177 protein-coding genes, 5 pseudogenes and 2 riboswitches (1 of these 184 cut by a window edge) are annotated in these 230,686 nt (G+C 39.4%); of the genes and pseudogenes, 155 read left to right on the forward strand and 27 right to left on the reverse strand.

All coding sequences use genetic code 11. The annotated features are described in order from the left end of the window. From CVD28_RS08525 to spoIID, 14 genes are all read left to right on the forward strand, one after another. The coding region (locus CVD28_RS08525) for an NADH-quinone oxidoreductase subunit C (RefSeq protein WP_101591954.1) at nt 1-885 on the forward strand (885 nt) is incomplete at its 5' end. A 3-nt stretch (nt 886-888) separates the two neighbouring features. Beyond that, nucleotides 889-1,989 carry an NADH-quinone oxidoreductase subunit D gene (locus CVD28_RS08530; protein WP_101591955.1) on the forward strand — a complete coding sequence of 367 codons (1,101 nt, stop codon included), beginning with the start codon at nt 889-891 and terminating at the stop codon, nt 1,987-1,989. Then, nucleotides 1,989-2,996, forward strand: coding sequence for an NADH-quinone oxidoreductase subunit NuoH (gene nuoH / locus CVD28_RS08535; protein WP_101591956.1), 1,008 nt, complete (start codon nt 1,989-1,991; stop codon nt 2,994-2,996). The genes CVD28_RS08530 and nuoH overlap by 1 nt, the downstream gene beginning before the upstream one ends. A 174-nt stretch (nt 2,997-3,170) precedes the next feature. Then, a complete protein-coding gene (nuoI, locus tag CVD28_RS08540; protein ID WP_101592319.1) occupies nt 3,171-3,590 on the forward strand; it encodes an NADH-quinone oxidoreductase subunit NuoI in 420 nt (139 codons plus the stop codon). Beyond that, nucleotides 3,587-4,108, forward strand: a complete 522-nt coding sequence (locus CVD28_RS08545; protein WP_101591957.1) for an NADH-quinone oxidoreductase subunit J — start codon at nt 3,587-3,589, stop codon at nt 4,106-4,108. The genes nuoI and CVD28_RS08545 overlap by 4 nt, the downstream gene beginning before the upstream one ends. Next, a complete protein-coding gene (nuoK, locus tag CVD28_RS08550) occupies nt 4,105-4,419 on the forward strand; it encodes an NADH-quinone oxidoreductase subunit NuoK (protein WP_101591958.1) in 315 nt (104 codons plus the stop codon). The genes CVD28_RS08545 and nuoK overlap by 4 nt, the downstream gene beginning before the upstream one ends. Nucleotides 4,420-4,494: 75 nt before the next feature. Beyond that, nucleotides 4,495-6,363 (forward strand): NADH-quinone oxidoreductase subunit L, encoded by a 1,869-nt coding sequence (gene nuoL, locus CVD28_RS08555; RefSeq protein ID WP_101591959.1) that lies wholly within the window; start codon nt 4,495-4,497, stop codon nt 6,361-6,363. Further along, on the forward strand, nt 6,360-7,886 hold the full coding sequence (locus CVD28_RS08560; RefSeq protein WP_101591960.1) for an NADH-quinone oxidoreductase subunit M: 1,527 nt from the start codon (nt 6,360-6,362) through the stop codon (nt 7,884-7,886). Before nuoL ends, CVD28_RS08560 begins: the two co-directional genes overlap by 4 nt. 6 nt (nt 7,887-7,892) lie before the next feature. Continuing rightward, nucleotides 7,893-9,407 carry an NADH-quinone oxidoreductase subunit NuoN gene (gene nuoN / locus CVD28_RS08565; protein ID WP_101591961.1) on the forward strand — a complete coding sequence of 505 codons (1,515 nt, stop codon included), beginning with the start codon at nt 7,893-7,895 and terminating at the stop codon, nt 9,405-9,407. A gap of 511 nt (nt 9,408-9,918) precedes the next feature. Continuing rightward, entirely contained in the window at nt 9,919-10,161 is a 243-nt protein-coding gene (locus CVD28_RS08575) for a DUF1146 family protein (protein WP_101591963.1), read from the forward strand. A 151-nt stretch (nt 10,162-10,312) separates the two neighbouring features. Beyond that, the gene (locus CVD28_RS08580) at nt 10,313-11,059 is read left to right on the forward strand and encodes a YwmB family TATA-box binding protein (protein ID WP_180954078.1); all 747 of its coding nucleotides are present in this window, start codon (nt 10,313-10,315) and stop codon (nt 11,057-11,059) included. 32 nt (nt 11,060-11,091) lie between these two features. After that, nucleotides 11,092-12,393, forward strand: coding sequence for a UDP-N-acetylglucosamine 1-carboxyvinyltransferase (murA, locus tag CVD28_RS08585; RefSeq protein WP_101591965.1), 1,302 nt, complete (start codon nt 11,092-11,094; stop codon nt 12,391-12,393). A gap of 647 nt (nt 12,394-13,040) precedes the next feature. Beyond that, the gene (locus tag CVD28_RS08590) at nt 13,041-14,009 is read left to right on the forward strand and encodes a nuclease-related domain-containing protein (RefSeq protein WP_101591966.1); all 969 of its coding nucleotides are present in this window, start codon (nt 13,041-13,043) and stop codon (nt 14,007-14,009) included. 109 nt (nt 14,010-14,118) lie between these two features. Continuing rightward, the gene (gene spoIID / locus CVD28_RS08595; RefSeq protein WP_101591967.1) at nt 14,119-15,150 is read left to right on the forward strand and encodes a stage II sporulation protein D; all 1,032 of its coding nucleotides are present in this window, start codon (nt 14,119-14,121) and stop codon (nt 15,148-15,150) included. A 194-nt stretch (nt 15,151-15,344) separates the two neighbouring features. Here spoIID and CVD28_RS08600 read toward each other — a convergent pair whose 3' ends face one another. Then, complete coding sequence (locus tag CVD28_RS08600; RefSeq protein WP_101591968.1) at nt 15,345-15,764, reverse strand: VanZ family protein; 420 nt, start codon at nt 15,762-15,764, stop codon at nt 15,345-15,347. A gap of 163 nt (nt 15,765-15,927) precedes the next feature. On the opposite strand from CVD28_RS08600, the gene CVD28_RS08605 reads away from it, so the two are divergent. The 11 genes and pseudogenes from CVD28_RS08605 (at nt 15,928) to CVD28_RS08655 (ending at nt 24,599) form a co-directional block, all read left to right on the forward strand. Further along, nucleotides 15,928-16,956 (forward strand): M23 family metallopeptidase, encoded by a 1,029-nt coding sequence (locus CVD28_RS08605; protein ID WP_101591969.1) that lies wholly within the window; start codon nt 15,928-15,930, stop codon nt 16,954-16,956. Nucleotides 16,957-17,027: 71 nt separating this feature from the next. Further along, nucleotides 17,028-17,369, forward strand: a complete 342-nt coding sequence (locus CVD28_RS08610; protein WP_180954080.1) for a putative nucleotidyltransferase substrate binding domain-containing protein — start codon at nt 17,028-17,030, stop codon at nt 17,367-17,369. Between the two features lie 13 nt (nt 17,370-17,382). Continuing rightward, nucleotides 17,383-18,037, forward strand: a pseudogene (locus CVD28_RS08615) (3'-5' exonuclease). Nucleotides 18,038-18,561: 524 nt separating this feature from the next. Further along, nucleotides 18,562-18,834 (forward strand): sporulation transcriptional regulator SpoIIID, encoded by a 273-nt coding sequence (spoIIID, locus tag CVD28_RS08620; RefSeq protein WP_101591972.1) that lies wholly within the window; start codon nt 18,562-18,564, stop codon nt 18,832-18,834. Nucleotides 18,835-19,371: 537 nt separating this feature from the next. Beyond that, nucleotides 19,372-20,373, forward strand: coding sequence for a rod shape-determining protein (locus CVD28_RS08625; protein WP_101591973.1), 1,002 nt, complete (start codon nt 19,372-19,374; stop codon nt 20,371-20,373). A gap of 249 nt (nt 20,374-20,622) precedes the next feature. Continuing rightward, nucleotides 20,623-21,462 carry a flagellar hook-basal body protein gene (locus CVD28_RS08630; RefSeq protein WP_101591974.1) on the forward strand — a complete coding sequence of 280 codons (840 nt, stop codon included), beginning with the start codon at nt 20,623-20,625 and terminating at the stop codon, nt 21,460-21,462. A 45-nt stretch (nt 21,463-21,507) separates the two neighbouring features. Continuing rightward, complete coding sequence (locus CVD28_RS08635) at nt 21,508-22,350, forward strand: flagellar hook-basal body protein (RefSeq protein ID WP_101591975.1); 843 nt, start codon at nt 21,508-21,510, stop codon at nt 22,348-22,350. Between the two features lie 20 nt (nt 22,351-22,370). After that, on the forward strand, nt 22,371-22,646 hold the full coding sequence (locus CVD28_RS08640; RefSeq protein ID WP_101591976.1) for a DNA-directed RNA polymerase subunit beta: 276 nt from the start codon (nt 22,371-22,373) through the stop codon (nt 22,644-22,646). Between the two features lie 225 nt (nt 22,647-22,871). Beyond that, nucleotides 22,872-23,309 (forward strand): 3-hydroxyacyl-ACP dehydratase FabZ, encoded by a 438-nt coding sequence (fabZ, locus tag CVD28_RS08645; RefSeq protein ID WP_101591977.1) that lies wholly within the window; start codon nt 22,872-22,874, stop codon nt 23,307-23,309. 322 nt (nt 23,310-23,631) lie between these two features. After that, nucleotides 23,632-23,988 (forward strand): hypothetical protein, encoded by a 357-nt coding sequence (locus CVD28_RS08650; RefSeq protein ID WP_101591978.1) that lies wholly within the window; start codon nt 23,632-23,634, stop codon nt 23,986-23,988. A gap of 233 nt (nt 23,989-24,221) precedes the next feature. Further along, the gene (locus CVD28_RS08655) at nt 24,222-24,599 is read left to right on the forward strand and encodes a hypothetical protein (RefSeq protein ID WP_101591979.1); all 378 of its coding nucleotides are present in this window, start codon (nt 24,222-24,224) and stop codon (nt 24,597-24,599) included. 173 nt (nt 24,600-24,772) lie between these two features. Here the strand turns inward: CVD28_RS08655 and CVD28_RS08660 are convergent, their stop codons facing one another. After that, nucleotides 24,773-25,213: a YwpF family protein gene (locus tag CVD28_RS08660; RefSeq protein WP_101591980.1), complete on the reverse strand. Its 441-nt coding sequence runs from the start codon at nt 25,211-25,213 to the stop codon at nt 24,773-24,775. Between the two features lie 334 nt (nt 25,214-25,547). On the opposite strand from CVD28_RS08660, the gene ssb reads away from it, so the two are divergent. The 7 genes from ssb to CVD28_RS08695 all read left to right on the forward strand — a co-directional run bounded on the left by ssb (nt 25,548) and on the right by CVD28_RS08695 (nt 32,496). Next, nucleotides 25,548-25,898 carry a single-stranded DNA-binding protein gene (ssb, locus tag CVD28_RS08665; RefSeq protein WP_101591981.1) on the forward strand — a complete coding sequence of 117 codons (351 nt, stop codon included), beginning with the start codon at nt 25,548-25,550 and terminating at the stop codon, nt 25,896-25,898. Between the two features lie 78 nt (nt 25,899-25,976). Beyond that, nucleotides 25,977-26,258, forward strand: coding sequence for a hypothetical protein (locus tag CVD28_RS08670; RefSeq protein ID WP_101591982.1), 282 nt, complete (start codon nt 25,977-25,979; stop codon nt 26,256-26,258). A 466-nt stretch (nt 26,259-26,724) separates the two neighbouring features. Next, complete coding sequence (locus tag CVD28_RS08675; protein ID WP_374702514.1) at nt 26,725-27,732, forward strand: ABC transporter ATP-binding protein; 1,008 nt, start codon at nt 26,725-26,727, stop codon at nt 27,730-27,732. Beyond that, nucleotides 27,713-28,681: an ABC transporter ATP-binding protein gene (locus CVD28_RS08680; RefSeq protein ID WP_101591984.1), complete on the forward strand. Its 969-nt coding sequence runs from the start codon at nt 27,713-27,715 to the stop codon at nt 28,679-28,681. Before CVD28_RS08675 ends, CVD28_RS08680 begins: the two co-directional genes overlap by 20 nt. A gap of 140 nt (nt 28,682-28,821) precedes the next feature. After that, on the forward strand, nt 28,822-30,456 hold the full coding sequence (locus tag CVD28_RS08685; protein WP_101591985.1) for an ABC transporter substrate-binding protein: 1,635 nt from the start codon (nt 28,822-28,824) through the stop codon (nt 30,454-30,456). Between the two features lie 120 nt (nt 30,457-30,576). Next, the gene (locus CVD28_RS08690; RefSeq protein WP_101591986.1) at nt 30,577-31,581 is read left to right on the forward strand and encodes an ABC transporter permease; all 1,005 of its coding nucleotides are present in this window, start codon (nt 30,577-30,579) and stop codon (nt 31,579-31,581) included. A 12-nt stretch (nt 31,582-31,593) separates the two neighbouring features. Further along, the gene (locus CVD28_RS08695) at nt 31,594-32,496 is read left to right on the forward strand and encodes an ABC transporter permease (RefSeq protein ID WP_101591987.1); all 903 of its coding nucleotides are present in this window, start codon (nt 31,594-31,596) and stop codon (nt 32,494-32,496) included. A 580-nt stretch (nt 32,497-33,076) separates the two neighbouring features. On the opposite strand, the gene CVD28_RS08700 is transcribed toward CVD28_RS08695, so the two are convergent. Beyond that, a complete protein-coding gene (locus CVD28_RS08700; protein ID WP_101591988.1) occupies nt 33,077-34,069 on the reverse strand; it encodes a DUF4003 family protein in 993 nt (330 codons plus the stop codon). Nucleotides 34,070-34,625: 556 nt separating this feature from the next. On the opposite strand from CVD28_RS08700, the gene CVD28_RS08705 reads away from it, so the two are divergent. Both CVD28_RS08705 and CVD28_RS08710 read left to right on the forward strand, forming a co-directional pair. Next, entirely contained in the window at nt 34,626-35,003 is a 378-nt protein-coding gene (locus tag CVD28_RS08705) for a restriction endonuclease (RefSeq protein ID WP_257985806.1), read from the forward strand. Nucleotides 35,004-35,334: 331 nt separating this feature from the next. After that, the gene (locus tag CVD28_RS08710; protein WP_180954081.1) at nt 35,335-35,898 is read left to right on the forward strand and encodes a peptidoglycan-binding domain-containing protein; all 564 of its coding nucleotides are present in this window, start codon (nt 35,335-35,337) and stop codon (nt 35,896-35,898) included. A 220-nt stretch (nt 35,899-36,118) separates the two neighbouring features. On the opposite strand, the gene CVD28_RS08715 is transcribed toward CVD28_RS08710, so the two are convergent. Then, nucleotides 36,119-36,517 (reverse strand): helix-turn-helix domain-containing protein, encoded by a 399-nt coding sequence (locus tag CVD28_RS08715; RefSeq protein WP_101591991.1) that lies wholly within the window; start codon nt 36,515-36,517, stop codon nt 36,119-36,121. A gap of 271 nt (nt 36,518-36,788) precedes the next feature. Between CVD28_RS08715 and CVD28_RS08720 the strand changes: the two genes are divergently transcribed. Next, a complete protein-coding gene (locus CVD28_RS08720; RefSeq protein WP_101591992.1) occupies nt 36,789-37,226 on the forward strand; it encodes a hypothetical protein in 438 nt (145 codons plus the stop codon). Nucleotides 37,227-37,339: 113 nt separating this feature from the next. Here the strand turns inward: CVD28_RS08720 and CVD28_RS08725 are convergent, their stop codons facing one another. The 3 genes from CVD28_RS08725 to CVD28_RS08735 form a co-directional block, all read right to left on the reverse strand. Beyond that, nucleotides 37,340-40,342 carry a DEAD/DEAH box helicase gene (locus tag CVD28_RS08725; protein ID WP_101591993.1) on the reverse strand — a complete coding sequence of 1,001 codons (3,003 nt, stop codon included), beginning with the start codon at nt 40,340-40,342 and terminating at the stop codon, nt 37,340-37,342. Then, on the reverse strand, nt 40,335-41,936 hold the full coding sequence (locus CVD28_RS08730) for an SWIM zinc finger family protein (protein WP_101591994.1): 1,602 nt from the start codon (nt 41,934-41,936) through the stop codon (nt 40,335-40,337). The genes CVD28_RS08725 and CVD28_RS08730 overlap by 8 nt, the downstream gene beginning before the upstream one ends. A gap of 249 nt (nt 41,937-42,185) precedes the next feature. Further along, nucleotides 42,186-43,082 (reverse strand): helix-turn-helix domain-containing protein, encoded by an 897-nt coding sequence (locus tag CVD28_RS08735; protein WP_101591995.1) that lies wholly within the window; start codon nt 43,080-43,082, stop codon nt 42,186-42,188. Between the two features lie 197 nt (nt 43,083-43,279). Here CVD28_RS08735 and CVD28_RS28665 point away from each other — a divergent pair, with 197 nt between their 5' ends. The 5 genes from CVD28_RS28665 to CVD28_RS08750 all read left to right on the forward strand — a co-directional run bounded on the left by CVD28_RS28665 (nt 43,280) and on the right by CVD28_RS08750 (nt 47,207). Next, a complete protein-coding gene (locus CVD28_RS28665) occupies nt 43,280-43,408 on the forward strand; it encodes a hypothetical protein (RefSeq protein WP_257985807.1) in 129 nt (42 codons plus the stop codon). A gap of 553 nt (nt 43,409-43,961) precedes the next feature. Further along, nucleotides 43,962-44,243, forward strand: a complete 282-nt coding sequence (locus CVD28_RS08740; protein WP_101591996.1) for a hypothetical protein — start codon at nt 43,962-43,964, stop codon at nt 44,241-44,243. A gap of 207 nt (nt 44,244-44,450) precedes the next feature. After that, nucleotides 44,451-44,597 (forward strand): hypothetical protein, encoded by a 147-nt coding sequence (locus CVD28_RS27990; RefSeq protein ID WP_180954082.1) that lies wholly within the window; start codon nt 44,451-44,453, stop codon nt 44,595-44,597. 538 nt (nt 44,598-45,135) lie between these two features. Continuing rightward, a complete protein-coding gene (locus CVD28_RS08745) occupies nt 45,136-46,590 on the forward strand; it encodes a hypothetical protein (RefSeq protein ID WP_101591997.1) in 1,455 nt (484 codons plus the stop codon). Between the two features lie 161 nt (nt 46,591-46,751). Then, nucleotides 46,752-47,207: a hypothetical protein gene (locus tag CVD28_RS08750; protein WP_101591998.1), complete on the forward strand. Its 456-nt coding sequence runs from the start codon at nt 46,752-46,754 to the stop codon at nt 47,205-47,207. Between the two features lie 36 nt (nt 47,208-47,243). Here the strand turns inward: CVD28_RS08750 and CVD28_RS08755 are convergent, their stop codons facing one another. Then, on the reverse strand, nt 47,244-47,606 hold the full coding sequence (locus CVD28_RS08755; RefSeq protein ID WP_101591999.1) for a hypothetical protein: 363 nt from the start codon (nt 47,604-47,606) through the stop codon (nt 47,244-47,246). Between the two features lie 20 nt (nt 47,607-47,626). Next, nucleotides 47,627-47,711: riboswitch (cyclic di-GMP riboswitch) on the reverse strand. Nucleotides 47,712-47,907: 196 nt separating this feature from the next. Here CVD28_RS08755 and CVD28_RS08760 point away from each other — a divergent pair. From CVD28_RS08760 to CVD28_RS28670, 24 genes and pseudogenes are all read left to right on the forward strand, one after another. After that, nucleotides 47,908-49,917, forward strand: a complete 2,010-nt coding sequence (locus CVD28_RS08760) for a penicillin-binding transpeptidase domain-containing protein (RefSeq protein ID WP_101592000.1) — start codon at nt 47,908-47,910, stop codon at nt 49,915-49,917. Nucleotides 49,918-50,187: 270 nt separating this feature from the next. Further along, entirely contained in the window at nt 50,188-59,055 is an 8,868-nt protein-coding gene (locus tag CVD28_RS08765) for an S-layer homology domain-containing protein (RefSeq protein WP_101592001.1), read from the forward strand. 935 nt (nt 59,056-59,990) lie between these two features. Next, a complete protein-coding gene (locus tag CVD28_RS08770; protein ID WP_101592002.1) occupies nt 59,991-60,737 on the forward strand; it encodes a YveK family protein in 747 nt (248 codons plus the stop codon). Next, nucleotides 60,730-61,425, forward strand: a complete 696-nt coding sequence (locus CVD28_RS08775) for a CpsD/CapB family tyrosine-protein kinase (protein ID WP_308315074.1) — start codon at nt 60,730-60,732, stop codon at nt 61,423-61,425. The genes CVD28_RS08770 and CVD28_RS08775 overlap by 8 nt, the downstream gene beginning before the upstream one ends. A gap of 110 nt (nt 61,426-61,535) precedes the next feature. Continuing rightward, nucleotides 61,536-62,300 (forward strand): tyrosine-protein phosphatase, encoded by a 765-nt coding sequence (locus CVD28_RS08780; RefSeq protein ID WP_101592003.1) that lies wholly within the window; start codon nt 61,536-61,538, stop codon nt 62,298-62,300. Between the two features lie 305 nt (nt 62,301-62,605). After that, a complete protein-coding gene (locus CVD28_RS08785) occupies nt 62,606-64,438 on the forward strand; it encodes a polysaccharide biosynthesis protein (RefSeq protein ID WP_101592004.1) in 1,833 nt (610 codons plus the stop codon). A gap of 18 nt (nt 64,439-64,456) precedes the next feature. Beyond that, on the forward strand, nt 64,457-65,344 hold the full coding sequence (gene galU, locus CVD28_RS08790) for a UTP--glucose-1-phosphate uridylyltransferase GalU (protein ID WP_101592005.1): 888 nt from the start codon (nt 64,457-64,459) through the stop codon (nt 65,342-65,344). A gap of 770 nt (nt 65,345-66,114) precedes the next feature. Continuing rightward, nucleotides 66,115-67,230 (forward strand): DegT/DnrJ/EryC1/StrS family aminotransferase, encoded by a 1,116-nt coding sequence (locus tag CVD28_RS08795; RefSeq protein ID WP_101592321.1) that lies wholly within the window; start codon nt 66,115-66,117, stop codon nt 67,228-67,230. Then, nucleotides 67,230-67,874, forward strand: a complete 645-nt coding sequence (locus CVD28_RS08800; RefSeq protein ID WP_101592006.1) for a sugar transferase — start codon at nt 67,230-67,232, stop codon at nt 67,872-67,874. The genes CVD28_RS08795 and CVD28_RS08800 overlap by 1 nt, the downstream gene beginning before the upstream one ends. Then, nucleotides 67,871-68,494, forward strand: a complete 624-nt coding sequence (locus CVD28_RS08805) for an acetyltransferase (protein WP_101592007.1) — start codon at nt 67,871-67,873, stop codon at nt 68,492-68,494. The genes CVD28_RS08800 and CVD28_RS08805 overlap by 4 nt, the downstream gene beginning before the upstream one ends. 31 nt (nt 68,495-68,525) lie before the next feature. Continuing rightward, nucleotides 68,526-69,785, forward strand: a complete 1,260-nt coding sequence (locus tag CVD28_RS08810) for a glycosyltransferase family 4 protein (RefSeq protein ID WP_101592008.1) — start codon at nt 68,526-68,528, stop codon at nt 69,783-69,785. Between the two features lie 18 nt (nt 69,786-69,803). After that, nucleotides 69,804-71,678, forward strand: a complete 1,875-nt coding sequence (locus CVD28_RS08815; protein ID WP_101592009.1) for a heparinase II/III domain-containing protein — start codon at nt 69,804-69,806, stop codon at nt 71,676-71,678. Beyond that, nucleotides 71,671-72,891 carry a nucleotide sugar dehydrogenase gene (locus CVD28_RS08820; protein WP_101592010.1) on the forward strand — a complete coding sequence of 407 codons (1,221 nt, stop codon included), beginning with the start codon at nt 71,671-71,673 and terminating at the stop codon, nt 72,889-72,891. The genes CVD28_RS08815 and CVD28_RS08820 overlap by 8 nt, the downstream gene beginning before the upstream one ends. Before the next feature lie 93 nt (nt 72,892-72,984). Continuing rightward, nucleotides 72,985-74,331, forward strand: a complete 1,347-nt coding sequence (locus CVD28_RS08825; protein ID WP_101592011.1) for a nucleotide sugar dehydrogenase — start codon at nt 72,985-72,987, stop codon at nt 74,329-74,331. A gap of 73 nt (nt 74,332-74,404) precedes the next feature. Then, nucleotides 74,405-75,688 (forward strand): lipopolysaccharide biosynthesis protein, encoded by a 1,284-nt coding sequence (locus CVD28_RS08830; RefSeq protein WP_101592012.1) that lies wholly within the window; start codon nt 74,405-74,407, stop codon nt 75,686-75,688. Nucleotides 75,689-75,749: 61 nt separating this feature from the next. Continuing rightward, nucleotides 75,750-76,937 (forward strand): glycosyltransferase family 4 protein, encoded by a 1,188-nt coding sequence (locus CVD28_RS08835; RefSeq protein WP_101592013.1) that lies wholly within the window; start codon nt 75,750-75,752, stop codon nt 76,935-76,937. Between the two features lie 19 nt (nt 76,938-76,956). Further along, the gene (locus CVD28_RS08840) at nt 76,957-78,210 is read left to right on the forward strand and encodes an O-antigen ligase family protein (RefSeq protein WP_101592014.1); all 1,254 of its coding nucleotides are present in this window, start codon (nt 76,957-76,959) and stop codon (nt 78,208-78,210) included. Beyond that, a complete protein-coding gene (locus tag CVD28_RS08845; RefSeq protein ID WP_101592015.1) occupies nt 78,207-79,331 on the forward strand; it encodes a glycosyltransferase family 4 protein in 1,125 nt (374 codons plus the stop codon). Before CVD28_RS08840 ends, CVD28_RS08845 begins: the two co-directional genes overlap by 4 nt. 15 nt (nt 79,332-79,346) lie before the next feature. Next, a complete protein-coding gene (locus CVD28_RS08850) occupies nt 79,347-80,699 on the forward strand; it encodes a phenylacetate--CoA ligase family protein (RefSeq protein WP_101592016.1) in 1,353 nt (450 codons plus the stop codon). Between the two features lie 70 nt (nt 80,700-80,769). Next, a pseudogene (gene wecB / locus CVD28_RS08855) lies at nt 80,770-81,795 on the forward strand (non-hydrolyzing UDP-N-acetylglucosamine 2-epimerase); the annotation flags it as partial. 223 nt (nt 81,796-82,018) lie between these two features. Beyond that, complete coding sequence (locus CVD28_RS08860) at nt 82,019-82,582, forward strand: acyltransferase (RefSeq protein ID WP_101592017.1); 564 nt, start codon at nt 82,019-82,021, stop codon at nt 82,580-82,582. 17 nt (nt 82,583-82,599) lie between these two features. Next, nucleotides 82,600-83,730 carry a DegT/DnrJ/EryC1/StrS family aminotransferase gene (locus tag CVD28_RS08865; RefSeq protein ID WP_101592018.1) on the forward strand — a complete coding sequence of 377 codons (1,131 nt, stop codon included), beginning with the start codon at nt 82,600-82,602 and terminating at the stop codon, nt 83,728-83,730. A 32-nt stretch (nt 83,731-83,762) separates the two neighbouring features. After that, nucleotides 83,763-84,773 carry a Gfo/Idh/MocA family protein gene (locus CVD28_RS08870; RefSeq protein ID WP_101592019.1) on the forward strand — a complete coding sequence of 337 codons (1,011 nt, stop codon included), beginning with the start codon at nt 83,763-83,765 and terminating at the stop codon, nt 84,771-84,773. Between the two features lie 61 nt (nt 84,774-84,834). Further along, nucleotides 84,835-84,945 (forward strand): annotated as a pseudogene (locus tag CVD28_RS28670) (NAD-dependent epimerase/dehydratase family protein); the annotation flags it as partial. A 156-nt stretch (nt 84,946-85,101) separates the two neighbouring features. Here the strand turns inward: CVD28_RS28670 and CVD28_RS08880 are convergent. Continuing rightward, nucleotides 85,102-85,347, reverse strand: a complete 246-nt coding sequence (locus CVD28_RS08880) for a hypothetical protein (protein ID WP_101592021.1) — start codon at nt 85,345-85,347, stop codon at nt 85,102-85,104. 256 nt (nt 85,348-85,603) lie between these two features. On the opposite strand from CVD28_RS08880, the gene CVD28_RS29240 reads away from it, so the two are divergent. Continuing rightward, nucleotides 85,604-85,780 (forward strand): IS1096 element passenger TnpR family protein, encoded by a 177-nt coding sequence (locus tag CVD28_RS29240; protein WP_101592022.1) that lies wholly within the window; start codon nt 85,604-85,606, stop codon nt 85,778-85,780. 98 nt (nt 85,781-85,878) lie between these two features. After that, entirely contained in the window at nt 85,879-86,127 is a 249-nt protein-coding gene (locus CVD28_RS08890; protein WP_101592023.1) for a plasmid pRiA4b ORF-3 family protein, read from the forward strand. Nucleotides 86,128-86,366: 239 nt separating this feature from the next. On the opposite strand, the gene CVD28_RS08895 is transcribed toward CVD28_RS08890, so the two are convergent. Then, on the reverse strand, nt 86,367-87,248 hold the full coding sequence (locus tag CVD28_RS08895; protein ID WP_101592024.1) for a hypothetical protein: 882 nt from the start codon (nt 87,246-87,248) through the stop codon (nt 86,367-86,369). A 158-nt stretch (nt 87,249-87,406) separates the two neighbouring features. Between CVD28_RS08895 and CVD28_RS08900 the strand changes: the two genes are divergently transcribed. The 6 genes from CVD28_RS08900 to CVD28_RS28675 all read left to right on the forward strand — a co-directional run bounded on the left by CVD28_RS08900 (nt 87,407) and on the right by CVD28_RS28675 (nt 91,691). Then, the gene (locus CVD28_RS08900; RefSeq protein WP_101592025.1) at nt 87,407-88,105 is read left to right on the forward strand and encodes an HAD family hydrolase; all 699 of its coding nucleotides are present in this window, start codon (nt 87,407-87,409) and stop codon (nt 88,103-88,105) included. Nucleotides 88,106-88,558: 453 nt separating this feature from the next. Further along, nucleotides 88,559-89,134, forward strand: a complete 576-nt coding sequence (locus CVD28_RS08910; RefSeq protein ID WP_101592027.1) for a plasmid pRiA4b ORF-3 family protein — start codon at nt 88,559-88,561, stop codon at nt 89,132-89,134. Between the two features lie 246 nt (nt 89,135-89,380). Further along, nucleotides 89,381-89,962 carry a transposase gene (locus CVD28_RS08915; RefSeq protein ID WP_101592028.1) on the forward strand — a complete coding sequence of 194 codons (582 nt, stop codon included), beginning with the start codon at nt 89,381-89,383 and terminating at the stop codon, nt 89,960-89,962. Next, a complete protein-coding gene (locus CVD28_RS29055) occupies nt 89,947-90,684 on the forward strand; it encodes a magnesium chelatase domain-containing protein (RefSeq protein ID WP_308315070.1) in 738 nt (245 codons plus the stop codon). The genes CVD28_RS08915 and CVD28_RS29055 overlap by 16 nt, the downstream gene beginning before the upstream one ends. After that, a complete protein-coding gene (locus CVD28_RS29060; RefSeq protein WP_308315071.1) occupies nt 90,681-91,490 on the forward strand; it encodes an ATP-binding protein in 810 nt (269 codons plus the stop codon). Before CVD28_RS29055 ends, CVD28_RS29060 begins: the two co-directional genes overlap by 4 nt. A gap of 72 nt (nt 91,491-91,562) precedes the next feature. After that, complete coding sequence (locus CVD28_RS28675) at nt 91,563-91,691, forward strand: hypothetical protein (RefSeq protein WP_257985808.1); 129 nt, start codon at nt 91,563-91,565, stop codon at nt 91,689-91,691. Between the two features lie 27 nt (nt 91,692-91,718). Here CVD28_RS28675 and CVD28_RS08925 read toward each other — a convergent pair whose 3' ends face one another. After that, nucleotides 91,719-92,177, reverse strand: a complete 459-nt coding sequence (locus tag CVD28_RS08925; RefSeq protein ID WP_101592029.1) for a hypothetical protein — start codon at nt 92,175-92,177, stop codon at nt 91,719-91,721. A 667-nt stretch (nt 92,178-92,844) separates the two neighbouring features. On the opposite strand from CVD28_RS08925, the gene CVD28_RS08930 reads away from it, so the two are divergent. The 4 genes from CVD28_RS08930 to CVD28_RS08940 all read left to right on the forward strand — a co-directional run bounded on the left by CVD28_RS08930 (nt 92,845) and on the right by CVD28_RS08940 (nt 95,632). Continuing rightward, entirely contained in the window at nt 92,845-93,447 is a 603-nt protein-coding gene (locus tag CVD28_RS08930) for a hypothetical protein (RefSeq protein WP_101592030.1), read from the forward strand. Nucleotides 93,448-93,653: 206 nt separating this feature from the next. Continuing rightward, a riboswitch (cyclic di-GMP riboswitch) is annotated at nt 93,654-93,736 on the forward strand. Between the two features lie 720 nt (nt 93,737-94,456). Next, nucleotides 94,457-94,915, forward strand: a complete 459-nt coding sequence (locus CVD28_RS08935) for a hypothetical protein (protein ID WP_101592031.1) — start codon at nt 94,457-94,459, stop codon at nt 94,913-94,915. 66 nt (nt 94,916-94,981) lie between these two features. Continuing rightward, on the forward strand, nt 94,982-95,128 hold the full coding sequence (locus CVD28_RS27995; RefSeq protein ID WP_180954084.1) for a hypothetical protein: 147 nt from the start codon (nt 94,982-94,984) through the stop codon (nt 95,126-95,128). Between the two features lie 6 nt (nt 95,129-95,134). After that, entirely contained in the window at nt 95,135-95,632 is a 498-nt protein-coding gene (locus CVD28_RS08940; protein WP_142384749.1) for a VanZ family protein, read from the forward strand. A 49-nt stretch (nt 95,633-95,681) separates the two neighbouring features. Here CVD28_RS08940 and CVD28_RS08945 read toward each other — a convergent pair whose 3' ends face one another. Next, the gene (locus CVD28_RS08945; RefSeq protein WP_101592033.1) at nt 95,682-96,476 is read right to left on the reverse strand and encodes a hypothetical protein; all 795 of its coding nucleotides are present in this window, start codon (nt 96,474-96,476) and stop codon (nt 95,682-95,684) included. A gap of 290 nt (nt 96,477-96,766) precedes the next feature. Between CVD28_RS08945 and CVD28_RS08950 the strand changes: the two genes are divergently transcribed. The 6 genes from CVD28_RS08950 (at nt 96,767) to CVD28_RS08975 (ending at nt 108,213) form a co-directional block, all read left to right on the forward strand. After that, nucleotides 96,767-98,731 carry an S-layer homology domain-containing protein gene (locus CVD28_RS08950; protein WP_101592034.1) on the forward strand — a complete coding sequence of 655 codons (1,965 nt, stop codon included), beginning with the start codon at nt 96,767-96,769 and terminating at the stop codon, nt 98,729-98,731. A gap of 375 nt (nt 98,732-99,106) precedes the next feature. Beyond that, nucleotides 99,107-100,510: an N-acetylmuramoyl-L-alanine amidase gene (locus CVD28_RS08955; RefSeq protein WP_101592035.1), complete on the forward strand. Its 1,404-nt coding sequence runs from the start codon at nt 99,107-99,109 to the stop codon at nt 100,508-100,510. Between the two features lie 63 nt (nt 100,511-100,573). Beyond that, nucleotides 100,574-102,514 carry a S8 family peptidase gene (locus CVD28_RS08960; protein WP_101592036.1) on the forward strand — a complete coding sequence of 647 codons (1,941 nt, stop codon included), beginning with the start codon at nt 100,574-100,576 and terminating at the stop codon, nt 102,512-102,514. 277 nt (nt 102,515-102,791) lie between these two features. Next, nucleotides 102,792-103,781, forward strand: a complete 990-nt coding sequence (locus CVD28_RS08965) for a C40 family peptidase (protein ID WP_257985809.1) — start codon at nt 102,792-102,794, stop codon at nt 103,779-103,781. 236 nt (nt 103,782-104,017) lie between these two features. Continuing rightward, nucleotides 104,018-105,922, forward strand: coding sequence for a serine aminopeptidase domain-containing protein (locus tag CVD28_RS08970; RefSeq protein WP_101592038.1), 1,905 nt, complete (start codon nt 104,018-104,020; stop codon nt 105,920-105,922). Between the two features lie 266 nt (nt 105,923-106,188). Continuing rightward, nucleotides 106,189-108,213: an S-layer homology domain-containing protein gene (locus CVD28_RS08975; protein ID WP_101592039.1), complete on the forward strand. Its 2,025-nt coding sequence runs from the start codon at nt 106,189-106,191 to the stop codon at nt 108,211-108,213. A gap of 91 nt (nt 108,214-108,304) precedes the next feature. Here CVD28_RS08975 and CVD28_RS08980 read toward each other — a convergent pair whose 3' ends face one another. The 5 genes from CVD28_RS08980 to csaB all read right to left on the reverse strand — a co-directional run bounded on the left by CVD28_RS08980 (nt 108,305) and on the right by csaB (nt 114,297). Then, nucleotides 108,305-108,754, reverse strand: a complete 450-nt coding sequence (locus CVD28_RS08980; RefSeq protein ID WP_180954085.1) for a L,D-transpeptidase — start codon at nt 108,752-108,754, stop codon at nt 108,305-108,307. A gap of 1 nt (nt 108,755) precedes the next feature. Then, complete coding sequence (locus CVD28_RS08985; protein ID WP_101592041.1) at nt 108,756-109,727, reverse strand: hypothetical protein; 972 nt, start codon at nt 109,725-109,727, stop codon at nt 108,756-108,758. Between the two features lie 263 nt (nt 109,728-109,990). Then, complete coding sequence (gene murJ, locus CVD28_RS08990) at nt 109,991-111,514, reverse strand: murein biosynthesis integral membrane protein MurJ (protein ID WP_101592042.1); 1,524 nt, start codon at nt 111,512-111,514, stop codon at nt 109,991-109,993. 488 nt (nt 111,515-112,002) lie between these two features. Next, the gene (locus tag CVD28_RS08995) at nt 112,003-113,172 is read right to left on the reverse strand and encodes a glycosyltransferase family 4 protein (protein WP_101592043.1); all 1,170 of its coding nucleotides are present in this window, start codon (nt 113,170-113,172) and stop codon (nt 112,003-112,005) included. A gap of 18 nt (nt 113,173-113,190) precedes the next feature. Then, a complete protein-coding gene (gene csaB, locus CVD28_RS09000; protein ID WP_101592044.1) occupies nt 113,191-114,297 on the reverse strand; it encodes a polysaccharide pyruvyl transferase CsaB in 1,107 nt (368 codons plus the stop codon). 305 nt (nt 114,298-114,602) lie between these two features. Here csaB and CVD28_RS09005 point away from each other — a divergent pair, with 305 nt between their 5' ends. From CVD28_RS09005 to CVD28_RS09060, 12 genes are all read left to right on the forward strand, one after another. Continuing rightward, nucleotides 114,603-115,895, forward strand: a complete 1,293-nt coding sequence (locus tag CVD28_RS09005) for a nucleotide sugar dehydrogenase (RefSeq protein WP_101592045.1) — start codon at nt 114,603-114,605, stop codon at nt 115,893-115,895. A 15-nt stretch (nt 115,896-115,910) separates the two neighbouring features. Next, nucleotides 115,911-116,624, forward strand: coding sequence for a WecB/TagA/CpsF family glycosyltransferase (locus CVD28_RS09010; protein WP_101592046.1), 714 nt, complete (start codon nt 115,911-115,913; stop codon nt 116,622-116,624). 206 nt (nt 116,625-116,830) lie between these two features. Continuing rightward, a complete protein-coding gene (locus tag CVD28_RS09015; RefSeq protein ID WP_101592047.1) occupies nt 116,831-117,931 on the forward strand; it encodes a glycosyltransferase in 1,101 nt (366 codons plus the stop codon). A gap of 199 nt (nt 117,932-118,130) precedes the next feature. Beyond that, the gene (locus CVD28_RS09020; protein WP_101592048.1) at nt 118,131-119,504 is read left to right on the forward strand and encodes an O-antigen ligase family protein; all 1,374 of its coding nucleotides are present in this window, start codon (nt 118,131-118,133) and stop codon (nt 119,502-119,504) included. Between the two features lie 431 nt (nt 119,505-119,935). Further along, nucleotides 119,936-122,656 (forward strand): S-layer homology domain-containing protein, encoded by a 2,721-nt coding sequence (locus CVD28_RS09025; RefSeq protein ID WP_101592049.1) that lies wholly within the window; start codon nt 119,936-119,938, stop codon nt 122,654-122,656. Nucleotides 122,657-123,126: 470 nt separating this feature from the next. Continuing rightward, the gene (locus CVD28_RS09030) at nt 123,127-125,691 is read left to right on the forward strand and encodes an S-layer homology domain-containing protein (RefSeq protein ID WP_101592050.1); all 2,565 of its coding nucleotides are present in this window, start codon (nt 123,127-123,129) and stop codon (nt 125,689-125,691) included. 321 nt (nt 125,692-126,012) lie between these two features. Then, a complete protein-coding gene (locus CVD28_RS09035) occupies nt 126,013-130,464 on the forward strand; it encodes an S-layer homology domain-containing protein (RefSeq protein WP_101592051.1) in 4,452 nt (1,483 codons plus the stop codon). A 302-nt stretch (nt 130,465-130,766) separates the two neighbouring features. Further along, nucleotides 130,767-131,501, forward strand: a complete 735-nt coding sequence (locus tag CVD28_RS09040; protein WP_180954086.1) for an SGNH/GDSL hydrolase family protein — start codon at nt 130,767-130,769, stop codon at nt 131,499-131,501. Nucleotides 131,502-131,706: 205 nt separating this feature from the next. Continuing rightward, nucleotides 131,707-132,993, forward strand: coding sequence for an S-layer homology domain-containing protein (locus CVD28_RS09045; RefSeq protein WP_101592053.1), 1,287 nt, complete (start codon nt 131,707-131,709; stop codon nt 132,991-132,993). Between the two features lie 157 nt (nt 132,994-133,150). Beyond that, entirely contained in the window at nt 133,151-134,731 is a 1,581-nt protein-coding gene (locus CVD28_RS09050) for an outer membrane protein assembly factor BamB family protein (protein ID WP_101592054.1), read from the forward strand. 544 nt (nt 134,732-135,275) lie between these two features. Next, nucleotides 135,276-135,818 carry a GNAT family N-acetyltransferase gene (locus tag CVD28_RS09055; RefSeq protein ID WP_101592055.1) on the forward strand — a complete coding sequence of 181 codons (543 nt, stop codon included), beginning with the start codon at nt 135,276-135,278 and terminating at the stop codon, nt 135,816-135,818. A 273-nt stretch (nt 135,819-136,091) separates the two neighbouring features. Then, the gene (locus CVD28_RS09060; protein WP_101592056.1) at nt 136,092-136,397 is read left to right on the forward strand and encodes a hypothetical protein; all 306 of its coding nucleotides are present in this window, start codon (nt 136,092-136,094) and stop codon (nt 136,395-136,397) included. 332 nt (nt 136,398-136,729) lie between these two features. Here the strand turns inward: CVD28_RS09060 and CVD28_RS09065 are convergent, their stop codons facing one another. Next, the gene (locus CVD28_RS09065) at nt 136,730-138,001 is read right to left on the reverse strand and encodes a S8 family peptidase (protein WP_101592057.1); all 1,272 of its coding nucleotides are present in this window, start codon (nt 137,999-138,001) and stop codon (nt 136,730-136,732) included. A 516-nt stretch (nt 138,002-138,517) separates the two neighbouring features. On the opposite strand from CVD28_RS09065, the gene CVD28_RS09070 reads away from it, so the two are divergent. From CVD28_RS09070 to CVD28_RS09095, 8 genes and pseudogenes are all read left to right on the forward strand, one after another. Continuing rightward, on the forward strand, nt 138,518-142,060 hold the full coding sequence (locus CVD28_RS09070; RefSeq protein WP_257985810.1) for a chitobiase/beta-hexosaminidase C-terminal domain-containing protein: 3,543 nt from the start codon (nt 138,518-138,520) through the stop codon (nt 142,058-142,060). A 1,107-nt stretch (nt 142,061-143,167) separates the two neighbouring features. Beyond that, nucleotides 143,168-144,097, forward strand: a pseudogene (locus CVD28_RS29245) (HAMP domain-containing protein); the annotation flags it as partial. Continuing rightward, nucleotides 144,089-145,039: a methyl-accepting chemotaxis protein gene (locus tag CVD28_RS29250; RefSeq protein ID WP_374702515.1), complete on the forward strand. Its 951-nt coding sequence runs from the start codon at nt 144,089-144,091 to the stop codon at nt 145,037-145,039. The pseudogene CVD28_RS29245 and the gene CVD28_RS29250, both read left to right, overlap by 9 nt. A gap of 335 nt (nt 145,040-145,374) precedes the next feature. Next, nucleotides 145,375-145,449 (forward strand): annotated as a pseudogene (locus CVD28_RS28480) (hypothetical protein); the annotation flags it as partial. A gap of 393 nt (nt 145,450-145,842) precedes the next feature. Next, on the forward strand, nt 145,843-146,718 hold the full coding sequence (gene galU, locus CVD28_RS09080) for a UTP--glucose-1-phosphate uridylyltransferase GalU (protein WP_101592060.1): 876 nt from the start codon (nt 145,843-145,845) through the stop codon (nt 146,716-146,718). Between the two features lie 215 nt (nt 146,719-146,933). Further along, nucleotides 146,934-148,028 (forward strand): polysaccharide deacetylase, encoded by a 1,095-nt coding sequence (locus CVD28_RS09085; protein WP_101592061.1) that lies wholly within the window; start codon nt 146,934-146,936, stop codon nt 148,026-148,028. A 308-nt stretch (nt 148,029-148,336) separates the two neighbouring features. Then, nucleotides 148,337-149,608, forward strand: a complete 1,272-nt coding sequence (locus CVD28_RS09090; RefSeq protein WP_101592062.1) for an S-layer homology domain-containing protein — start codon at nt 148,337-148,339, stop codon at nt 149,606-149,608. A gap of 284 nt (nt 149,609-149,892) precedes the next feature. Next, a complete protein-coding gene (locus CVD28_RS09095; RefSeq protein ID WP_180954088.1) occupies nt 149,893-151,245 on the forward strand; it encodes a polysaccharide deacetylase family protein in 1,353 nt (450 codons plus the stop codon). Between the two features lie 53 nt (nt 151,246-151,298). Here CVD28_RS09095 and CVD28_RS09100 read toward each other — a convergent pair whose 3' ends face one another. After that, complete coding sequence (locus tag CVD28_RS09100; protein WP_101592064.1) at nt 151,299-153,452, reverse strand: 5'-nucleotidase C-terminal domain-containing protein; 2,154 nt, start codon at nt 153,450-153,452, stop codon at nt 151,299-151,301. Nucleotides 153,453-153,773: 321 nt separating this feature from the next. Here CVD28_RS09100 and CVD28_RS09105 point away from each other — a divergent pair, with 321 nt between their 5' ends. Next, nucleotides 153,774-156,278 carry a bifunctional 2',3'-cyclic-nucleotide 2'-phosphodiesterase/3'-nucleotidase gene (locus tag CVD28_RS09105; RefSeq protein ID WP_257985827.1) on the forward strand — a complete coding sequence of 835 codons (2,505 nt, stop codon included), beginning with the start codon at nt 153,774-153,776 and terminating at the stop codon, nt 156,276-156,278. 196 nt (nt 156,279-156,474) lie between these two features. Here CVD28_RS09105 and CVD28_RS09110 read toward each other — a convergent pair whose 3' ends face one another. After that, nucleotides 156,475-157,614 (reverse strand): C40 family peptidase, encoded by a 1,140-nt coding sequence (locus tag CVD28_RS09110; RefSeq protein WP_101592065.1) that lies wholly within the window; start codon nt 157,612-157,614, stop codon nt 156,475-156,477. A gap of 198 nt (nt 157,615-157,812) precedes the next feature. Here CVD28_RS09110 and CVD28_RS09115 point away from each other — a divergent pair, with 198 nt between their 5' ends. From CVD28_RS09115 to CVD28_RS28685, 4 genes are all read left to right on the forward strand, one after another. Next, on the forward strand, nt 157,813-160,080 hold the full coding sequence (locus CVD28_RS09115; protein WP_101592066.1) for an S-layer homology domain-containing protein: 2,268 nt from the start codon (nt 157,813-157,815) through the stop codon (nt 160,078-160,080). A 143-nt stretch (nt 160,081-160,223) separates the two neighbouring features. Then, on the forward strand, nt 160,224-162,344 hold the full coding sequence (locus tag CVD28_RS09120) for a M14 family metallocarboxypeptidase (protein ID WP_101592067.1): 2,121 nt from the start codon (nt 160,224-160,226) through the stop codon (nt 162,342-162,344). 617 nt (nt 162,345-162,961) lie between these two features. Further along, on the forward strand, nt 162,962-164,494 hold the full coding sequence (locus CVD28_RS28680; RefSeq protein ID WP_257985811.1) for a S8 family peptidase: 1,533 nt from the start codon (nt 162,962-162,964) through the stop codon (nt 164,492-164,494). Next, on the forward strand, nt 164,491-166,275 hold the full coding sequence (locus CVD28_RS28685) for a hypothetical protein (protein ID WP_257985812.1): 1,785 nt from the start codon (nt 164,491-164,493) through the stop codon (nt 166,273-166,275). The genes CVD28_RS28680 and CVD28_RS28685 overlap by 4 nt, the downstream gene beginning before the upstream one ends. Nucleotides 166,276-166,355: 80 nt before the next feature. Here CVD28_RS28685 and CVD28_RS09130 read toward each other — a convergent pair whose 3' ends face one another. Further along, on the reverse strand, nt 166,356-167,432 hold the full coding sequence (locus CVD28_RS09130) for a hypothetical protein (RefSeq protein WP_101592068.1): 1,077 nt from the start codon (nt 167,430-167,432) through the stop codon (nt 166,356-166,358). A gap of 11 nt (nt 167,433-167,443) precedes the next feature. Further along, nucleotides 167,444-168,886 (reverse strand): MBOAT family O-acyltransferase, encoded by a 1,443-nt coding sequence (locus tag CVD28_RS09135; RefSeq protein WP_101592069.1) that lies wholly within the window; start codon nt 168,884-168,886, stop codon nt 167,444-167,446. Between the two features lie 482 nt (nt 168,887-169,368). Here CVD28_RS09135 and CVD28_RS09140 point away from each other — a divergent pair, with 482 nt between their 5' ends. Further along, the gene (locus CVD28_RS09140; protein WP_101592070.1) at nt 169,369-171,876 is read left to right on the forward strand and encodes a phosphodiester glycosidase family protein; all 2,508 of its coding nucleotides are present in this window, start codon (nt 169,369-169,371) and stop codon (nt 171,874-171,876) included. Between the two features lie 60 nt (nt 171,877-171,936). Here CVD28_RS09140 and CVD28_RS09145 read toward each other — a convergent pair whose 3' ends face one another. After that, nucleotides 171,937-172,824, reverse strand: a complete 888-nt coding sequence (locus CVD28_RS09145) for an accessory Sec system S-layer assembly protein (protein WP_101592071.1) — start codon at nt 172,822-172,824, stop codon at nt 171,937-171,939. A gap of 16 nt (nt 172,825-172,840) precedes the next feature. Further along, entirely contained in the window at nt 172,841-175,198 is a 2,358-nt protein-coding gene (secA2, locus tag CVD28_RS09150; RefSeq protein WP_101592072.1) for an accessory Sec system translocase SecA2, read from the reverse strand. Nucleotides 175,199-175,629: 431 nt separating this feature from the next. Between secA2 and CVD28_RS09155 the strand changes: the two genes are divergently transcribed. Then, entirely contained in the window at nt 175,630-176,679 is a 1,050-nt protein-coding gene (locus CVD28_RS09155) for a glycosyltransferase family 4 protein (RefSeq protein WP_101592073.1), read from the forward strand. 616 nt (nt 176,680-177,295) lie between these two features. On the opposite strand, the gene CVD28_RS09160 is transcribed toward CVD28_RS09155, so the two are convergent. The 3 genes from CVD28_RS09160 to CVD28_RS09170 form a co-directional block, all read right to left on the reverse strand. After that, nucleotides 177,296-178,333: an LCP family protein gene (locus CVD28_RS09160; protein ID WP_101592074.1), complete on the reverse strand. Its 1,038-nt coding sequence runs from the start codon at nt 178,331-178,333 to the stop codon at nt 177,296-177,298. 434 nt (nt 178,334-178,767) lie between these two features. Further along, a complete protein-coding gene (locus tag CVD28_RS09165) occupies nt 178,768-179,790 on the reverse strand; it encodes an LCP family protein (RefSeq protein WP_101592075.1) in 1,023 nt (340 codons plus the stop codon). 174 nt (nt 179,791-179,964) lie between these two features. Then, nucleotides 179,965-180,606 carry a YigZ family protein gene (locus CVD28_RS09170; protein WP_101592076.1) on the reverse strand — a complete coding sequence of 214 codons (642 nt, stop codon included), beginning with the start codon at nt 180,604-180,606 and terminating at the stop codon, nt 179,965-179,967. 662 nt (nt 180,607-181,268) lie between these two features. Here CVD28_RS09170 and CVD28_RS09175 point away from each other — a divergent pair. The 46 genes from CVD28_RS09175 to CVD28_RS09405 all read left to right on the forward strand — a co-directional run. Further along, a complete protein-coding gene (locus CVD28_RS09175) occupies nt 181,269-182,411 on the forward strand; it encodes a sensor histidine kinase (protein WP_101592077.1) in 1,143 nt (380 codons plus the stop codon). A gap of 44 nt (nt 182,412-182,455) precedes the next feature. Then, nucleotides 182,456-183,139, forward strand: coding sequence for a response regulator (locus CVD28_RS09180; protein ID WP_101592323.1), 684 nt, complete (start codon nt 182,456-182,458; stop codon nt 183,137-183,139). A gap of 126 nt (nt 183,140-183,265) precedes the next feature. Then, on the forward strand, nt 183,266-184,108 hold the full coding sequence (locus CVD28_RS09185; protein ID WP_101592078.1) for a DegV family protein: 843 nt from the start codon (nt 183,266-183,268) through the stop codon (nt 184,106-184,108). A gap of 1,095 nt (nt 184,109-185,203) precedes the next feature. Then, nucleotides 185,204-186,340 carry a DEAD/DEAH box helicase gene (locus tag CVD28_RS09190; protein ID WP_257985813.1) on the forward strand — a complete coding sequence of 379 codons (1,137 nt, stop codon included), beginning with the start codon at nt 185,204-185,206 and terminating at the stop codon, nt 186,338-186,340. Next, on the forward strand, nt 186,333-187,055 hold the full coding sequence (locus CVD28_RS09195; RefSeq protein ID WP_257985814.1) for a ComF family protein: 723 nt from the start codon (nt 186,333-186,335) through the stop codon (nt 187,053-187,055). Before CVD28_RS09190 ends, CVD28_RS09195 begins: the two co-directional genes overlap by 8 nt. A 94-nt stretch (nt 187,056-187,149) precedes the next feature. Beyond that, on the forward strand, nt 187,150-187,566 hold the full coding sequence (locus tag CVD28_RS09200; protein ID WP_101592079.1) for a TIGR03826 family flagellar region protein: 417 nt from the start codon (nt 187,150-187,152) through the stop codon (nt 187,564-187,566). A gap of 148 nt (nt 187,567-187,714) precedes the next feature. Continuing rightward, nucleotides 187,715-191,338, forward strand: a complete 3,624-nt coding sequence (locus CVD28_RS09205; protein WP_101592080.1) for a hypothetical protein — start codon at nt 187,715-187,717, stop codon at nt 191,336-191,338. Beyond that, nucleotides 191,335-191,634: an EscU/YscU/HrcU family type III secretion system export apparatus switch protein gene (locus tag CVD28_RS09210; protein WP_101592081.1), complete on the forward strand. Its 300-nt coding sequence runs from the start codon at nt 191,335-191,337 to the stop codon at nt 191,632-191,634. Before CVD28_RS09205 ends, CVD28_RS09210 begins: the two co-directional genes overlap by 4 nt. 61 nt (nt 191,635-191,695) lie before the next feature. Further along, nucleotides 191,696-192,121, forward strand: a complete 426-nt coding sequence (gene fliS / locus CVD28_RS09215) for a flagellar export chaperone FliS (RefSeq protein WP_101592082.1) — start codon at nt 191,696-191,698, stop codon at nt 192,119-192,121. A 29-nt stretch (nt 192,122-192,150) separates the two neighbouring features. Then, nucleotides 192,151-194,418, forward strand: a complete 2,268-nt coding sequence (locus CVD28_RS29255; protein WP_374702510.1) for a flagellin N-terminal helical domain-containing protein — start codon at nt 192,151-192,153, stop codon at nt 194,416-194,418. 126 nt (nt 194,419-194,544) lie between these two features. Then, a complete protein-coding gene (locus tag CVD28_RS09230; protein WP_101592083.1) occupies nt 194,545-194,982 on the forward strand; it encodes a YaaR family protein in 438 nt (145 codons plus the stop codon). Nucleotides 194,983-195,189: 207 nt separating this feature from the next. Beyond that, the gene (flgM, locus tag CVD28_RS09235) at nt 195,190-195,453 is read left to right on the forward strand and encodes a flagellar biosynthesis anti-sigma factor FlgM (protein ID WP_101592084.1); all 264 of its coding nucleotides are present in this window, start codon (nt 195,190-195,192) and stop codon (nt 195,451-195,453) included. 12 nt (nt 195,454-195,465) lie between these two features. After that, nucleotides 195,466-195,960, forward strand: a complete 495-nt coding sequence (locus CVD28_RS09240) for a flagellar protein FlgN (protein WP_101592085.1) — start codon at nt 195,466-195,468, stop codon at nt 195,958-195,960. A 13-nt stretch (nt 195,961-195,973) separates the two neighbouring features. Further along, entirely contained in the window at nt 195,974-198,007 is a 2,034-nt protein-coding gene (gene flgK, locus CVD28_RS09245) for a flagellar hook-associated protein FlgK (protein WP_101592086.1), read from the forward strand. Between the two features lie 15 nt (nt 198,008-198,022). Then, on the forward strand, nt 198,023-199,168 hold the full coding sequence (gene flgL / locus CVD28_RS09250; protein ID WP_101592087.1) for a flagellar hook-associated protein FlgL: 1,146 nt from the start codon (nt 198,023-198,025) through the stop codon (nt 199,166-199,168). A gap of 78 nt (nt 199,169-199,246) precedes the next feature. Next, a complete protein-coding gene (gene fliW / locus CVD28_RS09255; RefSeq protein ID WP_101592088.1) occupies nt 199,247-199,699 on the forward strand; it encodes a flagellar assembly protein FliW in 453 nt (150 codons plus the stop codon). Further along, nucleotides 199,699-199,926, forward strand: a complete 228-nt coding sequence (gene csrA / locus CVD28_RS09260; RefSeq protein WP_101592089.1) for a carbon storage regulator CsrA — start codon at nt 199,699-199,701, stop codon at nt 199,924-199,926. The genes fliW and csrA overlap by 1 nt, the downstream gene beginning before the upstream one ends. Before the next feature lie 151 nt (nt 199,927-200,077). After that, a complete protein-coding gene (locus CVD28_RS09265) occupies nt 200,078-201,214 on the forward strand; it encodes a flagellin N-terminal helical domain-containing protein (RefSeq protein WP_101592090.1) in 1,137 nt (378 codons plus the stop codon). 691 nt (nt 201,215-201,905) lie between these two features. Continuing rightward, complete coding sequence (locus CVD28_RS09270) at nt 201,906-202,505, forward strand: hypothetical protein (RefSeq protein WP_101592091.1); 600 nt, start codon at nt 201,906-201,908, stop codon at nt 202,503-202,505. A 19-nt stretch (nt 202,506-202,524) separates the two neighbouring features. After that, on the forward strand, nt 202,525-203,535 hold the full coding sequence (locus CVD28_RS09275; RefSeq protein ID WP_101592327.1) for an SDR family NAD(P)-dependent oxidoreductase: 1,011 nt from the start codon (nt 202,525-202,527) through the stop codon (nt 203,533-203,535). A gap of 37 nt (nt 203,536-203,572) precedes the next feature. Then, the gene (locus CVD28_RS09280) at nt 203,573-206,542 is read left to right on the forward strand and encodes a motility associated factor glycosyltransferase family protein (protein ID WP_101592092.1); all 2,970 of its coding nucleotides are present in this window, start codon (nt 203,573-203,575) and stop codon (nt 206,540-206,542) included. A gap of 44 nt (nt 206,543-206,586) precedes the next feature. Next, a complete protein-coding gene (locus CVD28_RS29070) occupies nt 206,587-207,600 on the forward strand; it encodes a CatB-related O-acetyltransferase (RefSeq protein WP_101592093.1) in 1,014 nt (337 codons plus the stop codon). Beyond that, nucleotides 207,600-208,829 (forward strand): sulfotransferase family protein, encoded by a 1,230-nt coding sequence (locus CVD28_RS09290; protein WP_101592094.1) that lies wholly within the window; start codon nt 207,600-207,602, stop codon nt 208,827-208,829. Before CVD28_RS29070 ends, CVD28_RS09290 begins: the two co-directional genes overlap by 1 nt. A gap of 13 nt (nt 208,830-208,842) precedes the next feature. Then, complete coding sequence (locus CVD28_RS09295; RefSeq protein ID WP_101592095.1) at nt 208,843-209,943, forward strand: glycosyltransferase family 2 protein; 1,101 nt, start codon at nt 208,843-208,845, stop codon at nt 209,941-209,943. Between the two features lie 16 nt (nt 209,944-209,959). Next, entirely contained in the window at nt 209,960-210,700 is a 741-nt protein-coding gene (locus CVD28_RS09300) for a sugar phosphate nucleotidyltransferase (protein ID WP_101592096.1), read from the forward strand. Then, nucleotides 210,697-211,701, forward strand: coding sequence for a dTDP-glucose 4,6-dehydratase (gene rfbB / locus CVD28_RS09305; RefSeq protein ID WP_101592097.1), 1,005 nt, complete (start codon nt 210,697-210,699; stop codon nt 211,699-211,701). The genes CVD28_RS09300 and rfbB overlap by 4 nt, the downstream gene beginning before the upstream one ends. A 14-nt stretch (nt 211,702-211,715) precedes the next feature. After that, nucleotides 211,716-212,108: a sugar 3,4-ketoisomerase gene (locus tag CVD28_RS09310; RefSeq protein WP_101592098.1), complete on the forward strand. Its 393-nt coding sequence runs from the start codon at nt 211,716-211,718 to the stop codon at nt 212,106-212,108. Nucleotides 212,109-212,116: 8 nt separating this feature from the next. Next, nucleotides 212,117-212,743: a GNAT family N-acetyltransferase gene (locus tag CVD28_RS09315; RefSeq protein ID WP_101592099.1), complete on the forward strand. Its 627-nt coding sequence runs from the start codon at nt 212,117-212,119 to the stop codon at nt 212,741-212,743. Beyond that, a complete protein-coding gene (locus CVD28_RS09320) occupies nt 212,721-213,818 on the forward strand; it encodes a DegT/DnrJ/EryC1/StrS family aminotransferase (RefSeq protein WP_101592100.1) in 1,098 nt (365 codons plus the stop codon). The genes CVD28_RS09315 and CVD28_RS09320 overlap by 23 nt, the downstream gene beginning before the upstream one ends. 7 nt (nt 213,819-213,825) lie before the next feature. Continuing rightward, nucleotides 213,826-214,998 (forward strand): glycosyltransferase, encoded by a 1,173-nt coding sequence (locus CVD28_RS09325; protein ID WP_101592101.1) that lies wholly within the window; start codon nt 213,826-213,828, stop codon nt 214,996-214,998. Between the two features lie 12 nt (nt 214,999-215,010). After that, nucleotides 215,011-215,250, forward strand: a complete 240-nt coding sequence (locus CVD28_RS09330; RefSeq protein WP_101592102.1) for an acyl carrier protein — start codon at nt 215,011-215,013, stop codon at nt 215,248-215,250. 4 nt (nt 215,251-215,254) lie between these two features. After that, nucleotides 215,255-215,995 (forward strand): SDR family NAD(P)-dependent oxidoreductase, encoded by a 741-nt coding sequence (locus CVD28_RS09335; protein ID WP_101592328.1) that lies wholly within the window; start codon nt 215,255-215,257, stop codon nt 215,993-215,995. 453 nt (nt 215,996-216,448) lie between these two features. Next, nucleotides 216,449-217,819: an AMP-binding protein gene (locus CVD28_RS09340; RefSeq protein WP_101592103.1), complete on the forward strand. Its 1,371-nt coding sequence runs from the start codon at nt 216,449-216,451 to the stop codon at nt 217,817-217,819. After that, entirely contained in the window at nt 217,816-218,889 is a 1,074-nt protein-coding gene (locus CVD28_RS09345; RefSeq protein WP_101592104.1) for a LuxE/PaaK family acyltransferase, read from the forward strand. The genes CVD28_RS09340 and CVD28_RS09345 overlap by 4 nt, the downstream gene beginning before the upstream one ends. Next, nucleotides 218,886-220,094: an acyl-CoA reductase gene (locus CVD28_RS09350; protein WP_101592105.1), complete on the forward strand. Its 1,209-nt coding sequence runs from the start codon at nt 218,886-218,888 to the stop codon at nt 220,092-220,094. The genes CVD28_RS09345 and CVD28_RS09350 overlap by 4 nt, the downstream gene beginning before the upstream one ends. Before the next feature lie 5 nt (nt 220,095-220,099). Further along, entirely contained in the window at nt 220,100-220,633 is a 534-nt protein-coding gene (gene pseH, locus CVD28_RS09355; protein ID WP_101592106.1) for a UDP-4-amino-4,6-dideoxy-N-acetyl-beta-L-altrosamine N-acetyltransferase, read from the forward strand. 23 nt (nt 220,634-220,656) lie between these two features. Next, a complete protein-coding gene (locus CVD28_RS09360) occupies nt 220,657-221,382 on the forward strand; it encodes a cytidylyltransferase domain-containing protein (RefSeq protein ID WP_101592107.1) in 726 nt (241 codons plus the stop codon). Between the two features lie 2 nt (nt 221,383-221,384). Then, nucleotides 221,385-222,428 (forward strand): UDP-2,4-diacetamido-2,4,6-trideoxy-beta-L-altropyranose hydrolase, encoded by a 1,044-nt coding sequence (gene pseG, locus CVD28_RS09365; protein WP_101592108.1) that lies wholly within the window; start codon nt 221,385-221,387, stop codon nt 222,426-222,428. Then, a complete protein-coding gene (pseI, locus tag CVD28_RS09370) occupies nt 222,428-223,480 on the forward strand; it encodes a pseudaminic acid synthase (protein WP_101592109.1) in 1,053 nt (350 codons plus the stop codon). The genes pseG and pseI overlap by 1 nt, the downstream gene beginning before the upstream one ends. 16 nt (nt 223,481-223,496) lie before the next feature. Further along, entirely contained in the window at nt 223,497-224,438 is a 942-nt protein-coding gene (locus CVD28_RS09375; protein ID WP_101592110.1) for an SDR family NAD(P)-dependent oxidoreductase, read from the forward strand. A gap of 27 nt (nt 224,439-224,465) precedes the next feature. Continuing rightward, nucleotides 224,466-225,647, forward strand: a complete 1,182-nt coding sequence (gene pseC, locus CVD28_RS09380; RefSeq protein ID WP_101592111.1) for a UDP-4-amino-4,6-dideoxy-N-acetyl-beta-L-altrosamine transaminase — start codon at nt 224,466-224,468, stop codon at nt 225,645-225,647. Nucleotides 225,648-225,755: 108 nt separating this feature from the next. After that, nucleotides 225,756-226,139: a flagellar protein FlaG gene (gene flaG / locus CVD28_RS09385; protein ID WP_101592112.1), complete on the forward strand. Its 384-nt coding sequence runs from the start codon at nt 225,756-225,758 to the stop codon at nt 226,137-226,139. A gap of 15 nt (nt 226,140-226,154) precedes the next feature. Continuing rightward, on the forward strand, nt 226,155-228,065 hold the full coding sequence (gene fliD / locus CVD28_RS09390; protein WP_101592113.1) for a flagellar filament capping protein FliD: 1,911 nt from the start codon (nt 226,155-226,157) through the stop codon (nt 228,063-228,065). Between the two features lie 31 nt (nt 228,066-228,096). Further along, nucleotides 228,097-228,498 carry a flagellar export chaperone FliS gene (gene fliS, locus CVD28_RS09395; RefSeq protein ID WP_101592114.1) on the forward strand — a complete coding sequence of 134 codons (402 nt, stop codon included), beginning with the start codon at nt 228,097-228,099 and terminating at the stop codon, nt 228,496-228,498. After that, the gene (locus tag CVD28_RS09400; RefSeq protein ID WP_142384751.1) at nt 228,438-228,848 is read left to right on the forward strand and encodes a hypothetical protein; all 411 of its coding nucleotides are present in this window, start codon (nt 228,438-228,440) and stop codon (nt 228,846-228,848) included. The genes fliS (CVD28_RS09395) and CVD28_RS09400 overlap by 61 nt, the downstream gene beginning before the upstream one ends. 307 nt (nt 228,849-229,155) lie before the next feature. Continuing rightward, nucleotides 229,156-230,686, forward strand: the 5' portion of a protein-coding gene (locus tag CVD28_RS09405) for a hypothetical protein (RefSeq protein WP_142384752.1). 14 nt of this gene lie beyond the right edge of the window; 1,531 of the gene's 1,545 nt are visible here — the first part of the coding sequence; the start codon lies at nt 229,156-229,158; the stop codon falls past the right edge of the window.

Below are 230,686 nucleotides of genomic sequence, written 5' to 3' on the forward strand. Positions count from 1 at the left end.
GCTGCCCTCGCGAAGATGAAAGCGAAGGAAGAGGCAGAAGCGCCTGCAGAGCCAAGTGATGAAGCGGACCTGGCAAAGAAAAAGGCTGCTGCAGCCGCAAAAGCAAAAGCGGCAGCACTGGCAAAACAAAAGGCCAAGGAAGCGAATGGAACAGCCGAAGAAGGTGCGGATACAGAAAAACAAAAAGCAATTGCAGCAGCGAAAGCAAAAGCGGCCGCAGCGGCAAAAGCAAAAGCCGCAGCATTGGCAAAACAGCAGGGTGGAGCTCAAGGAGAAGAAGATCCGGAAAAGGCAAAAGCGAAAGCTATCGCTGCCGCAAAAGCAAAAGCGGCCGCCGCGGCAAAAGCCAAGGCATCAGCAGCCGGAAGCACCACGGAAGAAACTGTTGCTGAAGAAAAGAAGGAGTCGCCAAACCAGCATCTTTTGGATAAATACATTAAGGTAATTGAACAGAACATCGGAAGTAATATCCTTGAGGATGCTTATATCAATCCGCTGTCAAAGGATGTCCCGACTCTAGTCGCAAGGCCGGATACATATTATAAGGTTGCTGAATTTTTAAAGTATAATGAACAGTTATCATTTGAATATGTTTCAGAGCTGCATGGCAGCGATTTTGAGACTCATATGGAAGTGTATGTTCATCTATATTCATACAAGCACCGCCACCCGGTCAGCCTTAAGGTGAAGCTGGACAGAGAAAATCCTGTCATCCCTTCCCTTGTACCGCTATGGCAGGGGGCCAATTGGCCGGAATGTGAGGCATACGATTTACTGGGCATCCATTTCTCGAATCATCCAAACCTGCACAGAATCATGCTGGGCGAAAGTTGGATCGGGCACCCGCTGCGTAAAGATTATGAGCCATATGATGTGGAGGTGTAGCAGATGATACGTACAGAAGAAATGCTGCTAAATGTAGGGCCTCAGCATCCAAGTACACATGGTGTTTTTCGTCTTGTAGTAAAAATAGATGGAGAAATCATAACAGAGGCAAAGCCGGTTATTGGCTACTTGCACAGGGGAACGGAAAAACTTGCTGAGGATTTGCAATATACACAGATCATCCCTTATACAGACCGTCTGGATTACTTGTCGGCCATGACGAACAATTATGTTCTATGCCATGCCGTTGAGACAATGATGGGTGTGAAAATACCTGACAGAGCTGAATACTTGAGGGTTTTAACAATGGAATTAGGGCGGGTTGCAAGCCACCTTGTATGGTGGGGTACATTTTTGCTGGATATCGGTGCAACCAGTCCGTTTTTGTTTGCCTTCAGGGAACGGGAAATGATCATTAATATGTTAAATGAAATATCCGGGGCACGGCTAACTTTTAACTATATGCGAGTTGGCGGGGTAAAATGGGATGCACCAGAGGGCTGGCTGGAAAAGGTTAGTGAGTTTGTCCCATATATGCGCGAACAGCTAAAAGGGTATCATCAGCTTGTTACTGGAAATGAAATCTTTATTAACCGTGTAAAGGGTGTGGGCAAGTACACGAAAGAGGATGCCTTAAATTACTCTCTAAGTGGAGTAAACTTGAGATGCACTGGTGTTAAATGGGATTTGCGCAAGGATGAACCATACTCGATTTATGACCGTTTTGACTTTGATGTGCCAACAAGGCAGGATGGGGATGCCTGGTCACGCTATCAATGCCGATTGGAAGAAATTGAGGAATCTCTAAAGATTATTGAACAAGCAGTAGAGCAAATACCTGCGGAAGGTGAAATCCTGGCTAAGGTTCCAAAAATTATTAAAGCTCCTAAAGGAGAAGCCTATGTTCGGATTGAATCGCCGCGCGGAGAAATTGGCTGCTACATCGCTTCTGATGGAAAAAAAGAGCCATACAGGCTGAAATTCCGCAGGCCTTCCTTTTACAATCTGCAAATCCTTCCAAAACTGTTAAAGGGTGAAAATATGGCAAACCTTATTGTTGTTTTGGGAGCTATAGATATTGTATTAGGGGAGGTTGATGGATAATGATCAATGGTCTGCTTGAATCATCACCAGGCATTCTGAACTTTGGGATTTTCTTTCTCCTGGCGGTTGTCCTGTTAATGGTCGTTTTGGGTTTTGTTACATATGCGATTCTTGCGGAACGGAAGGTTATGGGCTTTATGCAAATGCGTATGGGGCCTAACCAGGTAGGTGGAAGATGGGGCTTGCTGCAGACGATTGCCGATGTTTTGAAGCTTTTGCTCAAGGAAGACACCATTCCAAAACTGGCTGACAGACCGCTATTTATCATCGCACCAGTCATTGCCTTTGCACCGGCCTTTATGGTGCTTGCGACCATTCCGTTTACAGATAAGTTCCAGTTTGCTGACATCGGAGTTGGCTTACTGTATTACATTGCAATTTCCGGTATTTCTACAGTTGGTATCGTAGCCGGCGGATGGGCCTCCAATAATAAATATGCATTGCTTGGGGGAATGCGGGCCGCAGCCCAAATGATTTCCTATGAAATACCCCTTGTTATGTCAGTAATTGGAGTAATTCTATTATCAGGCAGCCTAAACTTGAATGAAATTGTGGCTGCACAGGAAGATCTTTGGTTTATTGTGCTCCAGCCAATCGGATTTATCATATTCCTGATTGCTTCCATAGCAGAGCTGAACAGGGTGCCATTTGACCTGCCTGAGGCCGAGTCAGAGCTTGTTGCCGGTTTCCATGTCGAATACTCCGGATTCCGCTGGGCATTTTTTATGCTTGCTGAATATGTATATTTATTCGCAATGGCATCACTTACAACTGTTCTATTCTTAGGCGGATGGCATCCGCTGCCATTTTTAGAGTTTATTCCTGGTGCTGTATGGTTTGCGCTGAAGTTTAGCTTTATAATATTTATTCTGATATGGATCAGATCGACTTTTCCGCGTATCCGCGCGGATCAGCTTATGGAGTTTGGCTGGAAGGTACTGCTGCCGATTGCATTGGCGAATATTTTCCTGACAGCTCTTCTAAAGGAACTATTAAAGCTATTTTAATTAAAATAAAAGTGGAGCAAGGTTGTCCAATATTATGCCTTTGGAAATTTTAAGGTAAATGGCAAGCGGCCTGTACTACTTTCTGTTAACTGGAATTCCTTTTCAATCAACTTAGGAGGGGCATTCATAAGCCGCCAGATGACTGGCGAAACACCAAAGCAAGGGGTGACGATAATGCTTGGATTAGCAAAAGGTTTAAAATATACCCTTAAAAATTTGACCAAAAAAAAATTCACTTATGAATATCCGAATGAACCGCTGCCATTGCCGGACAGGTTCCGCGGCATCCAGAAGTTTTATCCGGAAAAGTGTATCGTTTGTAACCAATGCGCGGCAATTTGTCCGACTGATTGCATTCAATTAACAGGAAAGAAGCATCCTGATCCAACGAAAAAAGGCAAAATCATAGATACATATGACATAAACTTTGAGATTTGCATTTTATGTGACTTATGTACTGAGGTCTGCCCTACGGAAGCAATTGTCATGACCAATAATTTCGAGCTGGCCGAATATAGCAGGGATAATCTATTTAAAAACCTTGAGTGGCTGGATGAAAATGATGAAAACGTCAGGGAGGTAAATAAAGCATGAGCCTTTCAGGTGAGTTGTTGGCATTTGTCTCTCTTTCGCTTGTCGCCATTATCGGAGGAATGCTGCTGATTAACCTCTCAAAGGTTGTTCACATGGTGGTAGCGCTGGTGTTCACCTTTATCAGCATTGCCGGCATATATGTAGTTCTTTCCGCAGAATTTGTGGCTGTTGTCCAAATCCTGATTTATTCAGGAGCCATTACTATCATTATGTTATTCGGGATCATGCTGACTCGCCATAATGATTCGGGCGAACCGAAAACAAGCCGGTCCAGAAGAATATTTACTTTCCTGGGGATTGCCGGATTCGCGGCAGCTGTTTATTTTGGTATTTACAATCTTGATATTCCAGTGCAGCCCACCGCGCTTCATGAGTCAAATACCGAACAGATTGGTATAGCGTTATATTCCAAATACGTGATTCCTTTTGAAGTTACATCCGTACTTCTCCTGGTAGGCTTAGTTGGCGCGATTATCCTGGCTAAGAAGGATGAGCAAGAGGAGGGTGACCGCACATGACGTCAGTTCCTCTTTCTGCCTATCTTGTCTTGGCACTGGTTCTGTTTTGCATAGGCTTATATGGTGCTTTAACAAAAAAGAATACAGTAATTGTCCTTATTTCGATCGAACTAATGCTAAATGCAGTGAATATAAATTTGGTAGCATTCAGTAAATTTGGGGTGGCTCCTTCCATAACCGGACAGATTTTCTCTCTGTTCACCATTACCGTTGCCGCTGTCGAGTTTGCCGTTGGACTTGCTATCCTGATGGCGTTATACCGTAACCGCGGGACAGTGAATGTAGATGAAATGGATACAATGAAGCATTAATTAAGTGATAGAATGATAACTCTTATGGAGGATGCCATCCGGCACCTTCGCATAATGAGAAGGGGATTTGATACGATGATGGAGAATGCCTGGATTATACCGCTTTTCCCGCTATTCTCGTTCTTGTTCCTTCTTCTATTCGGCAAGAGGGTAAAGGAATCGGGTGCATACATCGGTATGATGCTGACGTTTGTCTCGCTGCTTTATTCATTGATGGTGCTCTTCGACCGTTTCACGGCACCAACATATAAGGCCGAAGCCACATGGCTAACAATAGGGGATGTTCAATTAACAGCGGGTTACGAAGTAAATCAATTAAATGCTTTAATGCTGGTGATCGTATCGCTTGTCAGCTTTCTGGTACATATGTATTCAAAAGGATATATGCATGGAGATGAACGGTTTCCGGTCTTTTACGCTTACCTGGGGCTGTTTACCTTCGCGATGCTTGGTTTAGTAATTTCACCAAATCTGCTTCAGCTCTATTTCTTTTGGGAGCTTGTCGGACTTGGCTCATTCTTGCTGATCGGGTTCTACTTTTTCAAAGAAGAAGCAAAGCAGGCGGCAAAAAAAGCTTTTATTATGACTCGAATTGGAGATGTCGGCCTTTTGATCGGAATGATTCTATTATTCTGGCAGGTTGGCAGCTTCGAGTACGATGAGATTTTTAAAGCTGTTTCAGCAGGGGAAATTTCTGCTGGAATGATTACGCTGACTTCACTTCTTATCTTTGTCGGCGCAGTTGGTAAGTCGGGTCAATTCCCGCTTCACACTTGGCTTCCAGACGCGATGGAGGGTCCAACTCCTGTTTCGGCTCTCATCCACGCGGCAACCATGGTTGCGGCTGGGGTATATTTAGTGGCTGCTATGTTTCCGCTTTTCTCAGCGAGCGACACAGCGATGCTCACAGTGGCTGCAATCGGAGGCTTTACTGCCATTTTTGCAGCCAGCATTGGCCTTGTACAAAAGGATATTAAACGCGTCCTTGCCTATTCCACGGTCAGCCAGCTTGGTTATATGATGCTTGCGCTTGGATCAGCAGGATATGTAGCTGGTGTATTCCATTTAATGACGCATGCGTTTTTTAAAGCACTGCTTTTCCTTGCAGCAGGCAGTGTTATCCATGCTGTCCATACGCAAAATATCGAGGAAATGGGCGGTCTTTGGAAAAAACTGCGTATCACGGGGCCGCTATTTTTAATCGGAACGCTTGCTATCTCAGGAGTCCCGCTTTTTTCAGGTTTCTTCAGTAAGGATGAAATTTTAATCGCTGCATGGGAACACGGCAATTTTGGCTTATTCTGGCTTGCGCTGATTGCAGCATTCTTTACAGCCTTTTACATGTTCCGCCTTTTCTTTATGGTGTTTACGGGTGAATCACGAGGCAATCATTCAAAAACACACGAATCACCAGCTGTTATGACAATTCCCATGATTATCCTGGGTATCCTGGCAGTCATTAGCGGATATGTTAACACTCCATGGTTTGGCACGTTCTTGGGAGATTGGCTGACAGATGGCAACGAAGCTTTGGGCCATGGGCATATTGAAGGGCCGGCATGGATAATGATTGCGGCTACTGTTGTTTCTCTGGCAGGGATTCTGCTTGCCTACCTTGTTTATGGAAAACGCTCTGTTTCAAGAGACTTTCTTGGAGGCGAAGCTTCCGCAATGCATAGAGTTCTTTACAACAAATACTTTATTGATGAAATCTATCAATTTACTGTTGTTAGAGTAACAAAAGCTATTAGTCTTTTCTTGTCCTTTATCGACCGCTTTATCGTGGAAGGTCTAATATATGCTGTAACCGGGTTGATCCGGCGCTTTGGAAAAACCGGATCAGACTTTCAAACAGGGCAGGTCCAGCAATATGGAATGACTGCAGTCCTCGGGCTGGCAATCCTGCTGGTAATTTTTGTGTTAACTGGGGGGTATATCCTATGAATTCGTTAATTTTGCCTTTACTGATATTTTCCCCCCTTCTTGGTGCTGTAATCCTGTTTTTCTTGCCTAAAACGAATGAAAAAGCGATTAAGACAGTAGGTTTTTTGGCTACATTGCCGTCCTTGGTAATCTCGCTTTTCCTTTATGCCCAATATAAAGCCGGGACAGAGCTGTCTGACTTTGCAATAAAAGAGGCATGGTTCAGTTTTGGGAATCTTAAACAATATGACCCTAAATTGTTCGCGGTGGATTTTGAGCTGGCGCTCGACGGATTTTCTCTTGTTATGGTAATTCTGACGGCAGTGCTGTCCACGCTTGCGGCTATAGCTTCCATCCATATTAAAAAAGAATGGAAAGGGTATTTTCTCTTGTTTTTCATTCTCCAGGTAGGAATGCTTGGTGTCTTTACCTCACAAAACCTAATCTTGTTTTTTATCTTTTTCGAAATCACTCTGATTCCAATGTTTTTCCTGATTGGAAAGTGGGGGTACTTGGAAAAGGAAAAAGCAGCATACAGTTTTTTAATTTATAACGGACTTGGCTCTGCCATTCTTTTAATTGTTATTATGGTACTTTTTGCTCGTACCGGCACATCAAACATCGAAGCACTGCGCTACATTATGACGGTAGGCGGGGTTTCACTCATTGCGCCAATTTCCGGGGTAATGAAATATGCTCTTTTAATCGCGCTCTTAATCGCGTTCGGTATTAAGCTTCCGATTTTTCCGCTGCATACATGGATGCTGCGTGTGCACGTTCAGGCACCGCCTTCGATCGTTATGTTGCATGCAGGAGTATTGCTGAAAATCGGAGCTTTTGGTCTAATCCGCTTTGGTATGGGGATTTTTCCTGAGCAGTTCAAGGATGTCGCTATTTATCTGGCAGTCCTTGGAGTCATCAATCTGTTATATGGAGCTTTCCTTGCGCTAATCCAAACAGATTTTAAAATGGTTCTGGCCTACTCCTCGATTTCTCATATGGGAATCGTCTTAATTGGTGTCGGTGCACTTAATGAGGCGGGGATTCAAGGAGCCATCTTCCAGGTTGTTTCCCATGGGCTGATTGCTGCCCTTCTCTTCTTCCTTGTTGGGGTAATGTATGAACGTGTCCAAACCTCATCCATCGATAGGCTTGGCGGGCTGGCAAAAATCATGCCATTGACTTCCGGATTCCTCCTTGCTGCGGGAATGGCATCACTCGGAATGCCAGGAATGTCGGGATTTGTCAGTGAATTTATGGCTTTCCTCGGCTTGTTTAAAGAAGAGCCGGTCCTTGCTGGAATTGGTGCAATAGGCATCATTTTGACCGCGGTTTATTTACTCCGTGCTGTTCTTGGCATTACTTACGGAAAAGCCAAACAGCCTATCCCATTGACGGCAGAAATAAGTGACATAAGGGCGATTGAAATGGCGCCAGTCCTTGTTCTATTGCTGCTGATTATTCTAATCGGGGTTTATCCAGCCATACTAAGTGAACCGCTTCAGGGAGCAGTTGAAGCAATAATGACAGGAATAGGAGGGTGATGAACGATGGATCTAGAAACGATGCTTTCATATGAATGGGGAGCCATGATGCCGGAGTTTATCATCCTAGGAGTAGCGGCTCTGCTTTCTTTGCTTGACTTATTTCTGCCAAAACAATACAACCGGAAGTCACTTGCCTGGATTGCACTGGCAGGTATCATACTTTCCATTATTTCGTTGATCAGCCTGTTTGATCTGAAAGTAACTTCTATATTGCATGACACATTTAGGCTTGACTCATTTGCCAAGGCATTTAAACTGCTTTTACTTGTTGGGGCAGCATTAGTGATCCTGCTGGCTGAAAGCTTTAAGCCGAAAGAGGGTATTTCCGAATACAGGGGCGAATTTTATTATTTGTTCCTGGCTGCGCTGTTAGGTGCAATGGTGATGTCTTCAAGCGGTGATTTAATCACGCTGTTTGTCGGGTTAGAACTATTATCCATTTCTTCCTACATATTAGCAGGATTCCGTAAAAAACATCTCGCTTCAAATGAATCGGCAATGAAATATGTGATAAATGGCGGAATTTCAACAGCAATTACATTGTTTGGAATGAGCTATCTGTACGGACTGACCGGAACTACCAATCTAAAAGAGATGAGCGGAGCCATGTCAGCAGTATTCGATGGTCAATTCCAATATTTATTTGGCCTTGCCTTTTTCATGATTTTAGTTGGGCTGTCGTTTAAATTGGCATCTGTCCCATTCCATATGTGGGCACCGGATGTATACCAGGGTTCGCCAACACCTGTTACTGCGTTCCTAAGCGTAGTTTCCAAAACAGCGGGCTTTATTATCCTGCTCAGGATTTTAATATCCTTATTCTTAATGACTCCAGCCGATGAAACAGGTGCACTTACCTTCCTGGAGAAAAATAATGATTATATTGGCTTCCTTGCGGGAATTACAATGATTGCCGGAAATGTAATTGCCTTGAGGCAAAGGAATATTAAACGGATGCTGGCCTACTCAAGTATCGCGCATGCAGGCTATATTCTTGTAGCGATTGCCGTTCTAGGCTACTTCACATTTGATGCAGTCTGGTTCTATTTAGCAGCTTACTTATTTATGAATCTGGGTGCGTTTGCTGTTATCCAGCTGATCACTGATAAAACAGGTTCTGAAGATATCTCAAGGTTTGCAGGATTGTATCGGACATCTCCAGTACTGGCGGTTGCGATGGCAGTATTTATCCTTTCACTGGCCGGGATTCCGGGAACCGCAGGGTTTATTGGAAAGCTTACGATATTTATGGGAGCCTTCTCTGCTGACCCAGGACACTATGTTCTCGGTGCGATCATGATCGGGGCAACAGTTATTTCATATGTATACTACTTTGGCATTATGACACAGATGTTTTTCAGGCCAGCCATAGCTGCAGAAAAAATGAAAATTCCAGGGGGAATCATCATTGTTCTGGCACTATGCATAGGCGGAACAGTATTATTTGGACTTGCGCCAAATATTGCCTTTGACTTCCTTCATACGAACTTTGGAGGCTTTGAAGATTTTCTGAAGTAGAACTTAATAGTGAATGATCAAAAACTCCCTCTCAGCCATGTGCTGATGAGGGAGTTTTTGTTATTTGGCTATGTTAAAGCTCAAAGTTAATTTTGCCATTATGTTGATTGGAGCGGAAGGCGGGGGAATCCTCGGAAATGCTTCACATTTCCTTAGTGCGGTGTTTATTTAAAGGAAGCCAATTCAATGTCTGCGGGAATAACGGGTCAAGGGAGACCTCGCAAACGCAAAGCGCCGAGGAGGCTCCCGAACCACCCGCGGAAAGCGAACGCCTGGAGCGGAAATCAACAGCCAAGTTTAACAGAACCTTTCATTTCAATAAAAAATAAGATAGGTAACTGGTACTATTTTTACAAATTGCTAAGTTTTGGTTACAAATAGAATGCCAGCTTATGTTACAATTATAGACGGGAATTTTTATAGTGTAATATCTTTGAGCGGTTATAAGCAGAAAAGCGCTGCTGGTTTCTGTGAGAAGAATATTTTCGCTATCCTATAAGGAGGTATGTCGATGTTCTCTGGCATTGGCCAGCAGGCACTAACAGGAATTATCGTTCACTTGTTATTTATTGCTTTAACATGGTGGGCGCTGCAAGCCTTGCATTTTGACAAATTGCTGAAAACTCGGGCAGTTATGCAGGCGCGGGTGCTATATATTCTGTTAACGATTGCGATTGGCTCATCAGTTAGTAATTTCTTTTTGGATTACCTTCTCTGGTCAAACCAGCTTCCTTATATTTATCGAAATGAATAATTTTTTTCTTCATCAGGATTGTGAATTGTGTAACGAGTTGTTAGATTAATAGGCGAATAAAAATCTTTTATTTTGTCAAAATCTGACGAAGAAAGCTGTGTATGGTCTTTCTCCTTATGGAAACAATGGATAAGGAGAGGAGATGGTTTGCGTGAAAAAACATATAGCAACTTTTTTTACATACATGGTATTTATTGGTTTTGTAGTTTTGTTTATTGGGAATAGTACGATTGTGGCAAATAACGAGATTGATATATTGACAATGGCAGACCACCTGAAACAGGATGAAAGATTAAAATTGAACAAATGGTCGGTAATCGCCCGGGAAAAAACTCAAATCGGGACAGAACAGGATTTTTATAAAAATGTCTCCGAAATGAAGGAACTTTTTCCAGCGTTCAATTGGAAGGTCCAACAAACTGCTCAGGGTTTGAAGGCTTCTGCTGTGCATCAGCATGTCGAAAAAAGTCAGCTAGAGTCGATTCAGATTCTCTATACCCTCACAAATAACCATGCAGCTTCGTATGTATTATATGAAGTGAAAGGGGAAAAGTGGGACAAAAGGCAGGCTGAGTTTATATCTGGTACTTTCCAATCTAGAATAAAAGACATATTTCAAGGAAACCCGACAATTTTCTCTTGTATATCCGGAGAGATGGATGGTACTATTGAAAAGGTTTTTTCATTTGAAATGAAAAGATTCCTGGATCTTTTCAGCGGCCAGGAAGTGGAAAGCTTGAAAGAGGAACGATTTTATTCAGTATCTGCACATTCACCTATGTTTAGGCAAAATTTAACTAATGAAAATTTGAATTTACAAATAGCTTTACGAACAGAAGGATTGAGTGGGAAGACGACATTTGTAGTTGGCACACCAATCATCCCGTTTGAATATTAATATAGAGAAATTGGACGCGGAGGGGAATACTTTTGGAAAAAATCATCGTCCGCGGCGGAAGAAGGCTAAGCGGAACAGTTAAAGTAGAAGGAGCAAAAAACGCCGTTTTGCCGGTTATCGCTGCAACATTATTAGCAAGTGATGGGAAAAGTATCATTAAAGACGTGCCAACACTGTCCGATGTATATACAATTAATGAAGTTTTACGCAACCTGAATGCTAAGGTTACTTTTAATGATAATCAGGTGACAGTTGACGCGGCTGATCCTTTATTAGATGAAGCGCCTTTTGAGTATGTCCGCAAAATGCGTGCATCTGTTTTGGTAATGGGCTCTTTGCTGGCGCGTAACGGAAAAGCTCGTGTAGCTCTTCCCGGCGGCTGTGCAATAGGATCCCGGCCAATCGACCAGCATCTTAAAGGCTTCGAAGCAATGGGTGCATCGGTAAAAGTGGGCAATGGTTTCATTGAAGCAGAAGTCAATGGCCGTTTAAAGGGAGCAAGAGTATATCTTGATTTCCCAAGCGTAGGAGCTACTGAAAACATTATGATGGCTGCTACCCTTGCTGAAGGAACAACCATTTTAGAAAACGTAGCTAAAGAACCTGAAATTGTCGACCTTGCAAACTTCCTGAATAAAATGGGAGCAAAAGTCAAAGGTGCCGGCACCGCTACAATGAAGATCGAAGGTGTCGAAAAATTATACGGCACTGAACACAATATCATTCCTGACCGTATTGAAGCCGGTACATTTATGGCCGCTGCTGCAATCACGGGTGGAGATGTGCTGGTAAAAGGTGCAGTTCCTGAGCATCTTACTTCACTTATTGCAAAAATGGAAGAAATGGGAGTAACCATCAAGGATGAAGCAGAAGGCTTGCGCGTCATCGGACCAGAAAAGCTGAAGGCTGTTGATATCAAAACTATGCCTCACCCAGGATTCCCAACGGATATGCAATCTCAAATGATGTCAATGCTTCTTTGCGCTCAAGGTACAAGTATGATTACAGAGACAGTATTTGAAAACCGTTTCATGCACGTAGAAGAATTCCGTCGCATGAATGCCGACATCAAAATTGAAGGCCGTTCCGTTATTATGAACGGACCATCGAACCTGCAGGGAGCTGAAGTTGCAGCAACTGATTTGCGTGCAGCAGCAGCACTAATCCTATCTGGTTTAGTCGCTGAAGGCATTACCCGCGTAACAGAGCTAAAGCATCTTGACCGCGGCTATGTAAACTTCCACGGCAAACTTGCTTCCCTTGGTGCAGACATCGAACGCATCGAAGAAGAAACAAACTTCGGCAGCGAAGTCATTACAGCTGAGATTCGATAAAGCGCGGCTGATATTACATGAAAATAATATTTGCATCAATCCCCTGTTTCAGTAAAAGGTTTTTTGCTGGGATGGGGGATTGTTTTTTTGTGGTATGAGCGACGGGGATGCAAATGTTCCAATTGGTATTGTGTTCACCTGATGAATTACCGTACGTATTAACCAGTGACGAAATTTGTAGGGTTTTGTCGAGAAATCGATATTTTTTCAAAGTCGATGATAAAAAATCGAAGTTAAACGATAAATTTTCGAATTCGACGATAAAATTTGGGATGTTGACGATAAAATTAGCAATGTCGACGATACGTCCACGCTCGGCACTTTGTGCAAGGATGCAACAGGCTCTAGTTGATGATTACACTTAAAAAGTTGGCGATAAAGCAAACAAAGTTGATGAGAGACTATTGTAAGTCGACCTCAATGAATACCGAATTAATCGAATGGAAAAGACAGAACTAGCTCCCTCTAAAAAATAGCATTTTTGAGTAAAAGTACACCAATTCCAGGCAAAAAAATACTATCTTTTAATCCATATCCAAAACGGCCAATCTCCAACAGAAAATGTCGCCAAGAAATAGAGACAATTTCAGGAGGAACAAAGTTCTTTATGTCGAATTCATCTAACAAAAGACGAATGGAGTGATTGAATGATATTAAAGGAAAGAGATATCCCTCTTTATACTAAGAAACTGGAAGCCTTGCTGCGCCGGACTCCCCAGACCCACCCAAAATTTCCCTTCATTAAAGAAGCGCTTGCTAAAAGTATAGCGGGCAATAAGGGAGAGCATTCGATTGATTACCCGTTAACCTTCCTTCCTGAAGAAAAATTTATTATTTTTCATGATCTTCGGCTTCTTCATAAAAAATCCTATTTTCAAATCGATACTTTGATATTATGCAAGAACTTTATTCTGATACTCGAAGTGAAGAATATTGCTGGCACTTTATTTTTTGACCAAAACTTTCATCAGTTAATACGGACGTATGATGGGCGGGAGGAGGCTTTTCCTGATCCTTTTATTCAAATAGAACGACATGAGCAGCAGTTAAAGTATTGGCTGACGGTGAATAAATTGCCTGAGCCGACTATTCTATCACTTGTTGTTTTAAGCAGCCCCTACACCCGCATTTCAAATTCCCCGCATGACAAACAACTCTTTGAAAAGCTGATTCATAGTGATTATCTTCCTCAAAAAATAACCAGCCTAGCAGCTCGCCACAAGCACGAAACTCTTTCCGATAAAGATATCAAGAAGCTGATCCGCCTATTGAACAGGGATCACACCCCCGCAGACAGGCCAATATTAGAGCGGTTCAATATGTCAGTAGACGAACTCATAAAGGGTGTTTACTGTCCTAAATGCAATCACTTGCCGTTAACAAGAATATTTGGCAATTGGATCTGTCCAAATTGTGCCGAAAAGGTTAGAGATGCACACGTTGCCTCGTTGAGAGATTATTCCCTGCTGATAAGCTCCGCGATTACAAACAGACAGGCAAGTGAGTTCTTACAAATTACTTCTCCAGCCATGACCCGCCGAATACTCTTTTCAATGAATAACTTTTATACAGGAACATATAAAAGCAGGACGTACTATTTATCGTTTGAGTTATAAACTATAATTTTCACCTCTAAGTCTCTAGATTTCCTGTCATAAAAGCCTGTCCATTCCCATACATTTAAGTGTGGCTAAATAGCCAATTTGTATAGGGAGGACTAAGACATTGAAAACATTTAAGCCCATCTTCTCACTTATTTTAGCAGTAGTAGTCGTTACAATTATGATTCCCGCGCTTCTTGTACTCCCATTTTCATCAGAGAAAGCTGTTGGTAAACTAGCAGAAAACACCACAACAGCAAAGAAGAAAGCTGAGCCTGCTGCTGGATTGCCCGCTTCTTCAGTGGAGGTTTCAGTATACAGGTCTGCTAAGAAGCAAATTCAAAAATTGCCGCTGGAAACTTATGTAGCAGGTGTAGTGTCTGCTGAAATGCCTGCCGATTTTGAGATTGAAGCATTAAAAGCCCAAGCATTAACTGCCCGCACTTATATAGTAAATCAGCTGACGCACAAAGATGGAGTTGCACTGCCGGAAGGTGCCGATGTGACAGATACAGAAATGCATCAGGTCTTTAACAGTGAAAAGGAACTTAAGAAGGTCTGGGGATCGGATTATAGCTGGAAAATAAAAAAGATTCACCAAGCAGTGGCAGAAACCGCAGGACAAATTATCACTTATGATGGAACGCCAATTACAGCTACTTTTTTCTCAACAAGCAACGGCTATACCGAAAATTCAGAGGCATATTGGGAGCACGCCTATCCATATTTAACAAGTGTTTCTAGTCCATGGGATAAAAACTCTCCAAAGTTTTATGATAAAAAAGTCATTTCAATCCGGGAATTTGAAGCAAAGCTTGGTGTAAAGCTTTCTAACAGTGAGACAGTTGGCACAATTACGGAGCGGACGCCTGGAAAAAGGGTAGGGACCGTAAAGATAAACGGCAAGAAATGGAGCGGAAAAGAAATTCGGGAAGCGCTGGGGTTAAAATCAGCGGATTTCGATTGGGAACGAAAGGGAGACCAGATTGTCATTTCAACAAAAGGATTCGGCCATGGAGTCGGCATGAGCCAGTATGGCGCAAATGGCATGGCGAAGGAAGGGCGAACCTATCAGGAGATTGTGAAACACTATTATAAAGGTGTAGAGGTTGCTTCCTCGAACAGTTTACTAAGCAAACTGACTGCCGGAAAATAGAAAGAGATGGGCGATATGCGCCCATCTTTTTTCTGTGGAAAAGGGGCAGAACTGCAGCGAGAAAAACTAATTGAAATGAAAATGTAATTTGTACCGTTTTGCTTCGCTCACACCGCCTTATTGTGCCGCCTGTGCTATCTGCTTATTCTTATTTCCATGCATTGTTTGCTTGGGATATAAACTCATGATTGTTTTTATTGAAAGTACTTCCTAATATGAGTCAGGAATCCCCTGTTTCTAGAAAAATAATGATACCTAACGTGGAAATAGACAGCCAAAACACCGGTCCAGTCCTTTGCAGCGTCGATCAGGGTTGCCGAACGATAGGGAACAAAAGACTGATGGATTTCATCGGCAATCCCATAGAATCCGGCAGCAAGGGCCGCCACAAGGCTTAACCTAGGAGTCAAAGCCCCGTTAGCGGCCAACGCTATCACAAACAATATATAAAGGATGGCGAACTCAACTAAATGGAGCCCCTCCTTGATAAATCGGTCTGTTGAATCGTCGGGTAGGTTCAACACGACGTTGTCAGGCATACTGGACATAATCCAGATGGCTCCCATATAAAGAAAAGGCAAAATCGTTAAAATAACACGCAGAAAAAGTTTCATGAAGAAAACATCCTTTAATCGTAAGATATGGACATTGTAACAGGAAATGAACGAAACATGAATAATTCCAGGATAATAGCAGAAAATAAGCAGAAAAAATTTTTTTGTGGTGTATGTATATAAACCTCAGAATCTGTTCAGACTGTTTGCTGAGGTGATTAATATGAGAGAGGAAGAAAACAAAACTTCTCAAAAATCAAAATCAAAATTCCAGCGTACTTTAAAGAAGCGTTGGGTGCTGCCTGCAGCTTATATCGCGAGTGCGGCAATCATTTTATCAGGAACACTTTGGTACCAAAACTCAGTAAATGATTCTGCTGATTCTGGAAAAAGTGGGCAAGAAGAAGCTGCCGATAAAAAAGGCCAGCCTGCAGTTGAGGTAAATAGTAAAGTAGAAAACATCTCAATGCCAGTTGTCAATGGTGAAGAAGCAGTCATTAAGAAGGATTTTTACGATGTAAATGGCAAAAAAGAAGAACAGGAAGCAGCACTTGTATCCTACAACAATAGATTTGAACCTAATAAAGGCATCGATGTAGCAATGCCGGATGGAAAAACGTTTGATGTTGTAGCATCTTTAAGCGGTACTGTTACAAATGTCAAAGAAGATTCATTGCTTGGTAATGTTATTGAATTAGAACATGAAAATGGCGTTGTTACCCGTTATCAGTCAGTAAAGGATTTCGCGGTTGAAATAGGCCAGAATGTTAAACAGGGCGATGTTCTTGCAAAAGCAGGACAAAGCTTGATTAACGAAGAGGCCGGCATCCATGTTCACTTTGAAATTCGTAAAGACAGTGTTGCGGTAAATCCATTAAGCATGATGGAAAAACCAGTAACGGCACTTTATGAGCTTGAAGCTCAGCCAGCTTCAGAGGAAAAAGCTACTGAAGAACAAGCTGGGGAAGAGTCAGCTGAACAAGGTACTGTAACGGAAGAAGAGTCAACTGAGCAGGATGCTGTTTCAGAAGAAGAATCAACTGAAACTGAACAAGGCACAGTAACAGAAGAAGAGCCTGCTGACAAAGATGCTGCAACAGAAGAAGAAGCTGAACAGCCAAAAGGCAGCACCGAAGAAAAAGGCACTGAAGAAAGCAAAGATTCCAGCACTGACACAACAGATGATGCCGATAAAAAAGCTGACTCTGCCGAAAAAGACGGATCTAAAGAAACTGAAAATAATCAAAACTAAGCATGTATATGATCCATGCGAAACAACTGAAAATTTGGTGAAAAAGTCCGCAGCGATGCGGGCTTTTTATTTTGGTATCAGGTAAGGTTTTGACTTATATTATTACAAAAAAATGGACATTGTCTCAAATCCTTTCCGGCACACCTATTGAAAGAATTGAACAGCTCATCCAGAAAAACGTGCTTTCCGGGAGCTTTGGACAGGATATAAAAAATGCCGTGAACGCGGTACTGAATCTATTTGTCCGCCAGCGCTGGCAGCAAATGAAACGGGGCGATGAGCTAACCTCCGTCCTGCATTTTGCCAGGCTTACTACCCGTGAAAAAGAGGAATTAATCATCAGTCTCCACACATTAAGAGAGCTGCAATCCAAGGTGTTTGACTGTTTTTCACTGCTGCATTGGCGCGTTTAAGGAGGGTTAGCCTATTTATTTCATGAGGAAAAGCATCACTTGTCCTCTAATAAGCGGTCTGGCTCTTTCCACTCCGTTAGAGGATTTATCATTTACAGTATTTGATACAGAAACAACAAAGTTCAAGGTAGCGACAGAGGATCGGTTGTTCGAGATAGGTGCTGTTGCAGTGAAGGGATTTACAGTACAGGAAGACCAACAATTCCAAATTTATGTGAATCTAAATCGACAAATTTCTCGGGAAATAATTGAATTGACGAACATAACGAACGAGATGGTCGCTGGAAAACCAGCCGGCATGGAAGCAATCAATCAGTTTTTTGAATTTGTCAGAAACCAGGAAAGCGTATCGCTCGTAGGTCATTATATTTCTTTTGACATGTTCGTCCTGCAAAGTGAGCTAATGCGTGAAAAGCTTTCCCTGAAATATCAGAACACTATTGATACTCTGGATTTGATTGGATTTTTGGCTCCATCCTATGATATAAGGGATATAGAGCGATATGCTATGGCTTTCAATACAAGGATTTATCCGCGCCACTCCGCTATTGGTGAAGCACTTACCACGGCTTATCTATTTGCTGAGCTTTTAAGGCAATTCTCTGAAAGAGGGCACAAAACTGGGAGAGCTGATCCAGGCAACAGCAAGCCAAACCTGGTCGCTTTAGCCTGTTTCCATAGGTTGAAAAACGGCTGATAATAAAGTCGGAATGTCTTTCCATATTACCTTATAAAATTGTCACTCTGTTAAGCGGTCTTGTTATTCTAATCCAGGATAACAGCCGGTTATTTTTTTGATTCCGCTATTTTACTAAGCATACGTTTTATTAAACTTGCATACATATTGTTTTTAGGGTCATCAGTTGCAAGCTCTGCAAATAGTCAATAACAGAGCTGTTTTAGTATAGAGGACCACATTGACTTTATTCCTTCGCCCCCAAAATGGATAATTATTAGAAAAAATGTGAAACGCCTTGTCCCAGTTGAGTAAATCGTGCATATATCCTTATCCAAGCTAATAAAATGTTAAAAACCAAGCAAAGAGAATGTCTGAGGTGAGTCCTCGTTTATAACTATTTGTATACATAGTTGAGAATATATTACTTTATGAGTTTGGGGTTGCGGTATTTTATCAGGCGGAAGCGAATCTCATTTCACACTTCTCACATCCAATTTGGGGAGGGCGAGTGGTGTGCACGATTACATCAAAGAAAGAACTATCAAGATAGGAAAGTATATCGTGGAAACAAAGAAAACGGTTCGCGTAATTGCGAAGGAGTTTGGTGTCTCCAAAAGTACTGTCCATAAGGATTTGACTGAAAGACTTCCGGAAATTAATCCAGACCTGGCAAATGAAGTGAAGGATATCCTTGATTACCATAAATCTATTCGTCACTTGCGCGGTGGAGAAGCAACGAAAATGAAATATAAACGTACAGAGAGAGAGGAGGAAACAGTTAAATAGGGAAATATTCACAATGAAAACTTCAGGAGAAAATTATTTGCTGCATATGCAGTTAAACGACTAAACCTTGTCAGAGAAGTAATAATGACAGGGTTTTTGCATTATAATAATTTAATTTGTATATACCGTGAAAAATAAAAACAAGATTTTACAAATTTCTCCTTAATTTTCAAATCTTCTTACGTAAGTCCATTGGATTATGGTAAAATAAACAATTAGGACAGAAGTTCGTTTCTAATTATTGTCAAGCGCATTGCAGCCGGATCTGCTTACAGGATGAGGCCGTTTGAATAGAGTCTCTATGTCAGAGTGCTTGCGCTTTTCTCAAATAAGAAAGTATAACTTCTTCAACATATATAGATATCTAGCTCAGCGGCCAGAAAGCTTTTATCTGCAGGAACTCCAAGGGTAATAAGACCTGGACAGTAACAGTACATAAGCTTTTTGTATCATCAAAAGCTTATAGAACCCTGGCAGCTCTATGAGAGCGATCGGGTCAGCTTGAGCTTCTCTAATTGCAAGGAGGATAATGGGAAAATGTTAGCAAGAGACATTGGGATTGATCTCGGAACAGCGAATGTTCTGATTCATGTCAAAGGAAAAGGAATAGTGTTAAACGAGCCATCAGTTGTTGCAATTGATAAGAATACAAACCGTGTATTGGCTGTTGGTGAGGAAGCAAGAAGGATGGTTGGCCGTACACCTGGAAACATAGTGGCAATCAGGCCTTTAAAGGATGGCGTTATCGCAGATTTTGATATTACAGAGGCCATGCTTAAACACTTCATTAACAAGCTGAATGTTAAAGGCTTTCTTTCAAAGCCGCGCATTTTAATCTGCTGCCCAACAAATATTACGAGTGTTGAGCAAAAGGCAATTAAGGAGGCAGCGGAAAAAAGCGGAGGCAAAAAAGTATATCTTGAAGAAGAGCCAAAGGTAGCGGCAATTGGTGCAGGGATGGATATCTTCCAGCCAAGCGGAAACATGGTTGTCGACATTGGAGGAGGTACGACCGATGTGGCTGTGCTTTCAATGGGTGATATCGTTACCTCATCATCTATCAAGATGGCGGGCGATAAGTTTGATGCTGAAATCCTGAATTATATTAAGCGCAAATACAAGCTTTTAATTGGTGAACGTACTTCCGAAGATATTAAAATTAAGGTTGCAACTGTTTTCCCTGGCTCCCGGGACGAGGAAATTGAAATTCGCGGCCGCGATATGGTGTCAGGTTTGCCGAGAACGATTACTGTTAGATCTGAAGAAATCGGTGATGCGCTTAAGGAATCTGTCGCTGTTATCGTTCAGGCGGCTAAGAGCGTACTTGAACGCACACCGCCAGAGCTGTCTGCTGATATTATTGACCGCGGTGTCATTTTGACAGGCGGCGGCGCGCTTCTTCACGGAATGGATATGCTGCTGGCAGAGGAACTAAAGGTCCCTGTATTGGTAGCGGAAAATCCAATGGACTGTGTGGCCATTGGGACAGGCATTATGCTTGATAATATGGACAAACTGCCAAGACGTAAATTCAGCTAATGAACAAAAACGGGGTCTCGAGTCAATGATTATTAGAAGTAATAATTGACTCAAGGCCCCATCTTTTTAGCTTTTGAAGTTCAGTGTCTTACGCTTTTCTATTAACATTGCCCCTTTTCCTTTGAATTAATAATGAAAACTATCCCGCAAGTATTTAAATCTGCTGCCAATTTCCGATATAATAGGATGACAGTTTGATTGAATAAGATTTGCTATCAATTAGAAACATCTCTATTTTGGGGTGAGAATATGTTAAGAGGATTTTATACAGCAGCATCGGGTATGCTTTCGCAGCAGCGGCGCACCGAAATGCTTACAAATAATTTGGCAAACGCCAATACTCCGGGATTTAAGGCTGACCAGTCCAGCATGAGGGCCTTTCCTGAAATGCTGATTCAGCGGATGGGACTGACAGATATTCCGGTGGAAAATGGGTATAGACTTCCGGTGAATTCGTTAGTAGGCGGTCTTAACACTGGTGTTTATATGCAGGAGGCTATGCCAAAGTTTTTGCAGGGCGATATCCAGCAGACGGATCGAAATACAGATATTGCCTTACTGAACGGCAATATCCCTGTAAACCCGGAAACCGGTTTGAGCGGAACAGTATTCTTTGCAGTGGCAAACGGAAATGGTGAGCCGCGTTATACCAGAAACGGGAACTTTACGCTTGATGGACAAGGGTTTTTGACAACATCAGCGGGTTATTATGTTCTGGACGACCAAAATAAGCCGATTCAATTAAACAGCGAAAACTTTACGGTAGGTGAGGACGGGACAATCAGGGAGGACAGCCGGGTTGCTGCCAGACTCGGAATTGGCTACTCTGAAGATCCGTACCGTCTTATCAAGGAAGGGGACGGTTTGTTCCGCACCGAAAATGGCGCCGAATTGGCGAATGCTTATACGGACGGAAACGTTGGGTTTGCATTTAAGCAGGGTAATATTGAAGCTTCTAATGTAGATGCCTCCCGGACTATGACTGATATGATGACAGCTTACCGCGCTTTTGAAGCCAATCAAAAGGTCTTGCAGGCATATGACCGAAGCATGGAAAAAGCAGTGAATGAAATTGGGCGGCTCGGATAATAAATGGCACAATTAAGCCGATGGGACCTGTAAAGGGGGAAAACGATGAATAGGACAATGATTATAGCTACGAATACAATGACCCAGCTTCAGTATAAAATGGACATCATTGGCCACAATATCTCAAATGTTCAAACAAATGGGTTTAAGAGGAAAGAATCCTATTTCAATGATCTGCTTGTTCAGCAGTTTGAAACCCTCGGGCGGGCAGACAAGGAAATCGGGCGTTTAACGCCAAATGGAGTCCGGCAGGGAACAGGAGCAAAAATCAGCCAGGCGAAACTCGTGCTGACCCAGGGAAGTGTAAAGACAACAGACAGGGATCTTGATGTAGCACTGCAAAAGAAAGATCTTTTCTTTAAAGTTCAGGGTGAAAATGAACAATCGGTGAATTTTACCAGAGATGGAGCTTTTTATTTGAGCCCAGATCCGCAAAATCCTGATAGAATGATGATAGTGACAGGGAATGGGCACCCGCTTCTTGATGAATATGATAATCCGATCTCTGTTAATGGAGATATTAAAGAAATTACATTTTCGGAGAATGGTGAACTACGCGTAACAAGCCATAATGGTGGCGCAGAAACCTTCGGATTAGGGATTGTTTCAGTGAAAAATCCTCAATTTCTTGAGCAGGTCGGCGGAAATCTTTTAGGACTGCCGGCAAATCTTGATGAACTTAATGTCACGGAGGAAGATGTACTAACTTCTTTAACCGGCGGGGGAAGGGACGAAATCTCCCTTCAGCAGCGGGCACTTGAAACGTCAAACGTTGACTTATCTAAAGAAATGACAGACCTGATGAGTATGCAGCGACATTACCAATTCCAGGCAAGATCTATCACGCTGGCAGATCAAATGCTAAGCTTAGTAAATGGAATTCGATGAAGGAGCTATAGCAGATAAGCATGGTTGAAAAGAAATTGACAAGAAATGAATATAAGATAATAGCTAAACAAAGTGAGGAAGACAGGCCAGCGGAAAAGCCGGCAGAAAAACGATGGATTAGAGTCCGGCTGATTCCGATATGGCTTCGTCTGATTATTGTGGTGTTCCTAATCGCTATTTCGCTTGCCGCAGGTGCAGTAGTCGGCTATAGCGTATTTGGCGATGGAAAGCCAGCTGATGTATTTAAGAAGAGTACGTGGGAGCATATTGTTGAACTCGTTAATAAAGAAACATAAAGAATAAGAATAACCCCTGCCACTTATCTGGCAGGGGTTTATTCGGTTTGTTGCAGGTTTGACTGCTCCGTATCATGTCCGATCATAGGAGGATCTTTTCGTTTGCAATGGAAAAGCACAGACTGACCATGATATGATGGGAAAAAAAGTGCCCGGTTATTGACTGCATAACAGGATAAATCAGATACAGTACTTCTTCCAACGGCACGTAAAGGAGATTATTATATGGAACTCAATATTACACAAATTAAAGAAATTATCCCGCACCGTTACCCCTTTTTACTTGTGGATAAAATTATTGAAATTGAAGAGGGAGTAAGGGCGGTTGGCATAAAAAACGTGACAGCCAATGAAGAGTTTTTCAATGGACATTTTCCAGACTTCCCAGTTATGCCTGGGGTATTAATTCTTGAGGCGCTTGCACAGGTTGGGGCAACAGCGGTATTGATTAAAGAAGAAAACCGCGGAAAGATCGGATTGTTTGCCGGAGTGGATAAATGCCGATGGAAAAAGCAGGTTTTCCCTGGGGATCAGCTGCGCCTGGAGGTAGAATTGGTTCGTTTTAAAGGACAAATCGGCAAAGGAAAAGCGGTGGCTACAGTCGATGGAGAGGTCGCCTGTGAAGCCGAGGTCATGTTTGCTTTGATGGATAAGGCCCAATAAGTTTTCGTTTGCAGGACTTAACTAATGGATATAGTTCCAATTAAAGGTGTGTCATATGACCAATTATTTCCATTCCGTTTATTAATCTTATAACCAGGGTAAAACCTATTCATAAGCAGCGATTTTTAGATAAATCCTGGGATTAAATGGTTTGGTAAGCCATCAACGGGTATTTCCCCCTATTAAAGATCAGGCTGAGTATGCCTGGTCTTTTTGCATGGCAGAAATTATTCAATAGAACTGCAAAGATCTCATTCACTTGGGCACAATACAAGTGACCATTAATAAGGTCTAATTACATAAAGAAGGGAGGTTAACCGCGATGAAGAAAAAACTTCTTGCCTTAATCGGAGGTTCTTTTCTGTCAGCAATGCTTTTGGCAGGCTGTGGCACAGACAATAACCCGCCTCCTGATGACAATAACAATATTGAAAACAACGAGATTGAAGATAATAACGACCAGGACAATGGTGTGCTGGATGATAACAACGGCAATGAAAACAACAATAACAACGACGATGGCATGCTTGACGATAATAATGGAAACAACCGCAATGACAATAATGGACTAGATACGGATAATCAGGGTGAAAAGGATCCTTTAGATCCAACAGGTGGCGATGAAGTACCAGGAGAAGGTATTCTAGAGGATGCCGATGATAAAGACAATGGTAAGTAAGAATTTTCTTTCTTTAAATGGAAAAAGGGGCTGTGAGCTGATCAGCCCCTTTTTAAATCTAACTAAACATCTATATTTCGATATTATTCTATAAATTTTTATAATGCGTTAAAGCCTTGTATACCTATGTTGCTTATGCGTCCTAGTTATTATTATTCTATTTTTACATATCGTTTTATGTTACTATTTTATAAGGAGCAAAGACCTATTTACTCAGGAGGTACAATTGAAACATGTTTAAAGATCTTTCATCAGGAGTTAAAATAAGTATCACTCGTTCGATTTCTACAGTTTTTGAGCAATATATGGTTGGAATAAATTGGGAAGAAAGCCGGTTTAGTTTGGAAGCTTTTGTTGCGGAATGGCAGGAATATATTACGAACCATGCGTCTTGGTATAATAAAGTAGATACTGAAATCAAGGGGAATCCTTTATTTCATGAAGAATTGGCTTCGAAGATAAATGAAACAATCAATAAAATTTTAAGTGAAAAACCAACACAAGAACAAATTAATGAAATTGAAGCAATCGAAGTGAAGCTAGGTAAGGACATTCCTTATTCATGCAGGGCAGAAGCCCGGTATGTTATTGATAAAGCGAACCGATTATAATTCTTATCAATTACGATAAAAATATTTCCCATTAATAGCAATGACGCCTTATGCAGGCAATATGCTCAGATCTTTCAACAAATTAATATAGATGCTTGATATTTGGATAAAAATATTTCATATAAAAAAACCTTGTCAAGAATGACAAGGTTTTCGCTTATATTCAAAGTGTTTTATTTCTTTACTTTATCCCCGGAAAGCTTCGGTCGAGAGCGTATTTTTTCTTTAAACTCCGTGACTAAATCTTTGCCGCTCATTCCATTATGTACAAGGTCCTGAAGCAGCAGTTCGGCATAATCCCGCTTCGTTCGTTTAAGATGTCCCTCAAAAAGGACGCTATAGAGATCCTCTACGTTTTTTACGGAATGAAGAATAGTCTGGAAGGCGGCCGGATCGTTTTCTTTTTTCGTAATAACAACTCGAAGTTCTACATTTTGTTTATCTGAGACTGTATTTTCAATAACCTTGTATTCCTTTTCCTGCAAAAGGGCCTCAATCAGCCAGGTGTTGTCATCATCTTCTTTATTTATAATTAATCCGTCGGTTAATTCCACATCCACTATTTCCTGCTTGTCGTTAAACAGCTGCAGTGAAACAAGTTTAAAAGTTTTCACCAAATCCCTCCATTCCATCTTATTCCGAAAAACCTTAGCCAATTTCCCGCTTTTCCGATCTTAGCCATTCTTTCCTGCCATTATAACATACATGTTTTTCCTGCCAAAAATTTATGTTTCTGAATAGTTAAATTGTCGAAAAAAATCTGTTAATTTTTTTAAATGTATACAAAACTTTGTTATTAAACTTCCCCAAAGTCGAAACTTGAAGTTTAGGTGCACTAAACGTCATATTTAGACCTTTTTCTGCTTCCCAAAACATCATTTTAGCGATTTTACTTACCGGCAGCCTAATAGGTATGATGATAACAAGTTATCGAAAGGAGATGAAAACTTGATAAATCAAGTTACATTAGTAGGCCGTCTGACGAAAGATCCCGAAATTCGCTATACTCCGGAGGGGAAAGCAGTATCAAACGTTACTCTCGCAGTAAATCGCAATTTCCGGAATGCAGGAGGAGAATTCGAAGCGGATTTTGTTCAATGCACTCTCTGGAAAAAAACAGCCGAAAATACGACGCAGTATTGTCAAAAAGGGTCGATTGTAGGCATAACAGGCCGAATCAAGACAAGGAATTATGAAAACCAGGAGGGGAAAAAAGTATATGTTACTGAAGTGGTGGCGGAAAGTGTCCGTTTTCTAGACAGCAAGCACAAGGAACGAAGCACTGCGATCGAAGTGTAAGAACGAGGTGAGAGGATGGCAGAAAATAGACAAGAACAATCTTGCAAATGTAGTTGCTCCTGTAAAAGGCAGGTTCAGATGGAGTCAGGCAGGCAAACTGATTTTACTAGAATCGAACTGATAGTCTCGGATATGATCCGTTTTATTGCCAAAGCAAACATTCAATCCGAAAACAGCGAAATTCGCGTATCAGAGTTTGCTTCTGCTATTTCCAGCCTGGAAATACAGGTACAGGCTCTATATAGAAAGCACCAAGCCCTCGACCAATACACCAGATCCTTGCCTATCAAACCTGCACGCCCACTTCCAAGGAAACAATTTGTTATGAACGGAATTCATAAAAAATCTGTCGAGATTTAATCCGTAAAAATGATTTAAGCAGAAATAAAAATCTATTGCACTATAGCATGTTAAACAGGAAAATCTTTTTTTGCTCATTTACTTGGTTAGTAAAGAAGAGTGAATGACGAAAACGGAATTTTCGAATCCTTAATCCAATAGACCCCCGCAATACCCGAAACCTCTGTTTATTCTCCTAGACAAAAAAGGTGTACCCTCTAACTCCCTCATTTTTTGGCTGCTGTTAAAGCAGCTTTTTTTATTTTTAGGTATTTTTATCTATCATATTTCTTGCTCTCAAAACCATAGAACTATTTCAGTCTTTTATTTTACCCACTTAAATATCCAGTTTTTTCTTTAATCCATTAACGCTTTAACTATGTAAATATAATAAATTATTTAAAAATTTTACGAATTTAGTATTGTAAAATTATTGCGCAAATGTGATAATTCAATAAAGTTGTACTAGATGGTGAAAGGGGTGAGGATTGTGAGCCATCCAGTCATAGATGTAAAAGGACTGCGAACATCTTTCCTTACAGACGAAGGTGAGATACCGGTTGTAAATTCAATTGATTTTCATATAAAACCCGGAGAAGTTTTAGGAATTGTAGGTGAATCAGGCTGCGGGAAAAGTGTTACCTCGCTTTCTTTAATGGGCCTCGTTCCTTCCCCGGCCGGCAAGGTTGAAGGGGAAATTTTATTCAATGGAGATAACCTTGCACGAGCCTCCGAATCAAAGATGAGGAAAATACGCGGCAATGAAATCGCGATGATTTTTCAGGAACCGATGACCAGCCTAAATCCCGTTTTTACAATTGGAGAACAGCTGACGGAAGCTTTACGGATACATAGAAACTGGAATAAGCGGACTGCACTGTCCAGGGCGATTGAAATGCTCAAGCAGGTAGGACTGGCAAGGGCAGAGGAATTGGTAAAGGAATATCCCCACCAGCTTTCTGGAGGAATGAGGCAGCGGGTCATGATCGCCATGGCTATGATCTGTGAGCCAAAGCTGTTAATAGCGGATGAACCGACCACGGCGCTTGATGTAACCATTCAGGCGCAGATATTGGAGCTGATGAAAAAGCTTAATAAGGAAACAGATACTGCCATCATGCTGATTACCCACGATCTTGGAGTGGTCGCGGAAATGTGTCAGCGGGTTGTTGTTATGTATGCCGGCAAAATTGTAGAGGAAGGCGATGTGCAATCCATTTTCCGGAATCCAAAGCATCCTTACACAGTTGGGTTAATTCAGTCAGTACCAGATATGAGAGTGAAAAAGGAACGGTTATATTCCATACCGGGCAATGTTCCAAAGCCGGGGACAATTCAGCTTGGGTGCCATTTTGCTCCACGATGCTCACATGCAATGGCACGCTGTCTTTCGGAAACTCCTTCTCTCACGCCTTTTGAAAATGGGCAGCAGGTACGCTGTTGGCTGTACGAAGATGTGAAAGGAGCAGGGGAGAATGACTCAGCCATTAGTTAAAGTAGAAAACCTGAAAAAGCATTTTCCTATAAAGGGCGGAGTGCTTGGTAAACAGATTGGCGAAGTAAAAGCGGTCGACGGTGTTTCTTTTCATATAAATCAAGGGGAAACACTAGGGCTGGTAGGTGAGAGCGGATGCGGCAAATCCACAACAGGCAGAATGCTTCTCCGTCTGCTGGAGCCGAGTGAAGGAAAAGTCTATTTTGAAGGAAAAGACATTCTTGAACTTTCTTCTGGTGAGATGCGGAGGATGCGCCGGGAAATGCAAATGGTTTTCCAGGACCCATTCGCGTCGCTAAATCCAAGGCACACAGTCGAAAAGATTCTGGAGGAGCCCCTTATTGTCCATGGCATGAAGGATAATGCCGAAAGGAAGAAGCGCGTCCAGGAATTACTTGAAGTAGTTGGATTAAGCAGCTACCACGCAAAACGGTACCCGCATCAATTCAGCGGCGGACAAAGACAGCGGATTGGAATTGCAAGGGCTCTGGCCGTGAACCCGAAACTGATTATCGCAGATGAACCTGTTTCCGCGCTGGATGTTTCGATCCAGTCACAGGTATTGAATCTGCTTCAGGATTTACAAAAGGAATTCAACTTAACCTATTTATTTATTGCCCATGACCTTGGGGTTGTCCGTCATATAAGCGACAGAGTTGGCGTTATGTATTTAGGGAATATAGTAGAGCTTACAGACAGTGAAAAACTTTATGAAAGTCCTAAACACCCTTACACCCAGGCCCTTTTATCAGCAGTGCCGGTTGCGGACGTTGAACACAAAAAGGAAAGAATCATCCTTCAGGGCGATGTACCGAGCCCATCCAACCCGCCAAAAGGCTGCCCGTTCCATACCAGATGTCCAAAGGCAGTGGACGTTTGCAGCAGCATGAAGCCGGTATTGAAGGAAGTTGAGCCTGGCCACTACGCAGCTTGTTATTTATATGAATAACAGCGCGTACATATAAGGGGGGCTTGATCAATTGCTTTGCCGCACTTGAGAAGTTCCTCTGCCGGATGAGGCTGATTCGATAAGAAGACGCCGGATGTCGGCCTAAAGAGGCAAAATATTATAAAACTGGGGGAAATAACGTGAAGAAGAGTTTATGGGTAATTTTTGCTTGTGTTCTTGCTCTTTCTCTGGCTTTAAGCGGATGTTCATCATCCTCGTCGTCAAATGGAAAAGAGAAAGACAGCGGCAACAGCAGCAGTGCTGGCAAGGGAGAAGATTCAGATTATGTTTTAATTTATGGACGCGGCGGAGATTCAGATTCGCTTGATCCGGCTATGACAACTGAAGGGGAATCCTATAATGTAACCGACTCAATCTATGAGAACCTTGTTGAGTTTGGAAAAGACAATACGGATGTACAGCCTGGATTAGCAGAAAAGTGGGACGTTTCTCCGGATGCAACAAAGTTTACGTTCCATCTGAAAGAAGGAATAAAATTCCACGACGGTACAGACTTTAATGCCGAAGCTGTAGTAAAGAACTTCCAGCGCTGGGCAAAAAGCAAGGATGAAGCAAAATTTGCTTACTATCCTTCCATGTTTGGCGGCTTTGAAGGTGACGAAGGGCATGTAATCAAAGAAGTAAAGGCAATTGACGAAAAGACGGTTGAATTCACACTAAACCGCCCGCAGGCTCCATTCCTGAAAAACCTTGGAATGAGTCCATTTGCCATTGCAAGTCCAACTGCGTTTGAAAAAGGCGAAGACAGTCTTGCGAAAAATCCTGTCGGTACAGGACCATTTAAATTTGTTTCCTGGAAGCCGAACGATGTTATTGAATTAGAGCGCAATGACGAATACTGGCAAAAAGGCCTTCCGAAACTGGCTGGAGTTAAGTTTAAAGTAATCAAGGACAACTCTGCCCGTTTGAACGCTTTAATTAAAGGTGAGCTTGACGTGATCGATGGACTAAACCCTAGCGACATGTCTAAGGTTGAGGCTGATAAGAACCTAGCATTATATGAGCGCCCTTCTTTAAACACAGCGTACCTTGGCTTTAATGTTGAAAAAGAGCCTTTTAACAAAAAAGAAGTCCGCCAGGCGATCAGCCATCTGATTAATAAAGAAGAAATCATTAAGAATTTTTATGAAGGCACGGCAGAATCTGCAACAAACCCAATGCCTCCTTCTGTCAGCGGTTACAACGACAGCATTCAGGACCGCGAATATGATGTGGAAAAAGCTAAGGAATTGCTAAAACAGGCTGGACTGGAAAAAGGATTTAAGCTGGATCTATGGGCATTGCCAATCGCCCGTCCATATATGCCAAATGGCCAGAAGGTTGCAGAAGCACTTCAAGCTGACTTCAAGAAAGCGAACATTGACGCGAACATTGTAACATTTGAATGGGGTACGTATATTGACAAACTCCGTGCAGGCGAAGCCTCCATGTTCATGATGGGCTGGAATGGCGATAATGGGGATGCCGACAACTTCCTTTACACTTTGCTGGATAAGGACACAATCGGGTCAAACAACTATGCCCGCTACGGAAATGAAGAAGTCCATAAGCTGTTAATTGAAGCACAATCCATTGCAGATGAAACTAAGCGTAATGATCTGTATAAAAAAGCACAGGAAATTATCTTTGAAGACGCTCCATGGGTACCGCTCGCGCACTCAACACCATTGCTTGCCGGTTCTAGCAAGGTTCAAGGCTTTGTGCCGCACCCAACAGGATCTCAGTCATTCATTGACGTTTCTGTAAGCAAATAAATTGCAAAAAGGGGAGTATGGAATTTTGCATGCTCCCTCTTTTTTTGACAAACACCATACATATTTGAAAAGTTTCGCAGTAACGCAATCATCCTTTGTTTATAGAAAGAGGTGACAGACATGTTATCATACACCTTGAGAAGATTATCCTCATTAATTCCGGTGCTTCTTGGCATGGCCTTTATCGTTTTCTTTATGATTCGGGCTATACCGGGTGATCCAGCACAGCTTATTTTAGGCCAGCAGGCAACCAAGAGTTCAATAGCAGCATTAAATAAAGAACTCGGGCTGGACAGGCCATGGCATACTCAATTTCTGGAGTACCTGGGAGGGATTTTTCAGGGCGATCTCGGAGATTCATTAAAAACCAAAACGCCGATCAGCGAAGAAATATGGCCATACCTGGCCGCGACAATTGAGCTATCCTTGGTAGCGATGATCATCGCAATCATAATTGGTGTGAATGCAGGGATCATTTCAGCTTGGTTTCAAAATTCCTGGTTTGACTATACGGCAATGGTACTGGCTCTCATCGGGGTATCCATGCCTATTTTTTGGCTCGGTCTTATGGAACAATATATTGTGTCCATTCAGTGGGATTTACTGCCTACAACTGGCCGTGACAATATCCGGGATCCGGTTGAGGCCATTACCAACCTATACTTGATAGATACTCTCCTGAACGGAAGGTTCGACCAATTTATCGAAGTAATCCGCCATCTCATTCTGCCCGGCATCGCACTTGGCACAATACCGATGGCCATTATTGCACGTATGACACGTTCTTCCATGCTCGAAGTTATGCGCTCGGACTACATCCGGACAGCACGTGCAAAAGGAATGAAGATGTTCTGGGTTGTATATAAGCACTCGTTAAAAAATGCAATGATTCCTGTTATTACAGTTATCGGTCTTCAAACCGGTTTGCTTTTGGGCGGGGCGATCCTCACTGAAACAATCTTCGGCTGGCCAGGAATCGGAACCTATATTTATGACGCTATCAGCTACCGTGATTATCCGGTTATCCAATCAGGCATCCTCGTGATTGCTACGATTTTTGTGCTGATTAACCTGGCTGTAGACTTACTGTACGCAGCAATCGATCCAAGAATTAAATATAAGTAGGAGGGATCAGGCATGGCAGAACTAGCAAGTAAAACTCCTCCAATGCTTCCTCCTCAAGCGGTGGAGGAAAAAGCAGTTTCTCCCTGGAAAGAAGCATGGAAAAGCTTCAAAAAAAATAAGCTCGCCATCGCGGGTCTTTCTATCGTTTCATTTTTTATCCTGCTGGCCATATTTGCAGATTTGATTGCTCCATATGAATATGCAGATGTAAAGCTGGGAGATAAACATCTTTCCCCATCGGGAGAGCATTGGTTTGGAACTGATGAGTTTGGCCGTGATATTCTTAGCCGAATCATCTATGGTTCACGAATTTCCTTATGGGTTGGCTTCCTTTCTGTAGCAGGCTCGGTTGTGATAGGGTCATTTTTAGGAATTGTAGCCGGTTATTATGGAAAATGGATTGATACAATCATATCGCGTATTTTTGACATTATCCTTGCGTTTCCTAGCATCCTGCTGGCCATCGCGGTCGTGTCCGTTCTTGGCCCGTCATTGCGGAATGCATTGATTGCCATTGCGATCATCAATGTGCCAACTTTCGGAAGGCTGTTGCGCTCAAGAGTGCTAACTGTAAAAGAAGAAGAATATATTACTGCGGCCAAGGCAATCGGTATGACCGATTTTAGAATACTGACTCAGCATATCCTGCCGAACAGTATGGCGCCAATCATTGTACAAGGGACATTGGCAATTGCCACAGCCATTATCGAATGTGCTGCACTTGGTTTCCTCGGATTGGGTGCTCAGCCGCCAACCCCAGAGTGGGGCAAAATGCTTTCAGACTCCCGAATATTTATTTTGGAGGCCCCATGGACCGTTCTGTTCCCTGGCCTTGCCATCATGCTCACCGTTTTAGGCTTCAATCTAATGGGTGATGGACTTCGGGACGCACTAGACCCGCGGATGAAAAATTAATAGTTTATGGACAGGCTGCTGAGGCAGCCTTTTTCTATGTTTAACAGTATATATTGTATGTATCTTGGGTGGGTGTTTATCATAATTTGTCGAGAAATCGATATTTTCTCAAAGTTGATTGATAAATTTCCGGAGTTGAAGGATAAATTTTGAAACTTGAACGATAAATTTTGAAAGTTGATCGATATTTTTTGTAAGTTGAACGATAAATTCCAGCAGCTACCGAAATTTTAATATTTTAGGGTTACGGGTATGGGTATTATGCCTTTGGAATTGGGAACCATCTCATTATTTATCTATTATTATGCTAAAAAAACCCCCTTTACCCTTTCAGATGTTTAATCAATGGCAAAAAAGTAATATAACTTTGGGCTTTTACTTCTTAAGCGGCCCAAATTTTACGGAAGAATACAAAACCTCTTTAATATACCCCCGTGAGTGAATAAAAAACCGGCGTGCGGTCCAGTCTTTTGATCCAACGCTGCCAGGTTGCTCTTATAAAAACCGAAACGGAGGCGCTGCCAAGTGTACCTCTTCATAACAAAAATAGCGCCCTATCTTGGGCGCTGCCAGTAAACTATTAACCATCCCCGCCACCGGAGGCAGCTGTAGCGCCAGCTATTGCAGCAACCATTGCTGCTTCCTGTGCCTGGATAATGGCTTCAATTATGGAATACATTCCTGTTTCAATCACTGTTGTATCCTGAACCCGATTGCTCATAAGGCAATTGACCGTCATCATAAAATTTATATCCTTATGCCATTTAAAAAGCCGGTCTGAATTAAGCTGTTCCGCCACCAGCCGGATTGTTTTTACTTCACTCTCGCCATCTTTAAGCATGGCGAGCATTCCAATCTGGGGATAATATATCTGCTTTGTTTTTATTCCGCTTTCCCTGAATGAATCTGCCAATCTTAAACAGCGATCAATTAAAACCTTTGGGTCGGTTTCCTTTTCAAGAGTAAGAATATGGCTGAGAAACTGCAGGTAATTTCCTTTCCAGAAGCCATTGATGCTTAGCTGTTCATAAAATCCTTCCATATGGTGTATCAGCTGCTCAGGCTCTTCATCACGTACAGCCAGCAGGACAGCAAGGGGATAATCACTGGCAGTTGTCAGAAAGTAATGCTTTTCCTTCATTCCCTTGTAAATTCTTAAGCTCTTTTCAATTCTCTTTTCATAATCACTAACAGGCTGATCACTAGAAACCATCACCAGCGCAGCGATATAAGTGAATGGGCCTCTGCTAAAACCGCTGGCAACCATTTTTTCATAAACGGTTATAAATTCCTGGAATTTCTCCTGAGGCTGTTCAAAGCGGACATCCAGAGTAGCAGCAGTCGTATAGCGCTGATATGTCTTCAAATTGGAGAAAAAGCCAACATTATCTTTAATATAATTGCTTAATTCAAGAAACCTATTAAAATCAAAAGGGCGGCTTTTTACAACATACATGGAAGCCACCATCATCAGCGTCCGCCGATCGCCAACCTTCCATTTCAGATTCTCCTTCAGTTGAGCATAAATACTTTTATAGTCTTCTAACTTATGCTGCAAAGCTTCAGATATCATACAACCACTTCCTTCTTTATCCATTTAATATTATTACGGAGCAAGAGGAGAAAGGTTTCATTTAAGCTCAGGTATTCGAACATGAAAATCCGGCGGGAACATGGCTATTCAGGAAGCGAAGGTGAAATTGTAAAAGTAACTTGCAATGGAGAAAACGACAATTTTATTAATATAGGTATCATAAATAAGAGAGAGCCGTTGGTTCTCTTTTATTTTTAGGCGGTTTTCAAACTTTGTTGTTATTAGTTTTATAAAATAATGATATATAATTTATTAATAGTGAACAAAAGACAGATACTGGGACATATAGTAATAATACTCTATGAGCTAAAAAAGGATTAAAGGGATGTGGAGATGATTGAGCATTCGATTGCATAATCTGCTTTGGGTAGTTATTTTGCTTGTGCCTTTGTTTATATTGATAAAAACTAAAAATTTCGAAACTGCTTTTATGACTTTTATGCTCGAGTTGTGTTGCTACTCCATCTACGGATTAATATGGCTTAGTCGAAACTTGAAAATGCAGTCAGAATCAGAAATATGGAAAACACTGAAAATGACAGACAAGGAACTGGAGAACTATACATCCAGCTTACTTGTTCAATTGGGTTATAAAGTAACTGAAACGGCAAATAAACATAATCTAAGCTTTTCATTGACGTCAATCGAAGGAAAACAAATTATTGTTAAAGTTAAAAGTCACAAGAATAGTGTGGGGATTAGGCTTGTCCAGAAAACTTTAAAAGAATGGCAGACCATTGATGCTTCAGAATGTTGGATGATAACTAATGGAGGCTATACTAAAAAAGCCCTGAAATTTGCCAGCTCTAACAATCTTAAACTATATGATCGTGACCAGTTAATTAAATGGAGTTTAAAAGCTAAACGAGCAAAAAAAGAACAAGATAATAACCATAGAGAGTCAAAAACATAAAGTTGCTACAGTCTGAGACCTGAATTAATATTCATTCAGGTTTTATTTTTATAGTGACGGAGAAAGCCAGGGGCAGTTTTATACTCAGTATCGGGACCTTATCGTTGAGGAAGATAAGAAGTTCATTCATATCAAGCCTAAGATTAAATGCCGGGTGAAATTCAGAAACTATACAAAAGCAGGCTTGCTTAGGATTCCTTCTTTTGTTTATTAAATCGAGTAAATTAAGCCCATCTCAATTGAGAAGGACTTTTTGTTGACTCATTAATTTGTAACAATTTAGTCCCATCTCCCGTTATATTTATGAATTAATAAAAAGGGGATGATTTTGTTGAAAAAATGGAAAAAGGTAACTGCTTCGCTATTAACTGCTTCAGCATTATTAATGAGTGTACCTTCCGGGAGTAGCGCACAAGCATCACTGGATTATTCTATTTTTCAGATGCCACAATCAGGAATTCTTAAAGTGGGTGCCCGCGGGGAAATTGTAAAGATTCTTCAAAGAGCTTTAAACCAAGAACTTAAAGCAGGATTAACTGTCGACGGTGTGTACGGATCAAAAACCAAAAGTGCAGTTCTGAAATTTCAAAAACAGTATAAGAGTCTCAAAGACACTGGCATTTACGATAAAAGCACGCATGCAGAACTTTCAAAGAAGGTAAATTCATTTGGTTTTGCAAACATGGTACTGAAACAGGGTAGTCGCGGAGAAGCAGTCAGAACCTTACAAAAAGGGTTGAATAAAGTAGGAATACGTATTTCTGTAGATGGTGTTTATGGACCTGCAACAAAGGCAGCTGTTTTAAAGTTTCAAAAACGATATCCTGATGTAAAAGATACTGGTGTTTTTGATGAAAGCACGAGAAACTTACTGGATAAGGTATTACATGATTAATTATTTTCTATCAAAACAACAAGATTAGCCCCTCTCGAATGAGAAGGGCCTTTTTCATTTGAAAACATCTGGGCCTTGCCGAGTACTGAAAAGGAGAGTCCTTCTAAAAAGTGAGCAGTTTTCATGAAAAATCTTAGTCAGCAAGAGCCATTACCAGAGCAGAGCCAAACATAGCAAATAGTGCGGCATCCAAATGCCGCACTGATTAGAAGTATCAAAATTACCGTTTATTAAGTCCCTTTAGAAAGATTTCCAGCATTTCAATTGCTTTTTGCTGTTCTTTCACCGGAAACTGGTCGAGCTGAAGCAGGAGTTTATGCAGACGCGGGTTGGTTTTTACCATTTCTAAGATAATGTGATCGTTTTCGGAAGCTTTGTTGAATATATAAGGGGTTCTTTTTTCGTTGCTTATATTCATGCCGGTCAGTTCGCTAATCAAATAATCAGGGTCAACATGGAAAAGCTCTGCAAATCGCAGCAGAACTTCAACTTCGGGAATTTGTTTGCCGGTTTCGAACTTGCTGATCGTGGAGCGGCTCAGATTCATTTTGCCTGCAACGTACCGCTGCTTCCATTCCCGTTCTTTTCGCAGCGCTCTTAGCTTTTCAGATAGTCCCATACCTTATCCCCGCTTAGATATTTTCTTACTATCAAAGGTACATCTGTCAAAGGAAAAAAAGCGAAGTGGCTACAATATCGAACAAATTAATATGTTCCAAGTAAGAACAAAAAGCGAACGAAAGCTTATCCCACCAATTTTTCACTTTTTACAATTTGCTTACAGGAATCAAAATTCGCCAAAAATTTTAAAAAGAAAACAGGATTTTGTAACATAAAGTAAAAAATATACTGTAATTGGAAATTTTTCAAAATACTTTAAGGAGGAATTTATGGGCAAATCTTATGCAGCCAAAAAAACAAAAAATGAAGAGCGATATCTCATTGTACACGAGGCGGTTTCCACAAACAGCGGTTCAGCATTTATTCCTGCTACATTCTTTGATGCCCTTCAGCAGGTTAGACCTCAATCCGCCAAGAGCCTTAGTGCAGAACAATACCGCTTATACCCCATGAAAGATATATCCACAATCAGCATTCATCACCCTGGAATGAATAACATACAGATAAAATTTGAAACTGTAGCAGACAAAATCCTCATATCCGAGGAAAAAACAGAATATAGCCATGACAACCCATCAAATCTGTACCGTGCTCTCGAATATATCATGATAAAACACAATGGGGTATTATCCTTTTTCAGTCATCCTCCTGCCGCATCCAGAGTAACAGCCATAGCAAAAAGACCGCTTAGGGAAAGCGGCCTCTAGCTTTTTGAATATGAGAATAACATGTCTCAATACGGGTGGCAGGCAGATGCCATCCATACATTTTCATTCAAGAGTATAATTCAGTCAAACTTTCAATTTGGCCAAGACACCGCTTAATGAAGCGCAACCAAGTCCTTCAGCTCTTCTGTTGAAAGCTCGGTAATCCAGTTTTCACTGGAGATGATTTCGTCATTTAGAGATTGTTTTTTATCCAGCATGGCATCAATTTTTTCTTCAAGCGTACCGGTGCAGATTAGCTTATGCACATGGACAAAGCGCTTTTGGCCGATGCGGTAGGCCCTGTCTGTTGCCTGATTTTCAACTGCTGGATTCCACCAGCGGTCATAGTGGATTACATGGTTGGCAGCGGTCAGGTTTAATCCGGTGCCGCCAGCTTTGAGCGATAGTATGAAGAATGGGAAGTCTCCGTTCTGGAAGCGTTCGATCAGGTCATCACGCTGCTTTTTTCCCATGCTGCCGTTTAGGAATGGTGCTTCAATGCCATACCTTGTTTCGAGCAATTCCTTAATCATTTCGCCCATTCCAATATACTGGGTAAAAATCAGGCAGCTTTCATTTTGGTCATGCACAGCGTCCACAAGCTCGGTCAGCTTCTCAAGCTTTCCGGAGCGTTTAGAAGACGCATTCCTATGCTCTTCTTCTTTTAGGTACAGAGCCGGATGATTGCACAGCTGCTTCAGCTTATTGAGCATCGTCAAAATCTGGCCTTTCCGTTCAAAGGCAGATAGCTGTTCAAGCTCAGCGAAGGTATCGCGGATAAGCTGTTCATACAGGGAGGCCTGCTCTGTGGTAAGCGGTACAAATTCCTTCTGTTCCTGCTTATCAGGCAGATTTAAGGCGACTTCTTTATCCTTTTTTGTCCGGCGCAGCAGGAATGGCTGGATGAGCCGCTGCAGCTCTTTAATTTTCCCTGTCTGCTGCTCACGTTCAATCGTGGCCACATATTTTTCCTGGAATTGTCCTAGTGTTCCAAGGTATCCCTTATTAATAAAATCAAAAATCGCCCACAATTCGTTTAGCCGGTTTTCCATAGGAGTTCCTGTGAGAGCGATTTGGTGCCTGCCTTCCAGCTTTCGAACTGCACGGGACTGTTTCGTTCCCGGATTCTTAATATTCTGGGCCTCATCAAGAATAATGCTGTTCCATCGCATGGAAGAAAGCTCATCAAAATCCATATGGGACAGGCCATAGGAAGTAAGAAGAACGTCGCAGCCAGCCAGACCTGCAGCGAATGCGTCTCCCTTTGGACGGTTTGACCCATAATGCAAAACTACCTTAAGATTCGGGGCGAACCGCTCAAGCTCCTTTTGCCAGTTTCCCAGCACGGAGGTGGGACAGACAATAAGGGAGGCGTTTGTTTCGATTTTCGGTTGCTCTCCGGGAAGGCTGGTTTCATCCATTCCGTTTTGAATAACCTCCGCAGTATCCTCGAAATCCTCACTGCTTTCATCCTCAATGATCGCATGCGAGCTTGGCAGCTTCTGGGAAACCTCATGGCTTTCAAAGCCCGATTCCGAAGTCTCGTTCGCTTTTACATGAAGCAGATAAGCAATCATCTGTACCGTTTTGCCTAGACCCATGTCATCTGCTAAACAGGCACCAAAGCCATGCTCGCGCAGGAACAGCAGCCAGCTCATGCCCAGCTTTTGGTATGGGCGGAGATCTCCCTGCAAATCAGCAGGAGGTTCCACAAGCGGAATATTTCTCGTCTCGCGCAGGCTGTTGACCAGCCTTTTCAAATCCTGGTTCAGTTCAAACTGGATCCGCATCATATCCGCGTTTTCTTCATCCTCACCCTCGCCATCCTCAGGAAAGTCGAGAAGCTCCTGCTGAAGCAGTTCGTTCAGGTGAATTCCCTTCTGGTTTGCCGTTTTGACCATATCCTGTATCTGCCGGATAAAAGCAGGGTCGAGCTTCACCCACTGGCCGCGAATGTAAATCAGCCGTCTTTTTTCATTAACAAGCGCCTGGAATTCCTGCTCAGTGAGCTCCTTGCCATTCATGGAAAAACGCCAGTCGAAATCCATTATCGCCTGCAGCCCGACATAGGAAGGTCCGCGGGAGGACTGGTTTTTTACCTTTGCTTTCACCTTCAGTGATGATTCCTTCAATGTCATCCACCAGGATGGCAGCAGAATCTCGGCGCCAAGGAACATCAGCTTTTCGCTGGCATCGGTTAAGAACTCCCAGGCCTCGAATTCAGTCAGCTCCTGTTTTAACGAACCTTTTTCCTCTAGCCATGGAATAATGGAAAACCAGCGCTTTGTTTCATTTTCAATATCAGGGATGTACTTTTTCCACCCGCGCGGCCATTTGGCAGGTGGGTAGGTTTCAAGAAGCAGATCATCCTTTTTGGAGCGCAGTGTAATTTCCAGCTTCCACGGTCCTTCTCCATCAAAGGGCTCAGTCAGACGCAGCCCCGCAGTAAACGGCTTTGTATCCTCTTGAAGGCCGAGCCAATTCTTCCAGCTTTCCTCATTAAAAAAGGCATGTAAATCATTTGCAGAAAGCCGGGTTTCCTTTAAGGCCCGAACTGCCTGCCGCCACCGTTCCTTGACCGGCGAATGTTTTTCAAGATATATGGAAACAGCATCGTTATACCATTCTTCGACAAATGATTTTACCGTCACCGAATTTTCAGGAGCTGCCGGACTGTCCGGAACGACGGATTCATTCCAAAAGGACTCGTCAAATTCCTCTTCCACCTGTTCGGGGAGCCTCCAGCCGATTCGTTCCTGCTCAAGGGAGTGGAAGTCAGGTACTGGGATGCCGCTCTCGATTGCTTCGGCTAAAACAGGTGCAGCTGAAAGACAAAGGGAAGAGAGATCGCACCAATCCCACTCAATAAACGAATTAAACCCTTCCTTTGCAAACAGATTAAGCAGTCCCCAGCCGTCGACAAGGATTACCTCGTTATTCCCGATAGAACCTATTTCCACCTTTGTGCCGAAATGGCTGACACTATCCCATGTAAAAAGAAGCCGCTGGATCTGGGATGGATTTAAATATCGATTATCTTCATCTACCGCAGAAAGGGCATATTTCCCATTGCCGATTGGTGACGTTTGAATGTGTATTTTCCCTGTGTTAAGCATGAATCAGCTTACCCCTTTGCAATTCTTCTTGGAATGCGCGCAGCCTTTTTGTTGATTCGGCAAGGTCGCCGACATAATCAGTAAAAAACTCTTCCTGTTTAAGCTTTTTATACACCGTCCGCATTTTTTTCAAATACCGGACCGCCTGTCTATAGGCTGAGCGGTTCTTTAAGCCGATTTGCTGCTCAACAGCATGGAAATACAGCGGAAGTACCAGTTCGGGATTCGCTGCCGTAATCACTTTTACAGCTTCTGTACCGATTGAATCCAGGCTAATGCCGGCATACACATGGAGATCAACCCACTTTTTATATTGCTCTTCTTCAAAAAGGTATGTCGCATAGCTCCAATAGCTGTAGGGAAGGGCCTCCCGGTAAAATTTCTCCAGCAGGTCGTTACGGTTATTTTTCAGGCAAAAGGCATTGACCGGGCCGGAAAAAGTCCGTACAAAATCGGTGCATTCATAATAATTCCCAAGCTGCTGCAAAAATGGCCGGATATGCTGCACCAGAAACTCGATGAATGGAACGGCGCGAACATCGGAGTCCGTTTCAAGCTTGATCCAGTAAAATAGGTATGGACAGGCCTCAGCCCCCAGTTCCTGCAGCATTCTGGGCAGTTCGCTGCTCCGATTATTTAATAATAGTAAATGGATATAGGCAATCTGTACGGTCAGTGCCTGTGATTCTCTCTCGATAGTGTCTTCCAGGCTTGCCAATTCGTCCTTGCGCCATTTTGGATTTTTTAAAAGAGAACCCCAGATGGCCCTGTACAGATCCGTACTTTCATATTCCAGTATAGAACTGACACTCAATAAGCGATGGGTGTCTCCCTTAATGCCTTCGAAAAAATCATCAAAGGCAAAGGGGCGCGCCTGTCTGCTTAATTGCTGGATGATACTGTGAAGATCATCGGTGAGATCAGTGATAAGAGAATGAAAATAGCGGAAAGCAGCAGGGCTTTTACGGGATTCTTCTAATAAATCAGCTAATAGAAGAAAAGTACGGAAGCTGGTAATAAAGTCGTACAATACCTTCCATTCCCGTTCAATCGGCGCCTCTGCCCTGAGCCGCTGTGTGTAAGTCCGCCATTTTTCCGGCAGCGCATAGGATGGAAGCTCTTTATTGGCTGTTATATTTTCCGTAAAGGTCTCATCAATAAACTGGATCCAGGCTTTATAGCTTTTAACTAAAGGCTGCTTTTTCGTCCGGTTCAGTAGATCGCGTGCCCGCTGAAGCTGCAATGGGTTTCGGTTTGTTTGCCCTTGCTGCTGTTCCTTCCAATTCTGCACCCATTCACTAACGCTCCCAACTGCCGCATAGGCAGAAAAGAAAACAGCCAGCTTATGGCGGCAAAAACTGATGCGATTGCATGTACAGCTGCTATTTAACGGGAATGTTAAATCCAGTTCCACCTTAACAGGGGTAACATCCTGTACAGTAGCTCTTACAAAATCTGGAGTTTCCGTCTTCTCATATACCAGCTCCTGCCGGTAAAGCATTACCCCGCGCTGGACGGCAGCCACCTGCTCTCCGGCTTTCGGATTCAGCTCTTTTGCAAGCTGCTCACCAAAAAACGTCAACTCACTAATCACATTCATACCTCCCTGGCGGATGACCGCGCTCAAAGCATTTTTATATATTCAAAGGCAGAAATATCCCTGCCAATAACGAAAAAGTTGTGCCTTTGGGATGATGGCCAGTAGACACATCTCACTCCCGTTAGGCTATCTTATCATTATACCGCATTTTAAGGGGTAAATTGAATGGGCTGCTGCGTTTTGTTTTAGGAGGGGAAATAACCCGGATAAGTTAACAGGCCATACTATGGACAGTAAGGCCTGTTAACTGGATATCTTATTTTCCGTGCTCCATTCCTTTAGCTTTTTTTTAATGAAAGGAATGAACCGGTCATCGCCCTGAAGCTCGAACACTTGAAGTGATTTGGTCAAATATACGGTCGCGGATGCATAATCTCTTTTTAATTCGTAATTATAGCCTATATGATAGTGAAGCTCACCAAGAGAGAACAGTAGATCCTGTTCAATGCACCACTTAATAGCCTCATTGCAGTAGGAGATCGATTCATCATATTGGTTAAGTCTTGTCAGCAATCGGGAAAAATTATAAATTAACCGCAGCTTTATTGTGTTGTCAGTCAAATAAGGGAAATTCTCCAGATAATTCAAAGCACTTTTATAAGTAGAGTAGGCTTCATTGTAAAGCTTCTCTTCCACATAAAATACCGCTTTGCTGACCATTATATCGAGTTCTCTCTCGGAATAAACTTTTTCAGATGACTTCGTTAGTGCGATGGCTTGTTCAATAAGGTCAAGGGCTCTTATCAAATCCTTATTTTTAAAATATTCGTATATACCTTTATGCCAGAGCAATAATTGAGAGTTTTTCTTATTTTGTGTAAAAAGCGGATTTTTCTCTTCCGACTTAATAATTTGCCTGATAGTATCAAAGTCCATTTTGTGCCTTGCTATTTTAAGCTGATTTTCTACCTCTTGAATATAATCCAATCTTGGTGTCATACCTATATCAAAAAAGTAGTTCACGTCTACACCGAGCCGCTGGGAAATAAGATAAAGTGTGGTAGCCAAGGGAAAGACATCCCCTTTTTCAATTTTGCTGATCTGTGCCTGGGTACAGATTCCCTCAGCGAGCTCTCCCTGTGAAAGTCTCATCTGTTTCCGGAGCTCTTTTATCTTTTGTCCTATTAATGAAAAATCCATAGGCTTGTCCCCTTCATAATATTCCTAAAGTTATATTTTTCTAATAAATGCAGCGAAATATAAAAAAAACATGTCATTTTGTATATAAAAACGGTTATGAACGGATAAATGCTAATTTATTATATATGGTTAAATATAACTATAGAATTTATTTCTATTAAATCAACATTTCTTTAATAAAAAAGGAGGAATTTCCTATGAAAAAGAAGTTAGTTGGTGTATTATTTGCTCTTGTTTTGGTAGCAGGTTTTGTAGCGGTCGGTTCAAGTACGGTAAGTGCAGCCGAATTACCGCCAATGCTCACAGAACTTCCGCCAATGCTGTAAGTAAAATTCTATCTTTCTATACCCATTTCACACCTCTTTTATAGGGGTGTTTTTTCTTTGGAAAAGAGGCGGAGCTAATTGTTTGAGGTAAAAAAATCAATTAATCTCGCAGGAAGTTGTATGGTTTAGCTTCGCTCACACCGCCTTTATTGTGTTTGCATCTGTAACTATTAATGTTTATTTCCATGCAGAGGCTGGGAGTTAAGACTCTTGAAAGTTTTCTTAGAAAAGGGGCGGACCAGCGCCGATTATTAAGGAAACTATTTATTTTAACATGAATATGAACTTAGGACGTCCGATCGTTTAGCTTCGTTAACAGTGACTTCAATTTTAGGATTTGATTTTTACACAAATTGGGTGGGGAATATAAACTTATAATCAAATTCGATAATATTCTTGTAGGCATATTCCTAAAGTTATATTTTTTCATATAAGCAACAGATTTAATGGGGAAAACGGCGATATTCGAAGTTTTTAACGAAAAATGAGGTAATTCACCTTTTCCTATATTTTGGTATTATTTATATAAAATAATAGGAAAGAGGTGCATCTGTTGGTCGATATTTCTATGAAAGTCCATCCCTCCTTTTTTGATGAAGAATGTACCATTGTCTTTTCCTTTTATTTTGACCGGGAAGCCCGAAAGATTGGTGAAGCGGTCATATACACCTATGAAGAGAAGCTGAGGGAGACCCGGGAGGAAGGAACGAACGGAAACCGGGAAAAAGTAGCCTACCTGAAGGAATTCTCCATCGTTGAAGAATTTGAAAAAGAATCCATGAAACGGATCGAGCACTTCCTCAGCGCAATAGGCATTAAAAAATGTATAATGTAATTTTCATACTTGATAAATCCATACAGAAGACAGGCGCTCCATTGCCTATCTATTTGCAATTAGGAGATTAATTTTGTTATTTAATAAAAAATGTTTATATGCTGAAAAACCCGGGTATTAGTATAAAAGTTAATAAGGACAGTATGTTTTGGAAAAGAATTTTCCATCTCTGAATCACATAATGTACTGCAAAGGAGCGACAGCAGCTTGAGACTAGAGACATTAAAACTAAATCGGGTACAGCAGCAGGAACAAGTAAAAAAACCACAAACGGAAGACAGAAGCACAGAAGCGACTCCGAGACAAAAATATAACGAGATCCTGAATAAACTTAAAAAAGCAAACCTGCGTTAAAAACACCTGCGGAAACGATTTGAAGTCCGTGGGTTTTTTGTTTGATGTAAAAAGGATGAAGCTTATTCCTATTAGCTGCTTTTCTGGAGGAAATTCCCATAAAATATTCCTACAGTTATATTTTTATAGAAGTGTATTAGGTTTTGTGGGAAAAATCACTGAATTTGCCTGATTTTAATGAAAAATGAGCGATTTTGAGGTTTTGGTCAGAACAGAAAAAATGATTTAATATGGGTAACAGCTTAATGTTTTGCAGAAAGGTTTATGGCCTTTGTTCTGCAAGTGCTAAGTGAGTGTTATTTTGTTATGTTACCTCAGATGAATGTTCCCTAGAGCAGACTTCTGAACTTCTGGAAACCCTCAGTTTCTAGTACCCGATTAGTGAGGGAAACCGAAATGGTATCCCTATTGCCCTCAGGAGTATTACCTGGGGGATTTTTTTATGTTCTCACTCAAGACCGGCGACGTACGTTTTACATACCTGCTCTTGAGGGTATATTAATATAATCGGATTTTCTAAAGCAAGGTGGGAAGGCCTATGGTGGATGTTACAGAAATGGAAGCTGAAAATGAGGACGCTTTGAAAGCAAACAGGGCAAATTTGCAATTTTTATTTCCGTTTATGCTGGATAAAGACAAGATCGGTGACTTTGTCCGGAAGCTTCAAAAAGAGAATTTTTCTTTTTTTTCATTAAAGGACTTGAGTCTAGAGAACAGGTTTTACGGAGAAAATAGGGTAAGCCACCGTTCGCTTGAAAAGTTTTTCCTTCCAAATATAGAGCCTATTTTATTTCCTGAAAAAGTGGAGGATATCGAGGGATTCCGGCGTTTTACAAAAAAACTTGATTTGCGATGTGAATTTGAATCCAAACATCTGTATACAAAGTTTAAAATCCTTTCAATCGACTTATTTATATGTCCTTTCCATATTGGCATGACGAATATTCGTGTGGAGCTTCCAGAGGATCTCAGCTACTCGGATGTGCTGCACTTTGGAGACGTATTTCGTGTAATGGAACCAATCGATGAGGATCAGGAGGATTCTAAAATAATCCATGAAACAGGCGAATACTCAAAAATGAAGGATTTCATTTTTAAAGCGCTTTGCCCGTTTATGTCTGACTATATGGATCATCAGCCTAATGCATCCTATTTTGGAAGCCTTCCATTTTTTATCGACGAAAGGATGTATGTTATTGGATATATTGAAGTTCCGGCAGATAGTAATATAACCCAGACGGGCCTTTATCGGGCATCCCAGTTGAATGGATATGATGTAAATGGAGAACCGGCCGTTGGCGCACTCAATCCGGATTACATTAAGCGTTATTATGATGATAAAGTATATGATCGCTGGGCTGACCAGACGTACTATGTTACAAGTGATGATAATTTTATGTGCGTGACAAGAGCACACGGTGAATTGGCAACACACTTAGCCAGTGAAATGTACGGCTACCATTACTATTCACTGCTGCTTTATTACTATTATAAAATAGTCCTCATGAAGCTTACCCACGATCACTCGGTTATTGATGTAGAAAAAGACCACTCAGAAACGGAACTCCTCATTTTTATGATTACCGAGTTTTCGGCGAAGTACTTCTTTCCAGAGGTCAACAGCCGGGCGTCAGGGAAGGAACTCTTTCATATCATCAAAGAAGCCTTCCGGATTGATTACCTGTTTGATCATGTCGAAAATACTCTTGATAGACTATATCAAAACCAGGAAAACCTATCATCGAGAAGGAATAACTACCTGCTGCAGATCCTGACCACCTATACCGTTATATCGGGAATATATGGAATGAACCTTGTTATCCATGATTGGGAAGGGAAAATTAAATGGTCTAAAATCCCGGGTTATACGGTGTTCGAATGGATATCCTTAATCACTGCGGTCAGCGGCATCATTATTTCAGCTTTTCTTGGATTTCACGCACTGCGGCATTGGCTGCGGGAAAAGAGCAGTCTGAAGAAAAAGATTTTCTGACCAGCGTCCATGCGCGACTTAATATTCATAGTGAATACCGCGTTTGGAGCTTCAGCTGGTTCAAGTGAGATAACTAATACTGTGACGCGGAGTACTTTTAATTGGCTATTCAGCCTGCCTTTTATATAAGATAAAACAAAGAAGATTTAAATGGAGGAACTATGTCACGCTATAATAGCAGGAAAAAAAGCGCTCGAGGCAAAGCATGGAAGGTTTTGCTGGGACTCGTGATTGTTGTTGCAGGACTCGGCTATGGTGTTTACTATTATGGAACAAAAATTGCTTCCGACAAGCTGGTGGATTCCGTTTCAGAAGAGCTGGAAAGCAGCGGAGAAATGGAAAATGTCAAGCAATCGATTGAAAGTGACCCGGAATTAAAGCAGTTTGTGGAAGAGGGCAAAAATGCCGATGAAAGCAAGCTGCCATTCACGACAAAGGAAGAAGCAACCCGCGTCCTGGTCAAAAAGTTTGGCGTCAACGAGCTGCAAGACATTCAGCAGGGTGTCCAAAATGGAACGATGACAAAAGAGGAGCTCATGCAGAAAGCGGAAAGCAAGCTGACGGAAGAAGAGATGCTGGCATTGAAGGTTATTGTCTATAAGGAATTAAATAAGTAAGGTTATATATGAAAAAAGGCTGGTCCAGCAGTTTCTTTAACAGCGGATCAGCCTTTTTAAATTTATCTTAAGTCCAACAAATATTAGACAGAAGGCTGGGCAGTTGTTGGTCCTGTTTCGATTGTACCGTCTTCTGGCTAACACTTTAACATTGCTTTCAACAGAAGCAACCTGCTTTTCAGCTGACTTCGCAATTTTGGAGTTGATTTTCACTAACTTCTTTTTCGGAGCAGCAGTTTCATTTTTAACGGCTTCCTTTTTGGCGTCGGCGGGAGCTTGTTTTTGCACCTGTTTCGTTTCCTTTTCTGGTCCTTTGGTGCTTGCGATAGAAGCTGATCCGCAGACAAGTGCCAATGCACATAATCCGGTTACCCCCTTTAATACCCAACTTGTCTTCATTTTTTTCCTCCTCTTAAAAAAAGGGCAGCTGGCTGGCATAGATAAAATATCCTTAGCCCGATAGCTTTGTGAAACCAGGTTTTCCTGATTGTACCTTTAGGTGGGATAATAACCCATTTTGCTTTAAATTGATTATATTAACTTAGTGAAAAATTATCTTTCCATGACTAATTAAACGGAAAACTGTATGATGCTTCCTTTTTTATATCCCACGAAAAATTACTGGGACCTCCTTTTTTACCACACTTCTATTTTTTGCTACACTTACTAATAGAATGAAAAACCTGAGAGGGTGTACTATATGAAAAAGCAATGGACATTATTTCTCATGTTGCTATTACTATTTGTGCTTTCCGGATGCAAGGAAGAAGAGCCACAGCCTGAAGATAGATTTGCAGCATATACAAAACTTTGGAATAGCCAGAAGTTCGATGATATGTATGATTATCTTTCAGCGGAAGCCAAAAAAGAAATTAGTAAAAAGGAATTTATCGAACGCTACGAGAAAATATATGACGGTATTGAAGTGAAAAACTTAAAAATAACCTATATAAAGCCTAAGGAAATAAAAGAAGACAGTGACCGCAGAACGGCTTCGCTGCCTTATGATGCCTCCATGGATACAGTTGCCGGGCCGGTGAAGTTCTCTCAGAAGGCAAAGTTCGTCAAAGAAGAACGTGAAAAAGCAGTTAACTGGTATATCGACTGGAGTGCAAAACATATTTTTCCTGAGTTAAAGGAAGGGGAAAAGGTTAGCGTTGACACCTATCCTGCTGTAAGGGGAGAAATTGTTGATCGAAATGAGCGGGGCCTCGCTATGAATGGGTCAGTGTATGAGGCGGGCATCGTCCCGGAAAAAATGGCAGACAATGAGAAAAACAGTATTTCCCAAACGGCCAAGCTATTAAATATGAGTGAAGAGGAAGTTGAAAAGCAGCTGAGTCAGGCTTGGGTAAAGCCTGGCAGCTTCGTTCCCCTGAAAAAATTTTCTATGGAACAAACGGCGCTGCTGGAGCAGCTAATCAAAGTACCGGGCGTCCTGGTCAACGAAACGGAAGATCGAATCTATCCATATAAGGAAGCAACGGCCCATCTGATCGGATATATTGGCCCGATTTCTGCCGAAGAGCTGGAAAAAAGAAAAAAGCAGGGCTATTTGGCGAGTGATGTCATCGGGAAACGCGGTCTGGAGCAGGTATTTGAGGAGCGCCTGAAAGGGAAAGGCGGCGCAAAGATTTATATTAAATCGGAAAACGGACAGGAGAAGGTTATTGCCGAAAAACCGGCAGAAGAAGGAGAGACAATCTATCTGACCATTGATGCAGAGCTGCAAAAAACCATTCTTGCTCAATATAAGGGTGCAAAGGGGACGGCAGCAGCTATCCACCCAGTGACAGGAGAGACATTGGCATTAGTAAGCAGCCCATCCTTTGATCCAAACAAATTTGTGCTCGGAATTTCTAAATCTGAACGGGCTGCGCTTGAAAAAAATCCGGATAAACCGCTGCTAAACAGATTTACTTCTCTCTATTCCCCGGGTTCTACCATTAAACCGTTAGTTGCGGCGGCTGCATTGGAAAACGGGGCAGACCCTAAAAAAGAGGTAAATATAAAAGGCTTGAAATGGCAAAAATCCGAAAGCTGGGGAAACTACCGGATTACCCGTGTCCATGATTATGGCAAGCCTGTCAATATGACGGATGCCCTGGTATACTCAGATAACATTTATTTTGGCCAGGCAGCTTTAGCGCTTGGACAGGAAAAATTCACGGCAGGACTCAATAAGTTTGGTTTTGAAGAAAAAATGCCGTATGAGTATCCAATGTCTGCAGCTAAAATCGGTGACATCGGCACTGAAATTAAGCTGGCCGACAGCGGGTACGGACAAGGGCAGCTGCAAGCTGCATCACTGCAAGTGGCCACTGCCTATACAGCTTTTGTAAACAACGGCAGCATCATTGCGCCCACCCTTGAACTGGACAAAGACCAGCAAACCTGGAAGCCGAATGTTATCTCAGCCAATAGCACAGCTACTGTACTGGCAGGATTAAAGGAGATAGTAGCCAATCCGAACGGAACAGGCCATTCAGCCGCCGACCTCGGCATCCCGATCGCCGGCAAAACCGGGACCGCTGAACTCAAGCACAAACAGGGTGAAAAAGGAACGGAAAACGGCTGGTTTGTAGCCTTCAATACCGATAACCCGAGACTGCTTATTGCACTGCTTCAGGAAAATGTTCCAAAAGGAGGAAGCAAGCATGCGGTGGATAAAGTAGAAGCGGTTATGAAGAGTTATTTTAGAATTAAATAGCATGTACTTAGCAGCAGGGGGAACCCTGCTGTTTTATTTTTACTCGACAAATTTCGGCTGGTGACAGGTACCAGTTTCAGCTCCGAAATGCATAAATAAATATTTTTTCTTAATCAATTCCCCTTTTTCCCTTTAACGCGGTAAAAAAATGTTGCTTTAGTCTTGGGTCTAATTTATTATTGTAATGTTTAAGATTTCTTTTTAAGAGAAAATTTTCCAAAGGGGGACGATTTTGCTTATGTATTTATATTTCGAAAAGGGGGTTGCAAAATGAATAGGAACTTACGTTTTAAAAGAACGTACAGCTTGATTATGGTCCTAGCTTTAATTTTTAGTACCTTTACCCCTTTTATTAGTGCAAGTGCACAAACAGAAGGGATTCATTTTACGGTAAAGGGTCCTGAAAATTATACTTATGGAGGGGCAGAGCTATTATTACATGATCTGGAAACTGGTGAAGTATCAAAAGATTATATGAATGAAATAGAAGGTGCCTTCCCAGACGTAACGATCAATGATAATCAGAATTATAAAATAGAAATGGTAGCTAATTTCTATTCTTCCGATCAAGCTGCATATTCCTATAGTTTTAAAACGATGACGGGAGCCCAGCTAAAAAGCCTTGAAGAATGGGCATGGGAAACGGATGCAGTTCAACTAAAGCCGGACGTACCGTTCGATGTTGAATCGTTTGAATATATATTGAATGGCAGCAAGGATCACAACAGCCAGTTTAGGTTGTATTCTCATAAGGATAATCCGGTGAAAATATTTGTAAACCCTGCTTCAACAAACATTAGTGTAAATGTTAAAGGGTTTGAAAAGGAAAATACTAAGAAACAATACTTGTTAACTAAAAAGTTAACAACACTAGGTGATGGATCCTTCGACTTCAATAAAGAAATTGAAGATGCTATGACCTTATCATTTACAGGGCAAACAGAGTCCCTGAAGATTAGCTATGTTAATGTGAATTACGATGGTGAGTCAAAAAATGCCGATAATGTGAACGAATTAGTGGTTCCAAAAGGAGCGACAAATTTATACCTAACAACAGAGAAAACAGTTGACGGAGCCATTAAGAATTCGCACTGGAGTATAAATGCACCAATTTCAGAAAGCAAAACATACCCAGTTCCAGATAAGTTAAACACAGTAAAAATTGAAAATACTTATTTCTCTAACAATGCTGTGGATGTGCAAGCAGCTGCCTTTAGCGGTGATTTCCGTTATAGCGCCAACGGTGATTCCTTAACAGGAAAGGTTGAAGTTATTAACAGCGAAACCGATGAAGTGATTGCACAAACAAGTTCTGAGAATTGGACCTCTGTTAGACTGGAGATACCAGAATACTACCCGTCCGGAGAGTATAAAGTAAAGTACACTTTATCACACACAGAAAATAACGAAGTCATAGGTACAGCAGAGAAAAGCTTGTCTTTGCAAAACCAGGAATCTTCAGAAATAAAAGGCTTGGTAATCACGGCTGAAGATCTTTCCGGTCAGCCTTTAAAAGATGCAAAAGTGTATGTTTATGAAAGAACAAATCAGGATTCTTGGGAAGCAAATTACACTGATGAATTCACTTACTATTTAAATCAAATTTATAGTACAACAATTCTGGAGAAAAACGGACGAACAGAAGCCTTTATCCCGAACGCATATCTCCTAAAGGGCAGGGAATACGAAATTGTCGTAGCATCTTTGGCAGACAACAAAATTGTGTACCATAAAACAATAAATGGTACGGAAGTGAATACACTGAATCTAAAGAAAGACGACCTTTCTAAGATTACAGTTTCAACAGAAAAGAATTTTACGCGTGCCACTTATTCAGTAGATGTAGTTGACAATAATCGCGCTTACATGAGTTTCCCAATATTTCTGGAAACACCAAAACAAGCAGTGACAGCGTATGTTTCGACAGAAGCAAATATATTATTTAATGCTAAAATGTATGAAACAGATAGTGATACTGGATATGCTTTATCGAAGCTAATAACAGCAGAAGATAACAAGGAGATCAAAATAGATTTAGATGCTCAGGAGACGGTTACCATTACTCCTCCTGCAGGCGAAAAGTCAAAAGTTGATGTGAATCCTTCATGGACAACAAGAGTATATGCATCTAAGTATATTGTCTCAAAAGACTATATTTCGAACTTAACAGGTGCAGAGTATTCCCCTATCGATTTCTATGTGGAAAAAGAGGGATACCGTTTTGACTTTACTTCATCACTAAACAATGAGAGCTTTTCTAAGGACACTGTATTAACAGTCGGAAATGAGTTTAGTTTAAAAGGCTATCAGTTATTCCCTGAAAATAACAAAATACATTTTAATAGAATGAGATTTTTAGATAGCAATAATAATCACCTGGTTAAAGTAAGCAATATAAGCTCTGGTGGTGAAACTGTTGCAGGTTCAAATCCGGCATTTTTGGCACTGAATCAGGAGGCTGTTAAAAATTATCAAGTAACGAACAGCAATGAATATTCTGTTGCCGATGCACAAACTGGAACATCCATGCCGGAAGCAGGACTTTTAACATACCAGGTGTATAAAGATGACAATCCCGTTGGTGATGTTATTAAAGCAAATTCGATTGAGACCGTCTCTGTTCCGAAGCCGAGCGATGAGGGCAACTATACACTAAGACTGGTAGATCAGGCCTTTTCAAAGGATTTCATTCGTTTGAATGTTAATAATCACATTCCTAATATTAAGGATAACGATACAGAAACATTTAAGCTGAAGGTAAATCCGAAAATTGGCGATCTTACGCTATCAGAAAGCGGCTGGCTACAACCAAGGCTGTATAAAAAGGTAGAAATTGAAGAAAATCAATTTTTCTATCAGCAATACTATCTTGGAAAAACAGGTGAATTGGAATACGAAACATATAATCCGTTAAATATCGAACCGAATGACGAATGGGTTGTGGTCCTCACAGGCTCATTTGCTTCGGGCACGAATCAACGCGGACAATTTGTAGACTATCAAAAATTAACAGGTGATGAGTTATTAAAGCTACAAGAGTATACAATAACTCAAGATTTAAAGAAGCTGGATGTAAAAAATGATACGGAGTTATATGACCAATACGCTGTAGGGCTTAAATTAGGCAGCAATAACTGGGTTACCAATTACGTTTCCATAAATTCATATAACCCGCTATATGTAAAAGATGGAGATTACAGAGTTATTTTGACGGGTGTTAATGATTCTGTTGGTTACTACTTCAATAAAGATGTTACAGTTAAGGAAAATCAGGAAATTACCTTTAGTGACAATGATCCGTTAAAAGAAGTATCTATTGAAAGGGCTGGTAAAACCGTTCCATTCAAAGACTTTGTTGTACGGACTGCTGATGGGGATTCAACCTATGGCGGCGGATATTCCTATGGTTGGACTACTCAAGTACTAAATAAAATAATGGTATCCCCGGGTACGTATGAATTGCTTTTCGAAGTGATCGAAATTCCAAAAAATGAAACACCATGGAGCTATGGATACCGTACAGTTCAAAAAGAATTTAATGAAACTACAAAACTTCAATTAGGATCTGAGTTTACTAAAAAAGCAATTGAGAACTTTGCTGTCCAAAATTACTATAATGATGGTTATTCGGTTACAGGCGATGTTATATTACAAAGCGGTGACTTAATCCTGGATCAAATGGGCGTTTACCGTGAATCAAATAGCAGCAAAAATGTTTTAGGTGATGAAAACATTCGGGAGTATGATGGGCAGTTTAATTACGATTATTCTATTCCATCTACAATTACGGTAACAGATCAGCAGGGTAAGATAGCTTATAAAGCTGATGATCACAATTTCACTGATTTAGACTTCCGTGCTAATCTAGTTAAGGGTGCAGAATACACATTGAACTTCAAAATGGCAATAGCACCTGGAAAAGAAGTTGTTTTAACTCAAGACTTTAAAGTGGTAGATAAAGATGAGAAATTTGTTAGGCTTAACCAGCCACAACAAAATGAACCATCTAAAGAAAAAACGTTTGAAGTCATTGGGGAAACAAACCCTTCAAGTAATGTAACGATTCAAATATTTGCAGGTGACGCACAATCACCGGTTCAGAGCCAAACTGTTACGGCTGATGCCAACGGTCATTTTGCAAAAGAATTTACATTAGCTGATGATGGCACATATACAATAAAAGCGGTTCATGCTGAAGATGCTGAAGCTGTTTCAAATGAACTAACCTACAATTTGGATACTACACCTCCTGCAGTTCCACAAAATGTTACTGCGGAACAGACCAAGGATGGTGTAAAAGTTACATGGAACGCTGTTAATGATGCGGCTGAATACCATGTTTATGTTGCAGAAGGAGACGGCTCATTTACAAAAGTAGACAAAAAGATAACTGAAAATAGCTATCTATTGACTGCTATTAAACCGGGAACTTCATATAAGTTTAAGATTGCAGCAGCAGATAAGACAGGAAATGTTTCTAAAGAATCTGAAACAACATCCGTAACTACATCTGACTTTGCAGCAACAAAACTTGATGTTGCATTAAACACAAATGCTTCTTATAACCTAGTGAAAATTGGTAGTGAAGCGAAAATTGCCTTAGAAGGTTCCTATGAAGATGGTTTCAAGGCATCCGCCACCATTTCCTATAAAAAAGGTACAGAAGCGAAAGAAGAAAGTGTCGCTCTTACTTACAACCAAGATTCAAAGAAATACGAAGGCTCCTTTAAGGTAGTCGAAGGTATTACTGAAGTTACTAAGGCAGACGCTACAATTGTAAAAGCGGATGGCACTACTAAGACAAATACTCTTACTAAAAACCTAAATAATGCTAAAGTAGGTGCAACCCTTAAAGGTAAGGTTACTCAGGGTGATGCTGACCTTACATCGAAGGCTAAAATCCGTCTGGCAGCAGGCTCGACAATTTTCAGCTTTGATACAAATGCAGATGGCAGCTATACCTATGAGGGAGCACCAGCAGGAAGCTATTCTCTTCAAGTTACAGCGAATGGCAAAACATACAAGGATGCAGTAACTGAACAGGTAAAACTTGAAGGTGGAAAAACATCTGAACAAAATGTAAACCTGCCTATTTCTAAAGAAGCAAAAATCCAATTTGTTGAAAAGGGTACAACATCACCTGTACAAATGGATTTAAGCGTCAAAATAGAAAAAGCAAACCAAGAAGAGATTGTTTACTATGGTTACATTAATAAAGAAACTGGCTACTTCAACTCTTGGGGAGGCAATGAGCAGTTAACCAACCTGAGTGATGGAGACTATAAGGTAACCGTTTATGCCAGCGGGATTTACAAACAAACCGAATCTACTTTCAAAGTGACAGCAGCCAGCGATTTTGTCACCAATCCAGTAAAAGTTGAAGTGGACACTCTTACTGACGACAAGAGGGACGTAGTCATTTCATTCACAAATGAAAACTTGACATCAGTGGATTCAATTTCTCTTTACAGCTGGGATACGTATGAAGCATTTGACTATAATGCGGGTTATTACTATGAGTACAATCCTGAAATTCATGAAGGAAAAATCACAATCAAAGATGTAGTATATTCAGATTCTTATGAGCTGTATATTTACAAAGAGGGTTATCGTTCATTTACGAAAACACCTATAAAAGTGGATGCAGAATCAGGAAATATCGAAGTAACGCTTGACGAGGGTAAAACAGTTACCGGTACTGTTAAAGCTGGATCTGATAAGGTAGCAGGTGCTCAGGTTTCTGCCTATTCCAATAGCAGCTATGCTTATGCGGTCACGGATACAGAAGGGAAATTCACTTTAAAAGGTCTGGCTTCGGATGAAGACTTTACGGTGGATGTATCGTCCCCTGCTTACATGAGCAAGCAAGAGACTTTTACAAAAGATAAAACAGAAGTTGAAATCACGCTGGTAAAAGCCTCTAGCCTTGATGGATATGTAAAGGATAAAGATGCTAAGCCGTTAAAGCATGTTTATGTCTATGCATATGAAGTAAAGGAAAACAATGAGTTTGGTAATTATAAGGGCTTTGCGCGTACTGATGCTGAAGGATATTTCAAAATCTTTGGATTAGAAGAAGACAAAAAGTACGGGCTGAAGTTTTACAGCTACGATTATCCGACTACTGAAGTAATCGTAGAAAAGAATTCCGATACTTATACGCTTCAGCAAAAGTCAAACGGAAGCTTTACCGGTGAGGGCAATCGCTTAACAGCCTCTGCTGCTACCATAATTCCTGAAAAGACTTTAAAGTATCGTCTTGATTATCAAAATAACGGAGAAACTGCTGCTGAAAATCTTTTACTGGATGTAACATTGCCTGCTGGTCTAACACTGGAGAAGAAAACAATTCTCCTTAACGGAACAGCATTAGCGTCAGCAGACATTAAGGATACCGACAAAGGATTTACGGTAACTGTGCCGAAAGTCGAAAAAGATGCAAAAGGTTCACTAAGCTTTGAAGCTGTGGTTGGCAGTAATGCAGGCAACACCATCTACACAACTGCTAAGATCAATGGGGACAAAGTGGAAGATGCGCCTGTACTTAGCGCTACTACTAATGTTTTATTTGTAAATATTAATGCTCCTGAAAAAACAGCTGCAAAGAAAATTAAAGTATATGGAAATGCAAAGCAAGGCAGCAGCGTTGAGGTATACGCGAACGGAGCTCTGCTTGCAAATGTAAAGGTAGATGGCCGCTGGTGGTTTGCGGATGTAACTCTGCCAGTTAAAGATGCTAAGGAGAGCGAAGACTTTAACCTGGTAGCAAAGGCCAAAGAAGGTGAAGTTATCGTTACGTCCGAGACATTAAAGGTTTCCTATCAGCCTGATCTTCCGAAGGTTGAAAGTGTAACTGTATATGCTGGATGGAATGGAAATGTCAGCCTGAATCCTTATACAGGAGTTGCTTCTTTTGCTATCGTAGAAAAGACGCCTTTAGACTCTACAGTGAAATTTGCTGAAGAAGTAGATTCTGCTTCCATTACTTTCCTTGGCAAAACATACAGCATGGAAAAAGGCCAGGATGGCAAAACCTTTACGTTTGATGGACAAAAGCTTGGTGAATGGAGTTCATACGGTGAACAGCTTCTTGAACTTACATTCAAAAAAGGTGACATAACCATTACCCTTCCATTGATGGAAATCATTGTTCTGATCGATCCTTCCGGTTTTGTCTTTGAAGGAAGTATGGAGAACAAATTAGAAGGTGTAACAGCAACGGTTGAAGAGAATAAAGGAACAACTGCTGCTCCAAACTGGCAGAAGTGGAACGCTGAGTTCTTCGGACAAATCAATCCGCAAGTAACGGATGTAAACGGCCGATACGGATGGGATGTTATTCAAGGCGAATGGAGAGTTGTTTTCGCAAAGAATGGATATAACACTTATGTATCCAGAACGGTAACGGTACCACCGCCAGAAACTCAATTAAACGTTCCTATGGTTCGTACTTCAAATCCAACGGTGAAAGCAGTTAGTCCTGCATCCCAAGGTGTAGATATTCCTGCGAAGGTCACTGTCGAATTTGATCGTTTGATGGATATTAAAGAAATTGAAAAGTACATCAATGTTTACAAGGTTCCTGCTCAAGGCGAAAAGATAAAAGTAACTGGTGCCGTAAGTATTGAAAAAGAATACAAAGGCTATAAGCAAGTGGATGGCCAGCCGGGCTATTATGAAGAAGATGCAAGCAAGAAATTAGCGAAGCAAATCTTCTTTACTCCAGCTGCAGCTTTTGAAGCAGGTACTACTTATCAAATTGAAGTACTTGGAACAATTAAAGATTATGATCAAAAAGAGCTTGGGGATACTGCTTCCCATAGTTTTACCACCAAAGCAGCAGCGACTAACCCAGGTGGCGGTTCCCCTGGCGGCGGTGGTGGTGGCATTTCATTGCCAGCACCACAAGTACCAACCCAACCAGTACCTGGAAATCCAGATGGTAAAGGGGATGGAACAGTTACAGTAGGTAAAGACGATATTCAGGTTAATAATGGCAGAGCAACCCTGGAAGAAAAAATTGTCGAAACTATTCAAGGTCAAAAAGACTTCACTAAATTAACAGTTAAGGCAAATGACCAGCAAGTTACAGACGTATCAATCCCAGGATCCATTATTTCTGCTGCGAAGTCTAAGAATGCTAAAGCAGTGATTGAAATTGAGGCAGAAGCTGGCTCATACAGCCTGCCAGTTGCTGAAATTGCTTTAAGTGAGTTAGCAGCTAAGCTCGGTACAGAGGCCAAAAATGTCAATCTGGTAATCACATTAAAAGAGGCAGCTGCCGACTTAACAAGCATTAATAAGGCTGGCTTAAAAGCGGTCTCTAAAGTGATTGACTTTAATGTAGAAGCTCAGTATGGCGGCAAATCAGAACATGTTAACCGATTCGCAGATTATGTGGACAGAAGCATTAATATCGGCAAGACGGTTAATCCTGATAAAGCCATCGTTGTAAAGCTCACAGAAAAAGGTTTTGTTCCAGTTCCAACGGTCTTCAAAGGAGATACAGCCGTTATTAAGAGTCTGACGAACAGCTTATACGTAGTGGTTGAATCTGATAAGACTTTCAAAGACGTTAACAATGGCGCAAACTGGGCAGAGAAGTATATCGAAACACTTGCAGCTAAACTGATCGTAAGTGGAGCATCATCAACTGAGTATGCACCTGCACGTGATATGACACGCGGTGAATTCGCAGCCCTAATCTCACGCAGCCTTGGTTTGGCAGCATCTAAACCAAATGCTGGTCAGTTTACAGATGTATCTACGAAACTAGCCGTAAACAAAAATGGCGAAATCACAGCTGCATACGAAGCGGGCATTATCAAAGGTAAAACAGACAAACGATTTGCTCCAAACGAAAAAATTACAAGAGCAGAAGCGGCTGTAATGATTTCAAGAGCAATGGATTACGTCGGTTATGACAAAAAGAAATTAGACACAACCAAAAAGGTCTCCCAATTCAAGGACGGCAAAAACGTCCGCGATTGGTCTAAAGAAGGAGTAGAAACAGTCGTTCAAGCCGGAATCATGAACGGTATGGCCGGCGGTAGCTTCAAACCTTCCGAAACTACAAAGCGTGACCAAATGGCGAAAATTGTGGCAGATTTCTTGAAATTTGTAGAGATGATGAACTAAATACAGTAGACTCTGTCTACTAGTGAAAAAGCTTGGGTCCTTAACTTAGGATCCAAGCTTTTTTGTGCTTTATAACGTACCAGAAAAGGGCATGGGTAAATGCGGGCGGTACTGGTCCAATGACACTCCTGAGACTGGGAGAGATCTAGGAAAAGTAGTCAGTCGCTGTTCTAGTGAAGAGATGGGATTGGGAGTTACCAATATGATTCTGCCGGTATGTACGATAAAAGAGTATCAGGCTTTTTGTACGTGGGAGAGCTTGAAAGAAACCAGTCTTTTCTGCTATTAGATACTAGAATGATACTAGAATGGACTTACCTTCGAAGAGGATAATGGTAGAGGCACTATCTGCGACGATCTGAACATACTAAATTATGTGATGCTTGATACAAGAATTGACGAAAAATGATGTCGTAACTTGTTTACAAATAATTACAGGTCTTATTACCCGAAGCATAGAATATAAATTCCTATAAATACTATAATGATAGGGGTAATGATATATGAAGAAAGTAATGGGGTTGATTTGTTTCTTTCGCCGGAATCATAAAATCAATATCTATACTCGCTCTTGTATTAGATGTGGTTATTTAAGAAGTAATAAATAAAGAACCTGATTTAAAATAGCCAAATTCTCGTATCGATCATGGAATATCTAGATCGCCTAAATGTCCATTGACACCGGTGTACATAAAAACCGTAAATAAATAATTTCAAAAACTGCCAAGACATTGGAGTTTTTTCAGTGTCTTTTTAAGTTGTTTATTCAGGAAATTCCTTAATAATTTGGTTTATGTACATATCATCCCTTAAAGTATGTAATAAATTTCCAATGCAATTCTCCAAAAACCTTGCCGATACTATATAACTAGAAAAAAATGTATGATATAATAATTTTTGTTTTTGTAGAAAAATATAACATTTTGGGGGATTTTATGGAAGAGTCAATCAGTCTGCGAGAATTGTTTGAAACATTGAAAAAACGATTGTCGCTGATTATAGCAATTGCTTTTCTTGCTACAGCGATCAGCGGTGCTGTTAGTTATTTGTTATTAAAGCCTATTTATAATTCATCATCACAGATACTGGTCAGCCAGGCGGCAGCCGGAGCACTGTCTTCATTGGCGGGAGTGGCATTTGATACAGACGCAAAGTATATTGAAACGTACAATGTTATTTTAAAAAGTCCTTATATACTGGATCAAGTTATCGAAGAGCTGGACCTCAACACAACAGCTGAAGCGTTGAATAGCAGCGTAAGCGTAACCCAAGAGGGGCAATCACAAGTGGTTACGATTAATGTTCAAAATCATGATCCTGCTGAGGCGGTGCTGATTGCAAATGAAATTGCAAAGGTGTTCCAAAGAGAGATCTCGGCATTAATGCGGGTTGATAATATTACAATCCTGACACCTGCAGAATTGCATGACAATCCAGTACCTGTTAAACCGCAGCCGCTGTTGAATATGGCCATTGCTTTAGTCGTTGGACTTATGGCAGGAGTTGGACTGGCATTCCTGTTGGAGTATCTGGATAACACTATAAAATCAGAACAGGATATTGAGAAACTATTGGAACTTCCTGTGTTAGGGGCGGTCACAAAAATAAATCTGAATAAGGAAGGTATGACTGCGAAAAAAGCAGGAAAAATGAGAACGCGAGGTGAGTCTGTTGATTTTTAGAAAAAAACAAGATGCAAAGCAGTCTACAAACCGGACGTTAATCACCCATACAAATTCAATGTCCCCGATTTCGGAACAGTATAAGACAATACGGACAAATATCCAGTTTTCTTCTCTCGACGGAGATATTCGGTCCCTTGTGGTAACTTCCTCCGGACCGGGTGAAGGAAAATCTACGACTGTTGCTAATTTAGCCGTTGTTTTTGCACAGCAGGGAAAAAGAGTACTGCTTATTGACGCAGATCTCAGAAAACCGACTGTGCACTATACTTTCCGCAAAGATAACACAGTTGGGTTAACAAACGTCCTAACAAGGCAAACCGCTTTTTCTAAAGCTGTTTCTGAATCAGATATTGAAAATCTGTATATTTTACCAAGCGGGCCAATTCCGCCTAATCCTGCAGAACTTCTCGGTTCCAACGCCATGAATGAACTGCTGGAGGATTTATACGAGCAGTTTGATATGGTTTTATTTGATACACCTCCAGTTCTTGCAGTTACAGATGCACAAATCCTTGCCAGCAAAAGCAATGGAACGATTCTGGTTGTCAAAAGCGGCTATACGGTTACAGATGCAGCGAGTAAAGCGAAGGAACTCCTTTTAGCTGCACAAGCGAAACTGCTTGGAGTTGTACTAAACCAGAGAGAACAAAAAGAGAGCCATTATTATTACTATTATGGTAAATAAAGGTATTACATTTTTTTACAAAAATTACTTTTATAACTAGTAAAATAGGAATATAATAATAAACAACTTGACTAGCTTAGAAAATAATCGACCGATAAGAAGGTGTTGTAATGATTGATATACACAACCACATATTACCGGGACTGGATGATGGAGCGGCTGATGCCCAAGCCAGCCTGGAAATGGCCAAACTTGCACTATCTGAAGGAATCCATACAATCATTGCAACCCCCCATCATAAGAACGGGAGATTTCTCAATCCGAAAGAAACGATTGAAAAAAAAGTGGACGAATTTAACCAGCTGTTAAAGTCCAATTCAATATCACTTACCATCCTGCCTGGCCAGGAAAACCGGATTACCGGTGATCTACTAGATGAATATGAGGCAGGAGAAATACTAACTTTAAATCATACAAACTATGTATTTATTGAGCTGCCGTCCAATCATGTGCCTCGCTACACCGAAAAGATGGTGTTTGATGCTCAAATGAACGGTCTTATTCCCATAATCGTTCATCCCGAAAGAAATCAAGAAATCATCGAAAACCCTGATATTTTATATAACCTTGTGAAAAATGGAACACTTTCACAAATCACCGCATCAAGCATATCAGGGCATTTTGGGAAAAAGATCAAAAAATTCAGCTCGCAGCTGATAGAAGCAAACCTGGCCCACTTTATTGCCTCTGATGCCCATAACGTAACAAGCCGTTCCTTCAGACTCATTGAGGCGTACGACGAGATTGAAAAAATCTATGGTGTCGATACGGTCTATCAATTCAGTGAAAATGCAGAACTATTGGTAACCGGTGATGCGATATACAAAGAAGTACCTGAGAAGGTGAAAACTAAAAAGTTTTTAGGGATTTTTTAATGGACAATATGCCGTTAAGAACTACTTGGAAGTAAAATATCATATAATCGGCAATGTCTCCTTTCCGTTATCAATGGAGGCACTCGGTCACGCTGTGGGTAATATCGCCTATTACCTTAGACGCAAGTCGTCAAGAGTGGGATGTGAGGCTGGGTTAAATGCCCTGTTTTATTTTTCTTACCCATTTTGAAAAAAAGTAAACCAAAGAATAAATATCTAACGAAAAAACATGTATAACTATGTGTTTTGCCGTTAGGTATTTATTTTATGTGTGGATAAAAGAAATTACAGGAGGGCTGTTTTTCATGACATATCGCAGGCGCTTAACGACATTAATTATGCTGGATTCGATTATTGTCTTATCTGCCATTTATGTAGGTTATTTAACGCTGCATCCTTATTTGGCCATTTTTAAACTGGAAACCTTGCTGCTCTCTTCGGTGACATTATTAATCAGCCATCATTTATTTTCTTTCGTCTATAAGCTTTATAACAAAGCCTGGGAGTATGCAAGTATAGGAGAGTTAGTGGCTATTGTGAAAGCAGTTACCTTCTCGGTCATCACAACAGCAGTCGTGCAGGAGATTGTAATTCACAACGTTTATTTTCGTGCATTAATGCTTACATGGATGCTTCATGTATTGCTGATTGGAGGATCGCGTTTCTCCTGGAGAGTATACCGTGATAGGTATATTAAATCGGAAACGGAAGAAAAGCGTGCCTTGATTATTGGTGCAGGTGCAGCTGGAACGATGTTAGTGCGCCAGCTGTTGAATAAAAGAGATACTGGGATTAAGCCGATAGCTTTTATTGACGACGATCCAAGGAAATATAAGCTGCATTTAATGGGTCTTCCTGTAGTAGGTGACAGTACTGCGATCGCAAAGACAGTAGAGACTCTTCAAATCGATAAGATTATTATTGCTATTCCTTCATTAAACAAAAACGAGATGAAACGAATTTATGAAGAATGTGCCAAAACATCTGCACCCCCCAAGATCATGCCTATGATGGAAGATGTAATGCTTGGTAGAGTATCTGTCAATCAGTTCCGTGATGTAGAAGTGGAAGATCTGTTAGGACGTGAGCCTGTAGAGCTGGATATGGAAAGTATCTCCGACTTCATCACTGGTAAAACCGTTTTAGTAACCGGTGCCGGTGGTTCAATCGGTTCGGAAATCTGCCGGCAGATAAGCAAATTTAATCCAAGTAAACTTATTTTGCTGGGACACGGGGAGAACTCGATTTATCTAATTGATATGGAACTTCGCAACAAATACAGTAGTACATTTGAAATTATACCGGTCATTGCAGATATACAGGATCGTCATCGGATCTTTGAAGTAATGGATCAGCATAAGCCTGATGTTGTGTATCATGCAGCTGCCCATAAGCATGTGCCGTTAATGGAGTACAACCCAAAAGAAGCGGTGAAAAATAATGTTTTTGGAACGAAAAATGTTGCCGAAGCTTCAGCTGCATTTGGCATAAAAAACTTTGTTCTCGTTTCATCAGATAAGGCAGTAAATCCGACAAATATAATGGGTGCCACCAAGCGGGTAGCTGAAATGGTGATTCAGCAGCTGGATAAGGAAAGCAGCACAAATTTCGTGGCTGTCCGTTTCGGAAATGTGCTCGGCAGCCGCGGGTCTGTTATTCCGCTGTTTAAGAAACAAATTCAGGCAGGCGGACCGGTTACCGTTACCCATCCGGATATGACCCGTTACTTTATGACGATTCCCGAAGCATCGCGTCTGGTCATTCAAGCGGGAGCCCTAGCAAGAGGCGGGGAAATCTTCGTGCTTGATATGGGAGAGCCAGTCAAAATCGTTGACCTTGCTAGAAACCTGATTACTTTGTCAGGCTATACAATAGAAGAAATTGGTATCAACTATTCCGGAATCCGGCCAGGAGAAAAAATGTATGAAGAACTGCTTAACGAAAACGAAGTTCACTCCAAGCAAGTATTCCCGAAAATACGCATTGGAAAAGCAGCCCTTGTTGACGGGCCAATCCTTCATGAGTTTATTGCCAGCCTGCATGATAAGGATAGCGAAACATTGAAAAAGCAATTAGTAGAAATCGCTAATACAAAGGTTGGATTGAGAGAGGTAATGAAGGAAGCTGCAAGTTTTTAAAGGAAAGGTGAGAAGAATATGCAGAAGGTGAGAAAAGCAATTATCCCAGCGGCCGGTTTAGGTACAAGGTTTCTGCCAGCCACAAAAGCACAGCCGAAAGAAATGCTGCCAATTGTGGATAAACCGACTATTCAATATATCATCGAAGAAGCGGTGGCTTCCGGAATTGAAGATATTATTATCGTAACAGGCCGGGGAAAAAGAGCGATCGAAGACCACTTCGACAAGTCTTATGAACTGGAAGAAACATTGGCAAAGAAAGACAAGTTCGAACAGTTAAAAGAAATTCAAGAAATCTCAAAGCTGGCCAATATCCATTATATCCGCCAAAAAGAACCGTTAGGACTCGGGCATGCAATCGCATGTGCAAGCAGGTTTATCGGCAATGAACCATTTGCAGTGCTGTTAGGTGATGATATTGTGAAAACAGCAGAAAAGCCATGCTTGAAACAGCTAATTGATGTATATGAACGCTATAATTCTTCGGTAATTGGAGTTCAACAAGTGCCGGAACAAGAGGTATCCAAATATGGAATTATCTCAACCAATGGCCAGATTGAGAAGGATGTTTTCCATATTGATAACTTAGTTGAGAAACCTGCGATAAATGAAGCACCTTCCAATTATGCGATTATGGGGCGTTATATTTTAAGGCCAGAAATATTCGAAATATTGGAGAAACAAAATCCGGGAGCTGGAGGAGAAATCCAGCTTACAGATGCGATAAAACACCTGAACGAGAAACAGATGGTTGTGGCTTATCAATTTGAGGGTAAGAGGTATGATGTTGGAGATAAGCTTGGGTTTATAAAGGCTACAATTGAAATGGCGATGGAACGGGATGAGTTGAGGGAGGATTTGGTTGGATATTTGGGTGAGGTGTTGGAGAAAGAATTAGTTAAATAGTTCTGTAACGAGAGATTAAGATAGAATGGCTTTAGGAAATCTCTAAAGGATTTTTAGAATTACCAATGAGAATAGACTTCTGAAACTCCGAACAGGCGATACAACTATACTTTATTGAGGTTCTTCGAACCTTTTGATAAATATTATTTATGAAATGTAAATGAAGGGTTAGTTATAAGGGGTCAGATCCTGCAACAGATTGCAAGGAATGGCCCTTTGTTTTGGTATGGAGTGGAAAAATATTGTGATTGTTAGAGGGATGCTATATGGATACCCTAATGGGAATTGCAAGGAATTTCGTAATGCAGGTTTTACCATGATTGAGATTTTACTTGTAATAACCATGAAGAGTTAAAATGACTAAATTGACTCTGAAAAAAGCTTGAAAACGTTGATTTGACGGACTTTTTGGATTTGTAGAAAATGGAAAAAGATTGAATGCTGAACCGGAACTGACAATCATAGTTAGATTGAGTCCTAGAAACCTTGCGGGATAAGGGTTTGAGGAGTTTTTAGTGAGAATTATAGATTGATTGAATGGTTTATATAATAGGAAGAAACTCGGTTTTGAGTGATTAAGTAGTGAATATCTATTTCGTATTTGTTAGATAGATTGAATAGATATTACGAGGTGACTATGCTTATTGGATGATTACTGTTAGTGGTTTAGAAGTTGGTTGGAATCGAAAGTTAAAGTTCCAATTAAGTCCTAATCTACTAAAATATTAACTTAACAAGGGAAGGAAGTCTAGAAGATGGATTCTACAAAAGTGAAAGAAAGAATATTCCTATCTTCACCACATATGAGTGATGAAGGTTATGAAATGCAATTTGTAAAGGAAGCTTTTGATACAAACTGGATTGCACCCCTTGGTGAAAATGTAAATGGATTCGAAAGAGAACTGGCGAAGAAGGTTGGCTCTAAAGCGGCTGCGGCACTGTCTTCAGGAACAGCTGCTATTCATTTGGCTCTTAAAGCATCAGGAGTTGGAGAAGGGGATATTGTATTCTGTCCAACGCTTACGTTCTCAGCTACTGCAAATCCAATTATCTATCAAAATGCGATTCCTGTTTTTATAGATAGTGATTATGAAACTTGGAATATGAGTCCGAAAGCTTTGGATGAAGCATTTGAGAAGTATCCAGAAGTTAAGGCAGTAATTGTTGTTCATCTATATGGTTTATCCGCAGATATGGATAAGATTATGGAGATATGTAAGAAACATAATGTAGCGGTTATAGAAGATGCTGCTGAGTCTTTAGGTACTTACTATAAAGGTAAGCATACAGGGACTTTTGGTGATTATGGCATCTTCTCTTTTAATGGAAACAAGATTATCACTACTTCTGGTGGTGGAATGCTAGTTTCTAATAATGATGAAAGAATTGCTAAGGTAAGATTTTGGGCAACTCAATCTAGAGATCAAGCAAGGTATTATCAGCATAGCGAACTAGGTTTTAACTACCGTATGAGTAATGTTGTTGCTGGGATTGGGCGTGGACAGCTTAAGGTATTAGATCAGAGAGTAGAAAAGAAGAAATATATTTTTGAGTTTTATAAGCGAGAGCTTGGTGATCTTGACGGTGTTGAATTCATGCCTGTTAATGAGTGGGATGAACCAAACTACTGGTTGAGTTCGATGACATTAAAAGGACAGGTTAGACCAATTGATGTTATGGAAGCTCTAGAAGAAGCGAACATTGAATCAAGACCAATTTGGAAGCCAATGCATTTACAGCCGTTCTTTGAGAAATATGATTTTGTCGGAACAGATGTTTCTGAAGGGTTATTTGAGAATGGTGTTTGTTTGCCTTCGGATACGAAGATTACAGATGAGGATTTGGAAAGAGTTGTTAAGATTATAAAAGGGTTGTGGTTGATGTAATGAAAGAGTCTAAAGGCGGCATCTATAAAAAGTTCTTTAAAAGACCAATGGACTTCATACTTTCTTTAATCGCGACTATAGTGCTTAGTCCGGTTTTGTTAATAGTTGCTATTCTTGTCAGAGTTAAATTAGGTGGTCCAGTTTTGTTTAAACAACAAAGACCAGGGTTTAATGAGAAGATTTTTATGATGTATAAATTTCGTACAATGACGGACGAAAGGGATGAGAATGGAGAGTTACTACCTGACAGTGTGAGGTTGACGAAATTCGGAAGGTTCTTGCGTTCTACATCGCTTGACGAACTCCCGGAGCTTTTTAATATTCTTAAAGGAGATATGTCCATTATAGGTCCAAGACCATTATTGGTTCAGTATCTCCCTCTATATAATAAGCATCAAAAAAAACGTCATGAAGTAAGGCCAGGTTTATCCGGCTTAGCTCAGGTAAGTGGTAGAAATGCTATTAGTTGGGAAGATAAGTTTAATCTGGATGTGAAATATGTAGATAATGTGAGTTTTTTTAACGATTGGAAGATTATTTTTCTTACTATAAAGAAGGTTTTTGTCAGGGAAGGGATTAGCTCAGAGACTGCAGCAACGATGGAACCTTTTAAGGGAAGTAAAAAGGAAAGAATGGAACTATGAAAAATAAACTTCTTATAATAGGTGCTAGTGGGCATGGGAAAGTTGTGGCTGACATAGCCTTAAAAATGAATAAATGGAAGAGTGTTGTTTTCTTAGACGATGATAATAGTCTCAGAACATCAATGGGAATTGAAGTTATAGGGAAGTCAGTTGAAGCATTTAAACTTATCAATGATTACGAAATATGTGTTGCTATTGGCAATAATGCTATAAGAGAAAAACTACAGAATGAACTGGAATCAAAAGGAGCAAGTCTCCCTGTTTTGATTCATCCCACTGCAGTCATCGGTGAGCAGGTAAATGTTGGTTCTGGGACAGTAGTTATGGCGGGTGTGGTAATTAACTGCTGTACTAAAATTGGGAAAGGTTGCATTATCAATACAGGTTCTACTATAGACCATGACAATATTATTGGGGATTTTACACACATTTCACCAGGGGTTCATTTAGCAGGTACAGTTAAAGTAGGACAGAGTACATGGATTGGGATAGGTAGCATTGTTAGTAATAACGTGAATATCATGAGTGGCTGTAAATTAGGAGCAGGTGCTGTAGTGGTAAAAGATATAAAAGATCCTGGGACTTACGTTGGTGTTCCGGCTAGGAAAGTAGGTTCTTAATTACAAAATGTTGTAACTGAGGTGGCAGGAATTGAAGAAAAAAATATGGTTGTGGAATCATTACGCGACTGATATGTACAAAAATCAGGGCGGACGGCACTATTGGTTCGCAGAGAACCTGATTAAACAAGGGTACGAACCAACAGTTTTTTGTGCAAATACTTTTCATAATAAATCAGATTTTATAGATACACAAAATAGAAAATATGCTACAGATATTCTAGACAATATTCCCTTTGTTTTTGTTAGGACTACTACCGCATTAGGCAATGGCATTGATCGAGTGAAAAATATGGGGTTATTTTATTTAAACTTATTTTCTGTAGTAAAAGAATATGTAAAGCTTAACGGTAAGCCAGATGTAATTCTTGCTTCTAGTGTACACCCATTAACTATGGTTGCAGGAATAAAAATTGCTAAAAAACTTGGGGTTCCGTGTATTTGTGAGATTAGAGACTTATGGCCCGAAGCTATCTTTTCATTTAACAAAGCAAAAGAAAGAAGCCTATTAGGGCGTGTCCTTACAGCTGGTGAGCATTGGATTTATAGAAATGCACATGCTCTCGTCTTTACTAAAGAGGGAGATACTGATTATATTTTTGAAAAGAAATGGGATACCGAACAAGGTGGAAAAATAAATCTTGCAAAATGCCATTATATTAACAATGGTGTAGATATAAATGCATTTGAGATTTCTTCTTTTGAAAATAAAGTTGATGATGAAGATTTATGTGCGGATAAGTTCAATGTTGTCTATGTAGGAGCAATTCGACCTGTTAATAATGTAGGGAACCTACTAGATGCTGCCGCACTGCTAAATGATGAAAACAATATTCAATTTTTAATATACGGTGAGGGTAATCAAAGAGAAATGTTAGAAAAGAGAATTGCTGATGAAAATCTAACTAATGTAAAGATGAAAGGCTTTGTAAATAAACGTTCTATACCATATATATTGAGCAAATCATCGGTGAACATCCTTAATTATTCACATACACAATACAATTGGGCAAGAGGTAATAGCTCTAACAAATTATTTGAATATATGGCGTCAGGAAAACCGATTATTTCAACTGTGAAAATGGGGTATTCAATATTAGAAAAGTATAAGTGTGGAATAGAACTCGAAAACAGTACTCCGCAAGAATTAGCAATGGCAATATTAGATATAAAAAATATGTCAAAAGAAGAGTATAGTGGCATGGGAGCAAATGCTAAGAGGGGTGCAAATGATTTCGATTTTAAAAAGTTAACTGAAAAATTGATTGATGTTGTTGAAGAAGTAAACTAAAGAAAATGAGGTATTGCAATGATCAAATCGCTAATATCTGAATATGGATTGCCGTGGGTTATTAACCGCTCACTATACTCAGCAAAGCTGAAGATGATGAGAGCAATACCCAGCAGCGAAAAATTGTTTGAAAAAAATACTGATGTTAAAAGAGTAGATATTCTAAATTTAAATGTACAGTTAATTGAGGATTTTTTATATAAATTACCTGATGAAAAGAAAAAAACAATACTATTAAAGGCTGATGATGCAATAGATGGGAAGATAATGGGTTTCTCATCAATTCAGTTAGACTATGGAAATCCAATAAAATGGCATTATAACCCTATTACAAAAGAAGGAACAGATAGCAAATTAAAATGGTACAAGATTTCTGATTTTGATCCTAAACGAGGAGATATCAAGGCTATTTGGGAAGTGTCAAGGTTTACCCACTTTTTCTACCTTATAAGAGCTTATATGCTTACTAAGGATAGAAAGTATTATAATGCTTTTTCCAATCAGTTAAATGGATGGTTACAAGAGAATCAATATCCTTATGGTGCTAATTATAAATGCGGACAAGAAGCAACTTTAAGAATGATTAATTCATTGATGGCTTATTCAGCATTTAACTCATATGGTTTGACAACTTCCCAGGATGAAGAGAACGTTCGAAATTTAATAGACGGTAGCTATAAAAAAGTTTTGTCAAATTTCTTCTATGCTCATAAGTGTATTAAAAATAACCATACCCTTTCCGAGATAACAGGGCTTATTATTGGCGCTTGGGCTAGCGGAAATGAGAGAAGATTAAGGAAAGCATATAATTTGCTGGATAAAGAAATTGAGAAACAGTTCTTTCCTGATGGTGGATATATCCAATACTCATTTAATTATCAGAGGTTTGCACTTCAATTAATGGAATTTGTAATAAAAATAAGTAATAGAACAAATTTCCAAATATCAGATAAAAGTAAAGAATTAATAAAGAATAGTGCCCTACTTATATATCAAATGCAAGATGAAACGGGAGATGTGCCTAATTATGGTTCAAATGATGGTGCATTGATATTCCCTGTTACTTCTTGCGAATATCGAGATTTTAGGCCAGTAGTAAATACGGTTTTCTACCTTATTGATTGTAAAAGAATTTATGAACCGGGTCAATATGATGAGGAGCTAATTTGGTTTGGGAATGAAAGAGTAAGTAATATACCAGTTTCTAAGATTCAAAAATGCAATTCTTCATTTAATAGCTCAGGTTATTATTCGTTAAGACATGATTCAGGGTTTATGATGACTGTTTTACAAGATTTTAAAACTCGTCCATTTCAAATGGATCAGCTTCATATCGATCTATGGCATAAAGGTATAAATGTTTTTTGTGATAGTGGCACATACTCCTATGCAGCTGATATCGGTAAAAAGTTGGCATTAACTTCAGCTCATAACACCGTAATGGTTGATAAGAAAGAGCAAATGAAAAAACGTGAACCATTTTTGGTATATGATTGGACTAGACGTAAAAATGTCAATCTAGAGGATGATAGTTTTACAGGGACAATGCTTTCCCAAAATGGATATGAACACACAAGGAATATACAAAAAACAGAGTCAGGATATTTAATCACTGATAAAGTTATTGGAGATGGTGAATACTGTGTTTTCTATTTTCATACACCATGTGAAGTAAGAAAAGGTGATACAGGCTTTACATTATACAATGATGGAAAAATCATTGGTAATGTGAAAACAAAAGGGGAAATAGAAGTGAAAAAAGCTATTAGAAGCTTGTATTACTTAAAGAAAGAGGAAATTAACCTCGTTTTTATTAGAGTTAGAATGAAAGAGAAGAAATGTAATATTAATTTTGATATAGAACTAAAAAGAAAGGTAGGATTGTATGATTAATATAGTTGGATTGGGATACATTGGTTTACCCACTGCTCTCATGTTTGCAAAAAGTGGACTTAAAGTAGTAGGTACCGACTACAATGCTGATCTTGTTAACTCATTAACAGAAGGTAGACTTACTTTTGAAGAGAAAGGATTAGAGGAACTATTCCAAGAAGCACTTTCTAATGGTATTGAATTTTCAACAGAATATCAGAAAACACATACTTATATTCTTGCAGTTCCAACTCCTTATATAAAAGAGAGTAAAAAGCTGGATCCAAAGTATGTCATTTCTGCATTAAATAGTGTGCTCGATGTCTGTGAAAGAGGAGCAGTAATATTAATTGAATCAACAATCTCACCTGGGACAACTGATAGATATATACGCCCTGAAATAGAAAGTAGAGGGTTTGTCATTGGGGAAGATGTACATTTACTACATGCTCCTGAAAGAATTATTCCTGGAAATATGATTTATGAGCTTGAGAATAACTCAAGAACAATTGGTGCAGATGATATAGAAGTTGGAGAAAAGGTTAAAGGGTTATATTCAAATTTCTGTAAAGAAGAGATAGTTGTAACAGATATAAGGTCTGCAGAGATGTCAAAGGTTGTTGAAAATACTTACAGAGACATCAATATTGCTTTCGCTAATGAGTTAGCGAAAATTTGCCGTACAGATAATATGGATGTTTACGAGATTATTAGAATTGCAAATAAACATCCGCGAGTTAATATATTACAACCAGGACCAGGTGTTGGTGGGCATTGTATCTCGGTAGATCCATGGTTCCTGGTTGGGGACTACCCAGATCTAACTAATCTTATTCTAACTGCACGCAAAATAAATGACTCTATGCCGAGGCACGTATTGGGCCGAATTAGAGATATTATGAGAGAGCAGGGTATTAAAGATATATCAAAAGTGGGTTTATATGGATTAGCATATAAGGAAAACGTTGACGATATAAGAGAAAGCCCTACACTTCAGTTATTAGAACGAATGGACGAACACTTAGCCTTTGGTGTTAAAGTCTATGATCCACTTATAAAGGAAAGAGTCGTTGATCATCAATTTATGGATTTTGGAGATTTTCTAAATGAGATTGAGATTCTAGTTTTAATGGTTGGTCATGATCATATTAAGCAAAATATGAATCTTATTAAGGATAAATTTATACTAGATACCAAAAATATATGTGAATACGACATGGTTTATAAACTGTAGGCCAGTTAATGGTCTTTTATTTTTAAAAAATCACTTGGTAATCTTCACCTCAAACCATATTGGAATTTAGAGTTAAGATAAGGAGAGAATAAAATGTCACCATTAGGAACAGAGTGTTCAGTTAATCAATTAGAGAAAAATCTCTTAAATAAACTTGAAACAAAACAAGCGATTATTGGTGTTGTTGGTCTAGGATATGTAGGCCTACCACTTGCCGTTGAAAAAGCCAAGGCTGGTTATAACGTTATTGGGTTTGATGTACAACAAAAGAGGGTGGATATGGTAAATGAAGGAATAAACTATATTGGAGATGTTGTAGATGAGGATCTTACGGCAATAACTCAAAGTAAAGTGCTTAAAGCAACCACTGACTATTCATTAATTAAAAATGTTGATGCTGTAGCGATTTGTGTCCCAACACCACTTGATATATATCAGCAGCCTGATACATCATATGTAGAAAGTTCTGCTAGAGAAATTTCTAAGTATTTACACAAAGGTATGCTTGTTGTTTTAGAAAGTACAACATATCCAGGAACAACTGAAGAAATATTAAAACCTATTTTAGAAGAAACTGGTTTAGAGTGTGGGGAAGATTTCTTTATTGCTTATTCTCCTGAGCGTGTTGATCCAGGGAATAAGACATTCAATACTAAAAATACTCCAAAAGTTGTTGGTGGAATAACACCTTCATGTACAGCAGCAGCAGCTGCGATGTATCGTAATGTACTAGAAGGGGAGGTACATGAAGTATCTAGTCCTGCCGTGGCTGAGATGGAGAAGATATTAGAAAATACTTTTAGGAATATTAACATCGCTTTAGCGAATGAAATGGCTATATTGTGTAACAAAATGGGAATTGATGTATGGGAAGTTATTGATGCAGCTGCAACAAAACCTTATGGTTTTATGCCGTTTTATCCAGGTCCTGGATTAGGTGGGCATTGTATACCTATTGATCCTTTCTATTTGACATGGAAAGCACGTGAGTATAACTATCATACACGCTTAATAGAAACTGCCGGGGAAATTAATAATAGTATGCCCGATTTTGTAGTAAATCGTTGTATGCAAATTTTAAATAAAGAAGGCAAAGCTTTAAACGGTTCAAAAATATTAATATTAGGTATCGCCTATAAAAAAGACATTGATGACTATCGTGAATCCCCTGTATTACCAATTTTACAGCAATTGGATGAAGCGGGAGCAGACTGGATTGTAGTAGATCCTTATGTAAGAGAGTTTAAGTTTAATGGTGAAATTAGAGACACTCTATTAGAACTAAGCGAAGAATTAATTGAAGAGACGGATATGGTGTTAATTACCACAGACCATAGCTGTATGAATTATGAGCTTGTTGCAAAAAAATCAAAAGTAATCTTTGATACAAGAAATGTATTAAAGTCAACTAAACCACTTGGAAAGTACTACAAATTATAGAAATAAATAATAAAATTAAATGCAAGGGATATTCTAAATATCTGTTCTATATTTCCATAGGGTGGTTAAATAAGTGTTTAAAAAAATTGTAAATCGATTTAAAGTAGGGTCTTTTGGAAAAAACGTCCTTATATTAATGACAGGTACAACAGTTGCACAAGCTATTCCTTTAGCAATTTCTCCTATATTAACTAGGATTTATTCCCCAGAGGAATTTGGTTTTTTTGCACTGTATATGGCCATTGTTTCTATTTTGGCGATTATTGCTACAGCAAGATATGAGCTAGCTATAGTAATACCCAAAAGTGACAAGGAGGCATTTAATGTTACTTTTCTATCTTTATTTATATCAGTAGTTTTTAGTTTGTTATTATTATTAATAATTATTATTTTTAATAATAGGTTGGTTGAACTACTTGGGGTACCTGATATAGGTAACTTGTTATTTTTAATTCCTATAACAATATTTTTAACAGCAATTATTAGAACATTAAACTATTGGTCGCATAGAAGGAAGTTTTTTCAAAGAACCGCAATTACAAGAGTCACCCAAGCAGCAACAACAGCTGGCTCAAATGTTATTTTGGGGATTTTAGGTTTAACAAAGACAGGGCTTATAGTAGGTGGCTTGATAGGTTATTCTATGGCATTTTTTATTATTAGTATTCAGGTGTGGATCAATGATAAAAAATTTATAAATGATGTCTCTGTTAATGATATGAAAGAACAGGCAATTAGGTTTAATGATTTTCCAAAGTATTCTATACCATCAGGGGCACTAAGTGCCTCTACAGTCCAAACGCCGATAATTATTGTTACATCTTTATTTGGGTCATCAATTGTAGGCTTTTTTTCATTAGCTAATAAAACTATTAGATTGCCGATGTTGATTATTGCAAATGCATTTGGAGATGTTTTTAGACAAAAAGCTGGTCAAGAATACTCGGAAAATGGAAATTGTCTCAAATTATATAAAAAGACTCTTAGAAATTTAGTGTTAATATCGGTTATACCTTTTGGAGTTTTTTTTATTGTTGCACCAGGCCTTTTTGCTTTCGTTTTTGGCCAAGAGTGGAGGGTAGCCGGAGACTATGCTCAAATTTTGATAGTAATACTTTTTGTTCAATTTATTTCAAGCCCATTAAGTAATATGTTTATAATTGCTGAGAAACAAAAGTTGGAGTTAATATGGCAAACTTTTAGGTTAATATTAACTACCTCGTCAATTTTTCTCGGTTATTTTTTATTTAAAGATTTTTTATACAGCTTGTATCTTTATACTGCTGCCAATATACTTATGGATTCTATAAACCTTTTAATCTCTTATAACTTGTCTAAGGGAAATGAGAAGGGTTAAGTCATAAATTGTTTTCATTCGTTCATTAATTAGTTTTACAAAAAGATAAAGGAGTATTTTAATGAGAATTTTATACATCTCTACTATAAACCCATTTAGCTCATCTGGTGGCAAGGTACATTTTTTGGAGTTAGGAAATAGCTTTGTAAAAAATGGTCATGAAGTAGTTTCAATAATGCCCTGTTTTATAAATAATAAACCTTCTGAATTGGGCGATGAAGTTAATTTTGATGTTGACTTTATAAAGCTTAAACAAGACTATAATCATCCTACTTCTAGGAAATTAGGTTTATTGTTATATAATTATCTAATGGTAGTTAACTTTAGTAAACTTATCAAAAAATATAAACCTGATTTTATTTATTCAAGAAGTATGTTAATCGATGTGCTTTTAGGTAAAATGGCAAATAAGTTGAATATACCCTATTTAGTTGAAGTTAATGGAGATGTTGAAGAAGATAGAAAATCCTCTGGAAAATCAGTGATTGGAACGTTTATTATGAAATACTTTACAAAAAAGGGATTAATTCAAGCAAAACATATAATATCAGTAAGTGAAAAGCTTAGTGATTTAATTTCTAATAAGTACAATTTACAAAAGAGTAAAATTAGTACTATTAATAATGGAGTTAATACTTCCAAATATTATCCTATGAAAATAGAAAATATCAAATATAAATTGAAAGTAGATGGAAAATTTGTTGTAGGCTTTGCCGGTATTTTATCTAAGTGGCAGGGGATAGATGTACTACCTAAAGCTGTGAAAAAGATACCTACCTCTTATCTTAATGAGATGGTTTTTGTAATTGTAGGTGATGGTCCTATGAAAGGAAAAATAGAAAAAGAAATAAAAGAATTAAATTTGCAAAGTAAATTTATACTAACCGGGATGGTAAACGAACAAGAGTACATCGAATATATAAATCAATTCGATATATGTTTATTAACCTATCCCAAGGGCAGAAATGAGAACCTAGGATTATCACCGATCAAATTATACTCTTACATGGCTTGTCGAAAGCCTTTAATTGGTTCTGATGTAACTGGTGTCAAGGATGTAATAGAAACTGGGAATTGTGGCTATGTATATAATTCAGATAATATCGAAGATTTGGCTCAGAAAATAACTTTAGCTTATAATAATCGGGATAAATTGGATAATCAAGCTATTAATTCATTAGAGCACGTGAGGAAAAACTTTTCATGGGATAGGAATGCTGAAAAAGTAATAGACATAGTTAATAAATAAATTAAAAGGAAAGATTACATTGGAGCTTTTATTATTATCTATAATTGCAATAATACTCATAATATTTACAATTATAAACAATAGATTTGGGGTCTTTTTAATATTATTTATATTATGTTCATTACTAATGGGAACCGCTACATTGGTAAGTGATTATGCTATTTTTAATATTTATATTGATATTCTCATTGTACTGATCTTTTTTAGTATTATTTTATTAATAAATAATAGAAAAGTTTTTTACTTTCATAAAAATGATCTATTACGTTTTTCTTTATGGATACCATTTATCATATTGTTATTTGTCAGGAGTAATTTTTTTACCAATTATGAAGTAGCTAAGCCTATAATTTTTTCACTACTTATAATCTTCTTTTTCTTTATTTTTCCAAATGTAATAAGGGTGGTTACTTGGGAAAGATTTAATAAATTATTTATTAAATTATTAATTTCATTTGGATTTATACAATTTATACTCTTTGTAACTAATCCACAAGTATCTATTGTCGAGATATGGCTTAACCCTCAATTTGCAAGATTTGAGTATGCAGAGTATTTAAATCCAATTTGGCTTGCTAGAACTTTTAGTATAGCAGCTATTGCTTCTTTAATATTCTTGAATGGAAAAGTAAAAGTCAGTTTTTATATTTTCTTTGTACTAGCAACGGTCCTAACCGCATCTAGGGGTCCTTTATTAGTATTAATGATAATATCCTTAATATATTATATTGTAAATTATAAGAATAAAATAAATTATATCAAGTTCTCAATCTCTTTAATACTTAGTGTTTTTGTTATCACATTTCTTTATTTAACTAATATTGTAGGAGAGTATTTCACAAATATATTTTTACGGTCACATTCTAGTTTATTTGAAGCCTTTTTTAATACTAATAAAGTAGGTGGAAGGGGCAACTTACTTTTAGAATCTATTAATCTAATTAAATCAAACTTAATATTTGGTATAGGTACAGGAAGATTTAAAGAATATACTACAATACTATATCCTCATAATCTAATGTTAGAGATATTTGTAGAATTAGGTTTGATTGGGTTTATATTATTTATTCTTGCCATAAGCTTAAGGAATTGGCGTATAAATAAATCACCATATATATATTTGGTGATATTATCTTCGGGCAATGCTTTATTAAGTGGTGATATAAATGGTAATAAGGAATTCTTTTTATTTCTATCGCTAATGTTGTTGCATAATAACATTATTATTTCAAGATATAAACAAAAAAGAATCAATGGAGTTGTTATAAATTGAATAAAAAGCCAAAGGTTTTAATCGTAGGTCCGGGCCGTCCTGTTTTAGGTGGAATAACATCTTTTATTGAAGATCTTATGGTTTCGGAGTTAATGGATACATATGAATTAAGACACTTTAATACTTTATTAGTTAAAAAAAGAAAACAGGGCCAATACTCTAATATATCATTTAGAGAACTATATACAGGAATAAAAGTTATTAAGGAGTTAATTGTTCATGTAAAAGATTTTAAGCCCGACATCATACATGTAAACACAAGCTCATATTGGGGATTCTATGAAAAAAGTATTTATATTATTTTACTGAAATATCTACTGCGAAAAAAAGTATTTTTGCATATTCATGGTGGGAGCTTCGACAAATTCTATACCCGCTCTAAAGCAAAATGGTTTATTAAAAGTATTATTAATTTATCGAATAGGGCAGGAATTGTATCACAAGAATTTAAAGAAAAATTAAAAAATAGTACGTTGACTGTTGTACCAAATGGAATACACCTAAATAGAAAGTATTCAAAAAGGGAGAAATTATACGCTAAAGATATATGGGGTTTCATGAACCAAAAAACGGTATTTTTAAGTTTGTCAGTACTAGAGAAAAGAAAAGGGATTTATGAATTGATTGAGGTGTTTGAATTATTAAATAAAACATACGATAATTTTTCCTTCGTAATAGCGGGTAATGGCCCTGAATATGCAAACCTTCTCCGGACTATTAAAGAGCGAAAGTTGGAGAAAGTTATACATTTAGTAGGATCGGTTGATGGGAAAAAAAAGGAAAGCTTATTTAAAGCTAGTGACGTATTTTTGATGAACTCAAAAGCTGAGAGTTTTGGAATTACTATTTTAGAGGCTATGAATTACTGTTTACCAATAATATCAACTCCAGTAGGTGTTGCTCCACATGTCATAAGGGATAAAATTAATTCTTTCTTGGTCCAAAGTGGAAATCAATCGGAGTTGTTTATACGGTTAGAAGAAATATTAAATTCAAAATACAATCTTGATGAGATGGGTTCAATAAACTATGAATTATTAAAAGAAAATTATTCTTGGGATAATGTTGCAAGAATTTTAGATAGGGAGTATAAATCTATTTTAGAAGTTGAAAAATCATAGGAGAGAGGGAATGATATGGGGTTAACTGAAAAGCTTTTTTATTTTGCACCAGTACCTTTTCAAAATGCACTAATTTCATTATATGGGCATAACAGGAGGAAATATCGGTACAATGACATTTTTTGGGGGAAGTTACCTGAATTGGAGAGGACACAAAATTGTTCAAAAGACGAACTAAAGGAAATACAATTAAAATCATTCCAAAAAATTGTTGAGCACTCGTATAATACCACAGAGTTTTATAAAAAAGAATTTGACAAGATTGGGTTAACTCCAGATCAAATAAAAAATTTTGATGATATAAAAAAAATACCAATTATTGATAAGGAAGATGTAAGAAGTAATGAACATATTATGATCTCTAATTTTTATAGTAAACAGCAACTTACGACAGTAAATACAAGTGGAAGTACTGGTAAACCCTTGACTATTCATAGGGTAAAGTCTAGTCATGGAATTGAGAATGCTTTTGTCTGGAGGCAACGTAGGTGGGCAGGTCTGAACTTCAATGACAAAGTATTGACAATTGCTGGCCGTACTTTTTCAAAAGCGAATCAAAAAAATGATTTTTTTAGATATAACCTTGCTGATAATCAATTACTACTCTCAGCCTATCATATTAATAAACATAATATTAAAAAAATGATTGATGAAATTAACAGATTTAAACCTATATATATTCAAGGTTACCCATCTAGTATAGCTCTTTTGTCAAGTTTAATCCAAGAAGAAGGTTTATCAGTCATACCAGTAAAAGCTGTTTTTACATCATCAGAAAATTTATTGCCTTTTCAAAGATCAATTATAGAAAGAGAATTTAACACAACGGTATTTGATTATTATGGCAATGGTGAGCAAGTAGCATCTATTAGTCAATGCGAACACGGTTCATATCATATTAACTCTGAGTATGGATTAATAGAAGAGGTAGATGGTGAATTTATTGCAACTGGTTTCGTAAATTATGCAATGCCCTTTATTAGATATAAAATTGGTGATAGTGGGGATATAGTAAATAGAGATTGTAAATGTGGTAGGGGGCTACCTATAGTTAATAACCTTTTTGGAAGGACATCAAGTAATTTTATTGAAACTCCTTCGGGAGTAAGACTTGCGCATATTAACCAAGTATTTAAATTATTTAAAAACGTTACGGAGACACAGATTGTCCAAGATAAAATTGATCATCTAGTAGTCAAAGTTGTACCTAGGGATAATTTCAATTTAAAGGATGAACAATTAATAAAATATGAATTAGAACTAAGATTAGGGTCAGATATTAAAATAGATGTAGATAGAGTAAGTTATATAGAAAGAACAAAAAATGGTAAATTTTTACCTATTGTTAACAATGTCCATAATAAATAGTTTTTTTGGAACTGCCTGTCTAATTTATGAAGGTTTTAACGTTTTTTATGTAGGTTGATGAAAACTAATTTTGGAAACTGGAGAAAAACTAGACACAGTTGTATGTGTTACAGGGCAACATAGGGAATGTTAGATCAGGTTTTAGATGCATTTAATGTTAAACCAGATTATGATTTATCAATTATGAAAGGAAAACAGACTTTATTTGATGTGACAATAAATATTTTAGAGAAAATGAAATCTGTTTTAGAAGAGATAAAAACCTAGTATGGTTTTAGTACATGGGGATACTTCCACAACTTTTGTAACTTCTTTAGCGTGCTTCTATTACAGATCCCGGTAGGTCATGTTGAAGCAGGGCTTAGAACATATAATATATACTCCCCATATCCAGAAGAAATCAATCGTCAAGCTGTAGGAATTGTTGCAAATTATAATTTTGCACCAACACAAATGTCAAAAGAGAATTTAATTAAAGAGGATAAGGACCTTTCTACAATATATGTGACTGGTAATACGGCTATAGATGCCCTTAAGACTACAGTTAGAGATGACTATTTTCATGAACAGTTAGAATGGGCTTCGGATAGTAGATTTATTATGATTACTGCTCATCGAAGAGAAAAGCCAATGAGAAATATGTTTAAAGCAATAAAAAGAATTGTCGACGAAAATCAAGATATCAAAGCGCTATATCCCATCCATATGAACCCTGTTGTCAGAAAACTTGCTAATGAGAGACCTGGAAATAGTGATAGGGTAAGAATTATTGAGTCATTGGAAGTATTAGATTTTCATAACTTCCTTTCATAGTGGTGGCATTCAGGAAGAAGCTCCTAGCTTAGGTAAACCAGTTCTAGTTATGCGTGATACCACTGAGCGGCCTGAAGGTATAGCACCTGAAACACTGAAATTAGTTGGAACAGATAAAGATTATATCTATAAAAATTTCAAACTCCTTCTTGAAGATAAGGATAAGTATCAACTAATGAGTAAAGCAAGTAATCCATACGGTGATGGATTAGCAAGTAAAAGAATTGCTGATGTTTTAGAGGGCAAAGATACATTGCTGTTTGAAGAAAAAGTACTCTCTTAGGAATATCGGAATCAGACACTAAAGAGGGGATTGTACCATGTATACATAAAGACATGTCATTGTTTTAGAGTCTACAGCCTAAACTGGGAACTTCTTGAGCCAATCCTTGAAATTTTAAATGTGGCGAGGAATCCTACCCTTCTTTTTCTTCTCATTCTAAATGAAGAAGGGAATTGGATATAACTTACTAATATACACTGTTAATAGATAAGGGGCAATTATGATGCAGTATTTTGTACATGAAAGTAGTTTCATTGATGATGATGTAAAGATTGGAGAAGGAACAAAGGTGTGGCATTTTAGTCACATCCATTCTGGTGCCGAAATTGGAGACAAGTGTTCAATTGGGCAGAATGTAAATGTATCTAACAACGTTAAAATTGGAAACGGAGTAAAGATTCAAAATAATGTTACTGTATATGAGGGTGTGGAACTAGAGGATTATGTGTTCTGTGGACCGTCTATGGTATTTACAAATGATTTAACTCCAAGAAGTAAATACCCTAAAGGTAGTGCTGCATATAAAAGAACATTAGTTAAATATGGCGCTTCTATAGGAGCAAACGCAACAATTGTATGTGGAAATACCATAGGTTCCTGGGCAATGATTGCTTCTGGAGCCGTTGTCACAAAAGATGTTCCTGACTATGCATTAATGGCAGGAGTTCCGGCAAAACAAATTGGTTGGGTTTGTGAGTGTGGTCTTCCTTTAAAGGATGATTATCATTGTAAAGAATGTGATAGATCCTATGAGTTAAGAGAAGATAGCTTATCTGAAATTAAATAAGAGGAAAGAGGGAAAGTATGCAGTTTCGTGACTTAAAAGCTCAATATACTCAGTATAAATCAGCTATTGATGATGCTATTCAAAATGTGCTAAACACTGGCCAATATATAGGTGGCAAGCCTGTAAATGAACTGGAAAAAGAATTAGCTGAATACGTAGGTGTTAAGCACTGTATTACATGTGCTAATGGAACAGATGCATTGTCATTGGTTTTAATGGCTTGGGATGTAAAAGAGGGTGACGCTGTTTTCGTACCTGATTTTACATTCTTCTCAACAGGAGAAGTAGTTTCATTTAATGGAGCTACACCAGTTTTTGTAGACGTTGATGAAAAGACTTTCAATATAGATCCTGATAAGCTTATACAAGCAATTGGAAAAGTGAAAAAAGAAGGAAAATTAAATCCTAAAGTAGTTATACCAGTTGATTTGTTTGGACTCCCGGCTAATTATAATGAGCTAGAGAAGATTGCTAAACAGTACGATTTGCTTGTATTAGAAGACGGTGCACAAGGATTTGGTGGAAATATTAATGGTAAAATGGCCTGCAGTTTCGGTGACGCTGCAACTACTTCCTTTTTCCCAGCTAAGCCTTTAGGTTGTTATGGGGACGGTGGAGCAATCTTTACGAATAGTGATGAAACAGCTGAATTGCTTCGTTCCTATAAAGTGCATGGAAAAGGTGTAAATAAATATGACAACGTTAGAATTGGTGTAAATTCCAGACTAGATACGATACAAGCAGCTATCTTGCAAGTAAAATTGCATGCATTTAAAGAACATGAACTTGATGGAGTAAATAAAGCTTATCAACTGTATAGTGAAAAACTGCAAGGTATTGTAGAAACACCGTATATTCCAGAAGGTTTTTATTCAAGCTTTGCTCAATATACAATTAAACTCGATTCAAAAGAACAACGGGATGCTTTACAAGCCAAGCTAAAAGAAAATGATATTCCAAGTATGATTTACTATACTAAACCAATGCACCTTCAACTGGCTTTTTCAGACCTACCAATTGAAGAGGGAGATTTTACTGTAACAAACAAGCTTTGTGATACTGTTCTTTCACTCCCAATGCACCCATATATAACAGAGGAAGAAATTACAAAAGTATCAGATGTAATACAAGAATTTATGAAAGCTTAAGATCAATATATGAAAAGGGAAGAGGTTTCATTATGAATTTTGCAATTGTCGGATGTGGCTTTATAGCAAAAAAGCATGCAGCAGCAATTGATAAAATTGATGCTGCAAAGCTCGTTTCAGTCTGTGATAAAGTACCAGCAACAATGGATTTTTACAAAGAAGAATATGGTGCCGAACCGTATACAGAACTAGAACAAATGCTAGAAAAAGAGGATATTGATATAGTTTGTATTTGTACTCCAAGTGGTTTCCATGCATCCATTGCGGTTCAAATAGCTGAATCAAAAAAGCATATTATTGTAGAAAAACCAATTGCGATGTCAATTGAGGATACCGATAAAATCATAGATGCCTGTAACTCCAATAATGTGAAATTAGCGGTGGTTCATCCGAATCGTTTTAGGCCCGTTGTTCAAGAGTTGAGAAAAATTATGGACCAGGGTTTATTAGGAAAGATTAGCCATGCAAGCTGTATAGTGAATTGGAACAGAAATCAGGAATATTACGACCAAGCTCCTTGGAGAGGAACTAAACAGCATGATGGTGGAGTACTAATGAATCAAGCAATTCACAATATTGATTTATTGTTATGGTTTATGGGAGCTCCTGAACAAGTGTTTAGTATGGAAGCAACAAGATTAAGGAATATAGAAGCTGAAGATGTGTCTGTCGGAACAATAAATTTTGATTCAGGAGCACTTGGAACGGTAGAAGCTTCAACTACTGTGTATCCTAAAAACTATGAAGAGTCTATTACAATATTCGGTGAAAAAGGTACAGTAAAAATTGGTGGGACAAACGCATTATACTTCGAACATCTTGATCTTATGGATATGTCAGAAAACGAAATAAGCGATTTGAAAGAAAGTATCAAAGCAGACCCATGGGGAACTCCAGGTCATCAGTGGATTATTGAAGACATGGTTAATGCTATTAATGAGGGTCGAGAGCCAGCAGTTACTGGTGAAGACGGTAAGAATGCTCTAAAACTAGTGTTATCTTTCTATGAATCTGCAAAGTTAAATCAACCTGTGAAATTTTGATGCATATAGGATCCATCAATAGTATCAGGTACCGAAAAAGTTTAAAAGTGATGTAGTAAAGGTGGAAGTAACTGGTGGGGCAGGCTATATTGGTTCTCATACAGTAAGATACTTCATAAATCAAAAAGAAGATGTGGTGGTTGTCGATAACTTACAGAGCGGTCAGGAAGCAAGGGGACGGTTCTCCTGCTTCTTTTTCTTTACCGCCCAAGGACAGGTTATAAGATTTGTTTCTCTGTGCAGGGCAGTGATGGTGAAAGATATTGATGAGAGTCAACATCTATTGTGCTGACTCTCAATCTCTAATAAAACTACTATGTAACTTACTTTATTTTAGTGTACAATCTCTACTTATCTGTGATAGTAAATCGTTATAAGCTGCAAGAGCACATTCTTTTTGGTTTTTGTGGTAGCCAACTCCAGTAAAGCATTCATACTTTTGATAGGTAGTCATCGCAAATCCAACATAATCATTGCTTCGATTAAAAACTTCAATAATAATGGTAAATCCTCTTTTAATATGAATATCAAAAACCTCGAGTTCAACACATTTCCTTATTGATCTGATTTTCATAAAGATACCTCCATGCTTAATTTTGTTTCGAGTCAATTTAATCTTATTCCTTGTGAATAAGAGCAATTTTACTCAGCGTAATGGTATCAATAATCAGTATGAATATTTTTATAGATTTCAAGTAACGGTGCCTGACCCCACATACGTTTAAGTGTTAAAGGATAGATCGTTTGCTGCCTATCGATTCGGTCTACCAGTCGAGTGTGTTGGGAATGGATGATATAAGGGTAGCAACTTATAAAGAGGAGATGGTTGAATGGACGGGAGGGGGAAGAAGGGTCCTGTTATTTATGAATTTCGAATAACTCTACGTGAAGTGGAGCCATCTATATATAGGATTTTTCGTGTTTCAGACCGAATTACCTTAAAGAAGCTGCACAAAATAATTCAAAATTGTGATGGGCTGAGAGGGTTACCATCTTTACGAGTTTAAATATGGCCCTTTGAAATATTGCATTCCGGATGATGAATATTTTATTCCGGGGATTTATCTTCAGGATGCCTCGAAGGTGAAGTTGAGCTCCCTAAACCTTGAGCCAAAGGGATGTTCTTATATACAACTATGACTTTGGCGATGATTGGAGCCACCTTGTAGAAGTGCAGCATTCTTATTATTCTCAGGGAGGAAAAGTGATTCCGGAGTGTCTGAAAGGTGAAAGGGCATGCCCGCCGGAGAATGTCGGAGGTGTGCATGGCTATCAGCATTTCCTTGATGTCATTTCGGACCCTAGTAATGAAGAGAAATACCGGTGCCTGACCCCACGCGCGTTAAAGTGTTAAAGGACCTGTTGCTGCCTATTGATTTGGTTTTACCAGTCGAGTGTGTTGTTGGAGAAGGTGTGAGGGGTATGCTGTCCGGTGCAGATAAAATTTAGTTTAAGGGGAAATAAGAGAGGCAAAGAAAAAATTTGATCTGCTCATTTTGCCTTTCTTATTATTATTGCTTGGGGTATTTACTAGTTTTTTTAAAACTTATTTCACCTAAGGTAAAAGAGTTCCTTATCTTAAAGCAAATCCACTTAGAACAAGGTAATAAAAATATGCTTTATGAAATCAGCAAAAGAGAATATCTTTTTGGCATCTATAGCTATTAACCCTAGAAGGAGTGCCGCAACGGCAACGATTAGGTTCGTTTGGGAAATTTTGGCGATATTCTTGTCCAGAGTTCTTCCTCCCATTGTATCGATAATATGCTGCCACAGCTTTACTAATTGATCTTCCGATAATTCTGTTGTCTCATTTTTCATTTTTCTTTTATCTTTAATTTCATATAAACAAGATTGATAGATAGCATTTATCATAGCCTTAGAGAAATCGTCACTGACTTTTTCTTTAGAAGTAATAATAGTTGACGGTATACTTATTCTAATATTATATTTTTTTCCAAATGGCATAATGGCACTTGGTTCGCTAATATCAAAAGTCATTGTAGTTGTATCATTAGAAAACACAGCATCTTCTTTACTGAATCTAAGAAACTGGCGATTCCTTAGAAATATTAATTGATAGGTATCACAATGCTTAAAATCATAGACTTTATTTGGATTAATAATACTATTTGTAATGATATTTTTTGAATAATCATTGAACACTTTTCTTATTTTCCTTAAATCAATATCAATTCGTTTTCCTGTTAATTGAAAACGAAAGATAAGCCGATGATGATAATAGCCCATAGAGGCGGAGGTTATTTTTGTAAGTGGGATCTTCGTTTGAATCTCACTTATATCTAATTGATACATTTTCCATCTGCTGTTTGGTTGTATATTTTTTAGTTTTAATCCATCTGTGCTATTAATATTTTCATTGATTTTATTTAATTCCCTATCGTTGAATACTTTATTCTTTTTGTCCTCGTCTTTAAATGTAAATAATCCAAGGATATAAACTTCAGCTTTCATCTCTTGCTTCCTTCCTCAACATTTCTTATTTCAATATTTTACCATGATTTTAATGTATCTATATTAAAAATTAATAAGTGTTTGAAAAGAATGGTATGATTAAAATAACAAATGTGGATTGGGTTGTATAAACTCATTAGACTAGGAAGGCAGATAAAATGAAATATAAAATGATTGTATTCGACCTGGATGGAACTCTTGCTGAAGCCGGTAAAGGGATTGAAAGACATGTTGCGAATCAAATTAAAGATCTAGAGGAAATGGGCTACACCATTGTTTTTAACTCAGGAAAAAATGCTGCATACCTTTCTGGGTTCGCAAGGGGAATAGGTATCAGTAGACCCATAGTCATCGGTGAAAATGGGAGTATCCTCTTATATCCATTTGAAAATAGAGAAATTCAGCTTGTTGAAAGAGGAGACATACTAGATGAAATCAAGGAAAAGGTCTTTGAAACCTTCACTGATAAAGTCTGGCTCCAACCCAATCAAGTAGCCTTAACATTCTTTCCTAAAAACAGAGAACACATCACAGAGTTATCTGAGTTTATGAGTGACTTAGTCAATCAACACGAAGATGGTTATGTGATGTACACTCATATAGATGCTATTGATATCATCCCGAAAAACGTACATAAAGGAGTCTCTATGCTAGAGCTTTTTCGTCAAGAAAAAATAACAAAAGATGAAGTTATTGCTGTTGGTGACTCCACTAACGACATACCGATGCTTACAGAAGCAGGCCTATCCATTATAATTGGTAACAAACTTAAACTAGAGGGTGCAAAGCAATTTGATACGATTGAAGAGGCGCTAGAGTTTATTAAGCGTCAGGGACTGTCCCTGGGCAGATTGTAAGATTTGTTTTTCTGTGCTTAATATTTAGGTTTAGTTGTATTAGTTTTCTTATAGATATTATCGATATGGATACGAAAACCGAGCTTTCAATCAGCTCGGTTTTCTGGAAATCAGGTGCCTGACCCCACATACGAAGGAAATTGGGATATCAAATTACAGGATCAACAAAAGAAAAAAGGTGGAAAATACTTGAGGTTGCAGTAAGGCAACTAGGTTTACAAAAGGTAGTATATACTATTGCTAAAAATGTAAAACTGAGAAAAGCCAAAAGAATGGAGAAAAGAAATTTAGGTATGCCATTGGAATCCCTTTTGGAATCCCGGGTGCCTGACCCCACATGCGTTAAAGTGTTAAAGGATAGGTGGTTTGCTGCCTATTGATTTGGTTTTACCAGTCGGGTGTGTTGGGAATGGATGGTATAATGGTTGCATCTTATAAAGAGGGGATGGTTGAATGGACAGGAGGGAGAGAACGGGTCCTGTTATTTATGAATTTCGAATTACTCTGCGCGAATTGGAGCCATCGATATATAGGGATTTCCGTGTTTCAGACCGAATCACCTTGAAGAAGCTTCACAAAATCATTCAAATTGTCATGGGCTGGGAGGGTTATCATCTCTACGAGTTTAAATTTGGCCATTTTAGATATAGCATTCCGGATGATGAATATTTTATTCCGGGGATTTATCTTCAGGATGCCTCGAAGGTGAAGTTGAGTTCCCTAAACCTTGAGCCAAAGGATGTTCTTATATACAACTATGACTTTGGCGATGACTGGAGCCACCTTTTAGAAGTGCAGCATTCTTATTATTCTCAGGGAGGAAAAGTGATTCCAGAGTGTCTGAAAGGTGAAAAAGCTTGCCCGCCGGAGGATGTCGGAAGTGTGCATGGCTATCAGCATTTCCTTGATGTCATTTCGGACCCTAGTAATGAAGAGTATGAGCACTTGCTTGCATGGAGTGGGGGAAACTTCAATCCTCATTTTTTTGATTTGGATGAGGTAAACAGGAAGTTAGGCAAATTAAGGTGATGGATCCGGAAGCGGTCTTTGCCCATTTTTTGCAAGCTTAAGCTAACAGTTACCCGGCGCTGAATAATGAATGGCTGGAACGAATAAACAGGTGCTCCGTTTATCAAAAACAGTGTTAATCGCTAGCTTGGTTGTCGCTGAGCTGGTTTTTTTGTTGGGGACCTTGACGAATGGGGTAGGGAGGTTTATTATTTAATTATAGAACATATGTTCTTCGTTATTTTTGAAGTAAAGGAGGTTTTTTGTATGCCGAGGCAGCCTCGGGTTTGGTATCCGGGTGCGACGTATCATATTGTTGCCAGAGGAAATAGGCGTTCGGTGATATTTACAGATCATCTGGATTACCAAGTGTACTTGGCTATTTTGGAAGATGTCCGTAACATGATGCCTTTTGTTTTACACTCTTACTGCTTAATGACCAACCACCTTCACCTTCAGCTTCAGCTCGAAACTGCTCATCATCATATCCAATATATCATGAAAGAAATGCACTCCCGCTATGCTGTTTATCTGAATCAGCGCTTGAAGATGGATGGCCACGTTTTTCAGGGCCGTTATGGAGCGAAGTTAATTGAAACAGATGCCTACTTTTTAGAAGCAAGCCGGTATATACATAGGAACCCCCTGGAAGCTAAAATGGTCGTAAACTTGGCCGATTATCAGTGGAGCAGCTATGCCTCCTATGTAGATCCTCTTCAGTTTAATCCTCATGTAAACCACAATAAAACATTATCCTATTTCCCTGAACCCGTTGAAATGAAATATAAAACATTTATAGAAAAAACCCTGAATAAAAATGAGGAGGGTCAAATATGTCTGCCAGAGTAACCAGTATTGGATTGAAAGGGATGGAGGGCTATCTTGTCTATGCTGAAGTGAAGGCCATGGTCGGCGTCGATTCGATTGTGATTGTTGGGCTGCCGGATGCAGCAGTGAAAGAATCAAAGGAACGGATTGCGGCTGCCTTTCATTCATTAGGATATTCACTATCAAGTAAAAAGATTATTATTCATTTGTCGCCCGCCGAAATGAAGAAGAATGGTCCGATGTTTGACTTAGCGATGGCGATTAGCGTGTTAATAAGTCTTAAGGAACTAAAGATGGCCATTCCGGAACATATTGGTTTCATAGGGGCTCTTTCATTAGATGGCAGAGTGCAGCCGGTGGAGGGAATGCTTCCTGCCGTACTGGCTGCAAAAAAGCTGGGTTTAAAAAGACTGTATATGCCCTTTGATGAAAGATTGCCTGTTCTGGACTTTAAGGAAATGGATATAATCTACATATCTACATTGGAAGAGGTAATCAAGCATCTCAAGGGGCAGGAGATCACTTCGCTGTTTTCAAAGCCAAAAGAATTAGAAACAGGCACCAATTTTACTGACTTTCAGCAGATTATTGGCCATTCCTATGCTAAATTCGCTTTAGAAATAGCGGCTGCAGGGGAACTTCATATCTTTATGAGCGGCCCGCCAGGCTGCGGGAAAAGCCTTTTGTCAGAAAGCTTTCCATCCATTATGCCCCCTCTATCAAACGAAGCACAGCTTGAATGATCAGTCTATACCAGCTGAGTGGAAGCTCATGGACCCATACAAATACACCTCCTTTTCGCAGTCTCCACCATTCCGCATCAGGTGTATCAATTATCGGAGACGGTCAGTTTCCTAAACCTGGAGAAATTTCATTGGCTCATCGGGGAGTGCTGTTCCTTGATGAAATAGCAGAGTTTACGAAAAAGACGCTCGATATGCTCCGTCAGCCTTTAGAGAGCGGGATCGTCAGCATCAGCCGGACTCAGGCAACCATTACTTATCCAGCTTCATTTATTTTAATCGGGGCAATGAACCCTTGTCCTTGCGGATATGCTGGCAGCAATACCCATTATTGTACTTGTAGTCCTAAGCAGATTATAGTCTATCAAAATAAACTTTCGGGTCCCCTAAGAGACCGGTTTGATATTAATCTATCATTGCGGCCTGTGGATCTGAAATCTGATAAATCCAGTAAGGAAGAACCCTCGTCCAGCATAAGAGTGCGAGTAGAAGAGGCGAGAAAAAGGCAATATGATCGGTACGGAAAGGAAATATCCAATGGCAGAGTGTCCTATCATACCTTGTTACAAACAAGCCCCTTAACACCATACCAAGAGCGGACACTCCAGCAGTTCTCCGTTAAAAAAAACTGGAGCAACCGCACTCAAATCAAAATAATCCGTCTAGCCCGAACAATCTCAGATCTTCAGGGCAGCGATGGGATAACTGATCAAAGTATCTGGGAAGCTGTGAAATTGAACAACATAAAAGAGATAAAGAAGGTATCTGGAAACAAGGTTTATGCGCATATACCGGGAAACAATTAATATGAATTTTTTAGAATACATCAAGTCGTTTTATGTTTTAGAAAAAAGTGATGAGTTGGGAGTTATTGTAATATGACGTCAGCGGAAGAAAGAATTATTATGGGAGTGCTGACGGGGCTTGTAAGTATGTTTTGGGCCGGAAAAGGGTGCCTGCGACTCCTTTTCAAATTTGGCACTCCAGTGCTGCAGATTGTCCCTTGAACGTCTTGGAAAGGTACCCTTTTTTCACTACTCATTATAGTTCCATACAATTTGGCACTTACCTTTATTGTTAATTACATAAACTTCTTGTTCAAAGCTGAACTTCCCATATTTACCTTTATAAGTTTGGGTAACTTTAAACTTATAGGCTTTTTTAAAAGAGGGTGTATCCTTATCCATTTGCCAATCCTCTACTTCACCGATCTCTTTAATGTTATATTCAAAGGACTCAGTTCCGAAATGTCCTATAAAGACATGGGCCCGGTCTTGCAGGTAGGTTGTTTTATTCCACTTCTCTTTCATTAAGGGGTGGAATAAATCCCACGATTCTGCAAAGTTGCCTTCTTGTTCATAAGAATAAAACTCATCAACCATTTCCTTCGCCAACTTCTCTGGAGAGTCGAATATCCTAATAAATAAAAAAGAAAAAAATAAAACCATAATAATCGTGATCACTATAAGAGGTGTTCTTTTTTTAGAACGCATTTTAACTCCTTTGATTAGTTTAATTAATCAAAGGTATGAAGCTTGACCGATATTTATGATTGTAGCGTGAATATATTAAGGTTGCTGGAACCTTCTATATGATGAAAAAAATCAAAATAACTCTTTAAACGTATCTTACCCACTTTGCTGTACTCCGTTTTAAAGAAAGAAATTGTAATTTTGTTAGCTGAATGAAACCTTGATGAATTTCGTAGTTCATTCCCTTTTTCATCATCATATGTTATGGGGAAAATGACCTATTACCAATTAAAGTGAACTAATGCTGAATAAACTATCAGGTAATTTGAAAAATAGAGGAATGTAAAAGGTAAGATAAAGTTTATATTTATAAGTAAATTAATCCAGCCACTAGCTTAACCCACCCAATAATGGACATCCATAAAGGAATGCTGAATAAAACGCCCCAAAACATTCCAATAAAAAAACCATAATCATTTTGCTCCATAATGATACTCCTTTAGGGATTCTTTGTTGGTAACCATTATGGACAGCAAAGGGTCAGAGCAAACATGTTTTTATAAATAAGAAGATATGGACTAATGTGGATTTATCAGCTTAATAGGCTCCATATGTTCATTGTGTTATAATAAATTACCAAATGGGATTTTTATACAGTACTATGTTTATAGAAAGGGTGAGTAAACACGTGAAAAGCAAAAAAGGGCTTATTGTGGGCGGAACTGTTATGATCCTCCTTGCTATTGCCATTTTTCAGATCAATAATAAAGCCCTTAGTATAAATTCTGTAATCTCAAGGGATACAGGGCTAACAGCTAAGTCAAAGGATCCTCAAAAAATAGAAGAGTTGGAGAAGGAGACCAAAAATACACAAAATCCTGAACAGGAATTTGATCAAACTGAAGGCGCACAGCCTCTTGAAAAGGATGAGAACCCGGAAGAAGATTCACCTATAGAAGCTGGAGAGACCAGTAAAGGAACAGAGCCTGCCCAAGGTGATTCTCGAAATATAATTGCACACGAAGCTGTTTCTTCTAAGGAAGATAGGACTCAGGAGAAACAAAAGGCCACACCTGAGAAAAAAAGCAGCACAAGAGGCTTGCATTTCTCTTCGCGGGAGGAGGCTATTCAATTCGGGTTGAGCCGCTTTTCTTCCGAAGAGATTGCCATCTACAACAAAGCGGCTAAAAATGGATTGACTCCCGAACAAGAAACAATGGCAATACAGCTTGCCTATTCACGTTTTTCGGCGGAAGAGATCGCTGCGATTGAAGCGGCGTTAAAGAAATAAAACAAAATTTGTTCCCTCCTTATATTTAACTTCAAAACTATAAAGGGATTTGAATAGTGAGATTCGGGTATTCGCATTTAATATTGGGGAGCTTATATACGAAATGTAATCAAGAGTTATTTTTTGACGTCTCTAAAGGAATATATCTAAAGACCTATTGAAGTTAGGTTAACATTTTCTAATAATGGATATATAAATCATAAATCGCGCGATAATGGCAAACTTATTGAAAGGTAAGGACGCAAAGCTATAGGGGCTAAGGTTACTGCTACGCCAGCCAGTTTTCGAACAAACACCTCCTGCGATTTATGAAAGATCTGGGGGAATCATTATGAGAAAATTTATCCAGCGACTAAAGTATCATTGGCATGTTTTTCATCATCGGCAAATCGAGATAACTCTGAATGACTGTATCTGTAATGAATTAAGAAAAAGATTGGAATCTAAACTGGATAAGCATCGCATTAAAGCATTGTACTGTAAGATAGATTGAAAGAGGCGCCGTTAATTTGGTGTCTTTTTTGTTTTTAGGAAGTGAAGGTAGTATCTGGATAGATACTGTTGCAGTAAACTTAGCGGGATATGCAGACGTTTTTTCTGAAATAATCTCTCGTGTGAATATTTCTTGGATTGTAAGACGAAAGGAACTTACTTTAGAAATTCTTTAGTGTGTTAAAAACTTTAGCGCTGTGAAGCCTTAAGAAACTTATGTAAATCGCTTTTAGTGCCTGTATACTAAAACAAGTCCCGTCATAAATTAAATATTTTTTAAACTAATAATAGGGTGATCCACTTAAACCTATAAATTAGAATTCTATTATTTACAGGTTTTATTAAGGTTTTCTTTGGAAATAAAGTAGTAAACAGTTTATTGGAAAACTAAAATAAAGAACTGATATATACCGAATAATTAGAGTAAACAGGTTCGGAACAAATTGGAATTGAATGTTCCTGATGAATCATGTAAGATAATAAATGGTAATATTTGAAAAAGATGGTGGTTATTACTTTGATATCAACAATGAAAACACTTCCGCTCAGGGTGTTAAAAGGTGAGCAGAGTAGTATTTTATCGTTTGAAATGGTTCAGGAGACAGAGGAACTATATGATTGGTGTATAAAACAGGTAACTCTTTTTCATAAAGATTTGGAGACCAGGATTTATCCAATGGCAAAACTTGATGAACAATTATATTTTGAGGCATTGTATGCAGATTGCATAGAATTATATAAAGAAGAATTTAGAGATTTTATTATGACACTTATAAGCTCGTTATCCAATAGCTCTCTTCAACCAAAACTAATAGCTGAATTGAAAAAAAGCCGTCTATTTTGGGAGGAAAAGTGGCTCTATTTACTTAAGGATATGGCTTCGGTTGAAGAAGCAGTAAATCTATTTCAATGGTTAGTGGAATTTCCATATTTACTTGATAAACAACTAAGTAAAGCTAGAATTATCTCAAACTGATAATTTTGATACAGACATTTATGATAGTCTATTTTAAATTTGCATTATAATTAGGAGTAAACTCGTATGGAAAGCAATGGATTTTTAGAAAATGATTTTAATGTTCTATTGAAGGAAGCTTGTGAAAAGGGTGAAAATGATTCAGAGATAACCGTGGAGGAAATGGTAAAAGACATCACAAATAAACTTAGATACATTGTGAAAGAGACTTGATTGACCTTGAAGATTAAAAATAAAATCATGCTATTTATCCCCCTAATCCTCTGGGCATTACTCATCTTTTATTTCTCATCTCAAACATATAAAGAACAAGATATCACTCATATCATAGACAGGTATTCCCGTATAATCAATTGGAATGAGATTTTTGGCTGGGTTCACTTTAGCTATCATGGTTCAGAAATAAGCATCGAAAACAAAGGAGTTGCTCATTTCATTGAATTCTTTATTAGAAAAGCTGCCCATTTTATTATTTTTTTCGTATTAGGATTTTTGACTATTAGAATATGGACTAAATTTACTTCCAGACGCCTTATATCTTTTATTGGGACTCTGGTTTTTGTTGTTATGTATGCCCTGTTGGATGAGGTGCACCAAAAATTCACTGGTGGGAGAACGCCGTTATTAGCTGATGTATGGTTGGATTCAGTCGGAGGAATTTTTGGGGTAATTGCATATTATGTTGTTAGTTTTTATCGAAAAAGGAGAAGAAAATAATAAGCCTTTTATCTTCGTGAAAGATAGAAGGCTTATTTTTGCATTTTCATTAGAATCCTTGTACTTGGCTGATGATTCTGCTTGTCCGCTCATCTTTTTTCGCTTGATACTCTCTTTTAAATACCTGCGCTTCATTTAAACTGTAGCCATTCTTTTCAAGATCGGATTGAAGCTGTTGAAACAGGATGTTGAAGGATCGGTCAGCACTGCTTTGCATTTCAATAGCGGTCCCCTGATACTTGGCAGCAACTTCTGTTTTGGAAAGTTTTTTGCTTACATAGTCAGCTTTAGCCTGTACCACTAATTGATCTATTTTGCTTGTTTCCTGAGCTTCTAATTCACCAAACAATGAGCGATAAGAACCTTTTACTTCTTCCAATGTTTTCTTTTGTACAGGCTTAGAAGTTGGAGAAACAGCGCTTGCAGAACCCACTTGTGTTTTGCTGCTTGCATTTTGTTCTGGAAGATTACTAGTATTGTTGCCGGAGTTTGAAATCATTGTATTCCCGGACTTCCCACTGTTTGTGCTCCCTGGGTTTGAAATTTTAGTGTCTTTTGATTGTGTTTGGTTGTTTGCTGAAGAATCTTTGACATCTCCGATAGTTTGGGAGCCACCCGTAGTTGAATTAGGCGAAACGTTGGTTGGTGCACTTTCGCTTTTACTTGCACTGGGGTTTCCAACAGACTTTTCAATTTCCGCAATTCTTTCCTTGTTTTCCGGCTTTTCCATTGTTTCTTTCGCTTTTGAAGTTGTCTCCGTAACCTGATTATTCCAATACTTATTTCCTAAAACAGCTGCAACGATAATTACCAACAAAGATGCTATTATATAATATGGTTTCATTTCAAGTCCTTTCCGAGAATTACAGTTTTTTCTATCTTAACATTTTTTCAAAAAGGCGTCATCTAACAATATAGGTATCCTAGTAGTCTCAAAGTCTTAATTTTTTTGTGATATTCTCTACGTAGACTATTATACTTAACAGAAATTGTTATTTGCGTATTGAATAATTAGTACAAAAGGTTTATTATTGATTTATTGTTTTTCTCTGGAATAAATATACATTATATGGTTTAATTAGTAGGATTTAAGGTATTAAGATAGTATACATAACTTTAAGAGGTGAATTAGGAATGAAAAAGTATCCATTTAGCAACAAAGCAGTAAAAGCTATGTTAGTAGCTTCATTAGCAATTTCTCCTGTAGTGAGCACAGGCTTGGTAATTAAGCCGACTAATGCAGAAGCCACTGTTCAGCAGTCCTATTCTAATTTCCATACCTTGTCAGATAGACTGGAAGTGGTTTTCAGAAATCTATCTGTGGCTGATCGAGCTGCCTTACAATCTTTTTACGAAGTGGTGACTGATGAAGAATTAGAAAGCCTCTTTGATAAAATTGATGCAACAGGTCCGGCTTCGAGTGCTGAGAAGGAAGAATTTGTTCAAGATATCAATGAGCTTCTGTTTGCGGGGGCTACATTTAATGGAGTACAGGAAAAATTAGCGGCATTTGACGCGAAATACACTGACCAGAAAGTTCAAGAATTCCTAGGGCAAGGGATTACCAAACAAGGATTGTTAAATTTCATTGCTGCTGTAGAATACAATTTCTTCAATAGTATTTCAGCGGATGCTAATTTAACGGTTTATTATTTAACACTATTGACTTCATTGGAAGCAGTAGGAAGCCAAGATGCCTATTCTTCAGTATATGGGGCTATCAAAGATAGTACTCAAATCACAATTGAAAATAGGGAAGCAATTCTTTCTCAAATCTCCAGTTATCAGTCTCACTTTAATGGAGAAGTGCGTACAGCAATTAATAATATTGTTACAGCTATTAAAAATGCTGGAACTGGCGGCGGAGGAGGCGGCGGCGGAGTAGTAACTCCACCAGTAACACCACCAACAACTCCTGAAGCAGGTGACGTTGTTGCCAATCCTGGAAGCATTGCACAAAACCCAGCTGCTGTTGTTGATGCAATCAAGAACGCAACTAACTTTGATGCATTAGTAATTGCTGCTACTGGAAATTCTGCAGTTGTAGAACTTCCTCAATCTATCCTTCAAGCTGTAGCTGATAAAAATTCTTCAGCCGTGATTGAAGTAAAGAATGACAAAGGCTCTTATGAACTGCCTGTAAGTGAGATTAAACTTGCTGACCTGGCAAAAGAACTAGGTGTAGACGCTAAGGATGTCAAGATCAGTATTACTGTTGCAGTAACAACTGATTCTGCAAATGTACTTGGACAAAATAATCTTAAATCTGTTGCTCCAATCCTTGATTTCGAAGTTACTGCTAAAGGTCCGGATGGAAAAACTGTTTCTGTTGTGAAGACGAAGTTCAGCGGATATGTTGACCGTACAATTGTTGGGGATGCTGCTTTCAATGCAAATCAATCAACAGGTGTTCGCTTGAATGCCGATGGTACGTTTGCTTCTTTACCAACTTTCTTTGACGGTAAAAATGCTGTAATCAAGTCTCAAACAAACTCTAAATATACTGTTGTCCAAAACAGCAAAACCTTTAAAGACGTTGATAACGGTAAGAACTGGGCTGAGGCTTCTATTGAAAAGCTAGCTTCCAAGTATGTAATTAGCGGTAAAACTGCTGATTCTTATGCTCCAAACGACTTCATGACTCGCGGTGAGTTTGCTGCTCTTATTTCCCGCAGCCTTGGTTTGGTTGCAACTGATGCTAAAGCTGTTAAATTCAGTGACGTTTCTACTAATCAAGCATTGAACAAGAATGGTGAAATTGCAGCTGCTGTTGAAGCGAAAATCATCTTTGGTAAGAAAGATGGCAAATTCCACCCATCTGAAAAGATCACTCGTGCGGAAGCAGCTATGATGATTTCCCGTGCTATGGATTATGCGAAAGCTTCTGATAAAGATCTTGATAAGTCTAAAAAGCTAGCGGCTCTTAAAGATCTCAAGAAAATTGGAACTACTTCACGTTCAAGTGTTGAAAAAGTTCTTCAAGCTGGAATCATGAGCGGTTACTCAAATGGAAACTTTGGTCCGAATGACAACACTAAACGTGACCAAATGGCTACAATTCTTGATAAGTTACTTCAATTTATCAAGTTCTCTAACTAAACTCTATTAAGATAAGGCTGACTCAGGTGGGTAACTCCTGGGGCAGCCTTTTATTTTTAGATACAGCTGCTCGAATAAAAATTAAATGTCACATAATTGTAATTGGTAATATTTACATTAAAAATTAAGAGAATGGTCCCGTGTTTTTGGCTGGTGAGTAGGTTTCTAATCATCGATTATTATCTAAATATATTAATATATATTAAAAAAACAAAGTTTAATAGAGATTAATAGTATTTTAGAATAATAAATAGTGCACATTGATGATATGTTTTTCTCCCTTGTTTCTGCATAACTAGCCAAAAAGCTCCATTTTCTCTCCCTAATTTTATGTTAAACTGGAACCAATTGAAAAAGGGAGGAAACAAAAGGGAAATGAGAGTAATAAAAATGCTTCTTTGCTTTGTGTTGATAGCAGGGGTTTTGGTGCAGCTGGGGAATACAAAGGTGGAAGCAGCTACTTCTTTCTATGATGTGAAGTTAGACCACCGTGCCTATGATGAAATCATGTATCTGGCCCAGGGGAAAATTGCAAATGGTACTCTATCAGGCTATTACTATCCGAATAAAGTGGTAACTCGTGCAGAAGCCACTGCCATGATAGGAAGAGCACTGCAGTTAAACGGAACACAAAGAAAGACACAGTTTAAAGACGTTGGAATCAATCACTTTGCCTCTGGATATATTCAATCCGCTGTAGCAAGAAAGATTATTAGCGGCTATGTTGATAACTCGTTTAAGCCAAATAACACAGTAACGCGCAGCGAAATGGCTGTAATGATTTGTAAAGCTTTTGGTTACTCATTTGGCAATAGCCAGTCCGGAGCTGCCCAGGCGCTGTTATCAAGAGGGATAGCGCAATATCTTGCTGATGGAACTTTTGGTTCGAATATTAAAATGAACCGGGCAGACACAGCGGAATTTCTTGCAAGAGCTATCAATTACAAGCTAAGAACAAAACCGGAAGTAAATTTTGACAAGGAAATTAATATTGCAACAGATACATTGCAAGTCCGTACAGGCCCATCCACATATTATAATTCAGTGGGATCCCTAAACAGAGGAGAAAAAGCTTCCTTTGCCTATAGTGTAGGCAGCTGGATTTATATTAAAACATCTTCAGTTGAGGGCTTTGTCCACAGCGCGTATGTAACATCTGATAGTACCCTGCCTGGGACATCTCCGCTTAGTTTAAAGACAATCGTGATTGATCCGGGGCATGGGGGAACTGATCCGGGGGCCATTGGCTATGGGCTATACGAAAAGAACGTAGTTTTGGATACATCACTGCGTTTAAAGAAGCTTTTGGTGCAAACGCCGTTTAATATTAAACTTACAAGAGAAACAGATAGAAAGATTGAATTAGGAGACCGGGTAGCCTTTGCAAAGCAAAACAAGGCGGATATCTTCATCAGTGTCCATGCAAATGCAGCAGGTGGGAGTGCTGATGGTACAGAGACATTCTACTATCGCACGGCATCTACCAATCCGTACACTTCTGATAGTCTTCTCCTTGCCCAGAGCATCCAGAAGCGGTTGGTTGCTGCATGGGGGACAGATGACCGAGGAGTTAAGCATGGCAACTTTTATGTAATCCGTGAAAACAGCATGCCAGCTATCCTGACAGAGCTAGGCTTCATTGACAATAAGAGTGACAATGCAAAACTTGCCTCACCTTCTTATAGACAGCTTGCGGCTGAAGCCATCTATCAGGGTATTTTGGATTATTATAAAGCTAAGGGCTACAATGTAAACAGCTTATACAATATAGTAGATTAGAAAACTTATTTAGAGGAGTCTTGTACAAGGCTCCTTTTTATCTATTAAAGACGAGGGAAAACGATGAAGAAGAATTTATTCACAGCCTTGCTTTTAACACTCGAAATCTTTTTGATGCCTAACCCTTCATTGGCTGAAGAAACTACTGCTTCTGAAAACATGGAACGGGTGAATATCTTATTTAACAAAGAAATTGATCAGCAGCTTTTGAAGGATTTGAATGCGTCCATTATTAATGAGTATGATTCAATTGGAGCGGCAACGGTTGAGATTTCAGACAAAAATCTTCTTGTCCTGGAAATGGCCGGAACAGTCAGGGAAGTAACCAAAGATAGGCCGGTAAAGGCAGAAGCTCAAACAGTACCTTGGTCACATGAAAAACTTAATTTAAAAAGCAAGCAGCCATCTACGCTGTCAGGTAAAGGAGTAAAAATTGCTGTTATTGACTCAGGGATTGATTTTACCCATCCTGATTTAAAAATTGCAGGAGGAAAATGTGTGCTCGATACTGCCGATGATCCATTCGCCTGCAGTAATTCCTATAAGGATGATAACGGGCATGGTACCCATGTTGCTGGTATCATCGGCGCGCAAAATAATAGTATCGGTGTTGTGGGTATCGCTCCTAACGCGATGATATACGGTGTAAAAGCGCTTGATTATTCAGGGCTTGGAACAACCTCAACCATTTTGGCTGCTATGGATTGGTGCATCCAGAATAAGATGGATATCATTAATTTAAGCTTGTCCCTCCCGGTTGAGGACTTGGCTATGAAAGCCATGATTGACCAGGCGTATAACCAGGGGATATTGATCGTGGCCGCGGCAGGCAATGAAGGCCATACGGCAGAAAGCGATCAAACAGTACAGTATCCAGCGAAATTTTCCAATGTTATAGGGGTTTCAGCAACTGATAAATATAATCAAGTTATCCAAAATTCTTCTATTGGATCCGAGATTGAATTTGCGGCACCTGGAAATGCCATTGTAAGTACAACCCCCGTAAACATCGATAATGATGGCTATGGAGCTCTAACGGGAACTTCAATGGCAGCCCCGCATGTAACCGCAATGGCTGCTCTCTATATGGAAAAGTATCCATCCTTAACCAACAAGCAAATTCGGCAGAAGCTGCAGCAAAATGTTCTCGACCTTGGTGAGCCTTCCCGTGATCCGCTTTATGGATTTGGACTGATACAGGCGGATACGGCTTCCATGATGCAGGCACCTGAAACGAAAGCTTCATTTATCGTTGGTGAGAAAGGGAAGATAAGCCTTACCATAACAGCATTGCCGGAGGAATCTGCAGGCTATAACCTGTATCGGAATAATCGGCTGATTATCAGCAACGGCAGCGGCAAAGTGATAGAAGACTTTGGGGTAAAGGGTAATGTCGAATATTTGCTCGTTCCTCTTGTAAATGGAGAAGAAATAGTCGATCAATCATATAATCTATCGGTCAGTCTGCAAAGCCCGCTTATTCCTGACTTGAATAACGATTTATGGTACACCCGAAATATGATATATCTATACAGCAAAGGAATTATAAACGGATATCTGAACGGTGAGGTTCGCCCCAATAAGCTTGTTACAAGAGCGGAAGCGGTTGCCATGCTTGGCAGCTCCCTTGGCTACAGCCCTGTAAAAAGAATCACTAAGTTTACAGATGTAGCATCCGACAGCTTTGCTTCCGGCTATATCCAAACCGCATATGAACAAGGAATCCTAAATGGTTTTCCGGATGGAACTTTTAAACCGAATTCCCCGGTAACCCGAGTCGAAATGGCCATCCTGCTTTCAAAGGCATATAGCCTGCCGGCTGCAGACGGACCAGCCTACTCGGATGTAACATCAAATGTCACGGGATATGAAGCGATTTATAAAATAGCGGGAGCTCACATCACGCAGGCTTATGCTGACGGAACCTTCCGTCCGTATGAACCAATGAGCAGATCGACATATTCAGTGTTTTTGTCGAAGGTGCATAATCCGCAGTTAAAATAAGTATCTTTTTATACACTCACCTTTTTATGATGCAAAAGTCTTGAATACCAAACCCTATAATTTATTAGAACCCTGCCAGGAAAATTCGAGGCAGGGCTTTTTATTGAAAATATTAGTCCTAGTGGACAACTTTTCTATATACCCCATTTTATAAAAAATATTCCAATGTAATGAAAATGTAATATTAGTGTAATATCCATGTGCCCTTTCCCTGGTAAAATACCCATAGAAAAACAAAATCGATAATTTTATACAACGGTTATCGGGAAAATCTGGGGTGGAATACTTGAAGAGACGTATCAGTCAGCTGTTGATTGCCTGCCTATTGTTTGCCTTTTTGCCTATTGTCCATGCCAATGCCTCTACAAATGACAGAATAATAGATGTTGCAAAGAAATACATAGGAGTTCCTTATGTAATGGGCGGCAATACGCCAAGCGGGTTTGACTGTTCAGGTTATCTTGTATATGTGTTCAAGCAATTTGGCATTAGCTTGCCAAGAACCGCCGCAGAGCAATATAAAGCTGGTACTAAGGTTGAGAAAAGCAATCTTCAGCCAGGAGACCTAGTGTTTTTTTCAAACACGTATAAGCCAGGTATTTCCCATTCGGGGATTTACGTTGGGAACAATTCATTTATTAGCGCAACCTCCAGCAAAGGAATCGCTATCGTTTCCTTGAGCAATTCTTACTGGGGCCCGAAATATACAGGGGCAAAACGTTTGGTTACTGCAGGGGAATACAGTGACATCCCACAGAGCCACTTTGCCTATGAAGCTGTTAAGCAATTAAGTACTCAGGATATCATTCAGGGATTTGAAGACCAGACCTTTAGACCGGCAAGTTCGGTTACAAGAGGACAAGCCGCTGCCATTATTAACAGGGTTTTAAAGCAGACACCGGCAGACACAAGCTCTTATAAAGATGTTCCGTCTTCAGCAAGATTTGCCATAGATATTGCAGCGATTAAGGAACTGGGCATCATCAATGGATTTCCTGACGGAACCTTCCGCCCGGAAAGCACGATGACAAGAGCACAGATGGCTGTCATTGTTCAAAATGCCTTTAAACTAAATGAAAAGAATGTAGCAACTGCCGAAAGCGTCTATTCAGATGTTCCATCAACCTACTGGGCATATAATGCAATCGTTATGATGAACAAAATTGATAGAACAGCAGGATTTAAAACAGAAACTTACCGTATTGCGGACTCCGCAACCAGGGCAGATTTCTCCGCTGCAATCTATAATGCGATAAATGTCAAATAAGATGTGTAATACAAAGGAATAAGAATAAATTGCGAGAATGCTATCTGTGAGGTAGCATTCTCTTTTTTTTTGCCGGCTAAAATGGTTCGTGGCCGAAAGGATAACGATGAAAATAATAAAACATAACTTGATAAATTCCTATTAGTAAATTATTTTTAAAAAAATTTGTAAATAAATGAACTTTTTCCCAATTAATTCGTATAACAAGTAAATAAAAAATTAAGGGGGAAAAAGAATTGATTAATAATGTCACTAAGTCAATTGGCAAGCTAATGCTGGCCGGGTCACTTGGACTAACAGGAGCTGCAGTCAGCTTCTCAGTATTAGAACAGCATGTTAGTGCAGAAACAGCGGAGGTTATAAATTACACACAAAAAGCTAAGGAATTTGTTGCAGTTGCAGAAGCGGAAAAATGGGAGGATGCCTACAAGCTTCTTAGCAAAAATCTTCAATCCTCTTTAACTTCAAAGCTTTTACCGCAATTTTACTCAGGTTTAACTGCACCCTATGGAAAGGTTTCAGAAACAAAATTCAAAGAATTAAAGAATGATGGAGTACATACAATGGCATCATTTTCCGTGACAGCAGAAAAGGGCAGTCTTGAGCTTGTTGTGCGTTTAACTAGGGACGGTAAAGTGGATGACTTTTTCTATGACCTTCCTACTAATCCCGCAAGCTTCTTAAACCCGAAGTATAATCATCCCGAGAATTATTCGGAAAAGCAAGTTGTCATTGGTGAAGGAACATTTTCTTTGCCTGGAACACTGACGGTTCCAAAGGGGGAAGGACCCTTTCCTGTTGTTGTGCTCGTTCACGGTTCGGGAGCACATGATCGGGATGAAACGGCATATGTAAATAAGCCGTTCCGTGATATAGCAGTGGGGTTGGCGAACGATGGGATAGCGGTTCTCCGTTACGATAAACGGACAAAGGTCCATCCTATTAAATCCAGCCTGGCACATAATTTTTCCATTCAAGAGGAAACAGTAATGGATGCAAATTTGGCTATGGAAAAATTAAAGTCACTTCCAGAAGTAGATTCCAGGAATATTTTTGTTTTGGGACATAGCCAGGGAGCATTTGCCCTGCCGCTGATTATTGAAAACGATAAGCAAAAGGTTATTAAAGGAGCGATCGGGGTTGCAGGACCTCCCGGCAAATTCCAGAACCTATTGCTCTGGCAAATGGAGCAGCAAGTAAAAAGAGCAAAACAAATGAATCTTCCACAAGAGCAAATACAGGCTGCAAAGGAGAACCTGGCATTTTTCCAGGAACAAATCGGGTTAATAAACGATCCCCAATACTCAACAGATAAGTTCCCGGCGAACTTTAAGCTTCAAAACCCATACTGGTGGTATGATATCCGAGATTATGTCCCGGCAGAACTGGCAAAAAAGCAGAATGTGCCAATGCTTCTTTTACAGGGCGGTAAAGATATGCAGGTAGAACCATCGCAGCTTGATGTATGGAAAAAAGAGCTTGCTAACCGGTCTGATGTGGATTATAAACAATATCCTGACATGTTCCATATGCTGATCAATTATCCTGGGGCAGTAAATGGCATGACCGAATATATGACGCCAGGCAACGTACCAGAGGTATTTATGTCGGATATCGCAAAATGGGTTAAAACGGGAACTGTAGGGAACGGAAAGTCAGATCTATCTGTTTATACTGATTACAATCCAAATATGTATTGGTCAGATGCATTTGCCTGGGCGATAGACAAGAAGATTATTTTTGGCTATTCAGGCGAAAAAAAGCTAAAACCATCCAAGGCATTAACTGAAAGCGAGTACTTAAGAATATACCTTCGTTATTACCTGGGATCTGAGTGGAAGGATGAATCTTTAAAGTCCGTTTATACCCAAGCAAAAATGCTGGGTCTTCCGGTCAAGCAGAAACAAAATGCCATCTTGTCCAGAGGGGAAGCGGCAGTATTACTGGCAAAAGGCTTTACAAACAAAAATATGACTGAAAAACAGGCTGTCCAATGGCTGTATGATCATAATATTGCCAGCGGGCATAAGGACAAGGACGGAAATGTTTTGAGAACGTATGAATCTTTTAAACCGAACGATTTGATTATAAGAGCGCAGTTAGTCGTTATGCTTAATAAAATTGATTTAATGCAAAAATAGACATTGGTAAGCTCTGTGAAGAATGAGTCACAGAGCTTTTTGCATTTCCTAAAAGTTTATCTTCCGTTCAATACTCATAACTATGTTCTGTAAACTAGTAAATAAGTCTTATTTCTCCAAGAATCTACAAAAATTCCATTTATAGACGCCTTTTAAACTATTTATTTGCTAAAATAGAAATATACTGTCATTTTGTCAAATTGTTGTAGGTGTAATAGTTTCTAGTAAGTCTTGGTGAAAAAGATAAAGTTGAAAGGAAGTTATTCATGAAAAAAATTAGTACTCTCCTTCTCAGTTTCCTGCTGATTATTTCTTTATTGCCTGTCCGTTCAGCGCATGCGGATGATATTACCGGAATTGCTCTTGAAATGGAAATGAGGGCAATGGTAGAGAAGGGAGTTATTTTCGGATATGGACCTGGAAAATACGGTCCGCATGATGATGTTTCAAGAGGACAGTTTGCTAACTTTATAGCCCGTGCCCTGCAGCTGCCGGAGGGACAGCCTAAATTTAAAGATGTGCCGGTAACTTCAAGTCTGGCTCCGGGAATTTACTCAGCAGTGGCCGCGGAAATTATCACCGGTTATTCTGATGGGACTTTTAAGCCGGATGATCCGATCACCCGCGAACAAGTGGCCAATATGATTGATAAGTCACTAGATTATCTAAAGGTGCCCAAGCAAAAAGCAGCGTTAGCGTTTACTGATGAAAAGCTGATAACTTCTTCTATATCGCGCAGTTCCATCGGGAATATGGTAGCGCTTGGAATTATTGCAGGTATCCCTAATTTGGACAGCGAAGGAAATCCTGTTGGTACTTTCCGCTTTGATCCAAAGAAAACAGCAACCCGTGCCCATGCAGCTGCTTTCATTTACAGAATGCTAAAGGCTGCAGAAGAAATACAGGAAGAAGAAGATCCGAGCCAGGGAACAGATCCCTTCAAAATCGGAACGGTGGATGCCCAAGGGAATTTAACTGTTGACGCAAAAACTTATAAGACATTTGATGCAGCAATTTCAGCACTAACTAACAGCAATACCCAAGTTGTAATGTACAATGATTCCATTATTAAAATGAAGTCAGGCGTTGCTGTTGCTAAGCCTGCCGTAGGAACTGCAGCCGCAGTTATATATGAATCTGATATGAAAACGATAATGATGCCTGTTGCGACAGGAGGCGCTGTTCCGACGACTGAGATGGAATACATCAGGTCCGATGATGAGAAAATTGAAGTCAAGGTTGCGGGCAGACAAGGCTTTGTGAAGCATACAAATGCCTATCTTGTTCCTGCTGCGATGATGAAAGGCAGATCCTACTATTCTGTTAACAGTGCAGGCGAACTTGTCCACAATATATATGATATTAATAAAAACACTTATAGTGCTTATACAACTGGAGTTGCCCCTTCATTCCTGAAGCAGGGCACGAAATACATTAGCTGGGATGGCAACACATTTAAAACAGAAAGCGGTACTGTTGTAGGGACTGCTTATCAGTATTTTAATATGCTTCCAGCCCGTGCCAAAACAAATTACACAGCAGCTGAATTAGACCAATATATCAATCAGGCGCTTGCGGAAAGAGAAGCTTTATATAGGTCCAATCCAACAGCCAATGTACGCTATAAGGATGCTGCAACTAAAAGTAAGCTGATTGGAATTGGTCAAACCTTAAAGGCAGCCGAGAGCAAGTATAAGGTTAATGCTCTTCTAATTTTAGCCATGGCACTGCACGAAAGCGATTTTGGTATGAGTGCTCATGCTTTGACCATTAACAATATTTTTGGAATAGCGGTGTATGACAGCAGTCCGGAAGAGGGCGCGCAATATGCAACTGTTGAAGATTCCATTAATAGCTTGATGAACAACTATTTGAACAAAAATTATGTCCCAATCCCTGCAAGCGGAATTGCTTACCAGAATGGCAGCTCGCCAGGGAACAAGAACAGAGGTATAAACGTCCGATATGCCGCTGACGCTTATTGGGGCCAAAAAGTTGCCGGCCATATGTACCGCGTGGATAAAGCGCTGGGCGGAAAAGACTTCTTGAACAATCCGGCTCCTTATAATGTCGGCATTACAAATATCGAAGGCCTAAATGTCCGGATGGGCGCCGGCACTTCCTTTGAAAAGCAATTCACCTATCCTAAGCCAGGCTATCCTGTAATCATTGCTGGAACAGAGAAGGCTTCGAACGGTACTAATTGGTACAAGATTATCTCAGACAGCAACAACAACGAATTTGCTTATGTAAGTGCTGAGTATGTAGATAACATTACGATTGCTAAATAAAACAGCAGCCTCCCATTTTAATGGGAGGCTTTTAAATTGTTTGTAATAACCTAATAAAATGTTTGTAATAACCTAATAAAAGCTTTTGAATCTAGTGATTCCAGTAAAAAGTACTCCCGCTATCTGTTTCTTCCTTGGCTAATGTTTCGATAGCTCTATGGTCATTACTGTTTGGTCTCAAAGATTTAAATGACAATAACTCAGTCAATGTGTGATCGTCCGCTTTCTTTAAGTTCACTGTAGAAGAAGGCTGAGTGTCAGGCTGACCTGCAGGTTTGTTTACAATAGTAACTATGGCACCAAGTGGAACCGCAGCAAAGAATTCCTCAATATCCTCATTTAACAGTCGAATACAGCCCTTTGATTCATTCTTTCCAATACTTTCTTTATCGTAGGTTCCGTGAATGGCATAAGTACTGTTGGATAACTCCAGGCCGCGCGTGCCATAGATTCTTTTGGAGAGATGATGATTAGGATTTACAACCCGTTTTTTAATTGTAAATAAACCTTCAGGCGTAGAATTTTTTTCGCCTAATCCCACATTATACGTTTTCAGTTTTGTATCCCCCATATTTAAGGGTATGATGGGCTTTTATAATTTCGATATTTATCGGCTCAAACGGACAGGACTTTTGGCAGCTGTTACTGTTTGGCACTAATATTTCTTCTATTAAGCTATTTAATTGATTAGGGCTAAGTTCTTTTAGAGGTTTGTCTATCGAGTAGGGATTATAAACCCAGCCCCCAGTGCTATCTTTTGTTGAAACTTCTTTATTAGTAAAATGCCTTTGTTCTAACGGGATAAATGATAAGTAGTTGTTAGGGTACGAAGCTGCCAAATCAGATAATGAGCCTGGGAGTTTTCCTTTATCTTCAACGTATTCGAGAATAGCTGTTCTTAAAATATTTAGGGGCAGTCGATTTTCTGAATCTGTTGTGACGGTAAGCTGTTTGGGAGAGGATATTTTCTCCTCACGGGAGGTGTATTGAGGTGGTATAGGATTTGGGATGACGGATTTGTGGTTAGAAGAGCTTCTATTCGGATCTTTTCTTGGATCTTCTGTTAACTGATTTGAGTAGAATAAACCATCATTCATTGCGTATTTACCGCTTACCAATAGCCCTGGTATGAAGATTAACAGCAGCAGCAGTAATAGTAAAGGAGCTAACATTATCCAATACGGTTTACCGTTGGGTTTCGTTCTTTTATTAGAAAGCTGCTCTTTAATTTCAATTAAACGTCTGTATTCCATTTCATTTACATGCTCCGGTGCAAGCGGACGAAGTTTGTCATAAAAATAAATAGCCTTAATGAGGTGTTCCGTTATTTGATTATTATCACTTTCGGGCAGGAATGCCTTTTTGTTATATTTTTTTGCAAGGCTATAAAGAAAAGTCATATCTTCGGGAAAACGAATATGCATTTTTTCTAAATAGTACGGGTCAGCTCGGGTAATTCTTTCGTCCGCTGAATACACAACGCCGTCTGGAAGCAGTAATATCCTAATTCTCATTAGCCTCCTCCCCCCAGATAAGTTTATGAGGTTTCTACATTTGTTATGTTATTAAAAGGTTAGAAGATCTGTACCTTTTTCTCTACAGTGGCGGAACATTTATCACTCAGGTTCTATACTGCGAATAACGGGAGCTATTCAAAAAAAAGGGGCATTAAAGAGTTTTTCACTGATGATGAAGGGGATGGGGGTTGCTATTAAATGGCACTGTTCAAATCCAAATAAAAAGAAGCCTGGAAAATTTCCAAGCTTCTTTAGAATTATCACGCCACCGCTTTTTTCTTTTTAAGGATGTTTAGTAAGCGTCTAAACCCTTGCCGGTAAAATATATAAAGTGCACCTGTGTAGAGGATAACTCCTAACGGGACCAGTATTGCCAGCTGGAACAGCGAATAGAATCCGCCAATAGGCGTATATTCCTTTAACAGCCAGATAGGGACTGTCATGATTAAGGTTGGCGGTATGACTCGAATGAATAAGGTAAACAGCCGGGCAACTTCCTCTTTTGGGAATTCCTTATAAACGACTACAGATGAAACCACCAGATAATATACAGATACTATTGAGCTGGTCAATGCCAATCCGGTATAGCCGAACCGGTCCACTAATAGGAAGTTTAAAAGAGCATTTACTGCGATGGTAGTAACACTAATTCGAAAAATAATCGCCGTCTTGCCGCGGGCATACATGGATTTTGACGTAATAAACTGCAGCCCCTGGGTCACTATCATAGGCAGATAGAAGACGAGGGCAAGATAGGTATTATACGAATCCTCCGCTGTATACTCGCCGCCCTCATATACGAAGGCAATTGCTGCGTCTCCGACCACCAATAACCCGGCAGCGATCGGCAGCAATGTCACAAGGGAAATTTCCATTCCCATAAAAACAGTCTGCTGAAACTTTTTCATATCATCAACCTGCTCAGATAGCAGGGTAAAGATGATCGCTGCAATCGTGGTCGCATAAATTGCATTCGGAATGCTAACGAGCAGGGAAGCGTTGTTCAAGTAAGTTACCGCACCCTCAACAGTCCCAGATGCAAAGATTTTGTTCACGAACATATTGATCTGACCAACTACGGAGTTTAACAGGGAAGGGATAATTAACACGATAAAGACTTTTCGGAAATCCTTTTCAATCCTCAGATTAAGTCCCCAGCGGAAACCGCTTTTTTGCAGGTAGTAAAATTGAATAATAATTCCTAATACCGTACCAAAGACGAATCCGTAAGCTAAGCTGTAAATTCCCCATTGATCAGAAAAGATAAGCGCAAACACCGCACCCATCAACGTGGCAAGTATTTTAGAAATCTGAGCAGGAACAAAGATCCGCCTGCCCTGCAAATATGACTCCAGAATCCCGTTCAGCGCAATCGCACTCATAAAAATGAAGAAAACTCTTGTGATTTTTACGGCAACTTCCTCGGTGAGTGGAGTCATGTTGCCGAAAATAAAGGGAACAAAGTATGGAACGAAAATGGCTCCTACTAAAGAAATGATCAGGAACAATAAAACGGTACTGTTCATGACTCCATTTGCGTTCTTCTCCGTTCCTTCAGCGTCTTCTTTTCTGTTTTTTACATATAGCGGCAGGAAGACGTTATTGAAGCCTCCGGAAATCATTGCTACCACAAGGGTAATAAAAGAAAAGGCAAGCAAATAGCCATCTGTATGTTCGGTAGCTCCAAACTGACGGGCGACAATACTTTCCCGTAAAAAACCGGATAATTTTAAAACTAAGGCCAAAAGCGTTATCCAGATGGCCGTTTTTTTGAGTGTTGACATTCTGACACCTCTCTTAATGAGGGAAATAGGCATTTCCTTGAGGAGAAGCCCTAATCATTTAACCGAAAATGCGTTAATTTTTCATGAGTTCTTCTTTAAACCCCGAAGTTTCGGCACAAGCGTTTCCTGCCAAAGCTGATACTTTTAATCCAATTTGTTTTTACTGTTTGAAAATCAATTTACTGTCCAATTCAAGGGAATTACTGTCCAAAACGAGCAATTTACTGTCCGAAATAGCCAAGTTTACTGTCCAAAACCGGGATTTTACTTGCCAAAACTTTGGTCTATAGTCAAGCAGGACAAACTATTGCCAATCTGTCAGCTTACCTGGCAAGCCGGCATCTTACTAGCGGAAAGGGCCAAAATCCAAATTTACTCTCCAAACCCGAAGCTTTACTCGCCGAAATATTAATTTTACTCGCCAAAGCGAACAATTTGCCTTTACTTAAAACCATTATAAAAAGCAAGGCGCGTTCCACGCCTTACTTTTATCTCAAAGCGCTTTTATAGATTTCCAGATATTTTTCCGCGGCGGCGATGTGGGAGTATTCTCTTTCAATTTTCTCACGGGCTTTTGCTGCCATCGCCTGTCCCTCGTCAGGATTGCTAAGCAGCTTGATAATCGCATCCCCTAATTGCTCTACATTCTTTTCTTCTACTAAAATGCCGTCTTCGCCGTTATTGATAATTTCCTTTAAGCCGCCGACTGCACAGGCGACTAATGGCGATCCTGAGCCCATCGCTTCCAGTGCGGAAATTGAGGTAGCTTCCTCTACGCCAGCGGAATGGACGCTTGGCACGAGCACAACGTCAGCAAGAGCGTAATATTCCTTTACCATGTCATGAGGCACGGCGCCAAGCAGGGTAACATGGCCATCAAGCTGTTTTTCCGCAACGATTTCTTTAATTTGAGCGAGCGCTTCGCCGCTGCCTGCATATATTAATTGAGCGTTTGGAAACTTCTCGAGCACCATTGGAAGAGAAAGGGCCGGGTAGATAACGCCGTTTTTCTTTGTTAGCCTTCTCGGAACAAAAATAACCGGAGTATCCTCTGATATACCGTGCTTCCTGCGATACTCATTCTTTTTTCCAGGATTTGGCTTAAACCCGACTGTATCAATGAAATTCCGAATCGCTGTTCCTTCAACACCGGAAAGGTCCTTAACATAATCACGCAAGCGCTGGTCAACGGTAATGATTTTCCGGGTGCCCTTATAAGCCTGGATTTCAACATCCTGCATGTACTTGGCTTCCGCACTGCCTTCGTCAAGGGAGCCCTTGCTGATTGATTCAAAAGTCATATAACCATGTACAGTTGATACCGTCGGAATCCCGCTTTCCAAAGCAGCTAATGTAGTGAATGGATCCTGTGCATTAATGACATCATATTGCTTTGTCTTATTTTTCTCGATTAAAGCCTGCAGAAATCTTTTTCTCATCTGATGGCTCCAGATAATGCCTTTGCCTTTTTTCAGCTTGTTCAAAAGAAAGCTTGGGCCCTGGGCCAATATTTTTCGTGAAACAGGGGAAACATCCGAGAAAGATAGAACATCCACTTCATTTCCTAATGACTCCAGGCCGGCCTTCAATGTGGCAACATGTGTGGATAGGCCACCTGCATGCGGATAATCATAGGCTGTAGCAATTAATATTTTCATTTGTTTGCTCCTTTTCGTTTACGATAGGAAGTTTTGTTTTAATAAATCAATATTGCGGACTGCTTCCGCTCTCATAGACTGAGCATTAGCCTTTACAGTTTGGCTGTAGGATTCCCGCTCGTCCAGCAGCTTAATGGCATTGGCTGTGAGCTCAGGTACATTGATATTTTCCAAGTCTGCGGAAAAATCCCACATACCGCTGCGCTTTAGCAGGCTTTCTACCTTCTTATCATAGCTGAAGCCGATATGAGGTACCCCCATTAATGTTGAAAAAATAAGAGCATGCAGACGCATTCCGATCGTCATCTCGCACTCGCCAATAAAATTCAAATACTGGTTCGGAGTATAATCAGTGCCCAGCATAAGGCATTTATCTCTGTACTTCATATGTGACATAACCTGTTCACTAGCATTCTTATCGTGATGTCCCTCCATTGGAACGAATACCGGGGTCACGCCGCGTTCTGTGATCAAGGTATCCAGAATCTGGGCCATTTGCTCAAACTGCTTAACATGCTCAAACCACGGACGTACAGAAACAGCTACCAGTTTTTCACCGCCGTTTAAAGGAAGAGAAGCTTTAGCTGAATCATCCTTTTTTGGCTTGAAGGCAAAGACGATATCAGAGGTGACCACTGTTTCAGGTTTGGTAACACCCAGCTTGTGCAGCAAGTCTTTAGAATACTGATCCCGGACGGTGATGAAATCAGCCAGGTTAGCCAGCTTCATCAGTGTCTTGCCCCAGCCTGAGGTAACCGGGCCGATTCCCTGTGAGAAGAACATAACTTTAGTCCCGCACATCTTAGCAAGCATGACGATTAATAAATAATACGGAAGCGGCCCGAATAAAAATTTGGTAGGATATGCATCCTGTAAAAGACCGCCGCCCCCGCTGATTAACAAATCGGCCTCTTTCAGTGCCTTCATTTTACCTTTGTTATCATGGCGCCAGGCCCGATAAACACTTTTAACATTATGCGTTGTGGCAGTTTCTTCTGGAGAAAGCGAAAAAACGGTAATATCCGGGGAATCCAGACCGTCACGCAGGTTATCTATGATTGCTTCCAAAATCGCTTCATCGCCGGTATTGCCCAGCCCATAAAAGCCAGAAATTACAATTTTCAAAAAGAAGTTCCTCCTCTATGTAAGTGTTCAATTGTGTTTGGTTAATAAGGTCCAACACCACCGGCCATAAAACCGGGGTCACGTGCCGAATCCTATTAAAGTAGTCTCTTAGAAGGTCAACTTAGCTGTGCTGTGACAACCTGAGTCCTTTTGTCAGGCGGCCTGCAAACCTTCATTGTATTTTACCATTCCCTCTCGACCCTATCAACGTTATTAATGCATGACTCTTCTTCTTCTGATATACTAGTTGAGATATTAGCAAGATGCAAAAAAATATTATTAAAAGTAAGTGAGGTCCTTGTTGCATGAAAAAGATTTGTGTTATTGGATTAGGTTATATCGGATTGCCTACCGCATCCGTCTTTGCCAAGGCCGGATATGATGTTCTCGGTGTTGATGTGAATAAAAAGGTTGTCGAACTGCTAAATAAAGGTGAAATTCATATAGAAGAGATTGGCCTGCCGGAAATGGTAAGAGATGTTGTGGCTGCAGGGAATCTTAAAGCATCTGTAACACCTGAAAAAGCAGATGTATTCATTATTGCCGTTCCTACTCCGATCCACGAGGATTATACAGCTAACGTTGACTATGTGAAGGATGCCACAAAAGCAATCGTGCCATTCATTGAAAAAGGCAATGTTGTAATCGTGGAATCTACCATTCCGCCACGGACAATGGATGATGTTGTGGCACCAATACTGGCGGAGGCTGGAATCGATCCATATAAAGACGTTTATGTGGCACATTGCCCGGAACGCGTGCTGCCTGGTCGAATCTTGATTGAATTAATTGAAAACACTCGAATCGTGGGCGGAATTACACCGGTAGCAGCTACAAAGGCTGCAGATGTGTACCGTGCAGTGGTAACCGGCGATGTAATTGAAACAGAAGCTGTTACAGCAGAAATGTCTAAGCTGATGGAAAATACCTTCAGGGACGTAAACATTGCATTGGCCAACGAGCTTGCAAAAATCTCAGCAAGACTTGGAGTCAACGCACACAATGTGATTGAGCTTGCCAATAAGCATCCGCGTGTAAATATCCACCTTCCTGGACCAGGCGTTGGCGGTCACTGCCTTGCGGTTGATCCTTATTTCATTATTGAAAAGGCTCAGGAAGAATCTCCGTTAATCGCGGAAAGTCGCCGCATCAATAACTCTATGCCTGATTTTGTAGTAGAGCAAATCGGACGCTTAACAGCTGAATTGAAAAATCCGGTTTTAGCGGTTTGCGGTTTGACTTACAAGGGTAATATTGATGATGTTCGTGAAAGCCCGGCGATTGAAATTGCCGAAAAGCTGCTGGCTGATTCAAGATATGATGTCCGCATCCATGATCCTCACGTAAGGGATGAGCAGGTGCCGTTCAAGCTGACAACGCTTGAAGAGGCTGCAAAGGATGCCCACCTATTGGTTATCCTGGTTGACCATGCTGAATTTAAATTAATGGATGAAGGCATGCTAACTGAAAACATGAAGACTCCGGTCATTTTTGATACAAGAAATTGCCTGAAGGTAGCGGATGACACCCAATTAACAGTTCACCGCATCGGCGATTTAACGAAATTATCAGCAATCCAGGAAGCTTCATTGCTGTAAACAAGGAAGATGAATGTGCAGAAAGAAACTTACTTCGGCGTTGATGTATCAGCTTTAAGCTATGACGAAATATTGGGTGATTTAAAAAACCGCATGCAGCAGGATTTGAAATCCACGATTATAGCGGTAAATCCGGAAAAAGTTATCAAAGCTGAACAAAATAGCGAGCTTAGAGAACTTATCAACTCGGCTACCTATCAAATTCCTGATGGCATTGGAGTGCTGCTCGCTTCTAAATTAAAAGGCGGGCGCATTTCCTCCCGGGTAACCGGTGTAGATATGATGGAAAGGCTTCTTGGCTTTGCTGCAAACGAGGGATACCGGGTGTTCCTTTACGGAGCCAAAGAAGAGGTGGTCTCCAAAGCAAAGGAGAACATCATGGCCAAGTATCCGGGGATTACTATTGCCGGATATGAAAATGGCTATGTACAGGATCCTGATCAGGTAATCAATAAAATCAATGAAGCGAAAGCGGATATTCTTTTTGTTGCGATGGGAAGCCCGAAGCAGGAGCTCTGGATCCGTGAACATATGAACAAGATGGGTGTGAAGGTGTTCCAGGGTGTGGGCGGCAGCTTTGACGTTTTCGCCGGCCATGTAAAACGGGCGCCATTATTTTTTAGAAAGCTTGGCCTGGAATGGTTTTATCGTCTTCTTAAAGAGCCAAAGCGCTTAAAGCGCCAGCTGGCATTGCCAAGATTCCTGCTTAAGGTGCTTTTCTCAAGGTAGCCTCGAACCAAATTAAAATAATCGTATTTTATCGAAGGGCTCGGCCATCGCCGAGTTTTTTGCCTGTTTAGAAAATAGTTATTTTTTAACATACAATACTGTCTAGCTTCAGCGTCCAGCCCTTGAGTATAGTGAATAAAGGCCGTCACAACCCTTTGTCAGGGCAAAACTGGACGCTTACGCTTTTCTATGGAGGTCTACTTATTATGAAGATCTTACATGTAATTAGCGGAGGGGAAACTGGCGGGAGCCGCAAGCATGTGAATACGCTTTTGGAAAAATTCCCGCAGGAGCAGGTTTGCCTGCTTGTTTTTCAGGAAGGGGCCCTAAGCAAGGAAGCCAGGGAGGCTGGCATCCGAGTTGAATTGCTTAAACAGAGTTCCCGCTATGATCTATCAGTCCTAAAAAGGTTGGCCAGCTTCATAAACACAGAAAAATTTGATATCGTCCACTCCCATGGTCCAAGAGCAAACCTGTTTTTGTCTTTTATCAAAGCGAGAATCTCCGCTGTGTGGGTTACAACCATTCACAGTGATCCGACGCTTGATTTTATGAAACGCGGTATTAGGGGCTATGTATTTACAAAGTTAAATTTATCAACATTGAATAAAATAGATTTCTTCTTTGCTGTTTCGGAGCGCTTTAAAGAAAACTTAATGAAGCTGGGCATTCCTTCAGAGAAAATCCAAACGATATATAATGGAATTGATTTTTCTGAACCATTGGAACCAAACAGCAAAATAAGAGAAGAAATAGGTCTAACACAATCAGATTTTGTAATGGCAATGGTCGCTAGGCTGCATCCGATTAAAGGTCATGATATTGTTCTTCAAGCTCTAAAACAAATAGATAAGCCGGATGTTCACCTTTTGCTTGTCGGTGACGGCCCGATTCGTTTTGATATTGAACAAATGGTGTCCAGGCTTGGATTGGAAAAGCAAGTGCATTTCCTCGGTTTTCGTAAGGACGTAAATGAAATTTACAGCAACTCCAATGTTGCCTTGCTTGCTTCTCAAAGTGAAAGCTTTCCGCTTGCACTGCTTGAGGCTGCCAATCAAAAACTGCCAATCATTACAACCGATGTAGGCGGTGTCCGGAAATTGGTAACTGATCCACAATACGGCTGGGTAGTTGATGTAAACAGCCAGGCCCAATATTTACAGGCCATGCAAGAGGCATATTACCTGCATCAAAAAAAGGAACTTGCCCCGAGAGGTGAGAAGCTTTATAAGCATGCAGTCCAGCATTTCTCACTTTCAAATTTATACAAGCTTACGGAGGAAACCTACAGAAGGCTGGTAAGATAGTGGTTTTTTCCAGTGAGTAAAATACCATTGTCATTTAATGAAGCATCATGTAAGGTAGAATAGTGCTTTTTCTTGTCTGCATATGTCAGATTCAGTGAACCGTCACATTTTCATGTATACATATTAAGGATAATGGCTGTCCTTCATGAATAGGTGAACATATTTAGAGCACAGTAAAAAAAGAGAAGGGAGACGAAGGATGAACGGGAAGAACAGCCTGACTTACGTACTAGTGTTACTGCATTTGTTTTTAGTTCCGATCTTATATTTTAAAAAATATATAGGGCCACTGCCTTTGTCGATAGAGATCATTTTGATTCCGTTGCTTGTGCTGAGTGCGGCATGGGAATTTAAAAAGGGGACAATCAAGCTTAACGATTTGTCCATCAAACCATTTATTATCACCTTTAGCTTATTCCTTATTGCAGCGGTCATCTCCTTAGTGAAGGCCGAAAGCTATACACCTGCAATAATGGAAATTGGACGCTTCCTGTCTTATGTCGTCTTATTCTTAATTGTAGTAAAAGTGCAATTTACGAAAGAGCAATATATAAACTTTGCAAAAGCGTTTGGGGCAGCAGCCCTGATTGTAGGGTTGTTCGGAATTCTACAATATGTATTTAACTTCTCGCTTAACAAAGCAGGATTATATGCGTTAGAAGAAGCAAAGGGCCGGGTTGACTCCACCCTAACAAACCCTAACTATTATTCTTCATTTGTAAACTTTGTTATCCCAATACTATTGCTATTTGCTGTAGTTTACTTTAAAGACAAAAAAACGCAGCTGTTATTTTTCGCGTTTTATTCCATTTACGTTATTAACCTTATTTTGACTTATACAAGAGCAGCCTGGGTAACCATGTTCTGCGCGTTTATCCTGATCATCCTGATCATGCCGAAAAAGTTCTTCAAGAACTTTATTAAACCGCATATTCTAGTTGCCTTTGTACTATTGTTGACTGTTCTATACTGGATGCCTGATGTTCAATCACGGACAAACTCAGCAATCTACGCGATTGAAAAGCTTCTTCCAGATACACCAGGTTCGCCTGATAAAGGCGGAGATGCCGACGAAAATCCAGAAGGTGAAGAGGAACCTGAGGATGAACCCGAAAAAGACGAAACAACGAATCGTGCCGTCGTATCCCGTATCACCCTTTGGAAAACCGGCTGGGTAATGTTTAAAGATAATCCGATCCTGGGTGTTGGAATGGGTAACTATTATGTCCGATACAAAGACTTTGTGGAGAAATACCCTGAGCTCGATATCGGCCATGAAGCATATTCTGTTCATAATTCTTATTTAAAGGTAGCGGCGGAAACTGGAATTATTGGAATTTTATCATTCCTTAGCTTCTATGTAGTGTATTTCTTATATCTAGCCCGTTTGTACTTTAGGCAAAATCTACTTGGACAAGTTGTAGCTGCTGGGGTCTTTGTAGGCAGCGTAACTTTTATGGTGCAAAACCTTTCTAATAACCTGATCTTCATTCCTCAATTAAATATCATCTTCTGGTTAATTGGAGGACTGGCGATCGCCTTCCTGCATCAGAATAAAAAACAAAGCCTGTAAGCATGTGAACGTTCACATGCTTTTTTTGTGCTTAAAAGTAGGTTGTAGGGAATTATTTATTGACCCGGTCCATAGAATGGTTGAGTGAGTTAAAATTATACATTTTATTGGATGAAATAAGTTTTTTTAAAAAAATATACCAATTTTGTTACATTAAATGTATAATGTTAAAGTGTGATTACAAGACACGTTTAATTCGTAATCTTTATTCTACTAATTACCAATTTAAGAAGATTGTAAAAAATAGTTGAAAAATATGGTGAATTTGGTAGAATAGAGTACGAGTTTAAATGTCCCATTTTTACATATTATCTACTTTTATAGTAAATGTAGGTAAGGAGTTAGGGATTTTAAACTGTGAATGTGTTGTTTTTCGATGGTAATCATCGAGAAAAATTAAACTTTTTTACAAAACGGGGAGGATTTATTACATGGCTTACCAACCAAAGTCTTATCGTAAGTTTGTAGCAACAGCAGCTACAGCTACAATCGTAGCATCTGCTCTTGCTCCAGTAGCATCTGCTGCAACTTTTACAGATGTATCAGATCGTTACAAAGAGGCAGTTAACTACCTTGTAGAGCAAAATATCACTCAAGGTGTAACTCCTACTCAATTCGGCGTGAGCCAAAACATCAAGCGTGTAGACGCAGCTGTTATGCTAGCTAAAGCGCTTGGTCTTAACACTGCTACAGCTCCTGCTTCAGGTTTCACTGATGTTCCTTCTCGTGCTGAAGGTGCAGTAAATGCTCTTAAAGCAGCTGGCGTAGTTAATGGTAAATCAGCAACAACTTTTGGTGCTGACGATAACCTAACCCGTGGTGAAGTTGCTCTTATTCTTGCTAAAGCATATGCTATTACTTCTGTAACTAAGCAATTAAAATTCACAGATGTTTCTGAGCGTTATGAGCAAGCTGTTATCGCATTAACTGAAAATGGTATTACTTCTGGTAAATCAGAAACTAAGTTCGGTACTGCAGATGCAATCACTCGTGGAGAATTTGCGGTTTTCGTATACAAAGTAGAAACTATGGAAACAGCTCCGAAAGTTGTTGCAGTAACTGCGGTTAACGGAACTGTAACTGCTACTTTCAATAAAGCTCCTGAAACTGCTCCGGTAGCTGCTGATTTCAAGGTTTCTCAAACTATTAACGGTGGAACTCAAACAACAGTAACACCAACTAGTTTCACTTGGGATGTTGCAAATAAGAAGGCAACATTCGCTGTACCGCAAGTAGCTTCAACTAATGCTGCTCAAACAGTTGCATATTCTGTTGCTTTTAAAGATACTGCTGCTCAAATTGGAACGTTCACAGTGGCTGCCGAAGCTTCAGCAGACCTAAAACATATTGGAACTGATGGAACTAACAACACAATTACGTTATTCTTCGACAAACCGCTAGATTCATCGGTTGCACGTAATGCAGGTAATTACATCTGGGATAACAACCGCAATAGCGGAGTTAACACTCCAGTTTTCCCTAGCAATGTGGCATTGAATTCTGCTGCAGTAGGTGCTTATGGAGCAAATCAGGTAGTTACTTTAACTTACAATAACAACGCTGGAGATATTGTTGGAGGCGAAGAAGGTGTTCTTACAGTTCAAAACCTTAAGAATGCAACAGGTCAATCAATTCCAACAGTAACTAGAAATGTCGATGTAATAAATGGCACTGATGTAACATCTCCAACAGTAGCTGTTACATTAAAGTCAGGATCTCAACAAAACGCTGCTAATGTAATTGTTAACACAGGTGAATCAGTTGAGCTAAATGCAGTTACAACAGATGGAAATAACGGTGTTGTAAGCTTACGCTATAGACTTCAGAATCCAGATGGATCTCTTACTGGCTGGACTAATTTAAATGTTGCTGACGGCACATTAGGAGATAAATCAGAGACTGGAAAAGCTACCATTACTGCAGGGTCTACAAGTGGAAACTATATTGTTCAAGTTCAAGCTGTAGATGCAAACCAAAATGTGGTAACTAATACGGCTACAAGCATTACTGTTAACAGTGCTGACATTGTTGGACCTCAATTTGCTAACGTAACTGGTACGTATAACGTGACACCAAGCGGTTCCGTACAACCTCGTACAGTAACAGTAAATGCAACTGTAACAGATGCTGCTAATAGAAATAACATTTCAAAAGCTGAGTACAGAATTCAGGAATTCAATCCTGGTACAGGAGCTTTTGATACAGTACAAGATTGGACTTCTGTTGGGGCAGCAGTAGATGGTGCATTCGATGAAACAAGCGAAGCTATTCGATTCACTACTCCACAACTGGCGACTGGTAAGGACTACCGTATTCAATTAAGAGCAACTGATACATCTAATAATACAACTAGTCCTGCTGTATCTGTTGCCCAAGCAAATATTTCCGGATCAGCTGCTGCGGCTAACGGTGGTGGTGCAAATGCGTTCAATGTACCTGCTTCTGAATCTACAGTACCTGCTATTACAGCAACTCCTGTATATGGTTCTGCTAGTGGATCTACAGTTAACGACAGAGCGTTCACAATCTCCGGAAATGCTACAGATAATGCAGGTGTAGGCAAGATTGAGTACGCAATCTATAAGAATGCTGACAGAGATTCAAGCAACACATATGAAACATTAGTTGTTCCGTTTACTACTACAGGTGTAACTGTTACAGATGGCCAACTTGGTGGAACATCTGAAAACTATACAATTAGTGGAAACTTACCTGCTGCAGATGGAGCTTACCGTGTAGTAACCCGTGTAACTGATATTAATGGTAACGTAAATAACATTGGAGCTGCTGTTGCGCAATACAACTTAACTCTAGATGAGACTGCTCCAACTGCAACAATTGCACATGATACTACTACGACAGCTACAGATGACTTTATTATCACATTTAGTGAGACAATGGATGTTACTGCACCAACGGTTGATGCTGGAGCAACTAGCGCAAGTGCATTAGATGTTGATAACTACAAAGTGGTTCAGAATGGTGTAGTTCTAAGAGCTGCTCAAACTGTTACACAAGTAGGTGCAACAAATCAATTCAGAGTAGTATTTGCAGACGAATTATCTGCAGGTCAAGAGCTTCGCGTTGTTGAAGTAAGAGACGCTGTAGGAAATAAAATTAATCCAAATCCAACGACTTTCACAATTCGTTAATTCAGATTAATAAATTGGTTATAAAAGACAGAGAGTTTTACTCTCTGTCTTTTTTATATATAGAAGTAACTTTGAACTGTAAAAGATAGTGGTGCTGAAAAGCTATTTTTAGTGTAATAAAGTGTAATACGGAGATAAGTTTTTGTAATTTATATGGGATAGCTATGAGCTCAGATTAAGTAATAAATTAATATACTTTTGTCTGGCTGTGGTAATAAGGAACCGACCTGGTTTGATTAAAATACCTCATATACCAATTTTAACCTCAATCCACAACAACTCCCAGTAGCATAATTTCTATATTTTGATAGAATAAGTCTTGTGTTTAATATATCCATTTTTACTTTAATATTACTAACCTGCTATTACATAGACAAAGTAGAAATGATAGTTAAACCTGGAATGTGTATTTTTCTAATTTAGCAACAGGACAGGCAATACTTATTACAAAACGGGAGGATCAATTACACATGGCTTATCAATCAAAATCTTTTAACAAATTCGTAGCGACAGCTGCTACTGCAACTCTAGTAGCAGGCGCGATTGCTCCAGTGGCATTTGCAGCAAGTTTTACGGATGTTGCTCCAAAATATAAAGAAGCAGTTGACTTCGTAGCTTCTAAAGGAATAAATGGTTTTTCTGAAACACAATTTGGTACTGATGCAAACATTAAGCGTGTTGATGCTGCTGTAATGTTGGCTAAAGTTCTTGAACTTGATATTGAAAGTGCTCCAGCGTCAGGCTTTACTGATGTGCCTGCACGTGCTGCAAAATATATTAATGCAATTAAAGCTGCCGGAATCACTAGCGGTAAAACTGCTACTAAATTTGATGCAGACAGCCAAATCACACGTGGTGAATTAGCAATCTGGATCCAAAAAGGCTTCGAGTTAAAAGGTGAAGGCGAGCTTCCATTTACAGATGTAAATTCTCGTTATGCTGAAGCTGTTAAAGCGTTAGTAAGCAACGAAATTACAAATGGTACTTCAGCAACTCAATTTGGTGTTTCTCAATCAGCTAAGCGCGGAGATTTCGCAATCTTCCTTTTCAGAGCGGCTAATGCTGATACACCGGAAGTTGTTGAGATTTCCAGTGTAAAAGCAGTTAATGGCAAGCAAATTGAAGTTAAATTCAACGGTGCTGTAAAAAAGTCTAGTGTCATTCAAAGTGGAAACCCAGACACACTTGTGAATGGCGTCTTTACTATCAATGAGCTAACTACAGATAATGTAGTAGCAAATGCAGTTGATTCTGCTGACAGCCTATCTGCTTCTCTAAGCGCTGATGGCAAAACGTTAACAATCACAGCTGACACATTTTTCGATGGCCGCTACGAGGTAGTCGCAAAGGCTGATGCTATTGAAGCTGCTGACGGTAAAAAATTGGCTGGCTTCACAGGCGTTGTTACTGTAAATGATACAGTTAAGCCTTCAGTAACAGGCGTAACGTATCCAAATGCAAAGACAGCTCGAGTTAATTTCTCTGAGCCGCTATCAGCAGAAGGTTTAATTACAGCTAAATATGCAGATGGAACCACTGCAGCAGTTACACCAGTTTTCACAGCTGGCAAAGCATACATCGATTTGAATGTATCAGCTCTGACTGCTAACAAAGAAGCTACAGTAACAATTGTAGGGGCAAAAGATGCAAAAGGAAATATTGCAACACCTAACCCAATCTCTGTAACAGTTAAAAAGGATACAAGTGATGTAACAGCACCAGCTGTACAATCTGTTACACCAACATCTGCTACTTCATTTGATCTAAAACTATCTGAAGCAGTTTCTAAAGCAGCTGCAGCTGATCTTGCTGCTGGTGTCTCTCTTGGTGCTATTAAAGTTGGTACAACTGATGTTACGGCTAATGCTGCTGTTGATTCAGAAGATCCAACAGTAATCCACGTAACTGGCCTAAGTGCTTTAACAGGCTTACGGACTATTTCCGTAGAAGCTAACGCGCTTGTTGACTTCTCAGGCAACCTGAATGCTGCTTTCTCTCAAGTAGTAAGCTTTGACGCTGATCAGGCAGAGCCGACAATTGAATCAACTTCTGTTGAAACAATTAACAATGTTAAATATTTAGTAGTAAACTTTAATGAAAACGTAACTCCAGTTGCTGCGAAAGCTCTTGTTTTCAACTATGTTAGAGATAACGGAGAAAGAGCTAGCACAACGATCACTACAAATGCAGTTGCGGGTACTCAAGGTGAAGCAACTCTTCACAATGCTGTAAATGGTGTATCTAAATCTATCAAAATCAACCTTGGCAGCCTTGCTAGTGAAGATTATACTGTTAACCTAGTAGCTGGATTGGCTGAAGATGGTTTTGGTAACGACTCTGTTGCTAGAAATGACGTTGCAGTAACTGTTGGTGCAGCGACTATCCAACAAGCAGTTAAGCTAACAACTAGCACTCCTGCTAGCGACGTTAACAACGGTGTAGAAACAGTTGATTCAAACACACTGCGTGTTCACTTCACAAAAGAATTGGATATTGCAAGTGCTACAACAGCAGGCAACTATGCTGTGGAAGGTGCTACAGTAGAAAAAGCTGAAATCTACAAAAACAACAGCACTGATGGCTATATTGTAGAACTTACTCTTGCAGATAATACTGTTGAATTAGCCGGCGAGTATGATGTAAAAGTAAGTAATGTCGCTGCTAAAAACGGCACTGCAATGAACACTTATACAACAACTGAAGTATTATCTGAAAATGTAAGACCGGTTGTTACAAAAGCTGTACTTGCTACACCGCAGACTGTAACACTTACTTTCTCTGAAGCAGTGAAAAATTTAGCAGCAGATGCTGATGATTTTGAATTGCTAATCGGCGGAGTAAAGGTTGCTGCAAATGACGTTGTTTCATCTCCACTACAAGGTACTGCAGCAACTACTTTAACAGTAACTTTAGAAGCACCTGTTATTTCTGCAGACCTTGCTAAAGGCTTATCATTAAAAGGTCTAGATACAATTGACCTTGTTGATGCGGCTGGAAACAAAGTATCTGTAGCTGGAACAGTAGCAGTTCAGTAATTTGTATGAGCAAAAATTAGGTCGATCTGGAGGACGAGTAATTGTCCTTTGGATTGGCCTTTTTTGCATTGGAGAATATTCTTTGTTTCTTCTATATATTGGGGATGCACTTATGGTAAAAGAATAGGAAATAAAACCGATAAAAGTAAATGAACCGTCTAAGATTTGTTGTAGATACCTTAGGGCTTATCACGCTTTTTACCTGAAAGTCGGTATGGTTAAATGCAAAAATCTCTTATTCTACTATAAATTATCCCGTAACTACTATGTAAAGTAGGATTGTTTAGTCGGTAAATTTCTAAAAAATATGGGGGAAATAAATTGAAGTCTTCAAAGCGTAAAAAACAGTTACTATCGGTTCTTTCTGCGTCTGTAGCAACAAGTGCGATAGTAAGTGTTGCTCCAGCAGGATTTGCAGCGCAAGGCACCGTTTTCTCTGATGTAAAGTCATCCGACCATTTTTACGAAGCTGTAAGAAGCTTACATGCCCGTAACGTTATTAACGGTTTTAAAGATGGAACATTTCGGCCGTATGAAAAATTAACGAGAGCCCAAGCAGCTAAAATTGTTGCTGCGGCCTTAAATTTAGATATTATAAATGTTCAGAATCCCAAATTCAAGGATGTACCACAAACAAGCTGGGAATACCGCTATGTTGCCGCCCTTGCAAACAAAGGAATCATTAATGGCTCCGGCGGGCGATTCAAGCCGGCAGATCCATTAACCCGTGCTCAACTGGCCCAAATACTTGGAGCTGCTTATCAGTTAGAAAAGACTCCGTTAAAGGATTTGCGATTTATTGATGTAAAACCAAATGATTGGTTTGCAGGTTATGTACAACCGCTGATTGAGAAAGGAATTACACAAGGGACTACCAGTACGACTTTTTCACCAAATCAATTAGTCAATCGCGGCCAAATGGCTTCGTTTATTTATCGAAGTGAGCTTGCGATGAAGCAAACGCAGATAAATTCTGCTATTAAAAATATTACTGATCAGGAAATTGTCACTGAAAAAGGTTCCTACAAAATCCCAAATCATATAAAAACCTGGGTTAACCCTTCAAATCTGGCAAGTTTAAAAGGGGCTGTAATTAATTTTCAGGTGAATAACGGTACTGTTCAAAAGGTGAACACTATTGAACTGAATACTAGCGGAAAAGCAGGCATTGGTACAAACGCAGAGAATGATGGCCATGTGGTTCTTGACGCCCGGGAAGCGATTATAGATGCTAATGTAGTAGTTAACGGTGATTACGTCACGATTAAAAATGCAACTATAAAAGGCGACCTGCACATCGGAAAGGGCGTTGAAAACTCCTTCTATACAGATAATATGAAAGTAGAAGGGAATACTGCCGTTTCGGAGACTGTAAAATTAGTAAAACAAAGCTCTAGCACTATTTATAAATCGTTAGCGTTTAAAATGTCTATGAACGGCCAAAATGTTGCTAGAGCCTCGGCAGTCGGTAAAGCTAAGGTGAATTTCCACAATTCTAAACTTAGGAATGTTGAAGTTTCTACAAACGGCATTGTGTTAGAAACGACAGGCTCTTCAACTGTAGAATCTTTATCTCTTTTAAGTGATGCCACTTTTACGGCAGCTGATTCTGTAACGATTCCAAAGCTTGTTATTCAATCAGGAGTCCAAAATGTTGTCATTGAAGCTAATGTACAGGAGATAGCTATTGTTGGTAATGAGAATGTTACCATTAGCGGCAGCGGCAATTTTGAAAGAATAATAGCTAATGCCTCGACAGTGTCCTTTCAAACCAGCGGCCGTGTAGGAACATTAGGCAGTGCTGATAAAGTTTCAAAGTTTATCCTGGGATTAAACATGAAAGTACAAAATCTAGAACTGCCAGACGGAGCAAAACCTGAGGATGTAATCAAGAATTTTGAGAGTGTGAAAGGGAACATAGAACAGATAAACGGGCAAAAAGTTCCTGGCGCAGCGCCATCTATGGGCGGAGGAAGCTCAGCGGGCGGCGGGGGCGGAGTCGCCATTTCTCCAGTTCCAACAATAGCCACACCGCCATTCTTGACAGCTGACAGTACCGAACCCAAAGTTGAGCATAATATTGAACTTACATTTACGGATAATTCAGCGTGGCGAAGCAATATAACCACCGTGGAGGTTGATCGCGCTGCATTAGCCTCAAACAAATATACAGTTGAGTCAGGAAAAATCACTTTGGACAGCAGTGTATTTCCTGCTGCTAAAAATTACGCCATTGTTATAAAAGCTACTGGTTTTTCCAATGCCAGTATCATACAGACTATTTTAGCAGCCGATCAGGTCGCCCAGGATGCGCCTGCTTTATCGGCGACTGCATCAGCGGGATCAGTAGTCGGCAGCACCAAAATTTCCGCAACACCAGAAAACGGAAATACACTGGGAGTATTGGTATCCAGTTCACCAATCGAAACACCGAAAGCAGGAGCAGATATTCCTGAGGGAATAACAAAGCCTTATATCTCCGGAAGTGATATACAGGGAGTCGATGCTACTGAAAAGAAGTATGTAGCACTTTATGAAGTGGATTCGGAGAATAAAATTGTAAAGTTTAAACTAATGTCATTAACGGCTGAGCAGATTAAGGCAGATGATTCAGTTGTACCGGATGCTGCTGTTTTGACGGCGACCGCATCATCTGGAACAGCAGCGGGCAGCACCAGAATCACCGCAACACCTGAAAACGGTAATAAACTTGCAGTATTGGTATCCAGTACATCGATTGAAACGCCGAAAGCAGGAGCGGAGGTTCCACCGGGAACAATGAATCCTTATATCTCTGGAAATGATATACAGGGAGCTGACGCAGCTGCAAAAAAGTATGTGGCAGTGTATGAACTAGATTCGGAGAATAAAGTCGTAAATTTCAAACTGATTACTTTGACTGCTTCACAAATCAAGTCTGCAGACGAAGTTGCCGATCCATTAACAGGTGGATCTTTGGCGGATAAAACAGGAGCCGGTACCAATGGGCAGGTAGTCGTTACTCTGCCGGCAGCAGCAGCTGGGAACTCTTTCGCTTACAGAGTCTTTGATGCAGCCCAGACTGCCCCAAATCTTGATACTGTAATTACACTCGGAGAAGGAAATTATACAGCGATAGAGGATAAAGGCACTATTAACGCTGCAGCCGGAAAGCATGTTGTGATTGTTGAGATTGATTCGACAGGTAAGGTCAAAAAGTTTGTTGACTTAGTTTCTAATGCTGTAGATGATGTACTGACAGCACCAGCCGAACTGGCAGCTGAATCCGGAGATAGAGTTATCAGTTTAACATGGTCAGCTGCTCCAGGAGCAACTGGTTATGATATTTATCAGGCAGAAACAGAAAACGGAACTTTTGCCAAGTTGGGATCAACAGTTGCCTCTACCACCTTAAATGTTACGAATCTAGCATATGCTGAAGATTATTATTACTATATTAAACCAGTAGCCGGCAATGAAGTAGGTCCTGCTTCTACGACGATTAAAGTGGTTACGAATGTGGATCAGCAAGGACCTCAATATAAGGCTGATTTTGTAGTGATCAGCAATGAATCTGTTGATACTGTTATGCCCCAATCATCTGGTACTCTTGTTGCCTTGCAGCAATTTACCACAAAGTCAAACACTATTCCTGGCTATTTGGATGTTGAAGCTTATAGGTATAATCCGGTTAAGCTGCTTAATCGGGAACTAATCAATAATGCCCCGCAAAATGATTTGAAATTTTCTATGCAGTCAACAAATGTGCTAAATAGTATAAAATCATTTAAAGTTTATAATGAAGAAATGGGAAGATATGAATCAACAGATGCGCAGCTTCTTTATTCAGGGACGTACGGTGAGGTCTGGGTGCAGACAGGAGTGTTAACTGCAGAACAGGCTCAGGCTATAGGAAAAGAATTCGATGAGGGGATTTATCCGACGATAACCTCAAAGTTCGGAACTCCTTCCGATGTCGATAACGATGGCAGGGTAGCGATCCTTTGTCTCGATATTCAAGATGGCTGGAACGGCAGCGGCGGCTATATTGGCGGATATTTTGATGGTAATGACTTGTTAAATGGTACAAATTCCAACAATATGGAGCTGTTTTATGTAGATACGTACCCGACGATGGGAACCGATAAAAATAACCTTGATGTTTCGAAAGCTTATTCAACATTAGCCCATGAATTCCAGCATATGGTCAATTTTAACCAAAACTGGTTTCAAGAAAATAAAGGTCAAATGGATACTTGGCTTGATGAAGGTCTGGCTATGGCCGCAGAGCATGCATACAGCGGTGTCCAAAATAACAGAATCTCGTATTATAACGCTTCCACTTCCATTCAAAATGGACATTCTCTATTAAATTGGACTAATCGGAGCGATGTTTTATCGAATTATTCACTATCGTATCTATTTGTCCAATATTTAAAAACACAGGCAGGCCAAGGGGATGCGATCTTTAAAGAAATTATTGATCATCCAGAAAATAATTATAAAGCAGTGGAATCAGTGATTAAGAAGTATATTGATCCAACTATGTCTTTTGGTGAATTCATGACTGCCTTTAGAATGGCTCTTGTACTTAAAGCTGACACTGGTTTATATGGTTTCCATGGAGATCAGGGATTCAATCAATTAGCACCCCGTCTATTCACAGGATCTTCTACTGAGCTCCTGGGTGGAGAGGCGGTTGTTATTAGAACCGAAAATGGCAGTCTTACAGACCAAGGAAACAAAGGTACAGGTGTGACCTACACAGGGGTAACGGAAGCTAAAACCAATTAACAGAGAATTCTAACCACTAATTTTAAGATTTAATGAAGCCATCTTTTTAGAGCTTAAAATTAAGAGTCCTATTATCTTTAGTAACCAATTTAGTGTTAGTATTGTATATGAATGATTACTCGGGAATTTGGAAAAAGGAACCTTAGCTTATAGCTTTGGTTTCTTTTTTCTTTAAGTTTCTATTGGATATATTTCTGGACTATCGTCCAGTTTTATCGCAGCATCTTCAGGGTAGTTAACATGGAGTAAATCATTTTAAATCGGGTAAGGTAAGATAAACTAAATATAAGGAGATAAGTTTTGTGAAGAAATGGGTTTTTACATTTTTCATTGTATTACTTGCATCTGTCGGGCTAAGTAAAGAGATTGAAACAGAAGCAGCTGAAAGAAAGGTAACGGTTTTATTTGGTGACAGCAATACAGCTGGTTCAAATTGGGCAGCTAACAATTATTACAGCAGCGCAAAGTGGGCTAATCGGCTGCTAAAGACGCGGCCTGTCATAAATGCCGGTGTGGGGGGCAATTCCACTGGCATGGCCAGACAGCGATTTAAAAGGGATGTGCTGAATAGGAATCCGAAAACAGTTATCATTATGTTCGGGACGAATGACGCGCAGATAATGAACAGCAATCGATTGCCAAGAACTTCAAAAGCAAATTTCAATAAGAATATAAGGTACTTTGTAGATACTTTAAGAGCTCGTAGAATAAATGTTATCCTCATGACCGCCCTGCCTGTGATCGAAGGAGGGCAAGGGCATTACTACTCCAGGAATAGAGAGGCATTATACAAGCCTTATGGCGGAGCCAGGGAATGGCATGATTCGTATAATGATATTACCAGATCCATTGCAAGACAAAAAAATGTACCTTTAATTGATACATATCGTCTCTTTATACAAGCTGCCGGAGGAAATACAGACCAGGCCCTCTCTGCTTCAGGATTATATGACCCTACAGGAATCCACATGTCGATGCACGGTGCAAATGAATTGTATCAGGCGGTACAGAGAACACTGGAAGTTAAAAGAATGTAAGCAGACTGTAATAATTGGGATGCAATAGTAGGCAGGGAGTGTAAAACTCTCTGTCTTTTTTACGTTAATTTACCAGTCCCGGGACTATCCTAAGAAATTAATTATTTATAGACAAATAACGCAAGTTTAATATTAAAATAGATACATATACCCATCTGGATTGACATATAAATTGAGAATGCAATACAAAGGGGAGTGAAAATAGTTGGTTAAGCATTTTAAAAAGAGAATTGGGTTCCTGGGGTTTATTTTTGTATTATTAGTGGGGTTGCTGGCTCCTGCCGCTTCTGCCCAGACAGTGGAACCAATCAAGTATTTAGCATTGGGTGATTCCCTTGCTGCCGGAATGACGCCAGAGAAGGGCCTCAGTAAAGGATATTCTGACTTTACTGCCGAGTATTTAAAAGGGGAAAACTTTTTAGGTACATACTCGAAGGCTTTTGCAGTTCCAGGCTATAAAACTCAGAATATTATTGATGACTTGGCTTCAAAGCCTGAGTTAAGGTCGGCCATTGCACAGTCTAATGTGATTACCATTTCAGCTGGTGCGAATGATTTACTAAAAGAAGCAAAGGTAGACCGCGAAAAAAGAACGGTAACCCTTGATCCGGCTGCTGTGCCGGTGACACTGCAAACAATTGCAAAAAACTATATTATTATTCTTAAAACCATTAAAGATCTCAATCCGGATGCATCCGTTTATGTTATGGGATACTATTTTCCTTTCCCATTTATGGCAGATGCGCAAAAACCGCAGCTTATTCAGCTCGCTAAAACATTGAACCAAACTATTCAGCTATCTGCGGCAGCAGAAGGTGCTGTATTTGTTTCTGTCTATGAAAAATTCGGCGACGATCCGAAGCAGTTTGTTCCTAACCCAGAGGATATTCATCCGAACCTTGATGGATATAAGCTAATGAGCGCGGCTTTAATTGATTCTATGGCCAAGGCTGCGCCTAAAGCAGCTGATGTTCCAAAAGGCCATTGGGCTGAAAAGGAATTGAATATGCTGGTATCTGCTAAACTATTGAATGTTGATGAAAAAGGAAACATCTACCCGGAGAAAGCAATCACCAGAGCGGAAGTGGCTGATATCCTATTTAAGTCTATTCCAATGACCAAATCGATCCCGGCTAATCCAGGTTACAAGGATGTCCCGAAAACGCATCCAGCCTATATGGCAATAGCAAAGCTTACGGAAGCGGGTATTTTTACAAAGAGTGATAACTTTAATCCTAATGCCCCGTTAACCCGAGTTCAAATGGCAAAGGTTCTTGCTGCAGCGTTCCAGTTAAAGGGTGATGGTTCAGTGCCTGCATTTAAGGACATTAGCGCTACTTATTGGGCAGCCCCTTACATTGATGCCGTTACAGATAACCACCTTATGTACGGCTATAAAAATGGCCGCTTTGGTTTGCATGATCCTTTGAATCGTGCCCAATTTGCAGTTGTCTTTGCAAGAACGCAAGCCTTGATGACCGGTAAAAAATAATACTTCCAAAAGCCCATTGCATGCAGTGGGCTTTTTTGCATGGAAAAATCGACAAAATTCTAGCTGAGTGCAAGATTGTGTTGAACGATTTTTATTAGTTTGACTGCAGGTACGTGTTATAGTTTTATAGTCAGAAAATTATAAAAGGAAGTAATCAATGATGAAAGTTTTAATGAAGATTTACATTTCTTTGTGTATCCTCCTGTTTTCATTGTTTTATCCTATTGGAGATAATATTATCCTTGCTCCTTCTCCAAGTGCAGCTGCAATTGAGAGTAATAAATGGGAGCCGGTTCACATCAACCCGCTTCCCAGCAGTAAGAGTGTTGCTTTTACATTTAGCAACAAGGCAAGAGTCGCAACGAAGCCGTTTCCAGCCCAATATCAGACGGTCAATGGAATTTTAACCTTCAGAGGAGGGCCTGCCCGAAATCAAGCTGTAATGGGAATGCCTGTGATCAAAGAGGGGAAATTGAGAAAAAGCTGGTCTTTTCGGACATCTGCATCACCGAGATGGGGAGGCGGAGCAGGCTGGACAGGTCAGCCGAGTGTAATTGAATGGAACAAACGAGAGCAGCAGATCATGAATATATATCCTGAATATAAAAAGAAAGCCAGTTTTAAAGAATTAGTTTATGGTTCTTTGGATGGCAGGGTTTATTTTCTGGATCCGGCAACCGGAAAGCAGACAAGAAAGCCAATCAATATACATAATCCCATTAAGGGGAGTATCGCCCTTGATCCACGCGGTTACCCGCTGCTTTATGTTGGCCAGGGGATTCCGCAAACGGGGAAAATCGGTTTTAGAATTTATAGTTTAATAGACCAGTCCTTGCTGGCATTCATCCCTGGAATAGATTCCTTCTCATTCCGCCGCTGGGGAGCGTTCGACAGTTCTCCGCTGATTAACCGGGAAGATGATAGCTTGGTGGTAGGCGGGGAAAATGGACTCGTATATTTGGTAAAGCTATTTACACAATATGACCCGAAAAATAAAAAGATAAAAATCGCTCCTGTCACAACAAAATATCGTTATAAGCAGCAAAGGAATGCTTATCCAGGGATTGAGAATTCCATATCTGTTTATAAAAACATAGCCTATTTTTCCGATAATGGCGGTGGAATTCAGGCGCTGGACTTAATCAAAAAGCGTCCAATCTGGGCTAACCCTCCATATGATGATACAGATGCCAGTTTGGTTATCGAAGACTCAGGCGGTGTACCTTTCTTGTATACCGGCTCAGAGATTGATAAACAAGGCACAAAAGGCTACGCCAGATTACAAAAATTAAACGGGCTCAACGGAAAGGTGATGTGGGAAAAGAAAACCTCAGGCTTTTCGGTTAAAGGAGCAAATCCCGTAAATGGCGGAGTGCTGGGAACACCAATTGTAGGAACTGGCCCGTTGGCAGGGCAGGTAATCTATAATATTTCACGGTATAAAACCATTAACGGCGGATTGCTGATCAGCCTTGATTCAAAGACGGGAAAAGAAAAATGGAGGCTGCAGCTCCCGAATTATGCATGGTCATCAACAGTGGCCGTCTATACCTCAAGTCAAAAGGCATTTCTTGTCCAGGGTGATTCGGTGGGGAATCTTTACCTCATTAATCAGTTAGGGAAAGTGGTTACAAAAATTAACTTAGGCGCCAACATTGAAGCATCCCCGATTGTGGTCGGGCAGCAAATTATCGTTGCGACACGGGGCGGGGCTTTTTATAGTGTGGGGATTAGATAGGAATGAATTGACACAACGCGAGTGAACTGTGTTAAGTTGAGTGCAATTTTGTTATAAAACGAAAGTGTATTGAATGCTGGAGAGCTCTGTAGGATGATGATCTTACCGGGCTTTCTTTTTGGGTTAGTTGTCCCCGCTAAGTCCCAGGACCAGAAATCCCGGATCTTTGAGGTGAAGCTTTATAACATAGAAGCATTGACTTCAATCAGGAACATCAATTACTAAAAGTTTTGTATCCCATAAAAGAAAAGTTGAAAAAGAGAAAGAACGGGGAGAGAGTATTACACTCCTTTAAAAGTTCCACAATTGGAATATACTCAGAGATTAGAGACGTATTGAACACGAAAACACATTGGAAAGCCGCATGCCTTAGTAGCCGTTCAGTTTGATGGGGGAGGAGCCTTGAAAAAGGTTCCCCTACTTTATTTTCAAAGCAAAGGTAAAGGGAACTGGAGGGGAAAATTTTATCCTGTAAAACAATTGTATTATTCCCGTAATGTGGTAAAGTAATCAAGTTATTATTTTGCTAAATGGGGTTGTAGTTTTGATTAAAAAAGTAAATAGCACCTTAGAATTAAATGTTTTTAATAGCATTTGGCTTCAATGTTGGGAAGAGAAGGGGTATGAGGCTGAGTTTTCAGAGTATGTATTTGGCCGTTACCTTGTGAGCAATAATGATGGTGAACACATCGGAGTGTTTGAATTTAAACAACTAGCACACTCTTTGATTGATGAAGAATTCCCCTTTACGTCGTTCCCGTTTATAAAAGAAAATTTCGAGAAGACTTTTGAACTGGATAAACTGTCTATTTTACCTGCCTATAGAGGCGGTAAAGTATTATCGGAAATGTTATCACATATGGTAAAAGTTTCTATAGAAAATGATATCAGTTATTTTATAGCACTTATTGAGCCGAAATTATATTTAGCACTAAAAAGGTTTTATAAAGTTCCTATTCAAAAATTGGGAGAAGCTTTCTTTTATAAGGGAGATAATGTTGTCCCGATTAGTATTGATCTTAAGCTTGTTATTAATAATTTAGAAAACTTCGATTGGTATTACGATTCTGTTTTAGTAAAGATATAAATTCGTACCTGCTTATGAATAAAGGATTTTACTAGAAGCATCCAAAAAAGGGTGCTTTTTTTTATTCCATAAGGGAATGAAACTAATTGATCACTTAACAGATGAACAGCGAAAGCAGCTTATGCGGTGAAGAAGAAGCTGTGAGAGAAGCTGAGCAGCAAGGAATGGGAAGAAATGTTCGAACCAACAAGTCTAATTAGACATATGCTATGATTTAAGATAGTTTAGAATAGTTTAATGTGAAACGCTGGCTTTTAATGAGGAGTGATATATTTGATAAGAGCTAATGTTTTAATATTCAGCGTGCTACTTTTAGCTACTGTGTTAGGCGTTTATGCCCAAGATATTGAATATTTTTTATCTAGTAATTTTAATAATCTATCACCTTTTGTATGGCTGGCTGTGGTAACAGTTTCAAGCTGGTTCTTGTATGTATACGCACTCGTGTTAGTATTTTTCTTTACGTGGAAAGGTATGTTTAAAAAGAATCAATTCTTAGTATACTTATTCGTTATTCTTGGGGTGGGGGTATTAATTTCCCTTTGGTCACTATTTGTATTGGCTATGTCGGGCGGGTAAGGTAGGCTCTCGACTACGGAAGATTTATAAGAAAAAGTAAAAGGCTGCGATCTAGCAGTCTTTTTTAATGTGCGACAGGCAGTCACTCTCGAAATATAAGTGAGTGGCCCGTATCTATCTTATATAGAAATAGCTTTTCTTTTACCGGCCTACCTAGCAGAATATGTGGTAATTATGAGTGTAATGATGGCAATGTCCGTTTAAGAATGTAGTTAGGAATTTCTGCGTAAGGAATTGTGTTTTCTATGCTTCTGAATAGCAGTTTCATGTGATCAGAGCCATATGCAAAAAAGCTATTCAGCCCAACACGCTGAATAGCTTTTTCTCTATTATTATCTTACTCTTGCAAACCCAAATCCTGAAGCATAGTCATCCCCAGTGGCTGCTCCATATCCGCCTTTAATATCATATATTTTTGCCCGGTTTTGAAGCTCGGCTCTTAGCTGCGCATTTGTTAGATTGCGATTGGCCGACCAGATTTTAGCGGCTAGGCCAGCTACATGTGGTGTAGCCATGGATGTTCCGCTGATTGTGTTATAGTTTCTGTCATACCAGGTTGATTCGATGCTGCTTCCCGGGGCGGAAATTTCTACATCTTTTTCCTGGATGACAAAATCGCCATCTGTGCCCGGGTTTCCGCGTGAGGAGTAGTTGGCGACCCGGTAAGTTCCGTTTTGCTGCACATTTTCCAGAGCGGCAACTGCAACGGCATTTGGAAGGGCTCCAGGGTAACCGATTGTGTTAGCGTTGTATCCGGAGTTACCCGCAGCTGCTACTACCAGCACTCCCTTTGAATAAGCGTAATTCACAGCATTAGCAATCAATTTGTCTTTTGTGCTTGCACCCAGTGACATATTGATGACAACCTTTGAGCCAGTGCGTACAGCTTCGTCGGCTGCATGCCTGATGGCTCCGGCAATATCATCGGAGTATCCTGAACCGCTGTCTGACAGTACTTTATAAGACCAGAGTTCAGCTTGAGGAGCAACTCCGTATACACCCTTGCCATCATAGCCGCCATTTGCGAGTGCCGTCCCTGCAACATGAGTTCCGTGCCCGTTCCGGTCTGTACAAGATCCGTTAACCATTGATGAGGCAGTTTGGGTAAAATCCTTGCATTGCTCCACGTTGTCGCTGAGATCAATGTGGGATGTATATGTGCCGGTATCCAGGACGGCTACCTTGATGCCATCACCGCCGGAAGTTTGGGTAATGGAGCTATCATTATAAATGGCCTGGATTCCCCATGGAGTCCGGTCACTTGGCAGGGTAGTAATGGCCGTAGCCCCCACTTTGCTGAAGGTTCTTTCTTCAAGCTTCACTTCCTGGACTTCCTCGACCGTTATGTTTTTGTTTTGCAATAATGCATGGTATTCTTTTGCTTTTACTGTTGTGGTAAAGCCTTCACTTCCAAATTCCCAGCGGGCTCCATGCTTTTCCTTCACTTTGATTTTCTCCGAGCTTGGTCCCTGAATCAAAACACGATAAGAATCCTTTTCCTTTACTATAGCGTCCGGTTCCTTACCAAAAGCAGCAGATGAAAAGAGCGACAATCCCATTGCACAACTAAGCACCAAAGATCCAACCACTTTTCTCTTTTTCATGACCTGACTCCTCTCATAACTGAAAATGGCCGTATTATCACTACGATGCAAATATTCTAAAAATAATAATAGATTAAAATTGAATTTACTGGAATGAAAGTAATAGGAAGCATGCTTATCTCATTGATGCTTAATATTAGATATACTTTTATTCTTTTAATTATATTTCAATAACAAATAGTACTTAGTTACCAAGTAAATATTCCCGATAGTTAAATATACACAGGTCTTTGTAACTGTAAAAAATTAACAATAATTTAATATAATCGCTATAGTAAGATATGTTTCAATTATTTTAGATGAACTGGGTTAGCAGAGTTCATTAATAATTACTAGGTAGGAGGCGAACAATTCGAATTAAGGTATTCGGCTAAATTCTTCTTGAATTCGGAAGAATAAATTGGAATTTGGATAAATTAACTTCGATTTTGGACGAATTATTCCTGAAAACGGACGAATAATTTTTTAATGCAATTCGAGAGGAGCTGCAAAATGATAAAAAGGGAGAGGTTAATAGTGCGGAGAAGAAAATCTTTCAGTTTGGCATTGATTTTTACGATATTAATAAGCCTTTTTGCTCCATTTAATAGTGCGAACGCGGCGGAGGCCATCACTGTGGCTGAAGCGATTGCAAATAAAACTGGAACCGCGACGGTTGAGGGCTATATAGTCGGGACAACCGCTAATGGTCCAACATATAATCATAGCGGTCCTTTTACGGTTAAAACGAATATTGCCATTGCCGACAATCCTAATGAGACGGATAAAGCCAGGATTCTTCCGGTCAGGCTCCCTACCGATAGTGATGAGAGAGCTGCGTTAAACCTCGTCGATAATCCTGCTAATCTAGGTAAAAAGGTCCAGTTGACCGGCACGCTTGGCGCCTATTTCGGTGTACCGGGAATTGCCACTTTAACAGGCTATGAATTTATTAATGATACCGACCCAACGGCGACACAGCCTGTTGTGGCGGCTCCAACTCCAGGGCCTGTAGCTTCTGGGACCACAGTTACATTAACATCCGCCACTGAAGGAGCGACGATCTTTTACACAACTGACGGATCGGCTCCATCGACGTCCAGCAGCCAATACACTGAACCAATCACCATTGATAAAGCAACAACCATTAAGGCTTTTGCTTCGGCCTCTGGCCTTGAGGATAGTGAAGTAACAACATTTGAGTATTCTGTCCTGCAAGAACAAATGATTGCCCAGGTGAGGGAGCTTCCGGTCGGCCAATCAGCACTTACGTCTGGAATTGTAACGGCTGTTTTCGGTAATACGGTTTATATTCAGGATGAGTCAGCCGGACTTGTTTTATATGGATCCAATTTAAATATTGCTCCAGGAGATAAAGTGCAGGCTTTAGGTAAACTGGCAGATTATAATTCTCTGCTGGAATTGGAAGTGAAGTCTGAGAATGTAAAAGTAATTGAAAAAGCGGAGCTGCCTGAGGCTGATGAACTTACAGCGGCCGAGCTTCAGGAGAATAAAGAAGCAACGCTTGTAACTGTAAAAAAGGTAAATGTTGAGTCTTTTGCAGGCGGGAACTATACAGCCAAGGATGCTAATGGAACGTCATTCCAGATTCGCCCGCAGGATGCAGCATTGCTTTCTGTGGATACAACTTATGATTCGATCACAGGTGTGCTTGGTGCGTATAAAGGTGTTTATCAATTGATTCCGAGAGATGCCAGCGACATTATTGCGGATTCAACCAAGGTTCAGCGCATTGTAGCAATACCTGGACCGGGGCTTATAAAGACAGGCGATAAAGTAACGCTGACTACCGGAACGGAAGGTGCATCCATCTATTACACAACCGATAACACGAATCCGACAACGAGCAGCCAGGTATACAGCAGTCAAATTGAAATTACAAAGGACACCGTGATTAAGGCCATTGCTGTAAAAGAAGGACTAACAGCCACTGATGTTTCAACCTTCAACTACATTATCCAAAAAGATGTCGTGCGTATTCATGACATTCAGGCGGCTGCCCATTATTCTCCATATGACGGCATAAATGTATCCGATATTGAGGGCGTAGTTACGAAGGTTGTGGATGCAAATAACTTCTATATGCAGGATCTTCAGCCTGATAATGATGAAAAAACATCTGAAGGAATTTTAGTCTATAAAAAGGCTCATGGTTTAAAAGTGGGCGATGCAGTTAAAGTAAGCGGACAAGTGAAAGAGTATGTACTGGAAGGCTATGCTGAAAAACAGCAAACTGATTTGCCGGTTACCGAAATCAATGCAACCGGCATTACAGTGACAGCCAGCGGACAGGCACTGCCTGCTCCTGTAGTGATTGGAAAGGACCGTATTCCTCCAACAGAGGTTATTGATAATGATAGGTTAACAACCTTTGACCCGGAGCAGGATGGAATTGACTTTTTTGAAAGTCTGGAAGGCATGCTGGTGCAGGTGGACAATGCAAAAATAGTAGCACCGCAGAAATACGGAGAAGTCATCGTAATTCCAGGCAGCCTGGAAACGAATACGGATACAGGCGGGCTAAGAATTACGGAAACTGACTATAACCCGGAACGGATTACGATTGATATCAATGATGAGAACTTTATCGCGAAAATGGGTGACAGCTTTGCCGGTTCCATCCAGGGCGTGGTCAGCTACGGCTACAGCAATTACAAAGTTCTAAGCAATAAAACAGATCTGCCAGCGTTAGTTGAAGGTTCGAATACACGTGAAACCACGACTATTGCTGCAGCGGCTGATAAGCTGACGATCGCTTCTTATAATGTGGAGAATTTTTCAACGAAAACACCGGATACAAAAGTGACCAAATTGGCCGAGGCGATTGTTAACAATCTGAAGCAGCCTGATATTATCGGACTCACTGAGGTCCAGGATAATGATGGTGAAACAGACAGCGGGAATACGGATGCAAGCCAAAGCTTTGAAGCTTTAATAGCTAAAATTAAAGAACTTGGCGGAGGAGATTACCTATATACAGATGTCGCTCCATTGGACAAACAGGATGGCGGAGCGCCTGGAGGCAATATCCGTGTCGGCTTCCTTTATAAAAAAGACCGGGTAACGCTTGTTCCTGGAACTAAAGGAACAGCAACCGAGGCGGTCGATTTTGAAAATGGCAAGCTTACCTTGAATCCAGGCCGGATCGATCCGACAAATTCCGCATTCGAATCAAGCCGAAAGCCGCTGGCAGCCCAATTTGAGTTCAATGGAAAAAATGTTATCGTAGTGGCCAACCACTTTAACTCAAAGGGCGGGGACCTGCCGTTATTCGGGAAAGTTCAGCCGCCAGTTCTACAAAGTGAAATCCAGCGAATGAAAATAGCTGAAATCGTGAATGGCTTTGTGAAAGACGTTAAGGCAAAGGATCCAAATGCAAATATCGTCCTTCTAGGTGACTTTAATGACTTTGAATTCTCTAATACTTTAAGAGTTTTAAAAGGAAATGAACTAACGAACATGATTGAAAAAGTTCCCGCAGAACAGCGGTATTCTTATAACTACCAAGGCAATGCTCAGGTACTCGATCATATTTTAGTATCTAATAACCTGGCAGTAGGAACTCAAGTGGATATTGTTCACATCAACTCAGGCTTCATGGAAGAACACGGACGGGCGAGCGACCATGATCCGGTACTGATTCAAACGAGCTTGAACAGCATTGAGGCACCAAATTATGATAAAGAATACAACCTTATTGGTTATAAAGCAGACAAATTGAAGATAAAAGAGGAAAATGCACTAATCAGCATGGACAGCACTTCAACTATAAAAGATGGCATTTATCTAATGAGATCAACAGCAACTTTGAAAGGGGAAGGCCTTGAGAAAACAACCGTAATAATTGCCCCATCTTCCAAGGATGCAGAAATCGATTTCACCGGTGCCGAAGTGAAAGAAGTCATGATTGAAAGTAAGGATGTAAAAGAAATCAGAGGTGCAGAGAACGTACAGCACTGGAATGTGAAGAAAAACGTGGATACTAGTTCTATTAAATTTTTTAACTCGAATGGGGAAGAAATAGCTTCTCCTCTTGCTCCAAAAAAGAAGGCCGCTTAAAGGAAGGTGCCAGGTTCCCAAAAATGAGGGGAGCTCTGGCACCTTTTGTTATAAGGTGAAAGTATATATAATAGCTTCAGTGCCAGCACCTTTTTTACGTCAAGATTGAGGTATAATGCCCTCATACTTTTATTATAATAGATCCGAAAAATCTTACTTACATAAAGAAAAAAGCAGGGTGCAACGGGACAAGTGGAAAATGTAAATTGGAGCAGCTTTAAGAAAAATGACAGAGTGCTTATCGAATACTATAAAAGTGAATCAGGTCAGTATGTGCTGACTAGTATTGAGAAGAAATAAGAGTGGAAGAGGATAGATGGAAGTGTCGTCTATCCTTTTTTGTGTTTGATTGGATATATGATTATTATGTAATCTCAGGATAGGGGAGGGAGGTATATAAAGGTAAACCTGTATGTTATTCAGTAAAATTGCAGATTTTTTTATAAAAATCAGGCTATATTCAGAAAGATCTGGCCGGTCAAAACCAGCTGGCAGTGCAACTGGGGTTTATCGACCACTTATTAAGCTGTATTTATTAACTTCCGCACTTTTTTTTCAATCTTCCTGTATCTATCGTCAACTTCGCTAACCATATACCCCCTGCAAATGTTTCTCTTTAGGACTTTATTGTCAACTTTTCACATTTTATCGTCTAACTCTTAAAATTTATAAGACAACTTTACATTTTTATGAGTCAACTTCTTAAGAAATATCGATTTCTCGACAAATCTCGCCTCTTGGTATTACTGCTATTAAAAACAACTCTACCAGGCGGTAATATTCAGATCGAAGCAACACTGTCAGTAAAGGGATATACCACAAGCTTTTTTGGCAATTTCACTATAAATATGGTATTAAACAGTTTTCGGACTTTCCTTTTATATATCAAAAAAATATTTAATCAGACCTATAGATATTTCGAACATTCCTACCGATATAATTATGACTATATATAGAGAGAAACAGAAGGGTGAGAGGGTTTATATGAGGGGTATGAAGAGCTGGTATACTAGATCGATTCAGCGTCAGATTTTAATTCCGTTCCTGTCTTTAATTATTATTGGCGGGTTTGTCGTCGGGCTGGTTAGTTATGAATCCAGTGTGAAAATGACAGCAACGGAATTGTCCGAAAGCAAGAAAGAACAAATGGACGCTATGAATGACACGTTTGAGATATTCTTTGATAACGCAGAAAACTTGATCAACCGGTTCGCGGATATTGAGGGAATAGCGGACTACAAGAATACAAAAAGTGAGCTGCTGAAGGATTTTGAAAACGCTCAAAAAAATAATCCAGCTTTAGCTAATGTTTATTTAGGAACTGAAGAAACAGGTGAAATGATTTTATATCCGCCTGCAGACCTTCCGGCGGATTTTAATCCAAGAGAAAGGCCTTGGTATAAGGATGCTGTAGGCAGCAAGGATAAAATAATCTGGACGGAGCCTTACATTGATAGTGCTTCAAACGAAGCCATCGTAAGTGCTGCTAAAGCTGTTTATGATAACGGAACATTAGTCGGTGTAATGTCAGTTGATATTTCTATTGATGCCTTAATCAAAATTGTCGATAAAACTAAAATTGGAAAAAGCGGTTATGCCTTTTTATTAGACGGAAGCGGGAAGATCCTGGCGCATCCTGATAAAAAAATGGTAACAAAGGATATGACAAAGCAGCCATTCTTTAAACAAATTTCTGCAAAGCAAGGTGTATTTGTCGAGGAGTATAACGGTAAAGAACATGCTTTCAGTTATATAGAAAACCCGACAACCGGCTGGAAAATACTTGGTGTAGTAGGTATTGATGAACTCCAGTCTGCAGGTCAGAAAGTACTTACACCAATCATTATTACATTTGGCCTGGTTCTCCTTTTCTCAATTTTGGCTTCTTTCATCGTCACACGGTTTATTACTAAACCAATTAAAGTCTTGCAATCGAAAATGAAGCAAATGGAAAACGGAGATTTAACGGTTTCTGTAAGAACGGATAGAAAAGATGAAGTGGCTCAATTATCTCTGAGCTTTAATAATATGGTTACTCAAGTCAGGGAGATACTTGCGAAAGTGTCCACTACTTCAAATAGCTTGACAGATGCCGCGCAAACATTGGTAGCGAGCGCTGAGGAAAACACCGCAATTTCTAATGAAGTAGCTATTACAATAGAACAAATCGCTTCTGGAGCGTCAAACCAGACGGAAATGGCTCACACAAACGGGACAGCGACTCAGGCTTTATCTAACAGTATTAAGGGAGTCGAGCAGCAAACGGAGGAAATGAAGCATAAATCTGAAAACATGCATAAGGCTTCAGAAGAAGGAATGGACAAGGTTCACTATTTACAGGAGCAATTCAATATAACCAGAAAACTTGCCACTGAAATGGAAGAGGCTGTTAAAACTCTGGATGACCGGTCCCATTCCATCAATGATATTGTAAAAACAATAACTGCCATTGCCAATCAAACCAACTTGCTTGCTCTAAATGCTGCCATTGAAGCAGCTAGGGCTGGAGAGCATGGGAAAGGGTTTGCAGTCGTTGCAGATGAAGTGCGGAAGCTTGCAGAACAAACAGACGGCTCCCTGAAGGAGATCTCAGAAATTATTGGCTTAATGCAGGAAGACACGCTCAATACTGTTAACATTATTGGACAAACCAATCAGTATATCCTCGAGCAGGGCAAAGCCGTTAATGATACAGAAACTGCTTTTAAACTGATCGATGATTCTATTGTGGAGAATTATAATAAAATTGAGGAAATCTCCAGGGCGATGAGGACAATGGTGGAGCAGAAGGACTTACTGCTGGCCAATGCAAATCATCTGAATGCCATTACACAGGAAGCGGCTGCCGGAACAGAGCAGGTTTCTGCCTCCATCGAAGAAACAACAGCTTCAATGGAACAGTTAAACAAGCTTGCGACAGAGCTGGAGGATACTGCTAAGGAACTACATAATGATATAGGGAAATTTATTATAGACTAATTTTACAAAATGCCAGGACCTAATGAAGTGAATATAAATGGGCCTGGCACTTTTCTTATTTTATGATCTGGATCAGCAGAGACTGAATTAAATATGTACGTATAAGGTGTTTGGATGATAGTCAAACGCCTTTTTTTGTATGATATTTTATTTAATCAATCGTTTGATTAAATTAAAGAGCTGAACCAGTTCCAAGCAGAACCGGTTGAAGAATGTAAATTAAATCACGAACATGATAGTTACAGTAGATTTGCAAAAGCCCTTCTATCCTTTAGGGAAATTCCATAATTATATATAAACTCCTGTCATTGTGCGGTGAGGAGGGGAGGACGCTTTTGAAAAGAGTTATTCCTGCAGCAGGATTGGGAACGCGTTTTTTGCCTGCAACAAAGGCAATGCCAAAGGAAATAGAGCTGAAGGATACTGCTAAGGAACTACATAATGATATAGGGAAATTTATTATAGACTAATTTTACAAAATGCCAGGACCTAATGAAGTGAATATAAATGGGCCTGGCACTTTTCTTATTTTATGATTGGATCAGCAGAGACTGAATTAAATATGTACGTATAAGGTGTTTGGATGATAGTCAAACGCCTTTTTTGTATGATAATTTATTTAATCAATCGTTTGATTAAATTATAGAGCTGAAACAGTTCCAAACAGAACCGGTTGAAGAATGTTAATTAAATTACGAACATGATAGTTACAGTAGATTTGCAAAAGTCCTTCTATCCTTTAGGGAAATTCCATAATTATATATAAACTCCAGTCATTGTGCGATGAGGAGGGGAGGACGCTTTTGAAAAGAGTTAGAAAAGTGATTATTCCTGCGGCGGGATTGGGAACTCGTTTTTTGCCTGCAACAAAGGCAATGCCTAAAGAAATGCTGCCGATTGTGGATAAGCCGACCATTCAGTATATTGTTGAGGAAGCGGTGGCTTCGGGAATTGAGGATATTATAATTGTGACGGGTAAGGGCAAGCGTGCCATCGAGGATCATTTTGACCATGCATTTGAATTGGAAGCAACTCTTATGCAGAAGGAAAAGTATGAGATCCTGGAAAAGGTAAAGGAGTCATCTTCTGTTGATATTCATTATATCCGTCAGAAGGAGCCGCTCGGTCTGGGCCATGCCATTTGGTGTGCCAGAAAGTTTATTGGGGAAGAACCATTTGGGGTGTTATTGGGCGATGATATCGTAAGAAGCAAAAAGCCTTGTATGCTGCAGCTTATTGAGCAATTTAATGAAACTTTCTCCAGTGTCCTTGGCGTACAGGAGGTTCCAATGGAAGAAATCTACCGTTACGGTGTAATTGATCCAATAAACACTTCATCCCGCTTGATGCAGGTAAAGCAATTCGTTGAAAAGCCGAAGGTGGATGAGGCTCCTTCCAATCTGGCAATTGTAGGGCGATACATTTTAACTCCAGAAATCTTCCGCTACTTGGAGGAGAAGAAAACGGGCAAAGGTGGCGAAATCCAATTAACTGATGCCATCGAACGGCTAAATAATATACAGCGTGTATTTGCATACAGATTTGAAGGAGAACGTTACGATGTGGGTGAAAAATTAGGCTTTATTGAAACAACAATTGACTTTGCCCTTGACCGTGAAGATCTAAGGGAAGATGTTCTCCGTCTTCTCGAGAAAAAAATTAAAATAATAAGTGATTGAAACCATTTGATTTCCGCCTCATATCGAATGCTGTGGGGCATTTTTTTCGCTATAAAAACTTAGATTTTAATAGGATGATCTACTTTGCTAGCCGCAAAGTGCTAGGATTAATATTTGTGCTTTTGCCATTTCTTATTGGAATAGTATAAAAATATCAACATATATTTCTACTACTAATCAATTCTATTCAAACTATTTACTGAGGGGTTGAGTTTGTGGAGAAATATATGAAGTATTTATTGTTCATAGGTATAGCGCTAGTCTTGCTTTTACCCGAAAGTGTGCAAGCTGCCCAAGCAGAGACAAAAGTGAAAATTGCCTTTAATGATAGAGTCTATTCAGACCTTAAGCATGATTCTATGATAATCGGTGGAAGGGCCCATATTGCCTGGGATGATTTCGTCCAATTATCATGTGCAACGAACAGCTTTCCCAATAAGACGACTATTAAAAAAGGAAACATGCTTGTTAAAATCGATTTACATAATAATACTCTCCAGTTAGGAAGTGAAAGCTTCCAAGGAATGGTGATAAAAAAAGACCAGATAGCTTATATTCCTATCCGGATAGTTTCCGAGTATTTGGGTTACCGAGTCTATTATCTTTCTGATAAGAGAATTGTCCGTCTGGTGGATGGCAGCCATAAATATAGTAATACTCAATTTATTAAGACGATGGATCATGCAGTCAGGAAAAAGGTATATTTAACATTTGATGATGGCCCGAGGTCACATACTGCAAAGCTCCTGAAAATATTAGCCGAAAAAAATGCCAAGGCTACTTTCTTCCTTGTTGAACCGAACATGAAACAATACCCTCAATATGTAAAACAGATTGTTAGAGACGGGCATTACGTTGGTTTACATAGTGTAAGCCATGACAAAAATAAATTGTACAGTAATCCGGCAAATGTGGTAGCGGAAATGGAACAGACCAGAAAAACACTATATTCGCTCACCAAATTGAACAGCCATTTAGTGAGAGTTCCATATGGAAGTAAACCATTTATGACTGGTTCATTCCGAAACGGACTAGTGACCAGTGATTTTAAAATGTGGGATTGGGATATCGATACAATGGATTGGAAGTATCATAAAAACAACCCAGGTGAAGTCATAAATAAGATAAGAAGCGGATTGCAAAAGTATAAAAACCAGGACCGGGTGGTTATCCTGCTTCATGATGTAGAAGGAACAATAAAGAATTTGCCTATGATTATTGATTTAGTCAGAAAAGCTGGATATTCGTTGGAAACCTATGATCCTAAGGAACATTTTTCGGTGAACTTTTGGAAGGATAAGAGGCTGTAAAATACTCCGGCAAGCAATCACTGTCGTTTATACGAAAGAAGAAAAGTGTTTATGAAGTTTATTCCATGGATATATATAAAGGAGATTTTTAATTTTAAAAAAACACAATTTCCTATTGAATTCATTTATCATCTGTTCATTTAATTTGGAAAATTACATGAGTAAAGGGAAAATTTACTTATATAACCAAAGTATAAATTTTGTTAAAATCACAATGAAGATACGGTCAAAGTATCCTCTTTTTCTAAAAATTACTTAAGCTGTTAAAATATCAAAATAAAATACGCATACAAGAGGAGAAAAAATAAATGGCAAAGTCCTTTCAAAAGTTTTTAACTGTCAGCGCTACGGCTGCACTGGTTGCAACAGCGGTTGCACCTGCTGCTTCTGCAGAAGGCCACTCTTTTACAGATGTAAATGACCGATACGATGAAGCAGTTAGCTTTTTGTATGAAAATGGCATTATTTCAGGAAAGACTCCTACAAAGTTTGGAACAGGCTTAAACCTTACTAGAGGTGATGCGGCTGTTATTCTTGCCAATTCTTTAGGTCTTGATACTGAAACGGCTCCTGATGCAGGATTTAAGGATTTAAATGCCCGTGTTAAAGGTTCGGTAAATGCACTTGCTGCAGAAGGAATCATTTCAGGCGTGTCAAAGGAGAAATTTGCTCCTGACCAGCTGTTAACTCGAGGAGCAATGGCCAAGTTCTTGGTTACTAGCTTTGGCCTTGAGGATTTTGCGGAGGAAACTCCATTTACTGATGTAGGCGGCGTTTTTGCTCCTTATATTGAAGCTCTTTACGGAACAGGAATTACTTCCGGTAAAACACCTACTAAATATGGAACGTATATTGAAATCACTCGCGGCGATTTTGCGAATCTTCTATATAACACAATCGTGTTCTTCGAGGATAATATTTATTTTGCAGAGGCTAAATCTGCCTCTGTGACAAATTCAAAGACTCTTTCAGTAACGCTTGCTGAGGCGGTGCCAGAGGAATTTACCGCACAGGATGCAGCTGATACCCTTTACCTTGCCGTGGAATATAAAGACGGAACGGTTGAAGAATTAACACCGTCAAAAGCGGCTCTATCAACAGACCGAAAAACGTTAACAATAGAACACAAGGACCTGGCTGGTAAAGAGGGCATCCTTTGGGTTGATGATGTTGAAGTAGCATTTGACCATGCAGCTCCAGTTTCAGGTGCAGGAACGATCATCCTTGAAGGCAAGCCTGCTGTAAACTTTGATTTTGCTGGTAAAAACACCGCTTCGGTTACGCTGCCCGCAACTAATGGAACAGCGAACCTGAACGGGATTGAGCTAACTGTGGCTGACTCATCGTTCAATGCTAATCAAACGGTAACAGTCATTCTGGCAAGTACGGATGTAGCTGAAGCTAAGAGTGGTGAGGGAAAAACGTGGGGCGTTCTAACACTAAAGGATGGTAAATGGAACCTGGTAGACAACCCCGTGTACGATGTCATTCCGGCTGGTAACTACAAATTGCAGGCTGAGTTTAAGGATTCTACAGCTAATGCAGCGAATCTAACATTAGATATTAAAGTTGGAGAATAGTATATAAGAAGATAGCTCTGGTCCTTTTGGATTAGGGCTATTTTTTTTGCAAGAATATTTGCTTGGAAGTCCTAAATAGAAAATAGAATTCATATACATATAAAAGCATTCATCTATGTATTCCTAAACAACCATTTCGTGGGATAATTTTACTTTTTTGATCATGATTTTATGGTATAATTATCAATAAGTAGGACTAAAGAAATAGGAATATTGATAGAAATATAGTGCGGAGGGGTTAAAAGATTCTATCAGTTCCAAAAAATCAAGGCGGGGAAATGAAAGTGCAGAAATATATAAAGAGTATCATGCTGTTAGTTACTATTATCCTGGGAATTTATTTAATACCGGAGGAATCGGAGGCAGCCGGCCTTACCTATATAAAGGCGGTACAGGATACACCGGTATATAGCACATCGGGCAGTACAAAAATAACGGTTGGTAATTTATTGAAGGGACAGGAATATGCTCTTACTGGATCAGACAGCCAAAACTATCATATTATGTTTGGCAATGGGCGAGCTTTAATTAGTAAAAGGAATGCTGTTGTCCTTGCAAAGCCGGCCAATCAAGTAAATATATCTTATACAAAACCAGGCAAATCGGGCATTATCACTCAGCGCAAAACCGTAATTTATGATAAAACCGATAAAAACAAAAGGGCTATTGCGGTTATTAATACAAACATCAGGTTCCCTGTTCTTTCCAAAACAGGTGAGTGGTATAGAATTTCTATAGGAAACAGGATTGGATACATACCCTCTGGAAACGTAAAGGAGGATCCGGGAATCCCGGTTTTAATGTATCACCATATGCTCGAGCATCCGGAACTTACCGCTTTTAAAAATAACGATATGGTTATCCCTGTTTCAGCCTTTGAAGAGCAAATGAAGTATCTAAAATCGGATGGATGGAAAGCGATAAACGGACAGGAGTTAGAACGGTATCTTAACCATGAGCAGGTTTTAACGGGAAAGGCCGTGCTGATAAGCTTTGATGATGGATATACATCAACCCAAAAATATGCTTATCCAATTTTAAAAGAACACGGGTTAAAGGCAACCCAGTTTGTAATAGGGGGCCGTACATATACCTATGCAAGTCCATGGGATGAGAACACGCTCCAATATCTAGGATATAGGGAAATGCAGGAGATGGAGGATGTATTTGACTATCAGCATCATACATTCGGCATGCATCTTCGTGAATCCGGAACTCTGACACCTTATTTAATCTTGAAAACTTACGAACAAATAGTAGAGGATATGGAAAGGGGCAGGCAGCATCTCGGAAAGGCAACCGGAAATCCGGATAACATTAAATACTTAGCATATCCATGGGGCCAGTATGATGAAGAAACGATTGAAGCTGTAAAAGCTGCGGGCATTACAATGGCATTTACCACCGAAACTGGAAATGTCAAACTGGGTGACAATCTGCTAAAGCTAAAAAGGCAGGGCATCGCACCAAGGCATAGCCTTGCTGATTTTGTAAATAAACTGAAGGGGACATATGTTGACCCTAGGGTAAAGAAGCCTAACCCGGTTGAAAAGCCTACAGAAAAAGTGGTGATTGGAAACACTCCGCAGCTCCTGGATAAAAACGCACAAACTGTTTCAAAGGGCAAGCAAAAATAAAGAAACAGCCTTCCGGGAGCCAAACCGGAAGGCTGTTTTCATTCTATTCAAGTTTAGTTGGCAGGAACCGCGGCTGGTACTGCCACATCTGTGATACGGCCTTCAACCTTAGGATCAACCGATGTTTGAGTCTTTAAATAGTCTCTGAACATTTCATAGTCTACATACCCAGGCTCGCTCACCCGGCCTTCTTCATATGCCTTCTTGAATGCTTCGTAACCGTCGCCGCCTTTAGCGGTAAATGTGTTGGTAGCTACAATATAAGAAGTTTCGCCGTTAATAGGAGCAAAGCTGCCATCAGCGCCTTTTACTTTTACTTCAAGGACCCTTTGGCCAGCCGGCTTGCTGCTGTCATATTTAAAAGTTAAACCTGACACTTGAAGGAATCCGCCAGAGGCTGCCGGAGCCTGGCTGACACTGTGCTCTAGTGCCGCTTTAATTTCAGAACCCTTCAGGTTCATAATGCCAAGCGTGTTTCCAAACGGCATTGTTGTTAAAATTTCCCCTAAAGTAATGTCTCCTGCTTCAATGGAGGCACGGATCCCGCCTCCGTTTGTTACCGCAATTACGGTATCAGGATTAATTGTCTTTGCTTTTGCCAGCATTCCATCTGTAATCAGGTTTCCTAAGTTCGTTTCTTTAGTGCGGACATTTTCTCTGACACCATCTAAAACAGCTTTTGCTTCTACTCCTATTGACTGGTTTTGCAGTGCTGTAATTTTATCGCTGTATGGCTTTAGCATGGAAAGTACTGCCGGATCTTCAGCTTTTTTGGAAATGTCGATAAGCTCGCCGGCCTGGCTGATTACTTTACCGTTTTCATCGAATTCTACATCAAGAGTTCCAAGAGAATTGCTGTATTCTCCGGTCTGGACGATTACGGTAGCCTCGTCGCCTTCTTCAACTACTGTTGGTTTTGTTAATACGGTATGGGTATGGCCGCCGACAATGACATCGATTCCTTCAACCTTCTTTGCCAATTCCAGATCGTTATCAAACGCAATGCTGTCGTCATAGCCAAGGTGAGTTAGAGCAATGATTTTATTAATTCCTTGTTTCTCAAAAGCGTCAACCGCTTTTTCTGCTTGTTCAAGATAATTGCTGAATTCAATTTTTCCAGTGCTTGAAATCGTCGGCGTTTCCTCTGTTGTTAATCCGAAGATACCAACCTTCTCTCCATCGACTTCTTTGACAATTCCGCTGTAGATATTGCCATCCTTAGGGCTGCTGGAAATGGCTCCTCCATGGTAAAGGCCGTTAAACAAAGCATCCTTAGAGAAATCCACGTTGGCGCTAACGAAAGGAAACTCCGCTTTTTTTACGAAATCGGCAAGTCCTTTATGTCCTTCGCTGCTTGAACCAAGATCAAATTCATGGTTTCCGAAAGTCATGGCATCATAGCCTAAATAGTTCATGAATTTAAGATCCTGCTGGCCCTGAAATTCGTTGAAATAAAGTGTTCCGGAGAAAACATCCCCGGCGTCAAGAAGAAGCGCCTCAGGCTTTTGGCTCCTTACTTCTTTAATTGCTGTAGCACGCTTGGCGATTTTCTCTGTATGTGAATGAGTATCGTTTGTATGCATGATGGAAAGCTTGAAAGGGTCATCTTCCTTGGCAAGTGATGCTTTATATAAAAATATCGCAAAATCCCCGCGCTTTGCTGGCTGGTTAACCCCGAACTTTGTTTTATTCACACCGGCAGTTATTTTATTAGCCACCATAGCTTGAACTGCAGCATCGTAGCGTCCGCTTACATCAGTAAAAGCATGCTTAGCTGAACCCTCAAGCTCAAAGCCTTTTTGAAGCCAGATCGCCAATTCGCCGCGGGTAACCGGGCTATTTGCTCCAAAGGCTGTTTCTGTTTTGCCGGAAATAATTCCTGCAGCTTTAAGTGCATTTACTGCACTCTGCGCCCGTGCAGGTACGTCTTTAAAGCCTGAGGCAGGAGCGTTTGTTGTATCCAATCCAAGGACTTTGGCCAATAGAACTGCAGCATCGACGCGCTTGATTGGCTGGTGTGTACCAAAAACCGTCGTATAGCCATGTGCGCCTTTTGAAACTAGAAAGTCTACTGCTTCCTGATAGCGGGCCGGAACGTCTTTAAATTGGGAGGCTGCAGATGCAGCTGGAACTGCAATGCTGGCAGTTATGGCAGCTGTTGCAGCAGTGGCGATAAATTTGCGAGAAACTTTTGGAAGGTAAGCCATATTTGTTTTATCCCCTTTTCCATAGTAATTTTTTAAAAATATTAAAACAATAAACTACCAATTTATTATAGCAAACATTCTGAATACTGCCCTCATAATGTACAATCTTTGCAATTTTTTAATAAAATAAAGCTTGTGGAAATTTACGCCATCAATGGATATAAATTAAAGTAGTATTTTTTTACAATTTTTGAGTGATATTTCCATTGCCTATATGCTACTATTAAGTCGTCTTGCAATTCAAAAGAAATAGTAGGGGGAAATATTTTGAAAAAGGTTATAAATAAAAGATCTTTAGCAAGTACAGTTTTAGCATTAGGAATTATCGTTCCTCAAGTTGCTCCTGCAATTACTTATGCAGAGGTAATGGATAAGGATGTAGTAAAGCTTAGAATTATGGAGACTACTGACACTCATACGAATCTTCTAAGCTATGATTATTACAAGGGAGCTGCCGCAGATAAAGTAGGGATGGTAAAGACGGCACAATTAATAAAACAAGCACGCGAAGAAGCTAAAAACAGTGTGTTAGTTGATAACGGTGACACAATTCAGGGAACTCCATTAGGGACATATATGGCAAAAATCAACCCCTTAAAAGATGGACAAGTTCACCCTGTCATTCGCATCATGAATGAAATGGGCTATGATATGGCGACTTTGGGCAACCATGAGTTCAACTATGGCCTGGACTTCCTGGATGAGACATATGATGATGCTAACTTTGGATATGTAAATGCAAATGTTTATGTTGATGATAAGGATACTAATCCGGATAACGATAAAAACAAATTCACTCCATACAAAATCGTGGAAAAGAAAGTAAAAGACGAAAATGGTGTGGAACAAACTATTAAAATAGGCTATTTAGGTCTTGTTGCTCCTCAGATCACAGATTGGGATAAAGCGAATCTAGAAGGAAAAGTTATCACGAAGGATATTGTGGCAACTGCAGAAAAATTTGTTCCAAAAATGAAAGCAGAAGGGGCAGACATTGTAATCGCTATGACCCACTCCGGCTTTAATGGTGCAGCTGAAGCAAATAAAAATGCTGAAGATGCAATTTATCCCTTAAGCAAGGTCGCTGGAATCGATGCGATTACTTTCTCCCATACACATAAAGTGTTCCCTGCTGCTGATGAAAAGTCTCTTGATGCACTATTTAAGGACAAAGACGGCAAGGTTCTTCCAGGTGTTGATAATGCAAAAGGAACAATCAATGGCGTCGCGGCTGTACAGGCCGGCTTTGGCGGAGAGAAATTGGGCCTGATCGATTTAACATTGAAAAAAGTCGATGGAAAGTGGAAAGTGCTTGATTCCCAATCATCTACAACGCAAATTTATGATGCAGCTGCAAAAAAACCTACTGTGGAAGCAGATCAAAAATTAGTAGATGCCATCAAAGCTGAGCACGAGGCAACAATCGCCTACACAATGGGCAAATTGGGTACTACAACTGCCCCGATCCACAGCTATTTTGCCTTGGTTCAAGATGACCCATCGGTTCAAGTAGTAACAGCAGCACAAAAATGGTATGTGGAAAAGTATGTGAATTCTTTTGCTCCAGAGTATAAGGATACTCCAATTTTATCAGTAGGAGCTCCTTTTAAAGCTGGCCGCAATGGTGTAGAAGAGTTTACTGAAATCAAACAGGGTGACCTGACGATCCGCAGTGCGGGCGACCTTTACTTATATGACAACACGCTAAAAGCAATCCTTGTAAAAGGGTCTGTTGTTAAAGAATGGCTGGAAATGTCAGCGGGTAAATTCAATCAAATTGATCCTGGAAAAAAAGAGGAACAGGCTTTGCTTGACCCTTCATTCCAGGTATACAACTTCGATGTCATCGATGGAGTTACCTATCAGGTCGATGTAACTAAGCCTGCCAAATATAAGCCGGACGGAACAATAAATAATGCTTCCTCAAGCCGTATTGTGAACCTGCAATACAACGGAAAAGCGGTTGACCCTAATCAGGACTTCATCGTCGTAACGAACAACTATCGTGCCGGCGGCGGCGGTAACTTCCCGGGCGTTAAAGGCAGCAAGTATATAGTTGATTCAGCAGATGAAAACCGTCAAATTCTAATGGATTACATTTCTGAGAATAAGGAAATTAACCCGACAATCGATAAAAACTGGTCTATCGCGCCAATTAAAGGTGATGTGAATGTTACATTCACTTCCAGCCCTAAAGCGGAAGAGTATGCTAAATTAACTGATAATATCGCATATACTGGCAAAACGGACGATAAAGGCTTCGGAATCTTCACACTTGATCTAAGCAAAGGCCAGAGCCCGTCACCTGGTCAGGAAACAACGAAGTTTAAGGATGTAACTGACAAGCATTGGGCAAAGAACTATATTGCTTCGCTGGTTAGTAAAGGTGTGATTAAAGGAAAAACAGTAACCACTTTTGATCCGGAAGGCACTATTACACGGGGACAATTTATTGCATTGCTTGTACGCAGCCTTGGTTTAAGCGATGGTACTTTGACTCTTGCGAAGGAAGTAGAATTGGCTTATAAGAATGGGCTTACAACATTGGCACCTGCAGAATTCAATGCAAACAATCCTATTACCCGTGAACAGATGGCTTACATGACAGTCCGCGCTTACGAAAAGAAGACAGGCAAGCCATATAAAGCTGTTAAGTCTGTCGCTTATAAAGACAGCAAAAAAATCCACAAAGGTTTAGCTGCTGCTGTAAGTGCTGCTAACGAACTAAAGCTGATGAACGGATATACAAATGGCAAGTTCGAACCGAAAACCTCAGCAACTCGTGCTCAGGCAGCAAGAGTAGTTTACGACTTTTTAAATAAGTAACTCAAAATACATTTGGGATCCTCTACTGCGGAAAGCGGTGGGGGATTTTTTTATTGAGAAAAAACGCTTCTGATAAGAGTCCCGGAGCAGGGTGCAAACAGCTTGGAAAAGTAAAAAACTCCATTCATCGGAACCAGAAGATGAATGGAGTTTATTTTGGGCAATGTACATTGGTGAACGATCTAAGATTATAAATCTATAATTTTTTAAACCCAGCAAAACGCTGCTTGTAATAGGAAGCATTTAATGAATTTATTTCAATTCCATTGCTGCTGCTGGCGTGGATAAACTGATCATTCCCAAGATAAATCCCCATATGTGTAATCAGAAATTTATTGGCAGGGTTTGTGTAAAAAAAGACCATATCCCCAGGCTGAGGGCTAGTCGTTTGTTTGCCGAGATCAAAGTATGTAGAGGAATTAACCCTGGAAATTTCGTAGCCGGCTTGTTTATAGACGTAATAAATAAATCCGCTGCAATCAAAACCGCTTGGAGAAGCCCCTGCCCATGAATAAGGAACTCCGAGTAAAGAGGTAGCTGTTTCAACCACCGCATATGCTCCCTTATTGACAGTTTCAGCAGTATTGCGCTCTGCAGGAGCCGGGGCAGATGCAGGTGCTTTAGAATTTGCTGTCCCAGAAACTTTCAGAGCTTGGCCAACAAAAATAGAGTCATTTGCTAGCTTGTTAAGTTCAATTAATCCATGGACTGACATGCCATAGTGATTTGCGATTTTCCAGAGGCTGTCCCCTGATTTAACAATATGCTGACTTGCAGCAGGAGTAGCATTTGGTGTTGAAGCAGGTTTGGAACGTTTTGCTTCTGGCTTGTCATTCGGTTTTTGTGCAGGCTTGGAAACTGGTTTAACAGCCGGCTTTGCAGCAGGTTTGGATGGCTGCGGTTTTGGCAGGGTTACCTTTGTAATAGTTTTAGATTTAGCGACTATCAGCTTTCTGCGAGGAAATATGAGTGAGTCAGTCAGGTTGTTCCAGACTTTCAGCTCCGCCAGGGTAATATTGTGTTTATTCGCAATGCCGATTAAGGAGTCTCCGGCAACAACCGAATATGTAGAAGTAGTTGTTTTCCCTAAGGTGATGGTTTGAGGCATAGGAGTTTTCGTTTTGGCTTCGGAGACTTTAAGCACCTGGTCTGTAAAAATAGCATCAGAAGTGAGGTTATTCAGCCTTTTTAAGGCCTCTGCGGTGGTGGCATGCAATCTTGCAATAACAGTTAAATTGTCTCCGCTTTTAACCGTATATGTACTTGCAAATGCAGGTGAAGCGATGGCAGCCGATGCGATTAAGGCACCTGAAATGGCCATGACATTTTTCTTCATAATCTTTCACCCCCTGGAATACTTTGTCATTATTTTACCAAGAATCTGCGCTATTTGTCACCGGGAAATTTGGTAGTACCTATTACTAAAGTCCAATTTTTCTTGCGAGAGGTTTCTAATTTCCTAGATTCGGATAAATTATACAAAGCCTTATTTCTGCATAAATTAGGAAGAATACATACTTTCCAGGGGGATTACATGAAGAAGATTGCTTACTTGTTTTTGCTAACACTATTCCTTGGTGGATTTTTGGCAATGAATGCTAATGCACAGACATTGGAGGACATTGAGGATCATTGGGCTAAAAATGAAATAAATACACTGGCCGAAAAAGGGGTTATCAGCGGCTTTGAGGACGGCACATTCCGTCCGTATGCCCAGGTCACGAGAGGACAATTTGTTGCTTTTCTGGTTCGGGCCTTAGAACTGCCTATTGGGGATTCAGCTTTCAAGGATGTTCCCAAAACAAGCCGGCTTTATGATGATATATCGGCTGCAAAAAAAGCGGGATTAATCATCGGCACGACTGACGGATTAGCAAAGTCCGACGAAAAGATAACGAGAACAGATGCGGCTGCATTGTTGGACAGGGCTGTCCAGCATGAGGGATATTACCCCGAAAAAGCCCAGCTTACATATACAGATGCTAAATCAATCTCTAAGTATGCATACGAGTCTGTCCAGAGAATGACCCATTATGGGCTAATCTCCGGGACAAAAGATAATCAGTTTCAGCCTTTAAAGATTGCCAACCGGGGAGAATCAGCAGCCCTGATTTACCGCATGCTATCCTTTCTCGGTGAACTTGATGGCACGAAACCTGTCAGGCCAGCCGCTTCAAATCCTTCAATTGCTGCAATAGACTTAGCCAATGGAAACAAAGTACAGATTCGGCTGAATACAGCGGGGATGCCGTTGCAGTATATCAGACAGGATTCTGTAACACATATCCGGGCTACGGACAGAAACTACTATTACCATATTGGCAGTGCCCAAAATTCTGAAGGAACGCTAAAGGTCACCATAAGAAAACTAGATAACGAAGATTCCTTTATTTATACCGAATTCCAAAACACTAGCGAAAAAAACCATTCCGCATCTATTATTCTTCCATTCTCTAATGCAGCTTCCTATGAAGTATCCCGCATCGACACCTTTGGACAGGTAGATCGGCAGCATAACAATACATTTGGCATTGACCCTTCATCTCATCCCATCGGTCTTTTATCCGTAAAAAATGGTGATCAGATGGCAGGAAACGTTATGATAGGAAAAAACTATATTTCCTTAAAAAGGGTACAGTCTTATGCTAATGGGCAAAAGTCGGTGTTAAGGGAGTTCCTTGAAGAATATGAAAGCTATAAAATTCTTCAAAATAAAGATGCAGCCTCTATCACAATGCAGTTAGAAATGAAAGTGCCTGCGAAAACAGTTTCTGAGAGCTGGGCCCTGCTTTCGAATCAGCCTTTATTTGAGAAAAAGGAAAATAGGGACAGTTGGTTTGAACGCAGCGTTAAAGAATATACTACTATAAATTCCTGGCTTACGTCGGAAGGAGCTTATACAAAGCTGCCTTGGTCTGTTGAGCCTTCCTATAAAATGGCATTTGGCCGCAATCTGGGTAACTTGCAGGGCGGCATTTATTTGACAATGTATAAGGGAATGCAGGAGAGATATTTCTATGACATTGTCATCAACTCCCTTGCTGATCTGAATATCTACTCTAATGGTGCTATCCGGGCTGGCGATGTGCCGATCTTTAAAACAGAATATACAAGCACCTGGCTGAAAAATGCCTACGGAACCACAGCGCCATACATTGATACCCGGCATAATGAAAACGTGGCTTTATTTTTAAAGCATACCGGAGAGGCGTTTGGGATCCAGCAATTAGCCGGGGCCAACCGAAAGTACGCGGACTTTTTAGTTCAGCAAAAAAGTCTTGGGAATATCATACAGATTACTCCAACAAGCCACCTTGTCGCCGATTATTATGCGCCAGGAAGCCAAAAAACACATGTATCCCTAAACCATGCCTTAGGTGAAATGCGCTTCCTGCTTGAAACTTACCAGCAAACCAACGATGACAAATATTTTAATACGGCTAGAGAAATACAATCTGCTATCGAGTATTTGCATCCGCGCTGGATCCGGGAGGATGGGGATTTATGGTACCAGGTTAACGGCAGGATGGAGTTTAATGGCCGAGATTATCCCTGGCTTACGCTTGCCGACCTGCTGCTAAGCCAGGAGCGCTTTGAGGAGATAGGGCAGCCCCGCAGCACGGTTTTTGACCAATTGATTCGTTCGAAGACAAATTATTTAGTTGATACGAAGCAGCCGATAAAAGCGCCAATTATTCAGATGTTGCGGGATCAAGGGTTCGGTGATTTAGTAGAAGGCTATGGTTCAGTAAGTGCGGCAAGTACGCTTGAAAAAGATGTACTGGACTTGTTATCAGAATAATAGTTATAACTATATAAAACTAGCGAAAACGAGGCAGCCATTAGGTAAAATGGCTGTTTTTTCTTTTTTTCACGATGTTTATAAAAGTATTCTGGTAAAATTAGTGTTAGAAAACACAATATGGGAGGAGAAACTAGAAAAATATGAAAACCCCTAAAATCATAGTAAGTTTGTTGCTGTCAGGCTCTTTGTTCCTTCATCCCGGAACATATTCAGCAGCCGGCAATGCAGTTGGTTCAAACGATTCCCTAACTGAGCAGCAAACAAGCAGTAATGTAAATACTCCTGAAAGTGGGCAACGAGTACAACAAAATGAAAACTCTGAGGACACTGGCGGGCAGCCGGCGGATAGTAAAAACGCTATAGAAAGTAAGCCTCAGCCCGTTCAAAATTCAAACAAAGCAGAGAGCGTGCAGTCCCAAAGCGGTCAAGCAACTGTCCGGGATGGGAACGTGCAAAGCGGTTCAACTAATCAAGGCAACACAATAAAAGCTGCTTCCGACCAATCTGAGGTTATTTATTTTAAGGCAGTAAAACAGGAAACACTAGTTTATATCCGCAAAAATGACCGGTTGGTTTCCATTGCAGCTTTGCAGGGTGATCAGGAGTTTATCTCAAAAACACAGCTGGAAAACTGGCACATCATTCAGCTCGGGGACAAAGAGGCATTTATCAAGAAAGTGGATACGCTTCTATCAGACGGTACATCCATTACCAATCGTACGTCCCTTCCTAATTCAACTGAAACAATCAGCTTACTCAACGATGTTCCTGTTTATGAGAATGAATCAACAAGTATACCGTTTGCAAAACTTTTTTCAGGAGATAGTTATCAGGTCATCAGTAGTACGGATGCAGGCTATTTCGTTAATGTTGGCGGAAGGGCCGGCTTTATCAAAAAAACAGATATAGTCCGTGAATTCACGACCCAGGATAAATATTTTACAGTGCTTACTGAAAAACAGCCCGTTTATATCAAACAGGGAAGCAAACTGGTCCAAAAAGGTTCTCTTTTAAAAGGGAAAGAGTTTGCTAGATTAAAAGGTGACGGAAAGTGGCATCTTATTTCCTACGGCAGCCAGACTGGATTCGTGGCAATAGAGGGAACGGCGCCTTCAGCAGGAAAAACAATTGTAAAGGCTGAACCAAACAGCAGAGTTTCCTTAACTATTAAAACTGATACGGTTGTTTATGAGGGTACTAGTCTGACAACAGCTGGATTTGCAACACTTTTAAAAGCCGAAAAATATCCTATTGTCTCGCGCGCAGGTGATTGGTTTAAGGTTAATTATGCGGGCCGTATCGGCTATGTTCACCCGTATTTGGCAAGCACGAACTATGTGGATGCAGCAAATACAAAAGGTGTTTATACATATGAGCAGCTGGGATCGGATGCCAAGACACTCGAAATTATGTACCCAGGGCTTGTAAAAACGGAGGTAATCGGCAAGTCTGTGGATGGAAGAAACCTTTATGCAATTAAGCTGGGCAAAGGCAAAAAGGAAATCTTCTTTAACGGTTCACATCATGCCAGGGAGCATATGACCACCAATGTATTGATGGAAATGGCAGACCAATACGCCTTATCATATGCAAAGGGTACGACATATGGCGGCTATAAAACAAGGGCCGTGCTAAACAATGTGAGTATATGGTTTGTCCCAATGCTGAATCCTGATGGGGTAACACTGGTTCAAAAAGGACATTTAAGTGCTAAGAATCCAGCCCAGGTGCTAAAGCTTAATAATGGCAAGAAGGATTTTTCTGCGTGGAAAGCAAACATACGCGGTGTGGATTTGAACCGCCAATATCCGGCGAACTGGGCAAGTATTGATTATGATGCCAAAAAACCCGGCCCTAAAAATTTTAAAGGCTATAAACCGCTTAGCGAACCTGAAGTCATTGCTATCGTCAATTTTGTGAAAAAGCATTCCTTTAAAACGGCAGTAGCCTATCATTCTTCCGGAAACATCCTTTACTGGCACTACGGTCAGACAGGAAGCAGGTATACAAGAGACTATACTCTTGCGAAAAGGTATGGCAGCCTGACTGGATATAGCTTAGTAGCGCCAAGCAAGAATCCTTCGAAAAGCGGCGGAGGCTTTAAGGATTGGTTTATTATGCAAACGAAGATGCCTGGCTTTACGCCTGAAATCTCCAAATATGTCGGAGAAAGGCCTGTACCAGTATCCTACTTTCCATCGGTCTGGAGTAAAAACTATAAAGCCGGACTCATGCTGGCTGACGACGCTTCTAGAAGATAAATAATGCTATAAAAGCGAGAAGGCCTCCCATGGCGGGAGGCCTTTTTTGGGGTGCAGGGGGCACGAATTTTGTCGAGAAATCGATATATTTGCAAATTTGGACGAAAAAATTTGAAAAGTGAACGATAAAATTTCAAAGTTGACGATAAAGTAGCCTAAGTCGATAGATAACAATTTTAGGCGGCAATCCCCATGGGGGTATTTACGGCTTTGAGTTGACGATAAGAGCCGAAAAACTGATCATATTCCTATTTAAGTTGATGATATGCTATAAAAATTCTGCAGTAAAAAGTTGTGCATTAACAATCAGAGTGGATTTTTTTAAATTGATAGATTAAATTCCTAAATGTTAACCTAATTAGGGCAATCAGAAGACACATTTCTGCTAAAAGATAAGTATATACCCCCCTTTTTTCTTCTACTTTGATGAGAAAACAACCGATTAATGGCCATATAGCAACTTGGCACAATCTAATGTGAACTAAAAGCCAGACTATCGGATGCCCAAGCGCTGTTGTCGAAGGATGGTTGATTTTCAGGAACGGAATATATTTCCAGTAACTCCTTATTCTGCTAAACTTAATAAGTGCTATAAAAAGATTAAAAGGGGGAAGAGCATGAAAAAGCTGTACAAGCAAGCTGCGGTGATTGGACTGTCTGCCGGTCTATTGGCGGCAAGTGTATCACCAGCCACTTTTTTAGCTGAGACCAAAACTATAAAAAATGCTAAAATTGCATCCTTTCAAACAGGAAACTCACCGTTTCAGGATACTAAATCACGTGAGAAGCAAAATAATGTAAGTGAAGATACGCTGGTTGTTAAATTTAAATCTCCTCTGACGGCCGCCGAGCATAGATCCGCGGGAGGCACTGTCGTTAAACAGTTTTCAGACTTAAAGTATGCAATAGTAAAGGTTAAGGATAAAAAGAACCTTCATAAGGCTATTCAAAATTATCAGCGAATCGGAAAGGTAGATTCCGTTGGCCCAAGCGTATTTTATTCTACTTATGGATATGCTGATCCAAAAGCATCCAATCAATATCATTTATCAATGTTAAATATTGCAAAGGCACAGGGCTTAGCCGGGAAAAACAAGGTAATCGTTGCTGTCATTGACACAGGTATCGATTCCCGCCATCCGGATTTGAAAAACGTTTTATTGCCTGGATATAATGCTGCTAACCCAATGAACCAGCCAGCTGTCGATTACCACGGAACTCATGTGGCAGGTATCATAGCTGCCAATAAAGACAATGGTATCGGCGGGTATGGCGTCAGCCCGAATGTTAAAATTCTTCCTATTGATGTATTTGACCGTTATTATGCAAGCGATTACAGCATAGCACAGGGAATTTTACATGCAGTTGAAAAGGGAGCAGATGTTATTAACATGAGTTTGGGCGGCCCATTTTCGTCCCCGATAATCGAGGAAGCAGTAAAGCAGGCTATTGATAAGGGAATAGTGGTAGTTGCCGCAGCCGGAAATGATGGCTATGAATGGGTTAACTATCCTGCAGGTTATGAAGGGGTTATCAGCGTTGGTGCCATAAATGAAAAACGGAACCTAGCCGAGTTTTCGACCTTTGGTCCTTCCATTGATATAGTTGCTCCTGGTGAAGAAGTGTACAGCACTATCTATGAGGCAGAGAGAAAATCGAGTTTCCGAAAATTAAGCGGAACGTCCATGTCATCTCCGGTAGTAGCGGGGGCTGCGGCACTGTTGCTCTCAAAATATCCTAATCTAACCCCGGTTCAGGTTGAATATATTTTGGAACAGACAGCTACCGACCTGGGGGAAAAAGGGTTTGACGGCAAATTTGGAAACGGGCTAGTGAATATTGTTGCCGCTCTCCAGTATGATATTAAAAAAGTTCCTACTTTCATTAAAGAAACGTGGACCCAGAAGGAAATTTTGGCAAATGCAGAAGATGTACAAGTTTCCGATTCCCTGACAAAGACCGGGTCATTTACTAAACCGTATGAGCAGAAATGGATTAAGTTCCCGGTTAAAGAAGGTGACAATATCCAGACTGTGTTGGATGGAGCAGCTCAATATGACTATAAGCTGATGATCCATTTTTATGGCGAGAATAAAACCCAGACAACAGAAGTGAACGATGTACTGGCCGGGAAACAAGAAGACAATTGATTAATATCACAACAACCGGGGTACCTGGGGTTAACTCTAATTTAAGCATTTATAATGCTGAAGAAATTTTACCGCCGAAAGACGGAAAAACATTGCCGCCTGGAAATGAAGGTACTATGCCTCCTGGAGAAGGGGAAGTAAAACACCCTGAAGAAGACAGGGGACAAATTCTGAAAGAAATGCTGGAAGGGAAGCAGCCAATCGAGCCGATGTTTTACTCAAACAGCGGGGGGACTAGTGAAGGGGACAAGCTAACCTTTACAGCGGCCGCAGAGAAAGAATATATTTTAAAAGTCTCCAATAAACCGGATAACCGTTATGGTTTATTTGAATTCTTTATGATGGGGATGAGCTCCTTTAAAGCTGAAACTAAAGCAGAGCAATCTCTTATTCCATACCAGATTAAAATGGAAGGCAAGGTATTCCCTCCTGATGAAGATAAATATCCAATGAATGAAGAAGAGGGCAAGGGGGACCCAGACGAAGAGTCCACAAAAGAAGCTGAAACAAAGCCAGAAAAACTTAGGGCAGCCGTCTATGCTGCAGCAGACCCATTCGTCGAAGAACAAAATGAGTATGTAAATAAAATTTTGGAAAGTGCATTGCCTTATGAAACAGGAAAGCAAGCACAAGCGTACCTGCAAAGTTCATCCGATGAAGATTGGTATGTAGTGAAGCCATCTGCTACCTCAATCCTTGAATTGTCCCTTACCAATAAAGAGAAGAAAGTTCCGTATATGGAAATCTATCAAGTGGTTGAAGACAAAACAGAGGATGGAGAAAAAGTAAAAAACTTAAATTATTTAGGCGAAAATATAAATTGGGGCATGGGCTCCCTTACAACCAAAGAAAAGATATTTACAGGCTTTAAAAAAGGTGAAACCTATCTCATTGCGATCAGGCCGAATTTCTTTAACGAAAGTGACAGCATTTCCTTTGAGCCATATCACCTTAGCTCAAAAGTGGCAGTCGCAAACCCGAATGATAAGTACGAGGATAATGATTCACTGGAAAACGTGAAGAATATTCCTGGATCAGTTTTCTCAGGTAAGTTTTCATTGCCTGGAGACAGAGATGTTTTCTATTATCAATCAAAAGAAACAGCAATAAAAGGTATTACCATCACGGCTAACGATAAAGCTAAGGAACTGTCACAATATCCTAAAGAACTGCTAAATGAATTCATGGGTGTAGCTGCAATTTTGGAAGACCGAAACAATAATAGAAAAATAGACGATGAAGAATTCAACTATGCTCATTATATTGAAAAAGGTAACCCTGGCTATACGTATGGATCATTTAAAATGGTTAAGGGGAAAAACTACTTTATCGTGCTTGAAGGCTATATAAACGGACCGTTAACACTAACTCCTTATACATTCACAATGGGAGATGCCAAACTCAAGGATGAAGATGCCGGATCCGTTGTCAAAAACAATACTCCTTCAAAACCAATACAGCTGAAAAAAGTAAAAGCTCAGCTTCATACAGCAACAGGTTACTTTAATACTGGAGTAGCAAACGGAGATTCCGATTGGTATGAGTACAGCCTGAACAGGGATACTTCAGGTGTCATTATGCTTTCTGACGATAAAAACATCGATGGCATCATTTCTGTGTACCAAAATGGCAAACTGATTGCCAGTGCAGACTATTATCCGGAAGGCGATAATGAGGCATTATACCTTAACCTGAAAAAGGGCAAGTACCACATCCAGGTAAAAGAAGTATATGGGAATGCCAGCCTTAACCCGTATACATTACAAGTTTATATGAACTAGAACTAAAGAAAAAAGTCGGCTTCAACGGAAGCCAACTTTTTTCTTGTTTTGTAGAAAGTGTTTTTGGGATTAAGCGAGAATTATTTGGACCCTTGCTGATTAGCGTTATCCTCTTTTCCAAGCTCGGCTGCTTGTTTTCTGACCTTCTGTAAGTGCTCCGGCAGCTCTTCTTTTGTTATATATACGCCAAAGTCTTCAGGTACATCTTTGCTTTCCCCGCTGAGGCGGTGGGCAATGAGTGTTCCAACTTGAGGATAGAAGTGATGTCCGTCAAAGTAATTGTTTATTTCATTCGTAACGGTGTTTGGATACATGAAATTATGAACTCCGCCAAATACATCCGTCACATCTGTAAGCCATCGCTCGTAGGCAGGCAGCCTGTTTTGGGCCACCAGTTCCTTGAATAAAGGAGTAGAGATAGGCGTTGTAAAGATAATGAATTCGGTGTTCGGATTATTCTTTTTCAGCTGCATAAGAATGTTTTTATATTGAGGATTGTACGCATATGTTTTGCCGTAAAACATTTGCCTGAACTTCTCAATTTTTCCTTCCGTTTGCTGCTTTACCTTATCCGGAGATATTTTACGGGCTGATGCAACATTTTCGCGATTATAGTTTCTCTCTTCCAGTACAGTATTATCTCTGGACATTTTATAGTTCTGATAAGAATACTCCAGCAAATCCCAGGATAAAAGGTTTTTATACCGATAAAAGCGTTCGTTGCTTTTTGCGATATAACGGTCCAGTGATAGCATGGTTGAGCTTTGGTCCCTGCTGGTTTTAAAGAAATCAATTCCCAGAATGACGCGGTCGAATTCTTTACCGCGCCGTTTTTTTGCATATTCAATAAATGGATTATATTCTCGTACTGATAAGTTGCTGGCAGAAAAATTATATACATCCATCCCTGAAAAATCGTGCTGATTAATATAAGTGCTGCGGCTGCTTCCAATCAGCAGGGTGTCATAATTAAATGGCTGGAAATGAATTGTGTTGGTTTTCTGCTGCCGTTCATCAATGACTGTCTGGACATTATTGTAGGAATTGGCATGTCCGAACGTCCACATCGGATCAATAAAATAAATAAAGGATGCCGACGAAAGCACACATGCAAGCACGATCGACAGAACGGTAATGACAAAAGATTTATGTGACATTGGCATTCACCCTAAAAGTTGAAGTATAGGAACTCTGAAACCTGCTGCAGCTGGAATACTGAGTATATCAGCAGTACCGCGATGTATATAGCAGAAATAATATTTGGTTTCAGTTGATCCCTTAGCTGGATTGAATTTTTTGCAAAAACAGAAATAAAAAAGCCGATTAATAAGGCGATTGCTGCCCATGTGAAGCTTTCTGCAATGGTGAAATGATAATAAGGTAAATTAAAGCTTTTTAATAGAGTATCTTGAAAACCGTATGGCAAACTAAATCCATTTAGACCGACCATACCTTTTAATACATTTATAGCTACCTCCACAGATGGGGCCCTAAAGAAAACCCACGCTGCATTTACGAATTGGAAGGTAATAAACCATGCTAACAGTTTAGGCATCTTAAAGCCCGCCCTACTCCAATAGCGGTTAATCACACTCGCCGCCCCGTGCATAACGCCCCAGATAATGAATGTCCAGCCTGCGCCATGCCAAATGCCGCTTACAAAGAATACAATGGCAATATTGAGGTATGTCCTTCCAGCACCCTTTCGATTCCCGCCAAGAGGTATATAGATATACCTTGTTAAGAAGTTTGAGAGTGTCATATGCCATCTTCTCCAGAAATCCTGGATATTTAGCGCTTTATATGGTGAATTGAAGTTTACAGGCAGCACGATGTTGAATAATAATGCCGCACCTATGGCCATATCCGAATATCCGCTGAAGTCAAAGTAGAGCTGGAAGGTATATGACAAGGCGGTGACCCAAGAATCAACAAAGTTTAGAACCCCGTCTGTGCTGTAGCCTTTATTTGCCCATTCAGCGAACGTATCGGCAATGCCGACCTTCTTGAAAAGGCCGACTCCAAAAATGAATAACCCGGCTGCAATATTGCGATAGTTCATTTTCCGGTTTTCTTTATTTAAAAACTGTTCCATGACATCATTGTGCTGAACGATTGGCCCGGCTATTAATTGAGGGAAAAATGTCAGGAACAATCCATAATTCAAGAAATTGTATCCTTTAGTCTCTCCATGATAGGAGTCTACTAGATAAGGGATTTTTTGAAACGTGTAAAAGCTGATCGCAAGCGGCAATATCAGGTTTAATACATTGAAGTTTGTTCCGATGGCCGCATTAACGTTGGTAATAAAGAAATCATAGTACTTGAAATAACCAAGCAGCGATACGTTAAAAAGAATGCCAGCCGTCAGCAGGACTTTCTTTTTCCGGCCGCCCTCCATTTTTCCAAGCCTTGTTCCGATAATATAGTTGACAGTAAGTGAAAAGAGAAGCAATGGCAGATATATCGGATTCCACCAGCCATAAAAAAAGAGCGAGGCTGTCAGCAGCCATGCTTTTGATAAAGTGAAATTTATTTTGTTTAAAAGAAAATAGACCACAAAAACAGTGGGCAGGAATAAAAAGATAAATTCAAAAGAATTAAAAATCAAAGGGCTCTCCTCCGTTAGGAAAACTATCAAATATATAAATCATACTATACAATAATCTGAGATACAACATAACGCTGTGACTGGAAAATTGTTTTATTCCCAAGCTGTAAAAAAATATGTTTCATAGAGATAAAACCGGGGTATAAAAATTTCTGTATGTAAATTAATGGTTTGATTAAATAAATTACCCAACATAGGAAAATTTGCATAATTTTATCTTGTATTACATTACCGATGTGATAAAATATTTATTGTAATAACACATTCCGTTTTGTATTGCATATCTGTTGGTAATGGTTGGTCCTGGCTGAAAAAGCTGCCTGCTAAATATATTTTAGCAGGCAGCTTTTTTTTGTTGGAGTTTTGTAGAAAAAAATGCCAATGGCAAGTTTTCTCTTGGAATAAAATACTAGTAGTATATAATTTATACTGTTGGCCGCTGGATTAGTAGAGTAAAAAAGAAGAGAAAGGTTGTTTGTTCTTTGAAAAGATTTACAAAAAGTGTTGCATTTGTATTAAGTTTTTTTGTTGCCGTACTGTTATTTGAAAGCTCGGTGCTGGCCGCGCCCATTAATTTGACACCTGGTGTCCAATTAAATAAGACAAAGCCCATTGTCGCAAATAAAACACAATCGGTAAACATATTGAATGTTAATTTGAATGATCCCTATACTACCATTGACCTCGGTGTTGCGTCACCCCTTACAAAATTAACTGCACTTACGAATCTGGCAAAGCAGCATACATATGAAAAGCATCATGTGGTCGGTGCTGTGAATGCTTCCTTTTTTCATTTTGACACAGGCAACCCGTCGTTCCTGCTAGCCAAAAATAATCAGATTATGAATTTAGGTACCGGGGCTGAAGCGGAAACAGGCTTTATGCATGTACCGGCTGCCTTTGGAATAAGTGAAAAGGGACTAGGATTGATAGACAGATATAATCTGAATATTTCAATCACCCATCACAATCAGACCTATAATTTAAGCGGTGTCAATAGAAACCGTGAAGCAGATGAAAGCATCTTATATACCTCAACCTGGCGTTATGATCATACGAGAACCAATCCAACTGGTATGGAGGTAGTGGTAAAAGACCTTTCAAAAAACATAAATTCACCGGTAGGGTTTGGTGAATCAGTTGAAGGGAAGGTTGCAGCAATCAGGCCCTATGGACAGACGACAAGCGCAACAATCCCTCCGGACGGCTATGTTGTTTCTGCAGCCGGATTATCTGTAGACCAAATCAGAGCCCTGAAGATTGGCGATCCTATTTCGTTAAAAGTAGATGTGGATACTAAATGGAAGAATGCTAAGTTTATTCTCGCGAGTGGTCCACTATTGGTTCAGGGCGGAAAAACAAATATGACCATTGATCCGGCCAGCCCGCGCGCAACTGCGAGAACTGCCAGGACAGCGGTTGCCACTGATTCAACCGGCAGCAAGGTGTTTATGGTAACAGTCGACATTAAATCAGGAATTAGCGGCGGCATGACCATGAAGGAGTTTGCAGATCATCTTGTAAAACTCGGTGCTTATCAGGCAATCAACCTGGATGGCGGCGGATCTACTACCATGGCAGCAAGAATACCTGGGGACCGCTATGCTTCATTAGTGAATATGCCATCTGAAGGAACGCAGCGATCAATTTCAGCTATTTTAGAAGCAGTAAGCACGGCGCCATATGGGGCACCTGTTAAAATTTCTGCGAGGAAGACAACGGAAGGGAATATAATCCTTGGTTCTTCAGCTGAATTTGAAGTTACATCCGCACTCGACAGCTACAATAACCTGCTGCCAATCAACAGTCAAAATATAACTCTTACAGCTGACAGCAGCATTGGAAGAATAGAAGGTAATCAGTTTATTGCAGAGAAGGCGGGCACTGGAAATGTAATCGTTAAGTACGGAAATGCTCAAGCGGCAGTTCCGGTTACGGTTACCTCATCAGTTGCACGGTTAACAGCTTCTCCTTCACCTTTGTATATTGGAAAAGGCAAAAGCCAGAAGATTACTGTGAATGCCTATGATGCAAGCGGGAAGAGTCTGGCCATTGATCAGAATTTAATTAATTGGAGCGTAACAGGCAGCATAGGTACCATTCAGAATGGCATTTTCACTGCATCTGCTGCAGACGGCACGGGAGCATTGACAGCTGAATTTGGCGGCAAAAAGGTTTCTGTTCCTGTTACAGTGAGCGACAAGCCAGTTACGATTCAATCTCTGGATTCAACTGGAGGCTGGAAGACCGAAAGCACAAGATCGAAAACAAGTTTATCTGTTATTCAGAATGGTACCCAAAAGGAGGGAGCCGGTGCTTTTCAGTTAGGCTATGATTTTACAGGAACAAGCACTGGGACCTCGGCCTCGTATTTGGTTGCACCCAATCGAATAGCGGTACCAGGCCAGCCTGTTAAAATCGGTGTGTGGGTACATGGTGATGGCAAAAAGCACTGGCTGAGAGGGAAACTGTTTGATGCTGCAGGAAAAGCAGTGACAGTAGACTTTACAAGTCCGGGCGGTTTGAACTGGTATGGCTGGAAATACGTTGAAGCCGCAGTACCATCGACTGTCACATATCCACTATCATTGGAGAGAGTGTATATTGCTGAAACGGCTGATGCAAACAAAACTAAAGGGTCTATTTATCTGGACCGGCTGCAGGCTATTTACACGGCTGATCACTCCGAACGGTATTTTACAGCTTCCAATCCTCCGGCAGTAGCAGCATCGAAGGAATGGACAGTAAAATTTAATATGGAAATGAATAAAGCATCTCTTAACACCTCAACTGTATATGTCGAGGATGAAGCTGGCAAACGCCAGCCGGTTAGTGTTAGTGCTACGAGTGACTTAAAAGCCGTAAAAGTAAGCGCCCCTGCAGAAGGCTATGAAGCAGGCAACTATCAATTAGTAATTACAAGACATGTTACATCTTCAAAAGGAAAGCCAATGACAAAGGATGTTTATAAAGTCTTTACGGTCAAATAGTAAAGCAATACGTAAAAGCCCTTATCCTGTTGGATAAGGGCTTTTTAATATATTTTATCTTTACTGTACAGGAGCTACTCTCCACTTTGATAAGTCAAACGACTCTTCGAGAAGCAGGGTTTTAGGGAAGATAAATGTCCACGGCTTGGTTGAGTTGGCTTTCACTTCAAGGTTGTCTAAGGTAAAGCTGCCTTTAGCAATTGGTTTGGCGGAAGCATCATACACTTCCAAGGGCAGCTGTTGAATATTGATATTTCTGTCGTTGCCATTTCTAATAAGTACAGTTATATGCAGGTCGCCATTTTCAGCAGCGAGAGCACGCAATCCCATGAAGTTGATTTCACCGTCTTTTGGAGGCTCAAGGCTGTCTACAAGCTGCTGGAGCTTTGCTTTATCATCCTCGGGCAGGCTTTCTTGCCAGGATTGATCCAAATCCAGTCTGTGCTTTTGCTTTAACTGAAACGCCAGCGTCCACCCTTGAGTGGAGAAGCTGGTTGAAAGCAATGTATCAGAAGGAAAGTGGAACATCCATGGACGGCTGCTTTTAGCTGGGATTTCGCCTAGCTCAGCCAGATTGAATGTATGTCTGGCAAGAGGGCTTTGATTTTCATCCAACAACAGTAGCTGAACATCCTTCATGTTAATAGCTTTATTTAAGCTGTTCCGTACAAAAGCGATAACAGCCACACCATTGTCTTCCGGCCGTAATTCAATACCGGAGAGGGAGATTTGATTTGGTTTTAATGGCGGCAGTTCATTATTTAAAAATCGGTATACATACTGCTGCTCACTAGGAATATCCCACTCGGGATGCAGGGAAAGCTCAGTATATATTTCCTCGTCTTTAATATCTTCCGATTCATTTAGAAGCTCTTCAGATGAAATCGTACTATCGTTTCCTTCTTTTTTTATCTTCTCTTTATTCTTTCTGCGAAATATAGACAGCATGCTGCAGCTCCTCTCATTACATGTCGTTTGAATATGATCTTACCAGTCGGGCTGTTTGTACTGTGATATCTTTTTCTATCTTTCGGAATGCAATTGTAAACAGCTCTAAGCCCTCTCGTTGATAAAGCCTCATTGGATCTTCCTGCTGGTATTGCCTTAAGCCAATTCCTTCTTTAAGCCGTGCCATATTTTCAAGGTGATGTACCCAGTGGGTATCTATTACAGCCGTCATCACATATTTAAGTGAACTTTGCAGGTCATCATTACCAGCTTGCTGTTCCAGATCGGCTAGGTAATTTTGTAAAACAGAATGAACTTCATTTTCAATGATCTTCAGGTTTTCCGTTTCGTTTATAATGTCGACGCTATGGCCTGGCATCAGCTCACTCAGCTGAGCTTTAAGCTGATTTATTGCCCATTCCTCGGGGTCCTTTTCCTCCGGACATGCAGTATTAATAGCTTCGTCCACTGAGGAAGAGATCATCGGCATAGCTAGTGAAAGAACGTCATTCTCCTCAAGGACATTATTCCGAAGCTTGTAGATAATTCCGCGCTGTTCGTTGATCACATCATCCAGCTTCAGGTTATATTCCCTCATGGAATAATTGGCACCTTCTACAATCCTTTGGACTCTATCAACAAACTCATCAATTTTGCTATAGCTTACAAGTCCATTATCTGCATACTGCAGTCTCTTGCTCATTTTTTCCAAATCTTCTTTGGCAAACCGGCGGAACATATCATCTTCCAATGAAATGAAGAACTGGGAAGATCCCGGATCGCCTTGTCGGCCTGACCTCCCGCGAAGCTGATTATCGACCCGGCGGCTTTCATGCTTTTCGGTTCCAATCACATGAAGGCCGCCAAGTTCGGCCACGCCTTCTCCTAGTAAAATATCTGTTCCGCGTCCTGCCATATTCGTTGCTATGGTAATGTGTCCGCGTTGGCCAGCCAGTGAAATTAACTCAACTTCCAGTTCTACACTTTTAGCGTTCAAAATTTCATAGGATAAATTTTTCTCATCAAGGTATTCCGCAACTTTTTCAGATTGCAGAATCGACGTGGTTCCCACTAATACAGGCTGTCCTGTCGAATGCCTTTTTTCAACTTCTTCCGCTACAGCTGTATATTTATCGTTTACGGTTTTAAAAATGAGGTCAGGCATATCCACCCTGATTTTTTCTTTGTTAGTAGGGATTTGGATAACATCCATTCCGTACACCAGCTGAAATTCCTTTTCCTCAGTCTTAGCTGTTCCAGTCATTCCGGAGAGTGTCGGATACATTCGAAAATAGTTTTGGATAGTAATAGAGGCCTGGGTTTTATTCTCATCTGTAATTTCCAGGCTTTCCTTTGCCTCAATAGCCTGATGAAGGCCATCACTCAGGCTTCGTCCTTCCATAATTCTTCCCGTAAACATGTCAACTAGCAGAATTTTGCCGTCTTTTACGATATAATCAACATCCCGCTTAAACATAACATGGGCCCGTACAGCCTGGATGACATAATGGTAAAGTGTCTGGTGTTCCAGCTCATAAAGGTTTTCAACACCAAACGCTTTTTCCACCTTTTCAATTCCTTCGTCTGTCAGGCTTGTGGCTTTTGTTTCGTCATCATATGAATAATCAGTATCCTTCTCAAAACGCTTTGCAAGCCGGGCCGCTATATAATGCAGATCAGCGCTCGATTGCATTTTGCCGGCAATAATAAGCGGTGTTTTAGCTTCATCTATCAGCACGCTATCCACTTCGTCAATGATGGCAAAATGATATGGTCTTTGTACCTTTTCCTCATTGCTCCTTGCCATATTGTCCCTTAAATAATCAAAACCAAATTCTGTCCCGACGCCATATGTAATGTCAGCCAGGTACGCATCCTTCTTTTCATCCGGCTGCATGAGCGGAATGTTTAAACCCACGGTCAGACCAAGAAATTCATGTATCTGGCCAATGATATTACGGTCACGGTTTGCCAGGTAATCATTAACTGTAATTACATGGACACCCTTGCCTTCCAGGGCACGTAAATAGCTCGGCAAAGAGGCCACAAGGGTCTTTCCTTCCCCGGTCGCCATTTCTGATATATTTCCCTCGGATAAAACAAGGCCCCCGATTAGCTGGACATCAAAGTGTCTCATGCCGAGGACCCGCTTGGAAGCTTCGCGAACAACAGCGAATGCGTCGTTGCGGATATCCTGAACAGTTTTTCCGCTGTTTAAATCTTCCTTGAAGAAAACGGTCATATTTTTAAGTTGGTCATCCGTATATGTTTCATATTTAGATTCGAGTGAGTTAATTGCTTCTACTTCCCGATAGTATTTTTTTAACCTTTTCTGGTTGCTGTCTCCAAATGTATTTTTGAGAAACGATAACATGAATTAAACGCTCCTTAATGGCTTTCGCATTATTTCTATCATTATAATATCTTACCAAAACTACTGTTTATTTACTATACTTTGGAGAACTAGAAAAATATGTAACATATGAAGGGGTTAATGAGTCTTAATAAGCGGGTATATTTTCATGAGTTAGGAGTTGAAAGTAAATGGGTAATAATAATTTAAGTGAATTAGGAAAAAATAGTTTGAAAGAGTGTGATGTTTTAAGTAAAATAAGCTAGGTGATAAAGAAATTATGGGCTGCCATATTTATCTGTGCAGTTCATTTAAACTTGGTAAAAGAACTTTGATGCCGACGCCACGGTTTATGTCCCTTACAGGATTGGCCCAAAAACTGGGATGCTTGAATTGTTTTACCTAACTACTCTATACGAAATCTGGTTATGATAATTCTTAGGAGGTACTTCATGGTTTACCTTACCTTGTTAATATGTTTTATTGCATCAATAATTATTACACCAATCGTAAAAAAATTCGCCCTAAAAATCGGAGCTACTGACACGCCTAACCAACGTAAGGTACACCAAAAAATTATGCCGAGACTGGGCGGACTTGCCATATATATCAGTTTTATAATCGGGATCCTGATTTTAAACCCTTATAACGAGAGCATTATTCCCATCCTGATCGGAAGTGTTATCATCATTGTTACAGGAGTATTGGATGACCTTTTCGAACTCTCTGCCAAAATTAAGCTGTTGGGACAGGTCGCCGCCGCACTGGTGGTTGTTGTTGCTGGCGGAGTACAGGTTGATTACATCAACCTTCCATTTAATGGTGAGATCCATTTTGGTATTTTCAGTATACCGCTGACGATAATTTGGATTGTAGGAGTAACAAATGCAATAAACCTGATTGACGGGTTGGATGGCCTTGCTGCCGGAGTTTCATCCATCGCGCTTATAACAATTTCCGCGATGGCGTTCCTAAAAGGGGAAGTATTCGTTTTAAGTGTCGCACTAATTGTACTTGGAAGCACATTAGGTTTCCTTGTCTATAATTTCCATCCCGCGAAAATTTTTATGGGTGATACAGGAGCATTGTTCCTTGGTTATATTATTGCCGTGTTATCACTGCTTGGATTTAAAAGTACAACGATGATTTCACTGATTGTACCAGTTATTATTCTCGGTGTTCCAATTTCTGATACATTCTTTGCGATTATTCGCCGTATTGTTCACAAAAAGCCTTTAGGTGCTCCTGATAAATCTCACTTGCATCACTGCTTGTTAAGAGCAGGCTTCTCCCATAGACAAACGGTATTGCTAATTTACGCAATTGCTGCTTTGTTTGGTGTAGCAGCTGTAATATTCTCAATGGCAACCATCTGGGGGGCCATGATCATAATTGGTGTTTTGGTGTTAATTATTGAAGTAACTGTTGAAAAAATCGGTCTTGTCAGTAAGGAATACCAACCGCTCCTGAGGCTGTTGAATGGAAAAAATGAAAATAACTAAAACTTATTAAAGAGGGTTTCCAAAAGTAAACTTTTGGAAACCCTCTTTTTCAGTTTTTCCTGCAAACGTCAAATTTCAGTTGGCGGAAGAAACCGTGACTAAAATAGGAATACCGTGAGAGTGAGTACTAATCCCGTGAAAAAGCAGCTTCATTCGGTGAGAATGGGGAATAATCCAGTGAAAAAGGGCTCCAATCCCGCGAAAGTCAAATTTCGCATGGAAAAGAAACGGTGCCTAAAATAGGAATACCGTGAGAATGGGGAATAATCCAGTGAAAAAAGGCTCCAATACCGCAAAAGTCAACCTTTTGTTGCGTAAAGAGATTTTATTCAAATGATCAATCTCCAGTCTGGCGGTTTTATAAACGACTGTTTTCGTATTCATTATTGTTGTGCGTACTAAACATAAAACCGTATGAATATTGGTTTTGTGGCATTTTTTCGTTGTTACTAACAAGACGCTGTAGAATAAAGGTAATTGTAAAGTATTCGGTTCTGATATCAACAAAATTTTTGAAAAGATTCTTAATTAAAATAAATCATTCTTTTGGAGTAAAACCGATTAAGAGGGGAAGGATAAATAAAAAAAGCCCTTTAAAAAGGGCAGCCTGATCTGACTATTGAATTTGTTCTTCTTGCGCCAGGTCCTTTGAACTGTTTAAATTCAAATGTTCTTTAAGAATGGCTTTCGTCTCTTCAAGTTTTTCTTCATCCAGCTCATAATAATACACACCATCTTTGCGGGAGTCTTTGCCGGCCAGCTGTAAGGTTTCGATGTTATTTGTGGATCCTGCCATTGCGTATCCCAGATAATCTTTCATCTCAGAGAAGGTTAAATTAGTCCTCATATTATCGCCGACCGCTTCCAGCACATCGGTATACTTTGAAATGGAGGTGACTGAAGAAGCTTTACCCATAATTGCTTGGATAACTTCCTGCTGGCGCTTGCCCCGTTCAAGGTCATTATCTTTTTTACGGGTTCTTGCAAAAGCCAGTGCTTCCCTACCGGTAAGTAATTGCCTGCCAGGCTCAAGGCGGATGGCATTGCGATTATCCTCCGTGTCCTTTTCTCTTATCACATATGGAACATCAACCTCAACACCATCTAAGGCATCAACCACATCAATAAACGCATAGAAATTCATTCTTACATAATAATGGACTGGTATCCCTAAAAGCTCCTGAACAGTTTCAACGGTTGCACTTGGACCTCCTAAAGCATGGGCATGATTTATTTTTGTATAGGTGTCATTGCTCGGAATATGTACATAGGAATCACGCGGAATACTTAAAAGCTTAACTGACTTTTGTTCCTCATTAAACGTGGCCAGCATAAGCGCGTCTGATCGTGTTCCTTCCTCATAGTCCCGGGAATTGCTGTCGTCAACTCCGATGAACAGGATAGAAGTGTTGTTTGTGTCTGGTTTGACCTCAGTCTCCTTGCGTTCTTCAGAGATACTTCTGTCGGTGTTAACGTTGGTGTCAATCTCTTGATACGAATCCGCGACAACATCCTCTGCTTTGTTATATAAAAAAGTGCCATAAACGGTAGTAGACACTGTTAGCAGCAAGATTGGCGTTAAAAGCCAAAGCACTAGCTTCTTTTTCTTTTGCTTCTTTTTTATTACTCTGTTTGATTGTCTTGATTCAGACATAAATTTCCCCTCTTGAATCATAAATTTTTTATTTTGGCGAAAAAATAAGCGGATTCTATACTGTCTATCCGCTAAAGGACACAAACTGAAGTTGGTGTAAGTGGTTTAAAGGATTCCAGCTTCTGATAATACAAGCTATATTTTACATTTATTTATTAAGAACGTAAAATAGAATTTCTTTTAAAACTATAAGATGCATACTAAAGAAATTTTTAAACTTTTTTCCCGGAAGTTAAGTTATTTTACTAACTTAATAAATTTGGATAGTTGGATAAAGTGAACACGATAACGTTGTCTTTTAGTAACAGCAGACGTTCACTTAAGGGAATTTAGCCATAATAAAGATCTAATTAATTCGTCCTAAACACCAGTTAATTAACCGAATTGAAAAAGAGGGCATCCCAATGTTTATTTTGGGATACCCTCTTTATTCTTTACTGCTGTTCTGTTTCCTGTGAATCAGACTCTGCGGTTTCATCTTCATCTACAGGCATTTCGAGATGCTTTTTCAGCTCGTTCTGTACATTTTGCAGGCTTTCATCGGAGGGAATGAAGTAAAAGGCGCCGCCGATGGTGTCCTCTGTACCTTCAAGTGTTAATGTATCAATATCACTTGAGTTAAATGTTTTATATTTATTTAAAAAGGCGATTCCTTCCCTCATTTTAATGTCTGTTTCAACATTATCCCCGACATGCTTGGCTATATCATCAATTTTTAGTAGGTTTGATGGTTTTACCATAGCATCTATGGAAGATTTAATAATTTCTTTCTGTCTGTCATTTCTGCCGTAGTCGCCTCTGTCATCCCGCTTCCGCATTCTGGCATATGCAAGTGCTTCTTCTCCATCTAACTTTGCAGGACCTTCTTTAAAATATATTTTTTCCCTAGGGAAGGTATCTGTGTACTCCCAAAAATCAAATGGAACTTGAACTTCAACGCCGCCTATTTCATCAACTATTTTTTTAAACCCTTCAAAGTTAACCGTAGCATAATAATCAATTGGAATATTTAGCAGATTTTCAACTGTTTCGATAGTAGCTTCTTTTCCTTCATTATATGCTCCATTAATTTTCCCTTTTTTATCTTTGGCGGGAATAAAGGTCCTTGTATCCCTTGGAATGCTTAGCAATTTCATCGTTTTTAATTGTGGGTTAAAAGTACCGACAATAATGGAATCCGTACGTCCTCCTTCGCCTTTGGTAGAGTAATCCTCTACTCCTAAAAACAAAATAGAGACAGGATTCTTGCTTAAATAAACCTGTTCTTCCCGAAGTTCAGACTTCGTTCCTCTTTCTAATGCACTGAATGAATCGCTGGCTGCTGAATATGTCTGATAAAAAAGATATCCGGCAAATCCAATACCCAATAATAATACAATCGAAAGAAAAGCCATAAACCGTCGCAGTTTTTTCTTTTTCTTTTTTACTCTATATACCCTTCTTGTTTTATTCTCCATAAAATACTCCTTTATCGTAAATGCGAAGATGCATTTAAAAGTAATGTTAAAAGCAATCATATGTTTCTATTAAATTTTTAACTATTTATTCATTTAGAAGGCTAACGTAAATATATTATATCAACACGAGAAGAACAATTTTATAATGCTGGAGTACAGTATTTGGACTAGTGACTACGCACCATTTACATCCTTTTCCAGATACAGCATTTCCCCCTCAGTAATATCGGCCTGCCCATTTGTCATTTCGGTCATCCATTCAGTAAACGTCTGTTTCTGACCCTCCTCAACAAAGGTGTGGATAATCACTTGATCCAAATATTCAATTTCTTTCAACGAATAAATGGAAGAGCGGAGTTCATTTTCCAGCTTGCCGAGCCATGTATACTCAACCTTAGTTTCCATGACGCGCATTAGCTTTCGTTCTACTATTCCCGTTGCGTTAATGCCCTCCGATGTAGAGCTGCCATAAGCACGAATTAATCCGCCTGCTCCCAGTTTGATACCGCCAAAGTACCGTGTGACAACTACAACTGTATCTTTAAGGCCTTTCTTTTTAAGGACCTCGAGAATCGGTACGCCTGCTGTTCCGCTCGGCTCACCATCATCATTAGCCTTTTGAATTTGATCGTTTTCCCCGATCAAGTAAGCAGAACAGTTATGAGTCGCGTTCCAATTTTTCTTTTTAATTGTCTGAATAAATTCCTGGGCTGCTTCTTCGGATTCAGCACGAGAAACATAAGCGATAAAGCGTGACTTCTGAATCACAATCTCATGCTCACCATAGCCCTTCACTGTCAGGTAGCTTGGAAGCATAGTGACCCTCCTCTATAAGCGCAATTGCCTTCTCTTTTATCAAGGCTGGCAAAACAATACTTTACTATTACTCAGCGTGACCAGCGATATTTTTAAAATAAATCGTATCAGCTTCTCTAATCTAGCATAGGAACCGCTGTTAGCGCTCCAAATAAGTTCTTTGAGACATAGGATGCTGCTAATCCCTAAATATTCATTATACGATGCTATTGCTAGCAGGACAATGGAAGAGTTAAGGAGTTTTATATACAAAATTTCCAATTTTCCTCTTCACTGGATGAAAACATTACGTAACATAAGGGAAAGGAATGTAAACAAACTTTAATATCACTCCTAATTTCCCATGTTATAATTTGTTCTATCATACATATGGCTTGGTCTTAATAGAGATAATACCCTTATTTTCCATAAGGTTTTTAACTATATAAAAGGGCAGGAGATATTTTTTTTGTTACAATAGGTACATAGAGGCAGTGTTTAACGTGATAAAAATAGTCTTATTCTACTGAAAACTTCATCTCTATTGGATAAAAGTGAGGAGTTCTGCTAAATTATCAAATAACACAACATATTTAAATTTTACCTTTCTTTTAAAATATTGGATAATAATTCTATGTATGACCAAAACAGTAAACAGATCGGACTAAAGCGGAGGAATCTTTATGTCCATTAAAAAAGTTGATATCAAAGCACTTGATAAAATCCTCGATACTATGGTCGAAACAGTCGACAGCAGCAAAAATGAGGTTTTTCAGATCGAAGAGCAATGCCGCGCTGACTTTGAATCTCTTTCAAATGAATTGAAAGAAATTAAAGAGATGGTCTGCAAGGTAATAACGGAGGGCGACAAGCTTGAAGTAAACGCCCGGATGGCAAGAAAAAGGCTTTCTGAAGTAAGCATGCATTTTAACAAATTCTCCGAAAGCCAGGTCCGCGAGGCATATGAAAAGGCGCATAATATGCAGGTTGAACTGCAAATGAACCGCCAGCTGGAAAAGGAACTCCGAAACCGGCGCGACGATTTGGAGCGCCGCCTAAAAGGACTGCAGCAAACCATTCAGCGCGCAGAGCATTTGGTTTCCCAGATCAGTGTTGTTCTTAATTATTTAAACAGTGACCTGAAGCAAATGGGCGAGGTGCTGGAGGACGCAAAGAGGAAGCAGGATTTTGGCTTTAAAATCATTGAAGCCCAGGAAGAAGAACGCAAAAAGCTATCCCGCGAAATCCATGACGGACCTGCGCAGATGATGGCAAACGTGATGATGCGTTCAGATTTGATTGAACGGATTTATCGGGAACGCGGCGGGGAAGAGGCTCTGAAAGAAATTAAGGACTTAAAGAAAATGGTCCGGAACGCTCTTTATGAAGTCCGCAGAATCATTTATGATCTGAGGCCAATGGCGCTGGATGACCTTGGGCTGATTCCGACCTTAAAAAAATACATGGCAACACTCGAAGAATATAACAAAACTGTCCAATTGAGTTTTTTTAATCTTGGAGAGGAAAAAAGGCTTCCGTCCAACATGGAAGTGGCTTTGTTCCGGCTGATACAGGAATCTGTCCAGAATGCTTTAAAGCATGCTGAACCAAGCAGGATTACTGTAAAGCTTGAATTGAAAAAGACTCATTTAATGGCCGTCATAAAAGATGATGGAAAAGGTTTTGATTCTAGTATCCAAAAGGAAGGATCCTTTGGCCTGATCGGGATGGCAGAACGGGTCGAGCTGCTCGGCGGGGAACTGACGATTGATTCAAAACCTGGAAAGGGAACGCTTGTTATCATTCAGGTTCCTTTAAATGATTGAAAAAAATAAAAAAAGAACATACAAAAGTCAAGGGGGCGAAGGCATTGAATACAAACATTGTCATTATTGATGACCATCAACTTTTTCGCGAAGGGGTTAAACGAATTCTAGATTTTGAAAAAACATTCCAGGTAGTTGCGGAGGGCGATGATGGTTCAGAAGCAATCAGCCTCGTAGAACAGCACAACCCTGATGTAGTGATAATGGACATCAACATGCCGCAAATTAACGGTGTAGAGGCCACTAAGCAATTAATTGAAAAACACCCGGATACAAAGGTAATCATCCTTTCAATCCATGATGACGAAAACTATGTCCAGCATGCGCTTCAGACAGGCGCTTCTGGTTACCTTTTAAAGGAAATGGATGCAGACGCATTGATTGAAGCTGTTAAAGTAGTAGCTGACGGCGGCTCCTACCTTCATCCAAAGGTTACTCACAATTTAGTAAAAGAGTACCGCAGGCTGTCTTCAAATGGCAGCGGCAGGAACGGAGTTGCATTTGCCCCTGAAATCAGAAGGCCGCTTCATTTATTGACACGCCGTGAATGTGAAGTGCTCCAGCTGCTTGCAGACGGAAAAAGCAACCGCGGCATTGGCGAAACACTATACATTAGTGAAAAAACTGTCAAAAACCATGTAAGCAACATCCTGCAAAAAATGAACGTTAACGACCGTACACAAGCAGTCGTAACTGCAATCAAAAACGGTTGGGTTGAAGTACGATAAAAACTCTTAAGCGTATGGCTCTTTATTAAGGGCCATGCGCTTTTTTTAATGCATTGTCCTTATTTTTCCTCTAGAATGGAAATATGTTTAAATTTACAAAACTTCCATAAGGCAGGTATTTATTTTATGAAAACGGCCATCGTCACGGATAGTACGGCCTATATCCCGAAAGAAACGCGCGACAAGCTAAACATACATATGGTTCCTCTCAATGTCATCTTCGGAAACGAGGCATATCTCGAAGAAGTTGATATAACCGCATCAGAATTCTATCAAGAGGTAAAAAAAGCTGACAAGCTTCCCACTACCTCCCAGCCGCCCATTGGCTTATTTGTTGAAAAATTTGAGGAGCTGGCTAAAGATTATGATGCCGTTATCACGATTCATTTATCAAGCGGCATCAGCGGAACATACCAGGGAGCACTTACCGCCGGCGAAATGGTGGCTGGACTGAAAGTATTCGGCTTTGATACTGAAATCAGCTGCATGATCCAAGGGTTTTATGTGGTGGAAGCTGCAAAGATGGCAGGGCACGGAAAAGAGCCTAAGGAAATTCTGGAACGACTGGATGAAATGAAAAAATCGGCCAGGGCCTACTTCATGGCAGACGATTTGGGCCATCTGCAGCGGGGTGGCCGCCTCAGCAGTGCAGCTGCCCTCATTGGCAGCCTGCTACAGGTCAAACCGCTACTGCACTTTGATAATAAAGTAATTGTTCCATTTGAAAAAATCAGGACACGGAAAAAAGCGATGAAACGTATTGTGGATCTGCTCGCGGCGGATGCAAACAGCGGCAGCAGCTACAAAGCAGCCATCATCCACGCCAACCGGGAACAAGAAGCCGTGGCGTGGAAGGCGGAACTTGAAGCTCAATTTCCTAATGTCGAATTCGTAATCAGCTACTTTGGCCCTGTAATCGGCACCCATCTTGGCGAAGGCGCAATGGGAATGGGATGGTATAAGGTTTAAATTAGGGCGTCATACCTTGGAAGGGGTGTGACGTTTTTGTAATATTAGTAGTCATGGGAAGTATCATTCTAGATCAAGAATGATTGGAGTGTATCAGTGAAGAATATGATACTCCTGGCAGTATTTTAATATTATTTTCAAAAGCTGTTTGAATATAATTGGTAATTGGGTGTGTTCTTGTATATATAGTGGGGTGAGCTTGTCATTTATTGTCGAGAAATCGATATACTGTAAAAGTCGACGATAAAATCTGAAGATTGACGATATATCTTCGAAGTCGATGATAAAAATAGAGAAGACGACGATATATAATCTTCTTAGGGGGACGGGGTATATGTATAGAATCGCAAAAAGGCCGTATTACCTAAATATTTATCTAATATTATTTAAAAGGCCCTCATTATTCCCAGTTGAATTTGCGAAATGGCTTTAGTAAGGGAAAAAAAATCATAAATCAGTTCGTTTACCTTACAAAATGATCATAATTTTAAGAGGAAATATAGTTTCGTCTCTATTATACCCCCTGTCATTTTAAAAAAGAGGTTACGAGTATTCTTCTTTGGCAAGTAAACTAGTGATTTTGGGCAGTATTTTGCAAGTTTTGGATAGAAAATCTTCTGTTTCGGCAAGTAAACTATCGGCTTTGGACAGTAAATCAGTTTCCAGGGCAGAATTAGTATGTTAAGTCTCTTTTTTAGAGGATGGCAGGAAAAAAGCTAAACATGTCGAAATCTGTTTAAGAATAACGAGAAAGGAGCTACTATTTTGCAGAAATTCCTCCAAAAAATTTTCCGCGTTTCGAACCAGCCGGTAATCCCCACTCTTGAAAGCCATACCCTCTTACAGTCTTTTTCCTTTTCGTCCGAACTACAGCATCATTTATACGGCAGAGCCCTGTTACCTGAAGAAATTCCTTTTTCAGTAGATCTCCTCGATAAACATTTCAAAACCGGTTATATTTCCCGAGTACAGGGGGTAAGTCGGGAAGCTTCCAGATTCCAGTGCAATCGATGCGGCAATCAAATTCAGGCACAGTTTTTTACGTTCCCATGCAGCCGATGCCAGACCGAGTGCACCTATTGCCGGAGCTGTATCATGATGGGCCGGGTCAGCAGCTGTTCTTATTTATATGTTTGGACTGGCCCTAATGTTGATTTTGGCGTTACACACTCACCGCTAGCGTGGACAGGCAGCCTTTCTGAAGGACAAAGCCATGCATCCAGCCGGGTCGTGGAAGCAGTAACCAATAAGGAGCAGCTCTTGGTATGGGCTGTCTGCGGCGCCGGCAAAACTGAAGTACTTTTCAAAGGAATTGAGGCAGGTCTGCAGTCAGGGCAGCGGATTTGTATCGCCACGCCAAGGACTGATGTGGTGTTGGAGCTGGCTCCCCGGCTAAAAAAATCTTTTCCCGGTATACCAGTTACATCCCTATACGGGGGCAGCGAGGAGCGGCACCTGCTTGCCCCATTAACTGTTTCCACCACCCATCAGCTTTTCCGATTTTATCGCGCGTTTGATACGGTGATTATTGATGAAGTCGACGCGTTTCCGTATTCTGCAGACAAATCGCTGCAATTTTCTGTCAGTAAAGCCCGAAAGGCAGAATCCTCACTTATTTACCTGACCGCTACTCCCTCAGAAAAAATGCAGCATAGCTACGCAAAAGGTACTCTAAAGGCCGTAACCATCCCCGCCCGCTTCCACCGTAAACCAATCCCTGTTCCAAATATGAAATGGTGCGGAAATTGGAGCAGATCTATTTCGCAAAATAAGGCAATTCCTTCAGCCGTTTCTTCCTGGGTACAAGAACGTCTCGACAAGAATACCCCCATTTTGCTGTTTTTCCCGAGCATAAAAGTAATGCAAATGGCTCTCCCACTTTTTCAAAAATTAAATCCAAACCTTGAAGCGGTTCATTCCGAGGACCCTGACCGAAAAACAAAGGTTTCTTCCTTAAGGGAAAAACGGATACCAGGTTTGCTGACAACGACTATCCTGGAGCGGGGAGTGACGATTCCTAATCTTGAAGTGGCCGTCATTGGAGCGGACCATGATGTTTTTTCCGAAAGTGCCCTTGTGCAGATCGCTGGTCGGGTTGGCCGCAGTTTTGAAAACCCTAACGGCAATATTACCTTTTTTCATTACGGAAAAAGCAATAGCATGGTAAAGGTGGTTCGCCATATTCAAAGGATGAATGCTGAAGCCGTGAAAAGGGGGCTGCTGGATGTTTGAAACAATGTTTAGATCAAATGAAATTTGTCTTCTTTGTGCCGCTGCTATTAAGAACGAAATAACCTGGAAAGCACTCTTGAAGCAGGAGGAGTGTGTCCTTTGCAAGGAGTGCGAAGGAAAGCTTGAAAAAATTGAAGGGGACACATGTATAGCGTGCAGCCGTCCCTTTGACGGCCTTTCCCCGGACTTCCAGATTGGCGAGCTGTGCTATGACTGTGTCCGATGGAATGGAGACCCGGAGTGGAACGGATATCTATCGAAAAATATTTCTCTATATTCCTATAATGATTTTTTAAAAGAAACAATCGCAAAATTTAAGTATCGTGGCGACTATGCCATTTCAAAAGCGTTTGCCCAACAGATTAGTCAAAGGCTTTTCAAGCTTGAATTTGATATCGCAGTTCCTATCCCCCTAAGCGGCGAACGATTACAGGAGCGAGGCTTTAACCAATCGGAAGCACTTATCCGATCAGCGGGACTAATGCCGGTGGAGGTCCTTTCACGTCTCCATACAGAAAAACAATCAAAAAAATCCCGCCACGAGCGAATTTCCCTTCAGCAGGTATTCCAAGTAGAAAAGCCGGAATTAATCCAAGATAAAAAGCTATTAATCATAGATGATATCTACACTACAGGATCAACCTTAAGGCATGCCGCAAAAGTATTGATCGAGTCAGGGGCTGGGCAAGTCATCTCGTTCACAGTCGCTCGGTAACTATTAATCCTAAATAAATGTTCGACATTTCTTCATATTGCTCCCTTGTTAGACGATATAATGATCATAGGAAGAACAGCGGGAGGGCAAAGCCATGAATGATTTAAACAACTGTCCAAACTGTGACGCGCTATTCGTCAGGACAAAATTTCGCGATGTTTGTGATGCGTGCTATAAACAAGAAGAAAAGGAATATGAAAAAGTATATCAATACATTCGTAAACGAGAAAATCGGACAGCAACCTTAGTGCAGGTGGTTGAAAATACTGGTGTGGACGAAGACTTGGTTGTCAAATTCATTAAAACCGGGAAGCTTAGAACCTCACAATTTCCCAATCTGGGAATCAAATGCGATAAATGCGGCACTACCATCAAAGAAGGGCGCTTATGTGTTAATTGTCAGAATGCCTTAAAATCTCAGTTAGGTCAATTTGAAAAGGAAGAAGCCCGCCGCAAGGAAATAGAAGAGCGAGGGAAAAAAGGCGCTTACTATACACATCTTGATGATTAAATTAGTACAAAAATCCATTTCAATTGAAGTGGATTTTTTTTATTCAATAAACTACAGGCCTAAAGTCTTCATTTTAGAGTAAAAGATAAATATAAAAAGCCTATAACCGATAATAACCTTGTAAAGAAACCGTATAGGAGTGTAACAAATGCAAATTAGTAATCAGAAGCCTGCAAATCAATCTCCTAAAATAGATAACTCCCTGGAAGTAAATAAGGGTGACATATATAATGCTCAAATAAAAGAACGTGTTTCAAGTACTGAAGCAGTACTTCAAATCAGGGGAAAAGAGGTATTAGCAAGTTTTGAAGCAGGAGTTCCGGCTGAAGATCGGATTACTGTTCAGATAGTGGCTCGAAACGAAAACGCTATCGAAGTGAAGTCTGTTATCGCTGAACAAAAAAAGACATCGGACGCGGGAAGCCAGCTAGCTGAATCAAAAATCATCCAAAGCTTGGAACTATCAGACAAGGAATACAGCAAAATAAAACAAGCCGTCCATATGTTTGTCAGTAAAGGAATTCCAATAACGAAACATATCGCCGCTAATTTAAAAGAATTTTTTGTGAAAGAAACAGGCAGCACAGAAAATAAATTGAATACGGTAAAAGCGCTAGCAAATAAAGGTTTGGAACCCACGAGTTCAAATCTGCGAGCTGTACATGCTGCATTGCATGGGCCACCGCTTAATGAAGTACTATCTTCGCTGGTCAAGGAAATCGATCCCCAAGCTGAATTCCCGAATGCTGAGCGAATAACCGTACAGAAAACAGGAACTGGAACTGTCTCTGCGGTACAGCAACAGAATCGTTTAACCAACGGCACACCTTCTTTTACACCATCCATAAGTGCATTACAAGAACTAATCCAATCTATAAAAACCGAACCAAATATACAAAAAACGATCCAAAATGTACGTGACATAATAAACAAGATTCCTGGGCTTGATAGTGAAACAATAAAAAAAGTAGAAAAAGCTACATTAGAAGCAGAAAAGCTTCAATCTATCGGAAAAGAACGTTTGATTCAGGTTTTGAGAGAAGCGGAAGGCAGCCTTCAGTCCAGTCGCTCCCAAGTACCACTTAATTTAAAAGAAGGTTTAAAGGAATTGCGTGAGCATGTTGCACAAAACCCGGAGTTGAAAAAAGTAATAGATAAGATAATAAACATTATTAAAGATAACCGGTTAGAGCCAGAGTTATCAAAACGTATAGCAACTGTGGCAAAACAGGCAAGCCAACTTGAATTTGCCGGCCGCGAAAAAATGTCTGAGGCTCTAAAATTGGTGGAAACAGTTCTGTCTAATGCAGAAAAGCACCAAAATAGCCATCAAAATAAAATGTTGCCAATAAATTCGAGTCCAGCAAGGGAACAAAGTACCAGCAACATTCAATTCAATGAAAATCTCCGAAATCAGCAAATAAAAAGTCAAACACAAATAAGTGAACAAATAAAAAACCTTATCAAAACCGTCCAAATTGAACCTAATATTATTAAGGCAATTGAAGTAGCGAAGACGGTATTAGGATCAGATCTGAAAACAGAAACCCTAGATAGAACTCAAAAAGCCATCAATGAAGCAATACGTTTAGTCCAAAGCGGCCAGGCTATTACCGCCCGCCAAAAAATTATGAAAGTCCTGTCAGAAATAGAAACAGAGGTTGCGAATGTCGAAGCTTCTAATAACCTAGAACAAAAGCAACAAACATCTTCATCTCGAGTAAGTCCAAGTGAAATAAAAGACCTGATCAAGACTGTCCAAACAGAACCTAATATTGTTAAGGCAATTGAAGCAGCGAAGACGGTATTAGGATCAGATCTGCAAACAGCTACCTTGGATAAGGCTAAAAAAGCCATAAACGAAGCAGCACGTTTAGTCCAAAGCGGGCAGGATATAGCTGCCCGCCAAAAAATTATGCAAGTCCTGTCAGTAATAGAAACTGAAGTTGCTAATGTGGAAGGTTCCAATAACCTAGAACCAAAACAACAGACCGCATCACAAACAGTAAGCACAAGTGAAATAAAAGCCCTTATCAAAACCGTCCAAACAGAACCTAATATTGTTAAGGCAATTGAAGCAGCGAAGACGGCACTAGGATCAGATCTGCAACCAGCTACCTTGGATAAGGCTCAAAAAGCCATAAACGAAGCAGCGCGTTTAGTTCAAACCGGCCAGGCTATTGCCGCCCGCCAAACCATTACGCAAGTCCTGTCAGAAATAGAATCCGAAATTACGAATGTGGAAGGTTCTAATAGTCAAGACCAAAAACAACAGACTGCTGCACCAAGTATAGGTACCAATGAAATAAAAAACCTGATAAAAACCATTCAGAATGAACCTAATTTATTAAAGGCTATTGAAACCACAAAAAACGAATTGTTATCAAACCTAAAGCCAGAAATCCTGAATAAGGTTGAAAAAACCGTAAATGAAGCCACCCGGTTAGCAGAGGGAGGCCGGGAGATAGCAGCCCGTCAGAAAATCATGCAGGTATTATCTGATTTAGAGAAAGAGTTTGCCAACAGTGAAAACAAAAATAAAATAGAACAAACCCAGCAAGCTGCAGCATCGCAGTATAATGTGGATGAGTTATTAAGCTTGATGCAAACTGATTCTAAAAATATTCTAGTCACAAAAGTTACAAAAAAATTAGCCGAAGCTACACAAGAGTTTCGAGATCTAAAACGGGAAATGTCAAGGAATCTGGACAATGTTCAAAGAGTTATAGATGTATTCAAAAAAAATGCCTATCCCCAGGCAAAACAGATGCTTGAAACCACAATAAGCAAGCTGGATAATGCAATATTAAAAAGTGACCTGATGCTTTTAACAGATATGAAAACAGAGAAACAATTACTTGAAGCTAGTTCGCAATTAGCAGATGCGAAGAAAAATCTTGCAAAAGGAGATTTTTCTGAAGCGTCAAGAATTGTCCGCGAAGTAAGAACGCTGATAGATAAAATAATATTTAAACCTTCTGACCAAAAAGTAATGCATTTTGTTGCGAAGGAAAGCTTGGACAAGGAAAATAGCGAGCCTCCTCAGCAGTTGGTTAATCAATATAAAAATTTAGGAAACAGTTTTGGTCAGGAACCTTCTGCCCGGCAAATGTTTGAATATGTGCGTTCACTCGGAATAAATCATGAAAGCGATCTTGCTAATTCATTGGTTTTTTCAAAGGGAGATCAATCTCAACAAGAAAAAAATCAGCAACAGGAAAACTTAAAATCGGTATTGCTGAAATTAACACAATTTGAGGGCGAAGAACTGGGTTCAAAAATGGCTGCTAATGTCGAACAGGCTATAAATAACATTACCGGACAGCAGCTGCTGAGTAAATCGGATGCTAATGGCACCTTACAGAGCATGTTTTTCAATTTACCGCTTTTATTGGGAGGTAAATCTGAAAATGTTCAGGTATTTGTGAATTCTAAAAATGAGGGACAGCAGGTGGATTGGGAGAATTGCAGTATTTATTTTCTCTTTGAAACAAATAAACTTGGTGATGTAGGGATTCTCTTGAACGCAAGTGATAGAAACCTTTCCATTACCATAAAAAATGATAAACCTGGTTTTAAAGAAAAGATGGAACCGCTTGCCTCTATTGCAAAAATAAAGCTAGAGGAAATTGGCTATAACATAAACAGTATGCATTTTAGTAAAATGAATGCTTCGAAGAGACCGGACGAAAAAGGGCCAGCAGATTCAAGTAACGAAATGAAGCAAATAAGGCCTGTTTTCGCTGAAAAAGGGATGGATTATAAAATATGAAAATCTCAAAATTCTATAACCAAAAAAAGAGAAAGGAAACGAATGGACCGTCGGCAGCTGTCATTAAGTATGATCAGGATAACAATGCAACGCCTATTGTGATGGCACAAGGGACTGGTTTAATAGCGCAGCAAATCATTGAGTTAGCAAAGCAAAATAATATCCACATGCAAGAAGACTCCTCACTTGTAGCAAATTTATTGGATATGGATTTAGGTGACAATATACCGCCACAGTTATACTCAGCGATGGCTGAAATTTTATTGTTAATTGAAGAAATGGATCTAAACTATTAACAATTTCAGGAATCACTCCGATAAAAATAAAAGATAATCACATTTGGAGGTGGAGACAAAAGTGACAGGGATTTTTACAGAGGGCGCCTTACACAAAAAGTCACCTCAGGAAATTACAGCTTTATTATATGAAGCTTGTTTAACGAAATTAGAAGAAGCAATTGATGATATAGAAAACAAAGACCTTATTATAGCAAATACCAAATTACAAGCGGCTAATGATATCTTGTACCGTTTAGGAGCCGGAATCAACTATGAGGCTGGAATCATTGCAGACCAATTAGATCATCTTTATAACTATATGGCTAATAGAATTATAGAAGCTAATTACAAGAAGGACATAGCAATGATTAAAGAGGTAATCAATGTTTTACAGCCGATAGTGAGTGCTTGGAATGAGACTCTCAGAAAGAAGCCATCGGAGGCCACCTCCATGCTCCGTCAAAAAGCAATGGCTTATGAAAAAAATGTCCTGATAGAAAACTGATAAATAAATTCTTGCAAGGGGAGTAAATAATGAAAATCAACCATAATATCCAGGCTTTAAATGCATACCGAAACCTTTACCAAAATCAATTCAATTCATCAAAAAACCTGGAACGACTTTCTTCAGGTTTACGTATAAACAGAGCTGCAGATGATGCTGCAGGTCTTGCTATCTCGGAAAAAATGCGTTCGCAAATTCGCGGACTTAAACAAGCGGAGAGAAACTCTCTTGATGGAGTTTCATTAATGCAAGTTGCAGAAGGTGCAATGACTGAAGTACATTCAATGCTTCAGCGTATGCGTGAGCTAGCAGTGCAGGCAGCTAATGATACGAATACAACATCAGATCGTAACTCGATCCAATTAGAGATTGATCAATTATTAAAAGAAATCGATAGCATTGCTGCAAAAACAGAATTTAACACGCGTAAGTTGTTGGATGGTTCAAGTGCGGTGGATACGCAATATCGAGTAGGTCAAATGCAGAACACGAATATTAAGAGTGTGCCTGTTGTCACTGATCCTTCGATTGCGACGGGAACTTATCAAATAGGTGTTGAAAATACACCGTCGCTAGTTTATACACTAAACCAGCCAGGAGCAGGTGTAAGTTCTGAGGGAGTTATCACAATTGAAACAGAGACAAAATTGGCGACTAATGGCGCAAACATATCTGGAGTAAGTATAACAGATCCTAATTTAAAAACATCAGATGCTACTTACGAGTATTCAATTACTGGAAAAACAAACATTGATACCGTTAACGATGCTACTGGAGGATTCACTAATAAAACGATAACACCTGCTGCAGGAATTACCTCCCTTGGTTATGGAGACGGACTTGAAATTGGTGACTATAGTATCAAGATCACTGATTATCAAATTGGTACTAGTGGAAGTGCATCAACAGCTGATATAGAGATTATTGATCCATCTGGTAACTCCATAGGAGTTCTTGCAGATCGGGCATTAAGTGGAAGTGTTACTCTCGGAACTAGCCCAGAGACGATTACACTCACTGCTTTAAACACTATTAATGTATCCGGAACAGTTAAGGTGACTGTGGCACCACAAAGCATTGACTTTGCGATAGGCAAAGACCTTCCGCCGGGGGAATATAGCATCAATGTAAGTGCCTATAATGGTAGTACTGCTACCATCCAAGTTAATGGCCCGGATGGCCAGCCTGTTCATCCTGCCTTGACCGACGTTACCATTCCGGGATCACCTATTACGATTGGTAGCGGAAATACACAGATCACCATTAATGCTCCAGCTCTTAACGGAAATGGCACAGCTAAAATAAAAGTGGAAACGCAAGCCGATATTGTTGTAAATAAACTTAAAGCAGACGGTACAAGAGAACTTTATGCAAGTCAGTCAGACGTTACGTTTGCAAGTGGATCAAGTCAGACTGTAAGCTTAAACGGATTTGATATCACTCTTAACCCAACCGCTATGGCTAATGGCGCAAGTAACTTTAACATTAAGACAAGTGACTTGGGTCTTGGAGAATTCGCGATCGTTGTTTCCGACTACCAAAAAGATAGTAATCAAGTTGAAAGTGCAACAATTGAAATTTTTGATCCGAACGGTTTCTCAATCGGAAAGCTTGCAGCCCAAATTGGAGAAAACCATGGGAGTCTTCAAACAATAGGGACAGATTCGGGTAAAAGGGTTCAAATCAATACTAAGCTTATTACGCAAGCTGGAACTGCAAAAGTACAAATTGAAGGAAAAATGAAAGTTGCTGTTTCAAAAGTGAATGATGACAATACAGCAACAGCTATTACTTTTTCAAAAGAATTGACAACAAGAAACGGAAAAATGGCACATGGCGGCTTAGAAATGGTATTTGGTGCAAATGCAAAAGAAGGTACTTCAAACTTTGATCTTACAAATAAAGCCTTATCCTTCCAAATAGGAGCAAATACAAACCAAAATGTAAACATTGATGTACCTGAACTAAGTACTGTAAAGCTTGGTATAGATGAAATTAATGTGCTTTCTCATAAAGAAGCAAATGATGCAATCTTCAAGTTAGAGCAAGCAATTAACCAAATTTCTGCAACACGTTCAAAGCTGGGCGCTACCCAAAACCGTTTGGAGCATACGATCAGCAACCTGTTAACGACAAATGAAAACCTGACAGCGTCAGAGTCGCGTATTCGGGATGCTGATATGGCATCAGAAATGACCGAATTTACAAAGAACAATATCCTAAATCAGTCTGCTCAGGCTATGCTTGCCCAAGCGAACCAACTTCCGCAGGGAATTCTTCAGTTACTGCAGCGATAAATAATGAATAGAGGTAAGTTCCGGGTTAAGGGACTCACCTCTATTTTTTAGTCTATTTATGTTAGAATATAACAAGAGGCAGTCATCAACTAATTTCGAAACGTTCGAAATAGGGGAGTGGTGTTTGTGGAGATTCAAAAGGTTGATAAAACAGGAATTAACAAAGTAAAAAACACTAATAATGCGGTAACGGAAAGCATTTCTTTTCAAGAAGTGATCTCTAAAAACCGTCAGCAAATGATATACGACAAGATGACTAAGTTAGTGGACGAGATAGAAGAGCAGGGGAAAATCCTGGCTGAAAACCGGACTGTTGAGGACCTCCGAAAATATAAAAAAAAGGTAAAGCAATTTATGGAAGAGGCTGTTCAAAATGGGTTGCAGCTTGAGGAACAGCGGGGATTCAGCCGACGGGGCAGAACAAAGGTATATAAAATAGTTAAAGAAGTGGATAAAAAGCTGATTGACCTGACAAACGCAGTTCTTGACAAAGAGAAAAAGGGACTCGATATCCTTCAGACGGTTGGAGAAATCAAAGGTTTATTGATTAATATTTACACGTAAAACTACTGGACATCTTAACTGGTAGTTTTTTTATTAGAAAGGAAAAGAGACTTCCCCTTTGAGGAAAGAATTTACTACTTAAGACTTACTTAAATAATAATGATTCAAACCGATATATATAACATCCAAATAAATAAACATCAGGTATTTATAAAATATATTACTTTATTGGGGGAACGGGGAAACAACTAAAAAGGGGTGGAAAATATGAAAATTAATAATTTTAATCGTGTAAATTTAAACCCTTATATTAAGCAGGCTGAAAAGCTGGAAAAGGCAGAAAAAGCCGGTCGCAAGGATAAGGTGGAAATTTCTCCTGAAGCAAAGGAACTTCAGCAAGTAAGCCAGATTGAGCTGGAGCGTCAGGAGAAGGTAAAGAAAATCAGTGAACAAATCAAGGCGGGCGAATATGAAATTAAACCAGAAGAGATTGCCAGGAAACTATATGACTTTTGGAATAACTCATTATAGTGAGGGAGCCTAATGGCCAGTCAAAATGCATCGCGGATTTTAGAGGAAATTTTGCTATTGCATAAAAGCATGAACCGGATTGCAAAGCAAAAATCTGACGCCGTTATCAAAGGGGATATAGAGGCATTAAAGTCGGTGCTTTCCAAGGAAAAGCTGCACATAAAGGCAATTGATCAAAAGAACCGTGAAATGAGAGAAATCTCGGCAGCACTTTTGTCAGGAGGCGGGGATATAGTAAACGACCCTACTTTATCGGCTGTAATAGCGGTTTCCGCCGGGAACGAAAAAATGAACTTATCAAGGCTGAAAGTGGAACTTGAGACCGAGATAAGTGAATTGGCCCATCAAAATAAACTGAATCAGCAATTGCTTGAGCAGTCCCTGGACTTCATCCATCTGACAATGGATTTAATCCAGCCGGATCCGAATTCCTATACCTATGGCCATCCTCAGGATTCCCCTCAATCGGTCCAAAGAGGGCAATCCATATTTGATTCAAAAGCATAACGGAGGTAATTAGATGATTTCTACATTCCATGCCTTGGAAGTGGCCCGCAGAGGTATGCTTACCCAGCAGGCAGCCCTATTTACAACGGGCCATAATATCGCCAATGCCAATACTCCCGGGTACACGAGACAGCGTGTAAATTTTGTTCAAACTGAACCATATCCTTCTGCCTCGATGAATCGCCCCCAAATTCCCGGACAGATGGGAACGGGAGTAAAAGCAGGAGATATTCAGCGTATACGTGATAGTTTTGTTGATATGCAATTCCGCGGCGAAAACAGTAAACTTGGTTTTTGGCAATCAAAAGCAGAATTGCTTTCGCAAATGGAAGATGTGATGAACGAGCAGACAGATACAGGATTGGCCGGCACAATGGACCAGTTTTGGGAAGGATTGCAGGACCTGGCTGTACAGCCACAAAATGACGGGGCAAGACGAGTTGTCAGGGAGCGCGGAATCACCCTGGCGAATACTTTTAATTACACGTACAACTCATTAAAAGCAATCCAAAAGGATTATCGAAGCGAGATCGACAATTCACAGGATCAAATTAATTCCCTTTTGCGGCAAATTAATAACATCAATAAGCAGGTTGCTGATATTGAACCTCATGGATATTTGCCTAATGATTTGTATGATGAAAGAGATCGGCTAATTGATGAATTGTCATCCATGATGAACATTAAAGTGGAGGCAAAAGCAACCGGTGGGAACTCATCGGCAAATGCTGAGGGGATATTTGATATTTATTTAGCGACCTCCCAAGGGGATATTTTGACAGATTCAAACGTACCGCCCAACCAGATAAAGCTTGTCGACGCGACAGCCGGAAAAGCAAATGGGATCCATATTATGTATGAAAATCGGGCTGTCCTGGACAGCCCGGTTACAAGCATTAAATTTTTCGAGCTGAAGCAGAATGAATCAGGATTCATGAGTCCGGCTACCGATACAGATGCCGACAATGATGCAAGTCCAGTATATAAGCTTACTCAATTTACTGACTTAAACGCGTCTGGGAAGCTAAAAGGCTACATAGAGGGTTACGGGTATAAATCTGACCCGACACCTGCCGATTCGACAAATGGCGACGACATCGTTAAAGGCCTTTACAATGATATGCTGGCTGACCTGGATGAAATGGCCTATACCTTCGCTTCCCATTTTAACTTGGTTCACCGGTCCGGGTGGAGTTTAAATGAAATCTGGAATGGTGCTTCAAATGATAAAGCCTTCTTTTCTTTTGGGGGTGCGGCGCCAAGCGACAGCAATCCGAAGGGAGCTGCCGCAAATTTAAAGGTAGCTGATGCGATTTTAGATGATGTCGAGAATATTGCAGCCGCTGCAGAGGGCAATGTCATTGCAGGCAGCATGATCCGTAACCCGGTTGCAGCAGGAACAGTAGGCAATGTATCCATTACCGGTATTTATGAACCTGAAAGTGCGCCTGCGTCGTTTACGAATGCTAAAGAAATTAAAGTTGTTGTTAAGTTTACTACAGATAACCAATGGACATACGAGTTAAAGGGCATTGATAGTAATGGAGCAGAAATAGCAACGGCAACCCAAACTGGAAGCTTCACCGGGAAAAATCCGGAAAAAGTGTTTGGGGTTACATTGGATCCTTCAAAAATCTCATCCCAGCAAAACGGGGATACCTGGACCTACACATTTTCAGCAAGTGGAGTTAAATCAAGTGACGAGGCATTTATCGGAAATGGTTCAAATGCCTTGGAACTTTCCAAAGTTAAGGATGCGATGCTCGACTATGGCGGCGATTTAACCAATGTCCAATCCTTCTATCAGGGCATGATCGGCAGGCTCGGTGATAATTCTTCCGAGGCGCTCAGGATGAGCAAGACAGCCGGTGTTTTAAAGGATTCTGTCGAGCAAAGAAGGATGTCGATCAGCAACGTATCCCTTGATGAAGAAATGACAAATATGATTAAATTCCAGCATGCTTATAACGCTGCAGCCAGAAATATCACCCTGGTTGATGAAATGCTTGATAAAATCATCAACGGTATGGGCGTTGGTGGAAGATAGGCAGGTAGATAAAAAATGCGTATTACACAAACAATGCTTACCAACAGTAACCTCCGGTATATTAGCCAGAATTATGACCGTTTGGGGAAGCTCCAGGATCAAATCATGTCCGGCAAGAAAATTTCAAGGCCTTCCGATGACCCGGTTGTCGCTATGAAAGGATTAAGATATCGGACACAAGTAACGGAAGTTAAACAGTTTAAGAGGAATTTGAATGAGGGGTATAACTGGATGGATAATGCCGATTCAGCTCTTGACCAATCGGGTCAGGTGCTCCAGCGAATCCGGGAACTGACTGTACAGGCCTCCAACGATAGCTATGATCCAACAGCCAGGGGAAATATCGCAAAAGAAATTTCAAGACTGCAGGAGCATCTCGTTGCCTTAGCCAATACAAAAGTTGCCGACAACTTCATTTTCAATGGAACGAATACAGCAGCATCTCCTATCAATACCAATCAGTTCAATATAGATTATGATACTTTTGTTGATAATGTTGCGACACCACAAACGGGTTTTAATGTGGCAGATTATGTTGTAAGCTATCGAGGAGAAACCTATAAATATAATGGAACAAATTTCGAGTCCGCTTTTGGCAGTACTATTACACTAGAAACCTCACCAGGCAAATTTGAACATTCTTATACGGATAAGTTAGAATACAAGGATGGTGAGGAAGTTACAGTAACTGAAGAATTGAATAGCAATGCTATTGTGATATCCAATAAAGATGCTGTGTCCACTAATACAGAGGATGTTGTCATTGAAGTTATGAAGGGCGTGACCATACCTATCAGCGTAAGGGGCCAGGAAGCTTTTTCGGTTGATTTATTCAGTGGCATCGAATCGATTAAAAAAATGCTGACGGACCCGACTTCAAAGGGAGCTGAAATAACAAAATCCCTAGATTTCATTGACGGGTATGCAAACAGCATGGTCTCCATGAGAGCCGAGCTTGGTGCACAGCTGAACCGTGTCGAAATGGTCGAAAACCGGCTGCTCCAGCAAGAGGTCGTTGCCGAAAAAACCCTTTCCGACAATGAGGACATTGACTTTGAACAGGCGCTCATTAACCTGCAAATACAGGAAAGTATCCATAAAGCATCACTATCCGTTGGCGCGAGGCTCATCCAGCCGACATTAATGGATTTCCTAAGATAAGCTATCCGTATTGGATAGCTTTTTTCTTATATAGGCGTCTATAATTAAATTAATAAACTGAAAGAAATGGTGAAAATAATGAAAATACTTACAAAATACCATGAAGAAACTGAAATAGAAGAGTCAAAGATTATTCAATTTGAGCAAGGAATTCCAGGCTTCAGTGATGAACAAAAATTTTATATCCTGCCATTTGCCGAGGATGGATCGTTTTCAATTATGCAATCCGTTCAGACTCCGGCTCTTGCTTTTGTAATCGTCAGCCCGTTTACCTTTTTCCCAGACTACTCATTTAAACTTTCTGATCAAAATAAAGAGGCCTTGCAAATTGTAAAAGAAGACGATGTATCAGTTTATGTAATCCTTACCATTCAAGAGCCGTTCCAAAAAACAACAGCAAACCTGCAAGGCCCCCTGGTGATAAATGCAGAGAAAAAATTAGGGAGACAGGTTCTGTTAAATGATTCTCTCTACAAGACAAAACATCTGCTCTTTTCTCCATCAGCCTCTGAAGCCAAGGAGGAGAAATGATGCTAGTTTTAACAAGAAAATTAAATCAGTCTATTAAAATCGGTGATGATATAGAAATTAAGATTCTTGATATTGACGGAGAACAAATCAAAATTGGCATAGACGCACCAAAGCATATCGAAATACATAGAAAAGAAATCTATCTCGCCAATCAAGAAGAAAATAACAGTGCGAAAAACGCTACATTAGAACTTTTAGAAAAACTGAACAACCAGATGAAAAAATAAAATTATAGGAAAAATTTCTAAAGAATAAAAATATCATGTCGATATATCTAATATAGACAAGAGAATACTGAGGCGGCCGACTCAGTCATTAATCTTGTTTTAAAAATTAACCACATGGATGTGGGTATTTATTTCAAGGAGGAAATAAATCATGATTATCAATCATAACTTATCTGCGATGAACTCTCATCGTCAATTGGGAATGAACCAAACAAATTCAGCAAAATCAATGGAGAAGCTTTCTTCGGGTCTCCGCATCAACCGTGCTGGTGACGATGCTGCAGGTCTGGCAATCTCCGAAAAAATGCGCGGACAGGTTCGCGGTTTAAACCAGGCACAGCGTAATGCTCAGGATGGTATCTCTTTAATCCAAACTGCCGAGGGTGCATTGAGCGAAACTCACTCTATCCTTCAACGTATGCGTGAACTTGCTACTCAAGCTTCCAACGATACAAACACCGATCAAGATCGTCAAGAGCTTCAAAAAGAGTTAAACCAATTAACATCTGAAATCAACCGTATTGGTAACAATACTGAATTTAACCAAAAGAAACTTCTTAACGGTTCTCAATCACTAGACGCTGGTAGCCGAGTTGCAACAGCTGGTAATACAACTAGCGGTAACGGTTTACACTTACAAGTGGGGGCTAACTCTATCCAAAACTTCACTGTTGATATTTTTGACATGCGTGCAGAAGCTTTAGGCGTAGCAGGTACTGCTAGTGGAGGTAACGCAAAACTCGATAATGCACCTGGATCGTCTGCCCATGGTGTGAAAAATGATTGGGTAACTGGTGGAACAGCTGGAACAGAAAGTTACTACTCAGCAAGCGGCGCAAAAGTAGATGGAGCTAATAGAGTATTAACCGAAAATGGTACTACTATCAGTGCGGAATTAGTAGCAAAATCAGCTGATGCAAAATTTGCTTCAGGAGCTGCAAATGCTCTTACAGATAGAGGTAACGCAACAGGTGCTTCCGTAGTGGCATTAGATATTCGTAACCATAAAAAAGCAACTGCTGCCATCTCTGTAATCGATGCAGCAATCAACCAAGTATCTGCTGAACGTTCAAAACTTGGGGCGTTCCAAAACCGTTTAGAACATACAATTAGTAACTTAGGTAACTCTTCAGAGAACCTGCAAGCTGCAGAATCTCGCGTCCGTGATGTAGATATGGCTGCTGAGATGATGAAATTCACTAAGGATAACATACTATCTCAAGCTTCTCAAGCTATGTTGGCTCAAGCTAATCAACGTCCACAATCAGTATTACAATTACTTGGATAATCTTTATAATAGAAGAGACTCTAGTATATCTAGAGTCTCTTTTAAATTTGGTTCTATACTAAATCTTCGGTTTGAAAGGCCTTTATAGGCAAAATAAAAGCAATTACAAGATCTCTCTTTAAAATGATAGTTGACTGGACTCTCATCGAAAAGGAGATTTCGTAAATGCACTCGCGTTCTACCACAACATTACTTGATTTAGAAGAAGTGGATGTGTTATCACCTCGAAGAAACGGACATTCACCTGGAAATTAATATCAATACGACTTACAAGGTCTGTCTATGTTGTTGTCAGGAGGAGACTTGTTCCATCCATGATTACCGAATCCAAAAAGTCAGAGATTTAAAGATTTATGAAAAGTTTTGCTTCATGTAAACTCCTATATAGAGATGGTCAAGAAGGTCAAGAAGATTGAGTTATATATATATGATAATGAACATTATAGATTCTACTCTAATAAAGCACAATTAAGAGTTCAAGTATTCTTAAATACTATACTAATAGATGATTAATCGAAGGCAGTCCTATCTTTCTTTAATATAAAGGAGCAGATTCATGCTTTTTTTTTTGAAATAAAGGGGTAAATAGTAAATATTACCTTGTGGTACTAAATATATAAACCACTTAATACAATTATTATTTAACCGATAATATAACTATAAAGTTCGACATAAAATCGGAGGTTTCGATATGAAACTTATTATAAATGAAACAATTTTTAAATTTAATAATGATATTTCTTCATTGCAGGACGTTATAGATACTATAGAGAATTACTTTTCTCAATCAGAAAAATACCTAGATTATATAATTATAGATGGTGTTGAAATATATTATGAATTTGAAGCTTCCATAGCTGAATCAATTGATAGTATACAACTAGTTGAAGTAAAGGAAAAAAACAAAAAAGATTTACTAGCTGAGTTGCTTTTAACTATTGAATCGTATATTAAAAGAGCTCTTCCAGAGATAGAACATCTGGCAAATGAATATTATCAAGGGGCAACATCAGAATCTTGGAATAGTTTTACCCAATTATTAGAGGCGCTAAATTGGATGTATGACGCAATTCTTAGAATAAACGAATCCGAATATACCAATGACGGTTTAAGAGTAGCTTTAATTCAAATACAAAAAGAGTTATCTAATTTAGAAGAAGCTGTAAAGTCGGAAGACCATGTTTCTATAGCTGATATAATACAATACGAGATAATGCCCATAATAAACACAATCAATGAAAGTGTTACTAAAATAATTAATGAAGAAGGGCTTCGTGAAGGAGTTAACTAAGGAAAGTAGTGAAAGTGAGATGGACAATGTATATGAAGGCAAAAAGATTTTAATATTAGGTGGGACAGGTACAATCGGTAGATACCTCGTAAATCAACTATTAAAGTATTCTCCTGAAGTTATAAGAATTTTTAGCCGTGACGAATATAAGCAGTTTGAGTTACAGCAGGAATTTAGAGAATATGTAAATATTCGATATTTAATTGGAGATATAAGAGATGAAAGACGGCTCTTAAGGGCAATGGAAGACATTGACTATGTGTTTCATCTAGCTGCAATGAAGCATGTACCAGCATGCGAGTATAATCCATTTGAAGCAGTTAAAACAAATGTTATTGGAACTCAGAATGTTATACAAGCCGCATTAGAAGCAAAAGTAAAAAGAGTCCTTTTCACTAGTACGGATAAAGCAATCGCTCCTTCAAATACATATGGAGCAACAAAATTAACGGCTGAAAGATTAATTTCTGCAACTGAGTTTCAGAAGGGACCCAAAAAAACCATATTTTCTTCAGTCAGATTTGGGAATGTAATGGGATCACGTGGCTCCGTTATTCCTTTATTCAAAAAACAAATAATTGAGGAGAAAAGAGTAACTGTAACAAATTTGGAGATGCTCAGATATATGATGACACCTTCTGAGGCAATCTCTCTGTTATTAAAAGCAAATGAAATGGCTTACGGTGGAGAAGTTTTCGTGCTTAAGATGCCAGTAGTTGAGTTAAGAGACTTGGTTCAAGTAATGATTGAAGAAGTTACAAAAAAATACCGAATTACTGATCGAATATTAATTGACGAAATTGGTTTACGTCCAGGAGAAAAAATGTTCGAAGAGTTAATGACAGAAGATGAAGCTACTGTTGCCTTAGAGACAACAGAACTTTTTGTTTTGCAGCCACCGTATGGAAGAGCAGAAAGAGTATATCCAGATGTCAAGGAATTCTCCGGTGAGGCACCGTCACCATTTAAGGAATATATTATAGATAAAGAAACTCTAAGAAGATGGATACAGAATGAAAAGTTGATTTAACCTTATAATCTAAAGGTCTTTTGATGGAGGAAATTAGATGTTAATTGAAAATATCAATTTCTTAAAAAGAAATTATCCCGAAACACTAAATTTTATCAATGTCTATAAGGAGCAGCTAAAATCAGTACCCTATAATATTCAAAAATCAAAAGTGGGATACCCTACAATACAAGTTCAAAATAATCACCGTAATTTGTTCATTCATAGCAAATATGATCCAGTCAAAGAGGCAAGCCTTTTAATAGATAAATATAAAACCGAATTGGAAGAGGGAAAATATAGTCATGTCTTATTTTACGGTGTAGGCTTTGGTTATCATATTGAACAGTATACCAAAATGTATCCTTCTCTGGCTTTTTCTATTTATGAACCTAACCCTGCAATATTTTATCATTATATATGTAGCAGAAATTTAGTTGGATCAAATTCAAAAAAATTAGAAAATGTTTACGTAGAAGTAGATTCAAGTTCTTTACAACCATATATGAATCATTTTGCATCTCAGATATCTGGTAAGGTTTTATTGATAATGCTGCCAAGTTATGAGCAAGCTTTTCCAGAACAATGTAATAATTTTAGGGTTGTATTTAAAGATAAGGTGCAATCAAAACTATTATCACTCGGAGCCGATATTAATTTTTCAAGAAGATGGACTTTAAACTCTTTAATGAATTTGCCTACAACTTTATCGACCCCAAATATTATTCGGGACAAGATGCATTTTTTTAAAGGAAAACCGGTCATAATAGTATCAGCTGGTCCTTCGCTACATGATGAGTATGAAAATTTAAAATTTATAAAAGAAATGGGTCTTGCCTATATATTTGCTGTTGGTTCTGCGAATAAGGCGTTAATTGCCAATAATATATTACCTGATGCGGTGTGTACCTATGATCCTCAAGACCACAATTTTACTGTTTTTGCGGAGATGGTTGATAAGGGGATAACTTCTGTTCCAATGATTTATGGTACGAGTGTTGGTTATGAAACTTTAAAATATTATCCCGGGCCAAAGTTACATGTAGTTACCTCCCAAGATACAGTAACATCCTTTTATGATGGGAACAATATTAATAGTTCAGAAGTTGTTGATGATGCTTTTTCGATAGCGATTATTACATTACAAATTCTGGCTAAGATGGAAGTCGCATCTATTATTCTTGTAGGACAGAACTTTGCATTTCGGGATAATTTGTTTTATTCGAAAGACATAATACGAGATAAAGAACTAGGTGCTGCAATCCAAGAAAGTGATCTACAAAATGTAATGACAGTAAAAAGTGTTGACGGAAACGTAATAACAACAAATAGTTCGTTTAATCAAATGCGGTTGTTAATGGAATATTATATTTCTATTTATTCTGAGGTTAATGTTATTAATACAACTAAGGGTGGGGCTCATATTGATGGGACCGCCTTTGTACGACTTGAGGAGATCATTCAAACATGCTTAAGGGAATCGGTTGTAGATAAAGAGTGGTATATCAATAATAATGAGCCAATAACGGAACACCTTAAAGGAAAAATTGATAAAATGAATTTTTCTATGTTAAGTTTTGTGAAGACTCATAATGATATTTTTTCACTATTTACAGAACTCGGAAAATGGATTGACCGAAATAATAAGGATAAAATAATTTCTATTTTACAGAAGTTTGATAGACTCTTTCATAAATTCTCTAATAATGATTTTTATTCTGTATTTATTAAACCATCGTCCAGGGTAAACTATGAAATACTTCATAGGTATGTAAAGATTATTAAAGAAGAAGAAGACATTACTGTAAAATCTAAAAGAGTGATTCAAGAATTTGGGGCTTATCTTGGTATTTGTAGGACTGTATATAATGATATTGCACCAATAATAAAAAGTACGTTGAATACCACCCTTGAAAGGGAATTTAGATTGTCTTCTTGGGAAAATTATGGTGAAGATAGCGGTGTTTTTCAATATTCACAGGAGTGGAGAAGAAGAGAAATAAAAATCCATAAAAAAAAGGGAATTAAACCAGATACCATTTGTACATATTACGAGATCAACAAACAGGATGCAAAAATTCAATTTAAATTTAAAGGTACGGGCATACGAATTTTGGGCGGGAAACAAAAAAAATGCTCCAATCAACTTAGAATATCTATTGATGGGAAAACTCAAAAAATTTCTGCAAAAGATAATCAAGTTTCTGTTGACTTTACAATTGACTATCAGAATGTGTTGTATGAGAGGGAAAATCTAAAAAATAGCATTCATGAAGTGGTAATTGAGGTTTTGAACGATGATTTATTCATTTTTCAGGGAGTACAAATTAAAAAAGGCGACCGTATCTTTCATATAGATGAAGTTATGAATGTAGAAGAACTAGAAGTAGGTAAACGTATAAGGTGCCACTATAAAGCTGATTATAACAAAGCTGGTTTTTTTAGTAATTTAGGTGAGAAGACAAAGGAATTCATACAAGTACAATCTGCTGCAGAACCGGATGGTGATTTTTATTTTATTATGGTGGATTATGAAAAAGGATATAAGAAATTAGCCGCAGACCGCAACATTCAACATAGTATTTCATGGGAAGAATTAAATAATAATGGGTTTATTTTTGGTAAAGAGATGTCTTTCAAAAAACATAAAGGGATAATTCGATCCTTAACAGGTGGTTACGCTTTTAGAAACGGGGATGGGGGAATCTCATTATTTGATAAGGGGTTAGGTGCGTATCCTACGGAGAATGAGTGGGATACTTATATTATATCTAGCAATTTAAATGGACATATAAAAGCTGGTGATAAATTAGTTTGGAACTGGGATGTTTCCCCGCAAACTTGGTGCCAAGAGTCCCCGATGATAGGACTAATTCACCCATTTAATCCTAATGCTTATGATGACAAGCAGTTAAACAGGTATAAAGGTATATCAAGATGGAAAGAGCACTCTGGAAAAGGTCTAACTTTTAACTACACAGACCATATCCACTCTGTTAGAGGATTTAGACCAGTACTATATATCTAACATTAAGTAATTATTAATAGTATTTAATTTGTGAGGATGATGAGATGTTAACTGAGTACGCCTTAGATTTTTTGCTAGAAAAATATTCATTTATTAAGGATAAGGATGTATTCATATTTGGAACGGGAAAAGGTGGAAGAATTTGCGGGTATCATCTAAGAAATTTGAATATTAGATTTAGATATCTAGATAATAACAAACTGAAGTGGCGAGAAGAATTACTTGATGCCGAGATACTCAATCCAAATTTACTACCTAATTATTCAAAAGATAATTTATTTATTATTATTGCCACTGAGCACTATGAAGAAGTTAGCAAACAGTTAGCTGCTTATGGATTTAAGGAAGACCTTAATTATTCTTCATTTATAAAAAAAATGAAAAAAAATATTTTGGATCAAGAAAGAAAAATAATGGAAGAGAGGGAAAAACTTGAGGTATCTTCTCGAGAAAAAAGGATTGCCCAAAGAATTAAAGAAAGTAGAATTCATAAAACGGTAAATGGTGTTAAAATAGGCCGATATTCGTATGGTTATGAAAAGTTTTGTCATGATAATACGCTTGTGGAGAATATTGGATCATTTTGCTCTATAAATCCAACTGTTGAAATGGGGTTTATTAATCACCCGATTGATTTAATTTCTACTCACCCTATACTATATTCTCAACGTGAATGGTTTTCAGGCCCAGAAATGGTTCCAGGTATCCTAGAAAAAGAAGACGTTTTAGAATTGGAAACAATAGCTAAAGTGAAAAAAATTAATGTAAAGAATGATGTATGGATTGGTGCAGGAGCAATAATATTACCGGGAGTAAAAATTGGCAATGGTGCCATTGTGGGTGCTGGGGCAGTTGTAACCAAGGATGTACCAGATTATTCAATAGTTATTGGGGTTCCGGCTAAAATACTAAGATTTAGATTTTCGGAAAAACAAATAGCACAATTAATAAATATTAAATGGTGGGAATGGAGCGAAGAGAAAATTATCAAAAATGCTAAGTACTTTAAAAATATTAATGAATTCATCGAAAAGTTTCGTTCAGAAGGTGACTTATAATGGCCGATTTTGGCGATTCAAATCTAATCTTTGTTGGTGGAAGTCCCAGATCCGGAACTACCTTAGTTCAAAGTATACTAGATTCTCATTCTAACATATATGGAGGTCCGGAGTTTGATTATATACCTAGCATAATAGGGCTTAGGGATTCAATTCATAGCGGTATAACTTCAGGTAGAATAGATCAGTATACGTCCTATTCTGATGTCGATAGAGTTTCCAGGGAATTCTTAATAGGATTGTTTCAACCACTTGCGAAACTTCAAAGGGTGGAATATATAAGTGAAAAAACCCCTTCGAATATATTGGGCTTTAATCAGCTTATCGAAGTTTTTCCAAATGCTAAATTTATCCTTGTACTAAGAGATCCCAGGGCTATTATTGCCTCTATGAAACAAGTAAGAGAAAGGGCTTTAAGAAAAAAAGTTACCCCCCCTCATTTTGTGGAAAATGTAAGGCAGTCAATGCATTATATTTGGTCATGTTTTACTAGGGGGTACGAATGTTATAAAAAGCATGAGGATAAAGTATTTATAATTAAATATGAGGAGTTAGTAAAAAACCCTAAAGTTGTAACCAAAGATATAACCAATTATCTCGGAGTTGAGTGGGAAGAACAAATGCTGTACCCGAGTAAAAGGGTTAAATTCGGAAATAAATTAGATTACGATAATGTATGGTATACACAGGAGATGTATATAAGGGATATAGAGAAAAATGAATTAAGTAAATGGAAAAAACAATTGTCCGTCATAGAACAACAAATGATAACAGAAACTTTTAAAAACCATCCTTTAATGAAAGAATTTGATTATAACCTTGATTTAAAAATTGGGAAGCTTTATGAGAATTTAGGGAATTATCAATTAAAGTATTATAGCCTTAAAGAAAAGCTAGTTTACGCTAAGAAAGAAGATAAACTAAACTTTGATATGGATAAATTTAGGGGAATTCTTAAAACCCTTGAATGTAAAAAAATAATAGGTTGGGGTTCGGGTGAAACTTATAAAAAGATTCAAAATAAATATAAATTTGAACTTAGTTATTTAGTAGATTCAAGTTTAGAAAAAGAAGGTCATCAGCGGAATGGCCTAAAAATTGTAAATCCCATTGAATTGCTTAAGGAAAATAAAGAAGAAATTTATATCTTGGTATTTGTTCAGTCTCCTCATCAGATTTATAAATGGTTGGATAATAAAGGGTTCAAAAAAAACAAACATTTTTTGTAAAAGGAAGGTTTTTATGGGGGAAGCATTAGTTTCAGTTATTATTTCTGCCTATAACCATGAAAAATATATAGGAGAAACACTAAAAAGTATTATCAATCAAACTTATACAAATATAGAGTTAATACTTTTTAATGATGGTTCTAAGGATAAAACTCATGAAGTAATTATCTCATTGAAGGAAGAATTAAATAAAAGGTTCACTGACTTTCATTATTTTAGCAAAGAAAATGAAGGAATTAGTAAAACTTTTAATAGAGGCATTAAGCTAGCAAGAGGAAAGTATATAAAGGTCTTTGGATCAGATGATATATTATATCCGAATGCAATATCAGAATTAGTAATCTATATGGAACGATATAAAAAATACGGTGCTGTTTTTGGAAATGGCTATCATGCTTTTACAAGTCTCATATCTTTAAATAAAAAGAGGTACTCTGAAGATAATCGTTTTTCAAAACAATTTAAATTTAAGTCAGGGTATATTCATCGGCATATAATTAAAAATTTACCCCTTATCCCAACAATAACTGTTATGTTTAGAAAAGAAGTTTTAGATGAACTTGGTGGATACGATGAAAATTTGCCTTGTGAGGATATTGATTTATATGTAAGAATGTCAAACAAATATATGATAGGTTTCATGAAAAAGAATATTGCAATTCACAGATTACACGATGATAATAATGGGTTAAAGCCTGAAATAATGCTTCCGACATTGAATGCAATGTTAAAAAAGTATGATGTATCGGGAATCTTTAAGGATAGTGAAGAACGAAAACTTTTTCTAGAGGTGATCTATTGGGTAGAAAGGGTTTTGTCTTCTGTTAATTGGAACAGATACGATTTTATAAAGGATAAAAAAATTATTGCATGGGGAACGGGTGGTCTTGCAAAAAAATATCTTAAAAATTTCCCCTTTGAAATTACATACTTTGTGGATAAAAATCCAAAGAAGCAGTTTGGGAAATTTGAGAATTATAAGGTATTACCACCACATTCTATTTTAAAAGAAAAGAGAGAGGAAATATTCGTTGTAATTTTAAGTTCTTTCTATCAAGAGATAGATAAATGGTTACAAAGTAGAGGATTGGTTTTTAAGAAACATTACTATTAATGAAGAAGGTGGCATTATGAAAGGAGTTATTCTTGCCGGGGGGCTAGGCACTCGATTGAATTCCTTAACAAGGTATGTTAATAAACATCTATTACCTGTTGGAAAAGAGCCAATGATATTTAACCCAGTAAAACAACTAATATCGGCAGGTATTGATGAGATATTAATTATTACTAGTACTGAACATATGGGCGCGATAGTAAATACTCTTGGAAGTGGACAAAAGCTTGGATGTTCATTAACCTATAAAGTCCAAGAAACCCCTAGTGGTATTGCACACGCTTTAATGCTTGCTGAGGGTTTTGTAAATGGTGACCAAGTGGTGGTTATTCTAGGCGATAATATTTGCGATACTTCCATAAAGAAAAATGTAGATGCTTTTAGAAAACAAAATATAGGAGCAAGAGTGTTGTTAAAAAAAGTTGATGATCCTGTAAGATATGGGGTAGCAGCAATAGATGAAAAAAATATTGTAGAAATTGTAGAGAAGCCATCATTACCTAAATCTGACTATGCAGTGCTTGGTTACTATATGTATGATAATAAAGTATTTGACTTTATTAAAAAGATAAAACCTTCTGATAGAAATGAGTTAGAAATAACGTCTGTCAATAATATGTATATTAATAATGGAGAATTGTTTTACGATATTTTAAAAGGGAATTGGACCGATGCGGGGACATTCGAATCATTACGTTTAGCAAATAATATTCTTTTTGCTGTTGATAATAATATTCAGGAGACAGAAAATTTATGAAATATTTAATAACTGGCGGAGCAGGCTTTATAGGTTCAAATTATATTCATTACCTATTAAAGATGTACGATGATATTGAAATAATAAATATAGATTCTCTTACATACGCCGGAGATTTAAATAATTTAAATAACGTACTTAAACTTATAAAGGCAAATCAAAAATACAATTTCATAAAAGCAGATATTAGCTGTGATCACGAAATTGAAGAAATTTTCATGGAATACAAACCAAATGTAGTTGTGAATTTTGCCGCTGAGTCCCATGTTGATCGAAGTATTAGAAACCCTAAGGTTTTTATTGAAACCAATGTATATGGAACCAATGTTTTATTGGAAAAGAGTTTAAAATATGGTGTTCAACGTTTCCATCAAGTTTCCACAGATGAGGTTTATGGATCTTTAATGGAGGATGGTTTTTTTTATGAGGATTCTCCTTTGGATCCAAGCTCTCCTTACTCAGCATCTAAAGCTTCTGCAGATTTAATCTGTCAGGCTTATTATAAAACTTTTAAATTACCTATAACTATTAGTCGTTGTTCAAATAATTATGGTCCCAATCAACATAAAGAAAAATTAATACCATTAACAATAGAAAAGTTGTTGTTAGGGCAAGATATTCCAGTATATGGAGATGGTGCAAATATTAGAGATTGGTTGCATGTAATGGACCATTGTGCAGCAATTGATAAGATTATTTCGTTTGGCAGAATAGGTGAAATTTATAATATAGGAAGCAATAATGAGTGGGAAAACATAAAATTAATTCTTCAAATTATAAAGATACTAAACAGTTATCTAAAGCACTACGATAAAGTGGTTACTGAAAAACAAATTACCTTTGTAAAAGACCGTCAAGGTCATGATAGACGGTATGCAATTGATGCTAGTAAGATTAATAAAGAACTAAACTGGCGACCTAAGTTTGATTTTAAAAAAGGTTTGGAAGAAACAGTTCATTGGTATATGTCAGAAAAATTCTCAAATCTAGTTTGGAAATAATGGGAGATTATATAATGCAAGAAAACATATATTGTTTTAAAGAAAATATTGACAAAAGAGGAACGTTAGTTTCATTGGAAGGGTTAAAAAACATTCCTTTTCAAATTAAAAGAGTCTATTATATTTTCAATACAAATAATGAGCCTAGAGGGTTCCATGCACATAAGAACTTAAAACAAATGATAATTTGTGTGAATGGAAGCTGCAAAGTAAGATTAGATAATGGGAAAAATAAAAGCGACTTTTTGTTGGATAAACCTTCCAAAGGATTGTATATAACAAATATGATATGGAGAGAAATGTTTGATTTTACCGAGGGCTGCGTTTTGCTTGTTTTAGCAAGTGAATATTATGATCTAAACGATTATATTAATGATTATAACGAATTTATAAGAATGGTAAATTAGGTGAAAGAATGAATAAGGAAATTGTATATAGTTTAAGAAAAACAAAATTGATTGGCAGTACTATTGATCTTATACCTTATTCGGATAAATATGAAAGAGAAGTTATAAGACTTCGAAACCAACAAGTAAATCGCTATTTTTTGAATCAAGATTTCGAGTTAACTTTAACATCTCAGAAAGAGTGGTATGAAAAATACTTGGGGAGAAATAACGATATATATTATTTAGTTCAAAATAAAGAAGGAAATGTTATAGGGACAAATGCTTTATATGACATTGACTTTAAAGAAAATCTTTGTGAAAAAGGCAGACAAATAATAGACCCGTCTGAAACCCTTAAAGGTCCATATGCACTTGAAGCAGAGTTAATGATTTTAGATATAGCTTTCAATGTACTCGGGTGCAATCAAATTATTGCAAAAATAAGACAAGATAATGGGAAAGTTTTAAATATGAATAAACGCCTAGGATTAAAAATAAAAGATTCTGTTCTAGTAAGAGAAATTCCTTATTTCGTTTTGGAATTAAAAAAATCATCTTACAAACCGGATCAATTTAAGAAAATAATAGACCACTGGTGTCAAAGAATGCGGATATTATCAGGAGGTCAAAATGATTCCATTTCTAGATCTTAAATCCATTAATAATCAATATAAAGAGGAACTTAACAAGGCAATTGAAAAAGTTGTTTCTAGTGGCTGGTATGTAATGGGTAATGAGTTAGAAACCTTCGAATTTGAATTTGCAAATTTTTGTGGTACATCACATTGCATTGGTGTAGGCACTGGGCTAGATGCTCTGGTTTTAACAATTAAAGCTTTAGAAATAAAACCTGGGGATGAAATTATTGTTCCTGCAAATACTTTTATTGCAACTGTTTTAGCAGTAACTGCAAATCTGTGCAAGCCAGTTTTTGTTGAACCGAGTGAGAGTACATTTAACATAGATCCAGATTTAATTGAAAGTAAAATTACAAGTAAAACAAAAGCCATAGTTGCAGTACATTTATATGGACAAGTTGCAGACATGGAGAAAATAAACATTATCGCAAAAAAATACAATCTCTATATTATAGAAGATGCAGCGCAAGCCCATGGAGCAATTTATAAAGGGAAAAGAGCTGGTTCGTTGGGGGATGTAGCGGCGTTTAGCTTCTTCCCTGGAAAAAACTTAGGTGCCCTTGGCGACGGTGGAGCAGTAACAACTAATAATGATAGTATTGCTAAAAAAATTAGAGCTTTACGAAATTACGGCTCAGAAGAAAAATATATTAATAAATATATAGGAACAAATAGCCGGCTTGATGAAGTTCAGGCAGCATGTTTAAAGGTTAAACTTAAATATATTGACAGAGAAAATAATTTAAGAAGAAAGTATGCAAACTATCTTATTGAAGGAATACAGAATGAAGGCATTGTTTTACCAGTCGCTCCAGTGGAAAGCCTAACTCATGTATGGCACCTTTTTGTTATTAAGTCTGATTCAAGAAAAGAGCTCCAAGGGTTCCTGTTAGAAAAGGGAATACAAACATTAATCCATTACCCAATTCCACCACATAAACAAATGGCATATAAAGAATATAACAACTTGTCTTTCCCATTAACTGAAAGAATTCATGAAACTGTTTTGAGTATTCCACTTTTTCCTACTTTAGGTGAAGATAACGCTAATTACATTATAGAAATGGTTAATTCTTTCAAGAAAGGTTGATTTAAAAATGATGCTTACATGTGTAATGCCCTTCTATAATAATCAAGATTATATAGAAGAAGCATTAAACAGCCTTGTTGCCCTAAATTATAATGATTATGAAATAATATTGGTGGATGATGGAAGTGAAGATAATTCAACTTACATCGCGGAAAAATTTTGCAACAGGTATAAAAACATTAAGATTATAAAGCATCAAACTAATAAAGGAGTTGCTCAGGCTTTAAAAACATGCATTAAGTATAGCGGTGGTGAATATATACTATTTGCTGCGGCAGATGATATTTCACTACCCCAAAGAGCAAAGAAGTGTATGGATGTTTTTATGAATCATGAGAATGTGGGCATAATAATCTCTAATGCAGAAATTATTGATGCAGAGTCGAACTTAACTGGAGAGTTATATAAAATAAATGAAGATATTAATGATCATAATATATTTCTTGAACAATTAAAGAGAAATTATTGTCTAGGAGCAACCATGGCAATAAAAAAAGATACTAATATACTTCTTAGAGAGGATTCTCTCTTAAATATAGATGATTATGAAATTAGTTTGGACTATATTTTGGCAGGTTATGATATTCACATTATAAATGAACCTTTGATTAAATATAGAGTGCATAAAAAAAGTATTAGTAATAATAAACGATTACTATATGAAAAAACAGTAAAAAGTCTAAAAAAATATAATAGTGAAGATTTTAAAGATTTACTTCTTTCAAAAGGATTTAATCAAAAAGATTCTTATTTATCCATAGGAATTTTTGAACTGTTTAGGCTCAACTATACAAAAGCTATTCAATATTTAAGGTTTGCATTAGAGGAAATAGTAGACCAAAATTTAGATGATTTCGAAATTTACTTTTACCTTTCATCAGCTTACTATGGTATGGGCCTCTTTAATGAGAGTTACCAGTATGCATTGAGGGCTCTTTCTTTGAATAATGAGGAGCCAACTGTTTTAAATAATATTGGAGTTTTGTTGTGTTATTTAAATTATGATTCAAAAAAAGCATTAAAGTATTTACGAAAAGGTTTACAAATTCAACCATTATATCTTGATGTTTATAGCAATTTACAAATATTGTTAGGTGGAAATTATTTGAAAAAAGATTTAAAATTTACAAGTAGATTACTTTCGAAAAGTATTGTATCAAGGGAAAATTATATTATTTAAGGAGTGGAGATAGTGAGTAATGAAATAAAATTAAAAAATATTTTTATAGAGACTTTAGGAGTAGAAGAAGAGAAAATTACTGATAATCTTACATATAACTCCATTGCTGAATGGGATTCTGTGGCCCACATGGCATTAGTGGCAGAGATTGACGATAACTTCGATATTATGATGGATACAGATGATGTAATTGATTTAAGTTCATTCAAAAAAGCAAAGGAAATATTAACAAAATATGGAATTGAATTTTAACAGAATGCTTGATAATAAAGTTGCATTAATAACAGGTGCAACGAGAGGCATCGGTAGAGAAACAGCTAAAACATTAGCTTCCCAAGGTGCAAAACTTGTATTAACTGGTAGAAATTTCGACGACTTAGAATCTTTAAAATATGAATTACATGGACTGCACAATTCAGAGTGTCTCTGTATAGCTTATGATGTAAAAGATCTTTCCCAAATAAAGAATGCATTTATCAGTATTAAAAAGAATTTCAAAAAATTAGATATACTTGTAAATAATGCAGGAATATTGGATGATGCATTGATGGGAATGATAAATAGAAATCAAATTGAAAATACCATGGAAATTAATCTTTATTCAATTATTAACCACATGCAATATGCAAGTAGATTAATGAAACCTAATAAAAGTGGTTCTATTGTAAATATAAGTTCGATTATTGGAACAAACGGCAATGAAGGGCAAGTTGTTTATGGTGCAAGTAAAGCCGGTGTTATAGGGGCTACTAAGTCAGCAGCAAAAGAGTTAGCTGCTTTTAATATAAGAGTTAATGCAGTTGCACCAGGCTTTATTGAAACAGATATGGCTAGATCACTTCCGATAGATAAATATAATGAAAGAATTGAAAGTATAAAAATGAAGAGAATAGGCTTACCTGTAGAAGTTGCAAATGCAATATTATTTCTTACTTCAGATTTATCTTCATATATTACAGGTCAGACCATCGGAGTGGATGGCGGGATGTTAATATGACTTGATGAAGAATTTCATTAGTTTTCGTTTTTATATATGATGATTTTCAATGTAATCTTAATAAATATTCAGTTATGTTGACCCAAAAGGTTGTTTTGTCTTGCTTTTGGGTCAGCTTTTTTTGACTCATTTTATAATTATTCTATTTTATATCACTCTAGTAGGAGCCGTGGGCTAGCTAATTTATGATGAGGAAAACTATTGAAGTTTTACTGGTAACCTAACTTTTAGATTCGAACAAGAAAAGTATATGTACGCCTTAACTTTTAAGATAATCAAATTCTTATAGGAGTTGTTTTAGTTTACTATATATCAACTAATTAAATTACCGATATTAAATCTTTATGAGCAATAGAATTCTTTTTACTGTTCATAAATTCAACATTATTTTTTCTATAAATTAATTCAAAATGGTCGATTTAATAAAAGAACTGTAAAAGACAGGTGGGAATTATGCAGACTTTATGGAACCTAACGTCTGAAAATAAAAATAGAATCTCGATTATAGAACAGAATGGAGAAAGGTATACTTTTGAACAATTGCAGCGGGATGTAATTGTGCTGAGCAATAAACTCCGGTCTTCCCGTAAACAATTGGTGCTTATTTTAGCAAAAAATGATTATATCTCCATCGTTAGTTATTCGGCTGTTATGGTAAATAACGATGCAGTAATGTTAATGAGTGCTGATATTGAGGAAACGCTGTTGGCTACGATAATTGATGCCTATCAGCCCGGATATATAATTGGTGATGTTAATCATGATTTATATGATGAGTACTTTGCTGGAATTACCAAAAGGAGAACCGAGACTGAATATGAAATCCACCAGGATCTTTCCCTGCTTTTAAGCACCTCTGGTTCAACTGGAAGTTTGAAGTTTGTAAGGTTGTCTTTTGCGAATCTATTGGCAAACGCGAAATCCATTGCTGAATATTTAGAGATCACTCATGAGGATCGTGGCTTGGTCAATTTGCCAATGAATTATTCTTACGGACTTTCTTTAATTAATAGCCATCTCTTTGCAGGTGCAACGATTTTATTATCAAGCGAAAGTGTACTTGCAAAAAGCTTTTGGGAGTTTGTAAAAAATGAAAAAGCCACTTCCTTTGCCGGGGTTCCTTACACTTATCAGATGCTGCAAAGAATCGGTTTTCAGAAAATGGATCTGCCGGATTTGCGTTATTTTACCCAGGCAGGCGGAAGACTGAACGAAAAACTGGTACGGCTATTTTCGGAATATGCACTAGAACACCAAAAGAGTTTTTATCTGATGTATGGCCAAACCGAGGCAGCACCGAGAATTAGCTATGTGCCGCCAGAGGATATCGTTAAAAAGCCTACAAGTATAGGTATAGCGATACCTGATGGAAGGTTATCCCTGGATCCTGAAACTGAAGAGCTCATATACGAAGGTCCAAATGTGATGATGGGTTATGCCGCCGATTTCTCCGACTTAAAAAAAGGCGATGAACTCCTTGGCAGATTGCATACCGGTGATTTGGGTGAAGTCGACGAAGATGGATTTTATTATATTAAAGGACGTATTAAGCGGTTTGTTAAATTGTTTGGGTTGCGTATAAATTTGGATGATATTGAAAAAAAGATTGAGTCAGCTCTGCAAATAAGTGTTGTATGTGTCGGGACAGACGATCGGATGGTTGTAGTTGTCCCTAATGAAGAAAAGCAAGATTCAATCCAGAGCTTAATCGAAAATTTATATAAATTGCATAAAAGTGCTTTTCGGGTAAAAGTGTTGGAAGAGGTTCCGAGATTGGCTAATGGAAAAGTAAACTATGAAGCGTTAAAGGAATTGGTTTTATGATAGAGCCATTTGATATGGGTAGCGGAAAAAAACAGCCATATTTATTAAAAGAATTGAATTCTTTAACAAGCTTTCATTATGAGAAGTGTCTGCCTTATAAAAATATGCTTAAAAAAACGGGACAAACTGTCTTGGCTGAGGCCCTCCACGAAATCCCTTATTTGCCCGTACAACTATTTAAAATGATGGATTTACTCTCCATAGATAAAGAGGAAGTTTTTAAGGTGCTTACCTCCAGCGGTACAACCGGCCAGCAGGTTTCCAGGATTTATTTAGATAAGGAAACTGCCCAATCGCAAACAAAAGCGCTTGTTTCAGTGATGAAACCGTTACTGGGAACAAAACGACTGCCTATGATCATCATTGATACGAAAAGTGTCCTCAAGGAACGAAAGTCTTTTAGTGCACGAGGTGCGGGAATTTTAGGCTTCTCAAACTTTGGTAGCCGCCCATTTTATTTATTCCATGATGATATGAGTATAGATTGGGAAGGATTATATGAATTTTTAGAGCGGAATAAAGATGAGAAGATATTATTGTTCGGCTTTACGTTCATGATCTGGAAGCACTTTTATCAGGAAGCGGTTAATCATGGTATTAATCTTGATTTGGGAGACAGTATCCTGATCCATGGTGGCGGGTGGAAAAAGCTTAAAGAGGAAGCGGTCAGCAACGATAAATTTAAGGATTCATTACTGAAGCAATTTGGCATTCGTTCGGTTCATAATTATTATGGGATGGTAGAACAGGTTGGTTCGATTTTTGTTGAGTGTTCACATGGCCACCTCCATACTCCCATATATGCCGATTTGATTATTCGTGATCCGCTGTCCTTTAATCCTCGCCCATCTGGGGAACAAGGGTTGATTCAGGTGCTTAGCATCCTGCCTAAAAGCTATCCCGGGCACAGCCTGCTTACGGAAGACCTGGGAACAATTCATGGTGAAGATGATTGTCCTTGCGGCTGGAAAGGGAAGTATTTTTCAGTAGCGGGCAGGATTCCGAAGGCAGAACTGCGGGGATGCAGTGATACATTTGCGTTTGATCGGAAGGTGGGGAAGCATTCATGAAATTTTTTTGGCCCAAGCATTCGCAAAACTGGAAAGAAACAATTGAATCAGTGGCGAATAAGGAACCACTTTCGCCTTTTTATCCAGAAGTCCTTTCATTTTTACAGGGTCTATCCAGGGAGATGTTAAAGGACCATTCCTATCGGCGTTATCCTGAATTAATCGCTTTGGCGTATTGGCTAAGAAAAGCTCATCTATCTAAATTGCAGGAGTTATTTTCAAAGAACACAAAGGAAAGGTTCATCCATGCCAGAGGGGCAGCCCTTCATTTTGCCCCTTCGAATGTTGATACAATCTTTGTGTATTCATGGGTGCTCTCCATGTTGGCCGGGAACTGCAATATATTACGGATATCTGGGCGTAATCAACCGCAGACAGAGGTTTTGCTGCAGGCAATTATTAAGGTGCTGGAAGGGCACCCTGCAGTTGCTGACCGGACGGCAATTATTAATTATGATCATGACTTTGAAATAACCAGATTTTTATCGGAAAAGTGCAATATTCGTGTCATCTGGGGCGGGGACGAAACGGTAAAAGCAATCCGTGCCATTCCGCTGGCACCTTTGGCGACAGAAATAGCTTTTCCTGACCGCTTTTCGCTATCAGTGCTGGAGGCAAATGCGGTATTAAACGCTACTGAATCTGAGTTTTCTAATTTAATCCAGCGATTTTACAATGATGGATTTTGGTTTGCCCAAATGGCATGCTCATCGCCCAGGCTGATTGTATGGACAGGAGAACGCGGAAATATTGAGGCAGCGCAGCAGCGTTTTTGGAGTAGGTTAAATGATTACCTGGAGGCTTATTTGGAAGAAGTTTCACCATCTCTTCAGGTGCAGAAATTGGCAACGGGATATTTATTAAGCACAAAGGGTAGTATAATTAATTTTAGACAGCGGCAAAATTTCTCCCGTGTTAAGGCACAGGATATGGATATGGAAATAAGGGAAAGACACTGTGGCGGCGGTTTTTTTGTCGAACTGGAAGTTGCCTGGTTGAATGATCTTATCCATTATCTGCATGATAAGGACCAGACCGTATCCTATTTTGGTTTTAGCCGTGACAAGTTAATGGAATTTGCCGGCAGATTAAGAAATAGAGGCATTGACAGAATTGTCCCAGTAGGACAGGCCCTCGATTTTGAAGGAGTTTGGGATGGTTATGATCTTTTAATGAGCTTTACAAGAGAAATCGTGATAAGGTGACGGATATGCAATTTGTTTCGGTAAAAGAAGAACATTTGGAAATGATCCTCAAGTGGCGCACAAGCGAGTTTATAACACGTTATATGTACACTGATATTGATTTCGACCTGGATAAACAAAAAGCATGGTTCAGGTCGATTGAAAAGGACCATAACAGCCATTACTGGGTTTTAACCTATAAAGGCGAATACATCGGGCTGGTTTCTATAACCGATATTAACCACCGGGATAAGCGGGCTTTCTGGAATTTTTACATTGGGAATCCTACTTATAGTATGCTTGGTGGATTCATTGGTCCTTATGTATATAATTTTGCTTTTAAACATCTTTCCCTTCACAAGCTTTCAGGGGAAGTCATGGAGGAAAATGAAGGTGTCCGCAAGCTCCATCTAAAACAGGGTGCAAGAGAAGCTGGTTATTTAAAAGAACATATTTTCAAATATGGCAGGTATCACAATGTCTATATTTATGAAATGACTGAGGATATGTGGGAAGTATGTGGCGAGAAATTTGCAAAATATGTTCTTGAAGTTAACTAAATCGAAGTATGGTTGGTGATAACATGAAGACCATCGCAGTGATCCAGGCTCGAATGGGTTCCTCCCGTCTGCTAGGGAAAATATTAAAGCCACTTGGAAATCATGATGTTCTTACATATGTAGTAGAACGATGTAAAAAGATAGATGGTGTCAGTGATGTGATTGTTGCGACTTCTGCTCTGCCACAGGATGATTTGGTCGAAGAATGGTGTAAGAGCAGAGGAGTTTCTTATTTCAGAGGGTCTGAAGAAGACGTATTGGACCGATATGTTCAAGCTGCCAAGCAGTATAATCCCGACTTTGTGATTCGTGTTACGGCTGATTGTCCCTTTGTGGACTTTGGGTTGGCATCAACGATGGTGATGGCCATGACTGAAGCGCCTACTCAATTTATGAATCTCCAGGGTGAGCTTCCAAGGGGATTGGCAGTTGAATTATTCTCTTACGAAACACTAAAGTACATTCATGAAAATGGACTCGAACCCCGCCACCGGGAGCATGTAACGTATTACGCATATGAAAATCGGGATGAATTTTCTTGGACATCTGTTCACGCAAGCAGTGGGATCCAAAAGCCTGAGCTGAGGATTACATTGGATACAGAAGAAGATTATGAGCTCTGTAAAAGGGTAGCAGAGCATTTCGAGGGCAATCTGTTTGTACCTTCAGCAGAAGTTGTAAAATATTTAGCTGCTAATCCTGAGTTGGCAAAAATCAATGCCCATATTGAACAAAAACCGGTTGTGTGATGATGAATATTTTTATTAGAGCCGATGCTTCCATTGAAATGGGTACGGGCCATATCATGCGCTGTCTGACCTTGGCAGCCTTTTTAAAGGAAAAAGGTGCTGGCGTCCAGTTTATATGTGCCTCAACAATAGGCAATCTGATTGATTACATAAGTCAAGAAGGATATCAGGTACTTGTCATTCCTGAAAGCAATGATAAGTTGCTAGATGCCCTGAATACGATTGAGGCATTGAAGCATCTGAAAGCGGATTTGGTCATTGTTGACCATTATCAGATGGATTGGGTTTGGGAGGCCGAGGTCAGAGAAGCGGGCAACTTTAAGATAATGGTAATAGATGACCTTGCAGACAGAAACCATGACTGTGATTTACTGCTGGATCAAAATTACTTTAAGGCGTACGAAAAAAGGTATGATGAACTGATGCCTAGCGAATGTAAAAAACTGCTTGGACCTAAATACCTTTTGCTTCGGCCGGAGTTTTATCAGGATACAGGAACAGCGCAAGGCATCAGTGCAATTAAAAACATTTTAGTTTTTTATGGCGGATCCGATCCTACAAATGAAACATTAAAATTCTTGGAGAGTCTAAATTTTATAGATTTATCAAGCTTTAATGTACATGTTGTGGTGGGATTATCCAATGCAAATTTGGAATTAATTAAACAATTATGTGGAGAGAAAAATATAAACTTCTATGTCCAAATTAACTATATTTCTGAGTTAATGAGAAAAGCAGATCTGGCTCTGGGAGCTGGCGGCGTTACGATGTGGGAGCGTTGTTTTCTTGGATTGCCTTCCATTGTAACCATAGTCGCTGACAACCAGAAGGAGTCGACGGAAGCGGCGGCTGAATTTGGCGCGGTTTGGAACATTGGATGGCATGAGAATGTGCAAGTTCCTGATCTGGTCGAATCTTTGAATAGAGCACTGGATCGTCCTGAAGAACTTAAGAAAATGTCCATTAAAGCAAAACAATTAATGCAGTCGGACATGCAGTATAATATTCATCCTGTTGTTGAAGCGATTTTGGAGGTTTTAAAATAATGACAGCTACAATTAACATAGAAGGCAAGTTAATAGGACCGGAACATAAGCCCTTCATCATTGCAGAAATGTCAGGCAATCATAATCAATCATTGGACAAGGCGCTGCAGATCGTCGAGGCTGCTGCGGCTGCCGGGGTAGATGCACTTAAACTGCAGACATATACAGCGGATACGATGACATTGGATATTGATGAAGGTGAGTTTTTCATTGATAATCCAGACAGCTTATGGAAGGGCCAGTCTTTATACAAGTTATATCAGCAGGCATACACTCCTTGGGAATGGCATGAAGCTATTTTTACACGCTGCCGGGAGTTGGGGATTATTCCTTTTAGCTCCCCGTTTGATGAAACCGCGGTTGATTTTTTGGAGACATTAGGTGCTCCTTGTTACAAGATCGCTTCCTTTGAAAATATCGATATTCCCTTGATTGAAAAAGTGGCGGCAACCGGGAAACCTGTAATTATTTCTACTGGAATGGCTACGGTTGCGGAATTGGATGAAGCGGTGCGTACCGCCAGAAATGGCGGATGTAAAGATCTGATTCTATTAAAATGTACGAGCACCTATCCTGCGTCACCTGAAAACTCGAACTTATTAACTCTTCCGCATATGAGAGATATGTTCCAATGTCAAGTGGGATTGTCCGATCATACGATGGGGATCGGGGTTGGTGTAGCCAGTGTTGTGCTAGGTGCAACAGTGATTGAAAAGCATTTTACGACTTCTCGTGCCGAGGGTGGAACGGATGCAGACTTCTCGATGGAGCCTGAAGAGATGAAGGCGCTTGTAACAGAAACAGAGAGGGCCTGGCAAAGTCTTGGTAAGATTACATATGGCCCGACGAAGGCTGAGCAGCCATCTTTAAAAGACCGCCGTTCCCTTTACGTGGTCAAGGATATTAGGGCTGGGGAGCTGCTTACAAGGGATAATATCCGAGCTATACGTCCTGGATTTGGACTGGCTCCCAAGCATCTTAAGAAAGTGCTGGGTATGACATCTAAAACAGATTTAAAAAAGGGAACTCCGTTATCATGGGATCTACTTTAAAGGGGAGAGTCAGGAAATGAACATCTTATTAACCGGAGGAGCCGGCTTTATCGGACGGGCTGTTGCGAAACGCTTGCTTGCTGACGGCCATAAAGTGTGGATCCTTGATGATCTATCGAATGGCAGGGAAGTGAATATAGAAGAATTTCGAGACCAGCTGGAGCAGTTCATTATGGGCGATATCAAAGATGAACAACTGCTGGAAAAGCTTTTTAATGAATGTAATTTTGATATTTGTTATCACCTGGGTGCTTCTATCAATGTCCAGGATTCGATTGATGATCCAAGGACCACTTTTAACAATGATACTGTAGGAACTTTCTATATTTTGGAGCAATGCCGGAAGCATCAGGTCAAAGTGGTATTTATGAGCACATGCATGGTTTATGATCGTTGCCTGGATGAAAGTGGCATTTCCGAAACGCATCCAATCAAGCCTGCTTCCCCTTACGCAGGAGCCAAGATTGCGGCAGAAAATATGGTATTGTCTTATTATCACGCTTATGGCCTGCCAACTGTTGTCATCCGTCCTTTTAATACATATGGACCGTTCCAAAAGACAGGCGGAGAAGGCGGAGTTGTGGCAATCTTCATTAAAAAGAAGCTTGCCGGGGAAAAGTTGAGTATCTATGGTGAAGGTATTCAAACAAGGGATTTGCTGTATGTCGATGATTGTGCCGGTTTTGTTGTTCAGGCTGGTTATTCAGATAAGGTGAATGGGGAGATTGTCAACTCTGGCCTCGGCAGGGATATTTCAGTGAATGACTTGGCCCTGTTGGTAGTGAAAGATGAAAACCGGATTAAACATGTCGAACACATCCATCCGCAAAGCGAAATTCAAAAACTTTTATGTAATTATAACAAAGCGAACGAGCTGTTAGGCTGGAGTCCGAAGATAAGTTTAGAGGAAGGCATTAAAAGAACAGAAGATTGGATTAAAACGAGTCACCTGATTTAATGGGTGGCTTTTTTAGGAGGAAGTCCGATGACCTTAGCGATTTTTGGGGGGAAGCCTGTAAGGAATACTTTCTTATCTTATGGGCAGCAATGGATTGATGAAGAGGACATACAGGCGGTTGTTGATACACTAAAAAGCCCTTTTCTTACCCAGGGCCCTGCAATTGAGAAATATGAAAAAGCGGTAGCTGAATACGCAGGAGCTAAATACGCGGTAGCATTTGCCAATGGGACAGCTGCTTTGCATGGTGCCTGCTATGCAGCCGGTATTGGAAATGGGGATGAAGTCGTCACTACTCCGATGACCTTTGTCGCTACTTCCAATAGCGTTTTGTATGTTGGTGGCAAGCCGGTTTTCGCTGATATTGACAATCAGACTTATAATATTTCACCGGCAGCCATTGAAAGGGCTATCACCCGTAAAACGAAAGCTGTAATTGCAGTAGATTACACGGGCCAGCCTGCTGCCCTGCATGAAATTAAGGATATCTGTGCGCGGCTTAATTTGATTTTTATTGAAGATGCCGCCCATTCCCTGGGGGCTACGTACCGAAATGAAAAAGTTGGGTCACAGGCAGATATGACCATGTTCAGCTTCCATCCTGTGAAGCATATTACCACAGGAGAAGGGGGCATCATTGTCACCAATTCTCTGGAATATGCAGATAAACTTAGGCTGTTTCGTTCACACGGGGTTACAAGGGATAACTCGGATGAGGATAAAGGACCTTGGTATTATGAAATGGTTGATCTTGGCATGAACTACCGAATGACCGATATCCAAGCGGAGTTAGGGATATCACAGCTAAGAAAAATCGATTCTTTCGTTAAGAGACGGCGAGATATCGCTGCTGCTTATAACGGCCAATTCCAATCTCTAAAGGAAGTTACGGTGCCCTATCAGGAGGCTGTTTCCGAATCCAGCTGGCATTTATATATGCTCCGTTTGAATTTAGATATGCTGAGAGTCGGCCGGAGAGAAATTTTTGAAGCATTGCGTGCAGAAAATATTGGAGTGCATGTGCATTATATTCCTGTATATTATCAGCCATATTACCGGGAGTTAGGTTATGGAAAAGGTTTATGCCCTGTAGCGGAAAAGTGGTACGAAGAGGCGTTGACCATCCCATTATTTCCAAAAATGACGGACCAGGACGTTGAATCTGTTATTCAGGGGGTAACGAAGGTAATTAAATATTTTTCAAAGTGAAGCGTGGGGCTTTTTTCCACGCTTTTTTACGTTGCAAGAAACTTCGTATTAAAGAGTAACGGTTCATTTCCGATATAACTCATAGGATACTATTAGGAGTTGTTCTAAATGAAAATTGATGATATTTCTTCATCTGTATATTCGGGTAGTTTACTTGTTAAAAAGAATGAAGAATCTGTAAAGGCAGAGCCGTCATCATTAGTTGAACAACAGCAAGAGAATCAACTTAGAAAGAATAATGATGAAAAAGAAGAAAAGAAAGAGTTGTCGAAAGAGGAAGCTGAACACGTTGTAAAAGGAATGAATGAGTTTTTAACACCAAAAATGACCTCTTTGAATTTCGAATTACATGAAAAACTAGATAGATATTATGTAGAAGTTGTCGATGTGGAAACAAAAAAAGTAATAAGAGAGATACCATCAAAAGAACTATTGGATGTATATGCCAAGATGACGGAGTATTTAGGGCTGTTTATTGATAAAAAGCTGTAATTTGGAGGTGTCTAAATGGTAGAGTCTATTCGTTTTTCAGGTATGGCAAGTGGCATGGATACACAGTCCATTGTTGACTCTTTGATGAAGGCGGAAAGAATGCCTTTAGATCGTATAAAGCAAAAAAAGCAAGTGCTGGAATGGCAGCGTGATGATTATCGGGAAATGAATAAGTTGTTAAAAGGTTTTGATACTTACATCTTCGATAATATTTACAAACAGTCAAAAATGCTAACGAGGAGTGCTACCTCTTCCAATACGGATTTTGTCACTGCAACTGCATCGGCTGAGGCAGGGAATGTGTCATATAAAATTGAGAATGTGACGTTAGCGACAGCTGCTAGGAGACAATCGGCTTCGGGTATCTCAAAGGATGCTAATATTGATGGCACTGTGACAACTACTGAAAAAATTGATCCAACGAAAAGTTTATGGTCTCAGAAAGGTAAGTTTGCAAACTCAATAACTTTCGTAGAGGATGCAGAATTTACTAACAACAGTTTTACTGTCCCAAAAGGTGGTGCAACTGAATTCCAATTGACTAAGGGAGCTATTTCTCAGTTACCAGCTGCGATTGATGTTAATAATGTTTCATATTCAGTAGTAGATGGTGCAATGCCAACCCCACCTCCATCAGATGGTGTTAAAAGAGTATATATAAATAGTGATACTGGGAAAATGGTTTTCAGCGAACAGTTGCCTGAAGACAAAACTTTTAGTGTTAGTTTTAAACAAAATAATTTAGTATTTGATATTAAGACATTCAACGAAAGTGGAAGCCCTCAATATAAAAATTTTAAAATTGATGGAACAAATTCTCTGAATAAAATGTTTTCAACAATAAATTCAGCGGATGCAGGTGTTAATCTTTTCTACGATACTAGTTCAGATAAGGTAGTAGCAATGAGAACAGAAACAGGGAAATTTAATACTGCCGTTAGCGGGAAGGAAATGGGTTTTGTCGATGTGACTCGTGCTACTAATGGAAGCATAACGGAGAATGGTAACAATACATTTTTTACAAGTGTTTTGGGATTATCCGATACAGTAGAAGTACCAGGTTCGGATGCTAAATTTACTATAAATGGTTTGGAAACAACACGTAAATCCAACACATTTACTATGAATGATGTTACATTTACCTTGAAAAAAGCTTCAACGACAGATTCAGCAACTATCAATGTCAAAACCGACACAGACTCCATCGTAAAAACAATTAAGGATTTCGTAGACAAATACAATGAATTAATCGGCAAGATTAATGGTGAATTAACAGAAGAGCGGTTTACCACATTTACACCTTTGTCAGATGAACAAAAAGCCGGGATGAAAGAAAAAGAAATCGAACAATGGGAAGAAAAAGCGAAAAGCGGTATGTTGCGCCGTGATATGCTTTTGACAGGCGGTCTTTCTAAGATGCGCATGGATTTGTATTCAGAAGTTACTTCTAATGCCGTAACGCTAACAGATAAGAAATATAATCAGTTATCAGAAATTGGTATTAAAACAACTAAAGATCATTTAGAACGAGGAAAACTTGAGCTTGATGAGGATAAGTTAAAAGCTGCTATTGAAGATAACCCAGAGGCAGTGTACCAACTCTTTATGGCTGACGGGACTGTTGGGCCTGATGGAAAACCAGTTTATGCTGAAAGGGGTCTGGCCCGAAAGCTCCGTGACTCTATAGCTGAAACTATGGGGAAAATTGAAACTAAGGCAGGCAATACGTTTAAAACAGAACACAATTATTCTATGGGTAAAGACCTATTAAGAATGAAAGAAGATATTACTACTTTTGAAGATAGACTAAGATTGAGAGAAAAAAGGTATTGGGATCAATTTAATGCAATGGAAAGTGCCATGCAGAAATTGAATAACCAATCTTCTCAGCTTATGGCTCAGTTGGGTGCAGGAAGTCAAGGATAAATGAAATTTAATATAGAGGGTGAATGGTAATATGAGTATCAACCAACCATTTCAAACATATAAACAAAACTCAGTTAACACAGCACCGCCTGGAGAACTTACATTAATGTTATATAATGGTTGCCTGAAGTTCATTAAACGAGGCAAATTGGCGATTCAGGAAAAAGATATTGAACAGCGTAACCTCAATTTGTTGAAAGCACAGAATATTATTCAGGAACTTATGGTTACATTGAATATGGATGTGGAAATATCAAAGAATTTAATCCAGCTATATGATTATCTTTATCGGAGGCTTATTGAAGCAAACACGAAAAATAGTATTGAGATTCTTGATGAAGTTGAGGATTTTGTCACTCAGTTCAGGGACACATGGAAACAGGCGATGATAAACGCCAAAAAAGCTTCGGCTGCAGAAAGCGTATTGGTATAGTGGAACAATTGGAGCTATTTGTTAAGAAAACGGAACAACTGTTGTTATTGCTTGAAGATGAAAAGTCCTTCGCCGATAGGGAGCAATTTATCAGTCAGGTTAATCAAATAATTGGTGAAAGAGACGATATTATTAATCATCTGCCTAGTCTAGCAACTCTTATAGATAATCAGGTGAGACAGGATATTTTACACAAGGAAACCAGGATTAAGATATTAATATCGGGTTATTTTGATAAAATTAAGAACGATTTAAAAAAATTGCAGCTACAAAAAAGAAAGAATATCGCATACTCAAATCCATATGGGAATTTGTCAGCTGATGGCATGTTTTTAGATAAAAAAAAGTAAAGCTTGCCAATTGTCATAAACCAGCATCTTAAAAAGAGATGACTGGTTTTTCTGCTTAAAAAATGGTTAGTGCCGAAAAAGCACAAAGTATGTTCTGAATTAGAAGACTTAAAAAATTTAAACATTTGACGATATTATCCCTATAAACCACTTTTTAGGAAATTGTATTTTAAAAGTGTGAGTGGTAAAGGAGGCGTCAAAACTGAATAAAAACAGGATCTTTTCTTTTTTTATCCTATTACTTATAGGGTTAGGATTTTTCCATATAGAGAAAGCGGCAGCAAGTACAGTGATGAAGGGTTCCTTCGTGGATGCAACGTACGAGGATGTACGTATAGACGATGAAGTAACTGAGAAAAGGTTAAAGTCCATTACGATTAAGAATTCCCAAGGGAAGACAACTACTCTGCCAATTGACTTGAATGCTAGCTTTACTGTTGATACTATTCCTACGACGATTGATGCTTTTAAGACTGGGATGGAAGTTGAGGCTGTTGTAGATCTCCGCAGGGTGAAGGCGCTGAGTGGAAAGTCGGGGGAGTATGCCGGGGAGCTTTCTGATGATAAGGAAGTTGAAAGCGGCATTGTGACCAAGATTGACCCAAATGGAAGATTCCTATCTATTAAATTAGATAATGGGAAATCGAAAACGTATAGTATCGATGGCGGGACAGAGGTATTTAAAGGGACGACTCTGGTTGATTTAAGCGTATTATTTGAGGGAGACCGGGTTAAGCTCTCTTTTTCAGAATATGATACGAGCTTTATTAGTTCCATAGAAGTTATCGCACAGGGGATTAAGATAGAAAATCTGCATAAGGCAACGATTTACCGTATTGATCCGGTGCGAAATACGCTTATGGTGAAGAATGAGAAGGTGTTTCGGGACTGGAGATGGCAAAATAGAAGCGTTACCGGTTCTTATACATATTCAGCTAAAACACCTATATATGTAGGAAATAAGCAGATTAGCAGGGATCGTATCCGCTTCTACGCTAACAATGAGGTTTATTTTGCAACTGTAAGCCAATACGGCAAGCAGGCGATACAGCGTATAGTAATCAAATCAAATTTTGAGCGTACATATTATGAACCTTTGCGTTCGGTTAATTTGAAGTACAGAACATTGGGGTTATGGAAGAGCGGTTCTATTCCATTTCATAATGGAACGATCCTGATCCGAAACGGCAGACTAATAGATTCGAATAGTCTGGCTGCTTATGGTACTGCATTCGTGGTAACAGGCGGAGCCCAGAAAAGCCAGTATGCCAATATTATTCATGTTACAAACGATGGCTTCCAAAGTCCGAACTTAACTAATCATACCATTTATTTTGGGCAAATCAGCCAGGCTAATAACTATCAGCTTACGTTAAAAAATACAAAAAAATTAACGAATAACTTCTGGCAGGACAGCGCAGCAGCTGCTCTATCATTCAGTGATGATACAATTGCTGTCAGGGATTTTAGTACGTCCACTTTATCGCTTGTCGCTAAAAATGAAATGGATAATCAAATAGGAAGCTACGGTTATTTCTATGTTTTTAATAACACAATCGTGGGAGCCCATATAATCGGAACAAGCAGCGCGCGGGCACAGCTTGTATCTGTCGGCCGGATTGATTTGGTATCTAAGGGTGCCGGAAATGTTGATATGATAAAAGTCCGTAATGTAAGCCAGTGGCAAAACGGCGCCTGGGTTGAAGCTCCGTATATCTCAAGCATGAATATTGAGCAGGCTACAATTATTCGCGAAGGGAAGGTTATTACTCCTGAGGATCTGAATCCAGGCGAACGGGTCTACCTTCTGCATGAATCATTGGTAAAAGGCCGTGTCC

This window comes from Bacillus sp. M6-12 (assembly GCF_002860285.1).
In the GTDB taxonomy this organism is placed as follows: domain Bacteria; phylum Bacillota; class Bacilli; order Bacillales; family DSM-1321; genus Peribacillus.

What these genes read in the sequence shown, in the direction of transcription:
- CVD28_RS28680 (WP_257985811.1), top strand. Translation starts at nt 162,962, where the DNA reads ATGAAAAAGCTGTACAAGCAAGCTGCGGTGATTGGACTGTCTGCCGGT.
- CVD28_RS08820 (WP_101592010.1), top strand. Translation starts at nt 71,671, where the DNA reads ATGATTAATATAGTTGGATTGGGATACATTGGTTTACCCACTGCTCTC.
- fliD (WP_101592113.1), top strand. Translation starts at nt 226,155, where the DNA reads ATGGTAGAGTCTATTCGTTTTTCAGGTATGGCAAGTGGCATGGATACA.
- CVD28_RS09205 (WP_101592080.1), top strand. Translation starts at nt 187,715, where the DNA reads ATGCAAATTAGTAATCAGAAGCCTGCAAATCAATCTCCTAAAATAGAT.
- CVD28_RS08745 (WP_101591997.1), top strand. Translation starts at nt 45,136, where the DNA reads ATGGTGGATGTTACAGAAATGGAAGCTGAAAATGAGGACGCTTTGAAA.
- CVD28_RS09115 (WP_101592066.1), top strand. Translation starts at nt 157,813, where the DNA reads ATGAAGAAGATTGCTTACTTGTTTTTGCTAACACTATTCCTTGGTGGA.
- CVD28_RS08735 (WP_101591995.1), bottom strand. Translation starts at nt 43,082, where the DNA reads ATGGATTTTTCATTAATAGGACAAAAGATAAAAGAGCTCCGGAAACAG.
- CVD28_RS09175 (WP_101592077.1), top strand. Translation starts at nt 181,269, where the DNA reads ATGTCCATTAAAAAAGTTGATATCAAAGCACTTGATAAAATCCTCGAT.
- nuoK (WP_101591958.1), top strand. Translation starts at nt 4,105, where the DNA reads ATGACGTCAGTTCCTCTTTCTGCCTATCTTGTCTTGGCACTGGTTCTG.
- CVD28_RS09400 (WP_142384751.1), top strand. Translation starts at nt 228,438, where the DNA reads ATGGAAACAGGCGATGATAAACGCCAAAAAAGCTTCGGCTGCAGAAAG.
- CVD28_RS29070 (WP_101592093.1), top strand. Translation starts at nt 206,587, where the DNA reads ATGTTAACTGAGTACGCCTTAGATTTTTTGCTAGAAAAATATTCATTT.
- CVD28_RS09280 (WP_101592092.1), top strand. Translation starts at nt 203,573, where the DNA reads ATGTTAATTGAAAATATCAATTTCTTAAAAAGAAATTATCCCGAAACA.
- CVD28_RS09020 (WP_101592048.1), top strand. Translation starts at nt 118,131, where the DNA reads ATGAACGGGAAGAACAGCCTGACTTACGTACTAGTGTTACTGCATTTG.
- CVD28_RS09270 (WP_101592091.1), top strand. Translation starts at nt 201,906, where the DNA reads ATGAAACTTATTATAAATGAAACAATTTTTAAATTTAATAATGATATT.
- CVD28_RS09130 (WP_101592068.1), bottom strand. Translation starts at nt 167,432, where the DNA reads ATGTCACATAAATCTTTTGTCATTACCGTTCTGTCGATCGTGCTTGCA.
- CVD28_RS09120 (WP_101592067.1), top strand. Translation starts at nt 160,224, where the DNA reads ATGAAAACCCCTAAAATCATAGTAAGTTTGTTGCTGTCAGGCTCTTTG.
- CVD28_RS29255 (WP_374702510.1), top strand. Translation starts at nt 192,151, where the DNA reads ATGAAAATCAACCATAATATCCAGGCTTTAAATGCATACCGAAACCTT.
- fliW (WP_101592088.1), top strand. Translation starts at nt 199,247, where the DNA reads ATGAAAATACTTACAAAATACCATGAAGAAACTGAAATAGAAGAGTCA.
- pseC (WP_101592111.1), top strand. Translation starts at nt 224,466, where the DNA reads ATGACCTTAGCGATTTTTGGGGGGAAGCCTGTAAGGAATACTTTCTTA.
- pseH (WP_101592106.1), top strand. Translation starts at nt 220,100, where the DNA reads ATGCAATTTGTTTCGGTAAAAGAAGAACATTTGGAAATGATCCTCAAG.
- CVD28_RS08590 (WP_101591966.1), top strand. Translation starts at nt 13,041, where the DNA reads ATGATATTAAAGGAAAGAGATATCCCTCTTTATACTAAGAAACTGGAA.
- csrA (WP_101592089.1), top strand. Translation starts at nt 199,699, where the DNA reads ATGCTAGTTTTAACAAGAAAATTAAATCAGTCTATTAAAATCGGTGAT.
- CVD28_RS08960 (WP_101592036.1), top strand. Translation starts at nt 100,574, where the DNA reads ATGAAGAAGAATTTATTCACAGCCTTGCTTTTAACACTCGAAATCTTT.
- CVD28_RS09030 (WP_101592050.1), top strand. Translation starts at nt 123,127, where the DNA reads ATGGCTTATCAATCAAAATCTTTTAACAAATTCGTAGCGACAGCTGCT.
- CVD28_RS09015 (WP_101592047.1), top strand. Translation starts at nt 116,831, where the DNA reads ATGAAGATCTTACATGTAATTAGCGGAGGGGAAACTGGCGGGAGCCGC.
- flgK (WP_101592086.1), top strand. Translation starts at nt 195,974, where the DNA reads ATGATTTCTACATTCCATGCCTTGGAAGTGGCCCGCAGAGGTATGCTT.
- CVD28_RS09345 (WP_101592104.1), top strand. Translation starts at nt 217,816, where the DNA reads ATGATAGAGCCATTTGATATGGGTAGCGGAAAAAAACAGCCATATTTA.
- CVD28_RS08755 (WP_101591999.1), bottom strand. Translation starts at nt 47,606, where the DNA reads ATGAAGACAAGTTGGGTATTAAAGGGGGTAACCGGATTATGTGCATTG.
- pseI (WP_101592109.1), top strand. Translation starts at nt 222,428, where the DNA reads ATGACAGCTACAATTAACATAGAAGGCAAGTTAATAGGACCGGAACAT.
- CVD28_RS08640 (WP_101591976.1), top strand. Translation starts at nt 22,371, where the DNA reads ATGGTTGAAAAGAAATTGACAAGAAATGAATATAAGATAATAGCTAAA.
- CVD28_RS08955 (WP_101592035.1), top strand. Translation starts at nt 99,107, where the DNA reads ATGAGAGTAATAAAAATGCTTCTTTGCTTTGTGTTGATAGCAGGGGTT.
- CVD28_RS08850 (WP_101592016.1), top strand. Translation starts at nt 79,347, where the DNA reads ATGGGGTTAACTGAAAAGCTTTTTTATTTTGCACCAGTACCTTTTCAA.
- nuoI (WP_101592319.1), top strand. Translation starts at nt 3,171, where the DNA reads ATGCTTGGATTAGCAAAAGGTTTAAAATATACCCTTAAAAATTTGACC.
- CVD28_RS08725 (WP_101591993.1), bottom strand. Translation starts at nt 40,342, where the DNA reads ATGCTTAACACAGGGAAAATACACATTCAAACGTCACCAATCGGCAAT.
- CVD28_RS08770 (WP_101592002.1), top strand. Translation starts at nt 59,991, where the DNA reads ATGGAAGAGTCAATCAGTCTGCGAGAATTGTTTGAAACATTGAAAAAA.
- CVD28_RS08945 (WP_101592033.1), bottom strand. Translation starts at nt 96,476, where the DNA reads ATGAAACCATATTATATAATAGCATCTTTGTTGGTAATTATCGTTGCA.
- CVD28_RS09350 (WP_101592105.1), top strand. Translation starts at nt 218,886, where the DNA reads ATGAAATTTTTTTGGCCCAAGCATTCGCAAAACTGGAAAGAAACAATT.
- CVD28_RS28665 (WP_257985807.1), top strand. Translation starts at nt 43,280, where the DNA reads ATGAAAAAGAAGTTAGTTGGTGTATTATTTGCTCTTGTTTTGGTAGCA.
- CVD28_RS09240 (WP_101592085.1), top strand. Translation starts at nt 195,466, where the DNA reads ATGGCCAGTCAAAATGCATCGCGGATTTTAGAGGAAATTTTGCTATTG.
- CVD28_RS27995 (WP_180954084.1), top strand. Translation starts at nt 94,982, where the DNA reads ATGGAAAGCAATGGATTTTTAGAAAATGATTTTAATGTTCTATTGAAG.
- flgL (WP_101592087.1), top strand. Translation starts at nt 198,023, where the DNA reads ATGCGTATTACACAAACAATGCTTACCAACAGTAACCTCCGGTATATT.
- CVD28_RS09325 (WP_101592101.1), top strand. Translation starts at nt 213,826, where the DNA reads ATGATGCTTACATGTGTAATGCCCTTCTATAATAATCAAGATTATATA.
- CVD28_RS08760 (WP_101592000.1), top strand. Translation starts at nt 47,908, where the DNA reads ATGAAAAAGCAATGGACATTATTTCTCATGTTGCTATTACTATTTGTG.
- CVD28_RS09185 (WP_101592078.1), top strand. Translation starts at nt 183,266, where the DNA reads ATGAAAACGGCCATCGTCACGGATAGTACGGCCTATATCCCGAAAGAA.
- CVD28_RS09170 (WP_101592076.1), bottom strand. Translation starts at nt 180,606, where the DNA reads ATGCTTCCAAGCTACCTGACAGTGAAGGGCTATGGTGAGCATGAGATT.
- CVD28_RS09145 (WP_101592071.1), bottom strand. Translation starts at nt 172,824, where the DNA reads ATGCTGTCTATATTTCGCAGAAAGAATAAAGAGAAGATAAAAAAAGAA.
- CVD28_RS08880 (WP_101592021.1), bottom strand. Translation starts at nt 85,347, where the DNA reads ATGAAAATCAGATCAATAAGGAAATGTGTTGAACTCGAGGTTTTTGAT.
- CVD28_RS29250 (WP_374702515.1), top strand. Translation starts at nt 144,089, where the DNA reads ATGGTTACTCAAGTCAGGGAGATACTTGCGAAAGTGTCCACTACTTCA.
- CVD28_RS08715 (WP_101591991.1), bottom strand. Translation starts at nt 36,517, where the DNA reads ATGGGACTATCTGAAAAGCTAAGAGCGCTGCGAAAAGAACGGGAATGG.
- CVD28_RS09200 (WP_101592079.1), top strand. Translation starts at nt 187,150, where the DNA reads ATGAATGATTTAAACAACTGTCCAAACTGTGACGCGCTATTCGTCAGG.
- flgM (WP_101592084.1), top strand. Translation starts at nt 195,190, where the DNA reads ATGAAAATTAATAATTTTAATCGTGTAAATTTAAACCCTTATATTAAG.
- CVD28_RS08900 (WP_101592025.1), top strand. Translation starts at nt 87,407, where the DNA reads ATGAAATATAAAATGATTGTATTCGACCTGGATGGAACTCTTGCTGAA.
- CVD28_RS08670 (WP_101591982.1), top strand. Translation starts at nt 25,977, where the DNA reads ATGGAGTCAGGCAGGCAAACTGATTTTACTAGAATCGAACTGATAGTC.
- CVD28_RS08655 (WP_101591979.1), top strand. Translation starts at nt 24,222, where the DNA reads ATGTTTAAAGATCTTTCATCAGGAGTTAAAATAAGTATCACTCGTTCG.
- CVD28_RS08925 (WP_101592029.1), bottom strand. Translation starts at nt 92,177, where the DNA reads ATGCGTTCTAAAAAAAGAACACCTCTTATAGTGATCACGATTATTATG.
- CVD28_RS09160 (WP_101592074.1), bottom strand. Translation starts at nt 178,333, where the DNA reads ATGTCTGAATCAAGACAATCAAACAGAGTAATAAAAAAGAAGCAAAAG.
- CVD28_RS08895 (WP_101592024.1), bottom strand. Translation starts at nt 87,248, where the DNA reads ATGAAAGCTGAAGTTTATATCCTTGGATTATTTACATTTAAAGACGAG.
- CVD28_RS08910 (WP_101592027.1), top strand. Translation starts at nt 88,559, where the DNA reads ATGGACAGGAGGGAGAGAACGGGTCCTGTTATTTATGAATTTCGAATT.
- CVD28_RS08600 (WP_101591968.1), bottom strand. Translation starts at nt 15,764, where the DNA reads ATGAAACTTTTTCTGCGTGTTATTTTAACGATTTTGCCTTTTCTTTAT.
- CVD28_RS09005 (WP_101592045.1), top strand. Translation starts at nt 114,603, where the DNA reads ATGAAAAAGATTTGTGTTATTGGATTAGGTTATATCGGATTGCCTACC.
- CVD28_RS09190 (WP_257985813.1), top strand. Translation starts at nt 185,204, where the DNA reads ATGATGGGCCGGGTCAGCAGCTGTTCTTATTTATATGTTTGGACTGGC.
- CVD28_RS08780 (WP_101592003.1), top strand. Translation starts at nt 61,536, where the DNA reads ATGATTGATATACACAACCACATATTACCGGGACTGGATGATGGAGCG.
- CVD28_RS08785 (WP_101592004.1), top strand. Translation starts at nt 62,606, where the DNA reads ATGACATATCGCAGGCGCTTAACGACATTAATTATGCTGGATTCGATT.
- CVD28_RS08695 (WP_101591987.1), top strand. Translation starts at nt 31,594, where the DNA reads ATGGCAGAACTAGCAAGTAAAACTCCTCCAATGCTTCCTCCTCAAGCG.
- galU (WP_101592005.1), top strand. Translation starts at nt 64,457, where the DNA reads ATGCAGAAGGTGAGAAAAGCAATTATCCCAGCGGCCGGTTTAGGTACA.
- CVD28_RS09210 (WP_101592081.1), top strand. Translation starts at nt 191,335, where the DNA reads ATGAAAATCTCAAAATTCTATAACCAAAAAAAGAGAAAGGAAACGAAT.
- rfbB (WP_101592097.1), top strand. Translation starts at nt 210,697, where the DNA reads ATGAAATATTTAATAACTGGCGGAGCAGGCTTTATAGGTTCAAATTAT.
- CVD28_RS08800 (WP_101592006.1), top strand. Translation starts at nt 67,230, where the DNA reads ATGAAAGAGTCTAAAGGCGGCATCTATAAAAAGTTCTTTAAAAGACCA.
- CVD28_RS08865 (WP_101592018.1), top strand. Translation starts at nt 82,600, where the DNA reads ATGCAGTTTCGTGACTTAAAAGCTCAATATACTCAGTATAAATCAGCT.
- CVD28_RS08985 (WP_101592041.1), bottom strand. Translation starts at nt 109,727, where the DNA reads ATGAGAATTAGGATATTACTGCTTCCAGACGGCGTTGTGTATTCAGCG.
- CVD28_RS29240 (WP_101592022.1), top strand. Translation starts at nt 85,604, where the DNA reads ATGGACGGGAGGGGGAAGAAGGGTCCTGTTATTTATGAATTTCGAATA.
- CVD28_RS08825 (WP_101592011.1), top strand. Translation starts at nt 72,985, where the DNA reads ATGTCACCATTAGGAACAGAGTGTTCAGTTAATCAATTAGAGAAAAAT.
- CVD28_RS08680 (WP_101591984.1), top strand. Translation starts at nt 27,713, where the DNA reads ATGACTCAGCCATTAGTTAAAGTAGAAAACCTGAAAAAGCATTTTCCT.
- CVD28_RS08870 (WP_101592019.1), top strand. Translation starts at nt 83,763, where the DNA reads ATGAATTTTGCAATTGTCGGATGTGGCTTTATAGCAAAAAAGCATGCA.
- nuoN (WP_101591961.1), top strand. Translation starts at nt 7,893, where the DNA reads ATGGATCTAGAAACGATGCTTTCATATGAATGGGGAGCCATGATGCCG.
- CVD28_RS08690 (WP_101591986.1), top strand. Translation starts at nt 30,577, where the DNA reads ATGTTATCATACACCTTGAGAAGATTATCCTCATTAATTCCGGTGCTT.
- CVD28_RS08545 (WP_101591957.1), top strand. Translation starts at nt 3,587, where the DNA reads ATGAGCCTTTCAGGTGAGTTGTTGGCATTTGTCTCTCTTTCGCTTGTC.
- CVD28_RS09090 (WP_101592062.1), top strand. Translation starts at nt 148,337, where the DNA reads ATGGCAAAGTCCTTTCAAAAGTTTTTAACTGTCAGCGCTACGGCTGCA.
- flaG (WP_101592112.1), top strand. Translation starts at nt 225,756, where the DNA reads ATGAAAATTGATGATATTTCTTCATCTGTATATTCGGGTAGTTTACTT.
- CVD28_RS08720 (WP_101591992.1), top strand. Translation starts at nt 36,789, where the DNA reads ATGGGCAAATCTTATGCAGCCAAAAAAACAAAAAATGAAGAGCGATAT.
- CVD28_RS08975 (WP_101592039.1), top strand. Translation starts at nt 106,189, where the DNA reads ATGAAAAAAATTAGTACTCTCCTTCTCAGTTTCCTGCTGATTATTTCT.
- CVD28_RS09100 (WP_101592064.1), bottom strand. Translation starts at nt 153,452, where the DNA reads ATGGCTTACCTTCCAAAAGTTTCTCGCAAATTTATCGCCACTGCTGCA.
- CVD28_RS08635 (WP_101591975.1), top strand. Translation starts at nt 21,508, where the DNA reads ATGAATAGGACAATGATTATAGCTACGAATACAATGACCCAGCTTCAG.
- CVD28_RS08950 (WP_101592034.1), top strand. Translation starts at nt 96,767, where the DNA reads ATGAAAAAGTATCCATTTAGCAACAAAGCAGTAAAAGCTATGTTAGTA.
- CVD28_RS08860 (WP_101592017.1), top strand. Translation starts at nt 82,019, where the DNA reads ATGCAGTATTTTGTACATGAAAGTAGTTTCATTGATGATGATGTAAAG.
- secA2 (WP_101592072.1), bottom strand. Translation starts at nt 175,198, where the DNA reads ATGTTATCGTTTCTCAAAAATACATTTGGAGACAGCAACCAGAAAAGG.
- CVD28_RS08605 (WP_101591969.1), top strand. Translation starts at nt 15,928, where the DNA reads ATGAGAGAGGAAGAAAACAAAACTTCTCAAAAATCAAAATCAAAATTC.
- murJ (WP_101592042.1), bottom strand. Translation starts at nt 111,514, where the DNA reads ATGTCAACACTCAAAAAAACGGCCATCTGGATAACGCTTTTGGCCTTA.
- CVD28_RS09360 (WP_101592107.1), top strand. Translation starts at nt 220,657, where the DNA reads ATGAAGACCATCGCAGTGATCCAGGCTCGAATGGGTTCCTCCCGTCTG.
- CVD28_RS08705 (WP_257985806.1), top strand. Translation starts at nt 34,626, where the DNA reads ATGACAGACAAGGAACTGGAGAACTATACATCCAGCTTACTTGTTCAA.
- CVD28_RS08630 (WP_101591974.1), top strand. Translation starts at nt 20,623, where the DNA reads ATGTTAAGAGGATTTTATACAGCAGCATCGGGTATGCTTTCGCAGCAG.
- CVD28_RS09065 (WP_101592057.1), bottom strand. Translation starts at nt 138,001, where the DNA reads ATGAAAAAGAGAAAAGTGGTTGGATCTTTGGTGCTTAGTTGTGCAATG.
- CVD28_RS09050 (WP_101592054.1), top strand. Translation starts at nt 133,151, where the DNA reads ATGATGAAAGTTTTAATGAAGATTTACATTTCTTTGTGTATCCTCCTG.
- CVD28_RS09155 (WP_101592073.1), top strand. Translation starts at nt 175,630, where the DNA reads ATGGTTTACCTTACCTTGTTAATATGTTTTATTGCATCAATAATTATT.
- CVD28_RS08915 (WP_101592028.1), top strand. Translation starts at nt 89,381, where the DNA reads ATGCCGAGGCAGCCTCGGGTTTGGTATCCGGGTGCGACGTATCATATT.
- CVD28_RS09295 (WP_101592095.1), top strand. Translation starts at nt 208,843, where the DNA reads ATGGGGGAAGCATTAGTTTCAGTTATTATTTCTGCCTATAACCATGAA.
- pseG (WP_101592108.1), top strand. Translation starts at nt 221,385, where the DNA reads ATGAATATTTTTATTAGAGCCGATGCTTCCATTGAAATGGGTACGGGC.
- CVD28_RS08995 (WP_101592043.1), bottom strand. Translation starts at nt 113,172, where the DNA reads ATGAAAATATTAATTGCTACAGCCTATGATTATCCGCATGCAGGTGGC.
- CVD28_RS09165 (WP_101592075.1), bottom strand. Translation starts at nt 179,790, where the DNA reads ATGGAGAATAAAACAAGAAGGGTATATAGAGTAAAAAAGAAAAAGAAA.
- CVD28_RS08575 (WP_101591963.1), top strand. Translation starts at nt 9,919, where the DNA reads ATGTTCTCTGGCATTGGCCAGCAGGCACTAACAGGAATTATCGTTCAC.
- CVD28_RS09315 (WP_101592099.1), top strand. Translation starts at nt 212,117, where the DNA reads ATGAATAAGGAAATTGTATATAGTTTAAGAAAAACAAAATTGATTGGC.
- fabZ (WP_101591977.1), top strand. Translation starts at nt 22,872, where the DNA reads ATGGAACTCAATATTACACAAATTAAAGAAATTATCCCGCACCGTTAC.
- CVD28_RS08530 (WP_101591955.1), top strand. Translation starts at nt 889, where the DNA reads ATGATACGTACAGAAGAAATGCTGCTAAATGTAGGGCCTCAGCATCCA.
- CVD28_RS09025 (WP_101592049.1), top strand. Translation starts at nt 119,936, where the DNA reads ATGGCTTACCAACCAAAGTCTTATCGTAAGTTTGTAGCAACAGCAGCT.
- CVD28_RS28675 (WP_257985808.1), top strand. Translation starts at nt 91,563, where the DNA reads ATGACGTCAGCGGAAGAAAGAATTATTATGGGAGTGCTGACGGGGCTT.
- CVD28_RS29060 (WP_308315071.1), top strand. Translation starts at nt 90,681, where the DNA reads ATGATCAGTCTATACCAGCTGAGTGGAAGCTCATGGACCCATACAAAT.
- CVD28_RS09265 (WP_101592090.1), top strand. Translation starts at nt 200,078, where the DNA reads ATGATTATCAATCATAACTTATCTGCGATGAACTCTCATCGTCAATTG.
- CVD28_RS09335 (WP_101592328.1), top strand. Translation starts at nt 215,255, where the DNA reads ATGCTTGATAATAAAGTTGCATTAATAACAGGTGCAACGAGAGGCATC.
- CVD28_RS09290 (WP_101592094.1), top strand. Translation starts at nt 207,600, where the DNA reads ATGGCCGATTTTGGCGATTCAAATCTAATCTTTGTTGGTGGAAGTCCC.
- CVD28_RS08750 (WP_101591998.1), top strand. Translation starts at nt 46,752, where the DNA reads ATGTCACGCTATAATAGCAGGAAAAAAAGCGCTCGAGGCAAAGCATGG.
- CVD28_RS29055 (WP_308315070.1), top strand. Translation starts at nt 89,947, where the DNA reads ATGTCTGCCAGAGTAACCAGTATTGGATTGAAAGGGATGGAGGGCTAT.
- CVD28_RS09195 (WP_257985814.1), top strand. Translation starts at nt 186,333, where the DNA reads ATGTTTGAAACAATGTTTAGATCAAATGAAATTTGTCTTCTTTGTGCC.
- CVD28_RS09375 (WP_101592110.1), top strand. Translation starts at nt 223,497, where the DNA reads ATGAACATCTTATTAACCGGAGGAGCCGGCTTTATCGGACGGGCTGTT.
- nuoL (WP_101591959.1), top strand. Translation starts at nt 4,495, where the DNA reads ATGATGGAGAATGCCTGGATTATACCGCTTTTCCCGCTATTCTCGTTC.
- CVD28_RS09320 (WP_101592100.1), top strand. Translation starts at nt 212,721, where the DNA reads ATGATTCCATTTCTAGATCTTAAATCCATTAATAATCAATATAAAGAG.
- CVD28_RS09275 (WP_101592327.1), top strand. Translation starts at nt 202,525, where the DNA reads ATGGACAATGTATATGAAGGCAAAAAGATTTTAATATTAGGTGGGACA.
- fliS (WP_101592114.1), top strand. Translation starts at nt 228,097, where the DNA reads ATGAGTATCAACCAACCATTTCAAACATATAAACAAAACTCAGTTAAC.
- CVD28_RS08650 (WP_101591978.1), top strand. Translation starts at nt 23,632, where the DNA reads ATGAAGAAAAAACTTCTTGCCTTAATCGGAGGTTCTTTTCTGTCAGCA.
- CVD28_RS09110 (WP_101592065.1), bottom strand. Translation starts at nt 157,614, where the DNA reads ATGAAGAAAAATGTCATGGCCATTTCAGGTGCCTTAATCGCATCGGCT.
- CVD28_RS08835 (WP_101592013.1), top strand. Translation starts at nt 75,750, where the DNA reads ATGAGAATTTTATACATCTCTACTATAAACCCATTTAGCTCATCTGGT.
- CVD28_RS08805 (WP_101592007.1), top strand. Translation starts at nt 67,871, where the DNA reads ATGAAAAATAAACTTCTTATAATAGGTGCTAGTGGGCATGGGAAAGTT.
- nuoH (WP_101591956.1), top strand. Translation starts at nt 1,989, where the DNA reads ATGATCAATGGTCTGCTTGAATCATCACCAGGCATTCTGAACTTTGGG.
- CVD28_RS08560 (WP_101591960.1), top strand. Translation starts at nt 6,360, where the DNA reads ATGAATTCGTTAATTTTGCCTTTACTGATATTTTCCCCCCTTCTTGGT.
- CVD28_RS08815 (WP_101592009.1), top strand. Translation starts at nt 69,804, where the DNA reads ATGATCAAATCGCTAATATCTGAATATGGATTGCCGTGGGTTATTAAC.
- CVD28_RS09310 (WP_101592098.1), top strand. Translation starts at nt 211,716, where the DNA reads ATGCAAGAAAACATATATTGTTTTAAAGAAAATATTGACAAAAGAGGA.
- CVD28_RS08765 (WP_101592001.1), top strand. Translation starts at nt 50,188, where the DNA reads ATGAATAGGAACTTACGTTTTAAAAGAACGTACAGCTTGATTATGGTC.
- CVD28_RS08700 (WP_101591988.1), bottom strand. Translation starts at nt 34,069, where the DNA reads ATGATATCTGAAGCTTTGCAGCATAAGTTAGAAGACTATAAAAGTATT.
- CVD28_RS09300 (WP_101592096.1), top strand. Translation starts at nt 209,960, where the DNA reads ATGAAAGGAGTTATTCTTGCCGGGGGGCTAGGCACTCGATTGAATTCC.
- CVD28_RS08625 (WP_101591973.1), top strand. Translation starts at nt 19,372, where the DNA reads ATGTTAGCAAGAGACATTGGGATTGATCTCGGAACAGCGAATGTTCTG.
- CVD28_RS09340 (WP_101592103.1), top strand. Translation starts at nt 216,449, where the DNA reads ATGCAGACTTTATGGAACCTAACGTCTGAAAATAAAAATAGAATCTCG.